Consider the following 230,686-nt stretch of genomic DNA (forward strand, 5'->3'; position numbering starts at 1 on the left):
GCGGCTGGTAGGCGCGTTGCCGGACCACATGGTGCTGGCGCAAGTCGGGCTGAGCCGCTGCCTGGGCACCAAGGACAGCGCCGGTCTCGACAGCCTGACGGCAAAGAACCTGGATTTCGTGATTTGCGACAAAGCCAGCGATGTAGTCGCGGTGATCGAGATAGACAACAAGAATCACAACAGCAAGACCGTCAGCAAAGAGGATGAAAGAAAGTACAAGGCGCTGAAAAAGGCCGGTATCGATATCATCCGCTGGCGCGCAAATTCATTGCCAAGCGAAGCTGACATCAGGGAACGCTTCACGCTGCTCGATCCCAGCAAAAAATTGAGGGTGGTGAAAAGCAGGAGCCATCAGACCAGCATATTCGGCATCGGCATCGGCAAATACCGCAACACCGGCGCCGGTTGAGCCGGCAGGTCGCGGCGCTGCCGCTTCATGTTGTAATCACGCAGTTGCGGCCCTGGTTCTTGGCGCGATAGAGGCGCTCGTCGGCGGCGCGGAAAATCGTGTCGATGGTGCTGCCGTCGCGGCCGAACTGCGATACGCCGATGCTGACCGTGAGTATCACCTTAGGTATGACGATGCTGTCGAACACGGCGTTTTCGGTGGCTGACCTGATGCGCTCGCCGATCACCACTGCAACGTCCAGCGAGGCTTGCGGCAGCAAGACCATGAATTCTTCGCCGCCCATGCGCGCTACGCTGTCATAGGGACGGATCTCTTCCAGGCATTTCTGCACGAAACCCTGCAGTACGTCGTCGCCCACCTGATGGCCGTAATGATCGTTGATGGCCTTGAAATTATCCAGGTCGAGGGCGAGCAGGGAAAACGACAGGTTATCCCGCCTGGACCTGGCGATTTCGGCATCCACCCGCTCGATGAAATAGCGGCGGTTGGCGGCGCCGGTCAGGGGATCGGTCGAGGCCAGGTGCTCCAGCATGCGGTTGCTGTGCTGCAGCTCCTGCAGCGCGCTTTCGGTCCGGACCATCGCCATCGCCAGCCGGTTCACCATTTCTTCCTGGTTGTAGATCGTGGCGAATGAACGGGTGGTATGGAAGGCCTGGATGATGCCGTAGCTGAGGAAGAAAAATCCGCCGGCGAAGATGGCATGCGCCAGCCACCACATGTGATTCCACGGGCGGCCGAGAATGAACGCCAATGACGACAGGCCGAACAGGGCGATCGAAATGCCGAAGATCGTCATCAGCGGCGAGCGGATCCGGCCGGCCAGCATGAGGATGATGTTGACCGCGCAGAAAAACAGGGCGCCGCCCTCCATTGTCAGCCGCACCGCAGGACTGCCTGCAATCGCCGAATAGGCGATGGACGCCACTGCGATATCGATCAGCAGAAACGCCGCGATCCATATCCGCCATGGACGCGGATTGGTGCGCAGCTCGCGAGCGTCCGGTTCCTGGTTGAAGGATAACAAGCCGACCAGCAGCAGGATCGCCATCGCCAGGCGGGACGCCGGGCCATACAGCAGGAACAGCCAGATATTGTGATGCGCCATGCCGGTGAAGATGCCGTGCAGGGCGTAGATCAGGGTGAATCCTAAAAACCCCAGGGTAAGCCAGCGCAGCAGCGGCTCTCCCGAGGACAGGTAGCAACGCCAGCTGACGTAAGTGACAAAAATGCCCTCCAGGGTAGCGGCGGCAATCGCGATTTCGTGGAACAGGTGGTCTTCGAATTTGAGCCCGGGATCCTGGAAGAAATACAGGTAGGCGATCAGGATAGCCGGCGATAGCGCAAAGCCCGCGATCAGCAAGCGTGAATAGATTTTTGTCACCCGGCGGATTGCTTCCGGCTGCCCGCCGATTTTTACGCTCATGTCCATATGCATCCTTACCGAGATGATGGTTCCATCATTAAACGGCGGCACGTCTGTTCACAAAACACTAGGGCCTGTTAACAGGCTCTAGTCAAGAGCAGGTTGCTGAAAGCAAAGTAACAGCTACTCTTATATCACGTAGGCCTTTGCGATGTAAGTGCTTGCGAAATTGACATTTTAACCGCCGGCCGGAGCGCTGCCAGAGCACGATCATGACCGCGGCATCGAAGCGGCTGCTTGCAGCCGCCGCAGCCTATATCATGGTGGGAATTTTAAACGGAGCGCTGCCATGGTCGAACAGTCAGGAAACGGTGAATTTGCCAGCTTGCGGGAGGAAGTCCGCCAGTTCGTCGCCGAGCGCGACTGGGATCAATTCCATACCCCTAAAAACCTGTCGGCGGCGCTGTGCGTCGAGGCGGCCGAGTTGCTGGAACATTTCCAATGGCTGCCAACCGGCAGCGGCGATGAGCTCGCCCCAGGCAAATTGCAGCAGGTCCGGCATGAAATGGCCGACGTGCTGGTCTACCTGGTGCGCCTTGCCGACAAGCTCGACATTGACCTGCGCGCGGCCGTGTCAGAAAAAATGGTCCTCAACCGACTTAAATATCCTGCCGATAAAGTGCGCGGGGATGCGCGCAAGTATTCCGAATACAAGGACGCCTAGTGTTTCCCGGGCCTGGCAATCCGGCCGTTTTCCAGGCTGGAGGTGTTCAGGCATTCTCCTTCCGCCCAGGTTGCCTGCAGCGTGGCGCGCAGGTTGCGCAGGTGCTGGTGCTGCTCGCGCAGCGTGTCCATCAGCTGCTCGATTTCCTTGAGCCGGCCATCCAGTTTGCCTATCAGGTCGTCCTTGGACAGTTCCTCGTTGCTGGCGAATACGCTGCGGATAGCGTCCAGCGAAAATCCCAGGCTTTGCGCCATCTGGATCCGCCGCAGGCGTTCGATGGCAGCCTCGGCATAGTCGCGGTAGCCGTTGGCGCCGCGTTCAGGCTTGGGCAGCAGGCCGCTTTGTTCGTAATAGCGGATGGCCGAGGGGGCCATGCCGGTTTTATCCGCCAGTTCACCAATCTTCATATCGCTTGACCTTCAAGTTGACTTCAAGCTTAGCATACCGTATTTCCTCCTTTTGCTAGCGCATCCATCATGACTTCGACCATGTTTTCACCTTTGCAACTGCCGAACGGCAGCGCCTTGCCCAACCGCCTCGCCAAAGCCGCCATGGAAGAAAACATGGCCGACAGCGGCCAGTTGCCCGGCACCGCCATCCACCGGCTTTACCGCGCCTGGGCCGACGGCGGCGCCGGCCTGATCATCACCGGCAACGTCATGATCGACGGCCGCGCCCTGACCGGGCCGGGCGGCATCGTGCTGGAAGCCGATACTCCCCTGCAGCCTTTCAAGCAGTGGGCAGAAGCGGCGAAACACAAGGGCGCGCAAGTCTGGATGCAGCTCAACCATCCGGGACGCCAGGTGATGGCTGCCATGGGCGGCACGGCGTGGGCGCCGTCGGCGCTGGCGCTGGACATGGGCAAGCACAGCAAGCTGTTTGTGCAACCGAAAGCGATGAGCGATGCGGAGATCCAGGAAGTCATCAAGCGCTTTGCCGCCAGCGCCGCCGCTGCCGAACGGGCCGGGTTCAGCGGCGTCGAAATCCACGCCGCGCACGGCTACCTGATCTCCCAATTCCTGTCGCCCCTGAGCAATCGCCGCCAGGACGAGTGGGGCGGCAGCCTGGAAAACCGGGCGCGCTTGCTGCTGCATGTGGTGCGCGCGGTGCGGGCTGCGGTTGCGGCTGGATTCAGCGTGGCGGTAAAGCTTAATTCTGCCGATTTCCAGCGCGGCGGTTTCAGCGAGGACGACGCCAGGCAGGTCATCCTCTGGCTCAACGAATTGCAGGTGGACCTGGTCGAGCTGTCCGGCGGCAGCTACGAGAGTCCGGCGATGCAGGGCCAGACTGCGGATGGCCGTACCTTGGCGCGTGAAGCCTATTTCCTGGAGTTTGCCAAAGAACTGGCCGCCGTCGCCCGCATGCCCGTGATGACTACCGGCGGCATCGGCCGCAAGGCGGTGGCGGAGCAGGTGCTGGCCAGCGGCGTGGCGGTGGCGGGCATGGCGACGGCGCTGGCGATCGCGCCCGATTTGCCTGCGCAATGGCTGGCCGGCGGCGACCAGTCTGCGCGCGGTCCGGCGGTGGAATGGAAGGACCAGATGATGGCGGCGCTGGCGCGCATGGCCTTGGTCAAGCGCCGCTTGCGCTCGCTCGGCGCCAGCCGGGCGGCAGCGGGGAATCATTCGGCGCTGCTGACCCTGGTCATCGACCAGTTGCGTACGCGCCGGCTGACGCGGCGCTACCGGCGCTGGTCGCAGGCGCGGGCCTGAATCTGAAACTGTGCGCTACAAGCTGATCTTGCCGCGGCCGATTTCGATGACCTTGCCGCCCACCTGGATGGCGCGGTCGGCCGTCACCTTGAGCCGCAGCAGGCAAGGGCGCTGCACCGCTTCGCCTTGCGCGATCTGATATTCGGCAGGCAGGGGATGGCCGTTGGCGATCAGCCAGCCGCCGAGATTGGCGCAAGCCGATCCGGTGCCCGGATCTTCGGATACGCCGCCGCCCTGCTTGGAAAAGAAGTAGCGGGACAATACCTGGCCCGGCCGGTCAGGATCGAAGGCAAACACGTAGACGGTCTTGCGCTCCAGGCTGCTCTCGGGCCAGGCATCGAGATGTGCGCTGTCAGGGCTGGTGCGGCGCACGGCGTCCATGCTGCGCAACGCTACCAGCAACTGGTCGGCGCCGGTGTCTATCCATGCCGGTGCGGCCAGCAGATCGTCTTCGTTCAGGCCGAGCAGCGCCGCCATCTCGGCTTGCGTCAGGTTTGCCGGCGCCGTTTTCAATCCGCCGCCTTGAGGCGCGGTGAAGGTCCAGACGTCGCAGTCGGCGGACACCGGGACCACACCGGCTGCAAATTCCAGCGACAGCGTGTCGCCGGCGCCGGCAAGGTCGCGCACCACGTGCGCGGTGCCCAGCGTCGGATGGCCGGCAAAGCGCATTTCATAACCCGGCGTAAAAATCCGCACACGGGCAGCGGCGTTCTCGGACGGCAGGATAAACGTGGTTTCCGAGAGGTTGAACTGCAGCGCCAGCGCCCGCATGGTGGCGTCGTCCATGCCGCGCGCGTCTTCAAACACGCAGAGCTGGTTGCCGCCGAAAGTGGATTCTGCAAAGACATTGAGAAGACGGAATGCGTATGATGGCATGGGAATCTTGCTGGGTTGGGGAGCCTGCAATTCTAGCAGCTAGCCGGAGTTACCGATCCAGTTCATGGTGTTTCAAATACTCCATGTCTTGCAGCGGCGAGGCCCCGAACAGCCGGCGATACTCCCGGCTGAATTGCGACGGACTTTCATAACCCACCTTGAACGCCACCGTGGCGGCTTCGATGTTGCCGCTCAAGAGCAGCTTGCGCGCTTCCAGCAAGCGTATCTGCTTTTGATACTGCAATGGGCTCATGACGGTGATGGCCTTGAAGCGGTGGTGCAGGTTCGACACGCTCATGCTGACCGTCTTGGCCAGTTTCTCGATCTGCATCGGTTCGGCGTAGTTGGTCTTGATCCAGTGGATCGCCTGGTTGACTCCTTTTTCCTGGTAATGGGCCAGCACGGTCTGGCCCAGCACGTCGCCGTCTTTGGCGGTGATAAGGCGATACAGGATTTCCTGCTTGACCAGGGGCGCCAGCGCGGCCAGGTCGCGGGGTTTCCTCAATAGCCGCAACAAACGCAGGAATGCATCCTGCAGTTCATCATCCGATTCCTCCACATAGGCGCCGGCGCGCGAGCGGGAATTCTTGGGAACCGGGATGTTGCTTTCGATAACCTGCGCTGCTATTTCCTTGGCGTCCAGGTCGATCCTTATCCCAAGATAAGGCTGCGCGGCAGACGCTTCCACCACCTGGCCCGAAACCGGCATATCGATTGCGGACAGCACATAACTGCCGCTGCCGTAGTGCGTGATCTCGGTCCCTATCAATACTTTTTTTGTCCCCTGCAGCACCAGGCACATCGACGGCTCCAGCATGCCTCTGCTGAGTTCGGTGGGGCGGGTGAAACGGATGAACGAGAGATAGGGCAGCGCCGTGGATACGTCGCGCTGCTCTTCGGGAATGTTGACGAAATGGCCAAGCACCTCCGCCCGCAAGAGATCCAGCAGGCTGGAGGAGTGCATCGGGGCATTGCCGCTATTGCGCATTTTCATTGCTTGTTTCACCGTGACCCATGACCGCTTTCGGCTCCAGGTAGGCTTCAAGTCCGTAGGTGCCGAATTCCCGGCCGATGCCGGATTGCTTGAATCCGCCAAACGGCGCTCTGGGTTCATCATACATGCCATTGATGAACACCCGGCCGGCGACGATCCGGGCCGCCACCTTGTTTGCCCTGCCGACGTCGGCCGAACTGACGAAAGCGTGCAAGCCATAGACCGTATCGTTCGCGATGTCGATGGCTTCCGCCTCGGTTGCATAGCTCAGGATGACCAGCACCGGCCCGAAAATTTCTTCTTGCGCGATCCGCATGTCCGTGGTGACGTTGGCGAACACCGTGGGTTGCACGAAATAGCCCTGCTCCAGGCCGGCCGGATGGCCTGCGCCGCCGACCAGCAGCTCCGCGCCTTCTTCCACGCCCAGGCGGATGTAGCGTTGCACCCGGTCATATTGGGTTTGCGTGACCATCGGCCCGATCGCCGTGTCGGGGTTGTGCGGATCCCCCACTTGCAAGGCTTGCATCGCTTTTGCTGCCAGGCGCTTGACTTCATCCAGGCGACTCGCAGGAACGATCAGGCGGGTGCCTGCCATGCACGCCTGGCCGCTGTTGACGGTCGCCGCCGCTATTGCGATTGGAATGGCCTGTTCCAGGTCAGCATCATCCAGGATCACGTTCGGAGATTTGCCGCCAAGTTCAAGGGTAACCCGCTTCATGGTGTCGACCGCGCCGCGCGCGATGGTTTTGCCGACATCGGTCGAGCCTGTGAACGAAATCTTGGCAATGTCGGGATGGCGGGTCAGTTCCGCGCCGACCGTGGCGCCGCGGCCGGTGACAATGTTGAACACGCCGGCCGGCAAACCGGCAGCATGCAGGCACTCGGTCAGCAGCTGGGTTTGCAGGGCACTCAATTCGCTGGGCTTGATCACGGCAGTGCTGCCGGCGGCAATCGCCATGGCCAGCTTGCTGCAGATGAAACCGTAGTTGGCGTTCCAGGGAGTGATGAGGCCGACCACGCCGAGCGGCTCCAGCACGACTTTGGAGATGCCGACATGCTTGACGAAATCGAATGTCTTCAGCAGTTCCTTCGCTTGAAGAAAGCTGTTGGCCGCGCGCTGCGTGGTTGCATTGCTCGTGCGGTACGGACCGCCGTATTCTTCGATCATGGTGTCCCGCAGTTCGTCCGAGCGGGCTGCTACGGCGTCGTGCATGCGCTGCAGATACGCCATGCGCTGTTCCTTGGTGGTTTGCGAAAAACTCTTGTAGGCAGCCTTCGCCGCTGCAATCGCGGCTTGTGCATCCTGTTCATCGGCGAGCGTGACTTTGCCGATCACCGCCTTGGTCGATGGATTGACGAGTTCGAGTATTTCCGTGCCGTGGGGTTTGATGAATCTGCCGTTGATATAGATATGGTCTACCGTTTTCATGGGATCTCCGCTGATGGATAAAACGTTGATCTCATCATAGGCGGGCAGGCATCGGGCAGGGTAGACCAATGCTGTGCGAGGATTGCCTGATTCTGCCGAATCGGCATGTGGCGGACGGCAATGCCGATGGTGTGGAGCACCTGCAAATAGCGCTTTGGCGGCGGCCGGTCCGGGATGCATGCCGGATGCTGTCTCCGAATTCCAACAAGAGTGTTAATTCTTGCAAAGTTTCCGGATTAAGAATATTTCCTGTTGGTAATTAACGAGGCTGGCCGTTATGATTTGATAAGATTTGCCTTCGGGTAAAATATAGCGTTAAATATTGTTTAAATAACATTTAACAGTAACGGTTCAATTTCGAGGAACCCCGCATGAGCAGTTTGCCTCAATCCATCCTGGCCTTGGTGCAGGATCGCCAGCATAACCGGATATTGCGCCTGTCTTTCCCCCATGGCGACGGGCCGCGCACGACATTGGTGGCGAATCGCCTCGAAGCCGAAGAAGGCTTGTCCCGCGATTTCGAATACAGGGTTGAAGTGCTGGCAGACGACGCCAGCATCCCGCTCAAGGAAATCCAGGGCAAGATGGTGACCGTGGAACTGGTGCGCGGCGATGGCAGCCTGCGCTATTTCAACGGCTATGTCTTTGAATTCCGGCTGGCCCGGACCGACGGCAGCGTGGCGTTTTACTCGATGGTCCTGAAGCCGTGGCTAGCCTATCTCCGGCTCCGCAAAAACAATCTCCTGTTCCATGGCAAGACGCTGAACGAGCAAACGCAAAACATCTTCAGCGATTACGGCGCGCATGCCGACTGGGATTCACGCGTCAAGGGCAACGACCTGCCGTTTACCATGGCTTGCCAGTTCGACGAATCCGATCACAACTATCTGCACCGGCGCTGGGAAGCCGCGGGCTGGCACTACTGGTATGAGCATTCCGAGAAGGGGCATCAGCTGGTCCTGTCGGACGATTCGACGCAGGCCGAACCGATCGCCGGCAGCAGTTCGGAAATCCGTTTCCAGCGCCACGCCGGGGCGCAGGAAGAAGACGCCATCGGCGAATGGACGCCGGTGCGGCAGATCGTCCCGGGCCGGGTCGCCCTGTCGGGATTCAATTTCAAGGCGCCGATCCCGGCCAACCTCGACATCCCGACCATCAACCAGCAAGGCGACGTGCTCGATGTCGAGTCGTACGAATACGCGGGCGCCTATGGTTTCAAGGACCGCCAGGATGGCGATGCCATGGCCAAGCGGCAGATGGAGCAGATTGAAGCCAGCGGCAAGCATGTGGCGGCGGCAGGCAACAGCCGCTTTGCCGTGCCGGGGCGTTCGTTCGTGCTGACCGGCCACTTCAACGTCGGCGCTTCCGGCCAGGCGGGAGGATCGGGCAAGAATGAGTTCCTGATCGTCAGCGTGGTCCATAGCGCCAGCAACAATTACCTGCAGCAGGCTGACCAGCCGGCTGCCTATGACAACCGCCTGATCTGCATCCGCAAGAGCATCCCGTGGCGTCCGGCGCGCGGCTTCAATAGCGTCGACACCAGGATCCAGGCGCCGCAGACGGCGACCGTGGTCGGGCCGGCCGGGCAGGATGTCTACGTCGACGAATTCGCCCGGGTCAAGCTGCAATTCCATTGGGACCGCATCGGCGCCAATGATGAAAAGAGTTCGGCCTGGGTGCGTGTCGCCAGTCCTTGGGCCGGCAGCGACCTCGGCTCCATCTCGACCCCGCGCATCGGCTCCGAATGCATCGTCCAGTGGCTGGACGGCAATCCGGACCATCCGATCATCACCGGCGCCGTCTACAACCAGAGCAACATGCCGCCATGGCAACTGGCCGGCCAGCAGGTCCTGACCGGCATGCGCAGCCGCGAGTTCGGCAATGGCGGCAACGGCCGCAGCAACCACCTGATCCTGGACGACACCAACGCCAAGATCCAGGCGCAGCTCAAGAGTGACCATCAGCACAGCCAGCTCAGCCTGGGCAACATCACCCGCATTGAAGACAATGCCGGGCGCAAGGATTTCCGTGGCGAAGGATGGGAGTTGCGTACCGACGGCCATGGCGTCGCCCGTTCCGCCAAGGGCATGCTGATCACTACCGAGGCGCGCGCCAATGCGGCTTCGCATATCAAGGACATGGGCGAAACGGTGCAACGCTTGTCGCAGGCAACGGACGGCCATCAGGCACTGGCCGAATTGGCCGAACAGAGCGGCGCCCAGGAAGCGCCTGCACAGCAAACCGATGTTGCGCAAGCGCTCACAGGCCAGAACCAGGCAATCCAGGGCGGCGCTGCCGAAGGCGGGGACAGTTTCCCCGAGCTGGCGGCGCCGCACCTGGTGCTGGCCAGCCCGGCCGGGATCGAAACGACGACCGCGCAGTCGATGCATATCGCCAGCACCCAGCATACCGCGATCAGTTCCGGCAAGAGCCTGTCGATCGCCAGCGGCGACAGCCTGTTTGCCAGCGTTGCCCAGACCTTCCGCCTGTTTATCCATAAGGCCGGCATGAAAATGATCGCAGCCGCAGGCGATATCGACGTCAAGGCGCTGTCGAACAATATCAACCTGCTGGCCAAGCTGAACATCAGCGTGACTGCCGAGCGCGTCACTATCACGGCGAAGGAAGAAGTCTTGATCAACGGCGGCGGCAGCTATGTCAAGCACAATGCCGGCGGCATCGAATACGGCACCAATGGTCCGCATCTGGTGCATGCGGCGAGCCGCAGCTGGCCTGGGCCGAAAAGCTTGCCGGTCAAGACCCAGCCGGACATCTGCGTCAGCTGCATGCAGGAAGCGAATCAGCAGGCTTCCACGCTGACCAAGCGGCTCTGAATGGATATGACATGAGCGCTCCGTTACACGTAGTTCCAGGTTCGGCAGAATCAACGCCATCGCATGATCCGCAACAATTCCTGGATGAAGTCGCGCAGGCGCTGAGCCACGATTTGCGCATCCTGCTGCGGCCGCCGCGCACTGCCCAGTGTTACGCGCTGGTCAACGCAGGGCAATGCGCGCCGGGCAGCATCGCCAAGCTCATCGCTGACCACGAACTCGATGCGGAGCCTTTGTTTGCCCACACGGCAGAGGATGCGCACGTGGACCAGGGGCCATGGCTGTTGCGCTTGCCGCCGCAACCGTCGGACGCTTTGCTGCTGCGCCTTGCCACCGATGCCGGCAGCAGACAGGCGCTCAGCGTGATCGCCAGTCCGCTGCGCACCCATGTGCTGTGCGCCCATCTGCGCAGCTGGTTCAACGGCCTGCTGGAAGATAAATCGCAAGTGCTGATGCGTTATTTCGACCCGCGCATCGGCCTGGACATGGTCCAATGCTGGCCGCAACCGGTACGCCAGCAATTCCTCGGCGCGATGCAATGGTGGGCAAGCTGGGATCATTTGTTCACGCCGCGCGTCATCCGCGGCGCAGCGCAGCCGCAACCGGCCGCGCTCAGCGAACCGCTGCCAATCGGCGCCGAACTGCAGCTGGCGCTGGATCGCCTGAACCACGCCGAGCGGCTGCAAGCCCTGATCCTGAAAGAAGATACCGATCCCGGCGAGCTCGACCACATCGCCGCGCCTGTGCTGCGCGTGATTGCCCATCTACAGCTGAAGCTGGCCGAGCAGCTGGATTTGAGCGAATGGAGCGACCAGCGGCTGCTGATCGCGCTTGGTTTGCGGATGCACCCGCGCGCTTGCGACGAGCCGCAGCTAAACGCCTTGCTGCGCGCCAGCGCCGCTGCAAAAGAATCGATCGCTGCTGTCATCGGGCGCATGCCCGCGGCGTATTGGGAAGGGCAGCAGGCCGATGCGCCGCGCAGCCTAGCGCTTCTCTCAGAAAAAATACTGACCCCGTTACGCCTGCGCCGCGCTGGAAACGTTTCCAGCCATCCGCTAGCGTCATTGGCCTAATACTTTTATCCGGACTATTACATGGCTGATATCTCTTCAAGCGTAGCAAATGCCTCCAGCGGCAAGAACCAGACTCCCGGCGTTACCGAGTGCGAAAAAGATCCTCCTATCAGTGCTGTCATTCTTTACCCCAGCCTCGGCACGCCGTTGATCCTGGCGCCGGGGCAAACCAAGTGCAGCATTTTCCTGGGAGCGGCTGCCGAGGCGCGTACACATTTCACCATTGATGAGAAGACCAAGCAGGCACATACCATCCACTGTGCGACTGATCGCCATCTGCGCCTGTATGACATCAAGAAAAAGGACACAAAGACCGATACCACCCAGGGCACTTTGTTTGGGGATGGCAAGACATTTTCCAAGGCCAAGACAGCCATCAACGGCTGGCTGGTGGGTGACTTCGCCGCTGGCGCCCTGATCAAGAACCGGCACGGCCAGCCGTTTGCGACAATTTCAACCCAGGCCGCCGAAGTGTACCGGGGGCTAAGCCATGTCTACGAAATCGAGATAGACCTGACGCAGGGACCGTTTACCAGCATTGGCAACGATGCCTTCAAAACGTTTGCCTGGATGGTGGAAATCGATGAGGAACATGCCCGTCATCAGGAATATCAAGGGATTACCCATGTCGAAGGACAAGACATGTACATCCACGATTTTCTGCACAACCAGAAAAATGCCGCCGCCAATCATTTTGCGCGGCCCTATGAATTCAATCTCGATAATTTCCAGGCAACGGGCCTGCCGGCGCAGAGGGCCGACCGGCTGATGAGCTGGCATCCGGTCATTCGCGGCAAGAGCGACACGCTCAAGATCGGCCATTTGTCGGATGTGCACGTGAATGTGCGCCACAACGCGTTGGCGCAATCTCCGGCTCGCGTGATCGAAGACGATGCAGCGGGCGCATTGGCAGACAAGGTCGGCGGCAAGGTGTGCAACAGTTTCATGGCTCTCAAGGATCTGTTTGAGCAATTCGGCAAGGGCGAGAACCGTGCCGATGCGATCTTTCTGACCGGCGACCTGATCGACTTCAACCGCAATATCGACCCGGACAAGGTCGGGGGAACCATTGGCGACCAATGGAAAAATTTCAACGTGCTCGGCAAGCTCGACGACAAAAATCTGTACAAGCGGGGCATGGACGATATGCTGATGTACAGCCTGGTGCGGCACTCTTACCGGGAATTGACGCTTCCTGTTTTCATGACGACCGGCAATCACGAGGCGTATGACGTGCCATACGGAGTCAGCCCGCGCGCCGACTCCAGCTTGAGCACCTGGGCTAACAAGATGGGACGGATGGAAGAGATGGCAACCGGCATGTCGCCGGTGATGCCAACGATCAAGCGCGACGGATGGTGGTTCAAGACCTCTTCACGAGAAGAGCAGATAGCGGACCTGCGCAAGGATGTTGAGGCAGCCAGCGAGTGGATTGCCGGCAAGGCCAACGAAGGGATTGCCGCCGACCACAACATGACCATCTATGAAGCGACGCTGGCTTACGGTCCAACCTATGCGCAAATTTACACGGCGAGGAATTTTCACGCGGACAATTTCGACTGGTTCAGCGCCCTGTTCACGCCGCTGTCGGATTTTGTCATCCCATACGGCGCGAAACCGGAAGACCCGGCCGGCAAAGATGCAAAGCAGGTGCTGTGCGGCCTGGAATGGGGCAATGGCGAGGTCTACATCAACTTGAGCATGGAAAAAGTAAAGGGGATGGCGGGCGACAGGATCTGGCGCCAGAGCAGCAGCCCTGATGCGCAAGGCAGCACGGTCTTGCCCCGTGCCACGCATTCGATTAATGAACAGCAGAAGCATATTCTTAATTCTGCCGGGCTTTACAAGCAGAACTCCAAGGCAAAGCTGCTGGTGGCGACGCATTTCACCATCATCAACTACAACAAATCGCCGCTGAATGCCAAGCTCAGCATCACGCCGTTTGACAGAGTGCTGTCGGAAGGGCAGGTCCGCGTCGTCGATACGCCAGCTTTCAATGATGCCAATTTCGGCACTTGCGAAAAGAATCTCAAGTGGTATTTCGATACCTGTGTCTTTGTCGACGATACGCGGCGTGTCAATCATCACTTGTCCGGCCATAGCCATCGTTCGGGACTGTACCGGCCGACGCCAGAAGACCGCCCTAACATGTTGAGACGGGCCAATATTGCCGATTCACGCGACCCTGGGCTGCACGGGGAGCAAAAAAGCTCGGACCAGCACACCAATTTTATCGTCAGCAGCTGCGGCGGCCCGATCGGCGTGCAAAACCTGTATGGGGAGCTCAATGGCTGGACCCTGCGTCCGCCTAGCGGAACCTTGCTGGATGCTAAGGGTGGTGCGATTAAACAAGTCAAGACCAGCGATCCTAAAAAGAACACCCAGCCGCGTTTGTGCGTGGCGCTCGACTATCTGGCCGTCATGAGCCGTGGCGACAGCGATATTGCCATGCCGCTGAATTTCATGTGTACCGACTTCAAGCCTGGGCAGGCGCTTTTTTCCCGTACCGTGGATGTCACTCTTAGCGACCAGATGACAGGGTTGGCGTGTATAACTGGAATGAACATATGGGTATTTGTCGGGGGACGGGATGAAGAAACAGGCGACGCAAAAAAAACCTGGCACCGGCTCACGCCATCTTTCTCGGATGCGCCAAAGCAGTTGTTTGGCTCTTCCAGCGGCAGCAAAAAGCGCCTGACGTTTAGCGCATCGGATCTGAATGTGCTGGACAGCGCATTCAGGGCAAATGGCGGGACAAAAATCCCGCAAGCTTTTTGCGAAGTCTTGTTGAAGAAACCAACCGTTGCCGCCGGCCAGCCCGATTGGGGCAAAGACATGAACTTCAGCGATTCGTGGGTATTTCCGCTGGAGATTCAATTTAGAATAACGGAAATCGGAGCCGTGCCGCTTATCGGCAGGCCAGCCGGAGAGCGGGGCGAAGTGCCAGATTGGGGATGGTTATTTAAAACCTACCGGAACGGCCCAGGAAACAGCTATCCGGATCCTCAAAAAGTCATTAAAGGCTGAACATGATAATCATAACTTCACGGCGGAGTTTTCTGCGCCGTGTCAGTGTTTTTGCTTTAAGTCTAACCAACATAACAGGATGTGATGCCATGAGCAGCAAAAAACCAATTGGCGAATTTGGAAAAGTTTTTGACTACCTGCAAAATCCGGAGCTCCGCCAGAAAGAAAATGGCGACGCCCTCATGACAATCAATAGCGCGTCATTTGGCGGCACTGAATTTCATGGCCAAGCATGGCGCAACATCCGTTTCGTCGACTGCGATTTTGCAAGCTCATATGCCATCAAATTGAAGGGCAGTGAAGATCTGCAATTCGACGGTTGCCGCTTTGGCGGAATTTTGGGATTCGGCAAAATGAATCGGGTCCAGTTTTCCAAATGCGCGGGTGTCGGCAAGCTGAATCTGATCGGCGATCCGGGCAGTACGAAAGTCCGTTTCGAAGACTGTAAATTCCAGGGTGACGGCGCCGATCAAAACCATTTTGGCGCATTAGGGACCGAAGGCGAAACGGAGTTCACGCGCTGCCAGTTCAAGTACATGAGCATCTATGGCGATACCAAGCTGACTATCAGGGACTGTCAATTTGAAAATGTTGATTGCCCGATAGATGCGGCGACAGGCGGTTCTGAAGTTCTTATAGAGAACTCCAAGCTGCGCGGAAATTTTGATATGCGTCCTGCCGCATTTTTATCCCTCACCATTCGCAATACCGCCATCGATAACATCGACCTGTCCGAAGCCACGGTCAAGGGCGATGTGCTGATGGAATCGCTGGATGCGGGTTATGTCAATGCCTTGTTTGGATCGGCGGCAAGCCTGACCATACGGAACTGCCAGATCAAGGGGAACGGACGAGACGTATTCCAGACTTCGCCGGCCAAGATCGTGCGTATCGACATTGATAATGTCACGTTTGGCAAAGCCAGCGAAGGGGTGTTTATCGGTGGAGGCTTTTCCAGCAAGAAAGAAATAGTGCGCGTCAACCAGTCCCTGCGGCTTCACAATTGCAAGATTCCTGTGCTGGCGTCGAATCATATAAATACCGCAAACCTGATTCTCGATAATTGCGCCATCCAGGAAGCCAGTTTCAAGGAAAGCCGCATCAGCAGGCTGGACATCAAGAATACCAAAATCCTCGAAAGGCTTGATTTCACGAATACGCAGGTCGAAACGCAAGATTTGACGACATTGGCGCCGTATAAAGGACGTGTTGATAAATTAGACGGATCAAATGTAAAGCTGCCGGGTTAAGTTCGACGAACAGCAGACTCCGCAATTTTTAGATTGGAAAAACACGATGATGGAAACGAGTGAAGCCCAGGCAAGCTGGCTGGGTTTATTGCCAGTTGTGGTGGTGCTGTTGGTGCTGGCATTGCTTGTATGGATCGTCAAAATCGCCAGATCGGCAAAACAGCAGGAATCGGCTGCGCAGGATGCAAATGCCGGCACCCGCGCGTGGGATTGGATACTGCGCGGCATTGGCCTGTCGTTATTGGTTAGTCTCGCCTTTATTGTATTAACCGTCCTACTGGGCCGTTCCATCAATTCTGCTACGGTCGCTCCCTTCATTCCACCGCTGTTTACCTTGTTATTCATAGGATGGCGCCGCATGATGAGGATGGCGCCGGAGAGCGCGGATCCCGCCGTTCCAGCCCCGCGCCCGAACACATGGATCTGGCTGCTGGTGGCAGTCGGATTATTCCTGTTTTTCTGGCTGGCGTCGGTGAATATCGTCTATGTTTTTTATCTGGCCCTGCCTGCACTGATAATCGCCGCATGGTATTGCGCCAGGCGGCAATGGCGGAAAGAAGCTTACCTGGCGGTGGGCAGCGCCATCGCTTTTCCGTTTGTGGGCATCGGCCTTATGGTGGCGATGAACGTGTTGTCGATGTATTCTGGTTCTTACAGATGAATTTAGGATCGCACGAGGCCGCGAAATTGCGAGCGCCGCCTGCTTGGTTTAGTGTAGTTGGATTATTTTTTCAGGAAAAATCATGGCTCTAAAAATCATCGTAGTGGGCGACAAAACCAGTCATGGCGGTCATGTGATCAGCGGTTCTCCCACGCATAACGTGCTGGACAAGCCGATTGCACGGCTGGGCGACCTGGTCGAATGTCCGCTGGTCTATCCGGGTGGTAAACCGCACGGCGTCAACAAGATCATCGAAGGGCATTCGACGTTTATCCTTGACGGGATTCCTGTTGCGCTGGAAGGTCACAAGACCGAATGCGGCTGTACGCTGATCGGCAGCATCGGCGCCACCGTCGGGTAAATCGAGCCGTTCCATATCAAACGTTTTTGAATGAAAAAACGCCACAGGATCTGTTAGGCAGATTCTGTGGCGTTTGACGTTGCTTGTCAGGAAATCTCATGGTGCCGGAGAGAGGAAATTGATTCTGTTTAAAATCAATGAGTTATCTGTTTGTTTCGTAAAAAATGGGGATGGTGCAAATAGTTTTTGAAAATATCGCGAGATGCGAGACACTTCGAGAAATTGTGGCTATTTTGAAACGGATTTGTACTGTAACTAAGTATAGTAACGAGGATTCAATTGTCTCGTTAGTTCAAGGGGATATCCTCTACGTAACTACTGGCTCAGCGACTTACTCGTATCAATTCAGTATCACTCGCTACCCCAACTTTCAATAATGAGTATATGAAGTGCACTGAAACAAGGTGCATGTTCAGCGTATAAGTGACTATTCCTCGTCAGGCAGGGGTTTTGCGATTTTTGAGAAAATGTCCCAAAATTCTTGGGGTATCAGATTGAGCGTCATATAACTTTGATGCAAGTCGTTCGGTGGAAACGGATATGGGAAAAAAGCTTTCCGAACACTGGTTGCGAGAGAGTGATCGTCGCATTCAAGGAACCACCGCGGGTACTGCAGCTTGAGACCACCTTTAAAAAACACGGGAACGAGATTTCTTAAAAGAGGTTCAATTTCTGGGGAAGTCGCCAGAATTTTATTCCACACCGAATCCACGACGAGCTGGAGTTCTGCGGGTTTCTCTTCCTTTAGTCGAGAGCCGTTACCTTGTCGAAGTGATGGGATTTGGTGGAGCTGTGCGTGGAATTGTGAGCGCTCAAGCCATAAACAAAGCCATATATTCAAAGGATCGAATATATAATTTTCGATCCCGTTTCTACTCAGGACGAAAATGCCTTCTTCCTGCATGTTTTGATTTGGCGGGGCGTCTCGATCCAATATTCCATAGAAGCGTTCGAAATCCCATTCACGAAGAAATCGCACGGTCTCTTTCACTTTTGAACAGCCATCTCTAACGGAAAAAGATATGCCCGGGAAGCTAGGCAATCCAGCTTCCAGCATTAGAGTCCAGAGTCCCTTATAGAACGGTGGGTCAGAAGGTCCTTCAAGAACGATGAACCGTGTGGCTGCATCCACGGCGACGAGTCCACCCGTAAGTTTCGCTACTATCTCGGCTGAGTTTTGTACCGGCGCAATCCGAGGGGTACCGTATCGTTGTAGCTCAAATATGGAGCCTTTGGGAGCTAGTGCTACCGTTGATGGAGAGTGTGTCGTCATGATCACCCGGGCACCATGGCGTTCAACCAACACGCTTTGAAGAACGCTTAGAAATTTTCTGACTAATGAAGGGTGCAAATGAGCATCTGGTTCGTCAAGAATGATCACGTCGTAACTTTTTTTCCAGGTTTCGGCTAAGTATCGCCAGGCAATAATTGAAAGCATGATGCGCTCACCAGACGAAGCTTCGGAGACCGGGATTACCGTTCCTCGTTTAATGTCTCGAAGTTGCAGTTGGTATGGTGGTATCGGACGAGCGAGAATTGTTGGACGTTCTATTGATGGGGGGACAATCTCAAAACCGACATCGGCTTCCTTGCAAAATATATTAAACGTCTCCCATGGCGGTTCGCCAAGTTGTTCGATTGATTTTTCCGGATCCTCGAAGGTCCTCGCGGCCCTGTCCTTCGCGGCGACCCGCAGTACCTCATAACTAAGAAATAGGAAGGCTAGGTTGTGTTGATTACTAGTGCCTTGTGCAAGGCGCGCCGGAGTGAGGCGTGGCTCAAATTTGTCCCAGCCGGGAGGTATGGTCTTGAACGCTGTTGCGTTGTCATCCAACGCAGTAGAGATTTTTTCCCATTCGACATACAGAGGGTCGTCTAGATATGTCATTAGTGGGTTTAACGTAGGCATATCGTAGAGGCGGTGAGCCTCAGCAGAAATTCCATCTATCGTTGCTGAGCCCCAATCGGACGGGGTCCATGACGCGGCAGCGTAAAAGGCATTTCCTCCGACGTATCTTTTGCCATCGATATCTAGCGCGGTACCCATCGGTTTGCTTGGCATGGCTCGTGCTCGAGGGTCTCCGGGTATGTGCTGCCCATAGCCAACTGCTATAGCCTCCAATAGCTGCGTTTTTCCGGCGCCATTTTCACCGGTTACGATGGCAAATGGAGGAACGTCGGCCCAACTCATATCTTCAATTGAGCCATGTTTTCCATGTATTCGGTACGATATTGTGTCAATCATTTTTATCTTTATACCGTCAAGAAGTTAGTTGTCGTTTGAGATGTGAACAACGGTGGAGACAGATATGAAATCTGCGTCAGGCTTCCTTAATAGCAAAAAATGCTTATTGGCAGAGTGCAATATAGCAATTTCTGAGGTCGTGGCTGAAGGTTCTCTAAAATAAAGTACCACTCGGGAAAACCATAACCTTTATAACCTTTTGCAGAAAGTGGCTGAAAACCCTTGCTGCATAAGGCCTTGCAAGATTCAGCAAACTATAATCTCGGCATAACCTTGGCATAACTGGGTTATAAAGTTAAAGATAATTTCTATAAAAATAAATAACTATATAAATCAATGATTTAAGGTCTGGTTATGTTTTAGGTTATCAAAAGTTATAGTTCAACCATAACCACCTAAATCTATATAAATCAACGGCTTATAGTGCATAAAATCGCCTGGTTATAAAGGTTATGCTTTCCCCGAGGTCAAACCTGAAATCAGTTTTTCTTCGCTCCCACCAGATTCTCATTTTTACCCCTCCGCGTGCGTCGTTTTGCGTCGCTCTCTCACCACGATTTTTCGCCCTGCGCCGGTTGGTTTCTCCTATTGCGTCACTTTTGCAAATTTGAGTCGAAACCGCCCAATTTAGCGGGCAGGCGTGGCGGGGGGATGACTGCGCGCCAAGGGTTAAAACTCTCAAAATATTTCCTTTTTAATATTCACGGTGAGAACGCGCAGCAGCAGTTCAATTGTTTGTATATCGAAATCTGCCAGAACTACCGAAGTTGGGGCTGCGCTCAAAATATCGAGGCGGTCAATGGGGGAACGAGGCGATCTTGCGATCGAACTCTTCGCATAAAGCGATCTGGATGGGTGGTCGGAAGCGGTTTAGCAACACCACGATTGATTCTATGCCTACCAATCCGTTGTTCAAGGGCTGTATGCATACTGGGCAGGCGACGGAGCTGACTGCAGCAAATTAACAGCATAGGGCGGGCCGTACGCGCAACGAAATAAATGGTTGTTAGAGGGGAGTTTTGTTCTTTATGCAATACCTTTGCAAAATATTGTCACGAAACAACACAGTGAGGAATTTAGCAATAAAAAGCTGCTAATATCCAAGCTCAAATATTTCCCTCTGAGAACTCGGTCGTGTCTTTTCGGCTCGCCAAGATTGCCGATTCGCTGTTGCAATATGTCCAAGAGCGTCGCATCACTCAGAGTGAATCACGGATTGAAATTCCCGAGCATTCACAGGAACATGGCATGAGTAACGTACTGGAAAATTTGCAGGCATTAATTAACGGCCGTCAAAACAAGCGAATCCTGCGCCTATCGTTTCCGCACGACGATGGTCCGCATGCACAATTGCTGATCAACAAGCTCGACGCGATTGAAAATTTGTCGCGAGATTTTGAGTTCAAAATTGAATTACTCTCGGATGACCCAAGCCTGGCGCTCAAGGATTTGCAGGGCAAACTATTCAACATCGAACTTGTTCGAACTGATGGCACGCTCCGCTATTTCAGTGGTTTTTGTTTTGAGTTCCGTTCGATCCGTTCTGATGGTGGGGTCACCTTCTACCAGGCCAAACTAGGCCCGTGGTTGCAGTATCTGCACCTGCGAAAAGACAATTACATTTTCCACGGCAAGACCCTGCGCGAGCAGCTCGACAGCATCTTCAGCGACTACGGCACACTGCCCAACTGGGATTTCCGTGTCAGCGGCGAAGATTTGCCGATGACTGACGCCTTTCAGTTCGATGAAAGCGATCACAATTACATTCATCGCCGCCTCGAAGCGGCAGGTCTCTTGTACTACTACGAACATACTGAGCAGGGTCACAAATTAATCATCACGGATGACTCCACGCGTGCGACATCGATTGATGGTGGTTCGGAAATTAGATTTCAGCGTCACGGCGGCGCCATAGAGGAAGATGGTATAGCCCAGTTCTCTCCGGTTCGACAAATTGTTCCGGGCTCTGTATCGCTCTCGGGATTCAATTTCAAGAAGCCTGTACCGATCAATGCCGGCGTGCCAACTCTGAATAAGCAAGGGAATGTCCTCGATATCGAATCGTACGAATATGTCGGAGCCTATGGCGTGAAGAGCGCTCAAGATGCCGACAGGTTGTCTCGATTGCGCATGGAAGAGATTGAAGCAAGTGGGAAACACTTCGAAGCAGCTGGTAATAGCCGCTTTGTGATCCCTGGCTTCTGGTTCCGTTTGACCGGCCATTTCGCCTTCAATCTTTTCGGTAGCAAAGAAGAGGCCAGTAAAAGTGAGTTTCTCATCCTTTCTGTGCATCACAAGGCATCCAATAATTACTTGCAACAGACTACCGAGAAGGCCGAATACAGCAATACGTTGACGTGTATTCGAAAGATCATTCCCTGGCGACCGGGCCGCAGCTTCAATAGTGTCGACACCAAGATCACTTATCCGCAAACCGCTATCGTGGTCGGCCCATCTGGTCAGGGTTCGATACATACGGATGAATACGGACGTATCCGCGTACAGTTTCATTGGGACCGCATCGGCAATAACGATGAGAAGAGTTCAGCATGGGTGCGTGTAGCCAGTGCATGGGCTGGCGGTGAACTGGGAGCTAAGGCAATTCCTCGCGTCGGCAGTGAAGGAATTATCCAGTGGTTGGATGGCAATCCTGATAGGCCTATCTTTACTGGGGCCGTCTATAACCAGCGCAATATGCCGCCATGGAAATTGGCGACCCAGCAGCCATTGACGGGATTCAGGAGCCGTGAGTTGACACCTGACGGTGGCAATCAGCCTGGTGGACGTTCAAACCATGTGATCCTGGACGATTCCAATGGAAAAATTCAGGCACAGATAAAGAGTGACCATCAGCACAGTCAGTTGAGCTTGGGGCATATCACCCGCATTGAAGACAATGCTGGTCGCAAGGATGCCAGGGGTGAGGGCTGGGAACTGCGCACCGATGGTCATGGCGTTGCGCGCTCGGCCAACGGAATGTTGATCACCACTGAGGCACGCACCAACGCTGCCTCCCACATGAAGGACATGGGTGAGACGGTACAACGTCTCACTTCGGCGCGAGACCAACACGAGACGCTGGCCGACATGGCGCAGCAGGTTGGTGCGCAGGAGAAGCAGGGGCAGCAGGCCGATATCGCGAAAATTCTTAAAGCTCAGAACGATGCGATCAAGGGCAGTGGTGCCAGCAGCGACGGTACTTTCCCTGAGCTGTCGGAACCGCATCTAGTGTTGGCCAGCCCGGCCGGCATCGAGACCACTACTGCCCAATCGACCCATATCGCCAGCGGTGAACACACTGCAGTCACAACTGGTAAGAGCTTGTCGATTGCCAGCGGAGACAGCTTGTTTGCCAGTATCACGAAGACTTTCCGTTTATTTGTGCAAAAAGCCGGTATGAAGATGGTTGCAGCAGCTGGCGACATCGACGTGCAGGCACTTACGAACAGCATCAATATTCTGGCCAAACTGAATATCACGCACACAGCAAATCGCATCACGATCGTAGCGAAGGAAGAAGTTATGATCAACGGCGGTGGCAGCTACGTTAAGTACAACGCCGCTGGAATTGAACATGGGACAAATGGCGCCTATGTTGCGCATGCTGCGAACCACAGTCTCCCTGGCCCGCGCAGTTTTGACGAACATCAAACTGAAACACTCGTCGCGCAGGCGGGCCAACATAGTCAGCGATTTGCCTTTTCTGGTGCTGACGAAATAGCTGGGGCCTTCGGGTTAACCGGCTTACCCTTCCGGATTGTGGATGAAGCCGGTACCTCTCTTGCCGGAGGGGCAATCGGAGAGGATGGACGATTCCCTCGGCAAGATTTTGAAGAAGGAAAAAAACTGGCTTTGCATATCGGTGACGACAAGTGGAAGTTATTTGAGCCGTCACCAGCAGGAGAGGCTCCAGCCGATCAAGCAAACGTTGATGCAGATGAAGATGCGGAACTGCATCATGAAGATGATCCATATATCGGCGCATTGGCCGGTGATGACGAAACCGTTCATCTTTCGGCTGACATAATCGGCCACTACTTTGAGAATCCCGAGGGGGAAGCATGATTTTTCGCAAGAAGCAATTCGCAATGAGAATTTTTCTGTACGTTGTGTTTTATCTTAGCATCGGTTTCGCTCAGAATGTATTGGCCAAAGACGTCTTCCCGATGACTCAAGGTCTGCATGAGTGGAAATTGCCAGCAGGTAAAGTGATTTTGGTGGTCGGCACTTATCAGGACACAACCACGTTTAAGCGCAGTTATAACTTTTATTTCCAAGCAAAAAATAGTGAAACCTGGAATCAAGTTCCAATCTTGCGCAAACCAGATGACCTGCAATTTACATGGTCAAGCGCAAGTGGCGGGGATGTCACATTGGCGGATGGTATTGTCTCGGCGCAGGCGAGCGGCGTCTATTTTATAAGGGCGGACAAGCGAGCCGATAACGGCTGGTACGAAAAGGGCGAATCTGTCGTCACATGGTTTAAGTTTTCTGAAGCGGACAATGATCATCCTGATGATCCTCCTTATTCTTTGAAGCCAGTGTTCACAAGGCGCTACTCCAAGACGTTGAATTTAAGCGTCGAAGATATCTTAAATAAAGAATCCGCTCTCAAACCGGTGAAATGAAGGTCCGAAATGAGTCAAGAATTTGTCAGCGCCAAATATACATACGAACACCTTACTGTTGATTATGCCGCGGCCGACGGAAGCCACTTGTTGCGTACCGGTGGCACTATTGCTTGGCGCTTTAATAATCCAGGAAACTTGCGTCCGGCAAAAGCAGGTGTGGCCATTTATGGGGCGATAGGTGTTGGGAAAACGAAGTCGAATGGTGAGTTTTTAATTTTTGCGAGTTACGAAAAAGGACGAGCACAAAAGAAAGCTTTGCTCCGACGTAAGTACAATGAACGTACTATCTACACGATGCTTGCTGGTGTGGAGGACAAGAATGGGAATGTAACCCAAGGGTATGCACCCGCCAGCGATAACAACGATCCCCAGGTTTACGCGGATGCCATTAGCAAACAGACGGGTTTTCCGACGACGAAAAAACTCAGCGATCTTACCGATGCTCAACTCGATTCCGTTCTTGATGCGATGGAGAAGCACGAAGGTTTTCACAACCAGCAATCGACCAGAAAAGAACAAGTGGTAAATACCACAACTGTCACTATCTCCGATGGAACAAAACCCAAAGCTAATCTCCCAGTAAAGATCGACATTGGCGGAACGAGTCACCAAACGAAGACTGATGACAAGGGACAATTGCCTCTCATCGCGCACTTAGATATTGGGAAGACCGTTAGCATTTTTGTTGCTAGCGTCGAAGGGGAATGGAAGAAAATCCACGACTTCGTCATGGGTGATAAGTCGAACTCGTTTGCTCTGTTTAATAATTTACGAACGTACGTCGCTCCAACTGACTTAAAGAAAGTAAAAAGTGACGCGCCGTCAAAGCGTCGGCCTGTGCACTATGTGATTCAACCCGGTGACACGCTCAGCAAAATTGCCAAAATTTATAAAACTACCGCTGAGGAAATAAAGAAAGACAATCCGCAGATCAAAGATGAGAAGAAAATATTCCCATCGCAAGTCATCTCTATCTATGGAAGTTTTTCACCTCAATCCGGGAGCAGTCAGAAACAAGCTAGGCCGAAGTTGGAGCAAGTCCCTAAAAAGAAGGTGCCAAATGCTGCCGAGCCGGCGCAACCCGCTGCCGCAGCCGCACCAAAGGCAGAAGAAAAGAAGCCACCTAAACCGCCTGCCGAAAAAGTGGAGTTGGCGCGTAGTAAGGATGGCAAGGGAGAGCCAATAGCGCTGCTGCAGCCAGATCAGCAGCGCGCCCCATGGATGGCAGTCGCAATTGCTGAAGCAAAAAAATGGGCGGGAAAAACAGAAGATGTGATTACCGAGACATCAAACTATCATGAATTGATCGGCGTCACGTCCCTTAAGACTTTGAAGGGAACTCTGAATGCGTGGTGTGCCTCGTTCGTGAATTATTGCTTATCCACGGCTCATCCCGCTTACGTTAAATGGAAGAATCCGATGCGCGCAAGGGGAGTGGCTTCAGATCCTAATTTTGTCGAGATAAAAACACCGATCTTTGGGGCCATCGCGCTAATTGGCACTCATCACGCTACGTTGGTGTATGCTAAATCGGGACACGATTATATTTGTTTAGGCGGCAATCAATCCGACCAAATTAATTTCTCTCCTTTCCGTAAAGGAGTTCGTTTTTTTGTGCCGGTTGCTTACCAGGAATTTGCGAAGAAAGACATAGAAAAAGCGAACACTCTGGCAGAGCATTCGGCGGAAGAATTAAACAAGGAATTCGGAATCAAGACAAAGACCAAAAAAGGAGATGCTACAAGATGATTGGGGCAGCCATGCAAAAGAATATTTCACGAGCAGTATTGCCAATAGTTTTCCTTGTCTCCGCGAGTTGCAGCAGTGCTTTTTCGGCGGAAATAACGACTTCCAAAATTGATCAAAAAATTCTGTCCGCTGAACATATCGAACTAAAAGGGGATTTAATTTCTGCAACTAATGTACAGGACAAGATAGGCCAGCACATATTGGTTTTGACGGAAAAAAATGGACCATCGAAAACCGAAAAAAATAGTTCCAGAAATGAGCGCATAGATTTGCGCGCTGTTTTTTACGCTAAAGACAATGCAGGTTGGGTTGAGGAATGGACTATTTCGGATTTTGTTGACTGTCCAGGTTTAGATTCCAGCGCGTCTTTTTTCGCGAAGAACGTGACGATTACTGACCTGAATAATGATGGAGTGGCCGAAGTCACGGTTCCATATAAGATGTTTTGTGGTGGAGGGATTGATCCTAGCACCGTCAAAATCATTATGCGAAAAGGTAAGGAAAAATTCGCCATTAGAGGGGAGTCCCAAATAGTTATTCAGGGCCAGGAACCATACGGTGGGGAGAAGACTTACGATAAATCTTTGCTGCTACCCGAAAATTTGGTCTATAAAAAACACCTTGATGCGATATGGAATAAGGTTTACGTCGAGCGGCACTGAGATCAAACGGCATGGTATTGAGAAATCTAAATACAGGTAATGATTAGAAGCGAACGTCAGCAGTTAGTGCTTAAAGAAATGCAGCAAATCGCAAATGACCGCGGTGGCTTATGTTTATCAGACATCTATATTAATTCTTCCACGAATTTGCTCTGGCAATGTGCGAAGAAGCATCAATGGCATGCAACCTCCCACAGTGTAAAGCGCGGCAGCTGGTGCTTACGTTGCTACTACGACCGTATGCGCGGCAGCGTGGAAGAGATGCGTGGGTTCGCAGAGCGGCGCGGTGGGCAGTTGCTGTCCAAGCGCTATGTAGACAGCAGATCCCAATTGCGTTGGAAATGTGCCGAGGGGCATACCTGGGAAACGACTGCGGCAGTGGTGCGTGGCGGGCGTTGGTGTCCCAAATGCCATGTCGATAGAAAGCGCGGCACAATTGAAAAAATGCAGGAGCTTGCAGCCAGCAAGGGTGGGCTTTGCTTGTCAGATACCTACGTCGACAGCACTACACACCTGCAATGGCAATGTGCTGTGGGTCATATCTGGAGCGCTCAGCCGGAACGAGTTCGCCGCCACTGGTGCGCGCAGTGTTCATTCGAGCACATGCGTCTGGGTATCGAAAAAATGAGGGAAATTGCGCGGGATCGAGGCGGCCGCTGTCTGTCAGATATTTACACTAATGTGGTAACGCCGCTGAGTTGGCAGTGCATCGAGGGTCACACTTGGGAGGCCCTGCCGATGTATATTCGTAAAGGGCGCTGGTGCCCGGAGTGCCGTCGTATTGCGCAAGACAAGCAAAAAATACTGAACAAGAGCAAGAAGAAGAATCGATTCTCAATACCTGAATTGCTTTGAGCTGTACAGGTGGTTATTTTTAGGATTCCCATGGCATACGATTTTATTGTGTATTTGAATCGCCGCAATATGCCTTCGCCTCAAACATGGCAGACGGCTATTTCTGAGGCTGATTTCCCCGTACTCCTAGACATCAATTTTGATGTCGACTCATTTTCTGGCTTTCTGCCATGTCCCGTAAATGGACATCTCTCTGGTTTTGAATACTACTCGTCGGAAATTTCGCCGGGAGATGAACGCGATGCAGGTGAACCTGCAGATACAGATTTTTCGATTCTGTTCTCAATTGGAACTCGGCCGCTCGAGCTCGTTTCGGCCCTTGCCGCGTCAAGCGTGCTTGCTTCAATGTCGGGAGGGGTAATTTGTGACCCGCAGGAGGGACAGTTTATAGATGCGAAGGATGCTATAGCCTGGGCAAAGGAACAACTTAGCCAACAACAGAACTGACCGACCTGCTGCTGTCGGTCAGTAACGGTTATGAGTGCGATTTCTTTGAAATCGGGCAGTTAATTTCCGGTATCGGCCCAGAGTGTGTAAAAACGGATCCAATCGGGATCCGTTTTTACACACTCCGGGCCAGGAGCAGTCGCTAACAAACTCAGCCCAAAGCGGACATCTGATCGTCATCGTTATATGTTGCCGCTTGAGCACGGTACGCCAACCCTTTACAGCCTGGTCCGTTAGATGGACCTAGAATACGAACAAGGAGTGCAAATAGTGAGTAACGGTAACCGCCCGCCGGTATGGCAAATGGTTAAAGAAGCGGTCCAGCAATTGAATGGCGAATGTACGTATCAAGCAATTAAAGCAAAAGTGAGGTCGATGTACGGCGATGGCATAAACGACAGTTCAATGACATGCAGCATTATCTCGGGGGCGGTGAATCATCCATCGCGTATCCATTACAGCGACAACAAGAAGCCACGGCTCACCGACACAGCCTACGATTACTTGTTCAGCATTGGGCGCGGACGGGTTGTTTGGTACCAGCCTGAGAAACACGGCGTGTGGGAAATCGCGCATTCTGCCGACGGCGCACTGATCGTCCGCCTCGCGGATGGCGTGGGCGACAATCTAGCGCAGATCGCCGAAGCCGTAGAGGCAACCGATGAGTCGTACAGCATGTTCGCTCTAGAGGCGCACCTTCGCGACTACCTCGCCAAGAAGCTTCCGAAACTACCTGGTCACGATGCGCCGCTTGCGCTATACCGCACGGACGATCGTGATGGCGTGGAATTTCAGACCGACGTTGGTCCCATCGACATTTTGGCGACCAGCAACGGTGACTTCTATGTACTCGAACTGAAAGTCGGTCGCGGACCGGACGCGGCTCTAGGACAAATCCTTCGTTATATGGGCTGGGTCAAAGTGCACTTAGCGGGCGACAAGAATGTGTATGGCATCATCATTGCGTCGGACATCGGCCAGAAACTGCGTTACGCGGCAACGCAGGTTCCGAATGTCCGCCTGATGGAGTACGACCTCGCCGTAACGCTTCGCTCCGCGGCCCTGCATGTTTGACCAGGCATCATTACTGGTCCAGGCAACGCCAAGACTAGTTACCGCCCCTTCAATGGGACAACAGAAAAAGCGATGGGCTCAAAACGGCCGAGGCTGTGTGAAAACGCAAAAGACATGAATTTTCGTGGGTAGAGTGACCATTGCCGATATCGAGAAAATCGCGTAGCGGTCGTTTTGAGAGGCCGATTTTTACGTGAGCCGAATTTTTCTGCGTTTTCACACAGCCTCGGCCAAAAGCTGACTTTGACGCACTTCACCAAAACGATATTGCTTTGTTAAGTTCCAAGTGGCAACATGCGGTAACAATTTTTCCGCCACGATTAAGTTGTTCAATATCGACGCATATGCGTTTCGGTCCACGTAGTATTTATGCCCGCATCTAAACAGGCGTCCGATTGGGAGAGCATGCAAGCTAAGTATCGAATTTCAGAAGAAGACTACGTGAACACGATGAAGCTGTTTGTTAAGCTAACTCGGCACCAAATTTTCATTTATGCAGCGTTAGCACTGGTCCTAATCGCGCTTGCTGTGTTTGGTTCGTTAGTTGTCAAAGCCGGTGCAATCGGTGGACTTGCGGGAGGGCTGATTGTGACGGTGCTGGGGCGATACATCATTGCCCCCATAATGGCTCGTCGGCACTATAGAAAATACAAAGCCATTCATGAGGAGTTCACAGTTGAACTACTCCAAGATGGCGTCCGTTTTATTTCTCCGAATGCAGATGGAAAACTCATCTGGAACCACTTGGTGAAGTGGCGTCAGAATGACAATTACATTCTCATCTATCCGATGCCTAGGCTCTATCATATCGTGCCAAAATCTGTCGTATCTGACGGCTTTGACGTATCTTTGTTGATTAATCGATTGACTCAACATGTTGGCGGTCCAGTCTAAGCGGACAGCTACTCGCTCTTCAAGCCCTTACATTGCCAGGCATATCTGTCCAGTCATTTACCGGTTCATTCGCGGAGTTCGCCTTGATGCTGTCGTTTGCCGCTGCGTGCTTTCGGCCAAAAGCTGTCGTTTCGGATACGTACCACCAAGAAATGGCGACCGCGAATTACCCTATAAAGAAAGACAAAATGAAATCGAAACTTGTACGCCTCTTGTTTGGGATATCGCTGGTCGCAGTAGTGCAATTGTCTGTTGCCAATGATAAGTTCGCACTTTCACGAGGCACGTATCGCATCGAGGGAACGTGCGAACGGACCTTTTTTTTGGGAGCGGACACCACTCCGATATGTAAGTCATTTGCTGGAATTGATGCCAAAAACCCAGACGCTCCGATATTCATATTCCCTCTCGAAGGGAACGCATGGTTCTTCGTTTCATCTGGGATGGTTGCAGTCTCTGCGGACAATTCGGTTGCGACCTACAAGATTTATAGGTTATTTGACCAAATGTTGAACGCTGAATTCAGCTACAACAATGGTGAGTGTGAATTTTCCATGAAGGACACCGCTCCGGCCATCAGGTGCACTTTATGGAAAGGAGATGAAAAATCTACCATTGCGCGTGAGATTTCCTTTGTCGGCTCTGGAACTTGGCAATTTTCCAAAAAGTAGTTTTATCGTGTTTGGTGAACATGGCATGATGCGCGACATGAACGGGTCGTGAACCACCATTCGCCGATGGCTATTGGCGCAAATCGGCCAATAACGGCCTTTGATGTGCAAGTCATGAATCGCCTTTCGGTATGATGCAATTCACATTTATGACGCTGTAAAAATTAGGCTTATGACCGGTAATCAGGAATATGTATAAAGCGTTTATTGATTTCAGCGAACGGATTTTAGGCCCAATCTTTTTCATTTTTTTCGGGCCGATTTATCTTTGGTATATGATTCCTGCGTGGGTCAACTTGGAGCCAGTAACAATAGGCAAATTCTCGCGTCACATAGTATTTTATGAAACGAGCCCAGTGCTCTACGTTTCAACGGCAATATTTACATTTTTGGCGTGTTTCACGGGCTGCGTTTGGGGATTTACTAGATTATTTAATATTCGATATTTCCTGAAATTTCTTCCATCAAATCAGAAGAAATCGTCGAAAAATTTAAAGTTTTGACGCTGACGGTAATCCATCAAGCACGGCACGTTGCAGCGATGCCCGCTACCGGCCAGAAGCGGACCCTCACAGAGAGTTCATAATCCCGATACTTTAATTTTCCCTACCTAATTTAGATGCAATTACACGAACAATTAGAAACCGTCGTTGACGAAACCACATTCCTTGCGTTCGTCGCAGCTCTTGAAAAAGACCGCCGCGCAAGTGCAGGAGGACGCGTTGATGACTTCGGGCGAAATGAACACGGATGGGAAAATCATTCGATTGAGGACTTTCTGGAAGCTGCTCATGCTTGGGCCGAAGATTCAGCATTCGGCTCTAAGCAAGGTTTGGCGTCGGAGTCCCCTTGGAAGAAGTTCGCGGTCTTTCTCTTTTGTGGGAAGATATACGAATGATGCCAAAAGAAAAATAATCCGCAATCGGCCAATAGTAGACGTTACTGTTTAATTGAATTAGGTGCTAACAATGGGGTACTTAAGATTGATGCGACGTCGAGGCGAAACGCTCTACACAGGTAGTGAGCAAACTGCGCTATTGTCGCTGCTCACTAACCTTCCGGGAGTCTCTGCCGCAAAAATTGATGGGGTCCATCCGAAAGGCGGTTATCGCGTCAACTGTGCCATCACTAAAGAGGAATTTGACAGCGTAATCACAGAGCTTGAGTCGAATGGCTGGATGTCGGCAATATAATCAGCTATGACTGTCTGCAATCGGCTGTGGATTCAACCGGTGGATTCTTCAATCAGATTAACGTCAAACAATGCCGGGAAGGTCCTTATGCTCTCTGTAAACGAATTAATAGACCGCATTAGCGAATTCGACGGAAAGCCTGTCGAAGTAGCTGGGCTTCTGGTCTTCGAATTCGAGAACACATCTCTCGAGCATTTTCCAAAGGCGGAACGCCGTGAAATTACCGATGATATTGAGCCGCCGTACTATCAATCAGGCGTATGGTTGGCCTTTGGAAGCGGAAGCATTCAGCCAAATGAAAGGGCACTCTCGCGATGGGCTGGTAAGCGTGTACGAGTGTCTGGAGTTGTACGAGGACCTAATGGACCTGGCGGCTGCGGACATTTCAGTGGCTGGCGATGCGAGATTGAGCCATACACCATCGAGCGCATGTAAGATAACGGCCACCAGACTATCCGTTGAGACGCCGTCCGCTTTGGGACGGCCGCTGCCGGCCAAATGCGGTCGTTCCAATCTTGTGATGGTGGATTAAGGAGAATGAATGTACAAAGTATATGCGGGTCCTAATCTCGTCGGATTCTCGGCCCTGGAGGCAGGCGATGCTCCGATGGGAGTGGCATTTGGAAATTTTCAGCCTACAGCAGAATATGATCGTATTAGGGATGTATGTCAGAAAATTCATTCGGACCAAAGTGACATTCAACTTTCAGTCACAACAGCTGATGGCGCAGTAATTCCTGCGATCGGAGTTAGCATCCTTGACTATTCGATTTCGCTAGGAGAGCCAGAGATAGAAATCAATTTGCTTGGCGTTGAGGCTAAGTTGTACGAATCGCTGTTTCCTCATCATGTGCAATCATACAAGCAGCTCTAAAATGAAAATCCTACAAACTCCAGTCAATGGGCTGAAGTAATGCTGTTTCGATTTGATCGTCCGTAATCGGCCAGAACCTGCCAGTCGAGAGTCTGCTCCAAAGCTGACATTGGTGTCGCTGATATTGGAAAACTTCCGCGTAAAATTAACATTTTTCGTTGCATTACTGAGGTGTAGATGTACCGTATTATTAAATTCATTGGCTGGTATATCGCACTCTCAGTTGCAGCAATATTGGGAATGCTAGTTCTTGCATTTCCTGACTATCCGAATACGCAATCTGGCTGGCTGTGGTTTTTTGTTTTGGCACTGCCTGTAACACTTGTCGGTGACTTGATAGGGGAATTCACTTTTAGAAATCGCGTAGCGCAAGCCATTTTAGAAAAATCACAAGGCAAGGCGTTCTCGTTACTGCGCATCCTATACGGACTTATTGCGATGCTAATATTGTTCGGCATAGTTTGGACGCTTGCGATGCATTTCGGCGTGAATAAAGTGTGATTTTTTACTTCCTTAATTAGTCCGCACCCGGCCAAAAGGGGACGCGAATAAATGAAGAAACTAATTTTTCAAGCGCCGCTACGCGGAGAGGGGCGCTATGTACGTCAGAACGGTGGGTTGCATCGTTATGGTCATGTCGTGCTGCTTCTCGAACATGCACTGACGGGCTTATCGTTCTCGTGGGAAGTCTCTGAGAAACAGATTCCTGCAATATTCAAGGAAGCGATATATAGAGGAGTGAGATGTTCGTTTTGGCCAGGAGAAAAATTTGAAAATTATATTCCCGATGGTTTGCTGGTCCGTATAGTGGACGGCTCATCACACGAAAATGACTCAAACGAAGGAAGCTTCGAAATTGCATCCGCCCTAGCAATTTCAATGGCGCTAGCATCGGAAGATGTGGGGCCGATAACAGTCGCCTCTTGATGTCCGCCTCCGGCCGAGGCTGTGTGAAAACGCAAAAGACATGAATTTTCGTGGGTAGAGTGACCATTGCCGATATCGAGAAAATCGCGTAGCGGTCGTTTTGAGAGGCCGATTTTTACGTGAGCCGAATTTTTCTGCGTTTTCACACAGCCTCGGCCAAAACCGGACTGCCATTACTCGCCTCCAAAGCGGTCGCTCCTTGCAACCTAGGTTAAATTGATGTCTTGCGATATAAAAAATTAGGAATTCTCCCTTATGCTCATTCCGGTCAACCTACGCAAGATTACTCCACACAAGGATTGGAACCACCGTACACCGTTCCCTCCGTTAGGTTTCTTACTATTTTTTGAATGCGAGTTGGGGAACGGAGACACGTTTGGCTTATATTGGCCTATAGGGCGCGAAGACTACGAACCACTTGTTGTTGAAACCTGGCATGACTCATGGCAAATACAGCCCACTTATTCCAGTCTCGACTCATTTCTCACTGCAGCTCAATCCTCCCCGGATGAATATCCCGAGCCTCCATCACTGTCAGAAGACCCCAGGTCTCCAAGGACTTGCTTACAAGCGGCAAAGGAAAGCATCAAAAACCAAGATATAGAAACGTCCATTCAGCATCTTGAAACGGCTTTGGTAATGCTGCCAGAGTACACAGATGCGTTGTCCCTTCTGTGGCAACAATATGTTCGTATTGGTCGCATTGAAGAGGCCGTTTGCATTTCAATACGCGCAATTATTTCCCCACCATCGTTTGGTGAACGGCCATTAAAAGCACTGCGCTGGCTCTGTTCTCAACAGTCATCGGTCCCATCAATTGAAAGTGACCCAATTTGGCTTGCTAGGAACCAGCTCAAATTGGTTTTTGGTGGCAAAAAAGAAAATGCCGATTTTCCTGTTTTACTGAACGCAATTAACGGTTATTTGGCTCAATCACAATTTCTGCGAGCTTCAACCTTAATGCAAACCTACGCAGAGTTAATGTCTGCAGAAACCGTATCCTTTCAAGAGCGTTACGAATTCAACCTTGAAAAATTCATCGCATGGCAAATTGAAGTTAGTTCAAAACACATTCCCGGAACACGGAATGCCCAGTTCTAATATTCAGTTGACCGGCTCAAAGGCCAGAAGCAGACATCCACGAAAAGAAAAAGGCCCGCATTTGCTGGCTTTTTTTGATACAGTTCGCGATGTCCGCAATTGGCTAAGAGTGGAAAGCCATAGACGAACATAAGTCCCCGTCTCTCAATTCATAATGTTTATAACTAATCAGAAAAGGAAATATTGTGGGCCCGACACTCATCAGTTTCTTACCGATGTTTATCATGCAGTTGATTTATGCAGTCTTTGTTGGACAAATAGCGGCACGAACAAATAAGAACGTCCCTGTTTATGTCGTAGTCACTCTGATTCCTATTGTTGGTATGTTCTTCTTGATCTATGTGTTCTGGTCGACCATATTGTCGCTCCTTGACTCAGTAAATCAGTTAAAGCAGTCATTGACCAGCAAGATTGAAGGAACATGAACGAAACGGACATCCGAAGAAGTGCAAAGCCCGCAAGATGCGGGCTTTTTGCTGTTTCGAGAAAATGGTTAGATACACTTCGATAGCAAAGTTTGCTATGAGTGCAATTTCTTTGAAATCGAACAGTTAACTCCCGCTTTCGGCCAGATCCGGTCATTCGCTCAGCCGAGAAAAACGATGTTATAGGAGAAACTTTCTAGTGATAAGATGTATCGCTCGATGACATCGTCGAAAGCCGTCCCCATTGGAAAATTCATGGTCCTCTTCAGAAACATCGTCCTAGTATTTGCAGTCACTGGATCAAGCGGCTATGGCCATGCTTTCGCTGGTTGCGCTGACGGCCCCCCGGCTAGCGCACAAAATTTTATCCGATCTCACAAGGTATTCCACTTCAATGGTGAGCCACCCTCACGCGTCCAAGATGAACTCGCCGTATGGAAAACAACGGCGGGAACTAGCTGTTTTCTCTTGAATACTCTTGGACCGAACCATCATGAATGCAATGTATTAAAAGAAGCCTCGACGATTCGAGCAAACGAAACCGAATTTAAAGAAGATAGCTGCACGCTGACTTTTCAAACAAAAGGAAATATCGTTAAGCTCATTGCATCTCATGGTTGGGAGCGCATGGGGCGAGGTGGAACATGTTCGCAAAACTATTGTGGCATGTACGGAGAAATTGAATCTGGCACTTTTCGAGAAAAGAAGTAGCTGAATCAGGATTTAAACGTCATGAAAAACCAAGATGAAGCCACCGAATTAACTATTGAGCTTGCAAAAAATCTTATCGCGGCAATGCAAGCTACGTATTCCTCGTGGCTCAGAGCCTTCGTAAGATTTCGTATGGTCGACGAAGACAACTGGGGATGTAATGGGTCGTATGAAACGCCGGACGGAGTTTTCCTTCTTGGTGCGCTCAAACATAAGCAATTTTATGACGGTGTAAATGAGCTGGGGCCACGATTACGCGACGCGACTTCAAATGGTGGAAATAAGTTCTGCGTGTTCTTACTGACCGTTGACAGTAAATTCAATTTCAATATTGATTACGAATACAACGAACCGGAGCGTTGGAAAATTTCGAAATTGGATGGTGCGAACGGACTTCCGCTAGGGCTCTAGTGGTATAGGTCGCAATCGCTCGCCAATGCCTGTTATCGGCCAGGAGCGGACCTAGCGTAAGCGTCACCACTAGGCCATATTTGAGAGTAACCATGGACCAAGACCCTAAACCATACTTAGCTATGAAGCATAGCGGAGCTACAGCGCATGAGGTATATCGTAAAGCCCGCGAAGCCGGCTTTAAACGGCATGAGTGCTTAAGTTTGATAATGGGGGTGTTCGACCTTGAGCTCGCAAATGCTCGCGAAATTGGACATGAAATCTATTGCCACGAGCAGAGCTTGTTGAGTACACCAAAGCGACAGTATGCAAACGTTGATTGATAGTGGTGGAAAGGTGATGGACTATCAGGATGGCAGAAGAAATGCCAACTACTATTTTTTAACGCTGGATGCGGCTTCTTTTAATGAACCAATGCGGAAAAAATATACAGATAAATTATTGGATATGGGATGGAGAAAAATAAATCAAAGTGACACTGCTGAAATAATGTTTTGCAAAGATGGCGCTCAGGCATCAATTGCGAATTCTGGTGGGACTGTGTTTGGGGTAAAGGCAGTGCATATTGACATGGTCTACACAGGGCAAACCATCAAAGAATGCCAACAAGCCGAACGTAAAAAAAATTGAGAGGGTAGCTATTGGCGCATATCGGCCAATAGCTGCCGTCCAGGCACCGTATGGTTATTCATCCAGAACGATTAAAGGATTAGAGATAGGACTTTCACCTGACCAGTTTTTATCGGTCAGAAACAGAAATTCAGAGATGTTCAGTCGGAATAAAAGAGAAATTCGACCGCCTATTGGGGAGTTTAGAGTTTTGGCAGCATGGCTAGATACTCAAGGAGTAGTGTGTGATTGAACAGGTCGTCCAGATGTTGACTCGAATCCAAACACGGTGGAATTTGGATGAAGTGTTGGCGGAGCTTCCGGGTCGAGGTTTGAAGCTTGTGCAGAGTGCAGGTAAGCGACGTACATTTCAAGATGAGAAGCAGCGGAAATACAGCTTCTATTTCCGCGAAGATGGTTTCATAAGATTTGTTGAAGCTACCTTTGATGTGTATTTCAATGCTGACTCGTTGTCGGAACCAGCTTACCGGCACTTGATCGGCGAGTATGATCGCCGTTTTGAGGAGGCGTTGGGTAAGGTCATTGCGGCGCTGGGGACCGGTAAGGATTACTCGTTAAGCGCGAATGATGGGTTTCCGCACGAAAGAGATGCTATCCGGCTCACTCTCTGGACTCTGCCAGATGCTGACTTGATGCTCGAATTGAAACACGAAGGGCGGGCAGTACCTATTCGGCTTGTATTAACGCTTGCACCGGTTGAATAGTAGCGACAGAGAGTGAAGTCGCCCCTATCGCTGGCTTATATTTGAGCGTCTGCTTTGGAGAGAATTGACCGGCCGGAATGGGTCGTTTGCTGCCTGTCGCAACACATATCAGTTGGTCATGACGTGTCTCGTAGCGAGGCGAAGATCTCGATGTGATGCAGGATGAATACAACGATTTGAATGGATTCCCGGATATTCAGCCAGGAGGCAAATTTCGGGTAATTACGGAATAGCCCTTGTTGACGGTCCGCCACTCTGTAAAATTGCTCTGTTCGCATCCCCCATTGCCAACAATTCAGCTTACGTACGCGGGTTCGATTCCCGCCACCTCCACCACCATCAAACGGTCTTAGACCATCTTAGACAACGTAAACAGTAGCGCGCTAGCGCGTTGATATTGTGTCGGGTTGTCTAAGATGGTCTCAAGATTCTCCCATTTTTCTCCCTATTTTCGCCCAAGTTTTGCAACGTAGATGGCGCATTGCCCTCTCTTCGCTGCTGACATGAGCGCCATGTCCTTGCGTCCCGCATCCAGGGATATCGATGGTAAAAGATTATTAACGTATAACAACAAATGATGTTAGGATAACTTTATTTTCCACTTGGAAAGTATGCCCACCCTCCAGAGAGGGTGGGCTGACAAGATTTTACCGACGTGGCTATCTCTCAGAGGTATCCACGTCTTTTTATGTCTGACAAAGGGATGGTGATGGCGAGAGCGGAAAATATCAATGTGATGCCTATGCTGGCGGTCGCAACGGGGCGCATTGAAGCCGCGATAAATAAACACTTGTCCTTTATTTTGCCTATATCTGTGCAGCGCCAAATCATATTGGCCTCATTGCTGGCCTATCATTCGCTGGCAGCGGCTACTTCTGTGGGGTGGGGATATTATGCGTATGGCTATAATGATTCCGACCCACAAGCTGCTTGCGAAAGAATGGCTGCATATCTTGGACGCTCAGCCTCGAAATATATTGTCGTCCCCTATAGTGCATATTGGTACGGTGGCCCTCAGTATTATGAGACCCATCGAACTTGTCTTGCCGTGTCCGGTCCTTACACTAATAATTTTTTTGGGGTTGACCTTCAGCCATCAACTGCTCCTGAAGACAAAAATGCAGGACCGCAGTGCCCGATGTCAGGCAATCCCATCAATCATGCGACAGGAAATAAAGTTCAGATAGAAACAGACTACCAAAGCCCAGTAGGCTTGACATTTACACGGACTTACAACCTGACTCCAGCAGTCAATAGCGCAGCATCGATGCCTTTTGATTTAGGTGGCAATTGGCGGCACAGCTATAAACGCGTGACGGCGCTTAGTGGCACTGGAGCCGCTGCAATGATTGTTTATCGATCCGACGGTCGGGGAATAACCTTCAATCAAAATGCTTCCGGGGCGTGGATACCTGACGCTGACAATCAGGATCAACTGATTCAATTGACAGATGGTTCTGGAAATACGATTGGCTGGCGATATCTGGCAATGGCAGATGATTCAACCGAGAACTATGACGGCACGGGACGCATTCAGTCGGCAAGAATGCGAAACGGTCAAACACAGACATTCACCTATAGTGATGCCACAACCCCGATTGCGATTGCCCCTAAACCTGGCCTCTTGATCCAAATCACGGACCAATTCAATCACCACCTTAATCTGCAATACGATAGCGCGTCCCGTATCAATAAAATGATTGATCCGGCAGGCGGTGTGTATACATATGCCTATGATGAACCTAGTTCGGTTGTTCTAGCAGGCAGTGCAATGAGCAACAACCTGACCTCGGTGACCTACCCAGATGGCAAAAAGCGCATCTATTGGTACAACGAACAGGATAAAACTGCAAATACATATATTGCAAACGCCCTAACTGGAATTACGGACGAGAACGGCGCACGTTTTGCCACATTCAGCTATAACAGCGATGGCAAAGCAATATCAACGGAACATGCTGGCGGAGTGGAAAAGTACACGATCAGTTACGGATCTCCGTATGTATCAAGCACAGTGACCGACCCACTTGGAACGCAGCGTACGCACAATCTTCAGAATGTGCTGGGTTTAGTAAGACCTGCCGGTCAATCTCAGCCTGGTGGTTCCGGCTGCGGCGCAGCATCGAATGCAGCGGGTTACGACGCGAACGGCAACGTATCGAGTCGGACGGACTTTAACGGTGTACGGACGACCTACACTTACGACCTATCCCGCAACTTCGAAACCAGCCGCACAGAAGCCGCCGGCACCGCCCAGGCCCGCACCATCAGCACCAGCTGGCACCCGAGCTACCGCCTGCCGCTGCAGGTGGCCGAGCCGCTGCGGCTAACCACGTACAGTTACGACGCCAGCGGCAACCTGCTCTCCAAGACCGAGCAGGCGACGACCGATGCTACCGGCGCCGCCGGCCTGTCGGCGACCGTCACCGGCAGCCCGCGCAGCTGGAATTACACCTACAACAGCATCGGCCAAGTCTTGAGCGCCACCGGCCCGCGCATCGATGTCGCCGACACCACCAGCTATACCTACGACAGCCAGGGCAATCTGAGCAGCGTGACCAACGCCGCCGGCCTGGTCACGACTCTGTCGAACTACGACGCCAACGGCCGGGTAGGATTGATTACCGATGCCAACGGCGCCACCACCGCATTGACCTATAGTCCCCGCGGCTGGCTTACCGGCAAGACCGTCACGGCCGGCAGCACGGTCGAGACCACCACGTATGGCTACGACGGCGTCGGCCAACTGACCCAGGTCACGCTGCCGGATACATCGACGGTCAGCTACACCTACGATCCCGCCCATCGCCTGACCAACATCGCCGACAGCCTCGGCAACACCATCGCCTACACTCTGGACAACATCGGCAACCGGATCGGCGAGCAAGTCAAAGATCCGAGCGGCGCCCTGGCCCGTCAGACCACGCGTGTGGTGGACGCCTTGAATCGATTGCAGCAAATCACGGGAGCAGTGCAATGAATGGGCATCTAGTAATCAAACAACCGGGTATCAAGACCCTGGTCAGCGCTGTGCTGTTCACGCTGGCGTATAGCCCGCTGCTGGGCAGCGTGAATGGTACGACTGCTGCGGCCCAGGCGGTGCAGAACACGACCACCAGCTACGAATACGACGCGATGGGGAACCGGACCAAGATCACCGATCCCCTGGGTCATGTCACGACCCAAGGCTACGACAGCCTGGGACGCTTGACTCAACAAACACTGCCGGTCCCGGCTACGGGCGGTGTCAGCCCCACGGTCAGCTTTAGCTACGACGGCCAGGATCAGCTCAGCTCCGTCACCGATCCGCACAACCTGGTGACCAGCTATACCGTCGATGGCCTGGGTAACCAGAGTGCGCTGTCCAGTCCCGACACCGGCAACACCAATAAAACCTATGACGCCGCCGGCAACCTGAAGACCCGCACCGACGCCAGAGGCAAGACCACCACATACAGCTACGACGCCTTGAACCGGCTAACGCAGATCAGCTATGCCAGCGGCACTCCCACGCAGTTCGAATACGACGGCGGCACCACAGGTGCACCGAACGCCAAGGGCCATTTGACCCGGATGATCGACGGTTCGGGCCAGACGACCTATTCCTATGACGGCTTCGGTCGCCTGCTGACCAAAGTGCAGACGCTGAGCAGCGGCGCGAGCGGCACGGTCAGCTACGCCTACGGCACGAGCGGCAACACCACCGGCAAGCTGATCAGCATCACCTACCCGAGCGGCAACCGGATCAATTACAGCTACGACGCCGCAGGGAGAGTCAACAGCCTCACCCTGAACCCGACCAATACCACCGGCGGCGGCACCAATATCGGCAGCACCATCCCCTTGTTGACCCGGATCGGCTACCAAGCCTTCGGCCCGGTCAATGCCTGGACCTGGGGCAATAGCAGCAGTACCAGCACGAATACCTATGCCAGAGGGATAGATCTGGATGGAAGAGTAACCAGCTACCCATTGGGTAATGCCTTGAGCAACGGCACCAACCGCACGGTCAGCTACGATGCGACCAGCCGTATTACAGCCACCAGTCACAGCGGGACGGGCACCGGCAGCAACGCTCCGGCCAATTTCGACCAAAGCTACGGTTATGACAACCTGGATCGTCTCAACAGCCTCACCGGCAGCAGCAGTACCAATACCCAGAGTTTCCAGTACGACCAGAATGGCAACCGTACCCAAGCCACATTTGGCAGCGGCAGCTACACCAATACGGTTGCCGCGAACAGCAATCAACTGACGGCGACTACCGGACCGGCACCGGCGAAGAGCAACACCTACGATGCAGCTGGCAATCTGACCAGCGATGGCACGATCGGCTATGTCTATAGCGACCGTGGCAGACTGATCAGTGCGACGAACGCGGGAAATACTGTCACCTATTCCCACAATGGCGTTGATCAGCGAGTACAGAAGCAAGGACCGACCGGCATCGTTGCCACCGGCAGCAACAGCTATGTCTATGACGAACAGGGTCATTTGATCGGTGAGTACGATGCCAATCAACAGACAATTGAAGAGACGGTGTATCTGGGTGACTTGCCAGTGGCCGTGCTGAAACAATCAGTCACAGAGACAGGAACAAACCAGGCCACGGCAACCAATGTTTATTATGTCTATGCGGACCACATCAACACGCCACGGGTGATCACGCAGGCGACCGATAATCAGATGGTGTGGCGTTGGGATAATACCGATCCGTTTGGATTGCAACCGCCGGACGAGAATCCGAGCGCTCTGGGAACCTTCACATACAACCAGCGCTTCCCAGGGCAGTTGTATGACAAAGAGACGAATAATTTCTACAACTATCATCGCGACTATGATCCGCAGCAGGGACGTTACGTTCAATCGGATCCTATCGGACTTGGTGGTGGGATAAATACCTTCACCTATGTAAACGGGAACCCAATGATGGAGATTGACCCGCTTGGATTTTGCGGAAGAGATCCAGGTTCTTGTATGAGCGGTCCAGATAATCCTCTTAAACGCAATTCGAATTACCACGAATATGAGACTCTGACGAAAATTTGCAAACTTTCAGCAACTTGCACCCGAGACTCTGTTTTTGATGCCGTCAAGGTATTTCCGACTCCGGCCGGCCCAACGGCTGGAGGAGTAAAAAGTTGCGAAATTTCTGACATTGGAGGCAACAAAGTTATTCATTTTGTCGATCAGGAAAACTATGGGGTTTTTAATACAACTATGCCAGGGCATATGTTTGATCCTGGATACGTGTACCGCAATGTATTTGTAGACGGAGACGGCAACGTTGTTGTACGAACTTATGGAGAGGGTACCGGAGGATTTAAGGGATTTAATGAGTGGTTTGGAAAATATGGTTGGCCCGCTGTTGATACGCGAATTCAAAATCAATTCGGTAGTCAGTTCAATTTTTGAATGTGTTCTTCTTGGGGATCATAAATGGGTGGAGAATTTATTTTTCTTGCGGCTGATTTTATTGCTGGAGTGGTATTGCTCTTTCTTCTTTATCATAGTTATGTGCCATCAACGCGTCCTTATGGTTTGTCAACGTTGATTTTTTCAACGATTTTTGGAGCATGGTTTGCACGGGACGCGCAGTCAAATAACTATCTGGTTTTTTTCCTTGTAGGCTTTTTGCTAGGGGCAGTCATGTTCGGGATGCAGGCGTTGTTGATCAGATGGCTAGTAAACAGAGGGCAAGTAGCGAAATGAAAAATGTGAAAAAAGAAATACCATCGTGATCTGTTGAGTTGGCGGCAATCGAGAGTCTGCTGCGATCTGAACCCCTAGTTCAATCGCAAGGGTTCAGTCCAAAAGTGCGTTATTTTGCGTCACGTTGATGCAGTCGATTTTCTGGCGAACCCCGCGCCGTCTGGAGGGCTGGCGGTTTTGCGTACTGCGTTAAAAGCAGAGCATTTAACTTCCAACACAGGCGTGGGGGGAACTGGAAAATGAGACCTAATGTGAAAAATCATTCATTAATGAAACAACTTATAAGTTGGCGAGAAAATTTCAGTAGTTGTGAGATATTTTTTTGAAACGATGGCGATTCACTGTGTATTAATGCCGAATTGATCGTCACAGCATATGCATGCAAAACTGTCTGCGGCGCAGTTGTATGACATTGAATTAGAGGGGATTTCTTTGGATAATAATCTCGAACTGCTCAAGCACCTCTATCTAGCGTCTCTCGCAATGATTGAATCCGAACCTGATATGCCGTCGCACGATAATACCGAAGTTGCGTTCGTCGGTGCGATGAAAGATGCACGTACGGCTTTGGCGACTTCAGGTGTGCAAGTCCCTGAAATAGGCGAGTATGGCGAAGTGAATACGCCGGCCTCTCGAGCGGAACAGGAGCAGGAATTTTCCCGACTCATAGGTGAAATGGATTCGGATACGCAACTGGCCCTTGAAAAATTTATGGTTTGGTTGGCAGAACGGCAAAAAGAATCTGAGCAGCTGAGTCAAGAGCAAGTAGGAAAGATGATCGAAGAGATTAGGTTGGAGAATGTTCGTCGACGACTAGGCGGAAAAGTTGGAGAGATTCTTAAGTTTGAAAAGCTAGAGTAGTGTGATCGAGCCAAACCGCCACGAATTTGAGGAATCAACATCCTGCAATAAATCACGCCCCCAGTTGACTATCTACAACCTCGTCGGAAATTTGTTCATTCCGATATGCCGGGCAGACATACACTTGTGGGTACTGGGGCGGAGTTTTCGTGCTCCGTCTCACGAGGTGGAGACGAATCAAGCACTGCGCACCTAGTCCATAAAATCAGTAGTCGAAATCATCCCCGATAACATTATTTTTAACACTGCTTCTGTGGTTGCGGTGAACTCTGCAAGTTGAAACAACACTACGAGGTTCTCCGCCAAGGTGATGGATCGTTGAATGGTCTCAGGATCGGCATCGGGGGCGATCACGGGCATCATATCCAGGACAATATCCCTGACTTCTTGGATTGGGGGTAAATTCAGTGTAAACATACAATTCCTACAAAGGAAATTCGATTGGCGGCGTCGGCTGTCATTCGCGATCACGTGTTTCACTCGTGCAAAATCCCTGGTGCATGAGATTTGCAGTTTTGCCATAAGACATTTTGTGATTATTGATCTATTAATGTCTCATTGCAACATTTTATGTCCTGTTGGCATCGCAGGCAGCAATCCACTATCTATGTCTCATAGGGACTTGACGTGTTGGGCGATGATGGATACGAATCATGAAATGGAATTAGGGCGGTCCATAGGTAAAGCCCTAGCTTCCTATCGGAAGAAGACTGGGCTGACTCAGGACCAAGTTGCCGAACGGCTTGGATTAGAAAGAGAAACAATTTCCAGGTTTGAGCGTGGAGCAGTGATTCCACCTATTCCTCGGTTATATGAGCTGGCCGAGATATATGGCTGTACAGCTGGAGAGTTGTTGACGCAGGGATCGGCTAGAACCCTGGATCAAGTTGAAGATATTGCAAAAATGCTGGCGGGCATGAAGGAAAATGACCGAAAACTGGCAATGATCATTTTGCGTGAGCTATCGGCACATTTGAAATGAATGGCGCAAGCTATTACCCAGCCTTTTAAACAAGGCTATATCTTCCGAATTAAGACCTGTAATTTCGGGCACAAATACCCACTAACATCACGTTCCGTCAGAATGACGCAGGCGCTACGTAATCACGTGGTGAGCATTTGTCGATGACACCTTGGGTGTCTCCTCAACGAGAATTGGCGCGTACGGACATTGGATGCGTGATCAGATTTTTTACTACGTCCTCCGGTTGAGAGATCATCGCATCGACCATTGCCAGCACGCACATTTGGTCGCGGCGGCTGAGATGGCGACATTTAATCAGTAAGTCTTTTTCGGGCTGCGTCAACGCGGATGCAGCTTGTTCCCCCGTCAGGATGTACTGCACATCGACGCCGATAGCGGCCAGTGCCCGCAAATAGGCAGCGTCCGGTGAGCGCACGTTCTGTTCATACAGCGTAAGGGCGCGTCGTTTCAATCCACCTACTGCCGAAAACTCATCCTGATTCATCCCCAGTCGAGCCCGTTCCTCTTTGAGGATTTCACCAATTGATCTCATTTGAACTCATTTTGTCTAATGTAAGGTGCCGTTATTATGCCTTCAATTTCATAAAATGTGTGGTAGCTAACGATTTATTAGGTGTCATAAGGTATCAGTTGTAGTCTTTTGTGGTCACTTGTAGTCGTTTGTAATCTCTATCTTTTTAACACGATCTCAAATAAGAGCTATATAATTATGCAACTTAACAACCACACCGATTTCCCTCTATGAAAATTTGTACTTCCCGTCGTTCCCCTGAAGACTGTTTGCAAGCGCCGATTAGTATGCGTCTGAGCGCCAAGGAGCTCGCCACGATAGAGGAACTGGCTGACGCGATAGGGCGGTCACGGGCTTCATTTATCCGTCGTTTGATTGCACGTGGTATCGAGGCCTATGAGCTTGATCCACGACACACTGTCCTTGATTCCTTGTACATCAGGGATATGGAAAAACAAAAGGCCGAAGCTGCTGCAGCGATCTCCGCTGCCATGCTGGCCGATAATGGCAACGAATAGGGATTGGTAGCGCCGGCAATCGAAACTGCAGTGATTTCTGCCGACGACAACGCCAACGACGTGCAACTCCTTCCAGGAACGGGCTTTCACTCTGAATAAAAGAACCTCTCCACGACAGTTGCCGTACTGCGTTTTCAGTTAAACAAAGAATACTTAATGAGAAATATTGGCTTGCGTTGTCCCCACTGCTCGATCTTGCCCCGCGCCGTTAAAAGCCGTCCGATGTCGGCCCTGATGAAGGAAATCACGTATATGTGCCAAAACCCGGAATGTGGTTTCTGCTTTGTCGCCAGACTGGAGATTGCCCGGACCCTGTCCTTGTCGTCCATTCCGAAACCTGGTGTCGACGTGCCGCTGTCGCAACACATCAACTGGCCGGCCATTCAGCAATTGTCCTGAGTCCCGGTAGGTCGATGATCAACGCCATCTTGGCGCTGCCCTAATCACGACCTAAACAATCCCATTTATTAACATGCCCTTGTCACGCCTGTCAGCAGGCGTGCTGGCTTCGCACATTCTGAATAAAACACATCACGTCCATGCAGCACTATTTTATCCACGCCATTTTTTATATCTTATTTCGTCGTTCCTGCCATTGCGCGATGCGCCAGAGCAGACTTGCAGTGTCTCTGTCTCTCTGCAAGGCAACAGCAGCACGGTCAATCCGTGATGACGTCATGTTCACGCCGTCGCTGGCGGTCGTTGGTGCGAATTGATCGTCATGAATCCATCCTTACATACCGATATTTTGAATCGCCTGTCCGAATTCCATTTCAAGCACGAAAAAAAGGGCTATCTACGCGCCGGCACATGTCCTCAGTGCCAAAAGAAGGAACTGTATGCGAACGCCGACAATCCGTGGGTGGTGCGTTGCGGCCGCTTGAACAATTGCGGCTACGAAGGTCATGTCAAAGAGCTGTATCCCGACCTGTTCGACGACTGGAGCAAGCGTTACCAGACGCCGGAAGTCACTAACCCGCAGGCGGCCGCCGACGCTTACATGCAGCATGGCCGCGGCTTCGAGCTGGCGAGAGTGCAGGGCTTGTATCGGCAAGAGAGCTATTTCGACAAGGATCTCAATATCGGCAGCGCTACGGTGCGTTTTGCGGTCGCGGACGGCTATTGGGAGAGATTGATCGACAAGCCGCAGCGTTTCGGCAAGAAGAAGGCGCGGTTTAGCTTTGGGTCGGCTTACCAGGGGAGGTTCTGGTCGCATCCGGCGCACAGCCTGCAGGCGGTCGAGGAGATCTGGATCGTGGAAGGCATTTTCGATGCCATCGCCCTGGAACACCATGGCATAGCCGCCGTATCGATCATGAGTTGCAATAACTACCCACTGCAGTCGCTGCAGGATCTGCGCGATGCGCGGGGCAATCAGGACTGCCGCCTGGTGTGGGCACTGGACGGCGATCACGCCGGCCGCAGCTATACGGCCAAACATATCGAACGCGCTCGGGCGGCCGGCTGGGAGTGTGGCGCCGCGCAGATCCCGCAGAACGGCAAAGCCAAACTGGACTGGAACGATCTGCACCAGCGCGACAAGCTGACCGATGCCGATATCGAGAATTACCGCTATCACGGCGCCATTCTTGTCGCCGGTAGCGCCAGCGACAAGGCGCTGCTGATCTATGGCAAGGAGGGCAAGACTGAATTCGATTTCGAGTTCCGTAACCGCTTGTACTGGTTCACGCTCGATCTGGTCGCCTATAACAAGGAAATGGACCAGCTCGACAGCGACGGCTCGACTTCCATCCTGTCGGAAGCCGGCAAGCGTGAGAAGGCACTGTATGCCTCCCAGACGATACGCCCGATAGCCAATTGCAACCCGGTGGCCCTGTATTACCAGAAAAACGAGATGACGGACGAAGCCTGGTACTACTTCCGTGTCGATTTCCCGCATGATGGCGCGTCGATTAAGAACACCTTCACCAGTTCGCAGATCTCCAGCTCGGCGGAATTCAAGAAGCGCTTGCTCGGGATTGCGCCTGGTGCGATGTTCAGCGGCACCAGTGCGATGCTGGATCGGATGATGGAGCGTGACCTGTTTCATATCAAGCGGGTAGAAACCATTGACTATATTGGTTATAGCAAGGAATACGGCTGTTATGTGCTGGACAACGTCGCTATCAAGGATGGCACGCTGTATGACGTCAATAAAGAAGATTTTTACGACCTGGGGCGCCTTGCCGTCAAATCGCTGAATCGGTCGGTGTCGCTCCAGATCAACCGCGACCCGGACGGCTATACGACCGAGTGGGTCAACCTGTTGTGGAAAGCCTTTGGCGCCAAGGGCATGGTGGCGCTGACCTTCTGGTTTGGTTCCCTGTTTGCCGAGCAGATCCGCGCCACGCAAAGCTCCTATCCGTTCCTGGAGGTAGTCGGCAAGGCCGGCGCCGGCAAGTCCACGCTGATCGAGTTTCTCTGGAAGCTGTTCGGCCGTGCCGGTTATGAAGGGTTCGATCCGAGCAAATCCAGCCTGGCCGCCCGTGCCCGTAACTTTTCCCAGGTATCCGGCTTGCCGGTGGTGCTGATTGAGTCCGACCGGGAGCGCATGGATGGCGAGAAGAGCCATATTAAATCGTTCGACTGGGATGAACTGAAAACCGCCTACAACGGCCGCTCAACCCGTGCACGGGGCATGAATACCGGCGGCAATGAGACTTACGAGCCACCGTTCCGTGGCGCCATCGTTATTTCGCAGAATAACCCCGTCAACGCGTCCGAGGCGATCCTATCGCGGATTGTCCACCTGTATTTCGACCTGACGACGCAAACGCCAGAATCCGGTGAGGCCGCCGACGCCTTGAAATTCATGCCGGCCGAGAAGGTGTCGGGTTTCATCCTGGCCGCGACCAAGCGCGAGAAGAAGATCATGGAAACCGTGGCCGAGCGCACGGCGGTCTATCTGAAAGAATTGCGCATGCGGCCGGAGATCAAGATGCCGCGCCTGGTGGAAACCCACGCGCAGATGCTGGCGCTAACGGACGCCCTGGGGCTGGTGATCAAGCTGACGCCTGAGCAGCAGAAGGCCATGCGCGAACAGATCATCACCATGGCCGGCGAACGTCAGCAGGTGATCAATGACGACCATTGCCTGGTACAGGAATTCTGGGAGGCCTTCGACTACATGGACAGCAACGACATGCACCGCTTGAACCACTCACGGGATCCGCAGCTGATCGCGGTCAACCTGAATCATTTTGTGCAGATCGCCGCCGAGCGCCGCCAGCAGATCCCGGTGATCGGCGATCTCAAGAAGGTATTGCGCACCAGCCGCCGGCGCAAATTTCTTGATGTGCGCGTGGTTAACAGTCAGATCCGTGCCCGAGACAACGCCCTAGGCAGCAAGTCAATGATGTGCTGGGTATTCCAGAATGACAAACCGATTATCTAATTGAATTTTACTGAGGGAGATATGTATGCAGCAATATGGAAATGCAATGAATATGAATGCAAAGGTGTGTGAATGAGCGACGTAGAATTGATTTCGAAATTGGCCGACGCACTGGCAAAACATTTCAAGCCGAGTATCCCACTAGGGATTGATTTATGGGACATTGCCACGATCGGTCAATATCTGAAACGGGATGCTGCAGTAGTGCGCGAGCGTATCGCCTGCCTGCCGGATTTCCCGAAGGCGATACGCCTACCATCCAGAAAAGGTAGAGCGCATCCCTTGTATAAAGCGTCTGAGGTGATTGGCTGGTCAGAGAGCTATCGAGAGAAACGCTAATCCAGAAGTTCCGCCAGCTTGGCGGCTGTTTCATTGTAATAAATCTGCAGCATGCGTAGATCACGATGCCCGACCATTCTGGCAAGTTCCAGGACATTGAGTTTTTTTGCCAGCCGAGTGATGGCTTCATGTCGGGTATCGTGAAAAGTCATCCCTTCAACTAAGCTTTTTCCTCTCGCCTTGCGAAACAGAGCATCGAGCGACGCCGACGTAAGCCCAAACAATGGCTCCCCTTCTCGTGGTGTCGGTAAGAACGACAGCAATTCAATTGCCCTAGTCGATAAGGGTACATCACGCTTAGTGCCATTTTTTGTCATTGGCAAAACCGCGACCCGGCCAGAGATATTCCCAAGTTGCAATGCGCATATCTCACCGGCCCGCATCGCGGTCTCTATGGCAAACAGAAAAGCGACGGCAACCGCTTGATTTTTTGAGCGAACAGGTTCGTCATCAAATCCCAAAGCTAGACACAAACGGTCAATTTCATCAGCGGAAATGCGTCGATCGCGTGGTGCGGGATTCTTTGGCCGGCGTACACCCTTAGTTGGGCTGTCTCCCATCCATCCCCACTCTTGTTGCGCAGTAGTGAATACATGGGACAGCAAATTCAAATCACGATTGACTGTTGATCCGGTTACTGTTCTTAATCTCGAATCACGCCATTGACCCAGGAAATCTGACGTCAATTCATTAAGTTTGACGTCACCGAAAACAATTTTCCCAACGACCGTTTTGGTCATTCCGGATAGGCGCAAGGCCTCCCAGCGAAAACCACGCTTAGTACGTGAAACCTCTTTTTCGTATCGCTCAAATGCCTCGCGACAGGTTTTCCCAGCGACCATTCCGGTTGCCGCCTCTGTGCGAATCTCAGTTTCGCGCATGGCGGCCCATGCTTGAGCTTGCGCCTTGGTCGGATACGTTCCCGATTCACGTTTGCCTTTGATTGCAATTTGAACCCGCCAGCCACCAGCGCACTTTACGATTGATGCCATATATCCTATTCCCCAAAAAACGGTGCCAATTACATCACAAAATTGGGGAATCGTTGGGTAAATTCTGGGGAATTGATATCGGTAATTAGTGGTTTTTGGTGGCTTTTTGTAGATTAAGGTTGGAATGAAAAAACGCCGAAGAACCATGTATTTACTTGGTTTGCGGCGTTTTATAGCGATTTCTTGAAATGTCTCGTGGTGCCGGAGAGAGGAGTCGAACCCCCGACCTCTTCATTACGAATGAATTGCTCTACCAACTGAGCTACACCGGCACTACTTTTGCAAAAAACCATGCAAGAGTACGAATATATTCTAGCAGCAATCAAGCGCTAAATTAAAGCAATTCAATGCCCAGGCAGGGCGGCATCGGCATTCCGTTCGGGCCGGCAACGGTAAATCTCGCGATAAGCCGCCAGGCGCGGCTGTAGTGCTGCGTGGCGCTGCGCATTCGGCGTAAATGCTTCGCGCAGCGGCGGTTTGGCGCAGATGACGGCTTCCTTGCCAGGCTGGTCGTTGGCAGCCAGCCAGGCCAGGCGGGCTGCGCCCAGCGCGCCGCCGGTTTCGCTGCCGACGTGGGTCACCATGCGCACATTCAGCGCATCGGCGATCAGTTGCGCCCAGTAAGGGCTGCGCGAACCGCCGCCTACCAGCGACAGCTCCGTGACCTCGGTGCCGGCGGTGTGCAAGGCGGCGAGGCCGTCCGCCATGCCGAAGGTGACGCCTTCGATCACGGCATAACCGAGCGCGGCGCGGCCGTGGGCGTGAGACAGGCCGTGGAATACGCCTTGCGCATAGGGATCGTTGTGGGGAGTGCGTTCACCCGACAGGTAGGGCAGGAACAGCGGCGCGTTTTCCAGCGCAGCCGTATCCAGTTCGGCGATTTCCGCCAGTAATGTGGCTTCGTCGACACTGACCAGCCGGCAGAACCAGCGCAGGCAGCTGGCGGCGGACAGCATCACGCTCATCTGGTGCCAGCGGCCGGGCAGGGCGTGGCAGAAGGCGTGCACGGCCTGGGCCGGGTTCGGACGGAAACGGTCGTTGACGACGAACAGCACGCCCGAGGTGCCGAGCGAGACAAAACCGTCGCCGGGATTCACCGCGCCGATGCCTACCGCGCTGGCGGCGCCGTCGCCGCCGCCGCCGGCCACGATGACCTCCGGCGACAAGCCCCAGGCGTCCGCTACTTCAGGCAACAGCGTACCGGACGATTCTCCGCCTTCGACCAAGCGCGGCATGTGTGAACGGCGCATGCCGGTTGCTGCCAGCAGTTCGTCCGACCAGTCGCGTTTGGCGACATCGAGCCACAAGGTGCCTGCTGCATCGGATGGTTCGGATACCTTGTTGCCGGTCATCTTCAGGCGCAGCCAGTCCTTCGGCAGCAGCACCATCTGCATGGCGGCGAATATCTCCGGTTCGTGGCGCGCCAGCCATAGCAGCTTGGGGGCGGTGAAACCGGGCATGGCCAGGTTGCCGGCGATCTGGTGCAGTTGCGGCGCGCGTTCGGTCAGTTCGACGCATTCGCTGATGCTGCGCAAATCGTTCCACAGGATCGCCGGACGCAAGACGCGGTCTTGCGCGCCGAGCACGACGGCGCCGTGCATCTGGCCCGACAGGCCGATGGCGCGCACGGCGCGAAATTCTGCCGGCGCCTTTGCGCGCAGCTTGGCGATGGCTTCGTCGGTGGCTTGCCACCATTGCCCGGGATCCTGTTCCGACCAGCGCGGCTGCGGGCGCGACACGGTGAGCGCGCTGCCGGCGTCGGCCAGCAGCTTGCCGGACTGATCCATCAGGACGATCTTGACTTCCGAAGTGCCCAAATCGATGCCGAGATACATATCTCCATCCTATTGTATTTTTATGGGTGATTATTGCAGCAACAGATGCTGCCAGCGCAGCATCCGGTCAGGTCTGCTGGGCAAGCCAGTCCTGGACGTGCACCAGCGCCTCGCGCAGCGGCAACTCCAGCTGCGGGCTGCCAGCTAGTGTGCCCCATAAGGCGGGATCGGCGCAATAGGCGCGCACCGGGTCGGGGCTGCCGAGCATGGCGCGGGTCGCGTTTTCATCGAAGATGCCGTCCTGATAGGCATAGGGCAGTTCGTTTTTCGCCCAGCGTTGCAGGAACAGGAAGAACAGCGCCGGCAGGACCAGGGTGGCGTGCGGCACGACGCCGCGGGCGATGCATTCCTGCAGGGTAGGCACGATGAAGCCGGGAATCTTGGAAAAGCCGTCGGCGGCGACGCGCTGGTTGCTGTCCTGGATATTCGGGTTGCCGAAGCGCTCCAGCACCACATCGCGGTAGTCCGCCAGGTCGAGCGGGCTCGGCGTCAGGCAAGGAATCACGTCTTGCGTGACATAGTCGTACGCCATTTTGCGGATATCCGCCCGGGCGCAGCCTTCATGGATATAGGTCAGCCCAACCAGCGTACCGGCCCAGGCGATGCAGCTATGGGTGGCATTGAGTATGCGGATCTTGGCTTCTTCATAAGGCAGCACCGACTGCACCATTTCGACGCCGACCTTTTCCAGGGCTGGACGGCCGGCGGCGAAGCGGTCTTCGATCACCCACTGGATGAACGACTCTGCCATCAATGCGCAAGGATCGGCCTGGCCGATGGCTTGCGCCACCCGCGTCCTGACTTCCTCGGTGGGGCGCGGCGTGATGCGGTCGACCATCGAGTTGGGGCTGCTGGTGTGGCCTGCCACCCATTGCTGCAGGTCGGTTTCGCCGCGCAATGCGAGGAACTGCAGCAAGCCGTCGTGGAAGCGTTCGCCGTTGTGGCGCAGGTTGTCGCAATTGAGCAGGGTGACTGGGCCGCTGTCGGCCGCGGCGCGTGCGCGCAGGATGGCGGTCAGGGCGCCGTAGACGGTGTTCAGTTCGCCTTGCAGGTCGGCCGCCAGGTCTGGATTGCCGGTGTCCAGCTTGTGGTGATGGTCCAGGTAGTAGCCGGCTTCGGTGACCGTGAATGAAATGATCCTGGTGCTGGCCTTGGCGCCGAACGCGGTCAGCTCCAGCAGCGCCGCGTCCCACGGCACGATAGTCTTGATCGAGCGGATCGTTTCGTAGCTGCGTACGCCGCCCGGCGTCACGGTTTCCAGCGTATAGGCGCCGCCCTGGCGCTCCAGCGCGTCGAGCAGCGGCGTCATGTCGTCGCGGATGTTGGCCAGCGCCAGCGACCAGCTGGTGTCGCCGGTTTCCATCAGGTGATGCAGGTATACCGCCTGATGGGCGCGATGGAAGGAGCCTGCGCCGATGTGCAGCCAGGTATTGCCGGCTGCGTCAGTAGGAGAGGAGGTGGCTTGCATGGTGAGTCCTGGATAAATGATGGCTGACGCCGCTTTGGTAAATAATGTCTTATGCCGTCTGTGCAGCGGCTGGATGGCTCTGTCCGGTTGCCGGGACGGTTGCATCCAGCCGGCGCAAGGCGCGGCCGCCCTGGTCGAACAGGTGGCAACGCTGCGGATCGGCCGACACGCCGATTTCGCTGCCGCGCTGCATGTCCACCGTATCGGCTACGCGCAGCACCAGCGGTTCTTCGGATGCGGTCGAATCGGCGTACAGGTAGGAGAAATCGCCCAGCGCTTCCAGCACCGTGAACTTTGCCTTCAGCATCGGATTGTGCGAGTCGAGCATCAAGTGTTCGGCACGCACGCCGATGCTGACCGGGGCGCCGATCTGCAGGCTGCTGCCGTCGACCGCAACCGACTGGCGGCCGCCGCTGGCCAGTTCGACCAGCACGCCGTGATTGGCGATGGCCGCTACCTTGCCGTCGATGAAGTTCATCTTTGGCGAGCCGATGAAACCCGCCACAAAACGATTCGCCGGGTGATGGTAAAGCTGTTGCGGCGAGCCGACCTGTTCCACCCGGCCGGCAGACAGCACCACAATCTTGTCGGCCAGCGTCATGGCTTCGATCTGGTCATGGGTGACGTAGATCATGGTGGTCTTGAGCTGGTCGTGCAGCCGTGAAAATTCCAGGCGCATCTTGACCCGCAAGGCCGAATCCAGGTTCGACAAAGGCTCGTCGAACAGGAACACGCTGGGTTCGCGCGTGATGGCGCGGCCGATGGCCACCCGCTGGCGCTGGCCGCCCGACAAGGCTTTCGGCTTGCGGTCCAGCAGATGGTCGATATGCAGGGTCTTGGCGGCGCGCTGGACCGCGGTATCGATCTCGGCTTTCGATTTGCCCGCGATCTTGAGGCCGAACGCCATGTTGTCGTACAGCGTCATGTGCGGATACAGCGCATAGGACTGGAACACCATGGCGATGCCGCGCTTGGCCGGCGGCACATCGTTCATGCGGGTGTCGCCGATGAACAGGTCGCCGCTGCTGATGTCTTCCAGGCCGGCGATCATGCGCAGCAGCGTGGATTTGCCGCAGCCGCTGGGGCCGACGAAGACGACGAATTCGCCATCTTCGATGTCGAGGTTGATGTCGCGCATGACTTCATTGTCGTCGTAGCTCTTGACGAGGTTCTTGATCGTTACGCCTGCCATGATGGTCTCCTTCTGTTTTGTTCTTGGAGCGCCGCCGCGGATGGCGGCGATCCAGTGAAAATGCGTGGCATCAAGCCGTCTGTTTGCCGAGCAGTTCGGCCAGTTGCTGCATGTTGTCGAATATCCGTTCGGCGCCGGCTGCCAGCAGCCGGGCGCCGGCCTGCTGGCGGTCGTGCGCGACGCCGGTGAAGCCGATGACGCGGATGCCGGCGGCAACCGCCGAGTGGACGCCGGTGATGCTGTCGTCAATCGCGATGCATTGCCGGGGTGCCACGCCAAAGCCGGCGGCAGCGGCGAGGTAGACGTCCGGCGCCGGTTTCGGGCTGCCCAGTTGGTGGCCGCTGTGGATGTGGCCGTCGAACAGCTCCAGCAGATCGCAGCGGCGCAAGCCGGCATGGATGCGGTCCAGGCTGCTGTTGCTGGCGACCGCCTTCGGCAAGGCAATCGCCGCCAGCGCTTCCCTGACGCCGGGAACCGGATTGACTTCTTCGCTGCAGGCGCGGCCGACTGCGAGATTGATCGCATCGTAGTCCGCGGCGCCCAGTCCCAGTTTGAATTCGCTGTCGACTTCATCCAGCAGCAGGTTGGTCATCATCCCCAGCCGCTCGGCGATTGCGCTGTGCAGCGCCGGGCCGGCCTGCAGCATGGAGGGCGGCAAATACGGCGTCAGCTCGCGATGCAGGACGGTGAGGGCGATGCTCTCGCTATCGAGCAAAACGCCGTCGCAGTCGCAGATAAGGTGGCTGATATGGCTATCCATTGTCTTGCTCATTTCACCGCGCCGAAAGTAAGGCCGCGCACCAGCTGCTTTTGCGCCAGCCAGCCGAGCACCATGATAGGCGCGATCGCCAGCAGCGAAGCGGCCGACAGCTTGGCCCAGAACAGTCCTTCCGGATTCGAGTAGGAAGCAATGAAAACGGTCAGCGGCGCGCCGTTGACGCTGGTCAGGTTGATGCTCCAGAACGCTTCGTTCCACGACAGGATGATCAGCAGCAAGGCAGTCGAGACCAGGCCCGGCATGGAGGTCGGCAGCAGCAGGTAGACCATTTCCTGCCAGGCGTTGGCGCCGTCGATGCGCGCCGCTTCCAGGATTTCCTTGGGCACGTCGTTAAAGTAGGTGAACGCCATCCAGACCGCGATCGGCAGGTTGATCAGGGTGTAGATGATGGTCAGGCCGGTCACCGTATCGAGCAGGCCGGTATTCTTGGCCAGCAGGTAGATCGGGATCAGCACGCCTACCGCCGGCATCATCTTGGTCGACAGCATCCACAGCAGCAGTTTCTGGGTGCGCGCGGTGGGGAAGAACGCCATCGAATACGCTGCCGGCACCGCGATCAGCAGCGACAGGATGGTGGAGCCGAGCGAGACGATCAGCGAATTGCCGACGAAGTTCATGTAATTGCTGCGCGCCATCACCTCATGGAAACTTTCCAGCGTCGGCCAGAAGATCAGGGTCGGCACGTAAGCCTGGTGTTCGGTCTTGAAGGCGGTGATGGCAACCCAGAAGATAGGGAAGAACAGCACGATGGCACAGGCCCACGCCACCAGCCCCAGCCACAGGCGGTTTTTGTTTTTAGCGCTCATTTTTCGTTCGCTCCTTTCAGGTTCTTGGCCATCATCCGCACCAGGAAGAACGACACAATATTGGCCAGGACCACGGCGATGATGCCGCCGGCCGAGGCGATGCCGATATCGAACTGCTGCAGGCCGATCGAATACACCAGGTAAGCCAGGTTGGTGGTCGCGGTGCCCGGACCGCCGGCGGTGGTGGTGAAGATTTCGGCGAAAATCGACAGCAGGAAAATGGTTTCGATCATGATCACTACCGTGATCGCGCGCTTGAGATGGGGCAGCACTACATACCAGAACACCCGGATCGGTCCGGCGCCGTCCAGCTGCGCCGCTTCTTTCTGTTCCAGGTCGAGCGACTGCAATGCCGTCAGCAGGATCAGGAAGGCGAACGGGATCCATTGCCAGGCGACGATCATGATCACCGACAGCATCGGATATTCGGCCAGCCAGTCGATCGGCTCCAGGCCGGCCAGGCGCATGGCCCAGGCCAGCAGGCCGTAGACCGGATGCAGGATCATGTTTTTCCAGATCAGGGCGGCCACGGTAGGCATCACGAAGAACGGGCCGATCACCAGCAGGCGGGCGATGCCGCGGCCGAAGAACGGCTGGTCGAACAGCACCGCCAGCAACGTGCCGGTGACCACGCTGATGACCAGCACCGAGCCGATCAGCAGCAGCGTATTGAGGATCGACGGCCAGAATGCCGGATCGTTGAACAGGAAGGCATAGTTGTCCAGCCCGACAAAACCGGTGACGTCCGGCATCATCAGGTTGTAGCGGATGACCGAGAAGTACAGCGTCATCGCCAGCGGCACGATCATCCACAGCAGCAGCAGGAATACCGAGGGCGTTTGCAGCAGCCGCACCGGCTTGAATTTGCTGGCGTTTGGCCGTACCGGCAGGGCCGCGTTGGCGACCTGGGCGGAAGGAGTCGACATGATTTACCTCTTACGTTTTTGCGCTGCGGATGTTGGACCTTGCAAGGGCACGGCCCGGCAGCGGCAAGGGAGAGCAGGCGGACATAGCGTCCGCCTGCGGGCCTGCTGTTTTTATTGGCTGCGTGTCATTACTCGCGCTGTTACTCGCGCTGTTACTTGCGCTGTTACTTGCGCTGTTACTTGATATACCGCCCTTGACGCATCACCCGGTCCGCCTGCGCCTGCGATGTCTGCAACGCAGCTTCGACGGTCGACTTGCCCGCCAGCGCGCCGGCAATCGCCTGGCCGACTACCGTTCCCAGCGACTGGAACTCGGGAATGGTGACGAACTGGATGCCGGTGTAAGGCACTTTCTGCAAGGTTGCATCCTTGGTGTCGGCCGACTGGATCGCATTCAGCACGAAGTCGGAATAAGGCGCAGCCTTTTTGTATTCAGGCGAAGCGTAGGTCGACATGCGGGTGCCTGGAGGGACCAGGCCCCAGCCCTTTTCCTTGGCGACCAGCTGCACATATTCCTTGGAAGTCGCCCAGGCCGCGAATTTCTTGGCGGCGTCCTGCGATTTCGACGATTTCGGAATCGCCAGCGACCAGATCCACAGCCAATGCGCGCCCTTGGGCGTGACCGCCACCGGCGCCGGCGCAAACGCTACCTTGCCGACCACTTTCGATTCCTTGCTGCTGTAGATCATGCCGGCGGCGACCGTGGCGTCGATCCACATGCCGCATTTGCCGCTGGAGAACAGCACCAGGTTTTCGTTGAAGCCGTTGGAGGTGGCGCCTGCCGGGCCGTACTTGCGCAGCAGGTCGACATAGGTGGTGACGGCGTTTTTCCATTCTGGCGAGTTGAGCTGCGGCTGCCATTTTTCATCGAACCAGCGGGCGCCGAAGGTATTCACCATGGTGCCGACCAGCGCCATGTTCTCGCCCCAGCCTGCACGGCCGCGCAGGCAGATGCCGGCGATGCCGTTCTGCTTGTCGGTCAGTTTTTCAGCAAAGCCGGCGATGTCCTGGAAGGTCGGGTGCTCGGGCATTTTCAAGCCCTTTTCCGCAAACAGGTCCTTGCGGTAATAGGTCATCGAGCTTTCGGCATAGAACGGCAGCGCGTACAGTTTGCCGCCTTCGGTCAAGCCTTCGCGCACGGTCTTGATCAGGTCGCCTTCGTCGTAGCTGGCAGGCAAGCCTTCCATCGGCGCCAGCCAGCCTTTCTTGGCCCAGATCGGCGCCTCATAGGCGCCGATGGTCATCAGGTCGAACTGGCCGCTGCCGGTGGCGATGTCGGTGGTGACCCGCTGCCGCAGGACGTTTTCTTCCAGCACTACCCAGCGCAGCTTGATGTCAGGATTGGCGGTTTCGAAATTCGAGGAAAGTTTTTGCAGTTCGATCATGTCGGGATTGTTGATCGTTGCGATGTTCACGGTGGTTGGCGCGGCCCAGGCGCTGTTGCAGAACATAGCCAGCAGGCTGAGTGGGGCCAGGGCGGCTGAAAACGAGCTTGCGCGGATGCTGCGACGTTTCATGTTTGTCTCCATTGTAGGAATGATCAATACGCCATGCCGACTTGCGCGGCTTCGCGTTATCACTTTCTCAGGCGGCGTTGATGGCGGTCGCCTGGAAAATTCTTTAACGTTGCCTTTTGCATCATGCCTTGCTGTTTTAAATATTGAGCAAAAGACTTTTCGTTGAGCAAATAATCATGCATGATTCAAAGCGTGTCAAGATTTAGTTCTGCTGCGCTGCACTATCTGGGACAATTCCAAGGTCGAATGCCAAAAAACAAGGCACAGCGACCCTGGCGATGCATGTTGGAAACGCGTGCCGAGCGGTCCATGCCCAAAAAAGGAAATCAGATGGCAAATGAAAAGCTGGATCTCGCCGCGCGCGCGGCGTGGATGTATTACGTGGCCGGCAATACCCAGAACGAAATCGCCGACCACCTGGGAATCTCGCGCCAGATGGCGCAGCGTCTGGTGGCTTATGCGCGTGAGTCGGGACTGGTCAAGGTCAGGGTGGAGCATCCGGTATCGACTTGCCTGGAGCTGGCCGCAGCATTGCAGCAGCGCTACGGCCTGGAGCAATGCCATGTGGTGCCGAGCATGGGGGCGGGCGGCAACGTGGTCGACGACGCCGGCGTGCAGCAGATGCTGGCCGTGGTCGGCGCCGAGGTGATGGAGCGCTATCTGCAGCAAGAGACGCCGCTGGTGGTCAACGTCGGTTCCGGGCGGACCTTGAAGGCAGTGCTGGAAGCGGTCACTGAAATGGAACGGCCGCAGCACCGGATCGTGTCGATGGTGGGAGCGATTGCCGCTGACGGCTCATCGAATCGCTATGACGTGGCGCTGACCGCCGCCGACAAGATCCAGGCCCGATTCTTTTTCCTGCCGGCGCCGCTGGTGGCCGACAGCGCCGACGACATGCGCCAGTGGTGCAGCCATCGCGTGTATCGCATCGTGGCCGACCTGGCGCAGCATGCCGACGTCACTTTCATCGGCGTCGGCACCATTGCGCCAGGCTGTCCGATGCACGAAGACGGCTTCATCACTGCCGAAGAAGTGGCGCAACTGCAGGGATACGGCGCAGTGGGAGAAATGATCGGCCACGCGATCGCCGGCGACGGCCGCCTGATCGCATCGCCGCTTGAAGACCGCGTCACCAGCTTGCCGCTGACGTCCCCGCCGGCGCGCCCGGTGATCGGCATGGCAGGCGGCGTCAAGAAAGCAGAAGCGATCCGCGCCGTATTGCGCGGCGGCTGGTGGTCCGGCCTGATCACCGACGAATACTGCGCCCGCTACGCGCTGCAGGACGAGTAGTTAATTAGGGTCGGAGTCAAATTGTTTGACCCAAACAATTTGACTCTGACCCTAATTAACCGTTTGCGGAGTACTTGCGCCTTCGGATCGATTATTCGCGTGAACGTTCGCGGAATTGCAGCGGCTGTTCGTCGGCTGCCGGGATTGGGCCGCAGCCGGTGGAGCACGAGCCGCATCCGCTGCCGCATCCTCCTGTTGAAGCCGCCGGCTGCAAGCGCTTGCCGATCGCGCGCAATGCTGTCGGCCGCGAGTCGCTGCTGAGGGAATTCGCCAGGGCTCCTTGCCAGCGCTGGCTGGTGGCCGGCATCAGGCGGCGGCAGGCATAGACCAGGCTGGCGATCACGGCGGCGCCGATCACGATGGCTTGCAGCACAAGAAATGGCGTCATGTCAGGAACCTCGCAATCTGATAGGTGAGGAAAGCCGCAAGATAAGCCAGGCCGAACAGGTAGGCGGTGGCGACGCCGACGATCTTCCAGGAATTGGTTTCGCGCCGCATCACCGCCAGCGTCGACATGCATTGCGGCGCAAACACATACCAGGCCAGCAACGCCAGAGCGGTCGCCAGCGACCATTGATGGGCGATCATCGGCCCCAGCTGCGAAGCGATGGCGTCCTCGCTGCCGGACATGGCATACACGGTTCCCAGCGCCGATACCGCGACTTCACGCGCAGCCATGCCAGGCACCAATGCAATGCATATCTGCCAGTTAAAGCCGATCGGGGCAAACACGTATTCCAGCAGGTGGCCGATCCGGCCCGCCAGGCTGTAATCGATGGCAGGCAAGGTTGCACCCGGCGGCGGGCCAGGGAAGGTCGATAAAAACCACAGCAGCACCGTGAGCGACAGGATGATGGTGGTAACCCGGCGCAAGAAAATCAGCGCCCGTTCCCACAGGCCGATGGCGATATTGCGGGCGCCGGGCAAGCGGTAAGACGGCAGCTCCATCAGCAGCGCGTGCTCGCTTTTATCCCGGCGCACGCGCTTGATGATCCAGGATACCGCCAGCGCGCTGGCGATGCCGGCCACGTACAGCACGAACAGGACGATGCCCTGCAAATTGAACAGGCCCCACACGCTGCGGCTAGGAATGAAAGCGGCGATCAGCAAGGTGTATACCGGAAGCCGCGCCGAACAGGTCATCAGCGGCGCCACCAGGATGGTGGTCAGGCGGTCGCGCGGGTCCTGGATGCTGCGGGTCGCCATGATGCCGGGAATCGCGCAGGCAAAACTGGACAGCAGCGGGATGAAGGAGCGGCCGGTAAGGCCGGCCTTGAACATCATGCGGTCAAGCAGGAAGGCGGCGCGCGGCAGGTAGCCGGATTCTTCCAGCACCAGGATAAAGAAAAACAGGATCAGGATCTGCGGCAGGAACACCAGCACCGTGCCCAGTCCGCCGAAAATGCCGTCGCTCACCAGGCTGCGCAACAGGCTTTCCGGCATGGCGGCCGCGACCCAGGCGCCGACTGCGCCGACGCCGGCCTGGATCGCTTCCATCAATGGCTGCGCCCAGGAAAAGACCGCCTGGAAAATGAAGAACATGATGGCCGCCAGCAGCGCCAGTCCGAACACCGGATGCAGCACCCAGCGGTCGATGGCGTCGTCGATCATCGATGTATTGCGCGGCATGGCGACAGCCGCCGCCAGCATGCTGCGCACCTCGGCGTGCAGATCGTCGCCGACGTTGCCGGTTGCCGGAGCCGGTGCGCCAGCCTGGTCCAGGTGCTGGATCAGGCCGCGGGCGCCGCCGCTGCGCACCGCCACGGTTTCAATCACGGGGATGCCGAGCCGGCGCTGCAGTTCCTCGCGGTCGATGGTGATGCCGCGCTTGCGGGCGGCGTCCATCATGTTCAATGCCAGCACCATGGGCCGGCCCAGCCGTTTGACTTCCAGCACAAAGCGCAGGTGCAGGCGCAGGTTGGTGGCGTCGGCGACGCATACTACCAGGTCCGGCAGCGCTTCGCCCGGCATCTGGCCGAGGCAGACCTTGCGCGTGATCATTTCGTCCGGGCTGGTCGCTTCCAGGCTGTACGCGCCGGGCAGGTCGAGCAGCTGGAACACGCGCCCGGATGGTGCGGTGAAACGGCCTTCCTTGCGTTCTACCGTGACGCCGGCGTAGTTCGCCACTTTCTGGCGGCTGCCGGTCAGCTGGTTGAACAGGGCGGTCTTGCCGCAATTGGGGTTGCCTACCAGGGCGATGCGGAGGGAGGATGCACTAGACATGAGGCCGGGATTCAGGACGCTGGATTGACGTGGACCCGGTGCGCTTCGGCGCGACGCAGGGCAAAACGGGTAAAGCCGATCTGGATCATCAGCGGATCGGCGCCGACCGGGCCGCGCGCCACCAGGCTCACGGCTTCGCCATGGACAAATCCCAGCTCGCGCAGGCGCTTGGCGATCGGGTCCTGCTCCAGCACGTCTTCTACATATTCGATCACTGCGGGGGTAAACGGCGTCAAGTCACAAAGTCTCATACAAAAGCCATGATCAATAATCATTCTCATTATATACATTCACGGCCACGGCTTGGCGAACAAAACAGGGGTGGAGAGGCTGTGCTGGCCCCATTCTTGCTCAGATGCCACTTTATTCCCTCGCCGGTTGGCAAAAATAGCGTGGCTTGCTTGACAGCATTGCCCGGTTTGCGTTTTACTTGGCGCAATTTTCTGCACCGCAACAAATTTCATCGATGATTTTCGGTAGCGCTAACATCGATGGCGTAGGAATTTGAATATTTATCAACTTGTCTCAACGAACGATCGGATTCTGCATGCGACTTCACAAAATACTTGCCTTGTCATCTCTGCTGTTGGCAAGCGCCTTCTGCCGCGCGGAGAGCGGCGTCACCGCCACTACCATCACGCTCGGGCAGTCGGCGGCGTTCACCGGGCCCGCGAAGGAACTGGGCAAGGGCATGCATGACGGCGCGCAAGCATATTTCGACCAGGTCAACGCCAGCGGCGGCGTGTTCGGCCGGAAAATCATCCTCAAGACCCTGGACGACGGTTATGAACCTGAGCGTGCGGCGGCGAATACCCGGCAGTTCATCGAGCAGGACGACGTACTGGCCTTGTTCGGTTATGTCGGCACGCCGACTTCAAATGCCTCGATTCCCGCCTTGACCAAGGCCAAGGTGCCGTTCTTCGCGCCGTTCACCGGCGCCCAGTCGCTGCGCGAACCGTTCAACCGGAACATCTTCAATATCCGCGCCAGCTACTTTGCCGAGACCGAAAAAATCGTGCAGCAGATCACCACCCTGTCGCTGAAGAAGATCGCGGTGTTTTACCAGAACGACGCCTATGGCAAGGCCGGCCTGGAAGGCGTGACGCGGGCGCTGAAGAAACGCGGGATCGAGGTTGCCGGGCTCGGCACGGTAGAGCGCAACAGCGTCGATGTCAGCGCAGCCGTCGCCAAGATCCGGCAAAGCCAGCCGCAGACGGTGATCATGGTGTCGGCCTACAACTCCAGCGCGGCCTTCATCAAGGCCATGATTGCAGCCGGCAGCCCGCCGTCGTTCTGGAACATTTCATTTGTCGGCAGCCAGCAGCTGGTGAATGCGCTGGGCAAGGATGCCAGCGGCGTGCAGATTGCACAGGTGATGCCGGCTCCTTGGGATGAAGTCAACGGCATCGTCAAGGAGTACCGCAAGTACTACCTGCAGGACGGCAAGCGAGAGTGGGATTACGTCAGCATGGAAGGGTTCATTGCGGCCAAGGTCCTGGTGGAAGGCCTCAAGCGCGCCGGCAGCAGCCTGTCGCGCGAGAGCCTGGTCAAGGCCCTGGAGACCATCAACCACTATGACGCCGGCGGTTATTTCGTCACCTTCAGCCCGAGCAACCACAACGGCTCGGAATTCGTCGACCTGACCATGGTGGCCAAGAGCGGCAGGTTCCTGCACTGATTTATCCGGGCGCGGCCACGATCACGTGCTTGATCTCCTGGAATGCTTGCAAGCCCCAGGGGCCAAGTTCGCGGCCCAGGCTGCTTTTCTTCATGCCGCCCCACGAGGCTTGCGGAAAAATCACCTGCGGGCTGTTGACCCAGACCAGGCCTACTTCCAGCGCCGCTGACACGCGGCTGGCGCGTTCGCTGTCCGCGGTCAGGACGGTCGCCACCAGGCCGTAGTCGCTTCGGTTGGCGATCGCAATCGCTTCCTGCTCGCTGTCGAAGGCATGGATGCATAACACCGGGCCGAAGATTTCCTCGCGCCAGAGCGGGCTGTCGAACGGCACGTCGGCGAAGATCGTCGGCGCCACGAAATATCCCTTGGCCTTGTCTTGCGCAGGCGCGCCGCCGGTAATCAGCTTGAGTCCCGCGGCCATCCCTTGCTGGATGTACTGCTGCACTTTCTGATATTGCCGGCGGCTGCTCAAGGGACCCATCTGCGTTGCGGGATCCATCGGATCGCCGACCCGGATGGATTCGACGCGCTGCTTGAGGCGCGCCGTGAAATCCTGGGCGATGCTGTGCTCGATCAGCAGGCGCGAGGTCGCCGAGCACATCTGTCCGGCGTTGAAAAATATCCCGCCGCAGACGATATCGAGCGCCAGTTCCAGGTCGGCGTCGGCAAACAACAGCGCCGCCGATTTCCCGCCCAGTTCCAGGCTGATGCGCTTGAGGTCGTCGGCGGCGGTTTTCATCACTGCCTGGCCGACAACCGTGCTGCCGGTGAAGGAAACCTTGCGGACTGCGGGATGGGAGGCCAGCGCCGCTCCGGCCTCGGCGTCGCCGGTGACCAGGTTGAAGACGCCGGCCGGCAATCCGGCCCGGTCGATGATGGCCGCCAGCGCCAGCTCCGGCAATGGCGTTATCTCCGACGGCTTGAGCACCACCGTGCAGCCGGCCGCCAGCGCCGGCGCCACTTTCCATGCCGTGGTCACCATGGGGAAATTCCACGGCACGATCAGGGCCGCGACACCGCAAGGTTCATGCCGCAAGGTTGCGGTAAAGCCGGCATCGGGCAGGGCTACCGGCTGATCCTGGCGGTCATCTAGCTGTTCCGCCAGTTCGGCGTAGTAGCTGAAGGTGGCGATGACGTCGCCGACATCGATCAGCGATTCGCTCAAGGGTTTGCCGTTGTTGGCGGTTTGCAGGCGCGCCAGCTGTTCCTGCTGCTGTTGCACGCCATCGGCGATCGCGCGCAAAAAGGCGCCGCGCTCGCGGCCGGAACTTTTGCCCCATCCTGCCTGGGCGGCCGCGGCCGCTGAGACGGCGTCGTCGATATCTTGCGCGGCGCCGAAGGCGACCTCGGCCAGCGCCGTTTCGGTCGCCGGGTTGAGCACGGTTTCCGTCCGGCCGGAACGGGCGTTGTACCAGCGGCCCGCGATGTATAGCAGGTGCGGCGGTTGGTTCAGCATTGTTGCTCCTGGCCAGTCCATTCGGTTTCCCGGATTTCAATCAGGGTCGGCCTGTCGGCTGAGGCCGCCAGCCGCAGGGCGCCGGCCAGTTCCGCCGCTGTCGCCACATGCTCGGCCGCACAGCCGAAGCCGCGTGCAATCGCCAGGAAATCGGGCGTGTAGATATCGACGCCGACGGGTTCGATGGCACGGTTTTGCATGTACTTCTTGATTTCTCCGTAGCCGTTGTTATTCCACAGCAGGATGATTACCGGCACGCCGGCCTCCACCGCGCTGGCCAGTTCCGGCAAGGTAAATTGCAAGCCGCCGTCGCCGATCAGGCATATTACCGGCCGGCCGGCCATGGCCAGCTTGGCGCCTATCGCGGCCGGCAGCGCATAACCGAGGGTGCCGTATCCGGTCGAGGAATTGAACCAGCTGCGCGGCGCCGCAGCGTCGAAGGTGATGTTGCCGGTATACACGGGCTGGGTAGAGTCGCCGACGTAGATCGCATCCGGCAGCGCGCTTGCCACCGCTTCCAGCATGCGATGCTGCATGCGGGCCGGGTGGTCAAGGCTGGCGTCGACTTCGCCTCGCAAGGCGGCCACACGGCTGTTGCCCCATGAGGCGTCGTGCCGTGCCGGCTCGGAAGGCGACTGCAGTTGCTGCATCAATCCCTGCAGCGCGCTGGCGGCGTCCGACAGCAGCGTCAGCGATGGCGGATAGTTGCGCGCCAGCTGCTGGGCGTCGATATCGATCCTGATCAGTTTGCCCGGGATGAGGAAGCCGCCGTCGAACACGGTGTCATAGTCGGTTTCCCCGAGTTCGGTGCCGATTGCCAGCACCACGTCGGCCTCGCACACCAGTGCCCGGGTCGCGGCGGTGGACTGGTTGGAGCCGAGCAGCAGCGGATGCCGCGGCGGCAGCAAGCCCTTGGCGTTGATGGTGAGCGCAGTCGGAGCCTGCAGGCGCTCTGCCAGCTGTTGCAGTTCAATGCCGGCGTTGACGGCGCCGCCGCCGGCCAGGATCAGCGGACGCTTGGCCTGCTGCAGCATCGCTGCCGCGGCGGCTACGCTGCGCGGATCGGCGTACGGTTTCGCGCTGCGCGCAGGCATGGCGACGGACAAATGCGCGGCCGGGGCGACGATCACATCCAAAGGCATTTCAATATGCACCGGCCGCGGACGGGCGCTGTCGAACACGGCGAAGGTGCGCGCCAATACCGCCGGCAGTTCGTCGGCGCTCATCAAGGTATGCGAGAACGCCGTCATCCCGGCAAACACGCTGCGCTGGGACGGCAATTCATGCAGCATGCCGTTGCCATTTCCCAGGTGCTGGCGCGCGTTGACGCTGGAAATGACTAGCATCGGGATCGAGTCGGCATAGGCTTGCGCCATCGCAGTGGCGATATTGGTCATGCCGGGACCGGTGATGATGAAGCAGACACCGGGTTTGCCGCTCACCCGCGCATAACCGTCGGCCATGAAGCCCGCCCCCTGCTCGTGGCGCGGCGTGATGTGGCGCACCTTGGATTGCGCCAGGCCCCGATACAGCTCGACGGTATGGACCCCGGGAATGCCGAACACCAGTTCGACCCCGTAGTTTTCCAGCAGCTTGATCAGCACTTCGCCACAGCTTGTGCTTGCAGGAGCAAGCGTCAGCGCTCCGCTCTCGGACAGGCTGGCGCCGGTTTTGCCTATTTCAGTACTCTCAAGTCGTTTCATTTTTTTTAGCGGTGGCGTTGCGTTATAAATCGGCGGGCAATGGCAGACGCAGCCATTTCTGCGAAATCTTGTTCAGGCTGCCGTCTTTCTTGGCCTGCACGATGGCCTGGTTGATCTGCTGCGTCAGGCGCGCTTCGTTCTTGTTGAAGCCGACGTGATCCGGCGAGCTGAACAGCTGGAATTTTTGCTGTATGCCGGCGGCCGGATTCTTGGCCATGATGGTGGCGCCGACATCGTTGCCGACCACCATCAGCTGTGTCTGTCCCGACAGGAAGGCCGAGATGGCGCCGTTGGCGTCGTCAAAGCGTTTGATGGTGGCGCCGGCCGGCGCTGTTTTCGAGATGCTCAAGTCTTCCAGCGTGCCGCGGGCCACGGCGATGGTCTTGCCGGCCAGGTCTGCGCTGTCCTTGATGGCCAGCTTGGGTCCGCCGAAGACGGCCAGGTAGTACGGTGCGTAGGCGTCGGAAAAATCAATCACCTTGGCGCGCTCCGGCGTCTGTCCTACCGACAGCAGCAGGTCCACCTTGCCGCCGGCAAGGTAAGCCATGCGGTTGTCGCCGGTGACTTGCACCAGTTCCACCTTGGTCTTCAATGCCTTGCCGATCAGTTCGGCCATGTCGATGTCGTAGCCGAGCGGCTGCATGTCAGGGCCGATCGAGCCGAACGGCGGGTAGTCCATGAAGACGCCGATCCTGACCTTGCCGCTCTTGGCGATGGTGTCGATGGCGTCGGCGTGGCTGGGAGCGGCATGCAGCATGCCTGCTGCGAGCAGCGCGGCGGCGCCCAGCTTGCACAGGCGGCGATTGAGGAGGGCTGGCAATAGGTTCATGGTGTTGTCCTGTGAGTGAATGGATGTATCGTTCGGCGGCATTCCAGGTCAGGCGGCCAGCCGGCCAGGGCTGGCGTCGATCAGCTTGCAGGCATGCGGCGGCAGGGTGGCGAGTACCGAACTGCCGATTGCCAGCCCCGGCACTTCGCGCGGGCTGGTGGCTACCGTCAGCGTAAAGCCGGCGCAATCTACGGTAGCTTCCAGCGACGAACCGACGTCGCGGATAAAACTCACCTGGCCGGGCACGCAATTGTTGCGGATGCTGGCGTGAAGATCCTTGTGCGCCTGCGGTTCGCTGATTTTCAGGCAAACGTCTTCCGGCCTGATCAGCAGGCGGATGTCCTGGCCGGCGCTGGCTTTGCGCGGGCCGCCGATGTCGATCAGCTGGCCGCCGGCCAGCCGTACGCATTGTTCGCCGCTCGGCACCGCCGGCAGGATGTTGCCGAGGCCGATGAAGTCGGCGACAAATTCGTTGACCGGGTCCCGGTACACGTCCAGCGGTGAACCGATCTGGGCGATCTGGCCTTGTTCCATCACCACGATCACGTCGGCCATGGTCATTGCTTCGCGCTGGTCGTGGGTCACCATGATGGTGGTGATGCCAAGCCGCTGCTGCAGCAGGCGGATTTCAACCTGCATGGCTTCGCGCAGCTTGGCGTCGAGTGCAGACAGCGGTTCGTCCAGCAGCAACAGCTTGGGCGCGGACGCCAGGGCGCGGGCAATCGCTACCCGCTGCCGCTGGCCGCCGGACAATTGCGCCACCGGCCGGTCGGCCATGTGCGGCAACTGGATCAGCTGCAGCAGTTCGTCGACACGTTGCTTCTGGCTTTGCCTGCCGGCCTTGCGCAAGCGCAGCGGGTAGGCGATGTTGCCGGCCACGGTCATGTGCGGGAACAGCGCCAGCGACTGGAACACCATGCCGAAATCGCGCTCGCAGGCCGGCACCTGGGTGAGGTCCTTGCCATCCATGCTGAGGCGGCCGCTGGTCGGCGTCTCGAGCCCGGCGATCATGCGCAGCAGCGTGGTCTTGCCGCAGCCGGACGGCCCCAGGAAACATACCAGCTTGCCTTCGGGGATGCTCAGGTTGACGTGCTTGACGACGTGCACAGCGCCGAAGTGCTTGTTGACGTTTTCGATAATTAGTTGATTGCTCATGTTGTTCTCGTCAGGTTGGAACGTATTGCTTCCCTATTCGGCTAGAGCGCCACGCCATCGTCGCCTACCAGCTTTTCCAGCAGCCAGATCAGGCCGAAATCGATCAGGACGATGAATACGGCGAAGGAGAAGACGGTCGGGTCGAGCGACGATACGGTGCGGCTGTACAGCCATACCGGCAAGGTCATGGTGTCGACGTCGTACAGGAAAAAAGTCACCGTGAATTCGTTGAAGGAGACGATGAAGGCGAACAGCATCCCGGCCAGGATGCCGGGCCGCATCAGCGGCAGCACCACGTCAAACATGGCGCGCATGGGCCGTGCTCCCATCAGGTAAGCCGCTTCTTCGAATTCCGGGCCGATGCCGGCAATCGACGCCGCGCAGTTCTTGACCGCGAACGGCAAAGCCAGGATCACGTGGGCGATGACGAGCCGGAAAATGCCCAGTTCGACCGGAAAATAATTGAACACCAGCAGCAGCGAAATGCCCAGCATCACCAGCGGATACACCATCGGCAGGGCGATGAACTGCTCGACCACGGCCTTGCCGGGAAAGTTGAAGCGATTCAACGCATAGGCGGCGGGAATGGCCACGGCGGCGGCGATCAGCATGGTCGCGAACGCCACCATCAGGCTGGTGCCCAGCGCCTGTCCCATCGACAGCACGTCGCTGGCGTCGGGCGACATGAAGGTGCGCCAGGCTGCGCGATACCACTGCAAGCCGTAGCTCGGCGGCGGGAAGGCCAGCGTGTCGGAAGCGCCGAACGACATGATGATCATGGTGAGGATCGGCATTGCCGCAAGTATCAGGACCACTGCCGCCAGCACGCCGGTGAAACGGGTGAGCTGGCCGGGCAGGGCGCGCCGCAGGAACGGCAGGGCAAATGCAGTCATCGTGTATTCCCCAGCATCTTCTGTGATCGATGCACCAGTTTCTGCGACAGTGCCATCACCGCCAGGGTCGCCAGCATCAAGACCACGCTGGTGGCGGATGCCGCCGGCCAGTTGAGCAAGGGCGTAATCTGGTCGCGCACCAGCACCGCCAGCATCGAGACCCGGCGCCCGCCGAGCAGCAGCGGCACGGCAAAGGCGCTGGCGTTGTAGGCGAACACCAGCAAGGCGCCCGACAGGATGCCCGGCATCGCCAGCGGCAGCAGCACGTGGCGCAGGATTTGCCAGCGGCTGGCGCCCATGGTGGCGGCCGCTTCTTCGTAGCTGCCGGAAATCGCTTTCAGGGCGCTGGCCATCGGCAGCGCCGCCAGCGGAAACGCGGTTTGTATCAATCCCAGCAAGACGCCGTTTTCGCGATACAGCCATTGCACCGGGCGCTGCACGATGCCCAGCGCCAGCAGCGAATTATTCAGCACGCCGCCGGGGCCAAGGATGATCAGCCAGCCGTAGCTTTGCAGCAGCAGGTTCACCAGCAAGGGCAGCAGCACGCCGGTCAGCAGCAGGCGCCGCGCCAGCTTTGATTTGGCGCGCGCCATGGCGATCGCCACCGGGATCGCCAGCAGCACCGCCAATACCGTGCTCTGGAACGCCAGGCGCAAGGTGAGCCAAAGCGACTTCATGTAATAAGGCGTCGCCAGGTCGGCGTAACTGCTCAGCGAAACGCTGCGCCATTCATCGCCGTTGCTGCCGACGCTCATGCGGATCACCGCCAGCGCCGCTGCCGCCAGCACTGCCAGGAACAGCAGCACCGGCGCCAGCAGCAGCCACGGCCGCGCATTGGAGTCTTGATCGAGCATTGCTTTTACCTTTGCCTGTAGCGGTTAGGCCGAAAAGATCTCGGTATAGCGGCGCACCCATTCGCTTTGCACCACGGCCAGCGCCTTGTCGTCGTGGATCTGCGCTTTCTCGGCGATCTGCCTGGCGCTGGGAACATAGCGGCTGCTGTCGGCCGGTATCGACGCCTTGGTGTTCACCGGGCCGTTGAGGACGTCGGCGGCCATCTTGCCTTGCACCACCGGATCAAGCGTATGGTTGATGAAGGCGTGGATCAGGTCGAGGTCGCCCGGATGCGATTTCGGAATCACCGTGTACATCAGCTGCGCCGCAAAACCTTCCTTCATGTCATAGGTGACGCCCATCTTGTACTCGGGTTTCTTGATCGCGACCGGGAAGAAGGCCGGCGAGTAGATGCCGCCCAGGTCCAGCGCATTGGTGCGGAACAGTTCGGCCACCTGGTTCGGGTTTTCGCCGAGCATCAGGATACGGTCCTTGAGCAGCGCCAGTTTCTTGAAGCCGGGGTCGATGTTCTTTTGCGAGCCGCCCGACAGCTTGGCGGCAATGATGGCAAGGTCGACTGCCTCGACCCAGCTTGGCGGCGGCAAGAAGATGCGGCCGCTGTATTTCTCGTCCCAAAGCGCTTCGTAGCTGGACGGCGCGGCCTTGAAGGTCGAGGTGTTGTAGATCAGGCCGTTGGTCCACAGCAGATAGCCGACGCCGTAGCCGTTGGCGCCGCTGCGGTGCTGGGGGGCGACGTCTTTCAGGTTCGGCAGCCGCGCCAGGTCCGGCTGCATCAGCAGGCCGGCGTCCGCCAGGCCGGAAGCGCCTACGCCAGCCAGCGTGATCACATCGTATTGCGGTTTGTTGCCGGCAGCCTTGAGCTTGGCCACCATGCCCGAGGTGCCGTCGGCGCGGTCGGCGATCACTTTGGCGCCGGTCTTTTCAGAAAAGCTGGCGGCGATATTGCGCAGCGCCGCCAGGCCGGTGTCGTCAGACCAGGTCAGGAAACGCAGCGTCTTGCCTTTGAAGTTCTGTTCCTGTGCAAAGACGTTCACAAATGGTGCGGATAACGTGGATGCGGCAATCGATGCACCAATTGCCTTGATGACGTTGCGTCGTTTGGTATTTGTATTTTGCATGGCTTGCTCCTGCTGTAAAAGTATGGAAACAACGATTGGATGCCTGTGGCCAGATTGATCGGCGTTATCCCGGGATGCAAGAGATGTGCCAGATGTCGCTGTAAGGCATTAGTTTTAATGATGGCTAGGATGCGTAAAACTGATGCCTGAGAAGGTCGGGGGTAATTACGGCAGGTGCGGGTTTGCAACAGGAAGCGGGTGGCTTTTGGGCAGGATGCATTTGTCTCTCTCCGGTATCAGGAAATGTATTTTCTTTGTGAAGTGTCCCTGCGGGATCTGCTCACTTTTTTATGCTTGCTATTCTTGGGCATTGCCGGGGTCTTCACAAACGAAATATAATCATGGGAGCCATGCATTTTCCTGTTGGCTTAGATCTCCGGAGACGCCCATGCGCAAGTTGCCGCCCTTGAATGCCCTGCAAGTCTTCGAGACTGTCGCGCGCCATCAAAACATCACGCATGCCGCCAACTACCTTTGCCTGACCCAGGGCGCGGTCAGCCGGCAGATACTGATCCTGGAAGAGTATTACGGCTTCCCCCTGTTCCAGCGCCATGCGCGCGGCTTGACGCTGACCGAGGAAGGCGAGCTCCTGCTGCCCGCGGTGCGCGAAAGTTTCGCGCGGATCGAAGAGATATCGACCCGGCTGACGCGGCAGCGCACCGACCTGGCGTTGAAAGTGCCGACCTGCATCATGCGCTGGATCTATCCCAAGATCATGCTGTTCCAGGCCGCCAATCCGGATATCCAGCTGCAGGTCACGACTGCCCTGCAGCACAATGTCGACTTCCAGCGCGAATCGTTTGACGCTGCCATCGTGTATGGCGCGCCGACCGGCAAGGATACCCATTCGCTTTTGTTGTTTACCGAACAGCTGACGCCGGTATGCGCGCCTGCAATGCTCAAGGAGCAGCCGTACCTGGAGCCGGAGCAGCTGGCGCAGCAGACTTTGCTGCATCCGACCAGGGATCACCGGGACTGGGAAATGTGGCTGCGCTTTGCCGGCGTCAAAGGCGTCGACGCCAGCAGCGGCCAGAGTTTTGAAACGCTGGACCTGGCGGTGAATGCGGCCGCGCAAGGATTCGGCGTGGCGATAGGCGACTGCATCCTGGCCAGCGACGACCTTGAGATGCAGCGGCTGGTGAAGCCGTTCGATTGCGTGATGCCGGGGCAAAGCTATTATTTCGTTTATCCGGAAAGCGTCGCCAACCAGCAGAAAATCACGATCTTCCGCGAGTGGATCGCCCAGCACTGCATGGAGCACGCCGCGCCGCTCGCCTGAGCGGCCAGCTCGCGTCAGTCCGGCCGCCGTTCCTTTTTCGCGGCTACGTCCGGCGCCGACGCATCTGTACGTCGCAGGCGAAGAACTCCTGGCAATATTTTCCGGTTCCAACGACGGCGATTGCACACTCATTGTTAACGTTATGCGCCTGGACACGCGAAGTTGCCGGCGACTCTGCAAGAAACCGGCAGCCAGAAAATATTAATGAAAAGAAATAGTTAAATCGGTTTTGTTTTTCATGGGAAATAATAGGTGTGTATTTAGCGTCATTAGACGGTTAAATATTGTTAATTTGTGTCAACGATAGTTAAAGATTGAGTTTTCCAGTAGTTTCATACGGCTCTTGCTTTTACTCTTTGCTTGCATGCTGACGCCGGATTTAACAAACCGGTGAATGTGTAGCACAGGGGTAATCGACTGGATCTGGACAGGCAATTTCCAAAAGAAAAAAGATTTGCCATAAGGCAATTCGACGCGCTTGTTCATTTTCAACAATCAAAGAGTAAACCGATGCAGAAAATTGATGGCGTTCTTCGAGATGATCAGTGGGACAAGCTGGAACCTTTATTGATCGGACGGCCTGGAGATTCCGGGATGTGCGGCCGCGACAATCGCCTATTCATGGAGGCGGTGTTATGGGTCGCGCTGAAATCAGGCTCATGGAGCAACCTGTCGCCCGAATTCGGCCGCTGGAGAACCAGCTACATGCGGTTCCGGCGCTGGACCAAGGCCGATGTCTGGCGGCGCCTGGCCGAAAACCTGGTTGACGACCAGGAATTGCAGGTCATGCTGGGGGCCATCGTCACCCTTGGCGACGAACACACCCGCCTGAACACGGAAAGATCGATCAGGCGCACCAATGTGAAAATTTATGGACGCGCCCTGGCTTCCGCTGTGGGCGCCAACGCAAAACCGGCACGCGCCGACGAATTGTCGTCGTCGTGGGTGTGGCTGGTTACCGACGACAGCCAGACTGGCTGATCTTCAAAAGCAATGCCCCGGCTGCAGGCGCTCATCGTGAAGCGCCGGTGCGGCCGGCGTCATTTGGCATCACGCGCCCAATGCTGGCGAATGTTGATATTGATGCAAATGTTTCTTCCTGAATCGCCACCCGTAAAACCATTCCTGGTTGGGTAGCTGGCGCCGAAAATAACTCAAAGTTACATTAAAGCACAATAGGGTTCCCGCTCTAAAGGAGTGCCGCATCGCACTACCTTCATGCGGTATCAGGTATTATCGGCAACCATAGGGAGAGTGTTTGATAGGAAACTTTCTGGTCGGGGCCATGCGGCTGCCGCGGCACTTTCCCTGTGTATAACAAAGAATGGCCCCGCCTAAGGGGCTGAGACAAGTCTGAAAAGCAATATGCCGAAGCCGCAAGCGGTCCTGGCAGTGGTTTGGACGATTAACATTCGATTAAAAGTACGATTTTGATGAATTTCATTCTGTATTCGGATATTGGCGAAAGCACGATCGATAAAAGCCTTGGTTTGCCAGAGTACAGCTATTACTTTGTCTTGAAAGCCTTTCGCGCCGCATTGGCGGAACTCGGGACGGTCACGCTGGTACGGCGTCCGGAAACCGAAGTCGACCCGCTGTTTGAAGAATGCCGGCAGCGTGGAGAGGAATGCGTTTTCCTTTCCTTTTCCCCACCCAGCAAGACCGCGATCGACCTCAAGTGTCCTACGGTGTCGGTGTTTGCATGGGAATACAGCAATATTCCCAACGAGCAGTGGGATGAGGATCCCCGCAGCGACTGGCGCAACGTGTTTGCCCGCCATGGCAGGGCTATCACCTTGTCCGGTTATACCGCGCGCGCCGTGAAAGACGCCATGGGCCAGGAATTCCCGGTGCTGGCGGTGCCGGCCCCGCTGTGGGAGCAATTTGCCGGCGCCCGCGAGCGGCTGGGAAATCCCGCGCTTGGCGGGTCAAACGAGATTCGCTTGCGCGGCACGGTGATCGATAGCCGCGTGCTCGGCTTGTCGGCCGATGGCTTGATCGCCAACGCGGCGCAGCCGGCAGTCGTGGAGCCGCTCCCCGCGACGGCGCCGCCGCCAGCGCCGGCGCCAGCGAAAAACCTGCGCTACCGGCTGGGCGCCACCAAGCGCCATCTGCTGGACTGGTACCGGGATGTATTGCGCGATCTGCTGCCGCTGTGGCTGGCCAGGACACTGGCGAGCGGCGGCCGCAAGGGTTATGCCGTGATACGGCCGGCGCCGCAGCCGCAGCCGGACTTGCCTGCCGCGCCGCCGCCCGTGGTGGCGGCGCCGGAACCGGAGACCTCGGTCAAACTCGACGGCGTGGTGTACACCTCGGTGTTCAGTCCCAAGGACGGCCGCAAGAACTGGTTTGACATGGTGACCGCATTTTGCTGGACTTTCCGCGAGGTCGAGGATGCCACGCTGGTGCTGAAAATGAACGAGCGCGACCTGTCCTCCTATCGCACGACCTTGATGACCCTGCTGTCACAGCTGGCGCCATTCAAATGCAGGGTAGTGACCTTGCATGCTTTCCTCGACGATGGCGCCTACGAACAGCTGATCGGCGCCACTACCTATTATGTCAATACCTCGCTGTGCGAAGGCCTGTGCCTGCCGCTGATGGAATTCATGAGCTGCGGCAAGCCGTCCATTGCACCTTCGCATACGGCGATGGCCGACTATATCGACGAGCAGGTCGCCTTTGTGGTCAAGTCCGGGCTGGAGCAGAACGTCTGGCCGCACGACCCGCGCGACCTGTTTCGCACCTTGCGTTATCGGCTTGACTGGTCCTCGATTTGCAGCGCTTACCGGGATAGCTACCAGGCGGCCCGGCAGGCGCCGGAAACCTATGCACAGATGCGCGCGCATACCCTGCAGCGGATGCAGTCGTATGCATCGGTCGATGCCGTCAAGCGGCAGTTGCAGGGCTTCTTCCATCAAACCGGACGCAGCCCCGCGCTGCACGGCGCTGTACGCGACACGGTTCCCGTGGCGCTGACCAGCCGCCTGACCTGAAGATAGCCGCACATGATCATCATCGTCTACTCGGAAACCGACGCCGGTTCGATTGAAAAAAACCTGGGTTTGCCAGAATACAGCTACTACTTCGTGCTGAAGGAATTCCGGCCGCTGCTGGAGCGGCTCGGGATCGTGGTCGCGGTGACCGACCCGGCGCGCGAAGTCGACGCGATCTACCGCAACGCCAAGGCGCACGGCCAGGACTGCGTGTTCCTGTCGTTTTCGCCGCCGCACAAGACCGTGACCGGCCTGGAGTGCCCGACCATCCCGGTGTTTGCCTGGGAATTCAGCACCGTGCCGCAGGAGCCGTGGCAAGGCGAGCCGCGCCATGACTGGCGCACGGTGTTCAGCAAGCTTGGTTGCGCCATTACCCATTCCAGCTACACTGTCGCCACGGTGCGGGCGGCGATGACGCCGGCGTTCCCTATCGTTTCCGCGCCGGCCCCGGTGTGGGACCGGTTTGCCGGCCTGCGCCGCTCGGCGATATCGGCCGGCGGCGTCGAGCTGCAGGTGGCGGGCACCGTGATCGATACCCGCAGCGCCGATCTCTCGCCGTTCGGACCGACCCATAAGCATGATCCCAAGCCGGACCTGATCCGGCCGGCCGCGCTGGCGCGGCTGCAGCCGCAGTGGCTGCAGCTCGACGGCGTGGTGTACACCTCGGTGTTCAATCCGTATGACGGCCGCAAGAACTGGTTCGACATGATTGGCGCGTTCTGCTGGGCCTTTCGCGATGTCGCCGATGCGACGCTGGTGCTGAAACTTACCCACCACGATATCAAGAACGCGGTCGACGCCTTGCTCGAGGATTTGCACAAGGCCACTCCTTACCGTTGCCGCGTGGTGCTGATCCACGGCTACCTGGCCGATCCCGAATATGAAAAACTGGTGGCGGCCACAAGCTATGTGGTGAATACCTCGCATGGCGAAGGGCAGTGCCTGCCGCTGATGGAGTTCATGTCTTGCGGCAAGCCGGCGATCGCTCCCGACAATACCGCCATGGCCGACTATATCGACGCCGACAACGCATTCATCATCGCTTCCAGCGAAGAGCCAAGCCACTGGCCGCATGATCCGCGCCAGGCGTACCGGACCTTGCGTTACCGGATTGACTGGGATTCCTTGCGCACGGCTTATCAGGACAGCTATCGCGTATTCAAGCAGGACCGGACACGCTACGAACAGATGGCCGAGCATGCGGTGCGCAGCCTGCAGCAGCATTGTTCGCAGGCGGTGATCGCGGAACGCCTCGGCGCCTTCCTGCTGGACCATGCGCGCTCTGCCGGCGCCGGCCAGCCCGCGCCCGCCAGCAGTACCGACAAAGCGGCGCCGGTATGCTGAAGATACTGTCAAACTTTACGGCCTTGTTCAAGGATAAGGCGCCAGCCGCGCCGGTCCTGCCGCCATTGGTTTCGGAACAGGGCGTTGTCGATTCGCGCATGTGCGGCCTGGTCGACGCCTTGCAAAGCGGCTGGTTCAACCATGCCAGCGGCGAACTGGTCAGCGGTTTCCGGATCGGCGCCGAGGACGTGGTGCTCGACGTCGGCTGCGGCGACGGTGCGGCGACGCTGTTTGCCGCGCGCTGCGGCGCCGAAGTGATTTTTTCCGATACCGACGGCGGCAAGATCGAACGCCTGGCGCGCCAGGTCAAGGCGGTCCCGGCGCGCGCCGCGCAAGCGCTGGTCTGCGATACCGATCCCCTGCCGCTGGACGACCGGCGCGCCACGCGCATCATCGCGATGGAGATGCTGGAACATGTCGACCATCCGGCGCAGGTGCTGGCGGAGCTGGTGCGTGTCGGCCGGCCCGGCGCGCTGTATTTGCTGACGGTGCCCGATCCGGTCGGCGAGCATGTGCAGCAGGGACTGGCCCCAGCCTCCCATTTCCAGAAGCCGAACCATATCCATATCTTCGAACGCGAGACGTTCGCCGCCCTGGTCGCCGAAGCAGGACTGGTGATCGAAAGCCGCCAGTCTTCCGGTTTCTACTGGAGCATGTGGATGTGTTTGTACTGGGCCAGCGCGACGCAGCAGGACGGCGCTACGCTGGACCAGATCAAGGCGCCGTATCCGCCGCTGCTGGATGAGTGGGCGCAAACCTGGCATCAGCTGCTGACGCTGCCGGGCGGCGCCAAGGTGAAGGACAAGCTGGACGGTTTCATGCCCAAGAGCCAGCTGATAATAGCTCGCAAGCCGGATTGACGGACGACGCCCAGTACAGGATCAGCAAGGAGAGCAGGCCAGACATGAATCGACGGATTTCAGATATTCAATTATTGCGCGGAATTGCCGTGCTGTTCGTGCTGGTCGAACATACCCAGTTCAACCTGTTTGGCGAGCCGAACCGGCTGCTGACCTACATCTACCCGAATTTCGGCGGCTGGACCGGGGTCGACCTGTTCTTCGCGATTTCCGGTTTTGTCATCGCGCGCGACCTGATCCCGCGCCTGGCGCGCAGCGATGGCCGCCAGTTTTCTACCATGCTGAGTTTTTGGGTGCGGCGCGCTTCGCGCCTGTGGCCGTCGGCCTGGCTGTGGCTGGGGCTGATCCTGGTTGCTGTCGTTGCGTTTAATCGATCAGGCGCCTTCGGCATATTGCAGACCAACCTGGACGCTACTCTTGCCGGGCTTTTCAACTACGGCAATTTCCGCCTGATGGCGACCTTCGGCCGCTCCGAATACGGCGCCAGCTTTCCGTACTGGAGCCTGTCGCTGGAAGAACAGTTTTACCTGCTGCTGCCGTTCGCGGTGATTATCTTCCGGCGCTGGCTGCCATGGGTGCTGCTGGTGCCGCTGTTCTACCAGCTCTACGCGCACCGGCACTACGACCTGTTTTTGATGGCGACCCGTTCGGATGCGCTGATACTGGGCGTGCTGCTGGCGATCTGGAGCCAGCATCCAAGCTACCGCTGGTTCGAACCGGTTTTCCTGAAAAGCCGGCAGTGGCTGCGCTGGATTGTCCTGTTGCTGCTGGTGTCGGGCTTGGGAGCGATCGGCTCCTATCACTTTGCCGAATTCCGGTTCTGGGTCGGCGTGGTGGCGCTGATCTCGGCCCTGCTGGTGTTCATCGGGTCTTACGACCAGGACTACCTGATGCCGGACAACCCGTTGAAGAGGGTGTTCCTGTGGTTGGGCAGCCGCTCCTATGCGCTGTACCTGACCCATATCCCGGCCTATCTCGCCAGCCGGGAAATCTGGTTCCGGATCGAACCGGTGAATACCGTCTTCGCCAAGAATTACAACGGCCGCCTGGCGCTGACCGCGATTGTGCTGGTGGTGATTTTCAGCGAGCTGAATTATCGCTTCGTCGAAACGCCGTTCCGCATCCGCGGCAAACTGCTGGCCGACCGCATCAATCTGAGTCCAGGCTGGTTCCAGGCATGGCTGGGGCGGTTCCGCAATCGTCCGTCGATCGCTGCCGCCGATAGCGAGAAATCCTAGCATGCGTAAATTGATCAACAGACTGCTCGGCGGCCGGCAGGCTACGCAAGGAAAGGCGATCGTGCCGCAGGTTGCGGCGGCGCCGCGGGTGCCGGAAGCCAATCATTTTGACATCGGCCTGAAGGACGCCGGCTACGACGGCTGGTATCGGGTCGACAGCGGTGAACTGTATGAAGGTTTTGCGATCAGAGCCGAGGATGTCGTGGTCGACGTTGGCTGCGGCGACGGCGGCTGCGCATTGTTCTGCGCCAATCGCGGTGCGCATGTCATCGTCGCCGACATCGACGCCGCCAAAGTGGCAGCCACCACGCAACGCCTGAGCGGCACGCCGGCACGCGAGGTGCAGGGAGTGGTAAGCGACGCCAATCCGTTGCTGTTGCCGGATGGCGTGGCCAGCAAGATCATTTCGATGGAAGTGCTGGAGCACGTCGACGATCCGGCGCAATTCCTGCGCGAGCTGGTGCGCATCGGCAAGCCTGGCGCGCAGTATTTGCTGACAGTGCCGGATCCGGTAGCGGAACAGCTGCAGGTCGGGCTGGCGCCGGAGGTGTATTTCCAGAAACCGAATCACGTGCGCATCATCCAGCGCGACCAATTCGAGCAGCTGGTGACGGACGCCGGGCTGGTGATCGAGCGCCATAGCTATTACGGATTTTACTGGTCGCTCTGGTGGCTGTTTTTCTGGGTCTGCAAGGTCGATCTGGCGGACCCGCAGCACCCGTTGCTCAATAGCTGGACCCGTACCTGGGAAGCCTTGCTCGGCAGTCCCCAAGGCAGCCTGGTGCGGCAACGCATGAACGCCCTGATGCCGAAGTGCCAGGCGATTGTCGCTCATAAGCCATGAAGACTTACAGCGAGGCTGGCAGTTGTTCCGGCGGATGGCCGATGCGGGTTTGCGGCGCGTCGGCAAAGAATGGAGAGAGTAGGAAAATGCATGCCCGAAAATCCTGTATTAGATTGAAATGCGCCCATCCGGGTGACGACGCCATGCAGCTGCCTGGCGATAAATATGGCGGGCGCAAGCAATGATCCAGGCAAAAGCACAGGTCATCTTGCGTTCACTGTGGCATTACCGCGGATTCATGGCGGGCAGCGTCCGCCGCGAGTTCCAGGCGCGCTATCGAAATTCGATGCTGGGCGCGGCCTGGATGGTGTTGAATCCGCTGGCGATGATTGTCGTGTATACGGTGATTTTTTCGCAGCTGATGCATGCGCGCCTGCCTAACGCCAGCAGCCAGTTCAGTTACGGCATTTATCTGTGCGCCGGTTTGTTGACCTGGGGGTTCTTCACCGAGACCGTGTCGCGCCTGCAGAATGTATTCCTGGAAAACGGCAACTTGATCAAGAAGCTGAATTTTCCGCGCATTTGCCTGCCGGTCATCACGATAATGAACGCCGGCTTGAATTTTTCCATCATCTTCGGCTTGTTCCTCGGTTTCCTGCTCATCTCCGGCAACTTCCCTGGCTGGGTGTTGCTGGGCATGCTGCCGCTGTTGCTGATACAAGTGCTGTTTTCCGTCGGCCTGGGCATCGTGCTTGGCGTGCTGAACGTGTTCTTCCGCGATATCGGCCAGCTGTTCGGCATCGTGCTGCAGTTCTGGTTCTGGTTTACGCCTATTGTGTATACGGTTTCCACCTTGCCTGCGAAAGTGCAGACCCTGCTTAAATTCAATCCGATGACAGCTTTGATCGGCGCCTACCAAGGGATTTTCGTGAGCGGGCTTTGGCCGCAATGGAGCGACTTGTGGCCGGTGACGCTGCTGAGCATTGCCTTGTGCGCCTTTGGAATGCTGCTGTTCCGCCGGCACGCAGGTGAAATGGTGGATGAGCTCTGATGGGTAAGGTAACCGTTAAAAATTTGGGCAAAGCCTATAAGTCATACGATGGACGCTGGGCTCGGCTGGCTGAATGGATCTTGCCGTTTGCCCGGCAACGGCATCAGCTGCATTGGGTATTGCAGGATATCGGCTTCCAGCTGGAAGCCGGCGAGGCGGTCGGCATCGTTGGCATCAATGGCGCAGGCAAGAGCACCCTGCTGAAACTGATCGCGGGGACGACGCAGGCCACTACCGGCAGTGTGGCGATCCAGGGGCGGGTGGCTGCGCTGCTGGAACTCGGCATGGGTTTTCATGCGGATTTTACCGGCAGGCAGAACGCCGTCATGGCCGGCCAGCTGCAGGGTTTGAGCGGCGCTGAAATCGAAGAGCTGATGCCGGCTATCGAAGCATTCGCCGAAATTGGCGAGTATATCGACCAGCCGGTCCGGACATACTCCAGCGGCATGCAGATGCGGCTGGCGTTCAGCGTGGCGACCGCCAGCCGGCCGGACGTGCTGATTGTCGACGAAGCCTTGTCCGTCGGCGACGCCTATTTCCAGCACAAGAGCTTTGAACGGATCCGGGAATTCCGCCGCGCCGGCACCACCTTGCTGATCGTGTCGCACGACCGTTATGCGATACAGACCATTTGCGACCGCGCCATCCTGCTCAACCGCGGCAAGCTGGAGATGCAGGGCGATCCGGTCGAAGTGATGGATTTTTATAACGCCATGCTGGCGGAGAAAGAGCAGCAGACAGTCCGGCAGGAGCGCCTGGCCGACGGCAGGCTGCGCACCATTTCCGGCACCGGCGAAGCGAGCATTGCATCGGTAGCCTTGCTTGACGACGATGGCAGGCAGCTGGAAGTAGTGGAAGTCGGCACGCACGTCACGCTGGAAGTCAGGGTTGCCATAAACGCTCCGGTATCGCGCCTGGTCATGGGGTACATGATCAAGGACAAGCTGGGGCAATCGATCTTCGGCATCAACAGCCACCGGCTCGGCATGCCGCAGGCCGATTTGCAGCCGGGCGAGGACCTGGTTTATCGCTGCCGTTTCCCGATGAACCTGGGGAAGGGCAGTTATTCGGTGGCGATTTCCCTGTCCAGGCTGGATTCTCATCTCGACACCAACTATGAATGGCGTGATTACAGCGTTATTTTCCATGTGATAAATACGCGCCATCCCGATTTTGTCGGTTGCGCATTCCTGGATGCCGAGATGGCGGTAGAACGCTCGCACGGCCGTGCCAGCGTGAGCAAGGATGGAGTGACGGCATGACCAGGCTGCTGATCGAGTGCACCTACGTGTTCCATCACCCGGAAATGAATTCCGGGATACAGCGCGTTGTCCGCAACATCATCAACCACCTGCCGTCGCTGCAGGAAGAAGTTGTCTGCATTCCCGTCATTTTCAAAAACGGGAAGATACTGGAAGTCAAGCAGCTGACGTCGGAACATGCCGACGATTGGCAAGGCCGTTCGCAGCGGGCATTGGAAAACCTGGCGCGGAAGCTGGTGCAGGTGCGCAACCGCTATTGGCTGATCCACGCACGCCTGCTGCGGTTATGGCCATGGAGAGCTTCGCATAATGTAAGGCGGGTGACATTTGTGCTATGCCGCCTGGCGAGCGCCTCTTTCGTGCTGCCCCTTTATCTGACCGAATGGATCCTGAAAAAGACAGAAGAAAATCCGCGCGCGTTTGAGATGCAGTGCCGCGCCGATGACACCCTGGTGCTGCTCGATTCGTCGTGGCATGCCGATTTTTTCCCCGTGGCGGAGAAGTTGCAGCGGCAGGGAGTGACCATCGTCTCGGTCATCTACGACCTGATCCCGTTGAGCCATCCGCAGTTTTGCGACGGTCCGCTGGTGCAGGTATTCGACCGCTGGTTCGAGTGGATCGCCAATACGGCAAACGGATTCGTTGCCATATCCAGCACCATCCGCGACGAAGTGCAACATGAGGTGCGGCAGCGGCTGGGCCGCGAGCGCGCCGGCAGCCGCTGGTTTGATTTCTTCCACCTTGGTTCCGAGCTTGACCTGGTCGATGCCGATAAATCGGTGCGCGGCCCCGTGGAAAAATTATTCACCTCAGGCCTTTCCATTTATCTGATGGTGAGCACCATCGAGCCGCGCAAGAACCACGCTTACCTGCTGGACGCCTTCGAGCAGCTGTGGCAGGAGGGCAGCGATGTCGTACTGTGTTTCATCGGCCGCATAGGCTGGAAGAATGAACGCCTGATCGAACGTGTAAAAAAACATCCGCAGCTGAAGCGGCGCCTGTTCATGTTCAACGATCTCGGCGATGTGGAGCTGGAATACTGTTATAGCCATGCAAAAGCACTGGTTTTCCCTTCGTTTGTAGAAGGTTTCGGCTTGCCGCTGGTGGAAGCCATGCAGCGCGGCTTGCCGGTGATGGCCAGCGATATCCCGGTGTTTCATGAAATCGGCGGTGAGTTTATCAGCTATTTTGATTTGGGCGAGCCGGCATCGCTGGCCCGGCAGGTCCGGCAATCGGAAGACAGCGGCATTTTCCCGGCAACGCGGCAGATATCGGGCTGGTCCTGGCTCAGCTGGGAAGATTCGGCGCGCCAGCTGGTGAAGCGGATTGTCCGCCAGGTGCGAACGCAAAAGCAAAGTGAACCTCATGAAATTGAACATTGCCCTGAATAGCAAAATCCTGCTTGCGCCACGGACCGGCATCGGCAACTACGTTGTTGAGCTGGCGCAGGCTCTGCAGCAGATGCCTGACATCGGCATGCAATATTTTTGCGGCTTGCGCTGGCAGGACGCGCTGGTCGGCGAGCCGATGCAGGATTATTCGCGCTGGGCCGGCATGGCCAAGCGGTTGCCGGCCGCCTATGTGTTCCGGCGGATGATCGAACAGCGGCGTTTTAACCAGGGCGTGCACACGCTGCGTCCCGATGTGTATCACGAACCTAGTTTGTGGCCGCTCAATTTCAACGGACCGACCGTGATGACCGTGCACGACTTGACGCATGTCCATTTTCCGAAAACCCAGCCTAAAGACCGTTTGCGCGAAATCGAACGCCGGCTGCCGTCGGCCCTGGCGCGCGTCAGCCGGATCCTGGTGGATTCCGAATTCATCGGACAGGAGATCAAGAAGCATTTCGGCGTGCCGGATCAAAAAGTGGTGGTGGCGCCGCTTGCCAGTTCTTCTGTTTTCCAGCCCAGGGTGGAGCAGCAGCTGGCTGCCCGTCTCGGCAACCTGGGTTTGGCCTATCGCGGTTTCATCTTGTCGGTCGGCACCCTGGAGCCGCGTAAAAACCTGTTGCTGACGCTGAGGGCGCATGCGCGTTTGCCGTTGCCTTTGCGCGAGCGTTTCCCCTTGCTGGTGGTGGGCATGCCAGGCTGGCAGGCAGAGGAATTGAACGGCGCGCTGGCGCAGGCAGTCAGCGCCGGCCATGTGCGCCTGGCCGGTTACCTGGACCAGGCGGACCTGGCTTGCGTCACGGCGGCGGCCAAGATCATGGTGTTTCCTTCCTTGTACGAAGGGTTTGGCTTGCCGGTGCTGGAAGCCATGGCCAGCGGCACGCCGGTGATTGCGTCTGATTGCGCCAGCCTGCCGGAGGTGGCAGGTGCTGCCGCGGCCTATGTCGATCCCCAGGACGAGGCAGGGCTGACGGAGCAGATGCGCCGGCTGATGGAGGATGACAGGGCCTGGATGGGGCAGCGCATAGCGGGCCTGGAGCGATCTGTGCAATTTTCGTGGCGAAAGTGTGCGGCCATTACTGCCGATGTGTATCGGCAGGCGACTGATGGCTGAGTAGTGTCGGCTGCCGTTGGGATAGGCGGCCCTGATAAATAGAAAATAGCCTTTCACTTCTGGCCGGAACAGAAGATGGGGCAGATTACGAGAGGAGTGTGTAATGCGGGTTCTTCATTTCTACAAGACTTATCAGTCGGAATCGTACGGTGGGATCGAGCAGACCATTTACCAGTTGTGCAAATGTTCGTCCGCCAGCGGCGTCGAGAGCGAAGTTCTGACGCTGAGCGATGACCCTGATCCTGCCGAACTGATGTACGAAGGACACAAGGTGCATAGGGTAAAGCTCGACCTGCAGATCGCGTCGACCGGATTTTCGCTGTCCGCGCTGAAGCGTTTCGCGCAGCTTGCCGCCGAGGTCGATATCGTGCATTACCATTTTCCATGGCCATTCATGGACCTGGCCCATTTCGTTACGCGCATGAACAAGCCGAGCGTGGTTACCTATCATTCGGACATCGTGCGCTACAAGACACTGCTGCAATTGTACCGGCCGCTGATGCACCGTTTCCTGAGCAGCGTCGACGCGATTGTCGCCACTTCGCCGAATTACCTGCAAACCAGTTCCGTGCTGGCCGGGTACAAGGACAAGACCCAGGTCATTCCCATCGGCCTCGACAAGAACAACTATCCGACGCCATCGACAGAGCGGATGGAGAAATGGCAAGAGCAGATCGGCGGACGTTTCTTTTTGTTCGTGGGAGCGATCCGCTATTACAAAGGTTTGCATATCCTGCTGGATGCGGCGCGCGGCACCGATTATCCGATAGTGATCGTGGGCGCCGGGCCGATCGAACAGGAACTGAAGCAGCGGGTCCAGGAGCAGGGCTTGCGCAACGTGATCTTCCTCGGCATCGTCGACGATGAAGACAAAGTCGCATTGCTGCAGCTGTGCTACGCCATAGTGTTTCCGTCGCATCTGCGTTCCGAGGCGTTCGGCATCTCCCTGCTGGAAGGAGCAATGTACGGCAAGCCGATGATTTCCAGCGAGATCGGCACCGGCACCAGCTATATCAACAACCACCGCGAAACGGGACTGGTGGTTCCTCCCAGCGACCCGGACGCCTTCCGGCTGGCGATGCAGCAGCTTTGGGATGACCCGGAACTGGCGCGGACCATGGGCGCGCGTGCGCAAGCGCGGTATCAGAAATTGTTTACCGCCAGGGTGATGGGGGAAGGCTATGCCAGCCTCTATCGCGATGTGCTGCAAATGCACGGGCAGACGGAAACGCAGGTGAGCCTGGAAGCCTGAGCCGCCGCGCCAGAGGCGATTCTTGCGGTGTGTGATACGATCGTTTGATGAATAATCTATTTGATTTGTTGTTTAAATAGATTGTAACTATTAAAAACAATGTATTACATTCCTGCATAGTCTGGACGTATGTTATTTCGTATGTCGCTCAATCGCTTGTTCTGGCTGATTTCGATCTTGCTGATGCTGCTGTTCCTGGTCTTGACCGGCAGGATCGTTAGCAGCGAATGGTCCGTATACGAACGCAGCACAAAAAGCATGCCCGCCATCAAGAATCTTCAGCTGGCATTGCTGATGGAAGAAGCGCTGGCGGCCGAGCGCGATCCCGGCCATTCGCTGCTGATGCAAGAAGCGGGCGCTGCCGCCAGCGGGTATGCAGGACTGGAGCAGGCGCGGTCCGCCAGCGACCAGGCGCTGGCAGCGTTACGTCATGCGCTGCAAGCCGTTTCGTCGCTGGCTGCGCAGGCAGCGGCGACGGAGCTGGCGCTGGCGGCGGCGCGCAAAGAAATCGATCTTCTGTTGTCGCTGCCAAAACGGCAGCGCGATATGGCTGCCGTCGATGCCGCGCTGGAGAAAATGGCACGTGTCGATAGCGGTTTTGCCCCGGTCATCGCCACGTTGTCCGACATTGCCGTGCGGTCGGATGCGCAGCTTAGCGATGGCCTGGAAGGCGCTCTGCTGGCTTCCAGCCTGCGCAATATTGCGGGCCGGATAGGAGCGGTCTTTACCGCTCCGGTGATCATGCAGCGTCCTTTGACTTCCCAGGAAATCCACGCATTTTTGAAACTGTCGGGACAGGTCGGCCAACTGTATTCCGGGATTGAACTGCAGTTGCGCCCGTATCGGGACCGCCCGGCCTTGCAGGGCGCTTTGGACGAGGTGCGCGATCGTTACCTCGGCGCCAGCCTGGGATTCCTGGACGAGCTGTTCGCAAATGGGCGCAGCTCGGGGAACTACGATTTGAGCGGCCGTGAAATGGTCATCCGTTACATGCCGGGAATGGCGGCAATTCCGCAGCTGCGCGACCTGGTCCTGGCTGAGATGCTTCAGCAGGCCAAAGACAAGAACAGGCGGGCAGCCTTTTTCTTGCTGGCGGCAGCCGGTTTGGGAATAATTGCGCTGGCTATTTTCATTCTCCTCATGCAGGTAATACGGCAGCGGGTCCTGCGCCCGGTTCTTGACGCTACCAACCTGTTCGTATCGCTGACCGGCGAACGGTTCGACACGGCGATCCCGATACCGCGCCATGACGATGAAATCGGCGCCATGATGCGGGCAATCCATGTGCTGAAGGCACATAGCCTGGCCAAGGTCGGCCTGGAAAAACAGCGCGAAGAAATGATTGCGCAATTGCAGGCTTTGTCTGACACGGATTTCCTGACCGGCCTGCTGAACCGACGTGCCTTTTTTGCGCAAGGCGAACAGCAGTTCGGCATTGCCCAGCGCTATCGGCGGCAATTGACGCTGATCCTGATGGACGTTGATCATTTCAAGGCGGTCAACGACCGCCACGGGCACCACGCCGGCGACCAGGTACTGCGCGTAGTGGCGGACCTGTGCCGGCGCCACCACCGCAAGGTCGACCTGCTGGCGCGTTACGGCGGGGAAGAATTCCTCCTGATGCTGCCTGAAATCGACATATCCCAAGGGTTTGCCGCAGCGGAAAAATTGCGCGGCGCGATCGACGCTTGCCATATCCGGCTTGACGACGGCGCGATGCTCAATGTCACTGCCAGTTTTGGCGTCGTGGCATTCGAATCCGACGAGGACCTCGAGAGCCTGATCCGCCGCGCCGACCAGGCTTTGTACCAGGCCAAGCACAGCGGCCGCAACACAGTCGTGGCGACTCCGAAGGGGAAGCGAGACGAAACGATTGCCTTCGCCTGATGCCTGTTTTGAGGCTGCAGTCTGACCCTCGCAGAGGAATTTCCATCAAGAAATTTTTTCGTTTTAGTTTGCTAGAATGGCGGGCTAATCTTCGGAGACACGGATGAATAAATTCCTTTTTCTTTTTACCTTGCTGCTGGCGCCGCTCGGCCACGCAGCCACGCCGCAGCAGCAACTCAATGCGCTGTTCGAGAGCGACTGGCAGTGGAGCATGCGCAACGCGCCTGAATTTGCCACTGCGGTCGGCGACAACCGTTATAACGACCGCCTGTCGGATGTCTCGCTGGCCGCCAGCCTGGCCGGCACCGCCCACCAGCAGCAGATGCTGCAGCAAGCCGAGCGCATCGACCGCAGCAAGCTGAGCGGACAGGACCTGCTTTCCTACGACCTGTTTATCTATGAAAAACAGAAAAACATCGAGGCCGCCAAGTTTTATCCCTATAACCCTGAGCCGATCTCGCAGCTGAGCGGCGTCCAGTTCGAGTTTCCGCAGCTGGTTGCGCAAACGCCGTTCAAGACGGCCAAGGATTACCGCAATTACCTGGGACGCCTGCGCGCCTTGCCCAAATATGTCGATGGCGTGATCGCGCAATTGCAGCAAGGCGTCAAATCCGGCTGGGTCGCGCCCAAAGTTACGATGAGCGTGGTTCCCGGGCAGTTGCAGGAATTTGTCGCCAAGCTCGACAGCAGCCCGCTGGCCGCGCCATTCAAAAACATGCCGGCGTCGATCCCGGCGGCGCAGCGCGCAAGCCTGGCGCGCGAAGGCGAGCGCTTGCTGCATCAAGGCGTGGCGCCGGCTTTCCGCAAGCTGAACGCGTATATCGGCGACAGTTACCTGCCGGCCTGCCGCGACAGCATTGCGGCATCGAACCTGCCCGGCGGCGCAGCGTACTACGCTTACAAGGTCAAGGAAAACACGACCACCAGCATGACGCCGCAAGAGATCCATGCTGTCGGCTTGCAGGAAGTGGCGCGGATCCAGGGGGAAATGAAACTGGTGATGGAGCAGACCGGTTTCAAGGGCACGTTTGCGGAATTCATCACTTACTTGAACACCGATCCGCGTTTCTATTACACCAGGCCGGAAGACCTGCTGGCCGGCTACAAGGACCTCATCAAGAAATCTTCCGCCCAGCTGCCGCGCTTTTTTGCCGATGTTCCGCGCGCGCCGGTCGACGTCAAAGCGGTGCCGGAAGTGGGCGCCGAGAACCAGGCCGGCGCATATTACGAACCAGGGACGCCGGACGGTTCGCGCCCGGGCTACTTCTTCGCCAACCTGTCGAAGCTCGATTCGCGTCCCAAATGGGAAATGGAAACCTTGACCTTGCACGAATCGGTGCCGGGCCATCACCTGCAGATCGCGCGCGCGCAGGAAATCAAAGGTTTGCCCGAGTTCCGCCGTTTCGGCTGGTACGTGGCGTTTGGCGAAGGCTGGGCGCTGTATGCCGAAAGCCTGGGCGGCGAAATGGGTTTCTACACCGATCCCTATTCCAGATTCGGCCATCTCAACGATGAACTGTTCCGTGCCGCCCGCCTGGTGGTCGATACCGGCATGCATGCGCTGGGCTGGACACGGCAGCAGGCGATCGACTACATGAACGTCAACACCGCCAATCCGCCGCACGACAACCAGGTTGAAATCGATCGTTATATCGTCGATCCGGGGCAGGCCCTGGGCTACAAGATCGGCCAGCTGAAAATCAAGGCCTTGCGGGAAAAAGCGCAGCACGAACTGGGCGGCAAATTTGACCTGCGGCGCTTTAACAACGCCGTCATCGACAACGGCGCCGTGCCGCTGGAGATGCTGGAAACGCAGATCGACCTGTGGATTGCGCAGCAGGCAGCCGCGGCTTAGCGTTCATTGCCTGAACCGGTTCCGGCCGGTTCAGGCGTAGCGGTCGGCCAGCAGCCTGGCGATCCAGTCGACAAACACCCGCACCCGCGGCGACAGGTGTTTGTTGTGGGCGTACACCACCGATACCGGCAACGGCGCCGGTTTGTAATCCGGCAGCACTTCTTCGACGGCGCCGCTCTCCAGCAACTCTTCCAGTCCGAAACGCGGCGCTTGTATCAGCCCCAGTCCGGCGATGCAGCTTGCCAGGTAAGCTTCCGAGCTGGCTACCGAAATCTGGCCGGGCAGCTTCAGGAAACGCGGTTCGCCGTCCTCCATGTATTCCCAGCCCAGGTCGCGTCCGGTGCGGCTGGAAAAGAAATTCACCGCCATGTGATGCTGCAGGTCGCCCAAGGTCTGCGGCCTGCCGTAGCGGTCCAGGTAAGACTTGGCGGCGCAGTTGATCTGTTCCATGCTGCCGATGCGGCGTGCAACCAGGGTAGAGTCGCTGAGCGGCCCGGCGCGCACCACGCAGTCGACCGCTTCGCCGACCAGGTCGATGAAACGGTCGGTGGCGCTCAATTTGATCCGCAGGTTCGGATACCGGGCAAAAAAATCCGGCAGCGCAGGGATCACCGTCGTGTGCGCCAGCCGCTCCGGCAGGTCGACCCGGATCACGCCGCGCGGCTGCAGCTGGTCGCGCTGGAACAGGGCATCGACATCTTCAAATTCCGCCAATAATCGCGTGCAGCGTTCGAGATAGGTAATGCCTTCATCGGTCAAGGTGACTTTGCGCGTGGTTCGCTGCAGCAGGCGCACGCCGATGTGCTTCTCCAGCGCCTGGACCGCGTTGGTGACGGTGGCCGGCGGCAGGTTCAACTGTTCCGCCGCGCGGCTGAAACTGCCCAGTTCGGCGACGCGCGAGAAGACTTCCATCGTCTGGATCCGGTCCATGGCCACTCCAATTATTAGCGTTTCTCGAATAAAGAAATCATTTTATGCGCATTTATTAACGGCTGGGCTTGGACAATAATGTTTTCAAGGCAGCTGGATTGGCGTTTTCCCCGGGCTGCCATCGAATAACCTGTCAAAGGATCTCATGATGAAGAAGCTTCAACTAGGCAACAGCGGCCCGCAAACCTCCATCGTCGGCCTCGGCTGCATGGGCATGTCCGACCTGTACGGGCCCGCCGATGAAACGGAAAGCATCGCCACCTTGCACGCGGCGATCGATGCCGGCGTCACCTTGCTCGACACCGGCGATTTCTACGGCATGGGCGCCAACGAGATGCTGATCCGGGAAGCGCTGCGCACGCGCAATCGCGACCAGGTCCAGCTCAGCGTCAAGTTCGGCGCCATGCGCGACCCGGCCGGCGACTGGCTCGGCATTGACGGCCGGCCTGAGGCGGTGAAAAATTCCCTGGCTTACACCTTGCGCCGGCTCGGCACCGACCATATCGATATCTATCGTCCGGCGCGGCTCGATCCGGCGGTGCCGATTGAAGAAACGGTAGGCGCTATCGCTGATATGGTGAAAGCCGGTTATGTGCGCTACATCGGCCTGTCCGAAGTCGGCGCCGGCACCTTGCGCCGGGCGCAGGCAGTGCATCCGATTGCCGACCTGCAGATTGAATATTCGCTGATCTCGCGCGGCATTGAAGCCGAGATCTTGCCGGTCTGCCGCGAACTGGGCATCGGCATCACCGCCTACGGCGTATTGTCGCGCGGCCTGATCAGCGGCCACTGGGGCCAGGACAAGGCGTTCTCGCCCGGCGATTTCCGCGGCCGCAGCCCGCGTTTCAGCAGCGACAATCTCGGGCATAACCTGGCCTTGCTGGAAGCCTTGCGCGCCATCGCGGCCGACAAGCAAGCCACGATGGCGCAGATCGCGATTGCCTGGGTCATGTCGCGCGGCAAGGATATCGTGCCGCTGGTCGGCGCGCGCCGCCGCGATCGCCTGGCGGAATCGCTGGGGGCATTGGATGTCCAGCTGAGCGCCGCCGACCTGGCGCGGATCGAGGCAGCTGTGCCGGCCGGTGCAATCGCCGGCGAGCGTTATGCGCCGGCGGTGATGGCGCACATGGATAGCGAGCAGCCGCACTCCAGCTGAACTTGTTCAGAGTGAAAACGGGTCCTAGAGCTTCAGCTGCAGGAAATCCAGGAAGCAGGTGATGCGCCGCGCCAGCTGGGTATTCCTGTAGTACACCGCGTGGATCTGCTGGCGGTAGCCATTGTTATGCTCCGCCAGGATATCGACCAGGGTTCCCCGGGCGATATCTTCGCGCACCATGAAAGCCGACAGGCAGGTGATTCCAAGGCCATGCAGCGCCAGCTGGCGTATGGTTTCGCCGCCGGACGCCAGTAGCGTCGGGCTGATCGCCAGGTTCTCTTCCTGTTCCAGCCGCAGCGGCCAGGTGTTGAGCGATTCCGGCTGGGTGAAGCCGATCAGCTGGTGTTGCTTCAATTCCTCCGCGCTGGCCGGCGTGCCATGCCGGCGCAGGTATTCGGGGCTGGCGACGATGTGCTGCAGGCTGGCGCCCAGGCGGCGCGCATGCAGCATCGAGTCTTGCAGCGCGCCGTGGCGGATGGCGATGTCGGTGCGTTGCTGCAGCAAGTCGATGTTCTGGTCGTTGCTGGTCAGTTCAAGCGTGATGTCGGGGTAGCTGCTGCGGAATTCGGCAATGTGCGGCACTATGCAATGCAGCATGAAGGGCGGCGAAGCATCCACCCGCAGGCGTCCCGACGGCCTTTGATGGCGCACCTGGATCGCTTCTTCGGCTTCCTCCATCGCGGCAATGATGGTGCGCGCCTTTTCCAGGAAAAGATGGCCTTCTTCCGTCAGCTCCATGCGGCGCGTGGTGCGCGTGAGGAGGGAGGTGGCCAGTTTCTGCTCCAGCCGCGACAACGCCCGGCTCAGGCCGGAGGTGGTCTGGCCCAGCTGTTCGGCGGCGGCGCTGAGCGTGCCGCTGTCAACCACGGCAATGAAAATCCGCAGATCGTCTGAGTGGATATTCATCTGGTCTTAATGAACCCCGCCGCCATGGCTGCCAAGGTTGGCCGGCGCGTCGTCTTCCATGCTGGCCAGGCCTTGCAGGATGCCGCAATCCTTGGCTGCCTGGCTTCTCTGGCATTGCTTGCGCAGCTGTTTCAGCTGGATTTGCAATGCCTTCAATTCGCTGATGCGGTCGGCCACGTGCTCGATATGATGGTCCAGCAGGCTGTTGACCTCCGCGCAATTGTCTTCCGGCAAATCGCGGAACTGCAATAACCGGCGCACTTCGTCCAGCGTCATGTCCAGCGAACGGCAATGGCGGATGAATTGCAGGCGTTCGATATGCGCCTGTCCGTACAGGCGGTAATTGCTTTGCGAGCGTGCCGCCAGCGGCAGCAAGCCCTCTCGCTCGTAATAGCGGATGGTTTCCACCGGACAGCCGGCATGGTTGGCCAACTCCCCGATTTTGAGTGAAATTGCGCTCATGGCGGCTCTTCCAAGGTTATTTCAAGATAAATCCTTGACCTTATAGTAGCTACAGGGTTTTAAATACGCAAGGAGTAATCGATTGCATCCTCAAAACCCGAGTCAAGGAGTACACCATGGGCCGTTGCGAACACGACCATCGCGACCATCACGATCATCAGCATGATCATCAGCGCCAGCATGCGCAGGCAGACGCGGGCGCGTCCGCCGCCCGCCATGCGCCGCTGGTTGCAGGCGCGGAACAGGCGGTGTTCCTGATCCAGAAGATGGATTGCCCGACCGAGGAAAAATTGATCCGCGACAGGTTCAAGAACATGGCCGGGATCGAGGCCATGCAATTCAACCTGATCCAGCGCGAGCTGACGGTCCAGCATCGCCTGCCGTCGCTGGACGCCATTGTCGCCACCTTGCAGGCGCTGGACATGGAGCCGGCGCTCAAGTCGGACACGCTGACCGGCGCCGTCGATCTGACCGCCGGCACCGGCGGCGCTTTCAAGATATCCCGCAGGAAGTGGCTGCTGATGGCGCTCTCCGGCATGACAGCGGTGGGCGCCGAGGTAGTGGCGTGGAGCGGCGGCCAGGATGGCTCGTGGCTGGTGATCGGCCTGGCGCTGGCGGCGATCCTGAGTGGTGGCCTGGATACCTTGAAAAAGGGCTGGATCGCGCTGCGCAATTTTTCGCTCAATATGAATTTCCTGATGTCGCTGGCAGTGATCGGCGCCGCCGTCATCGGCCAATGGCCGGAAGCTGCAGTGGTGATTTTCCTGTTCGCGCTGGCGGAAATGATCGAAGCCTTGTCGCTGGACCGGGCCCGCAATGCGATCAAGGGGCTGATGGCGATGGCGCCGGACCTGGCGACGGTGCAAGGCGCCGGCGGCGAGTGGCGTGAAATCGCTACCGGCGAGGTAGCGCTGGCCGCGCTGATCCGCGTCAAGCCGGGCGCCCGGGTTCCGCTGGACGGCGTGGTGACCGAAGGGCAGACCACCATCAACCAGGCGGCCATTACCGGCGAGAGCATGCCGGTGGAGAAACAGGCCGGCGACCAGGTGTTCGCCGGCACCATCAACGAGCGTGGTTCTTTCGTTTACCGGGTGAGTGCGCTGCAAGCCAATTCGACCCTGGCGCGCATCATCAAGAGCGTGCAGCAGGCGCAGGGCGAGCGGGCGCCGACCCAGCGCTTTGTCGATCAGTTTGCCCGTTACTACATCCCCGCGGTAGTGCTGGCTGCGCTGCTGGTGGCCGCCTTGCCGCCGCTGCTGATGGGCGCGGCGTTCTATCCGTGGCTGTACAAGGCGCTGGTGCTGCTGGTGATCGCCTGTCCTTGCGCGCTGGTGATCTCGACCCCGGTGACGGTGGTGAGCGGGCTGGCGGCGGCTGCCAGGAACGGCGTGCTGATCAAGGGCGGGGTGTACCTGGAGATGGGGCGCAAGATCAAGGCGCTGGCCCTGGATAAAACCGGCACGCTGACGCTGGGCAAACCGCGCGTCACCGACGTGCAGCTGGTGCAGCCGGTTGCCGCTGGCGATGGCAGCCGGCTGCTGCGGTTGCAGCGCCTGGCGGCCAGCCTGGCCAGCCGTTCCGATCATCCGGTATCGGGTGCGGTGGCGGCGCACTGGCAGGCTTTGGGCAATGCCGGGAACCTGTTTGAAGTCAGCGCGTTTGAAGCGCTCACCGGCCGCGGTGTGCAGGGCAGCATCGACGGCGGGCAATTCTATCTGGGCAATCATCGCCTGGTGCACGAGATGGATATCTGCAGCCCGGCGCTGGAAGCGCGCTTGTCGGCGCTGGAGAGCGAAGGCAAGACCACCGTGGTGCTGTGTTCGGCGACCGAGCCCCTGTTGATCCTGGCGGTGGCCGACACGGTGCGCGATATCGCGGCCGAAGCGGTCGCCAAGCTGCATGCGGTCGGAGTCGAGGCAGTCATGCTGACCGGCGACAACGCGCATACCGCGCAAGCCATCGCGGCCCAGGTCGGCATCGGCGACGCCCGCGGCGACCAGCTGCCGCAAGACAAGCGCGACGCCATCAATGACCTGCGCGCGCGTTACGGTTGTGTCGGCATGGTGGGCGACGGCATCAACGATGCGCCGGCGCTGGCGCAAGCCGATATCGGCTTTGCGATGGGAGCGGCAGGCAGCGACACGGCGCTGGAAACCGCCGACGTGGCGCTGATGGACGACGACCTGCGCAAGATCGCGGATTTCATCCGCTTAAGTAAAAAGACGCATGCGGTGCTGATGCAAAACATCACCCTGGCGCTGGGCATCAAGGCCATCTTCCTGGTGCTGGCCCTGACCGGCGAGGCCACTCTGTGGATGGCGGTGTTCGCCGATATGGGAGCGAGCCTGCTGGTGGTGTTCAACGGCTTGAGGTTGCTGCGGGCGTTGCGCTGATTACGGATTCTCGATCGATTCCGAGGACTTCGCCAGCCACTCGCGGCCCTTGAGCATCAGCTTCCAGTAGACCCAGGGCAGCACGCTGGTTTTCAGCAGCCAGGCGCTGCGGCGGGCGACGGTCGGGTCGAGCCGGAAGGTCGGCAGCAGCTTGCCGCCATAACCGAACTCGGCCAGTATGACCTTGCCCTTTTCCACCGTCAGCGGGCAAGCGCCGTAACCGTCGTAACGGGCGTCCAGCGGTTTGCCGGCGCAGGCGGCGAGCAGGTTGCTTGCCACCACCACGGCTTGCTTGCGGATTGCCGCCACGGTCTTGGCATTGGCGGTCGAGCACACATCTCCCAATGCGAATACATTCCGGTAGCGGACGTGCCGCAGCGAAGCCGGATCGACTTCGCACCAGCCGTCGGCGTTGGCCAGGGGACTATTGCGTACTGCGTCCGGGGCAACCTGCGGCGGCACCGCGTGCAGCATGTCAAACGGTTTTTGCTGGCGGCTGGTATTGCCGGCATTGTCCTTGACGTCGAACCAGGCCAGCTTGTTTTCACCGTCGACCTTGACCAGGTTCGATTCAAGCACCAGGCGCGCCTGGTATTTTCCGACGTAGCGCATCAGCGCCGGCACGAATGCGGGGACGCCGAACAGGGCGCTGCCGGCGTTATTGAATTCAACCTCTATCCGCTTCAGCACGCCTTTGCGCAGCCAGTAGTCGCACGACAGGTACATGGCTTTTTGCGGTGCGCCGGCGCATTTGATCGGCATGGCCGGCTGTGAAAACAGCGCCTTGCCTTGTTTGAGCTGCGACACCAGTTGCCAGGTATATGGCGCCAGGTCGTAGCGGTAGTTCGACGTCACGCCATTTTTTCCTAAAGTTTGCTCCAGCCCTTCGATCCTTTCCCAGGCCAGCCGCAAGCCGGGGCAGACAATCAATTGCTGGTAGGCGATCAGGCAGCCGTTGTCGAGCCGGATGCGGTTATGGTCAGGCAGGAATTCCGCTACCGCATGCTGGATCCACTGTGCGCCTTCAGGTATCAGCGACGCCATCGGCCGCACGGTTTTTCTGCTGTCGAAAATGCCGCGCCCGACCAGCGTCCAGGCCGGCTGGTAATAATGCAGGCTGCTCGGCTCGATAATGGCGACCTGGGCGTTGGGAGCGCGCTTGAGCAAGCTGCTCGCGACCGCGATGCCGGCGGAGCCGCCGCCGACGATCACGATTTCATACTGCTTGAGCTTGTCGTTGCCTGCGCCGGCTGCCTGGATCGGCGCGTCGATCAGGTTTGCCAGCCGGAAGATGTTGGTCGAGCGGTTGCCGGTACGGCAAAAGGCCAGGACAGGAGCCGGCAGGTCGGCCAGCAGCCGGCGCAGCGCCATGCCATGTTCTTTGCTGAGATGGGTGGCGTCGGCAGGCAGGTAGCTGAAGGCAAGGCCGAGCGCTTCGCAAGCTGCGGCCAGGTCCTTGCTGCTGGCGTGGCGGCCGCCGTCTTCGCCGTCGGGCCGGTTGCAGATCACAGATTTGTAGCCGGAGGCCAGGATAACCGGCAAGTCTTCCAGTTCGATTTGGCTGGCAGTTGAAAATAAGTCGTTGTGCTTGAAGATATTAAAGCTCATAGGTGCTGATTCCATCGTGATGGGCGGGTGGCACTACTTACTTGGTTTTGCTTGAGTCTTCTTATTTCCAGTCTGATCCTGGCAAGCGCATGCGGCGCGACGGGCGATGGTGGCAGCCTGTTAAAGATGGCAAGGCGGGAAGGCGTGGATAATGGTGCTTTGACGGCGCCTTGGGAGACTGACCGGGGCCAGGGATTGACCTTAGGTTATCAATTCTGTTAACAATGTGCGGTCAGGGTTCGTGGCCGCGCCATATCTTGTTTTTCTCCAGTGATGTTATCTGTTAAAACGTACCGTTGCTGTTTGCCTGCTACTTGTTTGATTGTTAATAATATAAGATGGATTAGGCATTTGTCAATGTTGTATATAGTTATATATAGTTATGTATTGTTAAGTTTGAGGTGCAGATAGATGGCAAGTCCGCAAATAGAAGTCATTTTTGATGAAAATACTGCCACGTTTACCTATGTGGTTTATGCCGCTGCAGGGAGCGAATGCGCGATTATCGATCCGGTGCTTGATTACGATCCGGTCGCCGGCCGTACCGCAACCACCTCGGCCGACCGCGTGATCGAATTCGTGCGCAGCAAGGACTTGAAGGTGCAATGGCTGCTGGAAACCCATGCCCACGCCGATCACATTTCGGCGGCGCCTTATCTGCGCCGGCGCCTGGGCGGCGCCATCGCCATCGGCGACCAGATCAGGTTGGTGCAGGGCGTATTCAAAAAAGTATTCAACCTGCAATCGGAATTCCTGCTCGATGGCAGCCAGTTCGACCATTTGTTCGCGCCAGGCGAGATTTTCCATATCGGCAGCTTGCGCGCGCAGGCGCTGCATGTGCCTGGCCATACGCCGGCCGACATGGCTTATCTGGTGGGACAGGACGTCGCGTTTGTCGGCGACACGCTGTTCATGCCCGACCTCGGCAGCGCGCGCTGCGACTTCCCCGGCGGCAGCGCCAGCAGCCTGTATCGCTCGGTGAGCAAGTTGCTGGCTTTGCCGCCGTCGACCCGCCTGTTCGTATGCCACGACTATCCGCCGGACGGCCGGCCTCCTGCCTGCGAGGCGACAGTTGCCCGGCAGCGTGCGGAAAACATCCATGTGCGCGACGGCATCAGCGAAAGCGAATTCATCGCCATGCGTAACCGGCGCGACGCCACGCTGGCCTTGCCGACCCTGATGCTGCCGTCGATCCAGCTCAATATCTGCGCCGGCGTGCTGCCGGCGGCGGAAGAGAACGGCGTGAGTTACCTGAAGATTCCCTTGAACGTCGCTTTTTAAGGCAAAAAGGCTTAAAAGGACGATCCGGGCTGCCGCAGGAATTCCAGTTCTTCAGGCGTCGACTGGCGTTGCTGGATCCGGTTGCGGTGCGGGAAGCGGCCGAAGCGGGCGATGATGTCGCGATGCCGGATGGCGGACGACAGGTAGCCGGCAAAACATTCTTTCTGGCTGGCCGCGACTTGCTCCACCAATGCGGCGCCAAGCGCTACCGCCTGTTCCTGGTCTTGCAGCAGCTCCGAATGCGTCAGCGGCAAATGCAGGAAGACACGCTCGATCGGGCGCAATGCGGCATAAAAATCGGTTTGCCGACCTTTGCAGCTAAAGCCGCGCGCCAGCGCATCGAAGGCGAACGAACGCGGCGTATCGCGATACATGTTGCGAGGAAACTGGTCGGTCAGCAGGACCAGGGCAAGCAGGCCTTGCGGCGTATGTTCCCAATCCGCCAGCTGGCTGTTCTCGGCGGCCAGCACGGTTGCTTCAAACCGCTGCCTGACCTGCAAATCGATATCCGAGTTCTTGCTCCACCACAGGCGGGCTTGACGGTTAGCGGTGGTGACGTCGTCCGGGCTGTCGCCAAACCAGAATTGCCTGATCTGGAGAATGTTTTCCATGGTCGATCGGTCAGCCGGCGCTGCGCCGCGGCAGCACGTAGATAAGCAGATCGCCGATGGTGACTTTTTGGCCGGCCTGGATCTTGCAGGTCTTGCGCAGCTCGATCTTGCCGTCGACGGCCACCACGCCGCTGGCGACCAGCGCCTTGCCGGCGCCGCCGCTGTCGCACACGCCGGTCAGCTTGAGCAGTTGATTGAGTTCGACGTAGTCGCTATTGAGGCGTAGTTCCAGTTGTTGCATGGTATTCCGATATAAATGAATAAATGTCAGGCGCCGGCTGTACGCCCTAGCGCAAGTTGCGCCTGGTCGAGCCAGACGTGCAGGTGGTCCAGCAAATCCTGCCGGCTGAACGAGCAGCTTTCTTCGCTGAACAGGCTGCCGGCTTCCAGCCGTCCGAGAAAATTTTCCGCGACTTCCGCAAAACGCGGCGGCAACGCTGACAGCAGCGCGGTTTGCGCGCGCCAGGCCTGGCACAGGGCGGCGACGGTGCTGCCGCTGTTTTGCGTGGCGCCTAAGGCCGCGCGCAAGAGTTGGATCGTGTCTTGATGCTGCATGATGTAACCGTCTATCTGTTTAATGCGTCAGCCCGGCCAGCACGAACAGACCGATCGCGGCCAGGAATGCAACGGCCCACACGGCTGAACGCAGGCTGGGGCGGTCTGCCAGGTACAGGACGGTATAGGCGATGCGGGCTGCGATAAATACCAGCGCCAGCAAATTCAGCATGTTCTGGGCGGCATGCACTTGCTGCGCAATGATCACGCCGGCGGCGAAAAACGGGAAAGCTTCGAAATGATTGCGGTGGGCGTAATCGGCTCGGCGCCGCAGTCCCGACTGTTTTTCCAGCCAGGCGCGCGGTTCAGCGTTGTCAAAATCGGGACGGCCGCGCTTGGCGAGCGCGACCGTAAACAATGGCATCAGTCCGGCAATCAATACGCACCAGTAAGCAATCGTCATGGAACTCCCGTGATCTGGTTATGGGTTGGCTGCGGTTAAAGCGCTTTGGTTTCAAACGTGTTGCAGGACTTGACTTCGCCGCTGCTGACGCCTTGCTTGAACCAGTGCACCCGCTGCGCCGAAGTGCCATGGGTGAACGAGTCCGGCACGACATAGCCCTGTTCCTGTTTTTGCAGGGCATCGTCGCCGATCGCGGTAGCTGCGTTCAGGGCTCCTTCGACATCGCCTTGCTCCAGGATGCTGCGCGCCTGGTTGGCGTGGAAGGCCCAGACCCCGGCCAGGCAGTCGGCTTGCAGTTCAAGCCGCACCGACATGGCGTTCGCCTGTGCTTTCGACATCTGGCGTTCGGCGCTGTTGACCTTGTCCATGATGCCCATCAGGTTTTGCACATGGTGCCCGACTTCATGGGCGATCACGTAAGCCTGGGCAAATTCGCCGGATACGTGGAAGCGCTGCTGCATCAGCTGGTAAAAGCTGAGATCGATGTATACCTTGCGGTCGCCGGGGCAATAGAAGGGGCCGGAAGCGGTCTGGCCGGTGCCGCAGGCGGTTTGCGTGGCGCCGGAAAACAGCACCAGCTTCGGCGGCGGATAAGTCTTGCCGTTGGCGCGGAAAATCTGGGTCCAGACGTCTTCAGTGTCGGCCAGCACCGTGCGCACGAATTTGGTCTGGCGGTCTTCAGGCTGCGCACTGCGATTGGGATTTGGGGCTTGCTGCGACTGCGGCTGGCTGACCGGTCCGCCGCTGAGCAGGCTCAGTACGGTGGTCGGGCTGATGCCGAAGAAATACGAAGCCACCAGCGCGATGGCGATCGTGCCAAGGCCAATGGAACGGCCGCCGCCGAAACCGCCTCCTCCGCCTCCGCCATCATCGCTGCGGCGATCTTCGACGTTGTCACTTTCCCGATTGCCTTCCCATTTCATGGCTGCTTCCCCCGTTGACTTTAGTAGGCAATTCTAACGGAACAGCTACAGATATAGACGTAAAACTACTGTGAGATATTGTAAAAAATCTACTTGAAATCCCATTTCATCTGTTCGGCAATCGGGATGTGTTTTGCCGATTCGACGCAGAGCGCGATGTAATCGGTAAACCGCGGGGCAGGGCGGATTCCTTCGGTCAGCAGGTTTTGATTATCAAATACATAATTCAGGCCGGCAAAAGCTCCATACAGCTTGAGCGCGCGCAGCAGCAGGCGGTCATTGCATTCCGGCACGCATTCGCGCATGCGCGGCAGCAGGGTCGGGATGGCGTCCGGCGTGATCTGCTTGTAAGTGGCGCCTATCGGTTCGATGCCGCGCGCCGCCGCCAGCGCCAGGTCGATTTCGCGGAACGATACGCAGGAGCCGAGGCCGGCCGAGATATGGAATACGTTGTGGGTCAGCGTTTCTTTCTGGGCCAGGTCGATGATGGCTTGGGCACACCAGTCGACCGGCACCACGTCGACTTTTTCGTCGAGTGAGGTGGTCAGCGCGCCCAGCAGCTGCCAGACCATGAAGACCCAGAAAATGCTTTGCGAAGGGGCGCAGCCCAGCACGGTATGGCCGACGATGATCGATGGCCTGACATACACCACCGGCAGGTCCGGATAGATGTCGCGCAATTTCTTTTCACCCATTGCCTTGGAGCGGGTGTAGGCCACCAGGTGTTCGTCGCCGAGCGGCAGGTCGATCTGTTCTTTCACCACGGCATTGATGCCAGCGCCTTCGCCGCAAGCCATGGCGGTGCCGATATACATGAAGCGCTTCAAGGCCGGCCGCTGGTGCATCAGCTTGCCGAGCGCGAGAGTGCCGTCGACATTGATTGTTTCGAGCAAGGGATGGTTCGAGAAAGTCGCCAGGGCGGCTGAATGGATGACCACCGAAACCCGGTCCAGGCGCGGGTCGCCGCTGATCTTGTCGAGTTCCGACAAATCGCAGCAGAGGATTTGTTCAACCCCGATTTGCGCCGCGTCGGCCGCGCTCGCACCCAGCAGCAGCAGGTTTTCGATAACCCTGGCATGCGCCGCAGCCGGGGTTTCCGCTCTTGCCAGCAGCAACAGATTCTTGCCTAGGCCACGATGAATTGCCTCAACTGCGTTGGCGCCACCTAAGAAGCCGGTCGCACCGGTCATCAACATTAAATTATTCATGAAAGGCGTGTGCTCTTGTAACTTTTCTGATAGAGATTGATGGTTGCGCCTGCTGGCTGGTTAGACGCTGGCTACTGGGTGCTTATGGTGTCGGGAGTAATTGTGATGCCTGGTGGTTTTAGATTTTCTCATAAGGCGGCACAAGTTTACATACCATGTAACGCGCGATTCTATAGTAAGGTTGACAAACGGATACAAAGATTTACAAAGGGTAGCATGTTGCCGAATGCCAATTGTTTTTTGACTGTCTTTGGATAATCGAGAAAAAAAAGCTAAGTGAATGTTTTTTAACATTTAAATTTGCTTTTCGTGAACTTTCATCAAGCAAAAAGTGACCAAAGGTTAAAGAATTATCGGGTGCTGTCGTCAGGTAAGGCATTTGTCTGGCGCGCCCGTTCCACATTCAATCCTGTCCTATCTTCATGGCCGCGCCCCGTTTTGCGCCTGGGCATGTTCAAGATTTGTCGCACGATGAACCGCCAAATTGGGAGTCAACATGTTCTACTGGATCGCAGCGTTGCTGGTCGGCGCCATGGCATTAATGCAGTTGCGCGCGAGCGCCTGGATCTGGCTGCTGGCCATCCTGCTCTGGATAGGCGGCGGTTTCCGGTTTGCCGGAATTGGCGCGCTGGCAGCGGTGCTGCTGTTGCTGCTCATGGTGATCCCCACCTTGATCGTGGCTATCAAGCCTTTACGATACACCTTGCTCAGCCGCCCGATACTGCAGATATTCCAGCGCATCCTGCCGCGCATGTCGGAGACCGAGCGCGACGCCATCGAAGCCGGCACCACCTGGTGGGACGCCGAGCTGTTTTCCGGCAAACCGGCCTGGGACAAGCTGCTGCAGCTGCCGGCGCCGAAACTGACGATTGAAGAGCAGGATTTTTTCGACAACGAAGTCGAGCAGCTGTGCGGCCTGGTCAGCGACTGGGAAAGCACCGAGATCTGGCAGGACCTGTCGCCGCAAGCCTGGCAGTTCGTCAAGGAGAAAGGGTTCCTCGGCATGATCATTCCCAAGCGGTATGGCGGCAAGGAGTTCTCTGCCTACATGCACTCGCAGGTGATCATGAAGTTGTCGTCGCACTGTTCGGCCGCGGCGATTTCGGTGATGGTGCCGAATTCGCTGGGGCCGGCTGAACTGCTGCTGCAGTACGGCACCGAAGTGCAAAAGGATTATTTCCTGCCGCGCCTGGCCGCCGGCGAAGAGATCCCGTGTTTTGCCTTGACCAGTCCGTACGCCGGTTCCGATGCGGCGGCAATTCCGGATATCGGCGTGGTTTGCGTAGGCAGCTACGATGGCCAGGAAATGCTGGGTTTCCGCATTACCTGGGACAAGCGCTACATCACGCTGGGGCCGGTGGCGACGGTGCTGGGCCTGGCGTTCCGGGTGCATGATCCAGACCATTTGCTGGCAGCCGACGGCAGCACCGACCTCGGCATCACCTGCGCGCTGATTCCTGCCAGCCATCCCGGCGCGGTGACCGGTCGCCGCCATTGGCCCTTGAATGCTGTATTCCAGAACGGTCCGACTTCCGGCAAGGATGTGTTCATCCCGCTCGACTGGGTGATCGGCGGCCGCGACATGATCGGCAAGGGCTGGCGCATGCTGATGGAATGCCTGGCTGCCGGCCGCGCGATCTCGTTGCCGTCGTCGACAGTCGGTTTTTCCAAGCTGGCGGTGCGCGGCACCAGCGCTTATGTAGCGATGCGCCACCAGTTCAAGATCCCGATCGGCAAGTTCGAAGGCGTACACGAGATGCTGGCGCGCATGGGCGGCAACCTGTACCTGATGGACGCCGTGCGCAGGCTGTCGGCGCTGGCGGTGGACGCCGGCGAAAAACCTTCCGTGATTTCAGCCATCTCGAAATACCATGTGACCGAGCGCGGCCGGGTGCTGGTCAACGCCGGCATGGATGTGCTGGGCGGCAAGGGCATCTGCATGGGGCCGAACAATTTCCTGGCGCGCAGCTACCAGCAGATGCCGATTGCGATTACGGTCGAAGGCGCGAATATCCTGACGCGCTGCCTGATCATTTTCGGGCAGGGGGCGATCCGCTGCCATCCTTATGTGCTGAAGGAAATGGCGGCTGCCGGCGAGGGAGACCAGGGCAAGGCGCTGGCTGATTTCGACCAGGCGTTCTTCGCCCACATCAGTTTTGTTTTCGCCAATTTTTCACGCACCCTGTTGGCAGGCCTGACCAGCGGCAGCCTGCCTGGCGCACCGAGCGCCGCACCGGCGGAGCTGCGCCATTTCTACCGCGCGGTCAACCGCATGTCGGCCGCATTTGCGCTGCTGAGCGATATGTCGATGTTTGTCATCGGCGGTTCCCTGAAATTCCGCGAACGGATTTCCGGCCGCCTGGGCGACATCCTGTCGCAGCTGTACCTGGTGTCGAGCGTGCTCAAGCGTTACGAGGACGACGGCCGGCCGCAGGAAGATTTGCCTTACGTGCATTGGGCGATACAGGATTCCCTGCACCAGGCGCAGGAGGCATACCTGGGCGTGCTGGACAATTTCCCGAACCGCGCGCTGGCCATCCTGCTGCGTTTCATCGCGTTTCCTTTCGGACGGCCATACAAGCTGCCGTCGGATGCGCTGGACAGCACGGTCGCCCGCATCATGCAAACCGACAGCGACAGCCGCGACCGCCTGACCGCCGGCATGCATATGCCGAGCACCGAACAATCGCCGCATGCTTTTGGCGAGCTGGCGTTCCAGCTGATCCCGCAGGTGAATGCGATCGAAGCGCGCCTCAAGCCGGCAATCCAGGCCGGCACGCTGCCTCCTCTGCCGCAAAGCCTGGTCGAGATGCAGCGCTGGATAACGGCGGCCGCTGCCAGCGGCGACATTACGGAAGCGGAACAGCAGGTCTTGCACGATTTCGCGCACTGCGGCGATATCAGCGTCCAGGTGGACGATTTCCCGCAAGATTTCAACTTGCTGGAATCGGCGCAGACGCGCCTGCAAGCGTTGCGCCAGCCTTGAACGCCAATCATGGAATTTGCAACAAAATAAGAAAGAAAACCGATGACTACCCTAGTGCAACCGGGCCTGAAACTGCGGCCCCTGGAGCGTAACGACCTGCATTTTGTGCATCAGCTCGACAATAACAGCCACATCATGCGTTATTGGTTCGAGGAGCCGTATGAAGCGTATGTCGAACTGGTGCAGCTGTACGACCAGCACGTCCATGACCAGAGCGAGCGGCGTTTCATCCTGGAAAGCGACAACGGCGAAATGGTGGGACTGGTGGAGCTGGTCGAGATTACCCATATCCACCGGCGCGCCGAATTCCAGATCATCGTCGCCCCCGGCGCGCAAGGCCGGGGCTATGCCGAGCGCGCCACCCGGCTGGCGATCGAATACGCCTTCTGCGTGCTCAACCTGTACAAGCTTTACCTGTATGTCGACAAGGAAAACCACAAGGCCATCCATATTTACCAAAAGTGCGGATTCGCGCTGGAAAGCGAGCTGAAAAGCGAGTTTTTCATCAATGGCGTGTATCGCGACGCAATCCGCATGTGCATGTTCCAGCCGGAATACCTGGCCAAGCGCGGGCGTTGAGGATTTCTTGCAATGCGCCCCGAGGCATCAAAACTTCCTTGACTTAGCCATTTCTAAGATATATCTTAGTATCTCATTCAATGAGATAAGGAAGAAACATGTTTGGACATAGAAGAGGCTGCGACCACGGCCGCATGCATCAAGGTCATGAAAGGCAACATCGGGGCGGCGGCCTGTTTGAACGCGGCGGGCGGCGTGAAGGCGGGCGCGGCGGGCGGATGTTTGAGCAAGGCAGCCTGCGCCTGGTGATCCTCAAGCTGTTGCAAGAAAAGCCACGCCACGGCTACGAAGTGATCAAGGCCATCGAAGAACTGGTTGGCGGCGACTACAGCCCGAGCCCGGGCGTGATCTACCCGACTTTGACGCTGCTGGAAGAGCTGGGCTACACGGCGATCGAAGCAGAAACCGGCGGCAAGAAGCTGTATCGGATCACGGCGGAAGGCAGTGCGTTCCTGGCTGAAAACGGAGAAGCCCTGGCCTTGGCGCTGCAGCGCCTGGAAACCGCGCAGCGCGCATCGGGCAGCTCGGCGCCGGAGCTGCGGCGGGCGATCCAGAATTTTCGGATGGCATTGCATACGCGGCTGGAAAAGGGTGAGCTCAGCCAGGACCAGATCCACGCCATCGTCGACGCCATCGACCTGGCAGCCGTGAAGATCGAACGCATCTGAAGCAAGGCGTTACCGCCATATCAGGCAACCGCAAGTCGTTTGGAAAGAAGGAGCAGTTATGCGTGAACACCGTTACCGCATCACCCTGGAGCACCTGGCAACACCAAAACAAGGCGAGCCGGCCCATGCCGCCATCGGTTTTGAAACCGGCAACCACGACGATCTGTTTACGATCGTCGACAAGGTGCGCAGCAAGAACCAGTTTGACGCCGATGCTGCAGCTTCGCTGGCGCTGGGCTTGAAGCTGTTTACCGAAGTGATGCTGAAAAATCGCAGCCATCCGCTATTCGCAGATATCAATCAGCCCATGCGCGATTTCATCCAGAAACTGAAAGCGCTGCCGCAAGCCGATGCGCAAACGTCGCCGGCGCTGGCGCCGGAAGTACAGGATTAATAAGGAAACCGGGCGGGACGCCGACCCGGTTGTTTGAACGCAGGTACGCGGGCCCGGGATGGTTTTCGGTCATACGACAATCATCCCGGGCCTGCTTTGTATAAGTACAGCCATGCCGCAGCCGGCGGCGGTTCGTTGTTACCGGGCCGGCGCAATCATCTCGGCATAGTCATACAGCGCGCCAAGAATTTCTTCGCCGCGCTCGTCCGCCGATTCCGACAACTTGTCTATCTCTTCAAACAGCATCTCGACCGTGCGCGCCTTGCCTTCGCCGTCGAACAGGCGCGCCACCCGGTGTTCTTCCCAGCGCTGCCGGTCTTCCGCGGCCAGCGTCTCAGGGAAATTCCGGGCCCGGTAGCGGAACGCCAGTTCTTCCAGGCGCTGGTCGTCAAAACTGATGCGGGCGGCCGCCAGCTTTTGCGGCGGCAGGGCGCGCAATTCATTCAGCTTGCGGCGATCGTTATTGCCGACGAAACCGCCGTACAGGTCTTCATCGACATCGCCGGCCGGCTCATCGGGACGCTGGAACACCTGGCGCCATAAGCCGCTGAGGTCGGGAGCCCGCGCCGCGATCTCGGCATGGCGCAGCGCCAGCGGGATATCGGTGCCCCAGCGCGCCGCCATGTCGGCCGACAGCGTTTGCAATTTATTGATCACCATCGGCGATTTGTTCAGGTGCACCGATTTCAAGGGCAGGCGGGTTACGCCTTCGGGCAGGTCGGCAGCCTTGCTGAACAGCCGGGTGCGCACGGTATCCGCATCCAGGGAAAACAGTTCGCTTGGATCGAACGCCAGGTCCCAGGCCAGGATTTCATTTTTGTTGGTGGGATGCACGCCGAGCGGCCACATGACGGCCAGGCAGCCGTGTTCGGCCGGGAACATGCCGGAAATATGCAGGAACGGCCGCGGCGTCGGCAAGCCGATTTCAGCGCCGGCGCGGTCTTTCTTGTGCAGGGCCAGGCAGAAATCGAATAGCCGTGGCTGGTGTTGCCGTATCAGCCTTGCCAGGCCGATGGTGGCCCGCACGTCGGACAGCGCATCGTGCGCGGCTTCATGGCTGAGGCCGTTGGCGGCGGTCAGGTGTTCCAGGCGGAAACTCGGCCGTCCCTCATCGTTCACCGGCCATTGGATGCCCTCGGGGCGCAAGGCGTAGGCGGTGCGCACCACATCCAGGATGTCCCAGCGGCCGCACTGGTTCTGCCATTCGCGCGCATAGGGATCGATCAGGTTGCGCCAGAACAGGAAACGCGTGACCTCGTCGTCGAAGCGGATCGTGTTGTAGCCGACGCCGATTGTGCCGGGTTCGGAAAACGCTTTCTCGATCTGGGCCGCGAACTGGTATTCGGGAATGCCGCGCTCCAGGCACTGCTGCGGCGTGATGCCGGTGATCAGGCAGGATTGCGGATCCGGCAGGAAATCATTTGCAGGTTGGCAATACAACATGAGCGGCTCGCCGATTTCGTTCAGCTCGGCGTCGGTACGGATTGCCGCAAATTGGGCCGGGCGGTCACGCCGCGGCTGGACGCCGAAAGTTTCGTAGTCGTGCCAGAGGAAGGTATGCGTGGACATGGAGGGCTAGGTGCTTGAAGGAGGTGCAGCAGTTTACAGTCATCTTTCCATGCCTGTATAGCAGTTTTACAACGCTTTAGGCGAAATCGTAAGCCTGGCTAAAATGGGGCTTTTAGCCCCTTAAATTCACAAAACTGATAACTGCTATTGGCAATCGAAATTGGATAATTGATGGGGAAACGCTATTCTGATTGTGCGACGCAACAATTGGCTTGCGGTGAACGCAAAACGAAAGAGGAATACATCATGTCTACAATGACTATCAGCAACAGTTCTAGCATCTCCCGTCCAGCTGCTTCGGCCCAAGCCCAAGCTGCCGGCGTCCTGGCCAGCATCGCTGCATTTTTCAAGCGCGTCGGCACTGCCTACGAGCGTTCGGAAGCGGCACGCAAGGAAGCTTACCTGGCAGAAGCCGTCGACCTGTATGACCTGGAATACCGCATGCAACGCCTGGACCGTGAGAGCGCCCAGACTGCAGCGTGGATCAAGGGTTTCTAAGCATCGCGTCGGGTATGACGGCAGCTCCATGCCGGCAGTAAGCAAGCTGCAAGCGTTTGCAGCAAGAAGTAGTTTCAGTACCCTGCAGTAGTTCGTCTTTATCGCTGCGTAGCAGTCGGGCATCCCGCCGGCATTGGCCGTCAGACCGGGTTGCCCTGCTGCTCACACAGTGCATGCCTTGTCACATCTCCCAGCTACGAATTCAGTGCTTCAGTGCGATTCCGTCAACAGCGTGAAATGCTCGACGGTGGGCGCCACGGCAAAAAACGGCCCGACCAGTGCGCGCCATTTGGCAAAGGCCGGCGATTCGCGGAAATCCACGGTATGGTTTTCCAGCGTCTGCCAGGAAATCGTCAGCACATAGCGCTCCGGCGACTCAATTCCCTTGTGTATCTTGAAACCGGCAAATCCTTTGGCTTTGCTGATGACTTGTTCGATGCCGCGCTGGATCGCGGCGTCGAATTCCTGTTGTTTACCAGGCTGGATGCGGATGTCGGCTAATTCGAGAATCATGGTGGTTCCATCGTTTTGGTTGGCGGAACGGGAATTGTCGCATTTTTAGACAAACCAGGCGGCAATCAACCTTTGTGGATTCCCCTCCCATTGACTATGCTGAGTGTATACACAGTCATAGGAGACCATCATGTTGGGTAGACAACGACTCTATTTCATGTTGCCGGACGTTTCCAGCGCACGCAGCACGCTAGACGAGCTGCTGCTGGCCAGGGTGGGGATTCGGCACATTCACTTCTGGGCCGCGGACGGCACGTTGCCGGCCGATATGCCTGAGGCCAATGTGTTTCATAAAACCGACCTTGCCAACGGCGCTGAAATCGGTTTGCTGGCCGGCGGCGTGATTGGTCTGCTGCTGGGCATGTGGCTGGTGTATTTCCCGCCGGAGTGGGTGCACCTGAACTGGCTGGCGCTGGTGGCGCTGACCTTGGCCGGCGCGGTGCTCGGCAGCTGGATGTCGGGGATGGCTGCGGCGGCGCTGCCCAATTCCCGCCTGAAGGCGTTCCATGCCGGGATCGACCAGGGCAAGATACTGCTGCTGGTCGACGTGCCGTTCAAGCGCGTGCCGGCGATAGAGGAGTTGATTGAAAAGCTTCACCCGGAAGCTGCTTTCTCTGGAGTGGAAAAGCATATTCCTGTCTTCCCGTAGTAAATGCATCGGACTAGCGACAAAAAAACACCGGCCATCGCGCCGGTGTTTTTTTATGCAAATCGCAAGACATTTCTTTCCTGATCTCGATTGTCATTTTGCGGTGGGCTTCGTACACTAGCTTGCGGTAAAAAAACAAAATCAATCATACGTTTTACGCTGCCCGTTGCGCCTGGCCTGTACCTCATGCGGCCGCGGCAGGCAGGTAAATCGACATACAGAGAGGAAATTCATGGCGGCTTCTTATTTTCCCAAATGGCGCCTGCGCGCCAGCATAGCGGACGGGCAGGGCCAGGTGATCGCTGCCGACGAACGCTTGCCTTGGCCGCAGACTTTCGCCATGGGGGTGCAGCATGTTGTGGCGATGTTCGGTTCGACCGTGCTGGCGCCGCTGCTCATGGGTTTCGATCCGAACCTGGCGATTTTCATGTCCGGCATCGGCACCTTGCTGTTCTTCGTGCTGGTCGGCGGCCGGGTGCCGAGCTATCTCGGCTCCAGCTTTTCTTTCATCGGCCTGGTGATTGCCGTCAGCGCTTACGGCGGCCATGGCCTCAACCCCAACCTCGGCGTGGCGCTGGGCGGCATCATTGCCTGCGGCGTGCTGTATGCGCTGATCGGCTTGCTGGTGATGGCGATCGGCACGCGCTGGATCGAGACCCTGATGCCGCCTGTGGTCACCGGCGCGGTGGTGGCGGTGATCGGGCTCAACCTGGCGCCGATCGCAGTCAAGGGCGTCAGCGGCAACAACTTCGACGCCTGGATGGCGCTGGGGACGGTGCTGTGCGTGGGCGGTGTCGCCGTGTTTGCGCGCGGCATGCTGCAGCGGCTGCTGATACTGGTCGGCCTGATGCTGGCGTATGTGATTTATGCGTTGCTGACCAATGGCGCCGGCCTCGGCAAGCCGATTGATTTCGGCATCGTTGCGCAAGCTGCATGGTTCGGCATCCCGCATTTCTCGGCACCGGTATTCAAGGCTGACGCCATGGCTTTGCTGGCGCCGATCGCAATCATCCTGGTGGCGGAAAACCTTGGCCATATCAAGGCGGTGGCTGCCATGACCGGGCAAAATCTCGATAAATACATGGGCCGCGCTTTTGTCGGCGACGGCTTGGCGACGATCGTCTCCGGCAGCGTCGGCGGCACCGGTGTCACCACTTACGCGGAAAACATCGGCGTGATGGCGGTTACCAAGATCTATTCGACGCTGGTGTTCGTGGTGGCGGCCTGCCTGGCCATCATCTTGGGTTTTTCGCCGAAATTCGGCGCCGTGATCCAGACCATCCCGGGTGCGGTGCTGGGTGGCGTGTCGATCGTGGTGTTCGGGTTGATCGCTGTGTCGGGGGCGCGTATCTGGGTCGAGAACAAGGTCGATTTCTCCAACAACCGCAACCTGATCGTGGCGGCCGTGACCCTGGTGCTGGGAGCCGGCGACTTTACCTTGAAGCTCGGCCAGTTCTCCCTGGGCGGCATCGGCACCGCGACTTTCGGCGCGATCATCTTGCATGCCTTGCTGCGCGAAAAGAAATCCTGAGCCGGAATTGAATGACCTGTGAATCATGAAAAAAGCTGCGCATTGCGCAGCTTTTTTTGTTTCTACCAGGCTTGCTTGGCGACCTTCGCCGTGGCCTTTGCCGCGGCGGCGGGTATGAACTCCAGGCGCAAGCTCTTCATCAGGCAAACCATGTACAGCACCAGCACCACGGAAAACGGCAACGACGCCAGCACGATCGTGGTTTGTATCGCACTGATGTTATCCGCGAACATCAGGCCGACGGTGACCGCCATGATCAGCGCCGACCAGAAAATGCGCAGCCAGTGCGGTGCATCGGCATCGTCGTCGGCGCCGCGCACCGACAGGTTGGCCAGCATCACCGCGCCCGAATCGGCCGGCGTCAGGAACAGCACGAAGCCGACGAAAATCGCCACGCCCGACATGGCGGTGCCGAACGGGTAGTGCGCCAGCAGCTTGTACATGGTCATGGCCGGCTGTTCCAGCGCTGCCCGGCTCAACTCGGCTGCGCCGTGCCTGATCAGCAGGTCCAGCGCGCTGTTGCCGAACACCGACAGCCATACCAGGGTGAACGCCAGCGGCAGCAGCAGTACGCCGGTGACCACTTCGCGGATGGTGCGTCCGCGTGAAATGCGGGCGATGAACAGGCCGACGAATGGCGCCCAGGAAATCCACCAGGCCCAGTAGAACAAGGTCCATTTGCCGAGCCAGTCGCTAGGGCGGTCGTAGGCGTACAGGTCAAATGTCTTGCTGACGAAGTTGCTGGCGTAGTCGCCCAGGTTCTGGATCATGGCGTTCAGCAGGTGCAGCGTCGGTCCCATCGACAGCACAAAAACCAGCAAGCTCGCAAACAGCACGACATTCAGGTTCGACAGGCGCCGGATGCCGGTTTCGACGCCGGAGATCGCCGCCAGGGTCGCCACCATGGTCATCACGATGATCACCGCCAGCAGCGTGCCGTGGCTGTTTTGCAGGCCGAACAGGTGTTCCAGGCCGGCGCTGATCTGCAGCGATCCTATGCCCAGGTTGCTGACCAGGCCCAGCACGGTCACCACGATGCCGAAACAATCGACGGCGTGGCCGGCGGCGCCATGGACGCGCTCGCCGAGCAGGGGATACAAGGCAGTGCGCAAAGCCAGCGGCTGCTTGTGGCGGTAGGCAAAGTAGCCCAGCGCCACCGCGATCAAGGCATAGATGGCCCAGCCGTGCAGGCCCCAGTGCAGGAAGGTCAGGGTCATTGCCTGGCTTGCCGCGGCCGGCGTCGCGGCCGCTCCTTGGGGCGGATACAGGTAATGCGTCAACGGTTCCGAGGCGCCGAAGTAGAGCAGGGAAATGCCGATGCCGGAAGAAAACAGCATGCCGGCCCAGGCGCCGTAGCTGAAGGCTGGCTGTTCGTCGTCCGCACCCAGTTTTATCTTGCCGTAAGGAGATGCGGCGAGCCAGACGATGAAGCCAAGGTAAGCGGCCACTACCAGCATGTAGTACCAGCCGAAGCTGCTGGCCAGGGTCGCTTGCGCGCTCGACAGCCAGGCGGTGGATGCCTGCGGGAAGGCGATGATGATGGCGGTGAAGGCAATGATCAGGATTGCCGAAGAGAAGAAGACGGGGCGGTTGAGCCGTGTCTTTAGGGATGGCCGATGGCTGACGGCTGATGCCGGGGCGCTCATTTGAGCTGCCCGCGCAATGCTGGTTTTGCTGCCTGGCCTGACTGTCTCATTGTCTTTGTGTTTGATTGATGTTGCATTTGTAAACCTCATTCCGATTCTGTCGCCGGGTTTCTGGCCTGATTTTGTTTTTTTTGTTTTCATAAAGAAAACATTTTGCTGTCAATAATACCTTGTATTTAAATTGATTGAACGTCCAATCAATTTAAATTATACTGAATTTAGGCAGCGGACGGCAGGCCGCTTTCCGCGAATGTTTTGAGGGGAAGTGCGTTGAGGAAAAAAAACGAGATGCTGCCGCTGCGCCGCAAGCAACTGATCCAGGCCACGCTGGAAGTGATCGACCGGGTCGGCCTGGCTGACGCCACCATTGCCTTGATTGCCAGGCAGGCCGGTTTGTCGACCGGCATCATCAGCCATTATTTCGGCGACAAGAGCGGCTTGCTGGAAGCGACCATGCGCCAGATCCTGCGCGATTTAAGGGAAGACACCCTGCGCCGCCGCAGCGAACTGGCGGAAGACAGCGCCGCCGCCCATTTGCGCGCCATCGTCGACGCCAACTTCAACGACAGCCAGGTCAGCGGCCCTGTCATGAAAACCTGGCTGGCATTCTGGTCGTCCAGCATGCACCAGGAATCGCTGCGCCGGCTGCAGCATGTGAATGACCAGCGCCTGCGTTCCAACCTGTGCTGCCAGTTTTTGCGCGAACTGCCGCTGCCGCAAGCGCGCCAGGCGGCCCGCGGGCTGGCGGCGATGATCGACGGCTTGTGGCTGCGCGGCTCCTTGTCGGGCAAGACCTTCGACGCCGACGCAGCGCGGCAGCTGGCCTACGAATACCTGGATTACCAATTGGCAAAGAACAGCAGCGCCGCTGCAAGCGCCGCAGCCGCCTGATCTTTGACCCACCTGATAGCAACCCATTGAGGAGAATCCCCATGCCTGTTTTCAAGCAGCAGCAACTTTATATCGGCGGCCGCCGCGTCGACGCCAGCGGCAGCGATACTTTCCAGACCATCAATCCCGCCAATGGCGAAGTGCTGGCAGAAGTCCAGCGCGCCACCAAGGCTGACGTCGACCGCGCCGTCGCCAGCGCCAAACAAGGCCAGCGCGCGTGGGCCGCGCAGACCGCCATGCAGCGCTCGCGCGTATTGCGCCGCGCGGTAGCGATCCTGCGCGAGCGCAACGACGAACTGGCCGAACTGGAAACCCTGGATACCGGCAAGGCGCTGTCGGAAACGCGCGCCGTCGACATCGTCACCGGCACCGACGTGCTGGAATACTACGCCGGGCTGGTGCCGTCGATCGAAGGCACGCAGATTCCCCTGCGCGAAAGCTCATTTGTCTACACCCGGCGCGAGCCGCTCGGCGTGGTGGCCGGCATCGGCGCCTGGAATTATCCGATCCAGATCGCCCTGTGGAAATCGGCGCCGGCGCTGGCGGCCGGCAACGCGATGATTTTCAAGCCCAGCGAAGTGACGCCGCTGAGCACCCTCAAGCTGGCTGAAATCTATACCGAAGCGGGTTTGCCGGACGGCGTCTTCAATGTGCTGACCGGCAGCGGCCGTGAAGTCGGCACCTGGCTCACCGAGCATGCCGGCATCGAAAAGATCTCGTTCACCGGCGGCACCGCCACCGGCAAGAAAGTCATGGCCAGCGCCTCCAGCTCGACGCTGAAGGAAGTGACCATGGAACTGGGCGGCAAGTCGCCGCTGATCGTGTTCGCCGACGCCGACCTGGAGCGCGCCGCCGATGTCGCCGTGATGGCGAATTTCTACAGCTCGGGCCAGGTGTGCACCAACGGCACCCGCGTGTTTGTCCACAATTCGATCAAGCAGGCGTTCGAAGCCAAGGTGCTGCAGCGGGTAGCGCGCATCCGCCTCGGCAATCCGCTCGAGATGAACACCAACTTCGGCCCGCTGGTCAGCTTCCCGCACATGGACAGCGTGCTGTCTTACATCGAATCCGGCCTGGCCGAAGGCGCGCGCCTGCTGGCCGGCGGCAAGCGCGAAGTCGGCGGCGCCTATGCCAGCGGCGCTTATGTGCAGCCTACCGTGTTCACCGACTGCCATGACGACATGAAGATCGTGCGCGAAGAAATCTTCGGCCCGGTCATGAGCATCCTGTCTTTTGACGAAGAGGATGAAGTGATCCGCCGCGCCAACGACACCGAGTACGGCCTGGCGGCCGGCCTGATGACGGAAAACCTGAGCCGCGCGCATCGCGTCATCCACCAGCTGGAAGCAGGCATCTGCTGGATCAACACCTGGGGCGAATCGGCGGCCGAGATGCCGGTCGGCGGTTACAAGCAATCCGGCGTCGGCCGCGAAAACGGCTTGACCACGCTGGAACATTACACCCGCATCAAATCGATTCAAGTCGAGCTGGGCGCTTACGCCTCGGTGTTCTGAGCGCGGTTGCAACGCTACCGCCCACGTCTCACAACGATGCCGCCGAGCCGGCATCGGCAGGAAGGATCATCATGCAGCAAGCAAAAGAATACGATTACATCATCATCGGCGCCGGTTCGGCCGGCAATGTCCTGGCTACGCGCCTGACCGAAGACGCGGATGCCAGCGTGCTGTTGCTGGAAGCCGGCGGTCCCGACTACCGCTTCGATTTCCGCACCCAGATGCCGGCGGCGCTGGCGTTTCCGCTGCAAGGGCGGCGTTACAACTGGGCTTATGAAACAGATCCCGAACCGCACATGGACAACCGCCGCATGGAATGCGGACGCGGCAAGGGCCTGGGCGGTTCGTCGCTGATCAACGGCATGTGCTACATCCGCGGCAATGCGCTGGATTACGATCACTGGGCCAAGCGGGAAGGGCTGGAGAACTGGTCTTACCTGGATTGCCTGCCGTACTTCAAGAAGGCTGAAACGCGCGACATCGGCGGCAACGACTACCACGGCGGCGACGGCCCGGTCAGCGTGACCACGCCGAAGAGCGGCAACAACGTGCTTTACCACGCGATGGTGGAGGCTGGCGTGCAGGCCGGTTATCCGCGCACCGATGACCTCAACGGTTACCAGCAGGAGGGTTTCGGTCCGATGGACCGCACCACCACGCCGCAAGGGCGGCGCGCCAGCACGGCGCGCGGCTACCTGGACCAGGCGCGGGCAAGGCCCAACCTGACGATCGTGACGCATGCCTTGACCGATCGCATCCTGTTCTCCGGCAAGCGCGCCGTCGGCGTCGCTTACCTGCACAACGACCAGCCGCAAACCGCGCAAGCGCGGCGCGAAGTGCTGCTGTGTTCGGGCGCGATCGCTTCGCCGCAAATCCTGCAGCGCTCCGGCGTCGGTCCGGCTGCGCTGCTGCGCCAGCATGATATTCCCGTGGTGCTGGATTTGCCGGGCGTCGGCGCCAACCTGCAAGACCACCTGGAAATCTACCAGCAGTACGAATGCAAGCAGCCGGTCTCGCTGGCGCCGGCATTGAAGCCGTGGAACCAGCCGCAAATCGGCGCCGAGTGGCTGCTGATGGGCAGCGGCATCGGCGCCAGCAACCAGTTCGAGGCCGGCGGTTTCATCCGCAGCGACGACAGCTTCGAGTGGCCGAATATCCAGTATCACTTCCTGCCGGTAGCGATCAACTATAACGGCAGCAACCCGATCAAGGTGCACAGCTTCCAGGCCCACATGGGCTCGATGCGTTCGCCCAGCCGCGGCCGGGTCCACCTGCGCTCGAAAGACCCGCGCCAGCATCCGAGCATCCTGTTCAACTACATGTCGACCGAACAGGATTGGCAGGAATTCCGCAACGGCATCCGCATCACGCGCGACATCATTGCGCAGCAGGCGTTGTCTGCCTATGCCGGCCGCGAAATTTCACCGGGCGCCCAGGTGCAGACCGATGCGGAACTCGATGCTTTCGTGCGCCAGCATGCTGAAACCGCTTTTCATCCATCCTGTTCCAACGCCATGGGATATGACGAGATGGCGGTGGTGGATAACCAGGGCTGGGTGCATGGCTTGCAAGGCCTGCGCGTGGTGGATGCATCGATCATGCCGCAGATTACCACCGGCAACCTGAATGCGCCGACCATCATGATTGCGGAAAAAATCGCCGACTGCATCCGCGGCCGGCAACCGCTGCCGCGGGTGGAGGTGCCGTATTTCGTCGCCGGCGGCAAGCCGGCACGGCAGGGATGATCAATGCGGCGCCATGACGGCGCCGCTGCCTCGTCAGTGCTTTTGAAAGGCAGCGCATATCAATGCCGCCGCAGCGTAGGCAATGCCCGCCAGGCAGACGCCGCTCCAGCCGCCGGCGACCCAGGCCAGTGCCGCGCTGGCCGCGCCTAGCGCGCCGCCGATAAAGAAAATACCGACAAACAAACCGTTCAAGCGCCCCCGCGCTTCCGGCTGCAGCAGGTTGATGGCGCGCCGGCCCAGGGTCTGGTCGGTGGTCACGCCGGCGTCCAGCCCGATGGCGGCCAGCACCAGCATGCCCAGCGCCAGCCGCGGATGGACGGAAATGGCGAAACCGCCCCATCCGGCGCCGGCCACGCCAGCCAGCAACAACGCCCCTATCATCAGCAGGTGTGCTGCCAGGGTCGCCTGGCGGGTCCAGCCGCGGTCGCCGATGCGGCCGGCCAGCGGCGCAACGATGGCGCCCGCCGCGCCCGCCAGGGCGAACAGGGCGATGTGGCGCTGGTTCATGTTGAACGGCTGCTGCGTCAGGAGCAGGGCGACCGCGGTCCAGAACAGGCTGAAAGCAGCCATGGCAAGCGCGGCGGTCAGCGCGCGCCGGCGCAGTACCGGCTGGCTGCGCAGCAAGCTCCACAGCGATCTGATCAAGGCCGGATACGACAGGATGGCGGCGGGCTGGCGCTGCGGCAGCGTGCGCCTCAGGGTGGCCGCAACCACGGTTACCGAAACGGCCAGCACAAGATACAGCAGGCGCCAGCCGCCCGCATCCACCAGCAAGCTGGCCAATGGCCGCGACAGCAGGATGCCCAGCATCAGGCCGCTCATGACGTTGCCTACCACCTTGCCGCGATGCGCCTCGCAAGCCATCAGCGCCGCCAGCGGCACCATGATCTGGATCGCGCTGGAGGCAGCGCCCGCCAGGAAGATCGCCAGCAGGAACAGCCAGCCGGAAGTCGACAGCGTGGCCGCTGCCAGCGCCAGCGCGCAGCACACCAGCAAGCGCACGATCAGGCGCCGGTTTTCCAGCAGGTCGGCAAGCGGCACCAGCAGCACCAGGCCGGCGGCGTAACCGAGCTGCGGCAGCATGGCGACCATGCCGCTCAGCCGAGCATCCAGGCCCAATGCCGCGGCGATCGGACCGATCAGGGTCTGGGTTGCGAATAAATTGATGACGGTAATGCCGACCGCGGCAGCGAACAGCAGCTGCAGCCCGATAGAGATGCCGTCACCGGCGATGCGTGCGGCACTCATCTTGGAGGCAGGGTAGGGAACGGTTGAGGGGAGTCGAGGGGTATTCATCGTATTCTTCCCAGGGGAAGAGTGGCCGGTTTTCAATGGGATGATTGTGCATCGTCGATGTTTATGCTACAAGTGAATTATCATCATAAATATTATGCGAGTTTGTTTGTGAATACGCATGACATCGAAGCTTTCGTCGCCGTGGTCGAGACCGGCTCCATTGTTGCCGCGGCGACTCGCCTGCACCTGACCCAGCCAGGCATCAGCCGTCGCGTGCAAAGCCTGGAAGAGCGGCTGGGAGTGGCGCTGCTTGAGCGGCAGTCGAAGCCGCTCAAGCCGACTGCGGCCGGACGCGAGGTCTACCAGCGCGGCCGACGCGTGCTGGGATCGGTGGCGGATCTGCTGGCGGGCGTCGAACCCGGTTCGGAAGCGAGCGGCGAATTCCGGCTTGGGGTGGCGCCCTTCGTGGCGGAACTGGCTCTGGCCCAGCCTATCGACAGGCTGCGCAGCGAATTCGCCAGGCTGGCTTTGCGCATTACAACCGGCTGGTCGCCGTCGCTGCTGACCCTGCTGGAAAGCAATGCGATCGACGCCGCTGCGGTAGTTCTGCCGGACGACGTGATGCCGCCTGCCACGCTGACCACGCATTTGCTTTGCCACCAGATCCCGCTGATCGTGGCGCGCAAGGCGGCGCCTTTGCGCAAGGGCAGCTTGTCACTGCAGGAACTGGCGACGCAATCCTGGGTGCTGAGCCAGGACGGCTGCGGCATACGCCGCTCGATCCGGCATGCGCTGGATGCGGCGCGTTTGTCGGTGGATATTGCGGTGGAGACGTATGGCAGCGAGCTGCAATTGTCGCTGGTGGCGCGCGGCGTCGGCATCGGCATGGTGATGCCGGGCGCCCTGGCGCGCAGCGCATTCCGCGAGCAGTTGCGGGTGTTGCGGGTGCCGCAATTCAAGGGCGGTGTGAATACCTGGCTGGTGCACGCCCGGGCGCCGGGGCGGCTGGCCGCGCCGATCGAGCGCCTGCGTCAGGATATGAGCGCGATGCTGGACGCGGAGGAACAGTTGCCGCTGTGAACGGCCAGGCAAGATTAGCGCTGGCCGAACAATTTTTGCCTGACGGACGCCGGTATCTCGACGGACAAGGATTGGTGGCTGCGCACCCGAAAAAAAGCCCCGTTCAAGTAAGAACGGGGCTTTTTCGTTAGTCTGTCAGGCAGGACAGATGAGGGCCAGCTGCCGGCTTAATAAGCGCCCATGAAGTCACGCTTGCCGACTTCCACGCCGTTGTGGCGCAGGATGTCATAAGCAGTGGTCACATGGAAGAAAAACTGCGGCAGGCCGTAGCCCAGCAGGTAAGTCTGGCCGGTCAGCTTCTTTTCTTTCGGGGTACCTGGCCGCAAGACGATTTCCAGCGTTTCGCTGCCGTCGATCTGCGCTGCGCTCAGGCCGTCGATGAACGCCAGCGTCTTCTGGATGCGGGCATGCAGATCGGCGAAAGTCAGTTCGCTGTCTTCATACGCAGGAACTTCGGCGCCTGCCAGGCGGGCCGGCACGCTCTTGGCGAAATCGGCAGCGATCTGCACCTGGCGCAGCAGCGGGAACATGTCGGGGAACAGGCGCGCCTGCAGGAAAGCGTTGGGATCGATCTTCTTTTCGGCGGCGTGCGCTTCGGCCTTTGCCAATACGTCGTTGAGTGCGCTGAGCATCTGCTTGAAGACAGGAATCGAGGCGCTGTACATGGAAATGGTCATGGTGTTCCTTGGTTGGTTGTAGCTTGGTGTCCGGGAAAGGTGGCGTGATTATAGTACTTGCGTGCCGGGCCTGCTGCTCGCGCAGCATTGTTCAAAGCCCCAGCAGCCTTTTCTTGGTGCTGATCCATTCCGAACGCGAAATCAGCCCCTGCTTGTATTGTTCCGCCAGCCGGTCCAGCTGTTCAAAATCCACGGGCGCGCGGGTGATTGCCTGCGAAGCCGCGATCTTTTTCTCGATCTCGGTTTTCAGGTTGGCGAATCGGGTGAATTGCCGGTGGTTGAACAGCACCGTGTTTTCGTCGCCGGCGGCACGGATCAGGGTGTCGTCGCCGTGCTTGCCGGCGCTCAGGTAGAAACGGATATAGCCATTGGTCAGCAGGCCCGGCAACTGGATGCGGACCGCGCTCAGGGCCGACACAGGGATGTCCTTTTCACTATTGCGCGACTGTGTCAGGCGCGCCATGGCGCCGGCGCGTTTTATCTGGATGCGGTCGCTGAGCAGGATTACCTGGCCGTTGACGCCGCGTACCTGCATCTCCACCTGTATGACAGCTTGGTTCACGTCTGCTACTTTCTGGTTCACGATCTTCTCAGGCGATGATTATTGTTGTATTTGCATCGGATAATGTAACACTACCGCCACAATGAATAAAGACGCCGGACCGGATTTCCGGTGCGACGTCTTTTTCTTCAGCGTTCGGGGGTGTTATTTGCCCCAGCTGTCTTTCAAGGTAACAGTGCGGTTGAACACCAGCTTGCCAGGCTGCGAATCAACCCGGTCGGCGATGAAATAGCCATGCCGCTCGAACTGGTAGCGCTCTTCGGCCTTGGCATCTTTCAAGCCCGGTTCCAGGTAGGCGGTGATCACCTTCTTGGCGTCCGGATTCAATGCGGCCTTGAAATCCTTGCCGCCGGCGTCCGGATGGGGATCGGTGAACAGGCGGTCGTACAGGCGCACTTCGGCCTCGATCGCATGCGCCACGCTGATCCAGTGAATGTTACCTTTGACCTTGTAGTTGGCGCTGCCTTCGGTGCCGCTCTTGCTGTCCGGGAAATAGGTGCAGTGGACTGCAGTCACCTTGCCGTCGGCATCTTTATCGAAACCGGTGCATTCGACCACGTAACCGTGGCGCAGGCGCACCCGGCTGCCCGGCTTGTCGGCGCTCGGCGGGAACAGGCGGAAATACCCTTTGACCGGGGTTTCCATGAAGTCTTCCTGTTCGATCCACAGCGTTTTGCTGATAGGGAAATGGCGCAGCGCGGTAGCGTGCTCCGGATGGGCCGGCGGATAGACCGGCGCGTGGCAGGCCACGGTTTCTCCTTCCGGGAAATTGTCGATGATCAGTTTCAGCGGCTGCAGCACGGCGCTGGCGCGCGGCGCCTTGGGATCGAGGTCTTCGCGCAGGGCGCCTTCCAGCGAACTCATGTCGATCCAGCCGTCGGACTTGGTGACGCCGGTGCGGTCGCAGAACAATTGCAGCGATTCCGGCGTAAAGCCGCGGCGCCGGATGCCGACCAGGGTCGGCATGCGCGGGTCGTCCCAGCCGTCGACGATGCCTTCGTCCACCAGCTGGCGCAGCTTGCGTTTGCTGGTGATCACATAGGTAACGTTGAGGCGCGAGAATTCATACTGGTGCGGCACCGGCTTTTGCAGGAAGCCGGCGCTGCTCAGGTGTTCCAGCAGCCAGTCGTAGAACGGGCGGTGGTCCTGGAACTCCAGGGTACAGATCGAATGCGAGATGTTTTCCAGCGCGTCCGAAATCGGATGCGTGTAGTCGTACATCGGATAGATGCACCACTTGTCGCCGGTGCGGTGGTGATGGGCATGGCGGATCCGGTAGATCGCCGGGTCGCGCAGGTTCATGTTGGGCGACGCCATGTCGATCTTGGCGCGCACGATGTGCTCGCCATCCTTGAATTCGCCGGCTTTCATGCGGCGGAACAGGTCCAGCGACTCGTCGGCCGAGCGGTTGCGGAACGGCGAATCCTTGCCTGCTTCGCCGAAATTGCCGCGGTTGGCGGCCATCTGTTCGGCGCTTTGGCTGTCGACGTACGCCAAGCCTGCGGTGATCAGGTATTCCGCCATTTCATACAGCTTGTCGAAATAGTTGCTGGCGAAGTACAAATGCTCGCCGCTGCTGTCCGTCCAGTCGAAACCCAGCCAGCGGACGCTGTCGATGATGGTGTCGACGTATTCCTGTTCTTCTTTTTCAGGATTGGTGTCGTCGAAACGCAGGTGGCAGCGGCCGGCGTAATCGCGCGCCAGGCCGAAGTTGACGCAGATCGACTTGGCGTGGCCGATGTGCAGGTAGCCGTTGGGCTCCGGCGGAAAACGGGTGACCACCTGCGGCAACGGCTGACCCTGGCTGTCCTTGCGCTCGGCGTAGGCGCCGGCGGTCAGGTCGGTTTCGATGATGCCGCGCAAGAAATTGGACGAGGCTGGTGCAGGTGGGGTATGGCCGTTGGTGTGGTCGTTGCTCATGGAGGATCTGTTTATACGCTTTGCTGAATGAGGATATGGCTCATTTTACCGTAGCGTGGCGCTTTGCAGGCGCGACCTGAGGGATTTTGTTGCACTGCGGTTTTGCGACAGGCAAGGGGGGCTGGACGAATGGCATTTTTTGTCAGAAATGCCATTGAGGCCTGCCTGCCGAAAAACGCGGCCCGTTACATCTGCCTGAACAAATGGGCGAATACACGGCTCACCGCCACGCTTTCGCTGCGGCCGCGCAACTTCAGCGACAATTTCCCGCTTTCATCGCGCGTCGCCACCTGGATGAACTGGTGGTTGACGATGGTGCCGCGGTGCACCTGCCAGAATTGCCGGCTGTCGAGCTGCGGCAGCAACTCCTTGAGGCTGGTGCGTATCAGCGACTCGTTTTCGGCGGTGACCACATTGATGTATTTGTCGCTGGCTTCGAAATAGATCACTTCGCCTATCGGGATCATGCGGATCTGGTTGCCGACCGCGGCCCGGATCATGGTCAGCGGCGCGGCGCCGGCCTTGGGCTGCATGTTGCGCAATTGGCCGATCAGGCTATCCAGCGCTGCATTGCTGCCGTTGTCCTGTTGCAGGTGCTGCTGCAGGCGGGCGACGGTCTTGCCCAGGCGGGCGTCGCTGATCGGCTTCAGCACGTAGTCGGCGGCGGCCTGCTCGAAGGCGCTGACAGCATATTCGTCATAGGCGGTGACAAACACGATCAGTGGAAAGGCTTCGTTCTCCGGCCAATCCTCGGCCAGCTCCTGGGCTGCTTCGAGCCCGGTTTTGCCGGGCATCTTGATGTCCAGGAACAGGATGTCCGGACGCAGCCGGAGGGTTTGCTCGACTACCGCCTGGCCGTTGTCGACGCTGGCGATGATCTGCAGTTCCGGCCACAGGCGCTGTAATGCTTGCTGCAGGGCGGCGGCCAGGATCGGTTCGTCTTCGGCAATCAGGGCGCGCAAACTGGAGGAGTTGGTCATGGCAGGATGGGCAGTTGGAGTTGTGCGATAACGCCGTGCGGCAGTTTCGGTTTCAGGGTCAGGCTGGCCTGCGCGCCGTACAGCGCCTGCAGGCGTTCATGGATATTGCTGAGGCCGATGTGGCTGGCATGGCTGGCTGGCTGCTGCTGCGGTCCGGCCGTCAGCCCGAGGCCGGTGTCGCTGACGTCGAGCAGCAGCAGCTGGCCTTGGCGGCTGGCGACAACTTCGATCCGGCCGCCTTCGATCTTGGGTTCCAGTCCATGCTTGATGGCGTTTTCCACCAGCGGCTGCAGCAGCATCGGCGCTATCACGGTGTCGCGCAAGGCTGGGGGCAGCTGCAGGTTGAAGCTGAGGCGGTTGCCCATGCGCAGCGACATCAGTTCCAGGTAGGCTTCCATCAGGGCGAATTCCTGCGCCAGCGTGGTCTGTTCGATGCGCGACGAGGACAGCGAAGCGCGCAGGAAATGGATCAGCTGGTCCAGCATCTGCTGCGCCCGCGGCGGATCCAGCGCAATCAGGCTTTGCAGGGTAGCGAGCGTATTGAACAGCATATGCGGTTCAATCTGCGCTTGCAGCATCTGCAACTGTGCCTGCAATGCCTGTTTCTCGATGCCGACCGAGCGCGCCCTTTCGGTAGCCGCCTGGTTGCGCAATTCTGCCATCGTGCTGAGGTTCCAGAAGAACAGCGTGGCGCCGATGCAGACCGACACTGTCAGGATCACCAGGCCGAGGCCGCCGACGCTCATGTACATCGAAAAACTATCCACGGGCAGGCCGAGCAGCCAGCTGGCCAGCAGGATGCCGAGGAACAGGGCGAGACTGGAAGCCACCATTGTGAATGCGAGAAAATGCACTTTATGCAGCATCGCTTTGCGCTGGAACAGATAACGGCCGGTTTCGATGAACAGCAGCGCCAGCATGCCGATGCATAGCGAAAACACCAGGTTGGTCCAGAATAGGTCGTTGATGCGCATCACATAAGTGACGATCAGGGCGCAGGCGACGTCGATGCCGACGTTGACGAGCAGGCTGCGCAGCAGGCGCCGGGCCAGCGGCAGGTCGTTTTGCGGTAATGCGGTGGTCAGCTTCATGCGTGCGGGTTGTGGTTATGTTTATCTAGTTCGCGTTCTATCATGCGCCGCTTCCATTGCGCGCCCGGAGCGTGCAGGAACACCGCCAAGGCGTGTGATATTAACCCGATTCCCCACCCCAGGAGCGGCCAGAATACCCAGGCATGGCCAGGATTGTGCAGGTAATTCAGCAGCGCCAGGCCGCTGTTGACGATCAGGTATATCGCCAGGTGCCTGAAAAAGCCGAGTTTGCGCTCGACCCGGTCTTGCGCGTCCTGATAGCTGAGTGGGTTGCCGTCCATCGCTGTTCTCCTGTGTCGATATGCCTGGATTCTGAACGCCATGGCCGGCGGCCGACAGCAAAATGCGACGAAACCGGCTCAATATGTCGCCAATGGCGCCTGCGGCGCGATGAACCAAATCCGGGGCAGGGTCGGCAGGGCGGGGTGTGCCAAATAAATCGAATCATTTAAGATGGCGGTTCAGGATCAGCAATACAGCTTCCAGTATCTTCTTATGGTTGCCTGATCGTTATTCCAACGTATTTGCTTGAAAGAGAAGAGTTATGTGGCCTTATCCAAAAGTTGTCGCGCATCGCGGCGGCGGCACCCTGGCACCCGAAAATACCCTGGCAGCCATGCGCTGCGGCCTGCAGCATGGTTTCCATGCGGTCGAATTCGACGTCATGCTGGCGCGCGACGGCGTGCCTGTCCTGATGCACGACGCGGTGTTCGGCCGCACCGTGCGCGGCGTCGGCCGGGTTGCCGATTTCAGCGCGGACGAGCTGGCCGCGCTGGACGCCGGCAGCTGGCTGGGTCCGCAGTTTGCCGGCGAGCCGGTATGCACCTACCGCCAGGTGCTGGAGTTTTGCCGGCAGAACGGCATCTGGATGAATGTCGAAATCAAGCCGGCAGAGGGGTTTGAAGTGGAGACCGGGCGCGTGGTGGCCCAGGTCACCGAGGAATTTTTTGCCGCCGAAGTTGCGGCTCACGCGGCCAGCGGGCGCGGCGCCTGGGCCGACCCAGCCTTGCCGTTGCTGTCGTCTTTCTCGTTTGCGGCCTTGCGCGCCGCCCAAGTTGCCGCACCCGACATACCGCGCGGTTTCCTGACGGACGCCATCGAAGACGACTGGCAAGAGCGGCTGCAGGAGCTCGATGCGGTGGCCCTGCACACCAACCATAAATACCTGTCGCCGATGCAGGCGCAGTCGGTCAGCCAGGCCGGCTACGGTCTGTTCTGCTACACGGTGAACAAGCCGGCGCGGGCCAAGGAAATACTTGGCTGGGGCGTAGACGGCTTCTGTACCGACCGGATCGACCTGATCGGCGCCGATTTTGCCGGCGCGCAGGGCTGAAACGGCTTGTCGGCCGCCGGCAGGAACCAAGCCAAAATGGCCGGTGACTTGATGTCAACCAAATCTGCAAGCTGGCGTTAATAGAGTGCAGAACCGAGTTTCAGGCCATGTTCACTGAGCCAAGGCGAATGGTTGATCGTTAGCTTTACTCGTAAAGCACCAAATTTGCTTGTTTTTAAAATAACTGAAAGGAAGTCAAAATGAAGATCAATAAATTGCTGGCTGCCGTCGTCGTCGCTGCTTTCGCTCTGCCGGTCATGGCGCAAAACGCACCTGCCGCAGCACCTGCTCCTGCCGCACCGGCCGCCGCACCGGCCGCTGATGCCCCTGCTGCAGCACCTGCAAAAAAAATGGGTAAGAAGCATCACCACAAGAAAAGCCACAAGATCACACCTACACCGGTAAACAAAGGCGCTTAAATAGCGTGCAATACAACTGATATAGGTCGAATCCGGCGCAAATCCGCCTGGATCAACGTCCTCATGTCATTAAAGGCCCGTTGGGAGCGATCCCGGTGGGCTTTTTTCATGCGTTGGCGGCAGAATAGCCCGGCAGGTATCACGTATAATCAAAGGTTTGCAAAAGGACATACTTAGGACTTCCGCAAAAATGCCCCAGCGGCGTTACTCCTCCTGGCTGTACGCCGTACCGTCTGCGTCGTCGTGCCTTGCTGGGGCATTTTTGCGTAAGTCCTGATATTGTGTCCCTTGCCCTTTTTTCCGTTTCATTTTTTGCCCAAGAACATGAACTCAGCCGAAATCCGCGAAAAGTTTCTCAAATTCTTTGAATCCAAAGGCCACACCATCGTGCGCTCGTCGAGCCTGGTGCCAGGCAACGATCCGACGTTGCTGTTTACCAATTCCGGCATGGTGCAGTTCAAGGACGTCTTCCTGGGCACCGAAAAGCGCAATTACGTGCGCGCCACTTCGGTCCAGCGCTGCCTGCGCGCCGGCGGCAAGCACAACGACCTGGAAAACGTCGGGTATACCGCACGCCACCACACTTTTTTCGAGATGCTGGGCAACTGGTCGTTCGGCGACTATTTCAAGCACGATTCGCTGGTCTGGGCCTGGGAGCTGCTGACCAAGGTGTACGGCCTGCCGGCCGACAAGCTGTGGGCCACGGTGTATGAAACCGACGACGAAGCCTACGATATCTGGCACAAGGTGATCGGCCTGCCGAAGGAGCGCATCGTGCGCATCGGCGACAACAAGGGCGCGCCGTACGCATCGGACAATTTCTGGCAAATGGCCGACACCGGTCCGTGTGGCCCTTGCTCCGAGATCTTCTACGACCACGGTCCCGACGTCTGGGGCGGCCCGCCGGGCAGCCCGGAGCAGGACGGCGACCGTTACATTGAAATCTGGAACAACGTGTTCATGCAGTTCGACCGCCAGATCGACCCGAAAACCGGCGTAGCGACCTTGACCCCGCTGCCGAAGCAGTGCGTCGATACCGGCATGGGACTGGAGCGCCTGGCCGCAGTGCTGCAGCACGTGCACAGCAACTACGAAATCGACCTGTTCCAGCGCCTGATCAAGGCTGCCGCGCGTGAAACCAATATTACCGACCTGGGAAACAATTCGCTGAAAGTGATCGCCGATCACATCCGCGCCTGTTCATTCCTGGTGGTCGACGGCGTCATCCCCGGCAATGAAGGCCGCGGTTACGTACTGCGTCGTATCATCCGCCGCGCCTTGCGTCACGGCCACAAGCTGGGCCAGACCAAGCCGTTCTTCTACAAGCTGGTCAAGGACCTGGTGCTGGAAATGGGCGCCGCTTACCCGGAACTGCCGGAAGCGGCTGAGCGCGTCGAGCAAGTGCTGAAGCAGGAAGAAGAACGTTTCGGCGAAACGCTGGAACACGGCATGAAGATCCTGGAAGCAGCGCTGGCCAAGACGCCGAAGAAACTGGATGGCGAAACTGCATTTACGCTGTACGACACGTTCGGCTTCCCGCTCGACCTGACCGCGGACATCTGCCGCGAACGTGAAGTCGAGCTGGATGAAGCGGGCTTTGCCACGGCGATGGAACGCCAGAAGTCGACCGCGCGCGCTGCCGGCAAGTTCAAGATGGCGGCGGCAGTGGAATACAGCGGCGACAAGACCAGTTTCGTCGGCTACGACAGCCTGGCGCATGAGGCCAAGGTACTGGCCTTGTATGTGGACGGCAGCGCGGTGCAAAAAATCGAAGCTGGCCAGGACGCGATCGTGGTGCTGGACACCACGCCGTTCTACGCGGAATCGGGCGGCCAGGTTGGCGATTCGGGCGTGCTGGAAGCGGCGGGCGGTCTGTTCGAAGTCGCCGATACCCAGAAGATCCAGGCCGACGTTTTCGGCCACCACGGCAAGCTGCTCAGCGGTTCGCTGGCGGTCGGCGGCCAGCTGAACGCCAAGGTGGATACCGCGGTGCGCGCGCGCACCGTGCGCAATCACTCGGCTACCCACCTGATGCACAAGGCGTTGCGTGAAGTATTGGGCAGCCATGTCGCGCAAAAAGGTTCTTTGGTCGATGCCGACAAGACCCGCTTCGACTTTAGCCATAATGCACCGGTCAGCGCCGATGAAATCCGCCGTATCGAGGAAATCGTCAACCGCGAAATCCTGGCCAACGTCGCTACCGAAGCCAGGCTGATGTCGTTCGACGACGCAGTCGGCGCCGGCGCCATGGCCCTGTTTGGCGAGAAATATGGCGACGAAGTACGCGTATTGTCGATAGGCAGCTCGCGTGAGCTGTGCGGCGGCACCCACGTTGGCCGCACCGGCGATATCGGCCTGTTCAAGGTGGTGGCTGAGGGGGGCGTTGCCGCCGGCATCCGCCGCATCGAAGCGGTGACCGGCGAAGCCGGGCTGGCGCTGGTGCAGAACCTGAGCAACCGCGTCAATGAAGCCGCGGCGGCATTGAAAGCCCAGCCGGAAGAACTGACCCAACGCATCGCGCAAGTGCAGGAACACGTCAAGGCGCTGGAAAAAGAACTGAGCAGCCTGAAGTCGAAATTGGCGGCCAACCAGGGTGATGAACTGGTGTCGCAGGCAGTGGACGTCAAGGGCATCAAGGTGCTGGCGGCTACGCTGGAAGGCGTCGACAGTGCGACCTTGCGTGAAACCATGGATAAGCTGAAAGATAAGCTGAAGACTGCCGCCATCGTGCTGGCTGCCGTCAAGGATGGCAAGGTCAGCCTGATCGCCGGCGTCACTGCCGACGCTATCGGCAAGGTCAAGGCCGGCGAACTGGTCAACTTTGTCGCCTTGCAGGTGGGCGGCAAAGGCGGCGGCCGGCCCGACATGGCGCAAGCCGGCGGCACCGACGCCAGCGGCCTGGCGGCGGCGCTGCAAGGCGTTGCGGCCTGGGTCGGCGAACGCGCATAAAGAACCTGGCCAGAGATCGTGGCTAGCCAAAGCGGGAAGCATCGAATCGCAGTAGTATCGCGGATTGATGTTTCCCGCTTTTTTCGTCCCTAACTTAACGACTCTGCCATGAGCGATTTCAAATTCTGCCCGGTTTGCGCTACCTCCCTGATCCAGCGTGTCGATGAAGGCGAGGGCGGGAAGTCGCGCCTGGCTTGCCCGGAAGGTCACTGGACGCATTGGGACAATCCCTTGCCGGTGCTGGCGGCAATCGTCGAGATCGGCGGCAAGATCCTGCTGGCGCGCAATGCAGCATGGCAGGAGGGCATGTTTGCGCTGATCACCGGTTTCATGGAGCGCGACGAGACTCCGGAGCAGGGCATCGCACGCGAAATCAAGGAAGAAACCAATCTCGACGCCGAGCAGATCAAGCTGGTCGGCGTCTATGAATTCATGCGCAAGAACGAGTTGATCATCGCCTATCATGTCAAGGCTTCGGGCGCGGTCCGGCTGTCGCCGGAACTGCTGGAATACCGCCTGCTGGAACCGGCCGCGCTGCGCCCGTGGCGCGCCGGCACCGGCCATGCGGTCGCCGACTGGATGCGGTCGCAGGGACTCGCGGTCGAGTATGTCGAGCGGCCCTTGCTGCAGGCGCAGCCCGAGCCGGCCTTGAAAGCGTGAGCGGGCGGATGGGTCGCAAAAAATAACGCTCCAAGCGGCAATGACTGGGTAAAATTGCATGATTAAAATTCCCGCCCGTCCTTGACCCGCCATGCTGATTATCCCGGTAGACCGTAAGCCAGACTGGAAGCGTCCGCCGCTGGTCACTATCCTGCTGGTGCTGATCAACTTGCTGATCTATTTCGGCATCCAGTGGCACGAGCGCAGCCAGATGGAGCCTGCGGCGCATTATTACCTGGTCGAATCGCGCCTGCCGGAATTCGAATTTCCCGCCTATGCGCGTTACCTGGAAAGCGACAACAAACCCGAAGCCGCTGCAGCCATGCGCAAGGGACTCGAGCTCTGGCAGCGGTTGCGGGCACGGGCCGACCTGGCCGTGGCGCGCGACGGCAAGACCGCTTCCCTGGAATATTACGAACCGCTGATCGAGAGCTGGTATGTGCTCGATGCCGATCTCCGTTTTGCCGCCTTGATGCAGCAAGCGAAACCCGCTGTTCTGGGCACCATGGCAGCTGACGACCTGGCCGAATGGAAGGAGCAGCGGGATCACTACGTGTCGACCCGCAAGCGCAGTTTTACCGAGCGCTATTCATTGATTCCGGCGCAGGCGTTTGAACGCCCGGTTACCTTGCTGACCCACATGTTCCTGCATGCCAGCGTCGAGCACGTGCTGGGCAATATGGTGTTCCTGGCGATGGTCGGTTATGCGGTCGAGATCTTGCTGGGCGGCGGCTGGTACCTGCTGTTTTATCTTTTGTCGGGTTTGCTGTCGGCAGCGTTTTACCTGGTGTTCCGCGGCGACAGCATGATCCTGTCGCTGGGCGCATCGGGCGCCATTTCAGGCGTCATGGGGATGTACACCGTGCTGTATGGTTTACGCAAGATACGTTTTTTCTACTGGTTCGTTTTCTATTTCGATTTTTTCAAGGCCCCGGCACTGATCATGCTGCCGATCTGGGTCGGCAAGGAAGCCTTCGACCTGTGGTTTGGCGCGCCCTCCAACACCAATTACTACGCCCATATCGGCGGCTTGCTGGGCGGCGCCTTGCTGGCCCTGGTTTATCGTTTGCTGGCGCGGCGCAAGCTGGAGCAGGCGCACGCCACTTACGTCGCTCCCGCCGACGATGACAAGCAGTTGCTCAGCCTGCAGCAGAGCGCCTATTCGGCCTTGAGCCGGCTGGATTTCGAGCGCGCCCGGCGTGACTTCAGCAGCCTGGTGAGCCGTACCCTGGCGCAGCAAAAGACGCCGCAGCCGGACTGGCTGCTGCAATTGTTCAATCTGTCGAAACAAGTGCCGGCCGCGCCGGTTTTCCACAAGACCGCCGAGATGCTGTTGCGCTTGCCGAAGGGCAGCCTGGCCGAGGACAAGATCCACCAGGTCTACCTGGATTATGTGGCGCGGGCCGAACCGCGGCCGCAGCTGAGCAGCGAGCAGTCGCTGGCGGCGGCCAAGCGGTTCGCCTTGAACGGCCAGCCGCAAACCGCGGCAGCGATCCTGCAGATATTGATGGTGACCGCACGCCAGCACCAGCAATTGCCGCAGCTGGTGCAGTTCGTGGCCCGCGGGTTCATGGCAGCCGGCATGCATGAGAAGGCGCAGTATTACCAGAAACTGCTGCAGCAGCAGTTTCCCTTGAGCGAAGAAAGCAGGCTTGCTACCAGCCCGGGCAATCGGTACTGATCAGGTTTGCGCGGAGCCCTGTCCCAAGCGTTCGATCACATTCTTGTACCGCTGCGCTTCGTCAGCCGCCGGATTGGTCGGCCATTGTGCGATCACGTGATTGAACAGCGACAAGGCGCGGGCATCCTGGCGCAGGTGATCGGACAGCAGCTTGCCGGCCAGGACCAGCACGGCAGGCACATCCTTATGGCGCGCGGCGCGTTTATGGAAGCCCGACACGATCTCCAGCGCAATCTGGTATTCGCGCACGGAAGCGGCGGCCGCCGCAATTTCCAGCACGTGATCGGGATTGTCGATCTTGAATTCGGGATTGAGCTGGCGCGCCTGGCGCCAGGCGTCGCCGATGCCCCCGGCCTTGCCCGAGCGGGCCAGTGTAAACAGATGGCGTGGCGCATATTCCAGCTGCTTGCCCTTGTCGCCCTTGAGCATCAGCAGCTTGGCGTAATGGCTCGATAATTGCGCGTTGGTTTGGTCGTAACGCAATTCTTCCCACACCATTTCGATGGCAAGGGTGATGTCGCCATCGCGGATCAACGCGCCGATCTGCTGCGCCAGGATCTCGTCGTCGCTCAAGGGCCGGTGCTGGCGGCTGCTGGCAAGCGCATTGATTTCAAAATTGCGGTCAGGCGCATAGCCGATCTGCTGGTGGTACTGGTACATCGTGTAGCCCATCAGGTTGAAGCCGACCAGCGTGAAATAAGCGCAGACGAAAATACCCAGGCCGATCAGCATGGTGATCGGCAGTTTCCCAAGGAACAGCGCAATGGTGATCGGCGCGCACTGGCTCAGTATGAAGCCGAAGGCCCACAGCGCCAGGTAGGGCCAGCCGCATGCTTTGATCATCTTGAATACGTTGAATGGATTGATGGCGTCGGTAAAGCTGTGGGTATGCCCCAGCACCATGATGCAGGCCGGCAGCATCAGGTTGGCCAAGGCGCTGCCGAGCAGCCCGAGGAAAGGATGGAGGTCGGCCATGATGCCGACAAAAATCGCTTGCGCCAGCATCACGAAATAGAGCTTGTAGGGCGACATCTTGTGCATGTCGTCCGGTTCGTCGAAATCGGCGTAGCGCAAATTGCCGAGCGAGGTTTGCTCCAGGATCCGGAACGCCTGGCGCATCAGGTCAATCGACAAGCCCAGCCCGACCAGCACCGCGATAATCAGGATGACCGGCGAGAAGCCGTCGTCGCCGCTGCGGCCCAGCAGCCACAGGCCGCTGCCGACCAGGGCGTATACGACAGGACGCCAGACCAGCTGTTGCTGCAGCGGATACAGGAAAAAAAGAGGCAAGCGCTGCCAGAACGGCGTAATGTTGTTGTAAGGATTTTGGCTAAGACTGTCCTGCATGCTGGTTCCCCGGAATGATGCGCAGAGCTGCCTTTGAGCGGCGTTGTCGCTGGTGTCTATTCGTTACATTTTGTTACGTCAAAAAAATGAATGTTAGCATGTGAATCGGAATTTAAATTGCATTAAAGACATATTTATTTATGGCACCGCTGTTGTAAAAATGATTGATGGATTGTTGCGATGCGTCAAAGGGTCCTGCGTTTGGAGTAGAATCATCAAATAGCAGCAAATGTTAAAAATTTTTACATTACGAAGTGGTTATGGAATTTAATAAAGAACTCGATGCACGCGGTTTGCACTGCCCACTGCCGATTTTGAAAACCAAGAAGGCATTGGCGGACATGCTGAGTGGCGAAGTGCTGCGTGTGTTGGCGACTGACTCTGGTTCGGTGCGCGATTTCCAGGCATTCGCGAAGCAGACCGGTAATGATTTGCTGGAGCAAAGCGAAGAAAATAGAGAGTTCATTTTCTTCATGAAGCGTAAATAAGAACGTAAGTTGACTGTCGTTCTACAGCAAGTCCTTGCCCATCAATAAATGCTGCAACCAGCGTCCTGCTGGTCGTGCCGTCCTCGATTTTTGCTCGTTTCCCGCCACCTTGTCCAAGGCAGGCACATCACATTCCCAATGCAGTAAACCGCGCTGAACCTGTTTCGTTTTACAAGAGACTGGCGCGATTAGTCGATTTGCTCTAAGATTTAATAGAACGATCGTGCTAAATTTCAGCGTCGGATCGAATTCTCTCTTATAATTCCCAATTAAGATTTACGTTAACGTCAATTCAGATTTTTCTATTTTCAATAAAAGGCATAACGATGAAAGTATTGGTACCAGTCAAGCGTGTCGTCGACTACAACGTCAAGGTGCGAGTCAAGTCGGACGGCAGCGGCGTAGATATTGCTAACGTCAAGATGTCGATGAATCCGTTTGACGAAATCGCGGTGGAAGAAGCCACGCGCCTGAAAGAAGGCGGCAAAGTGACGGAAGTGATCGCCATTTCCTGCGGCGTGACGCAATGCCAGGAAACGCTGCGCACGGCAATGGCGATCGGCGCCGACCGCGGCATCCTGGTCGATACCGCCGATACCGACCTGCAACCGCTGGCGGTAGCTAAATTGTTGAAGGCGGTGGCTGACAAAGAACAGCCGCAGCTGATCATCCTCGGCAAGCAGGCGATCGATGACGATTGCAACCAGACCGGCCAGATGCTGGCTGCGCTGCTCGGCTGGCCGCAAGCGACCTTTGCTTCCAAGGTCGTGCTGGAAGACGGCAAGGTCACGGTCACGCGCGAAGTCGACGGCGGGCTGGAAACCATCGCCCTGACGCTGCCGGCCATCATCACAACCGATCTGCGCCTGAACGAGCCGCGTTACGTGACGCTGCCGAACATCATGAAAGCCAAGAAGAAAACGCTGGACGTGTTCAAGCCGGCCGACCTGGGCGTGGATGCCGCACCGCGCCTGAAGACGCTGAAAGTAGTGGAGCCAGCCAAGCGCAGCGCCGGCATCAAGGTGCCTGACGTAGCGACCCTGGTCGCCAAGCTGAAGAACGAAGCCAAGGTCCTGTAAGCGATTGCAGAGCCGGCCAATTTCCAAACCACTATTCAAGAACCAGGCGTAACGCCGCATCATTGCTGGCACGATGCAGGCGAGCCACATATAAATCAGGAGCCCACATGACAGCCCTAGTCATCGCTGAACACGATAATGCCTCATTAAAAGGCAGTACCCTCAACACCGTCACCGCCGCCAGCCAATGCGGCGGCGAAGTCCACGTGCTGGTCGCAGGCAGCAACTGCGGTGCGGCAGCACAGGCCGCAGCCCAGCTGGCTGGCGTCAGCAAAGTATTGGTGGCGGACGCCGCTTATTTCGCTGACGGCCTGGCCGAGAATGTCGCCGAACAGGTATTGGCCTTGGCCGCTGGCTACAGCCATATCCTGGCGCCGGCTACCGCCTACGGTAAAAACATCTTGCCGCGCGTCGCCGCCAAACTGGATGTCGGCCAGATTTCCGAAATCACCAAGGTCGACAGCCCGGACACCTTCGAACGTCCTATCTATGCCGGCAACGCTATCGCCACCGTGCAATCGAGCGACGCCACCAAAGTCATCACCGTCCGCACCACCGGCTTTGACGCAGCTGCCGGCGGCGGTTCTGCCGCCGTTGAAAATGTCACGGCTGCTGCCGACTTCGGTAAATCGGCATTTGTCTCGCGCGAACTGGCCAAGTCGGATCGTCCTGAGCTGACTGCGGCCAAGATCATTGTATCCGGCGGCCGCGGCATGGGTTCCGCTGAAAACTTCAAGATCCTGGAACCGCTGGCTGACAAGCTCGGCGCCGCCATGGGCGCTTCGCGCGCCGCGGTCGACGCCGGCTTCGTGCCGAACGACTGGCAGGTCGGGCAAACCGGCAAGATCGTGGCGCCGCAGCTGTATATCGCGGTCGGCATTTCCGGCGCTATCCAGCATCTGGCCGGGATGAAGGATTCCAAGGTGATCGTCGCTATCAACAAAGACGAAGAAGCGCCGATTTTCTCGGTGGCGGATTACGGCATTGTCGGCGACCTGTTCGAGATCGTGCCGCAACTGGTGGCCGAACTGGGCTAAGCCGCCGGCGGGCGCTGCGTGGCGCCCACTTGCCAATGGAACGCATACGGGTGGTATTGCAGGTGCTGGCAGAGTCAGGCCTGGCAATGCCACCCGAATTTTTAGGAGTAGCTCATGAGTTATGTAGCGCCGTTGAAAGACATGCTGTTCGTGCTGAACGAACTGGCCGGCCTCGAGCAGGTCAGCACACTGCCGGGTTGCGAAGACGCGACGCCGGAAACCGTGGAAGCCGTATTGCAGGAGAACGCCAAGTTTTGCAGCGAGGTGGTGGCGCCTTTGAACCGTAGCGGCGACCAGGAGCCGAGCTATTGGCATGACGGCGAAGTCACTACCAGCAAGGGTTTCAAGGAGGCATTCAAGGCATTTGCCGAAGCCGGCTGGCAAGGCGTGCAGCATCCGGTCGAATTCGGCGGCCAGGGTTTGCCCAAGCTGGTGGCGACGCCTTGCATAGAGATGCTGAATGCAGCCAACCTGTCATTCGCGCTGTGCCCGCTGTTGAGCGACGGCGCCATCGAAGCCTTGCTGACTGCAGGCAGCGATGAGCAAAAGCGGATTTACCTGGAGAACCTGGTATCGGGAAAATGGACCGGCACCATGAACCTGACCGAGCCGCAAGCCGGTTCCGACCTGGCGCTGGTGCGCACCCGTGCGGTGCCGCAGGGCGATGGCACTTACAAGGTGTCCGGCACCAAGATTTTCATCACGTACGGTGAACACGATATGGCTGAAAACATCGTGCACCTGGTGCTGGCGCGTACCCCGAATGCGCCGGAAGGAGTGAAGGGCATTTCATTGTTCATCGTGCCGAAATTCATGGTCAACGCAGACGGTACGCCGGGCGCGCGCAACGATGTTCATTGCGTTTCGCTGGAACACAAGCTGGGCATCAAGGCCAGCCCGACTGCGGTGTTGCAGTTCGGCGACAACGGCGGTGCTGTCGGCACCCTGGTGGGGGAAGAGAATCGCGGCCTCGAATACATGTTCATCATGATGAACGCTGCGCGTTTTGCGGTCGGCTTGCAAGGCATCAGCGTGGCCGAGCGCGCTTATCAGAAAGCGCTGGCGTACGCCAAGGACCGCGTGCAATCGCGCGACCTGGCAGGCTCTGCCGGCGCAGTGACCATCATCCACCAGCCCGATGTGCGCCGCATGCTGATGAGCATGCGCTCACAGACCGAGGCCGCGCGTGCGCTGGCTTATGTCACCGCGGCGGCCCACGATGCGGCCCATCATCATGGCGACGCTGAGACGCGCAAGGCCAACCAGGCGTTTTATGAATACATGGTGCCTGTGGTCAAGGGCTGGTCGACCGAAATTTCGATCGATGTCGCTTCGACCGGCGTGCAGATCCACGGCGGCATGGGCTTCATCGAGGAAACCGGCGCTGCGCAGTTCTATCGCGATGCGCGCATCCTGACGATTTACGAGGGCACCACGGCGATCCAGGCCAACGACCTGGTCGGCCGCAAGACTGCGCGCGACGGCGGTGCGGTTGCCAAGGCCATCATCGCCCAGGTGCGTGCCACGCAAGCCGAGCTGGCGAGCAGCGGTGCGGCTGACCTGGTTGCCATCGGCAAGCAGCTGGCCAGCGGCGCCGATGCGCTGGAGCAAGTGATCGCCTACGTGGTCGATAACCTGAAGAGTGACATCAAAGGCGTGTTTGCCGGCAGCGTGCCGTACCTGAAGCTGGCCGGCATCGTGCTGGGCGGCTGGCAGCTTGGGCGGGCGGCGCTGGTGGCAACGCAAAAACTGCAATCGGCTACGGGCGACAGCAATTTCTACCAGGCCAAGATCGGTACGGCGCGTTTCTTTGCCGAGCATATCCTGTCCCAGGCCGACGCTTACCGCATCTCTATAGTCGAAGGCAGCAGCGGGGTGATGGCGTTGACGGAAGATCAGTTCTGATCTTTCTGCCGATGTAAAAAAAGCAGCCGGAAGGCTGCTTTTTCTTTTATGCAACGCTGCCGGTTCAGCCGTAGGCGCCGCCGGTGAACAGCAGGTCGAAAGTACGGGCAATGGCGCCGATCAGGGCAATTGCGCCGCAACCCAGGGTCAGCACCACCAGCAGCACCACAAACCAGCTGGAGTCCGATTTGCGGCCGGAGTCCGGGTTATATTGGGCATCCCATTTTTCATCCGGGGTCAGCCCAATGACCAGCGACTCGATACAGGCAATCAGGCCCGAGATAATCAGCGGCCCGAACAGGAATGCCGTTTGCTGGTTTTGCCCCCATGACATGTAAGCCAGCAAGGAAATTGGCAAAGTGGCAAGGTGCAGCCAGCCCCAGGCGTCCTTGATTCCTCTCAGGTAGAAGCGATGCAAGCCGATGCTGCCGAATACGGTCGCCACGAAAGTGGCGAGGGTCTTGTTCTTGTGGGGTTGGGTCATGTGCGGGATGGATGGGGCTGGAACATGTAAAAAAAGAAGGCAATCCTTGCATCAAGTGGGAATATTGCTAATATACTGGCTTGGCTATCGCCACTGATGTTTCCGAGGTGCAGCATGCGCGTCGGAAAGCAGATTGAGGGCGTAGTGTACAGCCTGCTTCAATAGAATGTCACTTTGATAGTCAGGCCCGCTCGCGGCATAGCGCCGCGGAGCGTTTTAGAGCCCTGCAAATACCTGTTTGACGTAGTGAAACCACACCCATGGCCTGCTTTGGTTGCGGGAGCGGCTCACTTTGCGTTATAATTTGCGGCTTTTTCCGTGTTCGAACACTTTTTGGAAACATTATGGTCGTTATTCGTTTATCCCGTGGTGGCGCAAAGAAGCGTCCTTTTTACAACATCGTAGCTACTGATTCGCGCAATCGCCGCGACGGTCGCTTCATCGAGCGTATCGGTTTCTACAATCCGGTAGCTTCCGGTGCAGAAGAGACTTTCCGCATTGCTCAGGACCGCCTGACGCATTGGCAAGGTGTTGGCGCGCAATTGTCGCCGACCGTTGCACGCCTGGTTGCCGACGCTGCCAAGAAAACTGCTTAATCAAGCAGTTTGAACCGCTAAGGAAGCCGATGAGCGCGTCAGTAAACTTGTCGGCCACAGCACCAGCTGGAACTGCAATACCTCCAGATTTGGTGGTGGTCGGTTACATTACTGGCGCCTACGGCATTAATGGCTGGGTGCGGATCAAACCGTATTCAGCGGATGCAGATGCACTGTTGCACGCCAAGACATGGTGGCTGGGCCGGCAGAATTCGCCGGAATTGCACGATGTCGAGATGATGCAGGCGAAAAACCACAGTGGCGACATTGTGGCGCGCCTGATGGGTGTGGCAGGGCGCGATGCGGCCGAAGCCATGAAGGGCAGTGTGGTGCATATCCCGCGCAGCCATTTCCCGGCGCTTGCCGACGATGAATTCTATTGGGTCGACCTGATCGGCCTGGTGGTTGAGAATCTGCAAGGCGAGCATTTGGGCGTAGTCGCTGACCTGATGGACAATGGCGCGCATCCGATTCTTCGGATCACGGCGCCGGCAGCCGCGGATCAAGACAAGGCCGCGCCGGAATTATTGATTCCGTTTGTCGAGCAGTTCGTCAAGACGGTTGATCAGCAAGCAAAGAAAATCACGGTTGACTGGGGACTGGATTATTAAATCCGGAGCTGGAACCAGGCAGCCAAAGCGGCAAACAAGATCGCAAGCGAAACAAGAAGGTGAGCGGTATGCAATTTGATGTCGTCACACTGTTTCCCGAGATGTTTGCCGCATTGACGCAATCGGGTATTACCCGCCGTGCGTTTGAACAGAAAAGATGTGAGCTGGCGCTGTGGAATCCGCGTGATTTCACCACCGACAACCACCGTACCGTGGATGACCGGCCTTATGGCGGCGGCCCCGGGATGGTGATGCTGGCGAAACCGCTGGAAGCGGCGATTGAAGCTGCCAAGGCGCGCCAGCTGCAGCAAGAGCTGCCGGCGCCGAGAGTCGTCTACCTGTCGCCGCAAGGCCAGCCGCTGACTCATCAGCGCGTCATGGAGTTGCGTACCGAACCCGGTTTGGTATTGCTCTGCGGGCGCTATGAAGCGGTGGACCAGCGTTTGCTGGATCGTTGCGTGGATGAAGAGATCAGCCTTGGCGATTTCGTTTTGTCCGGCGGCGAATTGCCGGCAATGGCGTTGATGGATGCGGTGATCCGGCAATTGCCGGGCGTGTTGAATGACGGCGCCTCGGCGGTCGAAGACAGTTTTGTCAACGGCTTGCTGGATTGTCCTCACTATACCCGGCCGGAACAGTACGAAGGCGTGCCGGTGCCGCCGGTCCTGTTGGGCGGCCATCATGCCGAAATCGAAAAATGGCGGCGCCGGCAGATGTTGTCGGCGACGGCAAAAAAGCGGCCGGACCTGATTCAGAAGATGCGTGCAGCAGGTTTGCTAAGCGCCGCCGATGAAAAGTTTTTACGGAATATGGATTGAGTGCCTGGCCAATAACCGAGCACGCGGTCCGTTGTAGTAGGCAGCAACCAAGCAGTAAGCAAGCAGTAACTAGGGGAGGCCAGCCGGCCACCTGTGTATCAACCCCATCCTCTACTGAGCAGTGCCTGGCAAAAAGCCTTGCACAAAACGGCGTCAGCAAGATGGTATATGGAGCTAAAAATGGACTTGATCCAACAACTTGAGCAAGAAGAAATTGCCCGCCTCGGCAAGAATATCCCTGATTTCGCACCAGGCGATACAGTCGTGGTCAGCGTCAACGTAGTCGAAGGTACGCGCAAGCGCGCCCAGGCTTACGAAGGCGTCGTGATTTCGCGTCGTAACCGTGGTTTGAACTCCAACTTCATCGTCCGCAAGATTTCTTCCGGCGAAGGCGTTGAGCGTACATTCCAGCTGTATTCGCCACTGATCGCTTCGATCGAAGTCAAGCGTCGCGGCGATGTCCGTCGCGCCAAGCTGTACTACCTGCGTGAGCGTTCCGGTAAATCGGCACGTATCAAGGAAAAACTGCCACAACGTCGCAACGCTGCAAAAGCTGCACCAGCAGCAGAGTAAGCCGTTGTCATGCAGGCATAGGTATTGCATGAAAAAAGGGGCGCCGTCAGGCGCCCTTTTTTCATTTGCGCTTTATGATTGCTGCAGGCTGGCACCGAGCCGCACATTTTTTAGTTGCCGTAAAATAAAATGGCACTAATTGTTATTAACTGTGACGACGATAGGCCATTCGCGGTCATCGCGGTAAAGTATCAAAAGATTGCTAGATTGTTAGAGGAATTTTCTTGGTTAAATTGACTTTCGATCCCCTGATGCTGCCGGTTGATGCGGTTGCCGGCGAATCTGCGCTGGCAACCGAACGGATGAGCGCGGCATGGCTGCGGCAACGCTTCGCGCAGCAGCCGGACTGGCACCCGGAGCATATCGATAGCCAGACTTTGCAGCGCATGACGCAGCTGCAGGGCAAGCCGGTGACGCCGGCATCGGTGCTGATCCCTATCGTCATGCACGAACAGCAGCCGACCTTGTTGTTTACCCAGCGCGCAGCCCATCTCACCGATCATGCAGGGCAGGTCAGTTTCCCCGGCGGCCGGATGGAAGAGAGCGATGCCTCGCCGGTTGAAACAGCTTTGCGCGAAGCGGAAGAAGAGATTGGCCTGGCGCGCAGCCAGGTCGAGGTAATCGGCAGCCTGCCGGAATATTTTACCGGCACCGGCTATCGCGTCACGCCGGTGGTGTGCCTGGTCAATCCGCCGGTCAGCTTGCGCGCCGATCCTGACGAGGTAGCCGAAATTTTTGAAGTCCCGCTGGCGTTCCTGATGGATGGCTTGAATCACCAGTTGCGCAGCTTCGACCTGCCGGACGGCTATCGCCGCACTTTTTATGCAATGCCCTATGAGCGCTTCTTCATTTGGGGGGCGACGGCTGCCATGCTGAGGAATTTGTTTCACTTCCTGCGCGCTTAGATTTATCGTGTGACGCCGCAGGCAGAAAAAATACGGAAAACAAGTTCAGTACAAGTTTGATTCCGCGTGTGTGCTGCGTTATCGTATGGGATACTGCGATTTTGGACGTTATGGCAAGACCGGTGTGCCGCTACGAAGCGGTCATGAGACGGGATCTTGCAGTGCTATTGCTTTACTTATAAGGCTGGTTAATGACATTTCTCTCTATTCTGTTTGCATTGCTGATCGAGCAACTGAAGCCGCTGCGCGCGGACAATCCCGTGTATGCGTGGGTCAAGCAGTTTGCGGGCAAGATAGAAGCGTCATTTAATGCGGGGCAAGCGCGCCAGGGCCGTTTGGGATGGTTCTGCGTGATCCTGGCGCTGACTGTGCCGACCGCGCTGGTCTACTGGCTGTGCGCCCACATCGGCCACTGGGCCGCGCTGCTGTGGAACGTCCTGATCGTGTACCTGACCCTCGGCTTCCGCCACTACAGCCATTATTTCAGCTCGATCCAGCTGGCGCTCAACACCGGCGACGACGCCACCGCGCGCACCCTGCTGGCCGAATGGACCAAGCTCGACACCGCGGATATGGATGTCAGCGAAATCTCCCGCATCGCAGTGGAAAAAGCGCTGATCACCACCCACCGCCATGTATTCGGCGTGTTTTTCTGGTTCCTCATGCCGGTCGGCCCGGCCTGCGCCGTCATGTATCGCGTCGCCGAATACCTGGCGCGCGGCTGGAACGAGCCGGACCACATGCGCAATGAAGCCTTCGGGCGTTTTGCAGCCCAGGCGTTTTACTGGATTGACTGGATTCCGGCGCGCATGACGGCCGCGGCATTTGCGGTGGTCGGCAATTTCGAGGATGCGATCTACGCCTGGCGTAATTTTGCGGATCGCTGGAAAAACGAAACCGACGGCATCATCTTGTCCACCGGCGGCGGCGCCATGGGGGTATTGCTCGGCACGCCGCTGGAAACCGCGATTGCCATCCTGCCGGCCGACGCATCCACGGTTGATTCGACCGCGATGGAAAGCGAAAGCCCGCCGGGCGACGTGCCGACGCCGCGCGCGCTGCAAAGCACGGTAGGCCTGGTCTGGCGCGCACTGTTGCTGTGGATGTTCCTGTTGCTGCTGTTGTCGGCGGCGATCTGGTTCGGCTAAGCAGGGCCGGCAGGCGACTGCGCCAGATGGTGTCTTGGTCTTCTATAAGATATAATACGTAAGAATCGCTTACGTAAATGAGTAACGTGAAAATTGTAGCTTGCTTCTATCAGAGGTTAAGCAAATGTCTGTAGCAAGCGTTATAGAAGAAACGAGCTGTACGCATGGCTGATACCATCCAACCTCCCGACGCCCCCGCCCGCGAATTTTTCATCCAAGGCATTACCAGCGATGGCAGGCAGTTCCGTCCCAGCGACTGGGCTGAGCGCCTGTGCGGCGTCATGGCCTGTTTTCGTCCGGAAGGATCGGGCGGCCGCAACGCCCACCTGCAATACTCGCCGTATGTGCGGCCGGTGCTGCTGAACGGCGTGCGCTCGGTCGTCGTCAATGAAGACCTGCGCCAGATCGAACCGCTGGCTTACCATTTTGTGGTTAATTTTGCGAAAGACAACGATCTGCAGATCCTGCATGCCTGCCTGTTGCCGGATGCTGAAACACCAAAACCTGCCTGATTTCTTGCCTGCGCCGGCAAGGGTTCTTGCCCCACAGCTTTTAGTTGATTCGCAGCACTAAAAAGAAATCGGCGCGCGACGTTCTCCAGTAAGAAGACCGTGTAATATTTCGCCTATTGTTCGCAATGGAGTAGAAATGTTTCGTCGTGGCTCGTCAATCTTCATACCCATTGCCTCTTTATCCAGTTTGATATTGGGTCTGGCCATTACGCTCGGCTTGTTTGTCTCGGTACGCCACCTCGAATACGAAAAAATGGACGCCGAATTCCGGCGCTTGGCCAGCGGCCACCTGAAGGCGGTAGTCGATGGCCTGGATTCCCTGGTGCATGAACTGGAAACCGTGAATCGCCTGTTCCTTACGGTGGATGATGTCAGCCGCGAACAGTTCCATACCTTCACGGCGCCGATGCTGCGCCGTTCCCCCTTTATCAAGTCATTGACTTTCCAGCGGGTGCTGACGGCTGCCCAGCGGCCCGCCTATGAAGCCGAAATGCGCAAGCATTTCCCCAATTTCGCGATTCGCCAGCTGAGCGACGGCAAGCCCGTGCCGAGCACAGGCCGGGACCAGTACCGGGTGGTCGACTATGTGGAGCCGATGACAGGGAATGAAAACGTATTCGGTGTCGATGTCGCCCCCAGCGTGTTGCAGGCAGAACCGGGACAGCGTGCGCGCGACTCCGGCTTGCCTTCGTCCACCGATCTGTTTGCGTTGCGCTCCTCCAGCAGCGACGGCAAGCTGGCGCTGATTATCCTGATGCCGGTATATCGTCACGGCGCGGCGCTGGACAGCATCGAGCAGCGTCGCCTTGCATTGATGGGCTATACCAGCGCGGCACTGCGGGCGGATGCTTTCGTCAGCAGTGTCCTGTCGCGCGACGGCGTGCAGGCCCGCGAAGATTTCTACCTGCGGGTATATGCCAGCGCCAAGCCGGAGGAGAGCACGCTGGTGTATCGCCAGGGCAATCCGGTTGCCCTGTCCAACGCCAGCGACTGGCTGCCCGCCTGGCTGCTGTACGACGCCCCGCAAGACATGTCGCAGACGTTCGAGCTGGCCGGCAAGTCCTGGTATATAGAAGCGTCGGCGCCGCCGCGCGTATTCACCAAGAAGAACGCCGGATCGATCCTGGTGCTGATACTGGGCAGCCTGCTGAGCTGGATGGGCGCCACCTACCTGTATTTCCTGTCGACCCGCTCCAAGCGGATCGAACAGCTGGTGGATGCCCGCACCCAGCAGGTCAGGCTGGCGACGCAAATGATGAAAGAGGACATCGTCGCCCGCAAACGCGCCGAAGACGCCTTGCAGCTGCGCGAGCGCGCCATCGAGTCGAGCGCCAACGCGATCATCATTTCCAGCGCCAAATTGCCGGATTACCTGGTCGAATACGTCAATCCGGCCTTCGAACGGATCACCGGCTATACCGCCAGCGAGATGATCGGCCGCAACCTGGAGATGCTGCACGGCGACGACCACGACCAGATCGGCCTGGAGGAAATCCGCGCCGCATTGCGTGAAAAGCGCAGCGCGAACGCGGTGTTCCGCAGCTATCGCAAGGACGGCACCTTGTTCTGGAACGAACTGTATGTGGCGCCGGTGAAGGACAGTTCCGGGCGCGTCAGCCATTTCGTCACGGCGCTGTACGACATCACGGAAATGAAGAGCTACGAAGCCGAGCTGGAGCACCAGGCCCGCCACGATACCTTGACCGGGCTGGCCAACCGCAACGTGCTGAGCGACCGGCTGAGCCAGGCGATCGTCTACGGCGAGCTGTACGGCCACCGGGTGTGGGTGCTGTTCGTCGATCTCGACCGCTTTAAATTCGTCAACGATACGCTTGGGCACAATGCCGGCGACCTGCTGCTGAAGGAAGTCGCCAGCCGCCTGAAGGCGTTCACGCGCGAAGCAGACACCATCGCGCGCCTGGGCAGCGATGAATTTGTCCTGATCCTGCCGGAGCGCCTCGAGGAAGAGTTGAGCGTGGGCCTGATCCAAGGCATGATGGATGCGATCGCGCGTCCCTTGCAAATCGAAGGCTACGACTTTTTCCTGAGCTGCAGCATCGGCGTTGCGGTCTACCCGAATGACGGCGAAGACCCGGAAAGCCTGCTCAAGCACGCTGACATCGCCATGTACCGCGCCAAGGAAATGGGCAACAACAATTACCAGTTCTATACCGCGGCGATGAATGAACGCGCGCTGGAACGCTTGCGCATCGAGGGCGACCTGCGCAATGCGATGGAGCGCAAGGAACTGCTGCTGTACTACCAGCCGCAGGTGGATTTGCGCACCGGCCGCATGGTCGGCATGGAAGCGCTGATCCGCTGGAAGCATCCGCAGCTCGGCATGATTTCGCCGACGCGCTTCATCGACCTGGCGGAAGAAACCGGCCTGATCGTGCAGATGGGCGCTTGGGTGATGCATACCGCCTGCGAGCAGAACAAGGCATGGCAGCGCATGGGGCTGGGTTACCTGCGGATGTCGGTGAACCTGTCGACGCGCCAGTTCTTCCAGCAGAACCTGGTGCAGCAGGTCGCCAAGGTGCTCGAAGAAACCGGGCTGGCGCCGCACTACCTTGAAATCGAATTGACGGAAAGCCTGGTGATGACGGATGTCGAGCTGGCCGTCGGCATCCTGAATGACTTGAAATCGATCGGCGTGCAGCTGTCGATCGACGATTTCGGCACCGGTTATTCAAGCCTGGCCTATCTCAAGAGTTTCCCGATCGATGCGCTGAAGATCGACCAGTCTTTTGTGCGCGACATCACGGTTGACCAGGACGACGCGGCGATCGTGGCTTCGATCATTTCCTTGGCCCATAACCTGCGGCTGCAGGTAATCGCCGAAGGTGTCGAAACCCAGGAGCAGCTATCTTATCTGCAGCGCCATCGCTGCGATGAAATGCAGGGTTTCTATTTCAGCGAACCGGTATCGGCGGATGACATCGAAGCCATCCTGCGCGAAGGAAAAGTATTACCATAAGACTTTGTTGGCGCCCTTTGGCTACGGATTTTGCGGATCTGCCGGGCGTCGTCACTTTTATGGAGATGAAATGGCTACCAGCAGAACCGAACGCGATACCTTTGGCAAGATTGAAGTCCCGGACGAGCGGCTGTGGGGCGCCCAGACCCAGCGCAGCCTGCATCATTTCCATATCTCCAGCGAGCGCATGCCGCCCGAACTGATCGTGGCGCTGGCGGCGGTCAAGCAAGCTTGCGCGCAAGTCAACCTGGACCTCGGCAAGCTGCCGAAAACCCAGGCTGCCGCCATCATCCAGGCGGCGCAAGAGGTCGTGGCGGGGCAGCATCCGGACGAATTTCCGCTGTCGGTGTGGCAGACCGGTTCCGGCACCCAGAGCAACATGAACATGAACGAGGTGCTGGCCAACCGCGCCTCGGAAATCCTGGGCGGCGTGCGCGGCGAAGCGCGCCTGGTGCACCCCAACGATGCGGTCAACCTGAGCCAATCCTCGAACGATATCTTTCCGACGGCGATGCATGTCGCCGCCGCTCTCGCCATCGCCAACAAGCTGCTGCCGTCGCTGCAAAAACTGCGCGCAACACTGCACAGGAAATCCGCGGATTTCGACGACATCGTCAAGATCGGGCGCACCCACCTGCAGGATGCGACGCCGCTGACGCTGGGCCAGGAATTCTCAGGTTATGTGGCGCAGCTGGATCATGCGGAAAAAATCATCAAGGCCGCGCTCGAACCTTTGTGCGACCTGGCAGCCGGCGGCACCGCGGTCGGCACCGGACTCAACGCACCCAGGGATTTCGGCAGCCGGGTTGCGGCGCAGCTGGCGAAAACTGAAAACCTGCCTTTCCGTACCGCCGACAACAAGTTTGCCGCGCTGGCCGCGCACGACGCCCTGGTTGCCGGCCACGGCGCCTTGAAAACCCTGGCCGCGGCCTTGATGAAAATCGCCAACGATGTGCGCTGGCTGGCATCGGGGCCGCGTTCCGGCCTGGGCGAGATCAGCATCCCGGAGAACGAGCCGGGCAGCTCGATCATGCCGGGCAAGGTCAACCCGACCCAGTGCGAAGCGCTGACCATGCTGTGCTGCCAGGTGTTCGGCAATGACGTGGCGATCAATTTCGGCGGCGCTTCCGGCAATTTCGAACTGAACGTATTCAAGCCCCTGATCGCCCATAATTTCCTGCAAAGCGTGCGCCTGCTGGCCGACGGCATGGCCAGTTTTGAAGAGCATTGCGCCGACGGTATCGCCGCCAACCGCGACCGCATCGCCGAACTGATGGAACGTTCGCTGATGCTGGTGACGGCGCTGGCGCCGCACATCGGTTACGACCGCGCGGCACAGATCGCCAAGCATGCGCACCACGACGGCAGCACGCTGAAGCAGGCGGCGCTGGCGTTGGGTTATGTGACAGAGCAGGAGTTTGCCGAATGGGTGCAGCCGGCAAAAATGACGTACCCGGAATAAACGTTTTGCCAGGGCAGCTGATGTCGGCCGTCCTCGGCAGCCGCAGGTTAAATCATGTTACATCGCACCAAACGTGCAGAGCATCCAATACAATGACGCCATAGGGACAATGTCGTTTTCGCAATAGAAAAACAATATTTGTTAAAATGACCCTCTGCTACTGTTGCCCTTGCCTATGCTCTTACTGGTTTTGCTGATCACACCCGACACGCCGCTGCCGTTGCCGGCCATGGGCTGCCGCGCATGATGAAATGCTTGCGCGCGCCCGCCGCTTGCTTGAAGCCCTATCTGTATGGCATGGTTTTTGGCGTGTTGTCCCTGAGCGCGGCCGGCGCCGGCGCCGCCTATCGGGTGGAAATCGAGGCTCCCGGCGACCTGAAGGCTTTGCTTGAGCAGCACCTCGACCTGTCGCGCTACAAGGACCGCCAGGACCTGAGCGAGGACCAGCTGAAGTTCCTGGTTGATACGGTCGATGAGCAGGTTACGCAGCTGACCTCGACCGAGGGTTATTTTTCGCCCAAGACCAGCGTCACGGTGGAACCGGGCGAGATCAAGACCGTCCGTTTGAAAGTCGATCCGCAGCAGCGCACCTTGGTGTCCGCCGCGACCGTCGGCGTCGTCGGCAGTGCCGCCGCCGAGATGCCTGAGCGGGTGCGCCAGATACAGCAGAACTGGGGCTTGCCTGCGGGCCAGCCTTTCCGCCAGGCAGACTGGGCCAAGGCCAAGGATGACGGTTTGCAGGTGTTGCTCAAGAAACGCTATCCGGCGGCCAAGGTCGCGCATTCGGAAGCGCGGATCACGCCGGAAGACAACGACGCTGAATTGTCCGTGCAGTACGACAGCGGCCCCGCGTTCACCCTGGGGGCGCTGCATATCACCGGCACCAAGCGCTACCCGGCCAGCATCATCGAGAACGTCAATCCCTTGCAGGTAGGAGAGGAGTACAGCGTCGACCGTTTGCTGCTGCTGCAGCGCCAGATCCAGAACACGCCATATTTCGGCAATGTGATCGTCAGCATCAATGACGATCCTGCGCAAGCGCTGGAATCGCCGGTGAATGTCCAGGTCACCGAATTCCAGACGCAGCGGATACGCACCGGGCTGGGTTACGCCTCTGACACCGGAGCGCAGGTGCAAGGCCGCTACACCAACTACAATGTGTTCGGCAAAGCCTGGGTGTTCGACGCCCAGACCAAGATCGAGCAGCGCCGCCAATACGGCGCGCTGGACCTGTCGATGCCGCCGGACAAGCGTAGCTTCGTCAACGGCGTCAACGGCTCGTACGACCGGACAACCCTGCAGGGCGTCGATTTGCGCAGCATGAAAATCGGCCTGAAGCGCGCCCGCTCGCTGGAAAACTACGATACCGCGCTGACCCTGGATTATTATCGCGACCGCCTGCAGCAGACCGATGGAGCGACCTTGCCGCCGAATACCGTGGTGCAGCCAGGCCAGCACCAGGCCCTGGTGCCCGGATTTGCCTGGGTCAGGCGCGCTGTCGACGATCCCATTTTCCCGCGCAGCGGCCATATCTTTTCGGTGCAGACCGGATTTGCCGTAAAGGGCTTGCTGACCGACCAGACATTCTTCCGGGCCGATGGCCGCTACAAGCATTATTTCCCGGTGGCGAAACGCGATGTGGTGATCCTGCGGACCGAGCTGGGCGGCGTGTTTACCGCCGGTTCCAGCGCCGCGGTGCCGGCCTCCTTGCTGTTCCGCGCCGGCGGCAATGAATCGGTGCGCGGCTATAGTTACGACAGTATCGGCAATGCGCAGAACGGCACCGTCTATCCGACCAAGTACATGGTGACCGGCAGCGCCGAATACCAGCACTGGCTGACCCAGCAATGGGGCGGCGCCGTGTTTTACGATATAGGCACCGCCACCGACAGCTGGGCCGACCGCGCTACCAAGGTCGGCACCGGCGTCGGCGTGCGTTACCGCAGCCCGGTCGGGACGGTGAATGTCGACCTTGCCTACGGCGTCCAGGCCAAGCAGTTCCGGCCGCATATTTCGCTGGGCATCGCCTTCTGATTTTTCCTTTCAAGATTGAACGCATGACCGAAGCCGCCATCTCCAAGGAATCAGCCAGCCCGCCGCCGAACCAGAGCGGCGGAGGCGGGGGCATGCGTCGGCTGTGGCGGATGCTTGCGGTTTTGTTGTTGCTGGCGCTGGTGCTGGCAGCCGCGCTGTTTTTCGGCCTCCGTTCCGAGTCCGGCGCCCGGGCCATGTGGCAATTGGCCACCTGGGTAATGCATGGCAATTTGTCCGGCCAGCTGGCCGGCGGCACGGTTGCGGACGGTTTGCAGCTGCGCAACGTGGTCTATCGCGACGCTACCCAGCAATACAAGATTGACCGGATCGACGCAAAGTGGCATTTGAACCTGTCGCCGCTCAAGCTGGATGTCGCTTACCTGCACGTAGGCAATGTCGATGCCAGGCTGGAGCCGACGCCGCCGGAACCAGCCATCATGCCGGCCAGCCTGGCGTTGCCGCTGCAACTGGCCCTCAATGATGTTTCCCTGGACAAGCTGTCTCTGCACCAAGGATTGAGCACGACTGAACTGAGCCGCCTGCAGCTGCACGGAGAATCCGACGGCACCCAGCATGACCTGGTGCTGGAACGGCTTGACACGCCGTACGGCAAGGCCAGCGCCAAACTCAGCCTGAACGGCGTGAAGCCGTTTGCGTTGAGCGGCGGGGCGAATTTGAGCGGCGAATACCAGAAAGAAAAATACCAGGTGGACGCGGTGTTGTCCGGCACCCTGGCGCTGCTGGACATAGGCTTGAATGCGCGCGGCGACAAACTGAGCGGAACCGCGAAGATTGCCGCGACGCCGTTTGCGCCCATCCCGTTCCAGCAGCTTGAATTGAACGCCGCCCACATCAATCCGAAACTGTTCAGCAGCGGCGCGCCGCAGGCCGACCTGAGCCTGCAGGTTGCGCTGAAGCCGGAGATGCCTGCTGCCGCTGCTACCGCGGCCGGCAGCGCGCCGGCTGTGGTGGACCTGGCGACGCTGACGGTGAGCGGACCGATACGCATCGCCAATGCCATGGCCGGCCCCCTGGACCAGGACCGCCTGCCGCTGGTCAGCGCCGGCGCCGAATTGCGGCTCGATACCCAGGTCCAGCAATTGTCGCGGCTGCAGCTGAAGCTGCTGAAAGACGCTAGCATCAGCGGCCAGGGCGAATACCATGGCGACGGCAAGAACAAGGGCAACGGTGAATTCAGTTTCGACGTTGCCGGCCTGGATCTGCAGGCGCTGCACGGCAAGTTGAAACCGACGCAGTTGCGCGGGCCGCTCAAGGTCAAGCTGACGCCGGAAAACCAGCAGGTCAGCCTGAACCTGGCCGACGCCAACTACAAGGCAAAACTGGAAACCGTGATCGACGCCAGGCAGATCGCCGTGAAAACGGCGCAGCTGGCAGCCGGGGCGGCGCACCTCGATGCCAGCGGCAGCCTGGAACGCGGCGCCGGAATGGCCTATGCGGTAAAAGGCAGCCTGCGCGATTTCAATCCCTTCCTCTGGATCGACAGCGCAGCTCCGGCGAAAAGTGCGGCCAAGGGCGCAGCAAAATCCGCCAGCGCTCCTAAAGCCAAGGCCGTGACGGCAAACATCAACATGGATATCGACGCCAGCGGCAACCTGGAGCCGGAACTGAAGGTGAAGCTCAAGTTCGCCATCCGCGACAGCCGCTACGACCAGTTGCCGATGACCGGCAGCGGCTTGCTCAACCTGGCCGGCGCGCGCTTGCTGCCTAGCGACGTTGCGCTGTCGGTGGCCGGCAACGAACTGCAGGCCAAGGGCAGCTTCGGCGCTGCCGGCGACCACCTGGTCCTGAAGCTTGATGCGCCGCAGCTGCAGGGCCTGGGCTTCGGCATTTCCGGCGCCGTACACCTGGACGGCCAGCTCAGCGGAACCTTGCAAAAGCCGAATGTGCAAGCCACGTACCGCGCCGAAAAACTGGCCTATGGCGAACATCGGGCGGATAGCCTGTCGGGGCAGGCCGATATACAGGCTGACCTGAACGCCAAGCTCAATTCCGCCGCCAACCGGCTGGCCCTCAGCGTGGAAGGCCGCGGCTTGCATAGCGCCGACATGGCGCTCGACAAGCTGAGCCTGAACCTGGCCGGCACGTATGGCGCCCATGCCCTGAAGCTGGACAGCAGCGGCACCTTGCGCGGCAAACCTTTGCACCTGACCTTGGCAGCGCAAGGCCAGCTGAACGAAAGCAAGGCCGGATACGGCTGGCAGGGCCAGCTCAGCGAATTGCAGAACCAAGGCACGCCGCGCATCAGCCTGGCGGCGCCGCTGGCGATCAGCGCCGAGGCCGGCCGCGTGGTGCTGGGGGCAAGCCGCTTGAATGTGGCCGATGCGCAGATCGACCTGAAAAATTTCAGCTACGACCATGGAAAAATCCGTTCGGCCGGCACCGTCAATGCGCTCAACGTAGCGACGATACTTGGCCTGGCGCATGAATTCGGCGGCCCCGAACTCCCTTTGAAGACGGACCTGGTGCTGGACAGCAGCTGGGATTTTTCGCTGGCGGAGACCGTCGGCGGTTACCTGCAGATCGTCCGCCGCAGCGGCGACCTGCGCGTCAATCCGGGACGCGGCGACGTCAGCCTCGGTTTGTCGGAGCTGAAGCTGCGGGCAGACCTGCAGGGCGGCCAGGTCAGGCTGGATAGCCGGCTGGCGGCTTCCAGGATAGGTACGCTGGATGCACAGCTGCAACTGGCCCTGCAGCATGGCGACAGCGGCTGGACTGCCAGCGACAGTTCGGCGTTGTCCGGCCAGGCCAGGTTGCAGGTGCCGCAATTGAAATCCATCGGTGCGCTGATCGGACCGCAGGTTGCGCTGGATGGCAGCCTGGCGCTGGACCTGAGCCTGGGCGGCCAGTTGGGCAAGCCGATGCTGTCAGGCAAGGTCGCCGGCGACCAGCTTGCCGTCACCCTGTTCGACCAGGGCATCAAGCTGAAGGACGGCACGGCGCGCCTGAACCTGGCTGACAACGTGGTCGAGCTGCAGCAGCTGGAATTCCACGGCGGCGACGGCACCATACGCGCTACCGGCCGGCTCCAGCTCGGCCATGACAATCCTGACCTGACTGCCAATGTGGTCGCCGATCGCCTGCAGCTGTTCGCCAGCCCGGACCGCCAGCTGATGCTGTCGGGCCAGGCCAAGATCGCCAACGTCAAGGAGCAGCTGCACGTCGACGGTAAGTTCACGGTCGACAAGGCGTTGTTCGACCTGCCGAAGAGCAGCGCGCCGGTGCTGGGCGACGATGTGGTCATCGTGCGCAAGGAAGTGAAGGCGCGCGCCACGCCGCTGACCGAGCAGGAACGCCTGGCCAAGGCGGCGCAGAAACCGGCCGGCGGCGCTACGCCGGTGATGAACGTGGAAGTCGATTTCGGCAGCGATTTCCGCTTCCGCGGCAGCGGCGCCGATTTGCTGTTGCGCGGCGCCATGCAGGTCCGCAGCGAGCCTTACCAGCCGTTGCGCGCTACCGGCACGATCCGTGTCGCGAGCGGCAGCTACGAAGTGTTTGGCCGCAAGCTGGCGATCGAGCGCGGGCTGATCAATTTCCAGGGGCCGATCGACAATCCGAATATCAACATCCTTGCCATGAAGCGCAACCAGGAAGTCGAAGCGGGCGCCGAGATCACCGGCAATCCAAGCAACCTGCGGGTCAAGCTGGTATCGGAGCCGAACGTGTCGGATGAAGAAAAACTCTCCTGGCTGATGTTCGGCCACGGCAGCGACAGTTCTGCGCTGGGCCAGCGCCAGGCCGCCGGCCAGGCGCTGGCGCTGCTGGGAAATTATGGCGGCAAGAAGATTGCCCAAGGCATCGGGTTCGACGAATTTTCGATCGGCTCCAGCGACTCCGGCATCGAAAACGAGCAGGTGGTCAGTCTGGGCAAAGTCATCACCGAGAAAATCAACCTGGGTTACGAACAGAGCCTGACCAGCGCCGCCAGCATCCTGAAACTGACCTGGCAATTTTCGCGGCGCTGGTCGATGGTGATGCGCGGCGGCACCATCAACGGCCTGGAAGTCCTGTACAACCTGCGCTTCGATTAATCCTGGCGATCAGGCGCGGCGGCCCGACAGTTCAGCGCCGGCGTCGGGCTGCAGTTTCAAGGCAAACGGCAGCGAAGCCAGGGCGACCAGCGCGATCAGCAGGAAGGCCGGCCAGAAATCGGCGCTGACGATGGTGGCGTGGCCCTGCACCTGGTTCGATACCTGCAATGCGAAACCGCCGACCGTCACGCCCAGGCCGATCGCCAGTTGCTGGGCGACGCTGGTCAGGCTGGTGGCCTGGCTCATCTGGCGCTGGTCGATCTCGGCGTAGGCAATCGCATTCAGGCTGGTGAACTGCATCGACCGCACGCAGCCGCCCAGCAGCAGCATGAGGATGATGAAGATATGCGGCGAATCCGCTTTCAGCACGCCGAACGCCGCCATCGACAGCGCGCCAAGCAGCGTGTTGTAAACCAGCACGCTCCTGAAGCCGAATTTTTTCAGCACGGCGGTGGTCATGGTCTTGACGAAAATCGCGCCGGCGGCCGAAGCGCAGGTCAGCAGGCCGGACTGGAACGGCGTCAGGCCGAAGCCCAGCTGGAACAGCAGCGGCAGCAGGAACGGCAAGGCGCCCACGCCGATGCGGAACAGCGAGCCGCCGAAGACGTTCATGCGCAGCGTCGGGATCCGCAGCAGCCGCAGGTTGATCAGCGGATGCGGGGTGCGGAAGGCATGCCATACGTACGCCAGCAAGCTCACGGTGCCGGCTGCCACGCAGGCCAGCGAGACATCGCCGGCCACCAGGTGCCGGCCGGCGCTGGCCAGGCCGAACATCAGCGTCGAACAGCCGATCGCCGACAGCAGGAAACCGATCCAGTCGAGCGGTACGGTATCATCGCTGCGCAGGTTCTCGATATAGCGGGTAGCAAGGTAGATGCCGAGGATGCTGATCGGGACATTGATGAAGAAGATCCAGCGCCAATGGAAATAGGTGGTGATGAAACCGCCCAGCGGCGGCCCGATCACCGGCCCCAGCAAAGCCGGGATGGTCAGGTAGCTGAGCGCGCGCACCAGTTCCGCCTTGGAGGTGGTGCGCAGGATGACCAGCCGCCCGACCGGCACCATCATGGCGCCGCCCACGCCTTGCAGGAAACGGGCAGCGACAAATTCCGCCAGCGTGTTCGACATGCCGCACAGGATCGAACCGAGCATGAATACGCCGATGGCGCTGCGGAACACCGTGCGGGCGCCAAAGCGGTCGGCCATCCAGCCGCTGATCGGTATGAATACCGCCAGGCTGACCAGGTAGGACGTCATCGCCAGCTTGAGCGCGATCGGGCTTTCTCCCATGTCGTGCGCCATCATCGGTAGAGAAGTGGCGATCACGGTGGAGTCCATGTTTTCCATGAACAGGGCGCAAGCTACGATCAGTGGCGTGAGGAAGACGCGGGATATGGGCATGAAGGGGGAGGCTGGCAGGGCGGGGAAAAAGCCCAGCCTGCCCTGCTTAAAAGAGGATAATTATAGTGTTTTTGACAATTTTTTGCCGTTCAGATAGTATGCGATCTCCATCTGTTACCTTGGCCGCCTGCCGCTTTTCACAAAAACCATGACCAACACGCTTTCCGCGCCAATCGAGTGTTTTGCCCTGCTGGATGACCGCAGCGCCATTTCTGCGCAATCGCATTCTTCGCGACTATACACCGGCCACGTGCGCACCCTGTCATGTTTTGATGCGAACCGGTTGCCAGAGTTGATCGAACAGATGCAGCAAGCCTTGCGCGACGGTTTGCACGCGGTGACATTGTTCACCTATGAACTTGGGATCGGGCTGCAGCATGTCGCGCTGCCGCGGCCGCCGGCAGCGGGGCCGCGGCCTTTGGCGCAAATCCTGCTGTTTTCCCGTTGCGAGCGCTTGAACGATGCCGACGTAGACGCCTGGCTGGCGCAGCGCCAGGCTGCGGAACACGGTGCTGCTGAAGCCGGCGCCGGCGTCGCCAATCTCCATCCGAATGTCGACGCCGCGCAATTCGCCGCCGCCATCGCCAAGATCCACGCCTACATCGAAGCCGGCCACACCTACCAGGTCAACTATACCTACCGCTTGCGTTTCGATGTCTACGGCAGCCCCGTCACCCTGTATCGCCAGCTCAGGCAACGCCAGCCGGTGCCTTACGGCAGCCTGATCCTGCTGGAGGACGGTGCGGCGGTCCTGTCGCTGTCGCCGGAGCTGTTCGTACGCCATGCGGCCGGCGTGCTGACCACGCGGCCGATGAAAGGCACCGCCGCCGCCAGCGGCGACGCCGGCCAGGATGCCCTGGCCGCCAAGGCGCTCGCCGCGGATCCCAAGAACCGAGCGGAAAACCTGATGATCGTCGACTTGCTGCGCAACGACCTGGGACGCATCGCCGTCCTCGGCTCGGTGCGCGTGCCGCAATTGTTCGAGGTGACCCGCTTCAACACTGTGCTGCAAATGACATCCACCGTGCAGGCGCAGGTGCGCGACGATATCAGCCTCAGCGCCGTGATCCAGGCGCTGTACCCGTGCGGATCGATAACCGGCGCACCCAAGCACCGCACCATGCAAATCATCAATGAGCTGGAACCGGAACCGCGCGGCCTGTATACCGGTGCGATCGGATGGTTCGATGTGGAGCAGCCGGGCCGCCGGTTCGGCGATTTCTGCCTGTCGGTGCCGATCAGGACTTTATGGCTGCAGCCAGCCGCGCCGGACGGCTTGCATGGCGCCAGCATACGCCACGGCGAAATGGGCGTCGGCGCCGGCATCGTGCACGACAGTGTAGCGGCAGAAGAATATGCCGAATGCGCATTGAAAGCCAAATTCCTGACTGGCATGGTCGGCGATTTTTCCTTGTTTGAAACCATGTACGCCACCGCTGCGGACGGTTGCCGCCACCTGGACCTGCATTTGCAGCGCTTGCGGGCATCGGCTGCCTACTTTGGTTTTCCTTACGACGAAAACACCCTGCGGGAGAGTTTGCGGGCACATTGCGCCAACTTGCCTGCCGGCGCACCCCAACGCCTGCGCCTGACCTTGTCGGCAGATGGCAGCTGCAGCCTGCACAGCGCGGAACTGGGGACGCTTGAAATCCCGGTCGGCCTGTTGATCGCGCCGGCGCGGGTGCAGTCCGGCGACCTGTTCCTGCGGCATAAAACCACGATACGGCAACGCTACGACCAGGCTTGGCAACAGGCGCAGCAACTGGGGGCTTTCGACATGCTGTTCTTTAATGGCGAGGGCGAGTTGACCGAAGGCGGCCGCAGCAGTGTGTTTGTCAAGCTGGACGGGCGCTGGTACACGCCGCCGCTGCGGGCGGGATTGCTGCCCGGAGTGATGCGCAGCGTGGTGTTGGACGATCCGGCGTGGAACGCCAGCGAACGCAGCCTGGACCTGGAAGATTTGCTGGCCGCCGAACAGATCATGGTGTGCAACGCCTTGCGCGGAACCATGCCGGCGACGCTGCTGCAAATCGTGTAGCAGGCTGGTCAGAACGCGATGATCACGACCGATCCGGCCACGATCAGCGAACCGCCGATCGCTACCGGCCAGGTCAGCTGTTCGCCGGCGAACAGCAAGCCGAGCACGATGGCGAAGGCTACGCTCAGTTTGTCGATAGGCGCGACCTTGGACACCGGGCCGATCTGCAGCGCATGGTAGTAGCACAGCCAGGACAGGCCGGTGGCGATGGCCGACAGCACCAGGAATAGCCAGTTGGACGAGCTGACCAGCGTCGGTTTCTGCCATTCGCCGCGCAAGCTGACGATGCCGGCGATCACGAACAGGATGATGACGGTGCGGATGAAGGTGGCGAAGTTGGAGTTCATGCCGGCGACGCCGAACTTGCCGAAGATCGCCGTGAGGCCGGCGAAGAATGCAGAGCCAAGAGCAAATACCTGCCAGCTGGAGCCGAAATTCATTTTTTTCCCCTGATATCGAATAAGACTTGACCGACAGGATTCAAGTCAACGCTATTTTGCCCCGGATCTCATTTGGCTGCAGGTTTGCCCGCGGCCGTGACATCGCGATCGTTGAGCATCGCGTTGTCAGGCAGCTCGGCCTGGTTCCAGCCGCCGCCCAGCGCCTTGATCAGCTGCACGCTTGCCGCAAAGCGCCGGTTCCGGATATTCAGCGCCGACAGGTCGGCGTTGAATGCGGTCGCCTGCGCCGTCACCACGCTGGTGTAGTTGACGGTGCCTGCCTTGTACTGGTTCAAGATCAGTTCCAGCGCATGATGCGCGAACTGGACTGTCTCGGCCTGGACCGCAGCCTCCTGTTCCAGGATGCGCAAGGCCGCCAGGTTGTCTTCGACTTCCTGGAAGCTGGTCAGCACCGCCTGCTTGTACGCTGCAACGCTGGCGTCGTAGGCGGCGATCGCCTGGTCGCTTTGCGCACGCCGCGCGCCGCCGTCGAACAGGGTGGCCGCCAGCGCCGGCCCGAGCGACCAGATGCGGTTAGGAACCGTCAGCCAGTTGGCGAAGCTGTTGCTTTGGAAGCCGCCCGAAGCCGACAAGGTCAGATTCGGGAAATACGCCGCCTTGGCCACGCCGATCTTGGCGTTGGCCGATGCCGCCAGCCGTTCCGCCGAGCTGACATCGGGGCGGCGCTCCAGCAGCGAGGATGGCACGCCGACCGGGATCGACGGCAGCACCGCTATCAGCGGCGCCGGCGCAATCGAGAAGGTAGAGGCTGCCTGTCCGGTCAGCAGGGCAATCGCATGTTCCAGCTGGGAGCGCGATACGCCATTGTCCAGCGCTTGCGCCTGCGCGCCCTTGAGCTGGGTCTGGGCCTGGATCACGTCTGAGCGGGCGACCACGCCGACCGCATACTGGTTCTGCGTCAGCTGCAGCGATTTCTGGTAAGCCGCTACCGTGTCGTCGAGCAAGGTCTGCTGCATGTCGAGCACCCGCAGCTGCAGGTAATTCTGGGCCAGCGTCGATTGGGCGCTGAGCCTGGCCACCTGCAGGTCGGCGGCGCTGGCCTGGGCCGATGCCTGGTTGGCTTCCACCGTGCGGCCGATGCGGCCCCACAGGTCGGGTTCCCAGCTGGCGCTCAGCCCGAGCGCATCGGTGGTGGTCACCGAGCCGCCGGAGCTGCTCAGGCTGCTGCTGCGTCCGCCGGAGCGGGTGGCCGAGACGTTGGCCGACACGGTCGGGAAGTAAGACGACCTGGCCGATTCCACCAAGGCTTTCGCTTGGCGGAACTGCGCTTCGGCTTGCGCCAGGTTCTGGTTGGAGATATTGACTTGCTCGACCAGTGCATTCAATTGCGGATCCTGGAAGATTTCCCACCACGTGCCATGCAGCTCCTGGTCTTGCGGGGTAGCTGTCTTCCAATCCTTCATTTCCTTGAAGGCGGCCGGCGCAACCGTGGCCGGCCTTACATAGTCCGGCCCGACGGCGCAGGCGCTCAGCAGCAGCGCCGCGGCTGCCGCCGCCAACAGGGTTTTATTGGTAGGTGCTTGTTTCATATTGGATCCGTTGATTATCGTTTTGCGTCGGCCATGATTTCCGTGTCGTGCTTATGCTTCGCTGGCGTCAGGCAGCGGCCTGCCGCCGCGCCGTTCCCATTTATCCTTGCTCCACAGGCGGAAGCGGTCCATGTACAGGTAGACCACCGGCGTCGTGTACAAGGTCAGCAGCTGGCTCATGATCAGGCCGCCGACAATCGCGATGCCCAGCGGCCGCCGGAGTTCGGCGCCGTCGCCGTGGCCCAGCGCCAGCGGCACCGCGCCGAGCATGGCCGCCATGGTGGTCATCATGATCGGCCGGAAACGCAGCTTGCAGGCTTCGAAAATCGAATCGCGCGGCGACAGTCCGCGGGTGCGCTCAACGTCAAGGGCGAAGTCGATCATCATGATGGCATTTTTCTTGACGATGCCGATCAGCAGGATCACTCCGATCAGGGCGATCAGGCTGAACTCGGTGCCGGTCGCCAGCAGGGCCAGCAGGGCGCCGACGCCGGCCGAAGGCAGGGTCGAGAGGATGGTGATCGGATGGACGTAGCTTTCATACAGGACCCCGAGCACGATGTACACCGCCAGCAGCGCCGTCAGGATCAGCAGCGGCTGGCTGCTCAGGGATGACTGGAACAGGTTGGCGCTGCCCTGGAAGCTGCCGTGCACCGAGGTCGGCACGCCGATCCGGGCCATGGCGTCGTTGATTGCCAAGGTGGCGTCGGACAGCGAACCGCCGACCGGCAGGTTGAAGGAAATGGTCGAGGCGATGAACTGGCTCTGGTGGTTGACGCCGAGCGAGGTGTTGGTGGGCTGGAAGCTGGAGAACGCCGCCAGCGGCATCTGCTGTTCCGCCGTGGTCGACAAGGTCAGCGCCAGCGATGAATTGGACGCCAGCTTGCCGCCCGCCGTCAGCGCCGGCGGCGTGCCGAGGGCGGAGGTGGTGGGCGACAGGTTGGCCGTGCTGGAAGGAATGCTGACGTAGGTGTCGTGCAGGATTTGCGGGCTCTGCCAATACTGCGGTGCTGCTTCCATCACCACGTGGTACTGGTTCATGCCGCTGTAGATGGTCGATACCTGGCGCTGGCCGAACAGGTCGTTCAGGGTCGAATCGATCAGCTGCGGCGTGACGCCGCTGCGGATGGCGGTTTCGCGGTCGATGGTCAGGGTGGTCTGCAAGCCTTTGTCCTGCTGGTCGGTGCTGACGTCGGCCAGCTGCGGCAAGGCGCTGAACGCCTCGCGGATCTTCGGCTCCCAGGTGCGCAGTTCGTTCAGGTCGTCAGACTGCAGGGTGTACTGGTACTGGCCGTCGCTGGAGCGGCCGCCGACCCGGATATCCTGCACCGACTGCATGAACAGGTTGGCGCCGGCAATATGGCTGAGCTTGCCGCGCAGCCGGGCGATCACCTGGTCTGCGGTCAGCTTGCGCTGCGTCAGCGGCTTCAGCGTGATGAACATCTGGCCGCGGTTGCTCTGGCCGCCGCCGGTGAATGCGATCACGCTCTGCACGTCGGGATCCTTGCGGACGATTTCGACAAACTGGTTCAGTTTGGTGCTCATCGACTGGAACGAAATCGACTGGTCGCCCTGGATGCCGCCGATCACCAGGCCGGTATCCTGCTGCGGGAAAAATCCCTTGGGAATCGCCGTGTACAGATATACGTTGAGCACGATGGTGCCGAACAGGATCAGCATCATCAAGGGCGCAAACCGCAGGGCCCACGCCAGCGAACGTTCGTAGCCGCGCAGCATGGCGTCGAAGGCGCGTTCGGTGGCGGTGAAGAAACGTCCCTGCTTGCGGTCCGGTTCGTGTTTCAGCAGGCGCGCGCACATCATCGGCGTGGTGGTCAGCGACACCACCAGCGAAACCAGGATCGCGACCGACAAGGTGACGGCAAATTCGCGGAACAGGCGGCCGACGATGCCGCCCATCAGCAGGATAGGGATGAATACCGCGATCAGGGAAATGCTCATCGACATCACGGTAAAGCCGACCTCCTTGGCGCCCTTCAACGCCGCGGCGAACGGTTTCATGCCGTCTTCGATATGGCGCGAGACGTTTTCCAGGACTACGATCGCATCGTCCACCACGAAGCCGGTGGCGATCGTCAGCGCCATCAGGGACAGGTTGTCGAGGCTGTAGCCGAGCAGGTACATGACGCCGAACGTGCCGATCAGCGAAATCGGCACCGCGACCGCCGGGATCAGCGTGGCGCGGCCGTTGCGCAGGAACAGGAACACCACCATGATCACCAGCGCGATCGACATCAGCAGGGTGTTTTCGGTCTCGCGCAAGGAGGCGCGGATGGTCGGCGTCCGGTCCATGGCGACATCGAGGTTGATGGCAGCCGGGATCGAGGCGCGCAGCTGCGGCAGCAGGGCCCGCACTTCATCCACCGTTTCGATGATGTTGGCGCCGGGCTGGCGGCTCAGGATCACCAGCACCGACGGCTTGCCGTTGGCTGATCCGGAGTTGCGCAGGTTGGCGACCGAGTCGACCACCGTGGCGACATCGCTGACGCGCACCGGCGCACCGTTGCGGTAGGAAACGATCAGCGGCATGTATTCGGCGGCGGTCTTGGCCTGGTCGTTGGCGTAAATCTGCCAGTTCTTGTCGCCGTCTTCCAGCATGCCCTTGGGGCGGTTGGCGTTGGTGGCCGCGATCGCGGTGCGGACGTCGGCCGTGCCTATGCCGTATTTGTTGAGCGCGGTCGGATTCAGCTCGACCCGCACCGCCGGCTGCGAGCTGCCGCCGACGCTGACCTGGCCGATGCCTTTCACCTGCGACAGCTTTTGCGCCAGGATGGTGTCGGCGGCATCGTACATCTGGCCTTGCGTCATGCTGTCCGAAGTCAGCGCCAGGATCATCACGGGCGCATCGGCCGGATTCACCTTGCGATAGCTCGGATTGCTGGGCAAGCCGGTCGGCAGCAGGTTGCGCGCCGCATTCAAGGCAGCCTGGACGTCGCGCGCCGCGCCGTCGATGTCGCGGCTGAGGTCGAACTGCAGGGTGATGCGGGTCGAACTGAGCGAACTCGACGAAGTCATTTCAGTGATGCCGGCGATCGATCCCAGTGCGCGCTCCAGCGGCGTGGCCACGGTGGCGGCCATGGTTTCCGGGCTGGCGCCTGGCAATGAGGCGGAGACCGAGATCGTCGGAAAATCCACCTGCGGCAACGGCGACACAGGCAGCAGCCGGAACGCCACCATGCCGGCCAGGGCGATGCCGATGGTCAGCAGGGTGGTGGCGATCGGCCGTTGGATAAAGGGGCGCGAGATATTCATGCTGTCTTGGCTTCCCTACGGCTTGGCCGGCTCAGGAATCGCGCCGTCGCTGTCGTCGTCGCCCTTGTGCTCGTCTTGCTTGATGCCGAAACGTGCTTTTGTACGGCGCGCCAGGTCGTCGAACGCCAGGTAGATGACCGGCGTGGTAAACAAGGTCAGCACCTGCGACAGCAGCAAGCCGCCGACCATGGTGATGCCCAGCGGTTGCCGCAGTTCGGAGCCGACGCCGGTGCCCAGCATCAGCGGCAAGGCGCCCAGCAAGGCCGCCATGGTGGTCATCAGGATCGGGCGGAAACGCAGCAGGCAAGCCTGGTAGATCGCTTCACGCGGGCTCTTGCCTTCATTGCGTTCGGCATCCAGTGCGAAGTCGATCATCATGATGGCGTTCTTCTTGACGATACCGATCAGCAGGATGATGCCGATGATGCCGATGATACCGAGGTCGGTGCCGGCGATCATCAGCGACAGCAGGGCGCCCACCCCGGCCGACGGCAGCGTCGACAGGATCGTGATCGGGTGGATGTAGCTTTCGTACAGGACGCCGAGCACGATGTACATCGTGACGATCGCCGCCAGGATCAGCATCAGGGTGTTGCTGAGGGAAGCCTGGAACGCCAGCGCCGCGCCCTGGAAGCTGGTCTGGATGCTGGCCGGCATGCCGATTTCCTTTTCGGCCGCCTGGATTGCCTTGACCGCGTTGCCCAGCGAGGCGCCGGGCGCCAGGTTGAAGGAAATCGTGGTGGCAGGGAACTGGCCGATATGGTTCACCACCAGCGGCGAAGTACGCTCCTCGATGGTGGCGATGCTCGACAGCGGGATCTGGCTGCCGTTGCCGGCGACCAGGAAAATGCTGTTCAGCGCCGCCGGGCCTTTCTGGAATTCCGGCTTGACTTCCATCACCACCCGGTACTGGTTCGACTGGGTGTAGATGGTGGAGATCAGGCGCTGGCCGAACGCGTTATACAAGGCATTGTCGATCGCCGCCGTGGTGATGCCCAGCCGCGAAGCGGCGTCGCGGTCGATGGCGATGTAGGCTTGCAAGCCGAGATCCTGCTGGTTGCTGGCGATATCCGCCAGTTCCGGAATCTTGCGCAGGCGTTCGATCAGCTTGGGCACCCAGATGCTTAGCTCTGCGGCGTTGGCGTCTTCGACGCTGAACTGATACTGGGTGCGGCTGACGCTGTCTTCAATCGTCAAATCCTGCACTGGCTGCATGTACAGCGTGATGTCGCCGACCTGCCGGTCCAGTTCCGGCTGCAGGCGGCGGATGACGTCGCTGGCGCTGATGTTGCGTTGTTCGCGCGGCTTCAGGTTGATCAGCATGCGTCCGCTATTCAGGGTGGCGTTGCTGCCGTCGACGCCGATGAACGAGGACAGGCTCTCGACCGCCGGGTCTTTCAGCACCACCGCCGCCAGCGCCTGCTGCCGCTCCGACATGGCGGCAAACGAAATCGACTGGCTGGCTTCCGAAATGCCCTGGATCACGCCGGTATCCTGCACCGGGAAAAAGCCCTTTGGAATGAATATGTACAGCACCGCGGTCAGCACCAGGGTGCCGATCGACACCACCAGGGTGGAAAGCTGGTGGCGCAGCACCCACTCCAGCGCCACGCCGTAGCGGGCAATGATGTTGTCGAAGAACTCGCCGCTCTTGCGGTAGAACCAGCTTTGTTTTTCTTCCGGGATATGGTGCAGCAGCTTGGCGCACATCATCGGCGTCAGGGTCAGCGAGATGACGGCGGAAATCAGGATCGCCACCGCCAGCGTGATGGCGAACTCGCGGAACAGGCGGCCGACCACGTCGCCCATGAACAGCAGCGGGATCAGCACCGCGATCAGCGAAAAGGTCAGCGAAATGATGGTGAAGCCGATTTGCTCGGCGCCTTTCAGGGCCGCCTGCAAGGGCTTCATGCCTTCTTCGATGTAGCGCGAAATGTTTTCGATCATCACGATCGCATCGTCCACCACGAAGCCGGTGGCGATGGTGAGCGCCATCAGGGTCAGGTTGTTCACCGAGAACCCGGCCAGGTACATGATGCCGAAAGTGCCGATCAGCGACAGCGGCACCGCCACGCTAGGAATGATGGTAGCCGGCACGCTGCGCAGGAAGATGAAGATCACCATCACCACCAGCGCGATCGACAGCAGCAGCTCGAACTGCACGTCCGCCACCGAGGCGCGGATGGTGGTGGTGCGGTCGGTCAGGATCTGGACATCGATCGCTCCAGGCAAGGTTTCCTGCAGTTTCGGCAGGATCTTCTTGATGTTGTCGACCACGCCGATCACGTTCGCGCCCGGCTGCCGCTGGATATTCAGGATCACTGCAGGAGAGGTGTTGGACCAGGCCGCCAGGCGGATGTTTTCCGCATCGTCGACCACATCGGCGACATCGGAGATCCGGATCGGCGCGCCGTTCTTGTAGGCGATGATCAGGTTGCGGTATTCGTCGGCCGAACGCAGCTGGTCGTTGGCGTCGATGGTCGAGGCGCGCGCCGGTCCGTCGAAACTGCCCTTGGCCTGGTTGACGTTGGCATTGCCGATGGCAGTGCGGATGTCATCCAGGTTCATGCCCAGCGCGGCGACTGCGCGCGGATTCAATTGCAGGCGCACGGCAGGCCGCTGGCCGCCGGACAGGGTGACCAGGCCGACTCCCGGCACTTGCGAAATCTTTTGCGCCAGGCGGGTATCGATCAGGTCCTGCACCTTGGGCAGCGGCAGCGTTTTCGAGGTGATCGCCAGCGACATGATAGGCGTGTCGGCCGGGTTCACCTTGTTGTAGATCGGCGGCGTCGGCAGGTCGGAAGGCAGCAGGTTGCCGCCGGCGTTGATCGCTGCCTGGACTTCCTGTTCGGCGATATCGAGGCTCAGGTCGAGGCTGAACTGCAGGGTGATCACCGAAGCGCCGCCGGAACTGGTCGACGACATCTGGTTGAGGCCGGGCATCTGGCCGAACTGGCGCTCCAGCGGCGCGGTGACCGAGGACGTCATGACGTCCGGGCTGGCGCCGGGATACAGCGTCACTACCTGGATGGTCGGATAGTCGACTTCCGGCAAGGCCGAAAGCGGCAACTGCTTGTAGGCGACGATGCCGGCCAGGAAAATCGCCAGCATCAACAGGGATGTGGCGACCGGACGGAGAATGAACTGACGTGAGGGATTCATGCGTTCTTCACAGCCGGTTATTGACTGCTGCGGTTATTGGGTGCGGCAGGTGCCGGCGCGGAGGCTGCGGGTGCAGAGGCGTCGCCGCCGGCATCCGCGCGGTGGCGCCGGCCGCCCTTGTGGGTGCCGGCAGCGGCGGGGTCGGTGCCGGTTGCAGCTGCTGCAGCAGGCCCGCCGCGGGTCACCGGCTCCACCTTGGCGCCTTCCTTCAGTTTGTCTATGCCGTCGATTACAACGGTTTCACCGACCGCGATGCCTTTGTCGATGGCGGTCGATTCGCCTTCTGCCGGACCGGCCGTCACGGGACGGATGGTGACAGTATGGTCGGCTTTCACGACGTACACGAAATTGCCGCTGGAGCCGCGCTGGATCGCCGCATTCGGGATCACGACGGCGTCGCGGCGGGTGTCGAGCAGCATGCGGACATTGACGAACTGGCTTGGAAACAGGGCGTAATTGGCGTTCGGGAATTCAGCCTTGAGCTTGACCGTGCCGGTAGTGCTGTCGACCTGGTTGTCGATGGTGAGCAGGGCGCCGCTGTCGAGCTTGTTCTTCTGGTCGCGGTCCCAGACATCGGTCGCCAGCGTCTTGCCGGCCTGGATCTGTTTCATGACGTTCGGAATATTATCTTCCGGGATGCTGAATACGCTGGTGATCGGCTGCAGCTGGGTGATGACGGCGATGCCGTTGGTATCGCTGCTCTGCACGATATTGCCGAGGTCGACCTGGCGCAGGCCGATGCGGCCGCTGATCGGGGCGGTGATGCGCGAATAGGTGAGCTGCAGGCGGGCGCTGTCGAGCGCACCCTGGTCCGACCTGACCGTGCCTTCATATTGCTTGACCAGCGCGGCCTGGGTGTCGACCTGCTGGCTGGCGATGGAATCCTGCGCCAGCAGCGTGCGATAACGCTGCAAATCGATCTGCGCGGCCTTCAGCAGGGCGGTGTCACGGATCAGCTGGCCTTCGGCCTGCGTTACCGCCACCTGGTAAGGACGCGGATCCAGTTCTGCCAGCAAGTCGCCGGCCTTGACCACCTGGCCTTCCTTGAAATGCAGTTTCATCAACTGGCCGTTGACCCGGCTTTTTACCGTCGCCGCCGCTTCCGGCGTGACGCTGCCGAGACCGGAAAGATAGATCCGGATATCGCCTGTTTTTGCGGCTGCCACGCCTACCGGCAACGGACCGCTCGGTCCGCCGGGGCCGCCGCGCCGGCCGCCCTTGCCGCCGCCGTTGGCGGTTGGCCCCGCTTGCCCGGTTTTTCCCGCTGCCGCATCGCCAGGCTGATGGCTGCGGCCCCAGATCAGGTAAGCCGCCAGCGCCAGCACGACGACTGCGGCCAGCCACCACCAGCCGCGCTGGAATCCGCCCTGGCGTTGACTGAGGAGGGCAGGCCGGGCTTGGCTGGATTGGTCGGTTTGAGAGGTCGGTGTAGTAGTCATCGCAGGCAGGAGGTCAGTCAGAATGTGGGCGGATGCAATGCAACAATTTGCCGAGGGCGGACCTGCGGCGGATTGTTGAAAAATGGTTACATGAGTTTAGCGAGTAAATTTTACTGCCGTGTGTATTTATTAGAAATTGTTTCAAATTAATGAAAGACGCCGGCGAGGCAGTGTAGCCGCTGGCTTGGCGGTCGGCAATTGGGTTGATCGAGGCAGGAAGCGCCGGCAGACGGCGCAGCCGCCGAATAGGCGCCAGGATCGAGTCGAGCCGGGCTGGCTCCGAAGCCGCGCCGTTTGCCTGGAGCGGACTGCGGCCCGGCCGGAAGCCGGGCCGTTTTCAGTTAATGAGCAGCGTCCGGGCCGCCGCGGTGACCACCGCGATGGCCGAAACGGTGTTGTTCCATTTGCTTGAAATGCTCATCAAACACTTTTTGCTGGACTGGCGTCAGTACGGCATAGAACTCCTTGACTGCGGCGGTGCGGTCGGCCAGGCGGCTTTCAGCCCGTTTCAGGAATTCCATCTTGTGCTCCATGCGTTCAGGGGCGGTTTGCTTGGCCCATTCTTCCTTGCTCGGGCGCTGCGGTTTGTCGGTAGGCGGGACTGGCTTGATTTTGCCGATAAAGGTCTGCCATGCGGGTTCCTGGGCCGAGGTGATTTTCAGGTCGTCATGCAGTTTGGCCTGCCGTTTTGCCATCTTTTCGGCGAATTTGGCCTGTTGCTCCGGCGTAGGCGCGTGACGTCCCGGGCCGCCGTCGGCCTGGGCGTGGGCGGTCATGCCCATGGCAGCAAAGCTCAGTGCGGTCACGCCAATCAGCAGTTGTTTGCGAAGCTTGAACATCGTGAAATCTCCATGAATTTAAGTGCAATCCGCACAGTTCGCATTGGACCGCGCTGGTGTATCGCCGGTTTTTCATGGAAGCCCGGCTTTGTATCGCCATGTATGGCATCTAGTTTGCTTTGTATCTTAATGTGTCCACTGAGGTGGCAGATATGCCAATATACAAATTACTATCGTCTTTCTTGTCGCGAGTTGCCATAATCCTGGAAACTACAGCCGCCGGCAGCTGCCACCTGCCAGGGATTGATCGCATTGAATACTTCGCCACTCATCATTAAGCTCTTCTTTTTTCGCTTGGCCGCACTAGGATAATCACGCATATGGAAACTGCTGCTCACATATTGGTGGTCGACGACGACCACGAAATCCGGACCTTGCTGGCCGAGTATCTCGACGCCAACGGCTTTCGCACCTTGATGGCGACCAACGGCAACGACATGCGCAAGGTGTTGTCGGAAGCGCGGGTCGACCTGGTGGTGCTGGATCTGACCTTGCCCGGCGAAGACGGCCTGACGCTGTGCCGCAACCTGCGCGCCGATTCGAACATCCCGGTGATCATGCTGACCGCGCGCGGCGAACCGCTGGACCGCATCCTCGGCCTGGAAATGGGCGCCGACGATTATTTGTCGAAACCGTTCGAGCCGCGCGAGCTGTTTGCCCGCATCCGCAGCGTCTTGCGCCGCACCCAGGCGCTGCCGCCGAACATGGCCTCGCCGGAAGCCCAGCAGATCCAGTTCGGACGCTGGACGCTGGACCTGATCGCGCGCCACCTGGTCAACAGCGAAGGGCTGGTGGTGGCCCTGTCCGGCGCCGAGTACCGTATCCTCAAGGTGTTCCTGGACCATCCGAACCGGGTCTTGAACCGCGACCAGCTGCTGGAACTGACCCAGGGACGCGAATCCGATCCCTTCGACCGTTCGGTCGATATCCAGATCAGCCGCCTGCGCCAGAAACTGGGCGACGACGCGCGTACCCCGGTGATCATCAAGACCGTGCGCAACGAAGGTTATGTATTGGCCACCGCGGTGACGGTTGAGTCGTGATGCGGCGCCGGTTGCGCGCCTGGATAGAGTAGAAGAGGGATGCCGTTCGTGAGAAATTTTTTTGGCTCGGTTGCCAACCGGGTATTCCTGATCCTGCTGACGGGCATACTGGTCGCCGCTGCCACCACCAGCTGGCTGGCTGAAAACGAGCGGCGCAAGGCTTTCAAGGAATTTTATGAATTCCGCATCGCCGAACGGGTCGAGCAGATCGTTTTTTCGCTCGACAATGTCGGCCCCGACATGCGTTCCGTCGTGCTCCAGACCAGCGAGAATTTCGGCCTGGAAGCCAGCATGGTCAAAGACACCGAAAACGCCGTCGACGACAATCCTTCCCTGACCTCGTTGCTGAAGGCGCGCCTGGGCGCCGATCGCAGCATCCTGGTGGACAAGCAAAGCGACTGCAAGCTCCACACGCGCAGGAATTTCGATTTCCGCCGGCCCGAAGAATGCCAGGTGGTATATGTCAGCCTGAAAGACGGGACGCTGCTCAAGCTCAAGCTGCGCATGACGCGCGGCCCCGGCGCGCCTCCTCCGGCGCGGCCGCCAGGCATGCCTTACTTGTCGCCTTATTTCGCCTTGTTCCTGCTGCTGATCGGCGGGCTGGCCTATTTCGTCGCCAAGATGACGGCGCGGCCGATCAAGCACCTGGCGGTCGCCGCCGGTGAACTGGGGCGCGATATCGACCGGCCGCCGCTGGACGAAACCGGCCCGACCGAAGTGCGGCAGGCGGCCACCGCCTTCAACGCCATGCAAGCGCGCATCAAGCGGCAGATCCAGCACCGCACCCACATGCTGGCGGCGATTACCCACGACTTGCAGACGCCCCTGACCAGGTTGCGCCTGCGCCTGGAAAAGGTCGGCGAGGCCGATTTGCGCCGCAAGCTGCTGGAAGACCTGGCGGTCATGCAAAGCATGGTGCGCGAGGGCCTGGACCTGGCGCGCAGCATGGATTCGGCTGAAGCGATGCAAAAGCTCGATATCGATTCCCTGCTCGACAGCGTGTGCGCCGATGCCGTCGACGCCCGGCAGGATGTGACGCTGGAAGGGCGCACGCGTGCTTCGATCATGGCGCAGCCGAACACGCTGCGGCGCTGCCTTACCAACCTGGTCGACAATGCGACCAAATACGGCCGTTATGCGCGCCTGCTGGCGGTGCGTGAAGGGAACGACATCGTGATCAGGATCCGCGACGGCGGCACCGGCATTCCTGCCGAGCTGCTGGAACGGGTGTTCGATCCGTTTTTCCGCCTGGAGACCTCCCGTTCGCGCGATACCGGCGGCACCGGGCTGGGATTGACCATCGCACGCAATATCGCCGAAAACCATCGGGCAACGCTGCAGCTGCGCAATCATCCGGAGGGCGGCCTGGAAGCCACCTTGCGGTTGCCGGCCTTGAACGGCATCTGAAAACGGCCGGCGACGGCCAAGCGCGGAGAGCAACAGAAGCTAGGCAGAAAATCTCCGCCTGAATGCAAAAAGACATGCCTGAGGCATGTCTTTTTTTTTGCGATCAACCGGGATCAGTAAGGAACGTAGTCTGGCGGCGGGCCGTAGTTGCCACGTTGCGGCGGGTAATAGTCAGGCGGCGCCGAGTACTGCGGAGCCGGCGCATAGTACTGCTGGCGACGGCTGTTTGCATAGCCGCCGGCGACCGGCACCTGGTTGCCCTTGGCGTACATGCATTGGGTATAGACATTGTTGTACTCGCGCTGCATGCCGTAGCTGCTGCGCGCCGCCGAATCGCCGGCGACCGAGCTGCCGGCCAGCAGGCCGACGCCGCCGCCGATTGCCGCACCGGCGCCGGCACGGCCTGTGGCCGCGCCGATCAGTGCTCCTGCCGCGGCGCCGATCACGGTGCCGGCTGCGGCGGTTCCTACCGCATTGTCAGCCGCCGCCTGCGGCGCATACGGTCCTATCCTGTCCTGGGCGGCACGCTGGCAGACCGCTTCGTCGTTGCGGAATTGCTCGTAGCTTTTACCTGAGCCAGGCAGCGCCATCACGTTCGGACCTGACGGCGCGGTAACGCAGCCGGTCAGCATGACGGCCAGCGAGGCCGCGATTATCTTGGTCGTTCCACTTATCATCACACACCGCCTTATCTAGGTTGAGCTTCGTCCGGCATTACCTTCATCCAGCCCTTCGGGCAGCGAGGAATCTGGGGGTAGTAGCCAGCCGGACTAGGGCAGTAATACGCATAGTTCGGGGCCTTTTCTATATAGGTTTGCGGCTCAGGCTCGACGTAGACCGGCGGCGGCGCGTAATACACCGGTGGCGGCGCGTAGTACACCGGCGGCGGGCCCCAATACAGCGGTCCGCCTATGGTCACGCCGAAGCGCGGGCCGTAAAAGCCGCCATGTCCGTAATAGCCGTAGGCAAAACTGGCCGAACTGGTGACCATCAGGCCCGCAGCGGCAAGTACCAATAGAGCAATTTTTTTCATGATATGTCCCACGCATTTATCAGTGATTTAATCATAATCCCGGACAGCTGCAAGCGCAAAAAGGAGTTACTTCTGGTTGCAAATGTTGGCGTCAAGATCAATCATTTTAACTCTTTGATACAAAGCGGCTTATATGGGCGCAATGCAGGGACGCCAATGCGGGGAATTGTTGCAGGACAGCAGGAGATTTTTACTTGCCCCTGCGCGGCAGCCTGCAAGGCTGGCGGCTTGCGACCTACTCTATAATCTGCCGATCCCCCGCATCAACAGACGACAGAAAACAGGTGAAAGAAATGCAGCAGCCAAGCGCACAACAGCAATCCTCCCTCCAGGGCGTCAAAGTGATCGAACTTGGCACCTTGATCGCCGGCCCTTATGCCGCCAGCCTGCTGGGGCAGTTTGGCGCCGAAGTGATCAAGATCGAAGCGCCGGGCGACGGCGATCCCCTGCGCAAATGGCGCAAGCTGCATAACGGCACGTCGCTGTGGTGGTATTCGCAAAGCCGCAACAAGAAGTCGGTGACCCTGAACCTGAAATCGGAGCAGGGCCAGCAGATTGTGCGCGACCTGGTCAAGGATGCCGATATCGTGATCGAGAATTTCCGTCCCGGCACGCTGGAAGGCTGGGGCCTGGGCTGGGAAGATCTGTCGAAGATCAATCCGAAGCTGATCATGGTGCGCGTATCCGGTTATGGCCAGGACGGCCCTTATCATGCGCGGCCCGGGTTTGCGGCGATTGCCGAATCGATGGGCGGTTTGCGCAACCTGGCCGGTTATCCCGACCGGCCGCCGGTGCGGGTCGGCGTCAGCATCGGCGATACGCTGGCGTCGCTGTATGGCGTGATCGGCGCCTTGCTGGCCATGCACCACCTGAAAGCGAACGGCGGCGCCGGACAGTTCATCGACATTGCCTTGTACGAAGCGGTGTTCGGCGTGATGGAAAGCCTGATTCCGGAATATGCCGAGTTCGGTTTCGTGCGCGAGCGCACCGGCGCCAGTTTTCCCGGCATTTCACCATCCAGCACTTATCCCTGCCTGAGCGATGCCCGCGGCGAACACTACGTGATCATTGCGGGCAACGGCGACAGCATCTTCAAGCGCCTGATGCACGCCATCGGCCGCAGCGACCTGGCCGAAGATCCGCGCCTGGCGCGCAACGACGGCCGGGCGCAGCATAACGACATGCTCGATGCCGCCATCACGGAATGGACCTCGCGGCATGGCCTGGAGCATGTGCTGCAGGTGCTGGAACAGGCGGAAGTACCGAGCAGCAAGGTCTATACCGCGGCCGATATCCACCAGGATCCGCATTTCCGCGCGCGCGACATGATCCAGCAGCATGTGCTGCCCGACGGCCAGCCGATAGACTTGCCGGGCATCGTGCCCAAGCTGTCGGCGACGCCGGGCCAGACCAACTGGGTGGGACCGGAACTGGGGCAGCATACGGCAGAAGTGCTGGCCACCATCGGCAGGAGCGCCGAGCAGATCGCACAGTTGCGGCAGCAGGGCGTGATCTGAACAGCTTCAGGCGGGAATATGGATAACCACCTTTAGTCCGTAAGGCGCCGTGCCGTGGACGTGCTGCAGCTCGATCTTGCCATGCAGCCTGGCCACGATCGACTTGACGATCGACAGCCCCAGGCCGGAGCCGTCCTGGCCGCTGCCCAGCACGCGGTAAAAGGGATCGAATACCCGCTCGCGTTCAGCCTCGTCAATCCCGGGGCCGCTGTCTTCCACTTCGATCGACACCAGGCCGGCTTGCATGCCTGCGCGCAGCTCTACGCTGCCGCCTTGGGGCGTATAGCGGATGGCGTTGTCGATCAGGTTGCGCACCAGGGCGACGATATCGACTTCCTGCGCCGCCAGCGTGATCTCGGTATCCGCTTCGATGCCGATATCGATCTGCCTGGCTTGCGCCAGCGGCAGGCTGTCCTCCATCACGCGCCGCAGCACGGCTTGCAGTGAAACCCGGGCGAGCTGGGGCGCGCCGGTATTTTGCGAACGCGCCAGCGTCAGCAGCTGTTCCAGCAAGGCCTTGCTGCGATTGAGACCTTGCCGCAACGGCAGCAGGCGCGCTGTCGAGGCCGGCGAAAGATCGGTCGCGGCCAGGTTTTCCGCCTGCAGCGACAACGCCGTCAGCGGCGAGCGCAACTCGTGGGCCGCGTCGGCCAGGAAGCGCCGCTGGGCATCCATGTTGTCGGCGACCCGCCGCAGCAGGCGATTGATCGAGCCGATCAGCGGCCGGATTTCATCGGCCACCTGTTGTTCGGCGAGCGGACGCATGTCCTGGTCGTCGCGCCGGTCGACTTCCTGCGACAGCAGGGCGATCGGCCGCAGCATGCGGCGCACCAGGAAACTGACCAGGGCGATCAATACCGGGATCAGCACCATGAACGGCATCATGGTGCGCAGGCCGCTGTCGCGCGCGATTTCGTCGCGCACCGCGGTCTGCTGGCCTACCGCCAGGCGCTGGCCGGAAGGCGTCGTCTGTACGAACAGACGCCAATGCACGCGGCCTGCCTTGAATGTCTGTATGCCGTCGCGCAGATCGGCGGGCAGCCGCAGCGCTTCATCGTCGCCCTTGGCCGGCGCGCCTGGCGCCAGGACCTGGACGATGACTTTCGATTCCTCGTCCTTCATTTTTCCAATCGCATGGCGGTCCGGCGTGGCCGGCGGCAGGTCGCGGCTAAGCACCAGCGCCGCTACCTGGCGCAGCTGGTCATCCTGCAGGTCGTTGGCTTCATGGTAAGCAGAATAAAAGGAAAACACCCCGGCCGGCACCGCCATCGCCAGGATCACCAGGGACAGCCACAGCGACAGCCGGAATTGCAGCGAACGGCTTAGTCTTGCTTGGAAACCATCCATCCCAGTCCCCTGACATTTTTGATTGACGCCGCGCCCAGTTTTTTACGGATCGAATGAATCAGGAATTCCACCGCATTGCTTTCGACTTCTTCATTCCAGCCATAGATGCGGTCTTCCAGTTCCTGGCGCGACAGGATCGCTCCCGGCCTCAGCAGCAGCGCATGAAGCAGGGAAAATTCGCGCGCCGACAGGCGGGTTGCGACACCGTCAGCGCTTACTTCGCGCGTGCTGGGGTCGAGGAACAGGGAGCCGTTGCTCATCACCGGATTGGCGTTGCCGGCCTTGCGCCTTACCACCGCGCGCATGCGCGCCAGCAGCTCGCCCATCTCGAACGGCTTGACCAGGTAATCGTCGGCGCCGAGGTCGAGGCCGCCGATGCGGTCTTCGACAGCGTCGCGCGCGGTCACGATCAGCAAGGGCAGCGCGCTACCTTGCTGGCGCAGCTGGCGCAGCACGGCGAAACCGTCCTGGCGCGGCAGGCCGAGGTCGAGCAGCATCACATCGTAGCTTTGGCTGGACGCGGCGCTCAGGGCCGCCGCGCCGTCATGCACCCAGTCGACGGCATGGCTGGCGTCGCGCAATGCCGTCTGCACGGCGTCGCCGATCATGCGGTCGTCTTCCACCAGCAGTACTCTCATTGCGTGCCTCTCCATGCGCCAGGTTGCCTTTGCTGCTGATTCTACCTTGCACGCCGCCTATTTCAATATCCAGCCGCGCCGGATCAGCGGCGCGAACAGGCGTTGGTGAATGAAGGAAACGGCTCTGAACAGCGGCCCGATAAACCACTTTGCGCCGCTAAAGCAGAGTCCCGCGCTGAGCGCGGCGACCAGGGCGGCGCCCAGCATGTCCAGCGGGAAGTGGACGCCGAGGTAGATGCGGGCCCATGCCATGGGTAAGCCGAGCAGGCTGAAGGCCAGTCCCAGCGTGCGCAGCTGGCGATGCAGCAGGAAACTGAAAGCCACGGACCACTGCAAAGTCAGGTGGTCGCTGGGAAACGAAGAATCGGCGGCATGTGCAAGGAAATTCGTTCCAAGGCCGGTCATGAACGGGCGCGGATGCGGCCACAGCGCGCCGACCAGCATGCTGGCGGATAACGCGAGGACGCCGCAGGCGGCGGCTTCCAGCATCAGCTTGCGCGTCTGTTCGCCGCCGCGCAGCCAGCCCGGCAGCAGGATGGCCGGGATCAGGAAAACCAGCCATTCGGCGCATAGCATGGCGGCGTTCAGCAAGAACGGCGAGGGATGGGGGCTGGCATTGATCAGCAGAAACAGCGAGTGATTCAGTTCTTCCATGGGTGCCTTTGGCAAAGTGAGGCTAAACGCCGTATCGGACAGGTGGAAGCAGGATAGTTGCGGAGACTTAGCTATTACTGAGGAGAAGCGGGACGGGCGCCGCGGCTGGCCGTGCGCCATGAAAAAAGCCGGCGCTGACGTTAGTCATGGCCGGCCTTGCTTGCTGCGGGATTAAAAAATCAGAAGCGGGTACGCATGCCGACTGCGAATTCGGTCTGGTTCTTGAAGCCGTTGGCTGATCCTACGAGATAGCCGCCGTCAAGTTTCATGTAATCCGCGGCGAGGTACAGTTCGGTGCGCTTCGACAGGTGGTAGAAGGTCGAGGCGTACAGCGTTTTCTTCTTGCCGCTGCCGGTCGCAGTCGAACCGCTGGCGTCTGCGTAGGCATTCAAGGTGCTGGTGCCGGCCGCATTGTAAGCCGCATTTTCAGCTTTCATTACCTGATAGCCGAGTTCATAGTCGAACGAACCCTGCGGCGTGAACTTGGCCGATACGGTGTACGCGTCGTCCTTGCGCTTGCCCAGCGCGCCTTGCTCTGCCGTGTAGTGGAAGTAACCTGCGTTCAGGCGCACCAGGTCGAAAATGTAGCTGCCGCCGACCGAATACGATTTGTGCTTTTCCAGGCTGCTGCTGACGCCGTTGCCGACGTCGGCCTGGTTGATGAAGCCGGAAACGACAAAGTTAGAGCCGTTGTAGCCGATCGCCGCGGATTTGGTGGTGTTGCGCGCGAACTGGCCGGCGGTCTCGCCGAACTGGTAGCCGAGGCCGGCTACCACGCCGTTGTTGAATACCTTCTTCCAGACGAGGCCGTTGTCATAGCGTGTGCCGGTGGCGCTGCCGGAGTAGAAAATCAACTGCTTGAAGTTATTGTTGTTGGTGTAGCCGCCTTCTTCCAGGCCCAGCTTGGAGCCGTAAGCGTCACCATAGACTTGGGAAAAATCACGGGCCAGGGTATTCTGGCGGCCCAGGGTGATCTGGCCAAACGTGGTGTCTTGCAAGCCAACCCAGGCATCGCGGTTGAACAGTACGCCCGGAGTGTCCATTTCACCGGTGCCGACCACGAACTCCGCTTCCAGCTTGAAAATGGCCTTGAGGCCGCTGCCGAGATCTTCGGCGCCGCGGAAGCCGATGCGGTTGCCGCTGAACCAGGCGACCGGGATGCCGGTCAGGCGGTCGCCATTCTTGTCGGCATGGTTGACGGTGCTGATGGTGGCGTCGATCAGGCCATAGATCGTGACATTGGTTTGCGCAAATGCGGCGTTGGCGCATGTCCCCAGAACTGCCAGCGCAAGTAGCGTTTTTTTCATCGTTGTCTCCAGATATTTATAGTTGGCTTTACCGACCGCTTGGATCAGTGAGCCAACTATAAAATTCGCAAGCTTACTAACTGCTTTCAGGGCGCAAAATGACTGGCTGGCGGCTGTGGGGTTTGCGCCACAGCCGGAGAAAATAAATTCTGCCTTTGAAAGCTGTCAGTAAGTTTTGCTGGAGAATGCAGTGGGCTATCATGCTGCTTGCTGTGTACCCGGCGGCGGGAAGGCGACAGTGACGATCAGTCCGTTGCCGGCCACGGGGCTGGACAAGACGATTTCCGCCCGGCTGGCGAGTGCGATCTCTCGTACGATAGCCAGCCCGAGTCCGCTGCCGTCCGAGTGCTCTTCGCGCAGGCGGTAGAAACGTTCAAACACATGCTCTCGTTCTGCCTCGGGAATTCCCGGGCCATTGTCTACGACGCGCAGCAAGACGGCGTGTTCAGCCATGGCGATGGCGACGGTTACCTTGCCGCCGGCCGGGGTATAGCGCAATGCATTGTCGACCAGGTTGGCGACCAGTTCTTCCAGCATCGATGGCGTGGCATGGACCGTCACCGGCGTGCCTGCGAACTCAAAGCCAAGGTCGATATTCTTGGTCTGCGCCAGCGTCGCCAGTTCCTCCAGCACGCGCCGCACCACTTCGACCAGGTCGACATCGGTCTGGCGCAAAGGATGGCCGACGCCGGTTTCGGCGTTGGACAGCGTCAGCAGCTGGTTGACCAGCCGGATCCCGTGCTGCACGCCTTTGTTGATCGCGCGCAGCGCGGCATCCTTGGCGTCGGCGTCGTTGCTGCGCAAGCCGTAGTTGACCTGGGTGTTGAGCACGGTCAGCGGCGTGCGCAGCTGGTGCGAAGCGTTGGCGATGAAACGTCCATGCGCCGACATGTGGTCGTCCAGCCGCTGCACATAGTCGTTGATGGCGTGCACCAGCGGCGCCAGTTCGGTCGGCACCGGCGCGGTATCGAGCGCTTCCAGGGCGCCGGGCTTGCGGCGCTGGACCCGGTCGCGCAGGCGCATCATCGGCGCCAGGCCATGGCGCAACCCGAGCAACAGCAGCAGCACCACCAGCACCAGTATCGCCAGCTGCTGCTGCACGGTGTGTTCCCACATGCGGTCCGACAGTGCATTGTAGGAATGCTGGGTTTGCGCCACTTCGATCAGTACCGGCTCCTGCGCGGGCACGCCGAACACCGGCTGTGAAAAGGCGACGATGCGCACCGGATCGTCGCGGAAGCTGGCGTTGAAATAGACCGATTCTTCGTTGCGCGGGATATGCGGCGGCGCCGGCAGGTCGAGCTGCCCGGCCAGCAGCTTGCCGTTGGCGGCGACCACGCGGTAGTAGACGCGGTCGTGCGAATCCGACTGGAACAGTTCCAGCGCGGCGGGCGGAATGGACACTTGCAATACGTCGTCTTCGTAATGGATCTGTTCGCCGATGATGCGCGCCGACCCGAGCAGCATGCGGTCGTGCACCACCGTCGCCATCTTGATCGCATTATGGTAGGTGACCCAGATGTTGAAACCGACGAACAGCACCAGCGGCACCAGCAGCCACAGCAGCAATTGGGCGCGCAGGCTGCTAAATTTCATGGTGCTGCTTGAGCAGGTAACCGAGTCCGCGCAAGGTGATGATGGCGGCGTCGCCATGTTCCAGTTTCTTGCGGATGCGGTGGATATAGACTTCGATGGCATCCTGCGACACGTCTTCCGCCATTGCGTACAGGCTTTCGGCCAACGCTTGCTTGCTGACGGTTTTTCCCATTTTCATGATCAGGGTTTCCAGCACGGCATGTTCGCGCCGGGTCAAGGTGAGCGCCACGCCGTCGATCGAGAAGATCAGGCTGTTGCTGTCGTAGCTCAGCGATCCGCACTGCAGGATCGGGTTTCTCTGCTGGTTGGAGCGGCGCAGCAGGGCACGGATGCGGGCTTCCAGTTCGTTGACGTCGAACGGTTTGGCCATGTAGTCGTCGGCGCCCGTATTGAGGCCGACGATACGGCCCTCGACCGAATTGTTGGCGGTCAGGATCAGCACCGGCACGTTGTTGTGGCGCGCGCGCAGGCGCTTGAGTACTTCGCTGCCGTCCAGTTTCGGCAGGGACATGTCAAGGATGACCAGTTCATATTGCTGCGTCAGCAACAAATGGTCGGCGTCGGCACCGTTATAAACACAATCGACCGTGTATTTATTGCGGTGCAGGGTCAGCGCCAGCCATTCGGACAGTGGCCTGTTGTCTTCTACCAGCAAAATTCTCATGTTTGTTTCCGTCTCTGGGACGCCGTTATTTTATGACTGCAGGTGGCGATGAGGCGGATTATGAAAGGCATGCCCGGACTTGGCTATCGATAAATCGCTGCGCCGGCAAATTTCCAATTGCCTTGCGAAAATTGCACATGATAGTATTGGTCCATCCAATGGACCAGTTGTGTGCAAGGCAATTGGTCCGTGGAAACCAATCCGAGACCGACAATATGCCTGATACGACGCCTGCTCCCATACGCATCGATGCCCACCAGCATTTCTGGCTGCTGGCGAACCGGACAGGGCAATGGCCGCCGCCGGAACTGGCGGAAATCCACCGCGATTTCCTGCCATCGCAGCTGGAACCGTTGCTGCAGCAGCACGGCATAACCGGCAGCGTGCTGGTGCAATCGCTGCCCAGCATGAGCGATACCTTGTTCATGCTCGGCCTGGCCGAACGCAGCGAATTCGTAAGGGCAGTGGTGGGCTGGGCCGATTTGAAGGCAGCCAACGCCGAGCCGCAGATACAGCTGCTGGCCAGCCATCCGAAGATGCGCGGGCTGCGGCCCATGCTGCAAGACCTGGCCGACGACTGGATCTGCGATCCGCAACTGGCGCCGGCAATCGCCGCCATGCAGCGCCACCGGCTGAGCCTGGATGCGCTGGTCCTGCCGCGCCACTTGCCGTCGTTGCTGAAGTTCGCCGAGCGCCACCCGGACCTGCCTATCGTCATCGACCATGCCGCCAAGCCGCAGATCGCCGGCGCCGAGATGGAACCCTGGCGTACGTCGATGCGCCGGCTGGCAGCGTTGCCGCAGGTGCATTGCAAACTGTCGGGACTGGTGACCGAGGCTGCCCCCGGCTGGCAGGTCGCCCAGCTGCAGCCGTATGCATCTCACGTGCTGGACGTGTTTGGCGCGGAGCGGGTGATCTGGGGCAGCGACTGGCCGGTGGTCAACCTGGCGGCCGATTATGGCCGCTGGCTGGCCGCGACCGATGTCTTGCTGGGCGGCCTGGCGCCGCTCCAGCGGCAGCAGGTCATGGGCCTGAATGCGCAGCGCTTTTACCGCCTGTAGCGCGGCTTAACGCAAGAACACCTTGTTCATGATCTGCGTAACCGGGTAGGCCACCAGCGACTGCACGGCAGGCGGCAGGTCCAGCGGGCGCATGATCATCTTGATCGTCATGTCGGGCGACAGGTGGGCGCGGATGGTGGTGTTCATCTTGCTGTGGATCTGCTGCAGCATGGCTTGGTCGTCGGCATGCCGCGGCGCCCTGGTGCCGAGCACATGGCGCAGGGCGCAAGCGGCATCCTCGTTTTTCATTTCCAGGGTGCGGCGGCGCAGGGCGCCGAAGATGCGGTGGCGGCGCAGTCCCTCGTGCTGCCGGAAACGGCGGAAATAGCGGAAGAAATGCTTGTAGTGGTTAACCTCGTCCTTGGCGATGCGCGAGGCCAGGTCTTTCAGTACCGGTTCATCGGTGCTGCGCGACAATGCGCCGTAGAAGGTGGCGGTCCCGGCTTCCACTACGCAGCGCGCCACCATTTCCAGGCCCTTGCTGGGTTCCAGCAGTTCAACCTTGCAATAGGTCGAATATTCGTCGAGAAAGTTGCGGTACGCCGTCGGCCAGTCGAATTCAGGCCATATGTGTTCGACATAGGCGCGTAGCGCCTGGCCATGCTGCAACTCTTCGACTTCCCACTGCTCGCGCAGCCAGGTGGAGATTTCCGGCTCGTCGCCGTAGTAGTCCACTAGGTTCTGTGTATACAGGTCGGAGCCGCTTTCGACAAACGACGCGCAGGCAACCAGGTAAAAAAGGTTTTCGTCGGGCCGGACTTTGGGGATGTTGATTTTTGAAAAATCCAGGTCGGCGATTTTCCAGTGCGTATTCTGTTCGCTACCTCTGTGCATAATCAATCTCTCCATGTGGTTGTGACTGATATAGGACTACTCAGGTATGACGCATGCTTTTGCAATAGGTTCAAGGTACACGATTTTGCCGCGATGTGTGCATTTCGGGCTCATGCTACGATTAAGCCTTATTTTGCAGCGAGGCCAATATGAGCGATCAAACCAATGAAAACGTCGAATATCGCGGTTACCTCATCGTGCCGAAACCGGTGCAGGGCCATGACGACCTGTGGCATGACGGCTACCAGATATTGAAGGCCGGAACCAGCGTTTCCAGCCGCACCAATACCGAAAGCGCGCACACCAGCCTGCATACCGCCTATGACAGCAGCGTCGAATTCGCAAAAATCGAAGTGGATAACCTGGTTGCGCTGACCGAATAAATCGTTCCGCGGCGGCAGTTGCCCGGCAAGCGCCGGTTTGTGCATAAAATACAAAAGAGACAAATGCTCATGCAACGATCTATCTGCGCAGCGGCGGCGCTGCTGGTGTTGTTGGCTGCAACCTCGAGCCAGGCCAGGGATACGCAGCCGGCCCCTGTCACCACCTACAAAATTGCAGGATTGAAAAAACCTGCGGAAATCCTGGTGGACCAATGGGGCGTACCGCACATATACGCTGCGAGTCAGGACGACGCCTTTTTTGTCCAGGGTTTCAACGCAGCGCGCGACCGCCTGTTCCAGATCGATTTGTGGCGCCGCCGCGGCCTGGGACTGCTGGCGCAGGTGTTCGGTCCGGCCTACGTCCAGCAAGACCGCGCCGCGCGGCTGTTCCTGTACCGCGGCGACATGCAGCGCGAGTGGCAGTCCTACGGCCCGCATGCGCAGCAGGTGGCGGATACCTTTGTGGCCGGCATCAATGCCTATGTCGATTACGTCAACGCCCATCCCGAAAAATTGCCGTTCGAGTTCAGGCAGCTGGGTTATGCGCCGGCCAGGTGGCAGGCGGAAGACGTGGTGCGCATCCGCAGCCACGGCCTTACCCGCAACCTGGACAGCGAAGTGGCGCGCGCCAACGTCGCCTGCAAAGCCGACCTGAAATCCGATGAAATCCGTTTCGGCCTCACGCCGAAATGGGAGACGACGATGCCGGACGGCCTGGATCCGTGCCTGCCGAAGGATTTGCTGAAAGTGTTCAAGCTGGCGACCCAGGGCGTCAAGATCAACAAGGACAGCTTGCAGAAAGGGCAGGGCGACGCCGCGGCGATGGCCGTTGCGGAGAATCCGGAAGAGGCCGCCGAGGGCAGCAACAACTGGGTGGTGGCGCCGGCAAAATCGGCCACTGGCCGCGCCATCATGGCGAACGATCCGCATCGCGCCTATTCGGCGCCGTCCTTGCGTTACATCGCCCATATCAATGCGCCGGGCTTGAACGTGATCGGCGCCGGCGAACCGGCGCTGCCGGGCATTTCGATCGGGCATAACGGCAGCGTCGCCTTCGGCCTGACGATCTTCAATATCGACCAGGAGGATTTGTACGTTTACAAGCTTAACCCTGAGCATTCCGACCAGTATGAATACCGGGGAAAGTGGGAGCCGTTCAATATCTTCATGGAACAGATCCCGGTCAAGGGTGCTGCGCCCGCGACTGCCGAACTGGTGTTCAGCCGCCATGGCCCGGTGATTTTTTCCGAACCGGGGAAAAATCGCGCCTTTGCCGTCCGGTCTGGTTGGCTGGAGCCGGGCATGTCGCCGTATTTCGGCAGCATCGACTACATGCGCGCCAGGAATTTTTCCGAATTCAAGCACTCCCTGCTGCATTGGGGCGCACCGACCGAGAACCAGGTGTATGCCGACACCAAGGGCAATATCGGCTGGGTGCCGGGCGGCCTGGCACCGATCCGCCCCAACTGGGACGGCTTGCTGCCGGTGCCGGGCGACGGCCGTTATGAATGGGCCGGCTTCTGGTCCGGCGACCAGCTGCCGTCCAGCTACAATCCGAAACAGGGCTGGTTCGCCTCCGCCAACCAGATGAACCTGCCGGATGGATATCCGTATCGTGAACGCAAGCTCGGTTTTGAATGGACCAACAATTCGCGCTTTACGCGCATCAGCGAAGTACTGTCGGCGCTGAACAAGGTTTCGCTGGAAGATTCCATGCGCCTGCAAAACGACGACCTGTCGATTCCGGCGCGGCGCCTGGCTGCATTGCTGAAACCGCTGTCTTCCAGCGACGCCCGGACCCAGGCGGCGCTGGATGCATTCACCGGCTGGGATTTCGTCGAGCGCGCCGATTCGGCGCAGGCCGCCTTGTTTGAAGTCTGGTTCTCGCGCCATCTGGGCAAGGCGTTCAAGGCAGCGGTGCTGAGTCCGGCCGCAGCGGAGGCGATGGGCGCGCCCGACACCGCCGTGCTGCTGGATACCCTGGAGCAGCCGCAAACGCGTTTTGGGCCGGATGCCGTACGCAAGCGCGACCAGCTGCTGTTAAGCAGCTTGGGCGAGGCATATGCCGAACTGCAGAAGCTGCAAGGCGAGGACGCCAGCCAGTGGCAGTGGGGCAAGCTGCATCACAACCTGATGGAGCATCCGCTGGCGGCCGCGGTGGATGAAGCTACCCGGGCAAAATTGAATGTCGGTCCCATGCCGACCCATGGCGGCGCGTATTCGCCCAATCAGTCGACTTATCGCAGCAGCGATTTCCTGCAGACCAACGGCCCTTCGTTCCGGGTGGTGGTCGATGTCGGCAACTGGGACAATTCGCGCGCGGTCAATTCGCCGGGGCAGTCGGGCGATCCGGATAGTCCGCACTATCGCGACCTGGCGGACAAGTGGCTCAAGGGCGAGTATTTCCCGCTGCTGTATTCGCGGGCGGCGGTGGAGAAGGCTACCGTGCAGAGGATTCGCTTGCAGCCGGGAGGTTAAGCAATTGGTCGAAAGTAAAAAGGGCGCCGGTCGGCGCCCTTTTTACGCTTGCCCGATGCGCTGCGTGGTCTGCGGATCAAACCAGTGCAGGGCCGCGGCGTCAAAACCGGCGGTGATCTGTTGCCCCGTCACGACCGCGGTCGCGGCCGGCACCCGCATCACCAGCAGCTGCTCTCCTATCGAAGCGTGCACCAGCAGGTCGGCGCCCAGCGCTTCCACCAGTTCTGCGCGCAGGTTCAAGCCGGGGCGGCCGAAGATCAGCTGTTCCGGGCGCAGGCCCATGATGCATTCGCGGTCAGCGATGGCGCTGCAGGTAAAGGGCAGCGCGACGGCATCGGCGTTGGCCAGCGTGAAGCTGTTGCCGTCTGCCGCCAGCTTTCCGTGCAGCAGGTTCATCGGCGGCGAACCGATGAAGCTGGCGACAAAGGTGGTGGCCGGCCTGGCGTAGACCTCGGCCGGCGTGCCTATCTGTTCGGCGCGGCCGCCGTTCATGACGATCATGCGCTGGCCCAGGGTCATGGCTTCGACCTGGTCATGCGTCACATACAGGCTGGTGGTGCCCAGCGTGCGGTGCAGCTTCTGGATCTCCAGCCGCATCTGCACGCGCAGCTTGGCGTCCAGGTTGGACAGCGGTTCATCGAACAGGAACACCGCCGGCTCGCGCACGATGGCGCGCCCCATCGCCACGCGCTGGCGCTGGCCGCCGGACAGCTGGCGCGGGGTGCGCTGCAGCAGAGCGCCCAGCTCCAGGATCTTGGCCGCCTTTTGCACCCGGACTTCGATGTCGTCCTTGCCCAGGCCGCGGATCTTCAGACCGTAAGCCATGTTCTCGTAGACGCTCATGTGCGGGTACAGCGCATAATTCTGGAACACCATGGCGATGTCGCGGTCTTTCGGTTCCAGCTGGTTGACCACGCGGTCGCCGATCACGATGTCGCCGGAGGTGACTTCTTCCAGCCCTGCCACCATGCGCAGCAAGGTCGATTTGCCGCAGCCGGAAGGGCCTACCATGACGATGAATTCGCCATCGGCGATATCGATCGAAATGCCGTGGATGACATCGACCGCCTTGGGCGCCTTGCCGTAGGTTTTCTTGACGTTTTCTAGGTGTACTTTTGCCATATCACTTCTCGGAATCAACCAGACCTTTAACAAACCATTTTTGCATCACCACCACCACCAGGCCCGGCGGCAGCATCGCCAGCACCAGGGTAGCCATCACCATGTTCCATTCCACCGCCGAATCGCCGCCGGCGATCAGGGTCTTGATGCCTATCCCGATCGGGTACATGTTCTGGTTGGTGGCGATCATCAGCGGCCACAGGTACTGGTTCCAGCCGTAGATGAACATGATGACGAACAGCGCGATGATATTGGTGCGCGACAGCGGCCAGATCACGTCCTTGAAAAAGCGCAAGGGGCCGGCGCCGTCGATGCGCGCGGCTTCGGCCAGTTCATCGGGGATGGTCAGGAAGAACTGCCGGAACAGGAAAGTGGCGGTGGCCGATGCGATCAGCGGAATGGTCAGCCCGGCATAGGTGTTGAGCATGTGGAAATCGGAAACCACCTGGTAGGTCGGCGTGATGCGCACCTCCACCGGCAGCATCAGCGTCATGAAAATCATCCAGAAAAACAGCGAGCGCCCGGGGAAGCGGAAGTACACCATGGCGAATGCCGACAGCATGGAAATCGAGATCTTGCCGATTGCAATCGCCAGCGCCGACACCAGGCTCACTAGCAGCATGCGCGCCACCGGCGGCGCCGAGACGTTGCCGGAGGCGCCCTTGGTCAACAGGGCGCCGTAATTTTCTACAAGATGGCTGCCGGGCAGCAGCGACAAGGGCGCCGCAGCGGCCTCCTGCGCGGTTTGCGTGCTGGCGACAAAAGCCACATACAGCGGGAAGGCAATGATGATGACACCCAGGATCAGCACCAGGTGGCTGACCATGTCGAGGATGGGGCGGCGCTCAATCATGGGCGGCTTTCATGAGGTTTTTCATGCGTACTGGACTTTCTTTTCAACATACTTGAACTGCGCCACGGTGAGCACGATGACGATGGTCATCAGGATCACCGACTGCGCCGCGGCGCTGCCCAGGTCGCCGCCCTTGAAGCCGTCGATGAAGACCTTGTAGACCAGGATCTCGGTGTCCTTGCCAGGGCCGCCCTGGGTGGTGGCTTCGATAATCGCGAAGGTGTCGAAGAAGGCGTAGACGATGTTCACCACCAGCAGGAAGAAGGTGGTTGGCGACAGCAGCGGGAAAATGATGGTGGCGAAACGCTTGACCGGGCCGGCGCCGTCGATCGCGGCGGCTTCGACCAGCGATTTCGGTATGGCCTGCAGGCCGGCCAGGAAGAACAGGAAGTTGTAGCTGACCTGTTTCCAGACGGCGGCGATGACGATCAGTATCATCGCGTGGCGGCCGTTGAGCACGTGGTTCCAGTCGATGCCGATGTAATGCAGCCAGTTCGACACGATCCCGAGCGTAGGGCTCAGCATGAACATCCACAATACGCCGACCACCACCGGCGACACCGCATAAGGCCAGATCAGGAAGGTTTTGTAGATGGCTGCGCCTTTTATCACGCGGTCGGCAAAGGCGGACAGCATCAGCGACAGCGACAGGCCGAGCACCGCGACCAGGATCGAAAAGACCGCGGTGGTCTTGAACGAGGCAAGGTAATTGCTGTCGGCGAGCAGGGTGCGGAAATTGTCGAACCAGACGAATTCGGAATAGCCGCCGAAGGCGTCCTGCAGCAGCATCGACTGGTACAGGGCTTGCACCGCCGGCCAGACGAAAAACAATAGGGTGACAATGATCTGCGGCGCGACCAGCGCATAGGGCAGCCAGGCAGACTTGAAGCGTGCGCGTTTTTCCAAGATGAGGCTTTCTTACCGGGCATCCGCGTTGACGCGGGATTTCAGGGCATGACAGGAGCAATTCCCGCAGTGTAGGTCAACACCGCGGGGGAAACCAGGTATCCGCTGGTTTTACTTGTTGGTTTTTTCAAAACGTTCCAGCAGTAGGTTACCGCGTTCCACCGCGGTATCGAGCGCCTGTTTCGGCGTGATCTTGCCGGTCCAGACGTTTTCCAGTTCTTCGTCGATGATGGTGCGGATCTGCGGCATGTTGCCGAGGCGGATGCCGCGCGACTTGTCGGTGGTCTTGGTGATCATCTGCTTGACCGGGACATCGGTGCCGGGATTACGCTCATAGAAACCGGATTTCCTGGTGATTTCGTAAGCTGCCGTGGTGGTCGGCAGGTAGCCGGTTTCCTGGTGCCACTTGGCTTGCACTTCCGGTTTCGACAGGAACTTGAAGAACTTGGCGACGCCCTTGTAGTCTTCGGTTTTCTTGCCGCCCATGACCCACAGCGAAGCGCCGCCTATCATGGTGTTTTGCGGCGCGCCGGGCACGTCGTTGTAATACGGCAGGGTAGCGATGCCGAACTTGAACTTGGAATTTTTCGCGATGTCCGCATAGCTGGACGACGAACCGGTCAGGATGCCGCATTCGCCGGCATAGAATTTCGAGGTGGCTTCATCCTTGCGGCCGGCGTAGGTAAAGTAGCCTTGCTTGGCCCAGTTGGCCAGGTTTTCGATATGCTTGACGTGCAGCGGGCTGTTGAATTTCAGGCGCGTGTCGAGGCCGTCGAAACCATTGTTCCTGGAGGCGAATTCAACGTTGTGCCAGGTCGAGAACGACTCCAGTTCGACCCACGATTGCCAGGTAGTGGTGTATGCGCATTTGGCGCCGCTGGCTTTCAGCTTGGCGGCGTCGACCGCGAGTTCCTGCCAGGTCACCGGCGGCTTGTTCGGATCCAGTCCGGCCTTGGCGAACATGTCCTTGTTGTAGAACATGACGGTGGTCGAGCTGTTGAACGGCAGCGACAGCAGGCCGCCGCCTTTTGGTGCGGCGTAATAGCCGCCGATGGCCGGCACGTAGGCAGAAGGATCGAACGGTTCGCCGGCCAGCTTCATGACTTCCGACACCGGCTTGATGGCGCCCTTGGAATACATCATGGTGGCGGTGCCGACTTCGAACACCTGCAGGATGTCGGGTGCGTTGCCGGCGCGATAGGCGGCGGTTGCCGCAGCCATGGCTTCGTCGTAGGCGCCTTTGTAAACCGGGGTGACCTTGTATTCCGATTGGCTCTTGTTGAATTCGTCGGCCAGCCCGTTGACGCGGTCGCCGAGAGCGCCGGCCATCGAGTGCCACCACGATATCTCGGTGGCGGCGTGCGCCGCAATGCTCATGGTCGCTAGTGTGCAAGCAATAGCCAGTGCTTTCAATTTCATCAGGGCCTCCGTAAAATTTTTTATGGTAGCGAAATCATATGACGACTGCATGACAGCAGCAGCCTCGCTGTAAAGCCGGATTCTATAGGTGAGTTTGTCAGCCGCGCAATGTTTGTTTTCCTTGTGCGCGATGAAAGCCGGAATGCGGCCCGATTGACGGGCTTGGTTTGCGGTTCGCAGTTGCGAGATAAGCGCGGCTTCTGGACTCGCATATGGTGTAATAATAATTACCATAAAGTCAGAGGTCTGTCTCTAGCTTTCATATTGCAAACCGGTGTATTCTCAAATACCATCAATCAGGGTTGTTTTTGAGTTGTGATCGATCAAAGTGTAAATTAAATTACACAATAAAATATCTGGAGACGCCATGCCTCACGTATTTGCCTGCCGCACCGCCGGCCTGATTGCGCTTGCCGTTTGCGGGAGCGACGCATGATCCCGCGCCTGTTGTTCAATTCCGACCATGAAGAGTTTCGCCAGAGCCTGCGGCGCTTCCTGCAGGCTGAAGTCTTGCCGCGCCATGCCGGCTGGGAGGAACAGGGGTTTGTCGACCGCGATATCTGGCAGCGTGCCGGCGAGCTCGGCTTCCTGTGCACCAACATGCCGGAAAACTATGGCGGCTCCGGCGTCGACCGCAAGTTCAGCACCATCGTGCTGGAAGAACTGGCAAGCAGCAACGCTTCGGGCATAGGCTGGCCGCTGCACTCCGACATCGTCGCGCCTTACCTGCTGCGTTACGGCAGCGAAGAACTGAAGCAAGCCTGGCTGCCGAAGATGGCCGCCGGCACCGCGATCACGGCGATCGCGATGACCGAACCGGGCACCGGTTCGGACCTGCAGGCGATACAGACCACAGCCATCGAGGATGGCGACGACTACATCGTCAACGGCGCCAAGATATTCATCACCAACGGCTATAACAGCGACATGGTGGTGGTGGCGGTGAAGGTGGGCGACAAGAGCCGCGGAGCGAAGAATGTATCGTTGCTGGTGGTAGAGGCCGGGCGCCCCGGTTTCAGCAAAGGCAAGCCATTGAAGAAGATCGGCATGAAAGCGCAGGATACCTGCGAGCTGTTCTTTGACAACGTACGGGTTCCGAAGAGCAACATCATCGGCCAGGTCGGCGCCGGCTTCACCATGCTGATGCAAGAGCTGGCCTGGGAACGGCTGCTGATCGCGATTACCTCGGTGGCCAATGCGGAAGCGATGCTCGCCGCAACCATCGAATACACGCGCGACAGGCAGGCTTTCGGCCGTAGCGTGTCGTCATTCCAGAATACGCGCTTCAAGCTGGCGGAGATGAAAACCGAATTGCAGATCGCGCGCGTGTTTGTCGACCGCTGCGTCGAGCTGGAAGTCGAAGGCGAGCTGCGGGTGGATGCCGCCGCTGCCGCCAAGTACTGGTGTTCCGACCTGCAAGGCAAGGTGCTGGACCAATGCTTGCAATTGCATGGCGGTTACGGTTTCATGCAGGAGTACCCGATTGCGCGCGCCTATATCGATGCGCGCGCCCAGCGGATTTATGGCGGCACCAACGAAATCATGAAAGAGATCATTTCTCGGTCAATATGAGTGCGGGTTTTTCTATTTTGAATAAAGACAGAGACTATGGAAAATGAAATGCAAAATGAATTGCGCTACGACGGCCGGGTGGCGATCGTCACCGGCGCCGGCAACGGCCTGGGCCGGGTGCATGCCTTGCTGCTGGGGGCGCGCGGCGCCCACGTGGTGGTCAATGACCTGGGCGGCGACGTCCATGGCGGCGGCAAGTCCAGCGCTGCCGCCGACCAGGTGGTGGCCGAGATCAAGGCAGCCGGCGGCAGCGCGGCCGCCAACTACGATTCGGTGGAAGACGGCAGCCGGATCGTACAGGCCGCGCTCGATCATTTCGGCGGCGTCGATATCGTGATCAACAATGCCGGCATCCTGCGCGACAGCAGTTTCGCCAAGATGACCGCGGATGACTGGGACCTGATCTACCGGGTGCACGTGCTGGGGGCGTTCCGCGTCACCCATGCGGCCTGGCCGCACATGCGCAACAAGGGTTACGGCCGTATCGTCATGACCACTTCCGCCGCCGGCATCTACGGCAATTTCGGCCAGGCCAACTACAGCATGGCGAAGATGGGCCTGGTCGGCATGGCGAATACGCTGGCGATCGAGGGCGCCGCCAAGAACGTGCTGGTCAACACCATCGCGCCGCTGGCCGGCTCGCGCATCTCGGAAACGGTGATGCCGCCGCAGATGATGGCGGCGCTCAAGCCGGAGTTCGTGGCGCCGCTGGCGGCATACCTGTGCCACGAGAGCTGCAAGGAAAACGGCAGCCTGTTCGAGGTCGGCGCCGGTTTCCACGCCAAGCTGCGCTGGCAGCGCACGCAAGGCCATCATTTCCACGGGCAGGCTTTTGGTCCGGAGGAGGTGGCCCGGCATTGGCAAGAGATCGCCGATTTCGACGCCGCGACCTATCCTGCCAGCATAGGCGAATCGTTGATGACCATCGTGCAGGACGTCGGTTCGCCTTTCGGCCAGGGCAAGCCATGATGCATAATGGCTAACCCGCTTCTGTCCGGCATCCGGGTGCTTGACCTGACCCGTTTGCTGCCCGGTCCCTTCTGCAGCTTTTACCTGACGCAGCTGGGAGCCGAGGTGGTCAAGCTGGAAGAGCCGCAAGGCGGCGATTACGCGCGCATGCTGTCGCCTGAACTGTTCACTCTGCTCAACCGCGGCAAGAAATCGGTCACCCTGGATTTGCGGCAGCCGCAAGCAGTTGCGGTGCTCAAGGCCATGGTGGCGCAGGCCGATGTCCTGGTCGAATCGTTCCGGCCCGGCGTGATGGACAAACTGGGCTGCGGCTACCAGGACCTGAAGCAGATCAATCCGCGGCTGGTCTACGCCGCGCTCACCGGTTATGGGCAGACCGGCCCCTACAAAGACCGCGCCGGACACGACATGAATTACTGCGCCTACGCCGGCTTGCTGGACCAGTCCGGTGCTGCCGGCGGTCCGCCGGTGCTGTCGAATTTCCAGAGCGCCGACATTGCCGGCGGCGCGCTGACCTGCGCCCTGGGGATACTGGCGGCGGTGATCGGCGCGCGCGCCTCGGGCCAGGGCACCATGGTCGATGTCGGCATGCTGGACGGCACGCTGGCGCTGCAGGCGCTATCGCTGGCCGCTATCCGCACCTTGGGCGAAAGTGCCGCGCGCGGCAGCGATATCTTGAGCGGCGGCCTGGCCAACTACAGCATCTACGCTTGCGCCGACGGCAAACATGTGGCGCTGGCGGCGCTGGAGCCTAAATTCTTCCTCAATTTCTGCAAGGCAGTCGAGCGGCCCGACCTGGCGGCCTTGCCGCTCGCGCCGGGACCGGATGGCGCGGCCTTGAGAGCGGCTTTAAGCGGATTGTTCAAGACCCGCTCGCGCGATGAATGGGAGCAGCTGCTGGCCGACCGCGACTGCTGCGTATCGGGCATCTACACGCCGCGTGAAGCGCTGGACAACCCGCAGGTCAAGGCGCGCGGCCTGGTCCGCATGGAAGACGGCAAGCCTGTATCGGACCTGCCGATCAGGTTCAGCGACGCTGCCGGCGCGGCTGGCGATTGTCCGGCGCTGGGAGCGGATACTGCCGATGTGCTGGCGGGACTGGGATTCGATGCGACAGCGCTGGCCGCGCTGCGCGCAAGCGGCGCGATCTGAGGCAAGGCTGTTCAGCCTAATAAAAATATCGGCAAACGGTTACCCAGATCGATGTGCGAGGAAAGGCCATGGACGTGCAAAAAAAAACCGGTCGCCGACCATGAAAATCAAACGCGGCGAAGTGGAACAGCGCTACGCTGCGTTGATGGAGAAGGAACTGCAGGTGCGGGATGCAGTCGGATGGGGATGACAGGCCGTTTGCCTGCATCCGCTTGCATTACTGCCGGCAACAGATTTTTAAACAACCAGAGGAAATGCAATGACAGTCAACGATATCATCAAGCTCATGCCGTCCTGCCTGAACGCCGTAGCGGCGGCGGACATGAAAAGCAGCATCCAGTTCGATATTTCGAAGCCGATGTACCTGCTGATCGATCACGGGACCTGCGCCGCGCACGAAGGCGTGGCCGACTCCCCCGATGTGGCGCTGACCATGGCCGATGAAGATTTGAAGGCCATGCTGAAAGGCGAACTGAACGGCGCCATGGCGTTCATGAGCGGCAAGCTGAAACTCAAGGGCGACCTGATGCTGGCCCAGCGCATTCCTTCCCTGTTTGACGCCAGCAAGATCGGCTGAGTCGCTAGCGGTTCTTCAACGTCATCGAGGAAGAGCCGCGGCGTATCACTCGAAGCGCTTGCCTTGTTCCGCCATTTTCACCAGGATTGCCGCCGGCGCGAAATAACTGCCGAACCGGGCTGACAGCTGGTTCGCGCGCTGGACAAAATCGGCGACGCCGTAAGCATTGATGTATTGCAGGGCGCCGCCCTGGAATGGCGCGAAACCCCAGCCGAAAATGCTGCCGATGTTGGCGTCGGCAACGGTCAGCACTACCTGTTCCTCGTAGCATTTTGCCGCCTCATTGGCTTGCACAAACATCATGCGTTCGATCAGGTCCTTTTGCGGCAGCTGCGTGGCGGCGAGCGGAAACGCTTGCTGCAAGCCGGGCCACAGGTGCTTGTTCTGGTTTTCGGGATAGTCATAAAATCCCTTGCCGGCTTTCTTTCCCTTGCGGTCCAGCTGGGTCACCATTTTTTCCAGCCCGGCGTCGGCCGGATGGCCGGCGAACGGTTTGCCGGCTTCGGCAAAATCCTTGCGCGTCTGTTCCAGGATATGCAGGGACAAGGACAAGCTGACTTCGTCATGCACGGCCAGCGGTCCTACCGGCATGCCGGCCTGCAAGCCGGCCATCTCGATGGCGCGCGGATGCTGGCCTTCCATCAGCAGCTGCAAGCCTTCCATCACGTAGGTGCCGAATACGCGCGAGGTATAGAAGCCGCGTGAATCGTGGACCACGATCGGGGTTTTCCTGATCTGCTGCACGTAGTCGAAGCCGCGCGCCAGCGTTTGCTGGCTGGTCTGCTGGCCGACGATGATTTCTACCAGCGGCATCTTGTCTACCGGCGAGAAAAAATGCAGGCCGATGAAATTTTCCGGCCGCACGCTGGCCTGCGCCAGGCCGGTAATCGGCAGGGTAGAGGTGTTCGACGCAAACACGGCGTCTTTACTGATCAGCGCCTCGGTCTTGCGAGTCACCTCGGCCTTCACCTGGCGATCTTCAAACACCGCTTCGATAATCAGGTCGCAGTTGGCCAGGTCATTGAAATCCACGGTAGGCGTGATGCGCTTGAGCAGGGCTTCCTTGCCTTCCGCGGTTTGCTGCTTGCGCTTGATCGCCTTGTCGAGCAGCTTGCTGGAATAATCCTTGCCGTGTGCCGCGGTTTCCAGGCTGTTGTCCAGCAACACCACGTCTATGCCGGCCTTGGCCGAGGCATAGGCGATGCCGGCGCCCATCATGCCGGCGCCGAGGATGCCGACCTTGCTGACTTTGGACGGTGCAAAGCCTTCCGGGCGCGACTTGCCCTTGTTGATGGCGTTCAGCTGGAACCACAAGGTGCCGATCATGTTCTTGGCCACCGGCGACAATGCGCAATTGACGAAATAGCGCGATTCGATTTCGCAGCCGGTGTCGAAATCGACGATGCCGCCTTCGAATACGCAGCTCATGATATTGGTCGCCGCCGGATAATTGCCGTGTGTCTTGGCGCTTGCCATGGACGGTGCGATGGCCCACAGCTGGCCGTTGGCCGGGCTGCGCGAGTCGCCGCCGGGCCAGCGGAATTTCTTGTCGTCCCACGGCTGTTTTGCCTTGGGATTGGCCAGGCACCAGGCCTTGGCTTTTGCCAGCAGCTCTTCCTTGTCGTTCGCCAGTTCCTGGATGATGCCTTGCTGCAGCGCTTCGTCGGCGCGCAGCTCCTTGCCTTCGAGCATGAGCTGCAATGCGCCCTGGATGCCGATCATGCGCGGCAAACGTTGCGTGCCGCCGCCGCCCGGCAGCAGGCCGAGCTTGACTTCCGGCAGGCCGAACTTGGCTTTCGGATTGTTGACGGCGATGCGGTGATGGCAGGCCAGCGCCAGCTCCAGGCCGCCGCCCAGCGCGGTGCCGTTCAGCGCAGCCACCACCGGCCGGCTGCACAGTTCCAGGCGGCGCAGGAAACCTTTGAATTCCTGCACCAGGTCGAAGGCTGCTTGTGCTTCGGTGATCTGGAACAGTTTTTCGATATCGGCGCCGGCGAGGAAGTCCGCCTTGCCCGAGGTGATGATGACGCCGGCGATGGCCGGATCGGCTTCGATGGCGGCAATCGCCTCCATGAACGGCGCCGTCAGCGCTTCGTTCAATACATTCATCGACCGTCCTGGCATGTCCAGGGTCAGGGTCACGATATTGTCGCTGTCTTTTTGAAAATTTACGCTCATGGTCTGGATCCAGTCTGTTAGACGCGTTCGATGATGGTGGCGATGCCCATGCCGCCGCCGACGCAGAGCGAGATCAAGGCGCTTGCCTTGCCGCTGCGCTCCAGTTCGTCGAGCGCGGTGCCGAGGATCATGGCGCCGGTTGCCCCCAGCGGATGGCCCATGGCGATCGAGCCGCCATTGACGTTGACACGTTCCGGATCGATGTCGAGGTCGCGGATGGCGCGCATCACGACCGCGGCAAACGCTTCATTGATTTCAAACAGGTCGATATCCTTGGCTGACATCCTGGCCTTGGCCAGCGCCTTGCGCGCGGCAGGGGCGATGCCGGTCAGCATGATGGTCGGCTCCGAGCCGGTGACGGCGGCGGCGACAATCCGGGCGCGCGGCTTCAGTCCCAGCTTCTGGCCCATCTCCTTGCTGCCGACCAGCACCAGCGCAGCGCCGTCGACGATGCCGGAGGAATTGCCGGCATGGTGCACATGATTGATTTTTTCGACGGTAGTGTATTTGCGCAGCGCGGTCGCATCGAAACCCATCTGGCCGATCTGTTCGAAGGACGGGTTCAGGGCTGCCAGGTTTTCCATGGTGGTCTGGGCGCGGATGTATTCGTCATGGTCCAGCAGCACCAGGCCATTGAGGTCCTTGACTGCGACCAGCGACTTGCCGAAGCGGCCTTCGGCGCGGGCACGCGCGGCTTTCTGCTGCGACTGCACCGCAAAGCTGTCGACATCGCTGCGCGAGAAATTTTCCAGCGTCGCGATCAGGTCGGCGCCTATGCCTTGCGGCGCGAAGCCGGTGATCTGGTTGACCCGCGGATCCATGAACCAGGCGCCGCCGTCCGAACCCATGGCCCAGCGCGACATGCTTTCAACGCCGCCGGCCACTACCAGCTGCTCCTGGCCGGACATGACTTTCATCGCCGCCAGGTTGACCGATTCCAGGCCCGAAGCGCAAAAGCGCGATTGCGTCACGCCCGGCACCGACTGGTCCCAGCCGGCATACAGCACCGCGGTGCGGGCGATGTCGGCGCCTTGTTCGCCGACCGGCGTCACGCAGCCGAGCACGACATCGTCGACCTGCGAGGTATCGAGGCGGTTGCGCTGCTGCAGCGCCTGCAGCAGCTGGGCCAGCAGGTTGACCGGCGTGACCTGGTGCAGGCTGCCGTCTTTCTTGCCCTTGCCGCGCGGGGTCCGTACGGAATCGAAAATATAGGCTTCAGTCATAGCGTCTCCGGCTGGTATTTGCTTGCATGTGCTTGTATGCGCTTGTATGCGCTTGTATGTTTTAGTAATTATAATTACACTTCGATCGCTGTCTCGCTTGACGTCCGATCCATGCTGAATAGCCACTGTAGTTAAAGCAATGGCCAGCGTCAATTGGTAATCTACTCTAAACCAGGACAGGAATTGTCTGGAGCGCGATAGTAATTTCAATTACACATATGGCAAAACCACGATCAAACCATGGCCTCTGAGAAACAGAAAATCGTATTGGACCGCGCGCTGCTCAAGCCCTTGATCAGGCAAAGGATAGAAAACGCCGTGCTGGATCTGTTTTCAGAACGCGAATTCCGCAGTGTCGCCTATGGAGAAATCGCCAGCGCCGCCAGTGTCTCCCTGCAGACTATCTATAAATACTACGGCAGCAAGGAAGCGCTGCTGTTCGCCTGTCTCGAGGCCTGGCTGAGCACCCTGGCGTCGCGCATGCTCGATCACCTGCAAGGCATCGAGAGTTGCCAGGACAAGCTGCGCAAGGTGTTCTGGGTAGTGCTGGATTTTTTCGATCGTAATCCCAAGGTCAGCCAGCTGATCATGAGTTCGCTGCAGATCAGCGCATGGGGGCGCGACCGCACTTTCCGCCAGCCGGAAATGATGGAAGTCCTGATGAAAACCCTGGCCGACGGCAGGGCGCAAGGCGTGCTGACCGACGAAGTGGATGAAAAGATCCTGCTCGATTATTTCATCGGCATCCTGGAAAGGCTGGTGCACATGCACACCATGCGTGGCGAAAAAGAGCCGCTGGCCTTACAGGCCAATGCGCTGTTCAGGATGTTGTGGCGGGCCATCGCCAAGCCTGAACAGGTTTAGGCAAATCTGGCTTGCCCATAAAAAAATAGCGCGGGCAATAAAGCCGGCGCTATTTTCATTTGCGGCGCCGATAAGATTTTATTCCTTACCGGCCATGACAAATTTGTCTTATGCGAAATTCTTCGAAGCAAATTCCCAATTCGCCAATGCCCAGAATGCTTCCAGGTATTTTGGACGGGCGTTGCGGTAGTCGATGTAATAAGCGTGTTCCCAGACGTCGACGGTGATCAACGGCTTGGCGTCGGTGGTCAGCGGAGTGGCTGCGTTGGAAGTCGACACCAGGCCGAGCGAACCGTCAGCGTTCTTCACCAGCCATGCCCAGCCGGAGCCGAAAGTGCCGACTGCAGTCTTGGTCAGTTCTTCCTTGAACTTGTCGAACGAACCCCACTTGGCGTTGATCGCATCCGCCAGTGCGCCGGTTGGCGCGCCGCCGCCGCCTTTGCTTTGCGGCGACAGGCTGTGCCAGTAGAAAGTGTGATTCCAGATTTGCGCTGCATTGTTGAAAATGCCGCCGGAAGATTTCTTGACGATCTCTTCCAGAGTAGCGTTTTCGAATTCTGTGCCTGGAACCAGGTTGTTCAGGTTGGTCACATAGGTCTGGTGATGCTTACCATAGTGGAATTCCAGGGTTTCCTTGGAGATGTGCGGAGCCAGTGCGTCCAGATCGTACGGGAGAGGCGGGAGTGTGTGTGCCATGGTGCGTCCTTTCTATAGTTTTATTGGGATTACAAGGAAGCTGTTGCCTATACATCTATCTCGTGAACAGTTTCCCGGAGAGGGCTATTGTAAAGCGCTTAGCTATTCCATGCAGCATGCTCGCGCTTTTATTCAATCTGCAATGTGACTTGCGCCGCAAAGAAACATGTCCTCAATCAAGCGTCGCCTGCACGCTGTCTATGCCGACCTGGGCGCTGCCTTCAGCCAGCTGCACGGTAATCACGTGGCGCGGCTGCAGCGCCCGCGGTGTCCGGATGACCTGGCCTTTGGCGTCGGAGACGATGGCGTAGCCGCGCTCCAGAGTGCGCTGCGGATTCAGCAGTTCCAGCTGGGCGCTGAGCGCTGCCAATGCCTGGCGGCGATCGCGGTTTTGCGCAGCCATCGCGCCGTTGAGGCGACGGCTCTGCTCCAGCAGCGCAGTGCGGGATGCAACCGTGCTGGGTATGTGCGCAGCCAAGCGGGTGTGCAGATTCAACAGTGCATGGCGCGATTGCGTCAGCGGGATGCGGGTGGCGTGCAGCAGCCTGGCTTGCAGGCTTTGCAGCTTGACGCGTTCGTGGGCGATAGTGGTGGCCGGACTGCTCAGGCGCCGGCTCAGCCAGTCCAGCGTCTGGCTGGTTTCGGCCAGCCGCCGGCGCAAGGCGCGGGTCAGGTCGTCGGCATGGGTTTCCAATGTCGCCAGCCAGTCGGTGCGCGGCACCGTCGCCAGTTCGGCGGCGGCAGTCGGGGTGGCGGCGCGCAGGTCGGCGGCAAAATCGGCGATGGTGAAATCGGTTTCGTGGCCGACGCCGGAAATCACCGGCATGGGCGCGGCGACGATGGCGCGCGCCACCGCTTCATCATTGAACGACCACAAGTCTTCGATGCTGCCGCCGCCGCGGCACACCAACAGCAGTTCGCACTCGGCGCGTGCGGCGGCGGTATTGATGGCGCGCGCGATTTTCTCCGCCGCGCCGTCGCCTTGCACCGGTGTCGGATAAAGGATCACGCGCACATGCGGCGCACGGCGCGCCAGCGCGCTCAGGATGTCGCGCAGCGCAGCGGCCTGCAGGCTGGTGACGATGCCGATGGTGCGGGCGAATTGCGGCAGCGGCCGCTTGCGGGCCGGATCGAACAAGCCTTCCGCATTCAGTTTTTCTTTCAGGCGCAAGAACGCTTCGTACAGGTTGCCGACGCCGGCGCGCCGGATCGCTTCGACGTTGAGCTGGTAGTCGCCGCGCGCCGCATACAGCGTCACCAGCGCCCGCACTTCCACCTTGTCGCCGTCGCGCGGGGTGAAGCCGGCATGCTGGGCGCGGCCCTTGAACATCACGCCGCGCACTTGCGCCGCATCGTCTTTCAGCGTGAAGTACCAGTGGCCGGAAGCGTAACTTTTGAAATTCGATATTTCGCCCGCGACCCAGGCCAGCGGGAAGCTGCGTTCCAGCAAACGCGCCACGGCTTGATTCAAGGCAGAAACCGTCAGTACTGGCGGTCCGCTGGAACGGTTGTCGGTGTCGCTGGAGAAATTCATACGGGCTTTCCGGGGTTCTTGATTGGCTGGAGCGTTGCCATTGTAAAGCACGGTCGCTGAACATCAATGGAAAAGCGAAACAAATCAAGGGCTTGTCCAGATTGCAGTGTGCTTGCGCACAAGCTTATCCACAAATTCTGTGGGTAACTGTGGATCAGCCGCGGCTTGTGGATATCCGTCGCCGCGGCTGTGGCAAAACCACCGGGAAAGATGCAGGAAAATCGTCGCCGCTATCTGTAAACGGCTGTTTAAGCTGCATTTGCACCTATCACCAACAATAGTGAAAAGGCGTTTCCAATCAAGGACTTCGCGTGAATCCAGTGGGCTTGTGCACAAAGTTATCCCCAAAATCTGTGGAGAACTTTGCCGAGATGGCGCCCGAAGATCCTGCACGTTTTTCGTGCAGCACGAAAAAATCCTTTCAAATCATCGGCTTAAGTTTCGAACTAAGTACTTGTCCACAATCTTGTTCACATAATATGTGTGGAACTTCGGATGGCAAGCGCCGGGCGCTGTTTCAGGCTGCTTTTATCCAGCCGTTGTGCGCCAGCCAGGACTCGAACAGGCGCGGCCAGGCATGCGGCTGGCTGCCCGGTTTCCCCAGTCCCCAGCCATGTCCGCCATCCTGGAACACATGCATTTCGGCCGGGATCTGCGCGGCCTTGAGCGCGTTGAACATCAGCAGGCTGTTCTGGATCGGCGCAATCGGATCGTCCGCGGCTTGCGCCAGGAAAGTTGGCGGCATGCCGCTGCCGACATGCCGTTCCACCGAAAATTCTTCGCTGGCGGCAAGGTCCGGGTGCTTGCCGACGATTTCACGGCGCGAGCGCGTGTTGTCGTAGGGCGGCATGAAAGTAAGCACGGGATAGATCAAGCCGGCGAAATCGGGGCGGGCGGAAAACTGGTCGGCGGCGTCGATGGCCGCGTAACGCCGGGCGTCCGGTTCCGCTGCCGTGGTTCCCGCCAGATGTCCGCCGGCGGAAAAACCGAGGATGCCGATGCGATTGGCCGCCAGCCCATACTTTGGCGCCAGCGCCTTGATCAGCCGCATGGCTCGCTGGCCATCCTGGAACGGTGCGATGTTTGACCAGCCTTCGCCGGGCAAGCGATAGACCAGTTCGAATACGGTGACGCCAAGCGATTGCAGCCATTGGGCTGCCGGGATGCTTTCGCTGCCTCGCTCGATATGCCCATAGCCGCCGCCGGCAATCACCAGTACCGCGCTGCCGTCAGGCCGCTCGGGACGATAGACCACCAGGCGCGGGCGCGAGACGTTGGTGACCGATCCTTTGGCATTGGTCTGTTCCGGCCCTTCGGGACCGTTTCCTCCGGGCGGCCTGGACCAGAGCGGAATCTCCTGCTGTTCCGCGGATGAGGATGCCGCGTAAAGATAGCGTGGAGCGACCAGCGCCGATGCTCCCATGGCGCCCATTCCTAACAAGGTCCGCCGTTTGATGTTGTCCATGTCAAAAGTCCCGTTGAAATTGCCGATGTGGTTACGCCACTGATCATAAGAGGGCGGTAGGCCAATGTAAAATATAATAAAAACGGCATCTCCATACTTTGTATGTATCGATGTATTACATTGAGGCCAGCATGGAATTGAGACACTTGCGTTATTTTGTGGTCGTTGCCGAAGAGAGGAATTTCACGCGTGCGGCGAAACGGCTGAGCATGCAGCAACCTCCGCTCAGCCAGCAGATCCGCATGCTGGAGAACGAACTGGGATTTGCGCTGTTCCACCGGCATCCGAAAGGCGTCGACCTGAGCATCGGCGGCGAGGTGTTTTTGCACGAGGCGAAATCGATCCTGGCAAATGTCGCCCAAGGCACGCAGCGCGCGGCGCGTGCGGCAAACGGGATCGAAGGCATCATTTCGGTAGGGTTCACCAGTTCGGCTGCGGCGCATCCCTTGATTCCAGAAATCCTGCGGGCGCACCGCGCGGCAAAACCTGGCGTCGCCGTCAAATTCAGCGAAGGCAATGCGGCCGAACTGACGAACGCGGTCGCTTCGGGAAAACTCGATCTCGGGTTCCTGCGCATGCCGGTTAGCCGTCCACCCGGGCTGGCGTTCCATCGCCTGCTGGACGAAGAAATGCTGCTGGTGCTGCCAGTCGGCCATGCGCTTTTGCAAAAGCGGCCGAAAAAAGGCATGCCGGTGATTTCCCTGAAGTCGTTGCGCGACGAGCAGTTCATCCTGGTCCGCAACCCGGGCGCTACAGGCATGTATTCCAGTTTTATCGATGCCTGCGTACGCGCCGGATTCTCGCCCAGCATCGCGGTCGAAGTCGACCGCATGCTGACCAATATCTGCCTGGTAGCCGCCGGCGTCGGCATTTCCGTCGTGCCGGCATCCATGAACTGTTTCCACACCGACCAGGTGGCGTATTGCCGTGTGCTTGAAAGCGGCGGCGGATTCAGCGCGCCGTTAACGCTGATCTGCAGGCAAGCGGACACGCTGCCTGCCGTGCAACATTTCCTGGCCGAGGCCGGCCGTTTTGCCAGAGTGGACGGATGAAATCTGCACGTTTTTGATGCAGCACAAAAAAGTCCTTTGAAATCATGGACTTCGATGTACGGTTTTGGACTTGTCCACAGTCTTGTTCACATAATATGTGCGGAACTTGGAGCGTTGCCCGGCCGCTCTGAAATTAAGTGAAAAAATTTCCGCTCCGCAACGCCGCTCGCCCTTGCTCACAAGCCTTCAACAAGTTACATTCTGCATCCATGCTGATGAACCCCTCATCTGCATTTGCCGATATTGAATGCGATTTCACCAAGGAGTTTCTTTTGTTTGCCATTATTCAAGCTGCGGGCTGGCCGATCTGGCTGTTGCTGATTGCCTCCATCATTGCCACCGCATTGATTATCGAACGTCTGGTTTACCTGCGCCGGCCGCGCATCCTGCCGCCGCAGCTGCTGCAGGAAGTGATACGGGTTTATCACAACGGCAAGATCAACACCGAAGTCCTGACCAACCTGGAAACCAACTCGCCGCTGGGCCGGGTGCTGGCTGCCGGCCTGCGCAACGTCGATGCGCCGCGCGACCTGATGAAAGAATCGATCGAGGAAGCCGGCCAGGCTACCGCGCATGAACTGGAACGATTCCTCACCACGCTCGGTACGATTGCCTCGCTGGCGCCGCTGATGGGCCTGTTCGGCACCGTGGTCGGCATGATCGAGATTTTTGGCGCGACCAATGGCGCCGGCGCCGATCCGGCGCAGCTGGGCCACGGCATTTCGGTGGCCCTGTACAACACCGGCTTCGGCCTGGCGATCGCCATGCCGGCGCTGATTTTCTATCGCCATTTCCGCGCGCTGGTAGACAGCTTCATCGTTGACATGGAGCAGCAGGCTGTGAAATTTGTCGATACCGTTCATGGCGCGCGCAAATGAATTTTCGCAAAGGCAAGGGCCGCGACGACCCTGAAATCAACCTGATTCCGTTTATCGACGTCTTGCTGGTGATCGTCATTTTCCTGATGGTCACCACCAGCTACAGCAAGTTCACCGCGCTGCAGATCACCTTGCCGACGGCCGACGCCGACAAGGCGATGGTGCAGCCGCAGGAAATCAACGTCGCCGTCAATCCGCAAGGGCAGTATGCGGTCAACAATGTCCAGGTCTCGTCGAAGGATGCGGCATCGCTGGCGCTCGACCTGAAGAACGCGGTGCAGGCCGACGGCAAGTCCAAGGGCGACCCGGTGGTGATCATCAACGCCGACGCCATGGCGACCCATCAGACCGTGATCAATGTGCTGGAAGCGGCGCGCCTGGCCGGTTTCGACAAGATCACGTTTGCCGCCCAGACTAGTGGGCACAAATAGGCCTTCGCTGGAATCGGTCCTGAGCGCCGCCTGGCAGCGGCGCGGTTTGCTGGCATGCCTGCTGTGGCCGCTGTCGCTGCTGTTCGGCCTGGCGGCGGCGCTGCGGCGCCGTTGGTACGCCGCCGGCTGGCAAGCCAGCACGCGTTTGCCGGTGCCGGTGATCGTGGTCGGCAACATCTTTGTCGGCGGCACCGGCAAGACGCCGTTGACGATCTGGCTGGTGCAAGCGCTGCGCCAGGCTGGTTATGTGCCGGGCGTGATTTCGCGCGGTTATGCCGCGCAGTCCGGCGACGGCCAGGCCGCGGTACGACATGTGACCCCAGCGTCGCTGGCTGCCGAAGTTGGCGACGAGCCTTTGCTGATAGCCGCTCGCGCGCAATGCCCGGTGGTGATCGGCCGCAACCGGGTAGCTGCCGCCGAAGCGCTGTTGCAGGCGCATCCTGAAGTCAACCTGATCCTGTCGGACGACGGTCTGCAGCACTATCGCTTGCAGCGCGACATCGAAATCGTGCTGTTCGATGCGCGCGGCGCCGGCAACGGCTGGCTGCTGCCGGCCGGGCCGCTGCGCGAGCCGGCAAGCCGCCGCCGCGACTTTACCGTGGTGAATGCGGCAACCATCCCGGCCTCCATGCCGGCTTCCGCCATCCGCATGCAGCTGGTGGGCGAGCAGGCCGAGCAGCTTGGCGATCCGGGCCGGACCCGGCCGCTGGCCAGCCTGCAGGACCCGGCCTTGCGGCTTGCCGCCGCCGCCGGCATCGGCAATCCGCAGCGGTTTTTTTCGCTGCTGAGCGCGGCTGGATTGAAGTTCGAGGCGCTCGCCTTGCCCGATCATCATGACTTTTCCGGCAACCCGTTTGCCGCGCTCCAGGCCGAGATCATCCTGATAACTGAAAAGGATGCAGTAAAATGTCGGCAAATAGAAACCATCAGGAACGATCCGCGCATCTGGGTCGTTCCCGTGACGGCGCAGATCGATGCTGCGCTGTCGCACCAAATTCTGGAGAAACTCCGTGGACATTCGACTGCTTGACATCCTGGTTTGCCCGATCTGCAAAGGTCCGCTGCATTACGATAAAAAAGCCCAGGAACTGATTTGCAACGCCGACAAGCTGGCTTATCCGGTGCGCGACGGCATCCCTATCATGTGGGCCGACCAGGCGCGCGACCTCAACAGCCCGGCTGCGCCGGCTGCAACTCCTGCGGCATAAGCGGCGTTTATCGTGAGTTCGAGCAAGCCTTTCACCGTCATCATTCCGGCGCGGCTGGCGTCTACCCGGCTGCCTAACAAGCCGCTGGCCGACATCGGCGGCAAGCCGATGATCGTGCGCACCGCCGAGCGCGCCGCGCTGTCCGGCGCGGCGCAGGTCATCGTGGCGACCGACCATGCCGAAATCCTGGCGGTCTGCGCCCAGCATGGCATCGCCGCACGCCTGACGCGCGCCGACCATCCGTCCGGCACCGACCGCATTGCCGAAGTGGCAGCGGCGCTGGGACTGGCGGCCGACGCCGTGGTGGTGAACGTGCAGGGCGACGAACCGATGATCGAGCCGGAACTGATCGCCGCCACCGCGGCGCAGATCACCGGCGAGGTGCCGATGGCGACCGCGGCGCACGCGATCGACTCGGCGGCGGATGCCTTCAATCCGAATGTGGTCAAGGTGGTATTGAACCAGGCCGGGCGCGCACTGTATTTTTCACGGGCGACGATTCCCTGGCACCGCGACGGTTTTGCGCAATCGCGCCAGGATTTGCCGTCAGGCTACCTGCCGCTGCGCCATATCGGCCTGTACGCATACAGCAATGGTTTTTTGCAAACCTATCCGACCCTGGCGGTGTCGCCGCTGGAACAGGTCGAGGCGCTGGAGCAGTTGCGGGTGCTGTGGCACGGCTATCCGATTGCAGTGCACATTGCGCCGGCGGCGCCTGCAGTGGGTGTGGATACGCCGGAAGACCTGGAGCGGGTAAGACGTTTTTTCAGCGCTTGACAGCGTGCAAAAAGAGCGCAAAGGCATCACGCAGCGGGCGGGAAATTATCGTTGAACCAACAGAAATAGTGCCGCGGACTGGCTGTTTGGTAAAATTGTATGGTAAGTTTCATGCAAAGATAGCGTGGTACAAATAAAAGCATATCGGAGACGTCGCAGCAAACCCAGCAACCATTGGGCGCGCCGTCGCCACAATCAATTCACAAACTCACCTTAGGACTTTAACATGCGCCTCATCCTTTTAGGAGCGCCTGGTGCCGGTAAAGGCACGCAAGCGACTTTCATTAAAGAGAAATTCAACATTCCGCAGATTTCCACGGGCGACATGTTGCGCGCAGCAGTCAAGGCCGGCACTCCGCTCGGCGTCGAAGCGAAGAAGGTGATGGATGCAGGCGGCCTGGTTTCCGACGACATCATCATCGGCCTGGTCAAGGACCGGCTGAAGCAGCCGGATTGCGCCAACGGCTATCTGTTCGACGGTTTTCCGCGCACCATTCCGCAGGCTGACGCCATGAAGGACGCCGGCGTGAAGATCGACTATGTGCTGGAAATCGACGTTCCCGACAGCGCCATCATTGAACGCATGAGCGGCCGCCGCGTGCATTTGTCGTCCGGCCGCACCTACCATGCCAAGTTCAATCCGCCCAAGGTCGAAGGCAAGGACGACGTCACCGGCGAAGACCTGATCCAGCGAGACGACGACAAGGAAGAAACCGTCAAGAAGCGCCTGTCGGTTTATCACGAACAGACCGAGGTGCTGGTCAACTATTACGGCGACTGGGCCAAGGCCGGGTTGCCGGGCGCTCCCAAGTACCGCAAGATCGCCGGCGTCGGTCCGGTTGAACAAATACGCGACAGCGCGTTTGCGGCGTTGGAAGCATAAACAAAAGCGGACTTCGGTCCGCTTTTTCTTTTGATCAACAAAATAATTTAGAATTCACCAGGGATCATTCGTCAGGACCGATCAACAGCACAGCAGCAAACCAGCCCGCCTAACTCTCCAAGAACAACAGGGCAGCGAGAAGAAATGCATTACGCAGTATTGACCGGCAGTCCACCCATTGGGATACATGGTTGCAGGTGAAATGGTGTAGTTGTTTTACTTTGTCGTGACGCCGTACAAAAAAACTGGAGGAGTCAACATGGCATCAAGTCTATGGTTTGCCGTCGCTTGCGGCATCATTGCCGTTGTCTATGGGCTGGTCTCGCGCAACTGGATCCTGAAACAGGATCCCGGAAATGCGCGCATGCAGGAAATTGCCGCGGCGATCCAGCAGGGAGCAGCGGCCTACCTGGCGCGCCAGTACCGCACCATCGCCATCGTCGGCGTGGTGCTGTTCATCATTATCGCGATACTGCCTGGACTGGGCCTGGTGACCGCGGCCGGTTTCCTGATCGGCGCGGTGCTGTCGGGAGCCTGCGGCTTCATCGGCATGAATGTCTCGGTGCGCGCCAATGTGCGCACCGCGCAGGCCGCCACCAAGGGCATGGGGCCGGCGCTGGACGTCGCTTTCCGCGGCGGCGCCATCACCGGCATGCTGGTGGTCGGGCTGGGGCTGCTGGGCGTGGCCTTGTTCTTCTTGTGGCTGCTGGCGTTCGCCGGACCCTCCGGACTTTCCCTGCACGACATCATCTGGCCTTTGATCGGACTGGCGTTCGGCGCTTCCCTGATTTCGATTTTCGCGCGTCTCGGCGGCGGCATCTTTACCAAAGGAGCCGATGTCGGCGCCGACCTGGTAGGCAAGGTGGAAGCCGGCATCCCGGAGGACGATCCGCGCAATCCCGCGGTGATCGCCGATAACGTCGGCGACAATGTCGGCGACTGCGCCGGCATGGCGGCCGACCTGTTCGAAACCTATGTGGTGACGCTGATCGCCACCATGCTGCTGGGTTCCCTGCTGATCCATGGCGCCGAACTGCAAGCCGTGCTGTATCCGCTGGCTCTGGGCGGGGTGTCTATCCTGGCTTCCATCGTCGGCTGTTCCATGGTCAAGGCCAAGCCGGGCAAGAAAATCATGTCGGCCTTGTATACCGGCCTGTGGTGGGCGGCGATCCTGAGCCTGATCGGCTTTGTTGTGGTGACCTGGCTGATCCTGCCGGAACCGATGCGGGTGCCGATGATGGGCTCGGCCCTGATCGGCATCGTGCTGACCGGCCTGATGGTGTATATCACCGAGTATTACACCGGCACCGATTTCAAGCCGGTGCGCCACATTGCGCAAGCCTCCACCACCGGCCACGGCACCAACATCATCGCCGGTCTTGGGGTCTCGATGAAATCGACTGCATATCCGGTGCTGGCGGTGTGCATCGCCATCCTGGCTTCTTACTGGCTGGGCGGCCTGTACGGCATTGCGATTGCCGCTACCGCCATGCTGTCGATGGCCGGCATCATTGTCGCGCTGGACGCCTATGGCCCGATTACCGACAACGCCGGCGGCATCGCCGAGATGTCGGGCTTGCCTGATTCGGTGCGGGCGATTACCGATCCGCTGGACGCGGTCGGCAACACCACCAAGGCGGTCACCAAGGGTTACGCCATCGGCTCGGCGGGCCTGGCGGCGCTGGTGCTGTTCGCCGATTACACCCATGCGCTCGACTCGGTGGGGAAAAGCACGGTATTCGATTTGTCGAATCCGCTGGTGATTGTCGGCCTGTTCATCGGCGGCCTGATTCCCTACCTGTTCGGGGCGATGGCGATGGAAGCGGTGGGGCGCGCAGCCGGCGCGGTAGTGATCGAAGTGCGGCGCCAGTTCCGCGACATCAAGGGCATCATGGACGGCAGCGGCAAACCGGAGTACGACAAGGCGGTCGACATGCTGACTTCATCGGCCATCAAGGAAATGATCATCCCGTCGCTGCTGCCGGTGGTGGTGCCGATCCTGGTCGGCCTGATACTGGGACCGGCAGCCTTGGGCGGTTTGCTGATGGGGACCATCGTCACCGGCCTGTTCGTGGCGATTTCGATGACCACCGGCGGCGGCGCCTGGGACAATGCCAAGAAATACATCGAGGATGGCAACCATGGCGGCAAGGGCTCGGAAGCGCACAAGGCGGCGGTGACCGGCGACACGGTCGGCGATCCTTACAAGGATACGGCGGGCCCGGCGGTCAATCCCCTGATCAAGATCATCAATATCGTGGCCTTGCTGCTGGTGCCGCTGCTGCCGGCTTCGGGCATGCAGCAGGCGGCGGCAGGCGCGCCGGTGGTGCTGGTGCCTGTGCCGGTAACCGCCCCGGCGACGGCAGTGATCGTCGACAACGGCGCGGCCCCGGCCCCGGCTTCTTCGCCGGCGACTGTTATCTACTTTGAATCCGGCAAGGCGGAAGCCCCGGCCGATACCGCTGAAAAATTGGCCGTCGTGGTGGATGCGGCGAAAGCCAAGGCCGGTTCCAAAGTCGTGGTCAGCGGCTTCCACGACACCACCGGCGACCCGGCCAAGAACGAGGAAATTTCCAAGGAGCGCGCCAAGAGCGTGAAAGCGATCCTGCTGATCGCAGGCGTGGCCGAAGACGCCATCGTGCTGGAAAAACCGCAAGTGACCACCGGCAGCGGCGATAACGCTCAGGCGCGGCGGGTCGAAGTCAGCGTCCGCTAGCCATTTGGCGAGGGCTGGGGAGCGGCAGGTGCAGCCTGCCGCTCCCTTTTATCTTCAGTCGGGCCCTACACAAATTTCTTCTCCCTGTTACTCTTCATATCCATGGAGACAAAACAAAAAACGGGCCTTATCCTGACCGGCGGCGGCGCCCGCGCGGCTTACCAGGTTGGCGTGATGGATGCGGTGGCGTCCATCTTGCGCGAGCAGGGCTGGGCGCCGGAACAGAATCCCTTCGATATCATTTGCGGCACGTCCGCCGGCGCCATCAACGCCACGGCGCTGGCTTGCCGGGTCGAGAACTTCGGCCTGGGCGTGCAAAAGCTGATGGATGTCTGGGAACACTTCACGGTTGAACAGGTATACCGCGCCGATTCGCTTGGCGTGCTGCGCTCGGGGGCGCGCTGGCTGTCCCTGCTGTCGTTCGGCTGGCTGCTGCGCAAATGGCATGCGCATCCGCCCAATTCCCTGCTCGACAATACGCCGCTGATTACCTTGCTGCACCGGCTGCTGGACCTGGAGCGGCTCGATGCGGCGCTGGTCAACGGCCACCTGCTGGCGCTGGCGATCACCGCATCCTCATACAGCGGCGGCCAGCACATTACCTTTTACCAGAGCGCCGTCGAAATCCAGGGCTGGACCCGCAGCCAGCGGCGGGCGGTCAGGGACCAGATCAATGTCGGACATTTGCTGGCGTCGTCGGCGATTCCTTTCATTTTTCCGGCGATCCCGATTTATTGCGACGGCCGCCGCGAATATTTCGGCGACGGTTCGATGCGCCAGCTGGCGCCGATTTCTCCGGCGATCCACCTGGGCGCCAGCAAGGTGCTGGTGGTGGGCGCAGGGCGCCGCAAGGAAGCGCCCACCGATGCGCCCGTGTTTGCCCGTTACCCCAGCCTGGCGCAGATCGCCAGCCATGCCTTGTCCAGCATTTTCCTGGATGGGCTGGCGGTGGATATCGAACGGCTGGAGCGCATCAATCACACGCTTTCCTTCCTGACGGACGAGCAACGCCAGCGCACGCCGCTGAAACCTGTGGAAATGCTGATCATTTCACCGTCGGAACAGATCGATGATATTGCCACCAAACATTTCGGCAGCTTGCCATTGCCGATCCGCACCTTGCTCGGCGGCCTTGGCGCCAAGGACGCGCACGGCGGCGGTCTCGCCTCTTATCTGTTGTTCGAATCGGGATATACACGTGAACTGATACGCATGGGCCAGAAAGATACGCTGGCGCGGCGCGACGAAGTGGCCGATTTTTTTGGTCCGAGCCCGGCTGCCAGGCAAGCGGCGGAGAACTTGTGATCGGTAAATATTGTCAAATATTGCAACACTTGCAGCCGTGACAAGGATACGGGTTGATTCGTTTTCATCAACACGTTACCCTACGGTATCAGAACCATAAAATATTAAATTTATGAAAAGCCACGCAACCCGGCGCCATTTCCCTGGTCTAAGTTCCGATTTCGCCGCGGCTATATTGCGTAACGGAATCTTGCTGTTGCTTGGCTTGCTGCTGTCTTTTCAAGTATTTGCAAGGGAATCCCCGCCGCAGGATGTGGTTTCGGTAGGCCAGTTGCCGCAGGAAGCGCAAGCGACATTGATACTGATTAAGCAGGGCGGACCGTTCCCGTACGCCAAGGATGGCGTGGTATTCGGCAATTATGAAGGGATGCTGCCCAGGCAGCGGCGCGGGTATTACCACGAATTCACGGTGAAAACGCCGCGTGCCCGCAACCGCGGCGCACGCCGGATCATCGCCGGCGGCAATCCACAGACTTCAGGCGAGTATTACTACACTGATAATCATTATCAAACTTTCAGACGCATCCAAGAGTGACTGAGATACAAAAACAACAGCAATCCATCATCATTGCTCTAGCTGAGGGAAAAATGAGTTTGTTTAAAACCGTACCGCCAAATGTAGTGCAGTCCATCCGCGCCTTCCGTGTGACCGACCTGCAGGCGGAGGCCAACCGCCTCGGGCAGCATTTCCTGTATGCGTATTGCGCGGAAGCAACGACTAAACAGCAAGTGCTGGCAAATATTGCCCACGCCTTCCATTTTCCCAAGCATTTCGGCAAGAATTTCGACGCCCTGGCCGATTGCCTGACCGACCTGGCACACAAAGCCGGCCCGCAGCCGGGTTTCATTGTGGTGATCGAACAACTGCCGAATACCCCCAAGTTCGACAAGGAAGCGCGGGAAACCCTGCTCGACGTATTCCGCGACAGCGCCGATTTCTGGGCCGACAAAAAAGTAGCTTTCCGCGTTTTTTATTCATTCCAGTAACACTGTCTTAATCAAAATTTACCGCTGTTTTTAATCAAAAACAGCATTGCAACGGGTACAATGCGCGCCATGAGAAGCATTGTTATCCTGATTTCCGGGCGTGGCAGCAACATGCAAGCCATCGTCCGCGCCGCTCAAACCGAACAATGGCCTGCCAGAATCGCCGCTGTCATCAGCAACCGGGCAGATGCCGAGGGTTTGAAATTTGCCGCTGCCCAAGGCATTCCAACGGCAGTGGTTGCGAATAAAGACTATCCTGATCGTGAACAGTTCGACGCCGCCTTACGCGTCGTGATTGACGGATTTGCCCCGGACCTGGTGGTGCTGGCGGGTTTCATGCGTATCCTGACTGCGCCGCTGGTGGAACATTATGCCGGCCGCATGCTGAATATCCATCCCTCTTTGCTGCCGAGTTTCCCGGGAATGGCGACCCACAGGCAAGCGCTGCAGGCCGGCGTCAAGGTGCATGGCGCGACCGTGCATTTTGTCACGCCGACGCTGGACCATGGCCCGATCGTGGCGCAGGCCGTGGTGCCGGTGCTGGAAGACGATACCGAACAGCTGCTGGAGCAGCGCGTGCTGGTCGAAGAGCATCAGCTATATCCGCGCGCAGTGCGCTGGTTTGTCGAAAATCGGCTGAGCATCGAAGATGGACGAGTGCATAACAGTGCGGCTCCGCACGAACGCTAATACCGGCGTTTGGCAAGCCCGAGCGCGACCAACAGATTAAAAAGATTTTTATGAAAGATTCATTATGAGATTGCCTCCCGCGATCATCGGTCACACCGAAGAAGTCTTGCGCGAAATTTTGCGTTTTACCGGCCCCGCCGACGGCACTTTGTCGCGCTATTTCCGCGATCATCCGAAGCTCGGTTCGCGCGAGCGCGGCGTGATTGCCGAAGCGGTCTACGGCCTGCTGCGCAACAAGGCGATCTACGCCAGTTTCGCCGAATCCGGCAACGGCCCGACCATGCGCCGCATGACCCTGCTGGGCCTGGCCGACGCGGTCAGCATCGAGTCGCTGGGCGGCTTGTCTGAAGAAGAAACCGAATGGCTGACACGGGTCGCCGAGATCGACCGTAACCTGATGCCGCCGCTGATGCGTTCGAATTTGCCGCAATGGCTGTTCGACAAACTGGTGGCGCGCGACGGCGAAGCCGCTACCTTGCAGTTGGCGCATGCGATGAACCAGCCGGCGCCGCTTGACCTGCGTGTGAATTCGCTCAAGGCTAACCGGGAAGACGTCATTGCCGCCTTGGCTGAAGCGCCGATCTTGTGCGAGCCGACCCCTTATGCGCCGCTTGGCTTGCGCGTCATCAAGAAGCCGACTTTGCAAAACCTGCCGCTGTTCAAGAGCGGCGCGATCGAGGTGCAGGATGAAGGCAGCCAGCTGCTGGCGCAGATCGTCGGCGCCAAGCGCGGCGAGATGGTCGTCGATTTCTGCGCCGGTGCCGGCGGCAAGACGCTGGCCCTGGGCGCGACGATGCGCAACACCGGTCGCCTGTATGCTTTCGACGTTTCCGAGAAACGCCTGGCGAAACTCAAGCCGCGCATGGCGCGCAGCGGCCTGTCCAACATCCATCCGGTATTGATCGCGCACGAGAACGACGGCAAGGTAAAGCGCCTGGCCGGCAAGATCGACCGGGTGCTGGTCGATGCGCCGTGCAGCGGCCTCGGCACGCTGCGCCGCAATCCCGACGTCAAATGGCGGCAGACGCCGGAAGCGATTGTCGAGATGAATGCCAAGCAGATCGCGATCCTGTCCAGCGCTGCGCGCCTGGTCAAGTCTGGCGGCCGCCTGGTGTACGGCACCTGCAGCTTGCTGGATGAGGAAAACGACGCGATCGCGGCGCAGTTCCTGGCCAGCCACGAAGATTTCTCGCTGGTGCCGATGAAAGATGTGCTGGCCGAGCAAAAGATTGAACTGGAGATGGGCGACTATCTCAAACTGTTGCCGCACCAGCACCAGACCGACGGTTTCTTTGCCGCGGTGTTCGTGCGCAAATAAGCAAGCGGCTCGACTGATGACGTAACCGCCAGGACGTTACGCTGTACGCAAAATAATGCCAGATATCTTTACCGAACTACTCAACGACCTGCTGAACAGCTTGCGTGCGCCGGGTTTGCCGGCGCAGGTCGGCTTGCTGCTGTTGTGCGTAGGCCTGGGCTGGCTGCTGGCTCGCCTGCTGCGGCGCACTTTCAGCGTCAGTACGGTGCAGCCGGCGGCGATGCAGATCGGGCTCGGCAGTTTTGCCAAGGTCTTGACTCCCATCATTACCTTGCTTTTGCTGATACTGGTCAAACTGGCGCTGCAGAAATGGCATCAGCCGGTGGATATCATGCGGCTGGTGATCCCATTGGTGGCTTCGCTGGCGCTGATGCGTTTCGTGTTTTATGTCTTGCGCCGGGTTTTCGCGCGCAACAGCGGCGTCGGCACCTTCCTGCTGCTGTTTGAAAAGAGTTTCGGCGTGCTGGTCTGGATCGGCTTGCTGCTGTACATCACCGGCTGGTGGCCGGACCTGTTCGATTACCTGGACAGCACGGTGCTGCCTATCGGTCGCTACAAGGTGTCGCTGCTGGCGATCATGCAAGCGCTGGTCTCGGTGCTGGTGACGCTGGTGATTGCCTTGTGGGCCGGCGCGGCGCTGGAAGAGCGCCTGATGCGCGTCAACACCGTGCATTCCTCGGTGCGCACGGTGGTGGCGCGCATGGCGCGCGCTGTCCTGATCCTGATTGCCGTATTGCTCAGCCTGTCGCTGGTGGGCATCGACCTGACGGTGCTGTCGGTATTCGGCGGTGCGCTGGGTGTGGCGCTGGGGCTTGGTTTACAGAAAATCGCCAGCAGCTATGTGTCGGGCTTCGTGATTTTGCTGGAGCGCAGCCTGGCGATCGGCGATATGGTCGGGGTCAGCACATTTTACGGCAAGGTGGTCCAGATCAACAGCCGCTACACTGTGCTGCAGGGGCTGGACGGGATCGATACGGTGGTGCCGAATGAAGTCTTCATGATCAATTCGGTGCAGAATTATTCGCTGACCAACCGCGTGCTGCGCCTGGCGACGCATGTGACGATCGAGCATCAGGACGATGTCGAAAGCGTATTGCTGCTGCTGGAGCAGGTTGTGGTCGAGGTTGACCGTGTGTCGCACGAAATCTTGCCGCAGGCCTTGCTGCTGAAGATCGGTCCGGACGGGTTAGAGCTAGAGGTCGGATTCTGGATCACGGATCCGGAGAACGGCCGGCTGAATGTGTTGTCTGATGTTAACCGTGCTATCTGGCGCGTGTTGCAAGCCCGTCACATTAAGGTTGCACAAGTGAAACGAGATATCAGGATGATGCAAGAGACGGAGTTGCACAAAGGCAATTTCGACGCCGATTCACAACAAGATTTGCCATCAGATCGCCTGCGTGGCGCGCCAAAACCTAAAAACATCTAATAATAAGGGTACAATTGCACTCGAAATTCGGGTAACTGTTCGGTAACTACCCGTCAACTTACCCGTATCTCACTGTAAAATAAGCAGTGGCATCATCTACCCATCTACACATGGAGTACACATAGTGTTCAATGCAATACTCGATTTCTTATCGAATGGCGTAACAGGCGCGAGCGCCTGGCAGGTCGTCGTGTTCACGCTGGTCGTGACGCATATCACGATTGCTGCAGTGACTATTTTCCTGCACCGTTGCCAGGCTCACCGCGCGCTCGACCTGCACGCGATTCCAAGTCATTTCTTCCGTTTCTGGCTGTGGCTGACGACCGGCATGGTGACCAAGGAATGGGCTTCGATCCACCGCAAGCATCATGCAAAGTGCGATACCGAGGAAGATCCGCATAGCCCGGTAACGCGCGGCATCAAGAAAGTATTCTGGGAAGGCGCGGAGCTGTACCGTGCAGAATCCAAGAACCTGGAAACCATGGAAAAATTCGGCCATGGCACACCGGACGACTGGATCGAGAGAAACCTGTATACCAAGCACAGCGCCCTGGGCATCGTGGCCATGCTGTTTATCGACATCATGCTGTTCGGCGTCATCGGCGTCAGCGTCTGGGCCGTGCAAATGGTCTGGATCCCGATTACCGCTGCCGGCATCATCAACGGCATCGGCCACTACTGGGGCTATCGCAACTACGATTGCAACGATGCGGCGACCAACATCATCCCGTTCGGCATCATCATCGGCGGCGAAGAGCTGCACAACAATCACCACACCTTCGGCACTTCCGCCAAGTTGTCGTCGAAGTGGTACGAGTTCGACATCGGCTGGATGTATATCCGCATGCTGGAAATCTGCGGCCTGGCCAAGGTCAAGAAAATCGCGCCTGCGCCAAAATTCAACCACGCCAAGCTGGTGCCGGACCTGGACACGCTGCAATCGGTGATCGCCAACCGCTACGACGTCATGGCCAAGTACGCCAAATCGTTGAAGAGCGCCTGGCATGAAGAGCGCGGCCAGCTGACAGACAAAGCCAAGCAGGGCGCCGTTTTCCTGAAGTCGTCGAAGAAGCTGCTGCAACGCGAACCGACCAAGCTGGAAGCGCCGCAGAAGCAGCAATTGACTGAGTTGTTCCTGCATAGCAAAGCGCTGCAAACCATGCACGAGATGCGGGTTGAGCTGGGTGCGATATGGGAGCGTTCACACTTCACGCGCGATCAGTTGCTGCATCAGCTGCAAGACTGGTGCGCACGTGCCGAAGCGTCGGGCATCAAGTCGCTGCAGGATTTCTCGCTGCGCCTGCGCAGTTATTCCTGAGCCGCGGGACAGGGCGCTGATGTATTGAGGCGTCCCGATCCTGCCAAGAAAACGGTCCATGCAAATCGGGCCGTTTTTTTTCGCCTGACGTATTTTGCGGGAGGCATTGCCGCATCCGGCCTGGATGCCTGCGGCAGCGTAGGGACGTAAAAAAGCCCCGCAGGACAGAGTCTTGCGGGGCTTTTTGCAGAGCAGGATCAATTACTTGATCTTGGTCTCTTTGTATTCAACGTGCTTACGAACCTTCGGGTCGAACTTCATGATCGACATTTTTTCCGGCGTCGTACGCTTGTTTTTTGTGGTGGTGTAGAAATGACCTGTACCTGCGGTCGATTCCAGCTTGATTTTGTCGCGGCCTGATTTCGCCATGATTCTTCCTTTATTCTGCTAGTTAGACTTTTTCGCCACGAGCGCGCAAATCGGTCAACACGGCATCGATGCCGATTTTGTCGATCACGCGCAAGCCGGCGTTGGACAAGCGCAGGGAGACCCAGCGATTTTCAGACTCAACGAAAATGCGGCGATTTTGCAAGTTAGGCAAAAAGCGACGTTTCGTCTTGTTGTTTGCATGGGAAACGTTGTTGCCGACCATCGGCCCCTTCCCGGTGACTTGGCAGACACGTGCCATGTTTTTACTCCTAAAAGATTTCCGAAACTGGAAAAAAGGAGAGTATATATAAAAAAATGAGATTTTTCAATGACTTGCGAAAAACAATTGTGTCTTCTGCGCGCTCGTGGATTTAACAATTTGAAATCCGGGGATTTACAGCTGGCCATGCTCGGCGAAAGAGTGCACTTGCGTACCGGCCACGATGAAATGATCCAGCACCCTGACGCTGATCAGGTCCAGCGCCTGCTTCAGGGTTTGCGTCAGGCGGCAATCGGCGGCGCTTGGCTCCAGCGTGCCGGATGGATGGTTATGCGCCAGCATGACGCTGGCGGCATTGTGCCGCAGCGCGGCCTTGACCACCTCGCGCGGATAGACGCTGGCGTGGGTCAGCGTGCCGCGGAATAGTTCTTCGGCGCAGATCAGGCGGTTCTTCACGTCCAGGAACAGCACCAGGAATGATTCATAGGGCTTGTTGGTCAGCAGCAGCTGCAGGTACTGCTTGACGGCGGCAGGGGCGTCGAAGCTGCTGCCGGCCTGCAGTTCTTCCACCAGCGAGCGCCTGCCCAGCTCGAGTATCGCTTGCAGCTGGGCAAATTTGGCCGGGCCGAGGCCGTTGATCGCGCAGAAATCCTTGAGCGGGGCGGAAAACAGGCGATTCAGGGAGCCGAAATGGCTGGTCATTTCGCGTCCCAGGTCGACCGCGCTTTTGCCGGCGGCGCCAACCCGCAGGAATACCGCCAGCAGCTCCGCGTCGGAGAGCGCTTGCGGGCCAAGCTTGATCAAGCGTTCGCGCGGCCTCTGATCCGCAGGCCAGTCAGTAATTGCCATGGTGTAATCGGGGTAGGGCCGGTATCGGCCGCGTCATATGGTCCAAGGTGGCTTACAATATCATCTTCTGATCGGCAGTTATTTTTTTGTTAATGGTGCTTTTGCCTAATTTATGTCTAATTTGTCTCTCCCAGTCGTTACCGAAGCATCCTACCTGACCTTGCACTATCGTCTCGCCTCGCAAGATGGCGAAGATATCGTCACCACTTTCAAGGAGTCGCCTGCCACCCTGCAGTTCGGCATGGGCCAGCTGGCGCCTTTCCTGGAAGCTTGCCTGCTGGGTTTGCCGGAAGGCACGCATCAAACTTTCGATCTGCCGCCGGAGCAGGCTTTCGGACCGCGCAACCCCGAGCTGATCCAGCGTGTCTCGCGCGCTACGCTGCGCCAGAACTCCCAGCTGGGAGAGGAGTATCGTATCGGTGACCTGGTGGAATTCGCGGCGCCGGGCGGCGGCCAGTTTGCCGGCGTGCTGCGCGAGATTGACGAGCAGGGGGCCTTGTTCGATTTCAACCATCCCCTGGCCGGGCAGTCGCTCAAGTTCGAAGTGAAAATCATCGGCATTTTGTAGTGTGCGGCTGAAGCGCATGAACATGGATATGAATATGGATAAAGAGATTTTATTGGCGCAGCCGCGCGGTTTCTGCGCCGGCGTCGACCGCGCGATCGAAATTGTCGAGCGCGCGCTGGAGCAGTTTGGCGCACCGATTTATGTGCGTCACGAAATTGTCCACAATGCTTATGTAGTGGCGGACCTGCGCAACAAGGGCGCCATTTTCATTGAGGAGCTGGCCGACGTCCCGGCCGGCAACACCGTGATTTTTTCTGCCCATGGCGTCTCCAAGGCGGTGCAGGAAGAGGCCGAAGTGCGCGGCTTGAAAGTGTTCGATGCGACTTGCCCGCTGGTGACCAAGGTCCATATGGAAGTCGCCAAGATGCGCCGCGAAGGCCGCGAAATCGTCATGATCGGCCATGAAGGCCATCCCGAGGTAGAGGGCACCATGGGCCAGACCAATGACGGCATGCACCTGGTCGAGACCGTAGCCGACGTCGAGCGGCTGCAGGTAGGCAATCCCGACATGCTGGCCTATGTGTCGCAGACTACCTTGTCGGTCGACGACACCGCAGACGTGATCGCGGCGCTGAAGCAGAAATTCCCCAGCATTACCGAGCCGAAAAAGGGCGATATCTGCTACGCCACCACCAACCGCCAGCAGGCGGTCAAGTTCATGGCGCCGCAGGTCGACGTGGTGATCGTGGTCGGCAGCCCGAACAGCTCGAATTCCAACCGCCTGCGCGAAGTGGCGGAGAAGAAGGGCACTGTCGCCTACATGGTGGACAACGCCGAACAGATCGACCAGGCCTGGCTGCAAGGGAAAAACCGGATCGGCGTCACCGCCGGCGCGTCGGCGCCGGAAATCCTGGTGCAGGCCGTGATAGACCGCCTGAAGGCCTGCGGCGCCAAGAACGTGCGTACGCTGGACGGCGCCGAAGAGAATGTCACTTTCCCCATGCCCAAGGGATTGGCGAGGGTTTAGGCGGGAAGATGGCGCCGCAGGCAACAGGCCTGTCGTTACTTAGTGACAATTATCAGTAATACTATTTCACTTCTGCGTTACTTCTGTTTCATGTCTGCCTGAAATTCCTGGCAAGAGCCGCGTCCAGCGGCCTTGCCGCCCTATTCTGGCGCGAAATTATATTTCGAAGAAACTCCACTTTTCCATCGATAGTTTTTTGTTTTCCTAGCTATCATTGCGGCGCTGCGGTTTGAATGTAAAAACCTGTGCGAACCGCGGGCAGCAGGTTAATATTGCAGTACTGTCAGAGTTGATTATCGCTCAACGTTAGCTATAATCCGCACAGTAATGGTGCATTGCCGCCGCGGCAAGGCGCTCTAAGACAAAAAACGTTTTTGCAGAAAGACGTATAGGAGACAAACGAATATGCATACCCCATCCTTTTTTCTTATTCCGGCTATTCACGCGATGCCAAATTACCCTTCCAGCCATCGTTGCAGATGAGGGGAAGGGCGTCTCCCAACGGCACTAGGACTTTATCCAGGGTGCCGTTTTTGTATCGGGAATGATTTTTGCTGTGCTGCCTATGGTCGCAATAGTGTTCTGACCGATTTGACCCAAAACACATAGAACAAGGAAATTATGGATATCTTTATCCAACAAGTTATCAACGGCTTGGTGCTGGGAAGCATGTATGCGTTGATTGCCCTCGGTTACACGATGGTGTACGGGGTGCTGAACCTGATCAACTTCGCCCATGGCGACATCCTGATGATCGGGGCCATGGTCGGACTGTCCATCCTCAAGCTGCTGCAGCACGTGGCGCCGGGCCTGCCCGGGATTGTCCAGCTGGCGATCGCCATCATCGGCGCCATCCCGGTCTGCGTCATCATCAGCCTGATCATCGAACGGGTCGCCTACCGGCCGCTGCGCAATGCGCCGCGCCTGGCGCCGCTGATCACGGCGATCGGCGTTTCCATCCTGCTGCAGACGTTCGCCATGATGATCTGGGGCCGCAGCCCGCTGGCGGTGCCGCAAGTCATGCCTTCCGATCCTGTGCATATCTTCGGCGCCCTGATCTCGCCGACCCAGATCATGCTGCTGGTGCTGGCCGCCGCCTCGATGTTCGGCCTGGTGATGCTGGTCGAGAAAACCAAGATGGGCCGCGCCATGCGCGCCACTGCCGAGAATCCGCGGGTTGCCGGCTTGATGGGGGTTGATTCCAACCGCGTCATCGTGATGACCTTCGCCATCGGCGCCGCGCTGGCGGCAGTCGCCGGCGTGATGTGGGGCGCCAACTATTCATCGGCGCAGTTCGCCATGGGCTTCGTGCCTGGCTTGAAAGCATTCTCCGCCGCGGTGCTGGGCGGTATCGGCAATATCTACGGCGCCATGCTGGGCGGTATCCTGCTGGGCCTGATCGAAAGCCTGGGCGCCGGCTACATCGGCGACCTGACGGGCAATTTCTTCGGCAGCAACTACCAGGACATTTTTGCCTTCATCGTCCTGATTATCGTCTTGACCTTGCGTCCGTCCGGCATCATGGGCGAACGTGTTGCTGACCGTGCTTGACCGGAGGGGGACATATGGCTAATTTCTTCGACACCAAAAAGAACCCGACCAAGGCTTACACCAGCCTGGTCGCCCTTGTGATCCTGTTCGCGATCTTCCCGTTCATTGCCTTGAATTTCGGCAATTCCTGGGTCCGCATCATGGACTTCGCGCTGCTCTACATCATGCTGGCGCTAGGTCTCAACATCGTCGTCGGCTTCGCCGGCCTGCTGGATCTGGGCTACATCGCTTTCTATGCGATCGGCGCCTACATGACCGGCTTGCTGGCATCTCCGCAGTTTGCTTCGGTCCTGGAATCTTTCGTCAACACCTATCCGGCCATCGGCAATTTCCTGGTGATGGTCTGCGGTCCCGAGATTGTCCAGAACGGCATTCACCTGTCGCTGTGGGTGATCGTGCCGCTGGGCGCTGGCCTGGCAGGCCTGTTCGGCGCCATCCTCGGCGCGCCGACGCTCAAGCTGCGCGGCGACTACCTGGCCATCGTCACCCTCGGCTTCGGTGAAATCATCCGCATCTTCATGAACAACCTGAACGCGCCGGTGAATATCACCAACGGCCCGCAAGGGATCAACCTGATCGACCCGATCCGCATCTTCGGCGTTTCGCTGGCCGGCGAACGCGGTTCCAGCGCCATGGTGTATGTCGGCGGTTTCGGCATGCCGTCGGTCAATGCCTACTACTTCCTGTTCCTGATCCTGTGCATGGCGATCATCTTCATCTCGATCCGCCTGCAGAATTCGCGGCTGGGCCGCGCCTGGGTGGCGATACGCGAAGATGAAATCGCCGCCAAGGCGATGGGCATCAATACCCGCAACATGAAGCTGCTGGCGTTTTCCATGGGCGCCTCGTTCGGCGGCGTGGCCGGCGCCATGTTCGCCTCGTTCCAGGGTTTTGTCTCGCCTGAATCGTTCTCCTTGACTGAGTCGATTGCGGTGCTGGCGATGGTGGTGCTGGGCGGCATGGGCCATATCCCGGGCGTGGTGCTCGGCGGCATCCTGCTGGCGGCCTTGCCGGAAGTGCTGCGGCACACCGTGGAGCCGATGCAGATGGCGGTGTTCGGCAAGGTGCTGATCGACGCCGAAGTCTTGCGCCAGCTGCTGTACGGCCTGGCGATGGTGGTCATCATGTTGACTCGCCCTGCTGGTTTGTGGCCTGCGCCCAAGCACGAGGACCGGCCGGATGCCGATATCGACAAACCTACGCTGGCGACCGGCGTGGTAGAGGCATAAGGAGATCACATGAGCGCACCTACAATTCTGAGCATCTCCGGCGTCAATAAGCGATTTGGCGGCTTGCAAGCCCTGTCGGAAGTCAACATCCAGATCCTGAAAGGGCAGATCTACGGCCTGATCGGGCCGAACGGCGCCGGCAAGACGACTTTTTTCAACGTAATTACCGGCCTGTACCAAGCCGACACCGGCTCCTTCGAGCTGGCCGGCAAGCCCTATTCGCCGTCGGCGCCGCATGAAGTGGCCAAGGCCGGCATCGCACGCACCTTCCAGAACATCCGCCTGTTCGGCGAGATGACCGTGCTGGAAAATGTCATGGTGGGTTGTCATGTGCGTACCCACCAGGGCGTGTTCGGCGCGGTGTTCCGCCACAAGGCAGCACGTCTGGAAGAGTTGGCGATCCGCAAGCGTTCCCAGGAGCTGCTGGATTTCGTCGGCATCGGCCGTTTTGGCGATCGTACTGCGCGCCACCTGTCGTACGGTGACCAGCGCCGCCTGGAAATTGCCCGCGCGCTGGCGACCGATCCGCAGCTGCTGGCGCTGGACGAGCCTGCCGCCGGCATGAACGCTACAGAGAAACTGGCGCTGCGCGAGCTGCTGGTGAAAATCAAGAATGAAGGAAAGACCATTTTGCTGATCGAACATGATGTCAAGCTGATGATGGGCTTGTGCGACCGCCTGACCGTGCTGGACTACGGCAAGCCGATTGCCGAAGGATTGCCGGCTGAAATCCAGAAGAACCCGGCCGTGATTGAAGCCTATCTGGGAGGTGGTCACTAATGGCAACCAATATCCTCAAAGTCAGTAACCTGAAAGTCGCTTATGGCGGCATCCAGGCCGTCAAGGGCATCAACCTGGAGGTCAACGAAGGCGAACTGGTGACGCTGATCGGCGCCAACGGCGCCGGCAAGACCACTACGCTGAAAGCTATCACCGGTACCTTGCCGCAGTGTAAAGTCGAAGGCGAGATGCACTACCTGGGCGAGCACACCAAGGGCTTGACGTCGTTTAACCTGGTCAAGCAAAAGCTGGCCATGGTGCCTGAAGGCCGCGGCGTGTTTACGCGCATGAGCATCCAGGAAAACCTGTTGATGGGCGCTTATACCCGTGACGACAAGGCCGGCATTGCGGCTGACATCGACAAGTGGTTTGGCGTATTCCCGCGCCTGAAAGAGCGCGCCGCGCAGATGGCCGGCACCTTGTCCGGCGGCGAGCAGCAGATGCTGGCCATGGCTCGTGCCCTGATGAGCCATCCCAAGCTGCTGTTGCTGGATGAGCCGTCAATGGGTTTGTCGCCGATCATGGTGGAAAAGATCTTCGAAGTGATCCGCACCGTTTCCGCGCAGGGCATCACGATCCTGCTGGTCGAGCAGAACGCCAAGCTGGCGCTGGAAGCGGCGCACCGGGCTTATGTGATGGATTCCGGACTGGTGACCATGAGCGGCAACGCCAAGGACATGCTGGACGATCCTAAGGTCAAGGCAGCCTATCTGGGTGAATAACTGCTAAGGCCGGGGTTGTCCGCAACCCCGGCCGGTTTGCCGGAACGAAAAAAAAGAGCCATAGGCTCTTTTTTTTTTATTGCAGGCGGAAGGGACGATCAGGTCATCGGCAGCGAGTTGAACTGATTGTCCGACTGCTGGATCCGATGCTCAATCGCATCCGGCACGGTCACAGCGGCTTCAGCCGGTGTCGGGCTGGCGCCGCTTGGCGACGCCGTGGTCTGGATTGCGCGCGGTTTCGGTGCTGCGATCGGCGCTGTCGAACCGGTCGACGGTACGTTCTTGCCGATGGCGACATCTTGCAGGCGGCGATATTCAGCCAGTACCTTGTAGCCGTAACCGCCGTCATTGGCGAATGCCGCAGCGCCGACATAACGTTTCAAGCCGGCTTCGACCGAACCGCCCTGGGTCACATAATCCTTGAGGATCATGGAGCCGACCTTGATGTTGGCCGTCGGATTCAGGGCTGCCTTGATGCCGCCCATGCTTTCAAACTTGTCTTCATGCACTTTCGACATGACTTGCATCAGGCCTTGCGCACCCACCGGGCTTTCGGCAAACGGATTCAGGCCGGATTCGATCGCCATCACGGCCAGGATCAGCAACGGGTCGAGCTTGGTTTCCCGCGCTGTCTTGTAGGCCGTGGTCACGAACACGTTGGTGGCGTCGCCTGCCACCCGATAACGCTTGGACAGCCAGCTGGTGACCCATTGCTGCTGGCGCGAGCTGTCGATCGGCTTGACGGCCTTGTTCGTCAAGCTGTCCATGTGCAGCACATGATTGTTGCCGGTCGTCGGCGCAGTCAGGTTCGCCACCTTGGGGGCGGCGGTATCGGCCTGGCTCGAAAGCACCGGTGCAGCCGCAGCCAGCGGCGCTGCTTTAGGTGCGGTGCTGCTGGCGAACAGCGGCAGGTTTTGAATCTTGTATGCCAGGTCTGGTTTCACCAGCATGGTGGTGAAGCCGATGATGGCCAGCATGGCGCTGAACAGTACGGTGATGCGGGTAGTGGCGATGAGGCCGCCGACGGTGTCGCGGGCGTAAAACACGCCGTTAACGGATTGCATGCCGAATTTCTTTGCTTGGTCGAGCGTCGCCCAACCGGGTAATGCTCTGGTAGATCTTGCTAACAATTGAACCTCCTGAATCGTCGCGGCGCATGCAGGCTCCCTGATATGGCTGGTTAAAGCTGGAGCGAATCTACCGAATGCTGCGTGCACCGTAATCAATATCGCAAGGCATCGCATATGATCTGCGGTGTGCCGTTGCGTCGTTGTTGCTTGCGCTTATGTAGCTTTGGATCGATCGGCCGCAGTAGAGCGCGCCGGCTACAGGCAAACAACTTGTCCGGGGGAGAAGGCTGACGCCTTTTGAAAACACTCCTTAAAATGTCATGTGGGACCCCGATCCCGTGAGTATTGAGAGTCGACATGAAAATCGCTTTTTGGGCGATGCGACTGCTTCAAGCTGGGCGCATTGTAGGAGGCGTTTTATATCAAGTCAATACTATGAAAAACAAAATCAATAACTTTTATGTCTAAAGAATGCGTCGGTTTGCCGCCGCAAGCCAATAAAATCAAGCACTTGGCCAAAATGGCTTAATTGCTGAATTAACATTCATTTAAATTGTAAAACCCATGAAATATTCAGATTTACGTGATTTTATTGTCAAATTGGAACAGATTGGTGAGCTAAAACGCGTTTCGACGCCGATTTCACCCTATTTGGAGATGACGGAAATCTGCGATCGCACTTTGCGGGCAGGCGGCCCGGCGCTCCTTTTTGAAAATCCGGTCGGACATTCGATACCTGTGCTAGGCAATTTGTTCGGCACGCCGCGCCGCGTTGCGCTTGGCATGGGAGCCGACGACGTCAGCGAATTGCGGCGCATCGGCCATGTGCTGGCGATGCTGAAAGAGCCGGAGCCGCCGAAAGGTTTTAAAGACATCCTCGGCCTCGGCACCCTGGTCAAATCATTGTGGGACATGGCGCCCAAGGAGCATCGTTCGGCGCCGTGCCAGGACATCGTCTGGGAAGGCAACGACGTCGACCTTGCGCGGCTGCCGATCCAGCACTGCTGGCCGGGCGACGTCGCGCCGCTGATTACCTGGGGCCTGGTGATTACCAAAGGACCGCACAAGAAGCGCCAGAACCTTGGCATCTACCGCCAGCAGGTCCTTGGCCGCAACAAGGTGATCATGCGCTGGCTGGCGCATCGCGGCGGCGCGCTGGATTTCCGCGAGCACGCGATCGCTACCGGCGGCAAGCCGTATCCGGTGGCGGTAGCGCTCGGCGCCGACCCCGCTACTATATTAGGTGCGGTGACGCCGGTGCCGGACAGCCTGTCCGAATACCAGTTCGCCGGCCTGCTGCGCGGCAGCCGTACCGAGCTGGTCAAGGCCATCGGCAGCGAGCTGCGGGTGCCGGCGTCGGCCGAGATCGTGCTGGAAGGGCATATCAATCCCGACCCGTCCCATCCGTCCGGTTATGAAATGGCGCTGGAAGGACCGTACGGCGACCATACCGGCTATTACAACGAGCAGGACTGGTTCCCGGTATTTACCATCGACCGCATCACGATGCGCAAGTCGCCGATTTATCACTCCACGTATACAGGCAAGCCGCCGGACGAGCCGGCGGTGCTCGGCGTGGCGCTGAACGAAGTGTTCATCCCCTTGCTGCAAAAGCAGTTTTCCGAAATCACCGATTTCTACCTGCCGCCGGAAGGCTGCAGCTACCGCATGGCGGTGGTGCAGATGAAGAAGGCGTATGCCGGCCATGCCAAGCGGGTGATGTTCGGCGTCTGGAGCTTCTTGCGCCAGTTCATGTATACCAAGTTCATCGTGGTGGTCGATGAAGACGTCAACATCCGCGACTGGAATGAAGTGATCTGGGCGATCACCACCCGGGTCGATCCGATTCGCGACACCACGATAGTGGACAACACGCCAATCGATTATCTCGATTTCGCCTCCCCGGTCAGCGGCCTGGGCAGCAAGATGGGGATCGACGCCACCAACAAGTGGCCGGGTGAAACCAGCCGCGAGTGGGGCCGCACCATCAGCATGTCGGATGAGGTGAAGACGCGTGTCGACCAGATCTGGCAGGAACTGGGCATATAAAGCGAGGCTTGCACGGCGGGGTTTGCCGGCGGTGCAGGCAGAAAATGGCCGCGGGGATGTAAAAAGCCCTGCCAGCAATGCCGCAATGCGGTACAATTCACCCCGGCGGGCCCCTGCGCATTGTGGCGTGGTCAACCTGGTCAGGTCGGGAACGAAGCAGCCACAGCCATTTCCTGCAAGTGCCGCAGACAAGGCTCGCCTCTATCCTCTAGTTATTTCCGTATTGCTCCCCCACGTTCGTCTTCGCGGCTGCCGTTTATTTACGGCGAGCGTCACCATCCATACAAGCCGGCAAGCTTGTCAAGGCAGCATCGCTGCGCCGGCAGGAATGCTGAAGCCTATCGTTGTCGTACCGTCCGTGCTGTCGGCAAACACGCCGCCGCCATGCATCTTGGCGATTGCCTTGACGATCGCCAATCCCAGGCCGTGGCCGTGCAGCTGGCTCTGGTCCTTGTCGTTGCGGGCGGCGTCGACCCGGTAAAAACGATCGAACAGGCGCGGCAGGTGGCTGTCGGCGATCGGCTTGCCCGGGTTCGACACGGCAATCCTGATCACCTCGGGCTGCTGCGTGATTGTCACCGCAATGGCGGCGCCGGGATTGGAATGCTGGATCGCGTTATGCAGCAGGTTGCTCATCGCGCGCTTGAACAGCGAGGTCTCGATGGAGGCTTCAGCGTTCACGTCGCCGGCCACTTTCACCGTCATTTTCGAATCGTCCAGAAGAAACTCAAAAAACTCCACGGTCTTGCCGATTTCCTGCGCAATCGAAGTGCGCACCAGGCTGGTGGCGGCCTCGCCCTGGTCGGCGCGCGCCAGGAACAGCATGTCGTTGATGATGGAGCGCAGGCGCTCGAGCTCCTCCAGGTTCGATTGCAGCACTTCCTCGAACTGCGGCGCGGTGCGTTGCCGCGACAGCGCCACCTGGGTTTCACCGATCAGGTTGGCCAGCGGCGTGCGCAGCTCATGGGCGACATCGGCATTGAAGGCTTCCAGCTGGTTGTAAGCGCCTTCCATGCGCTCCAGCACGCCGTTGAAGGCAATCGTCAGGTCCGACAGCTCGCCCGGCAGCGGCGAAATCTGCAAGCGTTGCGACAAGGTCCTGGGACCCAGCGATTGCGCAGCGCTGGACAATTGTTTTAACGGCCGCAAGCCGACCTGCGCAATCCAGTAGCCAAGCAGCATGACCAGCAGCACGCCCAGCAGGGACAGGCCGACCAGCGCGATCATGAAGGCATGCAAGGTGTGCATGTAAGGCGCGGCGTCGACCGCTACGATCAGGCGCACCGCAGGCCGTTCCTGGAACGGCTCGATGGCGCCTACCATGGTGTGCAGCGGATATTCGCGGCCGTGCAGCGTCATGATGCCCATGCCGTTCGGATTGCGGTCCAGCTGCTCGACGTCAGCCAAGCCTTTGCCGTACTGGAAACGGGGATCGTCGCTCAGCACCCAGTAACGGATGCTGCCGTCGGCCGGCGTCAGGGTATCCAGCTTGGCTTGCACCCGCGGCCAGCGAACCGGATCGCCGTTGTGGCCGATCATGTAGCGGGTATCGAGGAAACGCGTGTTGAGTTCGTCTTGCTGGTGGCGCGCCAGCTCGCGTTGCAGAACGCCATACAGCGCGCTGCCGATCAGTGAAAAAATCAGCAGCGCCGCCAGCGCGAACATCGCCACCAGGCGTACGGTGATGGAACGTTTCATTCGCTGCTCTCCTGAGGGGCGCGCGGTTCCAGCACATAACCCATGCCGCGTATCGTATGCAGCAGCTTGGGGCTGAACGGCGTGTCGATCTTGGCGCGCAAACGCTTGATGGCGACTTCGACGACGTTGGTGTTGCTGTCGAAATTCATGTCCCAGACCAGCTCGGCGATTGCCGTCTTGGACAGGATTTCACCCTGGCGCCGCGCCAGCACCGCCAGCAGCGAGAATTCCTTGGCGGTGAGGTCGATGCGGACATTGGCGCGATACGCCTTGCGGCTGATCAGGTCGATCTGCAGGTCGGCAATCCGCAGCTGCGCCGGCTCGAAAGCGCGTCCGCGCCGGGTCAGCGCCTGCAGCCGCGCCAGCAGTTCGAGGAAGGAAAACGGTTTCACCAGGTAATCGTCGGCGCCGCCTTGCAAGCCTTTGATGCGGTCTTCCACGCGGTCGCGCGCGGTCAGCATGATGACCGGGGTCTGCTTGATGGCGCGCAAGGCGTGCAGGACCGTAAAACCGTCTATGCCGGGCAGCATGACGTCGAGCACGATGACGTCGTAGTCGTGCTCCAGCGCCAGGTGCTGGCCATCGGTTCCATTGTGCGCAACGTCGACGGCGCAACCTTGTTCTGTCAGGCCCTTGCACAGGTAATCGGCCGTCTTCAGTTCGTCTTCGACGATCAGGATTTTCATGTGTAGCCTGTCTCCTGGCTAATTTCCTGCATGCCGGCGCTGTGCCGATATGCAGGAGGATATTTCATTGCCTGCATTATATTTGACGCATTACCTTGAATTTATCATGCTGCAGCCTTGCGGGCCGCTTTGCGCGCCTGGCGCGCTTCCTTGCGCCGCATGTACCAGTAATGGGCGCGGTCCAGGTACAGGTAAACCACCGGTGTCGTGAACAAGGTCAGCGCCTGCGACAGCACCAGGCCGCCCACCATGGCATAACCCAGCGGCCGCCGCAGTTCGGAACCGGCGCCGTGGCCAAGCATCAGCGGCAAGCCGCTCAGCAGGGCGCACATGGTGGTCATCATGATCGGCCGGAAGCGCAGCAGGCAAGCCTGGTAAATCGCTTCTTCGGGCTTCATGCCGTGCTGCCGTTCCGCCGTCAGCGCAAAGTCGATCATCATGATGCCGTTCTTCTTGACGATGCCGATCAGCAGGATGATGCCGATCAGGGCGATCACGCTCAGGTCGTAACCGCCCATCATCAGGATCAGCAGGGCGCCGACGCCGGCCGACGGCAAGGTCGACAAGATCGTCAGCGGATGGATATAACTTTCATACAGCAGTCCAAGCACGATATACACCGCAACCAGCGCCGCCGCAATCAGGTAAGGCTGCGACGACAGCGAATCGCCGAACGCCTTGGCCGTACCCTGGAAAGCGCCGGTCAGGGTGGTTGGCACGCCCATCTCGCTCTGCGCCTTCTGGATAGCCTCGACCGCTTCGCCCAGCGCCACGTTCGGCGCCAGGTTGAAGGAAATCGTCACCGCCGGGAACTGGCCTTGGTGGCTGATCGACAGGTACGAAGTCTTGCTGGTGTCGATGGTGACAAAGGTCGACAGCGGGACTTGCTGGCCAGTCACCGGCGAGGTCAAGTAGAGCTTGTTGAACAGTTCCGGATCTTCCTGCAGCTTGGGCGTTACTTCCAGGATCACGTGGTAGCTGTTGATCTGGGTGAAGTACTGGGCAACCTGGCGCTGGCCGATGGCGTCGTAGATGGTCGAGTCGATCAGCGCCGGCGTAATGCCGAAGCTGGAAGCGCGCGCGCGGTCGATGGTCAGGTTGGCGGCGGCCGCGGCGTTTTGCTGGTCGGAGGCGAGGTCGGTCAGTTGCGGCAGCTGGCGGAAACGGTTCAGCAGTTTCGGCGCCCAGACGTTCAGTTCATCCAGGTTGGAGTCGGTCACCGTGTACTGGTACTGGGTGCGCGACAGGCGGCCGCCGACGTTGATATCCTGGCCTGCCTGCAGGAACAGGTTGACCCCTTGCACCTTGGCCAGCTGCGGCCGCAGGCGCGTGATGATTTCATCGGCGCTGGCGGTGCGTCCTTCGTCCTTCGGTTTCAGGCTGATGAAAAAATTGCCGGTGTTGAAGGTGCTGCCGCCACCGCTCATGCCGAAGCCGGTGACGTCGGGGTCCTTGCGGACTACGTCAGCCAGCGCCAGCATGCGCTTGTTCATCGAAACGAAAGAGGAGTCCTGCGCCGATTCGGCAAAGCCGTAGACGAAGCCGGTATCCTGTTGCGGGAAGAAGCCCTTCGGGATGATGATGAACAGCACCACGGTGGCAGCCATGGTGGCGAAGAACACCATCAGGGTGATGAATTGATGGCGCAGCACCACATTCAGGCCGCGTTTGTAGCCGTTCAGCATGGCGTCGAAACCGCGTTCGAACATCTGGTACATGCGGCCATGCGATTCGGCCGTATGGGACTTAAGGAAGCGCGAGCAGAGCATCGGCGTCAAGGTCAGCGAAATCACCACCGAGACTGCAATC

General features: G+C 59.0%; 199 protein-coding genes, 1 tRNA gene, 1 other RNA gene and 1 pseudogene (2 of these 202 only partly in view). 121 read left to right on the plus strand and 81 right to left on the minus strand.

Going from position 1 to position 230,686, the window contains the following annotated elements; all coding sequences use genetic code 11:
- Window positions 1-409: the 3' portion of a DUF2726 domain-containing protein gene (locus tag AC07RZ_RS02835; protein WP_342830562.1), read on the plus strand. It extends 149 nt beyond the left edge of the window; the window shows 409 of its 558 coding nt (coding positions 150-558); its start codon lies off the left edge, out of view; it ends in the stop codon at window positions 407-409.
- 25 nt (window positions 410-434) lie between these two features.
- On the opposite strand, the gene AC07RZ_RS02840 is transcribed toward AC07RZ_RS02835, so the two are convergent.
- Complete coding sequence (locus tag AC07RZ_RS02840; RefSeq protein WP_425458302.1) at window positions 435-1,838, minus strand: GGDEF domain-containing protein; 1,404 nt, start codon at window positions 1,836-1,838, stop codon at window positions 435-437.
- A 283-nt stretch (window positions 1,839-2,121) separates the two neighbouring features.
- Here AC07RZ_RS02840 and AC07RZ_RS02845 point away from each other — a divergent pair, with 283 nt between their 5' ends.
- Complete coding sequence (locus AC07RZ_RS02845) at window positions 2,122-2,496, plus strand: MazG-like family protein (protein WP_144739655.1); 375 nt, start codon at window positions 2,122-2,124, stop codon at window positions 2,494-2,496.
- On the opposite strand, the gene AC07RZ_RS02850 is transcribed toward AC07RZ_RS02845, so the two are convergent.
- A complete protein-coding gene (locus tag AC07RZ_RS02850; RefSeq protein WP_342830560.1) occupies window positions 2,493-2,903 on the minus strand; it encodes a MerR family transcriptional regulator in 411 nt (136 codons plus the stop codon). The genes AC07RZ_RS02845 and AC07RZ_RS02850 overlap by 4 nt on opposite strands.
- Before the next feature lie 69 nt (window positions 2,904-2,972).
- Here AC07RZ_RS02850 and AC07RZ_RS02855 point away from each other — a divergent pair, with 69 nt between their 5' ends.
- The gene (locus AC07RZ_RS02855; RefSeq protein ID WP_494666816.1) at window positions 2,973-4,208 is read left to right on the plus strand and encodes an NADH:flavin oxidoreductase/NADH oxidase family protein; all 1,236 of its coding nucleotides are present in this window, start codon (window positions 2,973-2,975) and stop codon (window positions 4,206-4,208) included.
- Between the two features lie 15 nt (window positions 4,209-4,223).
- On the opposite strand, the gene AC07RZ_RS02860 is transcribed toward AC07RZ_RS02855, so the two are convergent.
- From AC07RZ_RS02860 to AC07RZ_RS02870, 3 genes are read right to left on the minus strand one after another with little or no spacing between them, the layout of a single operon-like run.
- Complete coding sequence (locus AC07RZ_RS02860; protein ID WP_494666817.1) at window positions 4,224-5,084, minus strand: PhzF family phenazine biosynthesis protein; 861 nt, start codon at window positions 5,082-5,084, stop codon at window positions 4,224-4,226.
- A 49-nt stretch (window positions 5,085-5,133) separates the two neighbouring features.
- Window positions 5,134-6,078: an AraC family transcriptional regulator gene (locus AC07RZ_RS02865; protein WP_144739659.1), complete on the minus strand. Its 945-nt coding sequence runs from the start codon at window positions 6,076-6,078 to the stop codon at window positions 5,134-5,136.
- The gene (locus tag AC07RZ_RS02870) at window positions 6,062-7,507 is read right to left on the minus strand and encodes an aldehyde dehydrogenase family protein (RefSeq protein ID WP_494666818.1); all 1,446 of its coding nucleotides are present in this window, start codon (window positions 7,505-7,507) and stop codon (window positions 6,062-6,064) included. The genes AC07RZ_RS02865 and AC07RZ_RS02870 overlap by 17 nt, the downstream gene beginning before the upstream one ends.
- Window positions 7,508-7,878: 371 nt before the next feature.
- On the opposite strand from AC07RZ_RS02870, the gene AC07RZ_RS02875 reads away from it, so the two are divergent.
- From AC07RZ_RS02875 to AC07RZ_RS02900, 6 genes are all read left to right on the plus strand, one after another.
- Window positions 7,879-10,341: a type VI secretion system Vgr family protein gene (locus tag AC07RZ_RS02875; protein ID WP_494666819.1), complete on the plus strand. Its 2,463-nt coding sequence runs from the start codon at window positions 7,879-7,881 to the stop codon at window positions 10,339-10,341.
- Window positions 10,342-10,352: 11 nt separating this feature from the next.
- On the plus strand, window positions 10,353-11,414 hold the full coding sequence (locus AC07RZ_RS02880) for a DUF4123 domain-containing protein (RefSeq protein ID WP_494666820.1): 1,062 nt from the start codon (window positions 10,353-10,355) through the stop codon (window positions 11,412-11,414).
- Between the two features lie 21 nt (window positions 11,415-11,435).
- Window positions 11,436-14,441, plus strand: a complete 3,006-nt coding sequence (locus tag AC07RZ_RS02885) for a metallophosphoesterase (RefSeq protein ID WP_494666821.1) — start codon at window positions 11,436-11,438, stop codon at window positions 14,439-14,441.
- Between the two features lie 89 nt (window positions 14,442-14,530).
- A complete protein-coding gene (locus AC07RZ_RS02890) occupies window positions 14,531-15,691 on the plus strand; it encodes a right-handed parallel beta-helix repeat-containing protein (protein ID WP_494666822.1) in 1,161 nt (386 codons plus the stop codon).
- Between the two features lie 46 nt (window positions 15,692-15,737).
- Window positions 15,738-16,352 (plus strand): hypothetical protein, encoded by a 615-nt coding sequence (locus tag AC07RZ_RS02895; RefSeq protein WP_494666823.1) that lies wholly within the window; start codon window positions 15,738-15,740, stop codon window positions 16,350-16,352.
- Window positions 16,353-16,434: 82 nt separating this feature from the next.
- Window positions 16,435-16,713, plus strand: a complete 279-nt coding sequence (locus AC07RZ_RS02900) for a PAAR domain-containing protein (RefSeq protein ID WP_092397614.1) — start codon at window positions 16,435-16,437, stop codon at window positions 16,711-16,713.
- Between the two features lie 427 nt (window positions 16,714-17,140).
- On the opposite strand, the gene AC07RZ_RS02905 is transcribed toward AC07RZ_RS02900, so the two are convergent.
- Window positions 17,141-18,958, minus strand: coding sequence for an AAA family ATPase (locus tag AC07RZ_RS02905; protein WP_494666824.1), 1,818 nt, complete (start codon window positions 18,956-18,958; stop codon window positions 17,141-17,143).
- A 1,248-nt stretch (window positions 18,959-20,206) separates the two neighbouring features.
- Here AC07RZ_RS02905 and AC07RZ_RS02910 point away from each other — a divergent pair.
- The 22 genes from AC07RZ_RS02910 to AC07RZ_RS03015 all read left to right on the plus strand — a co-directional run bounded on the left by AC07RZ_RS02910 (window position 20,207) and on the right by AC07RZ_RS03015 (window position 43,490).
- The gene (locus AC07RZ_RS02910) at window positions 20,207-23,023 is read left to right on the plus strand and encodes a type VI secretion system Vgr family protein (RefSeq protein ID WP_494667036.1); all 2,817 of its coding nucleotides are present in this window, start codon (window positions 20,207-20,209) and stop codon (window positions 23,021-23,023) included.
- A complete protein-coding gene (locus AC07RZ_RS02915) occupies window positions 23,020-23,586 on the plus strand; it encodes a hypothetical protein (RefSeq protein ID WP_494666825.1) in 567 nt (188 codons plus the stop codon). The genes AC07RZ_RS02910 and AC07RZ_RS02915 overlap by 4 nt, the downstream gene beginning before the upstream one ends.
- Before the next feature lie 9 nt (window positions 23,587-23,595).
- Entirely contained in the window at window positions 23,596-25,338 is a 1,743-nt protein-coding gene (locus AC07RZ_RS02920; protein WP_494666826.1) for a C40 family peptidase, read from the plus strand.
- 11 nt (window positions 25,339-25,349) lie between these two features.
- Window positions 25,350-26,000: a M949_RS01915 family surface polysaccharide biosynthesis protein gene (locus AC07RZ_RS02925; RefSeq protein ID WP_494667037.1), complete on the plus strand. Its 651-nt coding sequence runs from the start codon at window positions 25,350-25,352 to the stop codon at window positions 25,998-26,000.
- A 39-nt stretch (window positions 26,001-26,039) separates the two neighbouring features.
- Window positions 26,040-26,855 carry a zinc-ribbon domain-containing protein gene (locus AC07RZ_RS02930; protein ID WP_494666827.1) on the plus strand — a complete coding sequence of 272 codons (816 nt, stop codon included), beginning with the start codon at window positions 26,040-26,042 and terminating at the stop codon, window positions 26,853-26,855.
- Between the two features lie 30 nt (window positions 26,856-26,885).
- The gene (locus AC07RZ_RS02935) at window positions 26,886-27,302 is read left to right on the plus strand and encodes a hypothetical protein (RefSeq protein WP_494666828.1); all 417 of its coding nucleotides are present in this window, start codon (window positions 26,886-26,888) and stop codon (window positions 27,300-27,302) included.
- A gap of 270 nt (window positions 27,303-27,572) precedes the next feature.
- On the plus strand, window positions 27,573-28,376 hold the full coding sequence (locus AC07RZ_RS02940) for a DUF7669 domain-containing protein (RefSeq protein ID WP_494666829.1): 804 nt from the start codon (window positions 27,573-27,575) through the stop codon (window positions 28,374-28,376).
- Window positions 28,377-28,781: 405 nt separating this feature from the next.
- Entirely contained in the window at window positions 28,782-29,270 is a 489-nt protein-coding gene (locus AC07RZ_RS02945; RefSeq protein ID WP_494666830.1) for a YcxB family protein, read from the plus strand.
- 188 nt (window positions 29,271-29,458) lie between these two features.
- Complete coding sequence (locus AC07RZ_RS02950) at window positions 29,459-29,941, plus strand: hypothetical protein (protein ID WP_494666831.1); 483 nt, start codon at window positions 29,459-29,461, stop codon at window positions 29,939-29,941.
- Window positions 29,942-30,560: 619 nt separating this feature from the next.
- Complete coding sequence (locus tag AC07RZ_RS02955; protein WP_082797976.1) at window positions 30,561-30,839, plus strand: DUF7660 family protein; 279 nt, start codon at window positions 30,561-30,563, stop codon at window positions 30,837-30,839.
- A gap of 836 nt (window positions 30,840-31,675) precedes the next feature.
- Window positions 31,676-32,008 carry a hypothetical protein gene (locus AC07RZ_RS02960; protein ID WP_494666832.1) on the plus strand — a complete coding sequence of 111 codons (333 nt, stop codon included), beginning with the start codon at window positions 31,676-31,678 and terminating at the stop codon, window positions 32,006-32,008.
- Between the two features lie 177 nt (window positions 32,009-32,185).
- Complete coding sequence (locus AC07RZ_RS02965; protein ID WP_144737937.1) at window positions 32,186-32,509, plus strand: PBP1A family penicillin-binding protein; 324 nt, start codon at window positions 32,186-32,188, stop codon at window positions 32,507-32,509.
- Between the two features lie 51 nt (window positions 32,510-32,560).
- Window positions 32,561-32,935 carry a hypothetical protein gene (locus AC07RZ_RS02970; protein WP_144737936.1) on the plus strand — a complete coding sequence of 125 codons (375 nt, stop codon included), beginning with the start codon at window positions 32,561-32,563 and terminating at the stop codon, window positions 32,933-32,935.
- A gap of 255 nt (window positions 32,936-33,190) precedes the next feature.
- On the plus strand, window positions 33,191-34,036 hold the full coding sequence (locus AC07RZ_RS02975; RefSeq protein WP_494666833.1) for a hypothetical protein: 846 nt from the start codon (window positions 33,191-33,193) through the stop codon (window positions 34,034-34,036).
- Window positions 34,037-34,716: 680 nt separating this feature from the next.
- The gene (locus AC07RZ_RS02980) at window positions 34,717-35,172 is read left to right on the plus strand and encodes a hypothetical protein (protein ID WP_494666834.1); all 456 of its coding nucleotides are present in this window, start codon (window positions 34,717-34,719) and stop codon (window positions 35,170-35,172) included.
- Between the two features lie 21 nt (window positions 35,173-35,193).
- On the plus strand, window positions 35,194-35,583 hold the full coding sequence (locus AC07RZ_RS02985; RefSeq protein ID WP_494666835.1) for a hypothetical protein: 390 nt from the start codon (window positions 35,194-35,196) through the stop codon (window positions 35,581-35,583).
- Between the two features lie 306 nt (window positions 35,584-35,889).
- The gene (locus AC07RZ_RS02990; protein WP_494666836.1) at window positions 35,890-36,213 is read left to right on the plus strand and encodes a hypothetical protein; all 324 of its coding nucleotides are present in this window, start codon (window positions 35,890-35,892) and stop codon (window positions 36,211-36,213) included.
- Window positions 36,214-36,437: 224 nt separating this feature from the next.
- Window positions 36,438-36,917: a hypothetical protein gene (locus AC07RZ_RS02995; protein ID WP_494666837.1), complete on the plus strand. Its 480-nt coding sequence runs from the start codon at window positions 36,438-36,440 to the stop codon at window positions 36,915-36,917.
- Between the two features lie 688 nt (window positions 36,918-37,605).
- On the plus strand, window positions 37,606-39,897 hold the full coding sequence (locus AC07RZ_RS03000) for a DUF6531 domain-containing protein (RefSeq protein WP_494666838.1): 2,292 nt from the start codon (window positions 37,606-37,608) through the stop codon (window positions 39,895-39,897).
- Window positions 39,894-42,332, plus strand: a complete 2,439-nt coding sequence (locus AC07RZ_RS03005; RefSeq protein WP_494666839.1) for an RHS repeat-associated core domain-containing protein — start codon at window positions 39,894-39,896, stop codon at window positions 42,330-42,332. Before AC07RZ_RS03000 ends, AC07RZ_RS03005 begins: the two co-directional genes overlap by 4 nt.
- Before the next feature lie 24 nt (window positions 42,333-42,356).
- Complete coding sequence (locus tag AC07RZ_RS03010; RefSeq protein ID WP_494666840.1) at window positions 42,357-42,629, plus strand: hypothetical protein; 273 nt, start codon at window positions 42,357-42,359, stop codon at window positions 42,627-42,629.
- 375 nt (window positions 42,630-43,004) lie between these two features.
- Window positions 43,005-43,490, plus strand: coding sequence for a hypothetical protein (locus AC07RZ_RS03015; RefSeq protein ID WP_494666841.1), 486 nt, complete (start codon window positions 43,005-43,007; stop codon window positions 43,488-43,490).
- 192 nt (window positions 43,491-43,682) lie between these two features.
- Here the strand turns inward: AC07RZ_RS03015 and AC07RZ_RS03020 are convergent, their stop codons facing one another.
- The gene (locus AC07RZ_RS03020; RefSeq protein ID WP_494666842.1) at window positions 43,683-43,907 is read right to left on the minus strand and encodes a hypothetical protein; all 225 of its coding nucleotides are present in this window, start codon (window positions 43,905-43,907) and stop codon (window positions 43,683-43,685) included.
- Between the two features lie 220 nt (window positions 43,908-44,127).
- On the opposite strand from AC07RZ_RS03020, the gene AC07RZ_RS03025 reads away from it, so the two are divergent.
- The gene (locus AC07RZ_RS03025; protein ID WP_494666843.1) at window positions 44,128-44,472 is read left to right on the plus strand and encodes a helix-turn-helix domain-containing protein; all 345 of its coding nucleotides are present in this window, start codon (window positions 44,128-44,130) and stop codon (window positions 44,470-44,472) included.
- Window positions 44,473-44,635: 163 nt separating this feature from the next.
- Here the strand turns inward: AC07RZ_RS03025 and AC07RZ_RS03030 are convergent, their stop codons facing one another.
- Complete coding sequence (locus tag AC07RZ_RS03030; RefSeq protein ID WP_494666844.1) at window positions 44,636-45,007, minus strand: helix-turn-helix domain-containing protein; 372 nt, start codon at window positions 45,005-45,007, stop codon at window positions 44,636-44,638.
- A 266-nt stretch (window positions 45,008-45,273) separates the two neighbouring features.
- Between AC07RZ_RS03030 and AC07RZ_RS03035 the strand changes: the two genes are divergently transcribed.
- From AC07RZ_RS03035 to AC07RZ_RS03050, 4 genes are all read left to right on the plus strand, one after another.
- A complete protein-coding gene (locus AC07RZ_RS03035; RefSeq protein WP_494666845.1) occupies window positions 45,274-45,504 on the plus strand; it encodes a ribbon-helix-helix protein, CopG family in 231 nt (76 codons plus the stop codon).
- 156 nt (window positions 45,505-45,660) lie between these two features.
- A complete protein-coding gene (locus AC07RZ_RS03040; protein ID WP_494666846.1) occupies window positions 45,661-45,903 on the plus strand; it encodes an Ogr/Delta-like zinc finger protein in 243 nt (80 codons plus the stop codon).
- A gap of 322 nt (window positions 45,904-46,225) precedes the next feature.
- Complete coding sequence (locus tag AC07RZ_RS03045; RefSeq protein WP_494666847.1) at window positions 46,226-48,898, plus strand: toprim domain-containing protein; 2,673 nt, start codon at window positions 46,226-46,228, stop codon at window positions 48,896-48,898.
- A gap of 72 nt (window positions 48,899-48,970) precedes the next feature.
- Window positions 48,971-49,237 (plus strand): hypothetical protein, encoded by a 267-nt coding sequence (locus AC07RZ_RS03050; RefSeq protein WP_494666848.1) that lies wholly within the window; start codon window positions 48,971-48,973, stop codon window positions 49,235-49,237.
- Here the strand turns inward: AC07RZ_RS03050 and AC07RZ_RS03055 are convergent.
- The 9 genes and pseudogenes from AC07RZ_RS03055 to AC07RZ_RS03095 form a co-directional block, all read right to left on the minus strand.
- The gene (locus AC07RZ_RS03055) at window positions 49,234-50,229 is read right to left on the minus strand and encodes a tyrosine-type recombinase/integrase (RefSeq protein ID WP_494666849.1); all 996 of its coding nucleotides are present in this window, start codon (window positions 50,227-50,229) and stop codon (window positions 49,234-49,236) included. The genes AC07RZ_RS03050 and AC07RZ_RS03055 overlap by 4 nt on opposite strands.
- Before the next feature lie 196 nt (window positions 50,230-50,425).
- A tRNA-Thr gene (locus AC07RZ_RS03060) sits at window positions 50,426-50,501 on the minus strand.
- A 72-nt stretch (window positions 50,502-50,573) separates the two neighbouring features.
- Window positions 50,574-52,064 carry a xylulokinase gene (gene xylB / locus AC07RZ_RS03065; protein WP_494666850.1) on the minus strand — a complete coding sequence of 497 codons (1,491 nt, stop codon included), beginning with the start codon at window positions 52,062-52,064 and terminating at the stop codon, window positions 50,574-50,576.
- A 67-nt stretch (window positions 52,065-52,131) separates the two neighbouring features.
- Window positions 52,132-53,532, minus strand: coding sequence for a D-arabinitol 4-dehydrogenase (gene dalD / locus AC07RZ_RS03070; protein WP_494666851.1), 1,401 nt, complete (start codon window positions 53,530-53,532; stop codon window positions 52,132-52,134).
- 49 nt (window positions 53,533-53,581) lie between these two features.
- Entirely contained in the window at window positions 53,582-54,724 is a 1,143-nt protein-coding gene (gene ugpC, locus AC07RZ_RS03075; protein WP_494666852.1) for a sn-glycerol-3-phosphate ABC transporter ATP-binding protein UgpC, read from the minus strand.
- A gap of 70 nt (window positions 54,725-54,794) precedes the next feature.
- A complete protein-coding gene (locus AC07RZ_RS03080) occupies window positions 54,795-55,496 on the minus strand; it encodes an HAD-IA family hydrolase (protein WP_494666853.1) in 702 nt (233 codons plus the stop codon).
- Window positions 55,493-56,275 (minus strand): annotated as a pseudogene (locus tag AC07RZ_RS03085) (carbohydrate ABC transporter permease); the annotation flags it as partial. The gene AC07RZ_RS03080 and the pseudogene AC07RZ_RS03085, both read right to left, overlap by 4 nt.
- A gap of 29 nt (window positions 56,276-56,304) precedes the next feature.
- Window positions 56,305-57,234, minus strand: coding sequence for a carbohydrate ABC transporter permease (locus tag AC07RZ_RS03090; RefSeq protein ID WP_494666854.1), 930 nt, complete (start codon window positions 57,232-57,234; stop codon window positions 56,305-56,307).
- A 176-nt stretch (window positions 57,235-57,410) separates the two neighbouring features.
- Window positions 57,411-58,751: an ABC transporter substrate-binding protein gene (locus tag AC07RZ_RS03095; RefSeq protein ID WP_092397596.1), complete on the minus strand. Its 1,341-nt coding sequence runs from the start codon at window positions 58,749-58,751 to the stop codon at window positions 57,411-57,413.
- A 330-nt stretch (window positions 58,752-59,081) separates the two neighbouring features.
- Here AC07RZ_RS03095 and AC07RZ_RS03100 point away from each other — a divergent pair, with 330 nt between their 5' ends.
- The gene (locus AC07RZ_RS03100; protein ID WP_144739699.1) at window positions 59,082-60,041 is read left to right on the plus strand and encodes a sugar-binding transcriptional regulator; all 960 of its coding nucleotides are present in this window, start codon (window positions 59,082-59,084) and stop codon (window positions 60,039-60,041) included.
- Between the two features lie 91 nt (window positions 60,042-60,132).
- On the opposite strand, the gene AC07RZ_RS03105 is transcribed toward AC07RZ_RS03100, so the two are convergent.
- Genes AC07RZ_RS03105 through AC07RZ_RS03115 form a run of 3 tightly spaced genes read right to left on the minus strand, consistent with a single transcriptional unit; the run spans window position 60,133 to window position 62,515 of the window.
- Window positions 60,133-60,429: a DUF6587 family protein gene (locus AC07RZ_RS03105; protein WP_494666855.1), complete on the minus strand. Its 297-nt coding sequence runs from the start codon at window positions 60,427-60,429 to the stop codon at window positions 60,133-60,135.
- Entirely contained in the window at window positions 60,426-62,264 is a 1,839-nt protein-coding gene (gene feoB / locus AC07RZ_RS03110) for a ferrous iron transporter B (protein ID WP_494666856.1), read from the minus strand. Before feoB ends, AC07RZ_RS03105 begins: the two co-directional genes overlap by 4 nt.
- Before the next feature lie 11 nt (window positions 62,265-62,275).
- The gene (locus tag AC07RZ_RS03115) at window positions 62,276-62,515 is read right to left on the minus strand and encodes a FeoA family protein (RefSeq protein WP_092397590.1); all 240 of its coding nucleotides are present in this window, start codon (window positions 62,513-62,515) and stop codon (window positions 62,276-62,278) included.
- Window positions 62,516-62,811: 296 nt separating this feature from the next.
- Here AC07RZ_RS03115 and AC07RZ_RS03120 point away from each other — a divergent pair, with 296 nt between their 5' ends.
- Entirely contained in the window at window positions 62,812-63,942 is a 1,131-nt protein-coding gene (locus tag AC07RZ_RS03120; protein ID WP_494666857.1) for an ABC transporter substrate-binding protein, read from the plus strand.
- A gap of 1 nt (window position 63,943) precedes the next feature.
- Here the strand turns inward: AC07RZ_RS03120 and AC07RZ_RS03125 are convergent, their stop codons facing one another.
- The 7 genes from AC07RZ_RS03125 to AC07RZ_RS03155 are packed head-to-tail and all read right to left on the minus strand — an operon-like array spanning window position 63,944 to window position 71,951.
- Window positions 63,944-65,398 carry an aldehyde dehydrogenase family protein gene (locus AC07RZ_RS03125; protein ID WP_494666858.1) on the minus strand — a complete coding sequence of 485 codons (1,455 nt, stop codon included), beginning with the start codon at window positions 65,396-65,398 and terminating at the stop codon, window positions 63,944-63,946.
- The gene (locus AC07RZ_RS03130) at window positions 65,392-67,101 is read right to left on the minus strand and encodes a 5-guanidino-2-oxopentanoate decarboxylase (protein ID WP_494666859.1); all 1,710 of its coding nucleotides are present in this window, start codon (window positions 67,099-67,101) and stop codon (window positions 65,392-65,394) included. The genes AC07RZ_RS03125 and AC07RZ_RS03130 overlap by 7 nt, the downstream gene beginning before the upstream one ends.
- Before the next feature lie 22 nt (window positions 67,102-67,123).
- Complete coding sequence (locus AC07RZ_RS03135; RefSeq protein WP_494666860.1) at window positions 67,124-67,930, minus strand: transporter substrate-binding domain-containing protein; 807 nt, start codon at window positions 67,928-67,930, stop codon at window positions 67,124-67,126.
- A gap of 48 nt (window positions 67,931-67,978) precedes the next feature.
- A complete protein-coding gene (locus tag AC07RZ_RS03140) occupies window positions 67,979-69,085 on the minus strand; it encodes an ABC transporter ATP-binding protein (RefSeq protein ID WP_494666861.1) in 1,107 nt (368 codons plus the stop codon).
- A 41-nt stretch (window positions 69,086-69,126) separates the two neighbouring features.
- A complete protein-coding gene (locus tag AC07RZ_RS03145) occupies window positions 69,127-69,978 on the minus strand; it encodes an ABC transporter permease (RefSeq protein ID WP_494666862.1) in 852 nt (283 codons plus the stop codon).
- Window positions 69,975-70,832: an ABC transporter permease gene (locus AC07RZ_RS03150; RefSeq protein WP_144739715.1), complete on the minus strand. Its 858-nt coding sequence runs from the start codon at window positions 70,830-70,832 to the stop codon at window positions 69,975-69,977. The genes AC07RZ_RS03145 and AC07RZ_RS03150 overlap by 4 nt, the downstream gene beginning before the upstream one ends.
- A 24-nt stretch (window positions 70,833-70,856) precedes the next feature.
- Entirely contained in the window at window positions 70,857-71,951 is a 1,095-nt protein-coding gene (locus AC07RZ_RS03155; protein WP_494666863.1) for an ABC transporter substrate-binding protein, read from the minus strand.
- A 388-nt stretch (window positions 71,952-72,339) separates the two neighbouring features.
- Here AC07RZ_RS03155 and AC07RZ_RS03160 point away from each other — a divergent pair, with 388 nt between their 5' ends.
- From AC07RZ_RS03160 to AC07RZ_RS03225, 14 genes are all read left to right on the plus strand, one after another.
- Window positions 72,340-73,230 (plus strand): LysR substrate-binding domain-containing protein, encoded by an 891-nt coding sequence (locus tag AC07RZ_RS03160; protein WP_494666864.1) that lies wholly within the window; start codon window positions 72,340-72,342, stop codon window positions 73,228-73,230.
- Window positions 73,231-73,740: 510 nt separating this feature from the next.
- Entirely contained in the window at window positions 73,741-74,211 is a 471-nt protein-coding gene (locus AC07RZ_RS03165) for a transposase (protein ID WP_494666865.1), read from the plus strand.
- 452 nt (window positions 74,212-74,663) lie between these two features.
- Window positions 74,664-76,226: a glycosyltransferase gene (locus tag AC07RZ_RS03170; RefSeq protein ID WP_494666866.1), complete on the plus strand. Its 1,563-nt coding sequence runs from the start codon at window positions 74,664-74,666 to the stop codon at window positions 76,224-76,226.
- Between the two features lie 12 nt (window positions 76,227-76,238).
- Window positions 76,239-77,570, plus strand: coding sequence for a glycosyltransferase (locus AC07RZ_RS03175; RefSeq protein WP_494666867.1), 1,332 nt, complete (start codon window positions 76,239-76,241; stop codon window positions 77,568-77,570).
- Window positions 77,564-78,430, plus strand: a complete 867-nt coding sequence (locus AC07RZ_RS03180; protein WP_494666868.1) for a class I SAM-dependent methyltransferase — start codon at window positions 77,564-77,566, stop codon at window positions 78,428-78,430. Before AC07RZ_RS03175 ends, AC07RZ_RS03180 begins: the two co-directional genes overlap by 7 nt.
- A gap of 44 nt (window positions 78,431-78,474) precedes the next feature.
- On the plus strand, window positions 78,475-79,668 hold the full coding sequence (locus AC07RZ_RS03185) for an acyltransferase family protein (protein ID WP_494666869.1): 1,194 nt from the start codon (window positions 78,475-78,477) through the stop codon (window positions 79,666-79,668).
- Window position 79,669: 1 nt separating this feature from the next.
- Window positions 79,670-80,512, plus strand: a complete 843-nt coding sequence (locus AC07RZ_RS03190) for a class I SAM-dependent methyltransferase (RefSeq protein WP_494666870.1) — start codon at window positions 79,670-79,672, stop codon at window positions 80,510-80,512.
- A gap of 181 nt (window positions 80,513-80,693) precedes the next feature.
- Window positions 80,694-81,503, plus strand: a complete 810-nt coding sequence (locus tag AC07RZ_RS03195; RefSeq protein WP_494666871.1) for an ABC transporter permease — start codon at window positions 80,694-80,696, stop codon at window positions 81,501-81,503.
- Entirely contained in the window at window positions 81,503-82,765 is a 1,263-nt protein-coding gene (locus AC07RZ_RS03200; protein ID WP_494666872.1) for an ABC transporter ATP-binding protein, read from the plus strand. Before AC07RZ_RS03195 ends, AC07RZ_RS03200 begins: the two co-directional genes overlap by 1 nt.
- A complete protein-coding gene (locus AC07RZ_RS03205) occupies window positions 82,762-84,156 on the plus strand; it encodes a glycosyltransferase family 4 protein (protein WP_494666873.1) in 1,395 nt (464 codons plus the stop codon). Before AC07RZ_RS03200 ends, AC07RZ_RS03205 begins: the two co-directional genes overlap by 4 nt.
- Window positions 84,131-85,270: a glycosyltransferase family 4 protein gene (locus AC07RZ_RS03210; RefSeq protein WP_494666874.1), complete on the plus strand. Its 1,140-nt coding sequence runs from the start codon at window positions 84,131-84,133 to the stop codon at window positions 85,268-85,270. Before AC07RZ_RS03205 ends, AC07RZ_RS03210 begins: the two co-directional genes overlap by 26 nt.
- Window positions 85,271-85,373: 103 nt before the next feature.
- A complete protein-coding gene (locus AC07RZ_RS03215) occupies window positions 85,374-86,522 on the plus strand; it encodes a glycosyltransferase family 4 protein (RefSeq protein WP_494666875.1) in 1,149 nt (382 codons plus the stop codon).
- A gap of 141 nt (window positions 86,523-86,663) precedes the next feature.
- On the plus strand, window positions 86,664-88,409 hold the full coding sequence (locus AC07RZ_RS03220) for a GGDEF domain-containing protein (protein WP_494666876.1): 1,746 nt from the start codon (window positions 86,664-86,666) through the stop codon (window positions 88,407-88,409).
- A 103-nt stretch (window positions 88,410-88,512) separates the two neighbouring features.
- Window positions 88,513-90,264 carry a DUF885 domain-containing protein gene (locus tag AC07RZ_RS03225; RefSeq protein ID WP_494666877.1) on the plus strand — a complete coding sequence of 584 codons (1,752 nt, stop codon included), beginning with the start codon at window positions 88,513-88,515 and terminating at the stop codon, window positions 90,262-90,264.
- 30 nt (window positions 90,265-90,294) lie between these two features.
- On the opposite strand, the gene AC07RZ_RS03230 is transcribed toward AC07RZ_RS03225, so the two are convergent.
- Entirely contained in the window at window positions 90,295-91,194 is a 900-nt protein-coding gene (locus tag AC07RZ_RS03230; protein WP_144739745.1) for a LysR family transcriptional regulator, read from the minus strand.
- A gap of 148 nt (window positions 91,195-91,342) precedes the next feature.
- On the opposite strand from AC07RZ_RS03230, the gene AC07RZ_RS03235 reads away from it, so the two are divergent.
- Window positions 91,343-92,350: an aldo/keto reductase gene (locus AC07RZ_RS03235; protein ID WP_494667038.1), complete on the plus strand. Its 1,008-nt coding sequence runs from the start codon at window positions 91,343-91,345 to the stop codon at window positions 92,348-92,350.
- A gap of 24 nt (window positions 92,351-92,374) precedes the next feature.
- On the opposite strand, the gene AC07RZ_RS03240 is transcribed toward AC07RZ_RS03235, so the two are convergent.
- Together AC07RZ_RS03240 and cadR are read right to left on the minus strand one after the other, a co-directional pair.
- Window positions 92,375-93,256 carry a LysR family transcriptional regulator gene (locus AC07RZ_RS03240; protein ID WP_092397545.1) on the minus strand — a complete coding sequence of 294 codons (882 nt, stop codon included), beginning with the start codon at window positions 93,254-93,256 and terminating at the stop codon, window positions 92,375-92,377.
- A 6-nt stretch (window positions 93,257-93,262) separates the two neighbouring features.
- Complete coding sequence (cadR, locus tag AC07RZ_RS03245; RefSeq protein ID WP_494666878.1) at window positions 93,263-93,718, minus strand: Cd(II)/Pb(II)-responsive transcriptional regulator; 456 nt, start codon at window positions 93,716-93,718, stop codon at window positions 93,263-93,265.
- A gap of 116 nt (window positions 93,719-93,834) precedes the next feature.
- Here cadR and AC07RZ_RS03250 point away from each other — a divergent pair, with 116 nt between their 5' ends.
- Window positions 93,835-96,111 carry a heavy metal translocating P-type ATPase gene (locus AC07RZ_RS03250; RefSeq protein WP_494666879.1) on the plus strand — a complete coding sequence of 759 codons (2,277 nt, stop codon included), beginning with the start codon at window positions 93,835-93,837 and terminating at the stop codon, window positions 96,109-96,111.
- Here the strand turns inward: AC07RZ_RS03250 and AC07RZ_RS03255 are convergent, their stop codons facing one another.
- The gene (locus AC07RZ_RS03255; RefSeq protein WP_494666880.1) at window positions 96,112-97,719 is read right to left on the minus strand and encodes a bifunctional protein tyrosine phosphatase family protein/NAD(P)/FAD-dependent oxidoreductase; all 1,608 of its coding nucleotides are present in this window, start codon (window positions 97,717-97,719) and stop codon (window positions 96,112-96,114) included. It lies immediately after the preceding gene.
- Between the two features lie 411 nt (window positions 97,720-98,130).
- On the opposite strand from AC07RZ_RS03255, the gene AC07RZ_RS03260 reads away from it, so the two are divergent.
- Entirely contained in the window at window positions 98,131-99,000 is an 870-nt protein-coding gene (locus tag AC07RZ_RS03260; protein ID WP_494666881.1) for an MBL fold metallo-hydrolase, read from the plus strand.
- Between the two features lie 11 nt (window positions 99,001-99,011).
- On the opposite strand, the gene AC07RZ_RS03265 is transcribed toward AC07RZ_RS03260, so the two are convergent.
- From AC07RZ_RS03265 to AC07RZ_RS03290, 6 genes are all read right to left on the minus strand, one after another.
- Window positions 99,012-99,611, minus strand: coding sequence for a DUF924 family protein (locus AC07RZ_RS03265; RefSeq protein ID WP_494666882.1), 600 nt, complete (start codon window positions 99,609-99,611; stop codon window positions 99,012-99,014).
- A gap of 10 nt (window positions 99,612-99,621) precedes the next feature.
- Window positions 99,622-99,852 (minus strand): RNA-binding S4 domain-containing protein, encoded by a 231-nt coding sequence (locus AC07RZ_RS03270; protein WP_061539267.1) that lies wholly within the window; start codon window positions 99,850-99,852, stop codon window positions 99,622-99,624.
- Between the two features lie 26 nt (window positions 99,853-99,878).
- A complete protein-coding gene (locus AC07RZ_RS03275) occupies window positions 99,879-100,166 on the minus strand; it encodes a hypothetical protein (protein ID WP_494666883.1) in 288 nt (95 codons plus the stop codon).
- Between the two features lie 19 nt (window positions 100,167-100,185).
- Complete coding sequence (locus tag AC07RZ_RS03280) at window positions 100,186-100,569, minus strand: MAPEG family protein (protein WP_494666884.1); 384 nt, start codon at window positions 100,567-100,569, stop codon at window positions 100,186-100,188.
- A 35-nt stretch (window positions 100,570-100,604) separates the two neighbouring features.
- Window positions 100,605-101,492 (minus strand): KPN_02809 family neutral zinc metallopeptidase, encoded by an 888-nt coding sequence (ypfJ, locus tag AC07RZ_RS03285; RefSeq protein WP_494666885.1) that lies wholly within the window; start codon window positions 101,490-101,492, stop codon window positions 100,605-100,607.
- Between the two features lie 89 nt (window positions 101,493-101,581).
- Window positions 101,582-102,700: an SDR family oxidoreductase gene (locus AC07RZ_RS03290; protein WP_494666886.1), complete on the minus strand. Its 1,119-nt coding sequence runs from the start codon at window positions 102,698-102,700 to the stop codon at window positions 101,582-101,584.
- A 496-nt stretch (window positions 102,701-103,196) separates the two neighbouring features.
- On the opposite strand from AC07RZ_RS03290, the gene AC07RZ_RS03295 reads away from it, so the two are divergent.
- From AC07RZ_RS03295 to AC07RZ_RS03310, 4 genes are all read left to right on the plus strand, one after another.
- Window positions 103,197-105,686 (plus strand): acyl-CoA dehydrogenase, encoded by a 2,490-nt coding sequence (locus AC07RZ_RS03295; RefSeq protein WP_494666887.1) that lies wholly within the window; start codon window positions 103,197-103,199, stop codon window positions 105,684-105,686.
- Window positions 105,687-105,728: 42 nt separating this feature from the next.
- Window positions 105,729-106,265: a spermidine N1-acetyltransferase gene (gene speG, locus AC07RZ_RS03300; RefSeq protein ID WP_144738685.1), complete on the plus strand. Its 537-nt coding sequence runs from the start codon at window positions 105,729-105,731 to the stop codon at window positions 106,263-106,265.
- Between the two features lie 98 nt (window positions 106,266-106,363).
- The gene (locus AC07RZ_RS03305; protein WP_144738686.1) at window positions 106,364-106,933 is read left to right on the plus strand and encodes a PadR family transcriptional regulator; all 570 of its coding nucleotides are present in this window, start codon (window positions 106,364-106,366) and stop codon (window positions 106,931-106,933) included.
- Between the two features lie 58 nt (window positions 106,934-106,991).
- Complete coding sequence (locus AC07RZ_RS03310) at window positions 106,992-107,327, plus strand: DUF3861 domain-containing protein (protein WP_494666888.1); 336 nt, start codon at window positions 106,992-106,994, stop codon at window positions 107,325-107,327.
- Window positions 107,328-107,465: 138 nt separating this feature from the next.
- Here AC07RZ_RS03310 and sbcB read toward each other — a convergent pair whose 3' ends face one another.
- Window positions 107,466-108,896 carry an exodeoxyribonuclease I gene (sbcB, locus tag AC07RZ_RS03315; RefSeq protein ID WP_494666889.1) on the minus strand — a complete coding sequence of 477 codons (1,431 nt, stop codon included), beginning with the start codon at window positions 108,894-108,896 and terminating at the stop codon, window positions 107,466-107,468.
- A gap of 255 nt (window positions 108,897-109,151) precedes the next feature.
- Between sbcB and AC07RZ_RS03320 the strand changes: the two genes are divergently transcribed.
- Complete coding sequence (locus tag AC07RZ_RS03320; RefSeq protein WP_139220185.1) at window positions 109,152-109,394, plus strand: DUF3563 family protein; 243 nt, start codon at window positions 109,152-109,154, stop codon at window positions 109,392-109,394.
- 210 nt (window positions 109,395-109,604) lie between these two features.
- Here the strand turns inward: AC07RZ_RS03320 and AC07RZ_RS03325 are convergent, their stop codons facing one another.
- Window positions 109,605-109,907, minus strand: coding sequence for an antibiotic biosynthesis monooxygenase family protein (locus tag AC07RZ_RS03325; RefSeq protein WP_494666890.1), 303 nt, complete (start codon window positions 109,905-109,907; stop codon window positions 109,605-109,607).
- A 130-nt stretch (window positions 109,908-110,037) separates the two neighbouring features.
- Between AC07RZ_RS03325 and AC07RZ_RS03330 the strand changes: the two genes are divergently transcribed.
- Entirely contained in the window at window positions 110,038-110,556 is a 519-nt protein-coding gene (locus AC07RZ_RS03330) for a DUF1269 domain-containing protein (RefSeq protein WP_144738690.1), read from the plus strand.
- A 232-nt stretch (window positions 110,557-110,788) separates the two neighbouring features.
- A complete protein-coding gene (locus AC07RZ_RS03335) occupies window positions 110,789-112,087 on the plus strand; it encodes a solute carrier family 23 protein (protein WP_494666891.1) in 1,299 nt (432 codons plus the stop codon).
- Between the two features lie 62 nt (window positions 112,088-112,149).
- Here the strand turns inward: AC07RZ_RS03335 and AC07RZ_RS03340 are convergent, their stop codons facing one another.
- On the minus strand, window positions 112,150-113,733 hold the full coding sequence (locus tag AC07RZ_RS03340) for a BCCT family transporter (RefSeq protein ID WP_494666892.1): 1,584 nt from the start codon (window positions 113,731-113,733) through the stop codon (window positions 112,150-112,152).
- A gap of 288 nt (window positions 113,734-114,021) precedes the next feature.
- On the opposite strand from AC07RZ_RS03340, the gene betI reads away from it, so the two are divergent.
- The 3 genes from betI to betA all read left to right on the plus strand — a co-directional run bounded on the left by betI (window position 114,022) and on the right by betA (window position 117,883).
- Window positions 114,022-114,624: a transcriptional regulator BetI gene (gene betI, locus AC07RZ_RS03345; protein ID WP_494667039.1), complete on the plus strand. Its 603-nt coding sequence runs from the start codon at window positions 114,022-114,024 to the stop codon at window positions 114,622-114,624.
- Window positions 114,625-114,665: 41 nt separating this feature from the next.
- Entirely contained in the window at window positions 114,666-116,138 is a 1,473-nt protein-coding gene (gene betB, locus AC07RZ_RS03350; protein ID WP_494666893.1) for a betaine-aldehyde dehydrogenase, read from the plus strand.
- Window positions 116,139-116,209: 71 nt separating this feature from the next.
- Window positions 116,210-117,883, plus strand: a complete 1,674-nt coding sequence (betA, locus tag AC07RZ_RS03355) for a choline dehydrogenase (protein WP_494666894.1) — start codon at window positions 116,210-116,212, stop codon at window positions 117,881-117,883.
- 33 nt (window positions 117,884-117,916) lie between these two features.
- Here betA and AC07RZ_RS03360 read toward each other — a convergent pair whose 3' ends face one another.
- Window positions 117,917-119,179 carry an MFS transporter gene (locus AC07RZ_RS03360; RefSeq protein WP_494666895.1) on the minus strand — a complete coding sequence of 421 codons (1,263 nt, stop codon included), beginning with the start codon at window positions 119,177-119,179 and terminating at the stop codon, window positions 117,917-117,919.
- 108 nt (window positions 119,180-119,287) lie between these two features.
- Here AC07RZ_RS03360 and AC07RZ_RS03365 point away from each other — a divergent pair, with 108 nt between their 5' ends.
- Window positions 119,288-120,199: a LysR family transcriptional regulator gene (locus AC07RZ_RS03365; RefSeq protein ID WP_494666896.1), complete on the plus strand. Its 912-nt coding sequence runs from the start codon at window positions 119,288-119,290 to the stop codon at window positions 120,197-120,199.
- Window positions 120,200-120,366: 167 nt separating this feature from the next.
- On the opposite strand, the gene AC07RZ_RS03370 is transcribed toward AC07RZ_RS03365, so the two are convergent.
- The 6 genes from AC07RZ_RS03370 to AC07RZ_RS03395 all read right to left on the minus strand — a co-directional run bounded on the left by AC07RZ_RS03370 (window position 120,367) and on the right by AC07RZ_RS03395 (window position 125,710).
- Window positions 120,367-120,876, minus strand: coding sequence for a DUF1993 domain-containing protein (locus tag AC07RZ_RS03370; RefSeq protein ID WP_494666897.1), 510 nt, complete (start codon window positions 120,874-120,876; stop codon window positions 120,367-120,369).
- A 91-nt stretch (window positions 120,877-120,967) separates the two neighbouring features.
- Complete coding sequence (locus AC07RZ_RS03375) at window positions 120,968-121,459, minus strand: DUF4429 domain-containing protein (RefSeq protein ID WP_494666898.1); 492 nt, start codon at window positions 121,457-121,459, stop codon at window positions 120,968-120,970.
- 123 nt (window positions 121,460-121,582) lie between these two features.
- Window positions 121,583-123,358 (minus strand): glutamine--tRNA ligase/YqeY domain fusion protein, encoded by a 1,776-nt coding sequence (locus AC07RZ_RS03380; RefSeq protein WP_144738698.1) that lies wholly within the window; start codon window positions 123,356-123,358, stop codon window positions 121,583-121,585.
- Between the two features lie 185 nt (window positions 123,359-123,543).
- Window positions 123,544-124,338 (minus strand): LytTR family transcriptional regulator DNA-binding domain-containing protein, encoded by a 795-nt coding sequence (locus tag AC07RZ_RS03385; RefSeq protein ID WP_144738699.1) that lies wholly within the window; start codon window positions 124,336-124,338, stop codon window positions 123,544-123,546.
- The gene (locus AC07RZ_RS03390) at window positions 124,335-125,429 is read right to left on the minus strand and encodes a sensor histidine kinase (RefSeq protein WP_494666899.1); all 1,095 of its coding nucleotides are present in this window, start codon (window positions 125,427-125,429) and stop codon (window positions 124,335-124,337) included. The genes AC07RZ_RS03385 and AC07RZ_RS03390 overlap by 4 nt, the downstream gene beginning before the upstream one ends.
- Entirely contained in the window at window positions 125,426-125,710 is a 285-nt protein-coding gene (locus tag AC07RZ_RS03395; protein ID WP_494666900.1) for a 2TM domain-containing protein, read from the minus strand. Before AC07RZ_RS03395 ends, AC07RZ_RS03390 begins: the two co-directional genes overlap by 4 nt.
- Before the next feature lie 263 nt (window positions 125,711-125,973).
- Here AC07RZ_RS03395 and ugpQ point away from each other — a divergent pair, with 263 nt between their 5' ends.
- The 5 genes from ugpQ to AC07RZ_RS03420 all read left to right on the plus strand — a co-directional run bounded on the left by ugpQ (window position 125,974) and on the right by AC07RZ_RS03420 (window position 132,471).
- Window positions 125,974-126,762 carry a glycerophosphodiester phosphodiesterase gene (gene ugpQ, locus AC07RZ_RS03400; RefSeq protein ID WP_494666901.1) on the plus strand — a complete coding sequence of 263 codons (789 nt, stop codon included), beginning with the start codon at window positions 125,974-125,976 and terminating at the stop codon, window positions 126,760-126,762.
- A 200-nt stretch (window positions 126,763-126,962) separates the two neighbouring features.
- On the plus strand, window positions 126,963-127,181 hold the full coding sequence (locus AC07RZ_RS03405) for a hypothetical protein (protein WP_494666902.1): 219 nt from the start codon (window positions 126,963-126,965) through the stop codon (window positions 127,179-127,181).
- 324 nt (window positions 127,182-127,505) lie between these two features.
- Window positions 127,506-130,130: an alanine--tRNA ligase gene (alaS, locus tag AC07RZ_RS03410; protein WP_494666903.1), complete on the plus strand. Its 2,625-nt coding sequence runs from the start codon at window positions 127,506-127,508 to the stop codon at window positions 130,128-130,130.
- A 108-nt stretch (window positions 130,131-130,238) separates the two neighbouring features.
- Complete coding sequence (locus tag AC07RZ_RS03415) at window positions 130,239-130,790, plus strand: NUDIX domain-containing protein (RefSeq protein WP_494666904.1); 552 nt, start codon at window positions 130,239-130,241, stop codon at window positions 130,788-130,790.
- A 91-nt stretch (window positions 130,791-130,881) separates the two neighbouring features.
- Window positions 130,882-132,471 (plus strand): rhomboid family intramembrane serine protease, encoded by a 1,590-nt coding sequence (locus AC07RZ_RS03420; protein ID WP_494666905.1) that lies wholly within the window; start codon window positions 130,882-130,884, stop codon window positions 132,469-132,471.
- Here AC07RZ_RS03420 and AC07RZ_RS03425 read toward each other — a convergent pair whose 3' ends face one another.
- Window positions 132,472-133,818, minus strand: a complete 1,347-nt coding sequence (locus AC07RZ_RS03425) for a hypothetical protein (RefSeq protein WP_494666906.1) — start codon at window positions 133,816-133,818, stop codon at window positions 132,472-132,474.
- A 260-nt stretch (window positions 133,819-134,078) separates the two neighbouring features.
- Here AC07RZ_RS03425 and AC07RZ_RS03430 point away from each other — a divergent pair, with 260 nt between their 5' ends.
- The 4 genes from AC07RZ_RS03430 (at window position 134,079) to AC07RZ_RS03445 (ending at window position 138,327) form a co-directional block, all read left to right on the plus strand.
- Window positions 134,079-134,306, plus strand: coding sequence for a sulfurtransferase TusA family protein (locus AC07RZ_RS03430; RefSeq protein WP_038491550.1), 228 nt, complete (start codon window positions 134,079-134,081; stop codon window positions 134,304-134,306).
- A 326-nt stretch (window positions 134,307-134,632) separates the two neighbouring features.
- Entirely contained in the window at window positions 134,633-135,385 is a 753-nt protein-coding gene (locus tag AC07RZ_RS03435; protein WP_092396175.1) for an electron transfer flavoprotein subunit beta/FixA family protein, read from the plus strand.
- Between the two features lie 107 nt (window positions 135,386-135,492).
- Window positions 135,493-136,422, plus strand: coding sequence for an FAD-binding protein (locus tag AC07RZ_RS03440; protein WP_144738707.1), 930 nt, complete (start codon window positions 135,493-135,495; stop codon window positions 136,420-136,422).
- A 114-nt stretch (window positions 136,423-136,536) separates the two neighbouring features.
- Window positions 136,537-138,327 (plus strand): acyl-CoA dehydrogenase, encoded by a 1,791-nt coding sequence (locus tag AC07RZ_RS03445; protein WP_494666907.1) that lies wholly within the window; start codon window positions 136,537-136,539, stop codon window positions 138,325-138,327.
- A 64-nt stretch (window positions 138,328-138,391) separates the two neighbouring features.
- Here the strand turns inward: AC07RZ_RS03445 and AC07RZ_RS03450 are convergent, their stop codons facing one another.
- Window positions 138,392-138,811, minus strand: coding sequence for an NINE protein (locus AC07RZ_RS03450; protein WP_144738709.1), 420 nt, complete (start codon window positions 138,809-138,811; stop codon window positions 138,392-138,394).
- Window positions 138,812-139,155: 344 nt separating this feature from the next.
- On the opposite strand from AC07RZ_RS03450, the gene rpsP reads away from it, so the two are divergent.
- The 11 genes from rpsP (at window position 139,156) to AC07RZ_RS03505 (ending at window position 154,496) form a co-directional block, all read left to right on the plus strand.
- Window positions 139,156-139,407, plus strand: coding sequence for a 30S ribosomal protein S16 (gene rpsP, locus AC07RZ_RS03455; RefSeq protein WP_061534110.1), 252 nt, complete (start codon window positions 139,156-139,158; stop codon window positions 139,405-139,407).
- Between the two features lie 29 nt (window positions 139,408-139,436).
- The gene (rimM, locus tag AC07RZ_RS03460) at window positions 139,437-140,018 is read left to right on the plus strand and encodes a ribosome maturation factor RimM (RefSeq protein WP_494666908.1); all 582 of its coding nucleotides are present in this window, start codon (window positions 139,437-139,439) and stop codon (window positions 140,016-140,018) included.
- Window positions 140,019-140,086: 68 nt separating this feature from the next.
- On the plus strand, window positions 140,087-140,836 hold the full coding sequence (trmD, locus tag AC07RZ_RS03465) for a tRNA (guanosine(37)-N1)-methyltransferase TrmD (RefSeq protein ID WP_494666909.1): 750 nt from the start codon (window positions 140,087-140,089) through the stop codon (window positions 140,834-140,836).
- A 180-nt stretch (window positions 140,837-141,016) separates the two neighbouring features.
- Window positions 141,017-141,409 carry a 50S ribosomal protein L19 gene (rplS, locus tag AC07RZ_RS03470; RefSeq protein ID WP_092396187.1) on the plus strand — a complete coding sequence of 131 codons (393 nt, stop codon included), beginning with the start codon at window positions 141,017-141,019 and terminating at the stop codon, window positions 141,407-141,409.
- A gap of 224 nt (window positions 141,410-141,633) precedes the next feature.
- Window positions 141,634-142,314, plus strand: coding sequence for a CoA pyrophosphatase (locus AC07RZ_RS03475; protein WP_175500944.1), 681 nt, complete (start codon window positions 141,634-141,636; stop codon window positions 142,312-142,314).
- Between the two features lie 191 nt (window positions 142,315-142,505).
- Window positions 142,506-143,462 carry a CobD/CbiB family protein gene (locus AC07RZ_RS03480; RefSeq protein ID WP_144738712.1) on the plus strand — a complete coding sequence of 319 codons (957 nt, stop codon included), beginning with the start codon at window positions 142,506-142,508 and terminating at the stop codon, window positions 143,460-143,462.
- Between the two features lie 164 nt (window positions 143,463-143,626).
- A complete protein-coding gene (locus AC07RZ_RS03485) occupies window positions 143,627-143,974 on the plus strand; it encodes a DUF3579 domain-containing protein (protein WP_494666910.1) in 348 nt (115 codons plus the stop codon).
- Window positions 143,975-144,167: 193 nt separating this feature from the next.
- Window positions 144,168-146,951 carry a bifunctional diguanylate cyclase/phosphodiesterase gene (locus AC07RZ_RS03490; RefSeq protein WP_494666911.1) on the plus strand — a complete coding sequence of 928 codons (2,784 nt, stop codon included), beginning with the start codon at window positions 144,168-144,170 and terminating at the stop codon, window positions 146,949-146,951.
- A gap of 70 nt (window positions 146,952-147,021) precedes the next feature.
- A complete protein-coding gene (gene fumC / locus AC07RZ_RS03495; protein WP_494666912.1) occupies window positions 147,022-148,413 on the plus strand; it encodes a class II fumarate hydratase in 1,392 nt (463 codons plus the stop codon).
- Between the two features lie 243 nt (window positions 148,414-148,656).
- Window positions 148,657-150,447, plus strand: a complete 1,791-nt coding sequence (locus tag AC07RZ_RS03500; RefSeq protein ID WP_494666913.1) for an autotransporter assembly complex protein TamA — start codon at window positions 148,657-148,659, stop codon at window positions 150,445-150,447.
- Window positions 150,448-150,470: 23 nt separating this feature from the next.
- Window positions 150,471-154,496, plus strand: coding sequence for a translocation/assembly module TamB domain-containing protein (locus AC07RZ_RS03505; protein ID WP_494666914.1), 4,026 nt, complete (start codon window positions 150,471-150,473; stop codon window positions 154,494-154,496).
- Between the two features lie 9 nt (window positions 154,497-154,505).
- On the opposite strand, the gene AC07RZ_RS03510 is transcribed toward AC07RZ_RS03505, so the two are convergent.
- Window positions 154,506-155,897 (minus strand): MFS transporter, encoded by a 1,392-nt coding sequence (locus AC07RZ_RS03510; protein WP_144738716.1) that lies wholly within the window; start codon window positions 155,895-155,897, stop codon window positions 154,506-154,508.
- 148 nt (window positions 155,898-156,045) lie between these two features.
- On the opposite strand from AC07RZ_RS03510, the gene pabB reads away from it, so the two are divergent.
- Window positions 156,046-157,935 carry an aminodeoxychorismate synthase component I gene (gene pabB, locus AC07RZ_RS03515; protein WP_494666915.1) on the plus strand — a complete coding sequence of 630 codons (1,890 nt, stop codon included), beginning with the start codon at window positions 156,046-156,048 and terminating at the stop codon, window positions 157,933-157,935.
- A gap of 8 nt (window positions 157,936-157,943) precedes the next feature.
- Here pabB and AC07RZ_RS03520 read toward each other — a convergent pair whose 3' ends face one another.
- The 6 genes from AC07RZ_RS03520 to AC07RZ_RS03545 form a co-directional block, all read right to left on the minus strand.
- Window positions 157,944-158,375 carry an EamA family transporter gene (locus AC07RZ_RS03520; protein ID WP_092396201.1) on the minus strand — a complete coding sequence of 144 codons (432 nt, stop codon included), beginning with the start codon at window positions 158,373-158,375 and terminating at the stop codon, window positions 157,944-157,946.
- Window positions 158,376-158,443: 68 nt separating this feature from the next.
- Window positions 158,444-159,925: an efflux transporter outer membrane subunit gene (locus AC07RZ_RS03525; RefSeq protein WP_494666916.1), complete on the minus strand. Its 1,482-nt coding sequence runs from the start codon at window positions 159,923-159,925 to the stop codon at window positions 158,444-158,446.
- Between the two features lie 51 nt (window positions 159,926-159,976).
- The gene (locus tag AC07RZ_RS03530) at window positions 159,977-163,195 is read right to left on the minus strand and encodes an efflux RND transporter permease subunit (protein ID WP_494666917.1); all 3,219 of its coding nucleotides are present in this window, start codon (window positions 163,193-163,195) and stop codon (window positions 159,977-159,979) included.
- 15 nt (window positions 163,196-163,210) lie between these two features.
- A complete protein-coding gene (locus AC07RZ_RS03535) occupies window positions 163,211-166,357 on the minus strand; it encodes an MdtB/MuxB family multidrug efflux RND transporter permease subunit (protein WP_494666918.1) in 3,147 nt (1,048 codons plus the stop codon).
- A gap of 17 nt (window positions 166,358-166,374) precedes the next feature.
- Window positions 166,375-167,796: an MdtA/MuxA family multidrug efflux RND transporter periplasmic adaptor subunit gene (locus tag AC07RZ_RS03540; protein WP_494666919.1), complete on the minus strand. Its 1,422-nt coding sequence runs from the start codon at window positions 167,794-167,796 to the stop codon at window positions 166,375-166,377.
- A gap of 341 nt (window positions 167,797-168,137) precedes the next feature.
- Window positions 168,138-168,635, minus strand: coding sequence for a Spy/CpxP family protein refolding chaperone (locus AC07RZ_RS03545; protein WP_494666920.1), 498 nt, complete (start codon window positions 168,633-168,635; stop codon window positions 168,138-168,140).
- Between the two features lie 320 nt (window positions 168,636-168,955).
- Between AC07RZ_RS03545 and AC07RZ_RS03550 the strand changes: the two genes are divergently transcribed.
- Together AC07RZ_RS03550 and AC07RZ_RS03555 are read left to right on the plus strand one after the other, a co-directional pair.
- Window positions 168,956-169,678 (plus strand): response regulator, encoded by a 723-nt coding sequence (locus AC07RZ_RS03550; protein WP_175500945.1) that lies wholly within the window; start codon window positions 168,956-168,958, stop codon window positions 169,676-169,678.
- Window positions 169,679-169,717: 39 nt separating this feature from the next.
- Window positions 169,718-171,085, plus strand: a complete 1,368-nt coding sequence (locus AC07RZ_RS03555) for an ATP-binding protein (RefSeq protein ID WP_494666921.1) — start codon at window positions 169,718-169,720, stop codon at window positions 171,083-171,085.
- Between the two features lie 113 nt (window positions 171,086-171,198).
- Here the strand turns inward: AC07RZ_RS03555 and AC07RZ_RS03560 are convergent, their stop codons facing one another.
- Window positions 171,199-171,762 (minus strand): glycine zipper family protein, encoded by a 564-nt coding sequence (locus tag AC07RZ_RS03560; protein WP_494666922.1) that lies wholly within the window; start codon window positions 171,760-171,762, stop codon window positions 171,199-171,201.
- An 11-nt stretch (window positions 171,763-171,773) separates the two neighbouring features.
- Entirely contained in the window at window positions 171,774-172,118 is a 345-nt protein-coding gene (locus AC07RZ_RS03565) for a hypothetical protein (protein WP_092396219.1), read from the minus strand.
- A 293-nt stretch (window positions 172,119-172,411) separates the two neighbouring features.
- Between AC07RZ_RS03565 and AC07RZ_RS03570 the strand changes: the two genes are divergently transcribed.
- Window positions 172,412-173,635 (plus strand): CaiB/BaiF CoA transferase family protein, encoded by a 1,224-nt coding sequence (locus tag AC07RZ_RS03570; RefSeq protein WP_494666923.1) that lies wholly within the window; start codon window positions 172,412-172,414, stop codon window positions 173,633-173,635.
- A gap of 6 nt (window positions 173,636-173,641) precedes the next feature.
- Here AC07RZ_RS03570 and AC07RZ_RS03575 read toward each other — a convergent pair whose 3' ends face one another.
- The 6 genes from AC07RZ_RS03575 to AC07RZ_RS03600 all read right to left on the minus strand — a co-directional run bounded on the left by AC07RZ_RS03575 (window position 173,642) and on the right by AC07RZ_RS03600 (window position 179,841).
- The gene (locus AC07RZ_RS03575) at window positions 173,642-174,982 is read right to left on the minus strand and encodes an ATP-binding protein (protein ID WP_494666924.1); all 1,341 of its coding nucleotides are present in this window, start codon (window positions 174,980-174,982) and stop codon (window positions 173,642-173,644) included.
- Window positions 174,958-175,620, minus strand: coding sequence for a response regulator (locus tag AC07RZ_RS03580; RefSeq protein WP_494666925.1), 663 nt, complete (start codon window positions 175,618-175,620; stop codon window positions 174,958-174,960). The genes AC07RZ_RS03575 and AC07RZ_RS03580 overlap by 25 nt, the downstream gene beginning before the upstream one ends.
- Window positions 175,621-175,677: 57 nt before the next feature.
- On the minus strand, window positions 175,678-176,274 hold the full coding sequence (locus tag AC07RZ_RS03585) for a phosphatase PAP2 family protein (RefSeq protein ID WP_494666926.1): 597 nt from the start codon (window positions 176,272-176,274) through the stop codon (window positions 175,678-175,680).
- Window positions 176,275-176,453: 179 nt separating this feature from the next.
- Complete coding sequence (locus tag AC07RZ_RS03590; protein WP_494666927.1) at window positions 176,454-177,581, minus strand: porin; 1,128 nt, start codon at window positions 177,579-177,581, stop codon at window positions 176,454-176,456.
- 198 nt (window positions 177,582-177,779) lie between these two features.
- Entirely contained in the window at window positions 177,780-179,177 is a 1,398-nt protein-coding gene (locus tag AC07RZ_RS03595) for a sensor histidine kinase (RefSeq protein WP_494666928.1), read from the minus strand.
- Window positions 179,167-179,841: a response regulator gene (locus AC07RZ_RS03600; RefSeq protein WP_342828289.1), complete on the minus strand. Its 675-nt coding sequence runs from the start codon at window positions 179,839-179,841 to the stop codon at window positions 179,167-179,169. The genes AC07RZ_RS03595 and AC07RZ_RS03600 overlap by 11 nt, the downstream gene beginning before the upstream one ends.
- Before the next feature lie 215 nt (window positions 179,842-180,056).
- Here AC07RZ_RS03600 and AC07RZ_RS03605 point away from each other — a divergent pair, with 215 nt between their 5' ends.
- Window positions 180,057-180,902 (plus strand): amidohydrolase family protein, encoded by an 846-nt coding sequence (locus AC07RZ_RS03605; protein WP_494666929.1) that lies wholly within the window; start codon window positions 180,057-180,059, stop codon window positions 180,900-180,902.
- 6 nt (window positions 180,903-180,908) lie between these two features.
- Here the strand turns inward: AC07RZ_RS03605 and AC07RZ_RS03610 are convergent, their stop codons facing one another.
- A complete protein-coding gene (locus AC07RZ_RS03610) occupies window positions 180,909-181,736 on the minus strand; it encodes a ferritin-like domain-containing protein (RefSeq protein WP_494666930.1) in 828 nt (275 codons plus the stop codon).
- A gap of 149 nt (window positions 181,737-181,885) precedes the next feature.
- Here AC07RZ_RS03610 and AC07RZ_RS03615 point away from each other — a divergent pair, with 149 nt between their 5' ends.
- On the plus strand, window positions 181,886-182,119 hold the full coding sequence (locus AC07RZ_RS03615; protein WP_494666931.1) for a hypothetical protein: 234 nt from the start codon (window positions 181,886-181,888) through the stop codon (window positions 182,117-182,119).
- Between the two features lie 63 nt (window positions 182,120-182,182).
- Window positions 182,183-184,597, plus strand: a complete 2,415-nt coding sequence (locus tag AC07RZ_RS03620) for a penicillin acylase family protein (RefSeq protein ID WP_494666932.1) — start codon at window positions 182,183-182,185, stop codon at window positions 184,595-184,597.
- 42 nt (window positions 184,598-184,639) lie between these two features.
- On the opposite strand, the gene AC07RZ_RS03625 is transcribed toward AC07RZ_RS03620, so the two are convergent.
- The 4 genes from AC07RZ_RS03625 to ugpB all read right to left on the minus strand — a co-directional run bounded on the left by AC07RZ_RS03625 (window position 184,640) and on the right by ugpB (window position 188,897).
- Window positions 184,640-185,719 carry a sn-glycerol-3-phosphate import ATP-binding protein UgpC gene (locus tag AC07RZ_RS03625; RefSeq protein WP_494666933.1) on the minus strand — a complete coding sequence of 360 codons (1,080 nt, stop codon included), beginning with the start codon at window positions 185,717-185,719 and terminating at the stop codon, window positions 184,640-184,642.
- Window position 185,720: 1 nt separating this feature from the next.
- Entirely contained in the window at window positions 185,721-186,572 is an 852-nt protein-coding gene (ugpE, locus tag AC07RZ_RS03630) for a sn-glycerol-3-phosphate ABC transporter permease UgpE (RefSeq protein WP_092396238.1), read from the minus strand.
- Between the two features lie 21 nt (window positions 186,573-186,593).
- Entirely contained in the window at window positions 186,594-187,478 is an 885-nt protein-coding gene (gene ugpA, locus AC07RZ_RS03635; RefSeq protein WP_494666934.1) for a sn-glycerol-3-phosphate ABC transporter permease UgpA, read from the minus strand.
- Window positions 187,479-187,589: 111 nt separating this feature from the next.
- A complete protein-coding gene (ugpB, locus tag AC07RZ_RS03640; protein WP_092396512.1) occupies window positions 187,590-188,897 on the minus strand; it encodes a sn-glycerol-3-phosphate ABC transporter substrate-binding protein UgpB in 1,308 nt (435 codons plus the stop codon).
- A 432-nt stretch (window positions 188,898-189,329) separates the two neighbouring features.
- Between ugpB and AC07RZ_RS03645 the strand changes: the two genes are divergently transcribed.
- The 4 genes from AC07RZ_RS03645 to AC07RZ_RS03660 all read left to right on the plus strand — a co-directional run bounded on the left by AC07RZ_RS03645 (window position 189,330) and on the right by AC07RZ_RS03660 (window position 193,167).
- On the plus strand, window positions 189,330-190,469 hold the full coding sequence (locus AC07RZ_RS03645) for an acyl-CoA dehydrogenase family protein (RefSeq protein WP_494666935.1): 1,140 nt from the start codon (window positions 189,330-189,332) through the stop codon (window positions 190,467-190,469).
- 48 nt (window positions 190,470-190,517) lie between these two features.
- A complete protein-coding gene (locus AC07RZ_RS03650) occupies window positions 190,518-191,438 on the plus strand; it encodes an SDR family oxidoreductase (protein WP_494666936.1) in 921 nt (306 codons plus the stop codon).
- Between the two features lie 6 nt (window positions 191,439-191,444).
- The gene (locus AC07RZ_RS03655; RefSeq protein WP_494666937.1) at window positions 191,445-192,590 is read left to right on the plus strand and encodes a CaiB/BaiF CoA transferase family protein; all 1,146 of its coding nucleotides are present in this window, start codon (window positions 191,445-191,447) and stop codon (window positions 192,588-192,590) included.
- 259 nt (window positions 192,591-192,849) lie between these two features.
- Window positions 192,850-193,167, plus strand: a complete 318-nt coding sequence (locus tag AC07RZ_RS03660; protein WP_494666938.1) for an SCP2 sterol-binding domain-containing protein — start codon at window positions 192,850-192,852, stop codon at window positions 193,165-193,167.
- A gap of 45 nt (window positions 193,168-193,212) precedes the next feature.
- Here the strand turns inward: AC07RZ_RS03660 and AC07RZ_RS03665 are convergent, their stop codons facing one another.
- Both AC07RZ_RS03665 and AC07RZ_RS03670 read right to left on the minus strand, forming a co-directional pair.
- Window positions 193,213-195,345 carry a 3-hydroxyacyl-CoA dehydrogenase NAD-binding domain-containing protein gene (locus AC07RZ_RS03665; RefSeq protein ID WP_494666939.1) on the minus strand — a complete coding sequence of 711 codons (2,133 nt, stop codon included), beginning with the start codon at window positions 195,343-195,345 and terminating at the stop codon, window positions 193,213-193,215.
- A 17-nt stretch (window positions 195,346-195,362) separates the two neighbouring features.
- Window positions 195,363-196,568, minus strand: coding sequence for an acetyl-CoA C-acetyltransferase (locus tag AC07RZ_RS03670; RefSeq protein ID WP_494666940.1), 1,206 nt, complete (start codon window positions 196,566-196,568; stop codon window positions 195,363-195,365).
- Window positions 196,569-196,808: 240 nt separating this feature from the next.
- Here AC07RZ_RS03670 and AC07RZ_RS03675 point away from each other — a divergent pair, with 240 nt between their 5' ends.
- Complete coding sequence (locus AC07RZ_RS03675) at window positions 196,809-197,432, plus strand: TetR/AcrR family transcriptional regulator (protein ID WP_494666941.1); 624 nt, start codon at window positions 196,809-196,811, stop codon at window positions 197,430-197,432.
- A 108-nt stretch (window positions 197,433-197,540) separates the two neighbouring features.
- Here the strand turns inward: AC07RZ_RS03675 and sodB are convergent, their stop codons facing one another.
- The 3 genes from sodB to AC07RZ_RS03690 all read right to left on the minus strand — a co-directional run bounded on the left by sodB (window position 197,541) and on the right by AC07RZ_RS03690 (window position 201,127).
- The gene (gene sodB / locus AC07RZ_RS03680) at window positions 197,541-198,128 is read right to left on the minus strand and encodes a superoxide dismutase [Fe] (protein WP_494666942.1); all 588 of its coding nucleotides are present in this window, start codon (window positions 198,126-198,128) and stop codon (window positions 197,541-197,543) included.
- 172 nt (window positions 198,129-198,300) lie between these two features.
- Window positions 198,301-199,662 carry an exodeoxyribonuclease VII large subunit gene (gene xseA / locus AC07RZ_RS03685; RefSeq protein WP_494666943.1) on the minus strand — a complete coding sequence of 454 codons (1,362 nt, stop codon included), beginning with the start codon at window positions 199,660-199,662 and terminating at the stop codon, window positions 198,301-198,303.
- A 517-nt stretch (window positions 199,663-200,179) separates the two neighbouring features.
- The gene (locus AC07RZ_RS03690) at window positions 200,180-201,127 is read right to left on the minus strand and encodes an alpha/beta hydrolase (RefSeq protein ID WP_494666944.1); all 948 of its coding nucleotides are present in this window, start codon (window positions 201,125-201,127) and stop codon (window positions 200,180-200,182) included.
- A 131-nt stretch (window positions 201,128-201,258) separates the two neighbouring features.
- Between AC07RZ_RS03690 and AC07RZ_RS03695 the strand changes: the two genes are divergently transcribed.
- The 15 genes from AC07RZ_RS03695 (at window position 201,259) to AC07RZ_RS03765 (ending at window position 216,119) form a co-directional block, all read left to right on the plus strand.
- The gene (locus AC07RZ_RS03695) at window positions 201,259-202,179 is read left to right on the plus strand and encodes a LysR family transcriptional regulator (protein ID WP_494666945.1); all 921 of its coding nucleotides are present in this window, start codon (window positions 201,259-201,261) and stop codon (window positions 202,177-202,179) included.
- A gap of 272 nt (window positions 202,180-202,451) precedes the next feature.
- The gene (locus AC07RZ_RS03700) at window positions 202,452-203,057 is read left to right on the plus strand and encodes a MotA/TolQ/ExbB proton channel family protein (RefSeq protein ID WP_092396260.1); all 606 of its coding nucleotides are present in this window, start codon (window positions 202,452-202,454) and stop codon (window positions 203,055-203,057) included.
- Window positions 203,054-203,488 carry a biopolymer transporter ExbD gene (locus AC07RZ_RS03705; RefSeq protein ID WP_144738749.1) on the plus strand — a complete coding sequence of 145 codons (435 nt, stop codon included), beginning with the start codon at window positions 203,054-203,056 and terminating at the stop codon, window positions 203,486-203,488. Before AC07RZ_RS03700 ends, AC07RZ_RS03705 begins: the two co-directional genes overlap by 4 nt.
- The gene (gene lpxK / locus AC07RZ_RS03710; RefSeq protein ID WP_494666946.1) at window positions 203,475-204,518 is read left to right on the plus strand and encodes a tetraacyldisaccharide 4'-kinase; all 1,044 of its coding nucleotides are present in this window, start codon (window positions 203,475-203,477) and stop codon (window positions 204,516-204,518) included. Before AC07RZ_RS03705 ends, lpxK begins: the two co-directional genes overlap by 14 nt.
- Window positions 204,499-204,696, plus strand: a complete 198-nt coding sequence (locus tag AC07RZ_RS03715) for a Trm112 family protein (protein WP_494666947.1) — start codon at window positions 204,499-204,501, stop codon at window positions 204,694-204,696. Before lpxK ends, AC07RZ_RS03715 begins: the two co-directional genes overlap by 20 nt.
- A 12-nt stretch (window positions 204,697-204,708) precedes the next feature.
- Window positions 204,709-205,473, plus strand: coding sequence for a 3-deoxy-manno-octulosonate cytidylyltransferase (kdsB, locus tag AC07RZ_RS03720; protein ID WP_494666948.1), 765 nt, complete (start codon window positions 204,709-204,711; stop codon window positions 205,471-205,473).
- Window positions 205,474-205,699: 226 nt separating this feature from the next.
- Window positions 205,700-206,356, plus strand: coding sequence for an adenylate kinase (adk, locus tag AC07RZ_RS03725; RefSeq protein WP_144738753.1), 657 nt, complete (start codon window positions 205,700-205,702; stop codon window positions 206,354-206,356).
- A 259-nt stretch (window positions 206,357-206,615) separates the two neighbouring features.
- A complete protein-coding gene (locus tag AC07RZ_RS03730) occupies window positions 206,616-209,072 on the plus strand; it encodes a sodium-translocating pyrophosphatase (protein WP_494666949.1) in 2,457 nt (818 codons plus the stop codon).
- 102 nt (window positions 209,073-209,174) lie between these two features.
- On the plus strand, window positions 209,175-210,377 hold the full coding sequence (locus AC07RZ_RS03735) for a patatin-like phospholipase family protein (RefSeq protein WP_494666950.1): 1,203 nt from the start codon (window positions 209,175-209,177) through the stop codon (window positions 210,375-210,377).
- A gap of 112 nt (window positions 210,378-210,489) precedes the next feature.
- On the plus strand, window positions 210,490-210,912 hold the full coding sequence (locus AC07RZ_RS03740; protein ID WP_494666951.1) for a guanyl-specific ribonuclease: 423 nt from the start codon (window positions 210,490-210,492) through the stop codon (window positions 210,910-210,912).
- A 53-nt stretch (window positions 210,913-210,965) separates the two neighbouring features.
- Entirely contained in the window at window positions 210,966-211,364 is a 399-nt protein-coding gene (locus AC07RZ_RS03745) for a barstar family protein (RefSeq protein WP_144738757.1), read from the plus strand.
- Between the two features lie 60 nt (window positions 211,365-211,424).
- A complete protein-coding gene (gene purN / locus AC07RZ_RS03750) occupies window positions 211,425-212,054 on the plus strand; it encodes a phosphoribosylglycinamide formyltransferase (protein WP_494666952.1) in 630 nt (209 codons plus the stop codon).
- Window positions 212,055-212,118: 64 nt separating this feature from the next.
- Window positions 212,119-213,372 carry an RsmB/NOP family class I SAM-dependent RNA methyltransferase gene (locus tag AC07RZ_RS03755; RefSeq protein WP_494666953.1) on the plus strand — a complete coding sequence of 418 codons (1,254 nt, stop codon included), beginning with the start codon at window positions 212,119-212,121 and terminating at the stop codon, window positions 213,370-213,372.
- Window positions 213,373-213,427: 55 nt separating this feature from the next.
- Window positions 213,428-214,801, plus strand: coding sequence for a mechanosensitive ion channel family protein (locus tag AC07RZ_RS03760; RefSeq protein WP_494666954.1), 1,374 nt, complete (start codon window positions 213,428-213,430; stop codon window positions 214,799-214,801).
- A gap of 124 nt (window positions 214,802-214,925) precedes the next feature.
- Entirely contained in the window at window positions 214,926-216,119 is a 1,194-nt protein-coding gene (locus AC07RZ_RS03765) for a DesA family fatty acid desaturase (protein ID WP_494666955.1), read from the plus strand.
- 201 nt (window positions 216,120-216,320) lie between these two features.
- On the opposite strand, the gene rpmG is transcribed toward AC07RZ_RS03765, so the two are convergent.
- The 3 genes from rpmG to radC all read right to left on the minus strand — a co-directional run bounded on the left by rpmG (window position 216,321) and on the right by radC (window position 217,557).
- On the minus strand, window positions 216,321-216,488 hold the full coding sequence (rpmG, locus tag AC07RZ_RS03770) for a 50S ribosomal protein L33 (protein WP_009667251.1): 168 nt from the start codon (window positions 216,486-216,488) through the stop codon (window positions 216,321-216,323).
- 22 nt (window positions 216,489-216,510) lie between these two features.
- A complete protein-coding gene (gene rpmB / locus AC07RZ_RS03775; protein ID WP_014005219.1) occupies window positions 216,511-216,747 on the minus strand; it encodes a 50S ribosomal protein L28 in 237 nt (78 codons plus the stop codon).
- 135 nt (window positions 216,748-216,882) lie between these two features.
- The gene (gene radC, locus AC07RZ_RS03780; RefSeq protein WP_144738760.1) at window positions 216,883-217,557 is read right to left on the minus strand and encodes a RadC family protein; all 675 of its coding nucleotides are present in this window, start codon (window positions 217,555-217,557) and stop codon (window positions 216,883-216,885) included.
- Window positions 217,558-217,669: 112 nt separating this feature from the next.
- On the opposite strand from radC, the gene AC07RZ_RS03785 reads away from it, so the two are divergent.
- From AC07RZ_RS03785 to AC07RZ_RS03810, 6 genes are all read left to right on the plus strand, one after another.
- The gene (locus AC07RZ_RS03785) at window positions 217,670-218,125 is read left to right on the plus strand and encodes an FKBP-type peptidyl-prolyl cis-trans isomerase (protein WP_144738761.1); all 456 of its coding nucleotides are present in this window, start codon (window positions 217,670-217,672) and stop codon (window positions 218,123-218,125) included.
- Window positions 218,126-218,153: 28 nt separating this feature from the next.
- A complete protein-coding gene (gene ispH / locus AC07RZ_RS03790) occupies window positions 218,154-219,092 on the plus strand; it encodes a 4-hydroxy-3-methylbut-2-enyl diphosphate reductase (protein ID WP_494666956.1) in 939 nt (312 codons plus the stop codon).
- A gap of 621 nt (window positions 219,093-219,713) precedes the next feature.
- Window positions 219,714-220,643 carry a branched-chain amino acid ABC transporter permease gene (locus AC07RZ_RS03795; protein WP_144738763.1) on the plus strand — a complete coding sequence of 310 codons (930 nt, stop codon included), beginning with the start codon at window positions 219,714-219,716 and terminating at the stop codon, window positions 220,641-220,643.
- A gap of 14 nt (window positions 220,644-220,657) precedes the next feature.
- Window positions 220,658-221,872 carry an ABC transporter permease subunit gene (locus tag AC07RZ_RS03800; protein ID WP_092396292.1) on the plus strand — a complete coding sequence of 405 codons (1,215 nt, stop codon included), beginning with the start codon at window positions 220,658-220,660 and terminating at the stop codon, window positions 221,870-221,872.
- 9 nt (window positions 221,873-221,881) lie between these two features.
- Complete coding sequence (locus tag AC07RZ_RS03805; RefSeq protein WP_144738765.1) at window positions 221,882-222,652, plus strand: ABC transporter ATP-binding protein; 771 nt, start codon at window positions 221,882-221,884, stop codon at window positions 222,650-222,652.
- A complete protein-coding gene (locus tag AC07RZ_RS03810; RefSeq protein ID WP_092396296.1) occupies window positions 222,652-223,374 on the plus strand; it encodes an ABC transporter ATP-binding protein in 723 nt (240 codons plus the stop codon). Before AC07RZ_RS03805 ends, AC07RZ_RS03810 begins: the two co-directional genes overlap by 1 nt.
- Before the next feature lie 98 nt (window positions 223,375-223,472).
- Here AC07RZ_RS03810 and AC07RZ_RS03815 read toward each other — a convergent pair whose 3' ends face one another.
- Window positions 223,473-224,438 carry a transglycosylase SLT domain-containing protein gene (locus AC07RZ_RS03815; RefSeq protein WP_494666957.1) on the minus strand — a complete coding sequence of 322 codons (966 nt, stop codon included), beginning with the start codon at window positions 224,436-224,438 and terminating at the stop codon, window positions 223,473-223,475.
- 570 nt (window positions 224,439-225,008) lie between these two features.
- On the opposite strand from AC07RZ_RS03815, the gene ubiD reads away from it, so the two are divergent.
- Both ubiD and ffs read left to right on the plus strand, forming a co-directional pair.
- Complete coding sequence (ubiD, locus tag AC07RZ_RS03820; RefSeq protein WP_494666958.1) at window positions 225,009-226,493, plus strand: 4-hydroxy-3-polyprenylbenzoate decarboxylase; 1,485 nt, start codon at window positions 225,009-225,011, stop codon at window positions 226,491-226,493.
- 104 nt (window positions 226,494-226,597) lie between these two features.
- Window positions 226,598-226,696: signal recognition particle sRNA small type (gene ffs, locus AC07RZ_RS03825), an RNA gene on the plus strand.
- 97 nt (window positions 226,697-226,793) lie between these two features.
- On the opposite strand, the gene AC07RZ_RS03830 is transcribed toward ffs, so the two are convergent.
- The 3 genes from AC07RZ_RS03830 to AC07RZ_RS03840 form a co-directional block, all read right to left on the minus strand.
- Complete coding sequence (locus tag AC07RZ_RS03830) at window positions 226,794-228,191, minus strand: heavy metal sensor histidine kinase (protein ID WP_494666959.1); 1,398 nt, start codon at window positions 228,189-228,191, stop codon at window positions 226,794-226,796.
- Window positions 228,188-228,877 carry a heavy metal response regulator transcription factor gene (locus AC07RZ_RS03835; protein ID WP_144738769.1) on the minus strand — a complete coding sequence of 230 codons (690 nt, stop codon included), beginning with the start codon at window positions 228,875-228,877 and terminating at the stop codon, window positions 228,188-228,190. The genes AC07RZ_RS03830 and AC07RZ_RS03835 overlap by 4 nt, the downstream gene beginning before the upstream one ends.
- Window positions 228,878-228,981: 104 nt before the next feature.
- Window positions 228,982-230,686, minus strand: partial view of an efflux RND transporter permease subunit gene (locus AC07RZ_RS03840; protein ID WP_494666960.1) — the 3' portion only. The gene runs 1,445 nt beyond the window's last position; only the last 1,705 of its 3,150 coding nucleotides appear in the window; the start codon falls outside the window, past its right edge — the gene reads right to left on this strand; it ends in the stop codon at window positions 228,982-228,984.

The sequence above is a fragment of the Collimonas sp. GW821-FHT07E08 genome (assembly GCF_059418905.1).

Bases quoted from the DNA above. Each gene is read 5' to 3' on its own strand.
- rplS (WP_092396187.1), top strand. From the start codon at position 141,017: ATGGACTTGATCCAACAACTTGAGCAAGAAGAAATTGCCCGCCTCGGC.
- fumC (WP_494666912.1), top strand. From the start codon at position 147,022: ATGGCTACCAGCAGAACCGAACGCGATACCTTTGGCAAGATTGAAGTC.
- AC07RZ_RS03760 (WP_494666954.1), top strand. From the start codon at position 213,428: ATGCCAGATATCTTTACCGAACTACTCAACGACCTGCTGAACAGCTTG.
- AC07RZ_RS03115 (WP_092397590.1), bottom strand. From the start codon at position 62,515: ATGAGACTTTGTGACTTGACGCCGTTTACCCCCGCAGTGATCGAATAT.
- AC07RZ_RS03745 (WP_144738757.1), top strand. From the start codon at position 210,966: ATGAGTTTGTTTAAAACCGTACCGCCAAATGTAGTGCAGTCCATCCGC.
- AC07RZ_RS03120 (WP_494666857.1), top strand. From the start codon at position 62,812: ATGCGACTTCACAAAATACTTGCCTTGTCATCTCTGCTGTTGGCAAGC.
- ubiD (WP_494666958.1), top strand. From the start codon at position 225,009: ATGAAATATTCAGATTTACGTGATTTTATTGTCAAATTGGAACAGATT.
- AC07RZ_RS03040 (WP_494666846.1), top strand. From the start codon at position 45,661: ATGAGAAATATTGGCTTGCGTTGTCCCCACTGCTCGATCTTGCCCCGC.
- dalD (WP_494666851.1), bottom strand. From the start codon at position 53,532: ATGCAAGCCACCTCCTCTCCTACTGACGCAGCCGGCAATACCTGGCTG.
- AC07RZ_RS03230 (WP_144739745.1), bottom strand. From the start codon at position 91,194: ATGGACCGGATCCAGACGATGGAAGTCTTCTCGCGCGTCGCCGAACTG.
- AC07RZ_RS03575 (WP_494666924.1), bottom strand. From the start codon at position 174,982: ATGGATGGTTTCCAAGCAAGACTAAGCCGTTCGCTGCAATTCCGGCTG.
- AC07RZ_RS03805 (WP_144738765.1), top strand. From the start codon at position 221,882: ATGAGCGCACCTACAATTCTGAGCATCTCCGGCGTCAATAAGCGATTT.
- AC07RZ_RS03010 (WP_494666840.1), top strand. From the start codon at position 42,357: ATGGGTGGAGAATTTATTTTTCTTGCGGCTGATTTTATTGCTGGAGTG.
- ugpE (WP_092396238.1), bottom strand. From the start codon at position 186,572: ATGATTGAGCGCCGCCCCATCCTCGACATGGTCAGCCACCTGGTGCTG.
- betA (WP_494666894.1), top strand. From the start codon at position 116,210: ATGCAGCAAGCAAAAGAATACGATTACATCATCATCGGCGCCGGTTCG.
- AC07RZ_RS02965 (WP_144737937.1), top strand. From the start codon at position 32,186: ATGTACCGTATTATTAAATTCATTGGCTGGTATATCGCACTCTCAGTT.
- AC07RZ_RS03175 (WP_494666867.1), top strand. From the start codon at position 76,239: ATGATCATCATCGTCTACTCGGAAACCGACGCCGGTTCGATTGAAAAA.
- AC07RZ_RS02945 (WP_494666830.1), top strand. From the start codon at position 28,782: ATGCAAGCTAAGTATCGAATTTCAGAAGAAGACTACGTGAACACGATG.
- sbcB (WP_494666889.1), bottom strand. From the start codon at position 108,896: ATGTCCACGCATACCTTCCTCTGGCACGACTACGAAACTTTCGGCGTC.
- AC07RZ_RS03585 (WP_494666926.1), bottom strand. From the start codon at position 176,274: ATGGAAGAACTGAATCACTCGCTGTTTCTGCTGATCAATGCCAGCCCC.
- xseA (WP_494666943.1), bottom strand. From the start codon at position 199,662: ATGAATTTCTCCAGCGACACCGACAACCGTTCCAGCGGACCGCCAGTA.
- AC07RZ_RS02950 (WP_494666831.1), top strand. From the start codon at position 29,459: ATGAAATCGAAACTTGTACGCCTCTTGTTTGGGATATCGCTGGTCGCA.
- AC07RZ_RS03560 (WP_494666922.1), bottom strand. From the start codon at position 171,762: ATGATAAGTGGAACGACCAAGATAATCGCGGCCTCGCTGGCCGTCATG.
- AC07RZ_RS03625 (WP_494666933.1), bottom strand. From the start codon at position 185,719: ATGGCAAAAGTACACCTAGAAAACGTCAAGAAAACCTACGGCAAGGCG.
- AC07RZ_RS03145 (WP_494666862.1), bottom strand. From the start codon at position 69,978: ATGACTGCATTTGCCCTGCCGTTCCTGCGGCGCGCCCTGCCCGGCCAG.
- AC07RZ_RS02845 (WP_144739655.1), top strand. From the start codon at position 2,122: ATGGTCGAACAGTCAGGAAACGGTGAATTTGCCAGCTTGCGGGAGGAA.
- AC07RZ_RS03080 (WP_494666853.1), bottom strand. From the start codon at position 55,496: ATGAGCAAGACAATGGATAGCCATATCAGCCACCTTATCTGCGACTGC.
- AC07RZ_RS03310 (WP_494666888.1), top strand. From the start codon at position 106,992: ATGCGTGAACACCGTTACCGCATCACCCTGGAGCACCTGGCAACACCA.
- AC07RZ_RS03605 (WP_494666929.1), top strand. From the start codon at position 180,057: ATGCCTGATACGACGCCTGCTCCCATACGCATCGATGCCCACCAGCAT.
- AC07RZ_RS03600 (WP_342828289.1), bottom strand. From the start codon at position 179,841: ATGAGAATTTTGCTGGTAGAAGACAACAGGCCACTGTCCGAATGGCTG.
- ugpQ (WP_494666901.1), top strand. From the start codon at position 125,974: ATGTGGCCTTATCCAAAAGTTGTCGCGCATCGCGGCGGCGGCACCCTG.
- AC07RZ_RS02915 (WP_494666825.1), top strand. From the start codon at position 23,020: ATGATTTTTCGCAAGAAGCAATTCGCAATGAGAATTTTTCTGTACGTT.
- AC07RZ_RS03100 (WP_144739699.1), top strand. From the start codon at position 59,082: ATGGCAAATGAAAAGCTGGATCTCGCCGCGCGCGCGGCGTGGATGTAT.
- AC07RZ_RS03485 (WP_494666910.1), top strand. From the start codon at position 143,627: ATGGCTGATACCATCCAACCTCCCGACGCCCCCGCCCGCGAATTTTTC.
- AC07RZ_RS03130 (WP_494666859.1), bottom strand. From the start codon at position 67,101: ATGAAACGACTTGAGAGTACTGAAATAGGCAAAACCGGCGCCAGCCTG.
- AC07RZ_RS03670 (WP_494666940.1), bottom strand. From the start codon at position 196,568: ATGACTGAAGCCTATATTTTCGATTCCGTACGGACCCCGCGCGGCAAG.
- AC07RZ_RS02955 (WP_082797976.1), top strand. From the start codon at position 30,561: ATGCAATTACACGAACAATTAGAAACCGTCGTTGACGAAACCACATTC.
- AC07RZ_RS03360 (WP_494666895.1), bottom strand. From the start codon at position 119,179: ATGAATACCCCTCGACTCCCCTCAACCGTTCCCTACCCTGCCTCCAAG.
- AC07RZ_RS02860 (WP_494666817.1), bottom strand. From the start codon at position 5,084: ATGCCATCATACGCATTCCGTCTTCTCAATGTCTTTGCAGAATCCACT.
- sodB (WP_494666942.1), bottom strand. From the start codon at position 198,128: ATGGCACACACACTCCCGCCTCTCCCGTACGATCTGGACGCACTGGCT.
- AC07RZ_RS03025 (WP_494666843.1), top strand. From the start codon at position 44,128: ATGATGGATACGAATCATGAAATGGAATTAGGGCGGTCCATAGGTAAA.
- ypfJ (WP_494666885.1), bottom strand. From the start codon at position 101,492: ATGAAATGGGAAGGCAATCGGGAAAGTGACAACGTCGAAGATCGCCGC.
- AC07RZ_RS03415 (WP_494666904.1), top strand. From the start codon at position 130,239: ATGAGCGATTTCAAATTCTGCCCGGTTTGCGCTACCTCCCTGATCCAG.
- AC07RZ_RS03385 (WP_144738699.1), bottom strand. From the start codon at position 124,338: ATGACCAACTCCTCCAGTTTGCGCGCCCTGATTGCCGAAGACGAACCG.
- pabB (WP_494666915.1), top strand. From the start codon at position 156,046: ATGACCAACACGCTTTCCGCGCCAATCGAGTGTTTTGCCCTGCTGGAT.
- AC07RZ_RS03580 (WP_494666925.1), bottom strand. From the start codon at position 175,620: ATGAGAGTACTGCTGGTGGAAGACGACCGCATGATCGGCGACGCCGTG.
- AC07RZ_RS03235 (WP_494667038.1), top strand. From the start codon at position 91,343: ATGAAGAAGCTTCAACTAGGCAACAGCGGCCCGCAAACCTCCATCGTC.
- AC07RZ_RS03280 (WP_494666884.1), bottom strand. From the start codon at position 100,569: ATGACGATTGCTTACTGGTGCGTATTGATTGCCGGACTGATGCCATTG.
- AC07RZ_RS02870 (WP_494666818.1), bottom strand. From the start codon at position 7,507: ATGAAAACGGTAGACCATATCTATATCAACGGCAGATTCATCAAACCC.
- purN (WP_494666952.1), top strand. From the start codon at position 211,425: ATGCGCGCCATGAGAAGCATTGTTATCCTGATTTCCGGGCGTGGCAGC.
- radC (WP_144738760.1), bottom strand. From the start codon at position 217,557: ATGGCAATTACTGACTGGCCTGCGGATCAGAGGCCGCGCGAACGCTTG.
- AC07RZ_RS02905 (WP_494666824.1), bottom strand. From the start codon at position 18,958: ATGATTGACACAATATCGTACCGAATACATGGAAAACATGGCTCAATT.
- AC07RZ_RS03330 (WP_144738690.1), top strand. From the start codon at position 110,038: ATGTTGGGTAGACAACGACTCTATTTCATGTTGCCGGACGTTTCCAGC.
- AC07RZ_RS03380 (WP_144738698.1), bottom strand. From the start codon at position 123,358: ATGAGCAACGACCACACCAACGGCCATACCCCACCTGCACCAGCCTCG.
- cadR (WP_494666878.1), bottom strand. From the start codon at position 93,718: ATGAGCGCAATTTCACTCAAAATCGGGGAGTTGGCCAACCATGCCGGC.
- AC07RZ_RS03610 (WP_494666930.1), bottom strand. From the start codon at position 181,736: ATGCACAGAGGTAGCGAACAGAATACGCACTGGAAAATCGCCGACCTG.
- adk (WP_144738753.1), top strand. From the start codon at position 205,700: ATGCGCCTCATCCTTTTAGGAGCGCCTGGTGCCGGTAAAGGCACGCAA.
- AC07RZ_RS02975 (WP_494666833.1), top strand. From the start codon at position 33,191: ATGCTCATTCCGGTCAACCTACGCAAGATTACTCCACACAAGGATTGG.
- AC07RZ_RS03535 (WP_494666918.1), bottom strand. From the start codon at position 166,357: ATGAATCCCTCACGTCAGTTCATTCTCCGTCCGGTCGCCACATCCCTG.
- AC07RZ_RS03160 (WP_494666864.1), top strand. From the start codon at position 72,340: ATGCGCAAGTTGCCGCCCTTGAATGCCCTGCAAGTCTTCGAGACTGTC.
- AC07RZ_RS03655 (WP_494666937.1), top strand. From the start codon at position 191,445: ATGGCTAACCCGCTTCTGTCCGGCATCCGGGTGCTTGACCTGACCCGT.
- AC07RZ_RS03250 (WP_494666879.1), top strand. From the start codon at position 93,835: ATGGGCCGTTGCGAACACGACCATCGCGACCATCACGATCATCAGCAT.
- AC07RZ_RS03705 (WP_144738749.1), top strand. From the start codon at position 203,054: ATGAATTTTCGCAAAGGCAAGGGCCGCGACGACCCTGAAATCAACCTG.
- AC07RZ_RS03420 (WP_494666905.1), top strand. From the start codon at position 130,882: ATGCTGATTATCCCGGTAGACCGTAAGCCAGACTGGAAGCGTCCGCCG.
- AC07RZ_RS02890 (WP_494666822.1), top strand. From the start codon at position 14,531: ATGAGCAGCAAAAAACCAATTGGCGAATTTGGAAAAGTTTTTGACTAC.
- AC07RZ_RS03735 (WP_494666950.1), top strand. From the start codon at position 209,175: ATGGAGACAAAACAAAAAACGGGCCTTATCCTGACCGGCGGCGGCGCC.
- AC07RZ_RS03695 (WP_494666945.1), top strand. From the start codon at position 201,259: ATGGAATTGAGACACTTGCGTTATTTTGTGGTCGTTGCCGAAGAGAGG.
- AC07RZ_RS03430 (WP_038491550.1), top strand. From the start codon at position 134,079: ATGGAATTTAATAAAGAACTCGATGCACGCGGTTTGCACTGCCCACTG.
- AC07RZ_RS03260 (WP_494666881.1), top strand. From the start codon at position 98,131: ATGGCAAGTCCGCAAATAGAAGTCATTTTTGATGAAAATACTGCCACG.
- AC07RZ_RS02840 (WP_425458302.1), bottom strand. From the start codon at position 1,838: ATGGACATGAGCGTAAAAATCGGCGGGCAGCCGGAAGCAATCCGCCGG.
- xylB (WP_494666850.1), bottom strand. From the start codon at position 52,064: ATGTATCTCGGCATCGATTTGGGCACTTCGGAAGTCAAGATCGTCCTG.
- AC07RZ_RS03555 (WP_494666921.1), top strand. From the start codon at position 169,718: ATGCCGTTCGTGAGAAATTTTTTTGGCTCGGTTGCCAACCGGGTATTC.
- AC07RZ_RS03520 (WP_092396201.1), bottom strand. From the start codon at position 158,375: ATGAATTTCGGCTCCAGCTGGCAGGTATTTGCTCTTGGCTCTGCATTC.
- ispH (WP_494666956.1), top strand. From the start codon at position 218,154: ATGAATATGGATAAAGAGATTTTATTGGCGCAGCCGCGCGGTTTCTGC.
- AC07RZ_RS02865 (WP_144739659.1), bottom strand. From the start codon at position 6,078: ATGAAAATGCGCAATAGCGGCAATGCCCCGATGCACTCCTCCAGCCTG.
- AC07RZ_RS03165 (WP_494666865.1), top strand. From the start codon at position 73,741: ATGCAGAAAATTGATGGCGTTCTTCGAGATGATCAGTGGGACAAGCTG.
- AC07RZ_RS02855 (WP_494666816.1), top strand. From the start codon at position 2,973: ATGACTTCGACCATGTTTTCACCTTTGCAACTGCCGAACGGCAGCGCC.
- AC07RZ_RS03665 (WP_494666939.1), bottom strand. From the start codon at position 195,345: ATGAGCGTAAATTTTCAAAAAGACAGCGACAATATCGTGACCCTGACC.
- AC07RZ_RS03590 (WP_494666927.1), bottom strand. From the start codon at position 177,581: ATGAAAAAAACGCTACTTGCGCTGGCAGTTCTGGGGACATGCGCCAAC.
- AC07RZ_RS03550 (WP_175500945.1), top strand. From the start codon at position 168,956: ATGGAAACTGCTGCTCACATATTGGTGGTCGACGACGACCACGAAATC.
- AC07RZ_RS03050 (WP_494666848.1), top strand. From the start codon at position 48,971: ATGAGCGACGTAGAATTGATTTCGAAATTGGCCGACGCACTGGCAAAA.
- AC07RZ_RS03255 (WP_494666880.1), bottom strand. From the start codon at position 97,719: ATGAGCTTTAATATCTTCAAGCACAACGACTTATTTTCAACTGCCAGC.
- AC07RZ_RS02920 (WP_494666826.1), top strand. From the start codon at position 23,596: ATGAGTCAAGAATTTGTCAGCGCCAAATATACATACGAACACCTTACT.
- AC07RZ_RS02910 (WP_494667036.1), top strand. From the start codon at position 20,207: ATGAGTAACGTACTGGAAAATTTGCAGGCATTAATTAACGGCCGTCAA.
- AC07RZ_RS02985 (WP_494666835.1), top strand. From the start codon at position 35,194: ATGAAAAACCAAGATGAAGCCACCGAATTAACTATTGAGCTTGCAAAA.
- AC07RZ_RS03830 (WP_494666959.1), bottom strand. From the start codon at position 228,191: ATGAAACGTTCCATCACCGTACGCCTGGTGGCGATGTTCGCGCTGGCG.
- AC07RZ_RS03155 (WP_494666863.1), bottom strand. From the start codon at position 71,951: ATGCAAAATACAAATACCAAACGACGCAACGTCATCAAGGCAATTGGT.
- trmD (WP_494666909.1), top strand. From the start codon at position 140,087: ATGCAATTTGATGTCGTCACACTGTTTCCCGAGATGTTTGCCGCATTG.
- AC07RZ_RS03095 (WP_092397596.1), bottom strand. From the start codon at position 58,751: ATGAAACGTCGCAGCATCCGCGCAAGCTCGTTTTCAGCCGCCCTGGCC.
- AC07RZ_RS03240 (WP_092397545.1), bottom strand. From the start codon at position 93,256: ATGAATATCCACTCAGACGATCTGCGGATTTTCATTGCCGTGGTTGAC.
- AC07RZ_RS03140 (WP_494666861.1), bottom strand. From the start codon at position 69,085: ATGAGCAATCAACTAATTATCGAAAACGTCAACAAGCACTTCGGCGCT.
- AC07RZ_RS03835 (WP_144738769.1), bottom strand. From the start codon at position 228,877: ATGAAAATCCTGATCGTCGAAGACGAACTGAAGACGGCCGATTACCTG.
- AC07RZ_RS02925 (WP_494667037.1), top strand. From the start codon at position 25,350: ATGCAAAAGAATATTTCACGAGCAGTATTGCCAATAGTTTTCCTTGTC.
- speG (WP_144738685.1), top strand. From the start codon at position 105,729: ATGACTACCCTAGTGCAACCGGGCCTGAAACTGCGGCCCCTGGAGCGT.
- AC07RZ_RS03170 (WP_494666866.1), top strand. From the start codon at position 74,664: ATGAATTTCATTCTGTATTCGGATATTGGCGAAAGCACGATCGATAAA.
- AC07RZ_RS02900 (WP_092397614.1), top strand. From the start codon at position 16,435: ATGGCTCTAAAAATCATCGTAGTGGGCGACAAAACCAGTCATGGCGGT.
- betB (WP_494666893.1), top strand. From the start codon at position 114,666: ATGCCTGTTTTCAAGCAGCAGCAACTTTATATCGGCGGCCGCCGCGTC.
- AC07RZ_RS03530 (WP_494666917.1), bottom strand. From the start codon at position 163,195: ATGAATATCTCGCGCCCCTTTATCCAACGGCCGATCGCCACCACCCTG.
- AC07RZ_RS03740 (WP_494666951.1), top strand. From the start codon at position 210,490: ATGAAAAGCCACGCAACCCGGCGCCATTTCCCTGGTCTAAGTTCCGAT.
- rimM (WP_494666908.1), top strand. From the start codon at position 139,437: ATGAGCGCGTCAGTAAACTTGTCGGCCACAGCACCAGCTGGAACTGCA.
- AC07RZ_RS03200 (WP_494666872.1), top strand. From the start codon at position 81,503: ATGGGTAAGGTAACCGTTAAAAATTTGGGCAAAGCCTATAAGTCATAC.
- betI (WP_494667039.1), top strand. From the start codon at position 114,022: ATGCTGCCGCTGCGCCGCAAGCAACTGATCCAGGCCACGCTGGAAGTG.
- AC07RZ_RS03270 (WP_061539267.1), bottom strand. From the start codon at position 99,852: ATGCAACAACTGGAACTACGCCTCAATAGCGACTACGTCGAACTCAAT.
- AC07RZ_RS03675 (WP_494666941.1), top strand. From the start codon at position 196,809: ATGGCCTCTGAGAAACAGAAAATCGTATTGGACCGCGCGCTGCTCAAG.
- AC07RZ_RS03645 (WP_494666935.1), top strand. From the start codon at position 189,330: ATGATCCCGCGCCTGTTGTTCAATTCCGACCATGAAGAGTTTCGCCAG.
- AC07RZ_RS03035 (WP_494666845.1), top strand. From the start codon at position 45,274: ATGCGTCTGAGCGCCAAGGAGCTCGCCACGATAGAGGAACTGGCTGAC.
- AC07RZ_RS03510 (WP_144738716.1), bottom strand. From the start codon at position 155,897: ATGCCCATATCCCGCGTCTTCCTCACGCCACTGATCGTAGCTTGCGCC.
- AC07RZ_RS03440 (WP_144738707.1), top strand. From the start codon at position 135,493: ATGACAGCCCTAGTCATCGCTGAACACGATAATGCCTCATTAAAAGGC.
- AC07RZ_RS02935 (WP_494666828.1), top strand. From the start codon at position 26,886: ATGGCATACGATTTTATTGTGTATTTGAATCGCCGCAATATGCCTTCG.
- AC07RZ_RS03030 (WP_494666844.1), bottom strand. From the start codon at position 45,007: ATGAGATCAATTGGTGAAATCCTCAAAGAGGAACGGGCTCGACTGGGG.
- AC07RZ_RS03800 (WP_092396292.1), top strand. From the start codon at position 220,658: ATGGCTAATTTCTTCGACACCAAAAAGAACCCGACCAAGGCTTACACC.
- AC07RZ_RS03540 (WP_494666919.1), bottom strand. From the start codon at position 167,796: ATGACTACTACACCGACCTCTCAAACCGACCAATCCAGCCAAGCCCGG.
- AC07RZ_RS03055 (WP_494666849.1), bottom strand. From the start codon at position 50,229: ATGGCATCAATCGTAAAGTGCGCTGGTGGCTGGCGGGTTCAAATTGCA.
- ugpC (WP_494666852.1), bottom strand. From the start codon at position 54,724: ATGGCAGGCGTAACGATCAAGAACCTCGTCAAGAGCTACGACGACAAT.
- AC07RZ_RS03660 (WP_494666938.1), top strand. From the start codon at position 192,850: ATGACAGTCAACGATATCATCAAGCTCATGCCGTCCTGCCTGAACGCC.
- AC07RZ_RS02850 (WP_342830560.1), bottom strand. From the start codon at position 2,903: ATGAAGATTGGTGAACTGGCGGATAAAACCGGCATGGCCCCCTCGGCC.
- AC07RZ_RS03305 (WP_144738686.1), top strand. From the start codon at position 106,364: ATGTTTGGACATAGAAGAGGCTGCGACCACGGCCGCATGCATCAAGGT.
- AC07RZ_RS03225 (WP_494666877.1), top strand. From the start codon at position 88,513: ATGAATAAATTCCTTTTTCTTTTTACCTTGCTGCTGGCGCCGCTCGGC.
- AC07RZ_RS03020 (WP_494666842.1), bottom strand. From the start codon at position 43,907: ATGTTTACACTGAATTTACCCCCAATCCAAGAAGTCAGGGATATTGTC.
- AC07RZ_RS03215 (WP_494666875.1), top strand. From the start codon at position 85,374: ATGCGGGTTCTTCATTTCTACAAGACTTATCAGTCGGAATCGTACGGT.
- AC07RZ_RS03105 (WP_494666855.1), bottom strand. From the start codon at position 60,429: ATGACGCCATTTCTTGTGCTGCAAGCCATCGTGATCGGCGCCGCCGTG.
- AC07RZ_RS03480 (WP_144738712.1), top strand. From the start codon at position 142,506: ATGACATTTCTCTCTATTCTGTTTGCATTGCTGATCGAGCAACTGAAG.
- rpmB (WP_014005219.1), bottom strand. From the start codon at position 216,747: ATGGCACGTGTCTGCCAAGTCACCGGGAAGGGGCCGATGGTCGGCAAC.
- AC07RZ_RS02990 (WP_494666836.1), top strand. From the start codon at position 35,890: ATGCAAACGTTGATTGATAGTGGTGGAAAGGTGATGGACTATCAGGAT.
- ugpB (WP_092396512.1), bottom strand. From the start codon at position 188,897: ATGAAATTGAAAGCACTGGCTATTGCTTGCACACTAGCGACCATGAGC.
- AC07RZ_RS03090 (WP_494666854.1), bottom strand. From the start codon at position 57,234: ATGTCGACTCCTTCCGCCCAGGTCGCCAACGCGGCCCTGCCGGTACGG.
- AC07RZ_RS03525 (WP_494666916.1), bottom strand. From the start codon at position 159,925: ATGAAACAAGCACCTACCAATAAAACCCTGTTGGCGGCGGCAGCCGCG.
- AC07RZ_RS03390 (WP_494666899.1), bottom strand. From the start codon at position 125,429: ATGAAGCTGACCACCGCATTACCGCAAAACGACCTGCCGCTGGCCCGG.
- AC07RZ_RS03325 (WP_494666890.1), bottom strand. From the start codon at position 109,907: ATGATTCTCGAATTAGCCGACATCCGCATCCAGCCTGGTAAACAACAG.
- AC07RZ_RS03565 (WP_092396219.1), bottom strand. From the start codon at position 172,118: ATGAAAAAAATTGCTCTATTGGTACTTGCCGCTGCGGGCCTGATGGTC.
- AC07RZ_RS03210 (WP_494666874.1), top strand. From the start codon at position 84,131: ATGAAATTGAACATTGCCCTGAATAGCAAAATCCTGCTTGCGCCACGG.
- AC07RZ_RS02875 (WP_494666819.1), top strand. From the start codon at position 7,879: ATGAGCAGTTTGCCTCAATCCATCCTGGCCTTGGTGCAGGATCGCCAG.
- AC07RZ_RS03290 (WP_494666886.1), bottom strand. From the start codon at position 102,700: ATGAATAATTTAATGTTGATGACCGGTGCGACCGGCTTCTTAGGTGGC.
- AC07RZ_RS03810 (WP_092396296.1), top strand. From the start codon at position 222,652: ATGGCAACCAATATCCTCAAAGTCAGTAACCTGAAAGTCGCTTATGGC.
- AC07RZ_RS03125 (WP_494666858.1), bottom strand. From the start codon at position 65,398: ATGCTGAACCAACCGCCGCACCTGCTATACATCGCGGGCCGCTGGTAC.
- AC07RZ_RS02970 (WP_144737936.1), top strand. From the start codon at position 32,561: ATGAAGAAACTAATTTTTCAAGCGCCGCTACGCGGAGAGGGGCGCTAT.
- AC07RZ_RS03195 (WP_494666871.1), top strand. From the start codon at position 80,694: ATGATCCAGGCAAAAGCACAGGTCATCTTGCGTTCACTGTGGCATTAC.
- AC07RZ_RS03320 (WP_139220185.1), top strand. From the start codon at position 109,152: ATGACTATCAGCAACAGTTCTAGCATCTCCCGTCCAGCTGCTTCGGCC.
- AC07RZ_RS03595 (WP_494666928.1), bottom strand. From the start codon at position 179,177: ATGAAATTTAGCAGCCTGCGCGCCCAATTGCTGCTGTGGCTGCTGGTG.
- AC07RZ_RS03545 (WP_494666920.1), bottom strand. From the start codon at position 168,635: ATGTTCAAGCTTCGCAAACAACTGCTGATTGGCGTGACCGCACTGAGC.
- AC07RZ_RS03755 (WP_494666953.1), top strand. From the start codon at position 212,119: ATGAGATTGCCTCCCGCGATCATCGGTCACACCGAAGAAGTCTTGCGC.
- AC07RZ_RS03265 (WP_494666882.1), bottom strand. From the start codon at position 99,611: ATGGAAAACATTCTCCAGATCAGGCAATTCTGGTTTGGCGACAGCCCG.
- AC07RZ_RS02880 (WP_494666820.1), top strand. From the start codon at position 10,353: ATGAGCGCTCCGTTACACGTAGTTCCAGGTTCGGCAGAATCAACGCCA.
- AC07RZ_RS03335 (WP_494666891.1), top strand. From the start codon at position 110,789: ATGGCGGCTTCTTATTTTCCCAAATGGCGCCTGCGCGCCAGCATAGCG.
- AC07RZ_RS03295 (WP_494666887.1), top strand. From the start codon at position 103,197: ATGTTCTACTGGATCGCAGCGTTGCTGGTCGGCGCCATGGCATTAATG.
- AC07RZ_RS02895 (WP_494666823.1), top strand. From the start codon at position 15,738: ATGATGGAAACGAGTGAAGCCCAGGCAAGCTGGCTGGGTTTATTGCCA.
- AC07RZ_RS03275 (WP_494666883.1), bottom strand. From the start codon at position 100,166: ATGCAGCATCAAGACACGATCCAACTCTTGCGCGCGGCCTTAGGCGCC.
- rpsP (WP_061534110.1), top strand. From the start codon at position 139,156: ATGGTCGTTATTCGTTTATCCCGTGGTGGCGCAAAGAAGCGTCCTTTT.
- AC07RZ_RS03220 (WP_494666876.1), top strand. From the start codon at position 86,664: ATGTCGCTCAATCGCTTGTTCTGGCTGATTTCGATCTTGCTGATGCTG.
- AC07RZ_RS03005 (WP_494666839.1), top strand. From the start codon at position 39,894: ATGAATGGGCATCTAGTAATCAAACAACCGGGTATCAAGACCCTGGTC.
- AC07RZ_RS02980 (WP_494666834.1), top strand. From the start codon at position 34,717: ATGGTCCTCTTCAGAAACATCGTCCTAGTATTTGCAGTCACTGGATCA.
- AC07RZ_RS03815 (WP_494666957.1), bottom strand. From the start codon at position 224,438: ATGCAATCCGTTAACGGCGTGTTTTACGCCCGCGACACCGTCGGCGGC.
- AC07RZ_RS03505 (WP_494666914.1), top strand. From the start codon at position 150,471: ATGACCGAAGCCGCCATCTCCAAGGAATCAGCCAGCCCGCCGCCGAAC.
- AC07RZ_RS03370 (WP_494666897.1), bottom strand. From the start codon at position 120,876: ATGACCATTTCCATGTACAGCGCCTCGATTCCTGTCTTCAAGCAGATG.
- alaS (WP_494666903.1), top strand. From the start codon at position 127,506: ATGAACTCAGCCGAAATCCGCGAAAAGTTTCTCAAATTCTTTGAATCC.
- AC07RZ_RS03435 (WP_092396175.1), top strand. From the start codon at position 134,633: ATGAAAGTATTGGTACCAGTCAAGCGTGTCGTCGACTACAACGTCAAG.
- rpmG (WP_009667251.1), bottom strand. From the start codon at position 216,488: ATGGCGAAATCAGGCCGCGACAAAATCAAGCTGGAATCGACCGCAGGT.
- AC07RZ_RS03180 (WP_494666868.1), top strand. From the start codon at position 77,564: ATGCTGAAGATACTGTCAAACTTTACGGCCTTGTTCAAGGATAAGGCG.
- AC07RZ_RS03190 (WP_494666870.1), top strand. From the start codon at position 79,670: ATGCGTAAATTGATCAACAGACTGCTCGGCGGCCGGCAGGCTACGCAA.
- AC07RZ_RS03500 (WP_494666913.1), top strand. From the start codon at position 148,657: ATGATGAAATGCTTGCGCGCGCCCGCCGCTTGCTTGAAGCCCTATCTG.
- AC07RZ_RS03650 (WP_494666936.1), top strand. From the start codon at position 190,518: ATGCAAAATGAATTGCGCTACGACGGCCGGGTGGCGATCGTCACCGGC.
- AC07RZ_RS03690 (WP_494666944.1), bottom strand. From the start codon at position 201,127: ATGGACAACATCAAACGGCGGACCTTGTTAGGAATGGGCGCCATGGGA.
- AC07RZ_RS03620 (WP_494666932.1), top strand. From the start codon at position 182,183: ATGCTCATGCAACGATCTATCTGCGCAGCGGCGGCGCTGCTGGTGTTG.
- AC07RZ_RS03340 (WP_494666892.1), bottom strand. From the start codon at position 113,733: ATGAGCGCCCCGGCATCAGCCGTCAGCCATCGGCCATCCCTAAAGACA.
- AC07RZ_RS02930 (WP_494666827.1), top strand. From the start codon at position 26,040: ATGATTAGAAGCGAACGTCAGCAGTTAGTGCTTAAAGAAATGCAGCAA.
- AC07RZ_RS03135 (WP_494666860.1), bottom strand. From the start codon at position 67,930: ATGAACCTATTGCCAGCCCTCCTCAATCGCCGCCTGTGCAAGCTGGGC.
- feoB (WP_494666856.1), bottom strand. From the start codon at position 62,264: ATGTCTAGTGCATCCTCCCTCCGCATCGCCCTGGTAGGCAACCCCAAT.
- AC07RZ_RS02960 (WP_494666832.1), top strand. From the start codon at position 31,676: ATGTACAAAGTATATGCGGGTCCTAATCTCGTCGGATTCTCGGCCCTG.
- AC07RZ_RS03425 (WP_494666906.1), bottom strand. From the start codon at position 133,818: ATGCAGGACAGTCTTAGCCAAAATCCTTACAACAACATTACGCCGTTC.
- AC07RZ_RS03000 (WP_494666838.1), top strand. From the start codon at position 37,606: ATGTCTGACAAAGGGATGGTGATGGCGAGAGCGGAAAATATCAATGTG.
- AC07RZ_RS03150 (WP_144739715.1), bottom strand. From the start codon at position 70,832: ATGCTCGATCAAGACTCCAATGCGCGGCCGTGGCTGCTGCTGGCGCCG.
- AC07RZ_RS03730 (WP_494666949.1), top strand. From the start codon at position 206,616: ATGGCATCAAGTCTATGGTTTGCCGTCGCTTGCGGCATCATTGCCGTT.
- AC07RZ_RS03570 (WP_494666923.1), top strand. From the start codon at position 172,412: ATGCAGCAGCCAAGCGCACAACAGCAATCCTCCCTCCAGGGCGTCAAA.
- AC07RZ_RS03015 (WP_494666841.1), top strand. From the start codon at position 43,005: ATGCATGCAAAACTGTCTGCGGCGCAGTTGTATGACATTGAATTAGAG.
- AC07RZ_RS03450 (WP_144738709.1), bottom strand. From the start codon at position 138,811: ATGACCCAACCCCACAAGAACAAGACCCTCGCCACTTTCGTGGCGACC.
- AC07RZ_RS03445 (WP_494666907.1), top strand. From the start codon at position 136,537: ATGAGTTATGTAGCGCCGTTGAAAGACATGCTGTTCGTGCTGAACGAA.
- AC07RZ_RS03205 (WP_494666873.1), top strand. From the start codon at position 82,762: ATGACCAGGCTGCTGATCGAGTGCACCTACGTGTTCCATCACCCGGAA.
- AC07RZ_RS03795 (WP_144738763.1), top strand. From the start codon at position 219,714: ATGGATATCTTTATCCAACAAGTTATCAACGGCTTGGTGCTGGGAAGC.
- AC07RZ_RS03185 (WP_494666869.1), top strand. From the start codon at position 78,475: ATGAATCGACGGATTTCAGATATTCAATTATTGCGCGGAATTGCCGTG.
- AC07RZ_RS03045 (WP_494666847.1), top strand. From the start codon at position 46,226: ATGAATCCATCCTTACATACCGATATTTTGAATCGCCTGTCCGAATTC.
- AC07RZ_RS03395 (WP_494666900.1), bottom strand. From the start codon at position 125,710: ATGGACGGCAACCCACTCAGCTATCAGGACGCGCAAGACCGGGTCGAG.
- AC07RZ_RS03785 (WP_144738761.1), top strand. From the start codon at position 217,670: ATGTCTAATTTGTCTCTCCCAGTCGTTACCGAAGCATCCTACCTGACC.
- AC07RZ_RS03405 (WP_494666902.1), top strand. From the start codon at position 126,963: ATGAAGATCAATAAATTGCTGGCTGCCGTCGTCGTCGCTGCTTTCGCT.
- AC07RZ_RS02885 (WP_494666821.1), top strand. From the start codon at position 11,436: ATGGCTGATATCTCTTCAAGCGTAGCAAATGCCTCCAGCGGCAAGAAC.
- AC07RZ_RS03615 (WP_494666931.1), top strand. From the start codon at position 181,886: ATGAGCGATCAAACCAATGAAAACGTCGAATATCGCGGTTACCTCATC.